At 39.8% G+C, this 230,686-nt stretch carries 205 protein-coding genes, 10 tRNA genes, 4 pseudogenes and 1 riboswitch (2 of these 220 only partly in view); of the genes and pseudogenes, 119 read left to right on the top strand and 100 right to left on the bottom strand.

The features are described from left to right. From NE363_RS16900 to NE363_RS16825, 16 genes are all read left to right on the top strand, one after another. A tRNA-Thr gene (locus NE363_RS16900) sits at nt 1–62 on the top strand (it extends 14 nt beyond the left edge of the window). A 54-nt stretch (nt 63–116) separates the two neighbouring features. Beyond that, nucleotides 117–200 (top strand) — tRNA-Tyr (locus tag NE363_RS16895). A gap of 37 nt (nt 201–237) precedes the next feature. Next, nucleotides 238–313, top strand: a tRNA-Gly gene (locus NE363_RS16890). A gap of 13 nt (nt 314–326) precedes the next feature. After that, a tRNA-Thr gene (locus NE363_RS16885) sits at nt 327–401 on the top strand. Nucleotides 402–550: 149 nt separating this feature from the next. Next, a complete protein-coding gene (tuf, locus tag NE363_RS16880; RefSeq protein WP_002157016.1) occupies nt 551–1,741 on the top strand; it encodes an elongation factor Tu in 1,191 nt (396 codons plus the stop codon). Between the two features lie 60 nt (nt 1,742–1,801). Beyond that, nucleotides 1,802–1,877 (top strand) — tRNA-Trp (locus tag NE363_RS16875). Between the two features lie 75 nt (nt 1,878–1,952). Then, nucleotides 1,953–2,393 (top strand): preprotein translocase subunit SecE, encoded by a 441-nt coding sequence (gene secE, locus NE363_RS16870; RefSeq protein WP_004699177.1) that lies wholly within the window; start codon nt 1,953–1,955, stop codon nt 2,391–2,393. Nucleotides 2,394–2,400: 7 nt separating this feature from the next. Beyond that, nucleotides 2,401–2,934 carry a transcription termination/antitermination protein NusG gene (gene nusG, locus NE363_RS16865; protein ID WP_003654499.1) on the top strand — a complete coding sequence of 178 codons (534 nt, stop codon included), beginning with the start codon at nt 2,401–2,403 and terminating at the stop codon, nt 2,932–2,934. 109 nt (nt 2,935–3,043) lie between these two features. Next, nucleotides 3,044–3,472, top strand: a complete 429-nt coding sequence (gene rplK, locus NE363_RS16860; protein WP_001074682.1) for a 50S ribosomal protein L11 — start codon at nt 3,044–3,046, stop codon at nt 3,470–3,472. Between the two features lie 3 nt (nt 3,473–3,475). Continuing rightward, nucleotides 3,476–4,171: a 50S ribosomal protein L1 gene (gene rplA / locus NE363_RS16855; protein ID WP_019456806.1), complete on the top strand. Its 696-nt coding sequence runs from the start codon at nt 3,476–3,478 to the stop codon at nt 4,169–4,171. A 319-nt stretch (nt 4,172–4,490) separates the two neighbouring features. Continuing rightward, complete coding sequence (gene rplJ, locus NE363_RS16850) at nt 4,491–4,997, top strand: 50S ribosomal protein L10 (protein WP_002157004.1); 507 nt, start codon at nt 4,491–4,493, stop codon at nt 4,995–4,997. A gap of 42 nt (nt 4,998–5,039) precedes the next feature. After that, entirely contained in the window at nt 5,040–5,411 is a 372-nt protein-coding gene (gene rplL / locus NE363_RS16845) for a 50S ribosomal protein L7/L12 (RefSeq protein WP_001229360.1), read from the top strand. 304 nt (nt 5,412–5,715) lie between these two features. Further along, nucleotides 5,716–9,804: a DNA-directed RNA polymerase subunit beta gene (gene rpoB / locus NE363_RS16840; protein ID WP_004699165.1), complete on the top strand. Its 4,089-nt coding sequence runs from the start codon at nt 5,716–5,718 to the stop codon at nt 9,802–9,804. Nucleotides 9,805–9,890: 86 nt separating this feature from the next. Then, the gene (rpoC, locus tag NE363_RS16835; protein WP_004699163.1) at nt 9,891–14,084 is read left to right on the top strand and encodes a DNA-directed RNA polymerase subunit beta'; all 4,194 of its coding nucleotides are present in this window, start codon (nt 9,891–9,893) and stop codon (nt 14,082–14,084) included. A 178-nt stretch (nt 14,085–14,262) separates the two neighbouring features. After that, a complete protein-coding gene (locus tag NE363_RS16830) occupies nt 14,263–14,628 on the top strand; it encodes a hypothetical protein (protein ID WP_004699161.1) in 366 nt (121 codons plus the stop codon). A 212-nt stretch (nt 14,629–14,840) separates the two neighbouring features. Further along, nucleotides 14,841–15,197, top strand: coding sequence for a DNA transfer protein p32 (locus tag NE363_RS16825; protein WP_445535503.1), 357 nt, complete (start codon nt 14,841–14,843; stop codon nt 15,195–15,197). Nucleotides 15,198–15,236: 39 nt separating this feature from the next. Here NE363_RS16825 and NE363_RS16820 read toward each other — a convergent pair whose 3' ends face one another. After that, nucleotides 15,237–15,722 (bottom strand): DUF4442 domain-containing protein, encoded by a 486-nt coding sequence (locus NE363_RS16820; RefSeq protein WP_077162854.1) that lies wholly within the window; start codon nt 15,720–15,722, stop codon nt 15,237–15,239. Between the two features lie 117 nt (nt 15,723–15,839). Here NE363_RS16820 and NE363_RS16815 point away from each other — a divergent pair, with 117 nt between their 5' ends. The 5 genes from NE363_RS16815 to htpG all read left to right on the top strand — a co-directional run bounded on the left by NE363_RS16815 (nt 15,840) and on the right by htpG (nt 21,723). Beyond that, nucleotides 15,840–16,721, top strand: coding sequence for an alpha/beta fold hydrolase (locus NE363_RS16815; RefSeq protein ID WP_081408178.1), 882 nt, complete (start codon nt 15,840–15,842; stop codon nt 16,719–16,721). Nucleotides 16,722–16,822: 101 nt separating this feature from the next. Continuing rightward, complete coding sequence (locus NE363_RS16810) at nt 16,823–18,247, top strand: Na+/H+ antiporter family protein (RefSeq protein WP_445535502.1); 1,425 nt, start codon at nt 16,823–16,825, stop codon at nt 18,245–18,247. Nucleotides 18,248–18,576: 329 nt separating this feature from the next. Then, the gene (locus NE363_RS16805) at nt 18,577–19,167 is read left to right on the top strand and encodes an OmpW/AlkL family protein (protein WP_107972898.1); all 591 of its coding nucleotides are present in this window, start codon (nt 18,577–18,579) and stop codon (nt 19,165–19,167) included. A 180-nt stretch (nt 19,168–19,347) separates the two neighbouring features. After that, nucleotides 19,348–19,701, top strand: coding sequence for a lysozyme inhibitor LprI family protein (locus tag NE363_RS16800; protein WP_004699150.1), 354 nt, complete (start codon nt 19,348–19,350; stop codon nt 19,699–19,701). 102 nt (nt 19,702–19,803) lie between these two features. Continuing rightward, nucleotides 19,804–21,723 carry a molecular chaperone HtpG gene (htpG, locus tag NE363_RS16795; RefSeq protein ID WP_445535501.1) on the top strand — a complete coding sequence of 640 codons (1,920 nt, stop codon included), beginning with the start codon at nt 19,804–19,806 and terminating at the stop codon, nt 21,721–21,723. Nucleotides 21,724–21,808: 85 nt separating this feature from the next. On the opposite strand, the gene NE363_RS16790 is transcribed toward htpG, so the two are convergent. The 3 genes from NE363_RS16790 to NE363_RS16780 form a co-directional block, all read right to left on the bottom strand. Continuing rightward, the gene (locus NE363_RS16790; RefSeq protein WP_445535500.1) at nt 21,809–22,711 is read right to left on the bottom strand and encodes a selenocysteine synthase; all 903 of its coding nucleotides are present in this window, start codon (nt 22,709–22,711) and stop codon (nt 21,809–21,811) included. A 122-nt stretch (nt 22,712–22,833) separates the two neighbouring features. Further along, nucleotides 22,834–23,973 carry a hypothetical protein gene (locus tag NE363_RS16785; RefSeq protein ID WP_004699144.1) on the bottom strand — a complete coding sequence of 380 codons (1,140 nt, stop codon included), beginning with the start codon at nt 23,971–23,973 and terminating at the stop codon, nt 22,834–22,836. A gap of 351 nt (nt 23,974–24,324) precedes the next feature. Beyond that, complete coding sequence (locus tag NE363_RS16780; protein WP_019456796.1) at nt 24,325–25,035, bottom strand: DsbA family oxidoreductase; 711 nt, start codon at nt 25,033–25,035, stop codon at nt 24,325–24,327. Between the two features lie 177 nt (nt 25,036–25,212). Here NE363_RS16780 and NE363_RS16775 point away from each other — a divergent pair, with 177 nt between their 5' ends. After that, complete coding sequence (locus NE363_RS16775) at nt 25,213–25,971, top strand: hypothetical protein (RefSeq protein WP_004699140.1); 759 nt, start codon at nt 25,213–25,215, stop codon at nt 25,969–25,971. A gap of 21 nt (nt 25,972–25,992) precedes the next feature. Here the strand turns inward: NE363_RS16775 and NE363_RS16770 are convergent, their stop codons facing one another. Further along, a complete protein-coding gene (locus NE363_RS16770) occupies nt 25,993–26,358 on the bottom strand; it encodes a MerR family transcriptional regulator (RefSeq protein ID WP_100290198.1) in 366 nt (121 codons plus the stop codon). 71 nt (nt 26,359–26,429) lie between these two features. Here NE363_RS16770 and NE363_RS16765 point away from each other — a divergent pair, with 71 nt between their 5' ends. Together NE363_RS16765 and NE363_RS16760 are read left to right on the top strand one after the other, a co-directional pair. Further along, a complete protein-coding gene (locus NE363_RS16765) occupies nt 26,430–27,077 on the top strand; it encodes an RBBP9/YdeN family alpha/beta hydrolase (protein ID WP_445535499.1) in 648 nt (215 codons plus the stop codon). 239 nt (nt 27,078–27,316) lie between these two features. Next, on the top strand, nt 27,317–27,808 hold the full coding sequence (locus NE363_RS16760) for a hypothetical protein (RefSeq protein ID WP_039251234.1): 492 nt from the start codon (nt 27,317–27,319) through the stop codon (nt 27,806–27,808). Between the two features lie 47 nt (nt 27,809–27,855). Here the strand turns inward: NE363_RS16760 and fadA are convergent, their stop codons facing one another. Next, the gene (fadA, locus tag NE363_RS16755; protein WP_019456791.1) at nt 27,856–29,028 is read right to left on the bottom strand and encodes an acetyl-CoA C-acyltransferase FadA; all 1,173 of its coding nucleotides are present in this window, start codon (nt 29,026–29,028) and stop codon (nt 27,856–27,858) included. 12 nt (nt 29,029–29,040) lie between these two features. Continuing rightward, on the bottom strand, nt 29,041–31,194 hold the full coding sequence (gene fadB, locus NE363_RS16750) for a fatty acid oxidation complex subunit alpha FadB (protein ID WP_445535498.1): 2,154 nt from the start codon (nt 31,192–31,194) through the stop codon (nt 29,041–29,043). Between the two features lie 476 nt (nt 31,195–31,670). On the opposite strand from fadB, the gene NE363_RS16745 reads away from it, so the two are divergent. The 9 genes and pseudogenes from NE363_RS16745 to NE363_RS16705 all read left to right on the top strand — a co-directional run bounded on the left by NE363_RS16745 (nt 31,671) and on the right by NE363_RS16705 (nt 40,106). Further along, nucleotides 31,671–32,675, top strand: coding sequence for a hypothetical protein (locus NE363_RS16745; protein ID WP_445535497.1), 1,005 nt, complete (start codon nt 31,671–31,673; stop codon nt 32,673–32,675). Nucleotides 32,676–32,845: 170 nt separating this feature from the next. Continuing rightward, nucleotides 32,846–33,760 carry a lipid A hydroxylase LpxO gene (lpxO, locus tag NE363_RS16740; protein WP_004699120.1) on the top strand — a complete coding sequence of 305 codons (915 nt, stop codon included), beginning with the start codon at nt 32,846–32,848 and terminating at the stop codon, nt 33,758–33,760. An 81-nt stretch (nt 33,761–33,841) separates the two neighbouring features. Then, nucleotides 33,842–33,975 (top strand): annotated as a pseudogene (locus NE363_RS16735) (hypothetical protein). Further along, nucleotides 33,972–35,015 carry a lysozyme inhibitor LprI family protein gene (locus NE363_RS16730; protein ID WP_077169137.1) on the top strand — a complete coding sequence of 348 codons (1,044 nt, stop codon included), beginning with the start codon at nt 33,972–33,974 and terminating at the stop codon, nt 35,013–35,015. The pseudogene NE363_RS16735 and the gene NE363_RS16730 overlap by 4 nt, the downstream one beginning before the upstream one ends. Nucleotides 35,016–35,241: 226 nt before the next feature. Beyond that, nucleotides 35,242–35,772 (top strand): peptidoglycan amidohydrolase family protein, encoded by a 531-nt coding sequence (locus tag NE363_RS16725; protein WP_134262162.1) that lies wholly within the window; start codon nt 35,242–35,244, stop codon nt 35,770–35,772. A gap of 133 nt (nt 35,773–35,905) precedes the next feature. Then, nucleotides 35,906–37,705 (top strand): excinuclease ABC subunit UvrC, encoded by a 1,800-nt coding sequence (uvrC, locus tag NE363_RS16720; RefSeq protein ID WP_216985820.1) that lies wholly within the window; start codon nt 35,906–35,908, stop codon nt 37,703–37,705. A gap of 120 nt (nt 37,706–37,825) precedes the next feature. Beyond that, a complete protein-coding gene (locus NE363_RS16715; protein WP_191010743.1) occupies nt 37,826–38,620 on the top strand; it encodes a thioesterase family protein in 795 nt (264 codons plus the stop codon). A gap of 118 nt (nt 38,621–38,738) precedes the next feature. After that, complete coding sequence (pgsA, locus tag NE363_RS16710) at nt 38,739–39,326, top strand: CDP-diacylglycerol--glycerol-3-phosphate 3-phosphatidyltransferase (RefSeq protein ID WP_004699108.1); 588 nt, start codon at nt 38,739–38,741, stop codon at nt 39,324–39,326. Nucleotides 39,327–39,494: 168 nt separating this feature from the next. After that, nucleotides 39,495–40,106 carry an alpha-ketoglutarate-dependent dioxygenase AlkB family protein gene (locus NE363_RS16705; RefSeq protein ID WP_191105733.1) on the top strand — a complete coding sequence of 204 codons (612 nt, stop codon included), beginning with the start codon at nt 39,495–39,497 and terminating at the stop codon, nt 40,104–40,106. A 194-nt stretch (nt 40,107–40,300) separates the two neighbouring features. Here NE363_RS16705 and NE363_RS16700 read toward each other — a convergent pair whose 3' ends face one another. After that, a complete protein-coding gene (locus tag NE363_RS16700) occupies nt 40,301–41,074 on the bottom strand; it encodes an IclR family transcriptional regulator (RefSeq protein WP_004699103.1) in 774 nt (257 codons plus the stop codon). Between the two features lie 494 nt (nt 41,075–41,568). On the opposite strand from NE363_RS16700, the gene NE363_RS16695 reads away from it, so the two are divergent. The 3 genes from NE363_RS16695 to NE363_RS16685 are packed head-to-tail and all read left to right on the top strand — an operon-like array spanning nt 41,569 to nt 44,908. Beyond that, on the top strand, nt 41,569–43,668 hold the full coding sequence (locus tag NE363_RS16695; RefSeq protein ID WP_191010744.1) for an FUSC family protein: 2,100 nt from the start codon (nt 41,569–41,571) through the stop codon (nt 43,666–43,668). Further along, entirely contained in the window at nt 43,661–43,867 is a 207-nt protein-coding gene (locus tag NE363_RS16690) for a DUF1656 domain-containing protein (protein ID WP_004699097.1), read from the top strand. The genes NE363_RS16695 and NE363_RS16690 overlap by 8 nt, the downstream gene beginning before the upstream one ends. 39 nt (nt 43,868–43,906) lie before the next feature. After that, entirely contained in the window at nt 43,907–44,908 is a 1,002-nt protein-coding gene (locus tag NE363_RS16685; protein ID WP_019456779.1) for an HlyD family secretion protein, read from the top strand. Between the two features lie 57 nt (nt 44,909–44,965). Here NE363_RS16685 and ruvX read toward each other — a convergent pair whose 3' ends face one another. The 3 genes from ruvX to recN form a co-directional block, all read right to left on the bottom strand. After that, nucleotides 44,966–45,406, bottom strand: coding sequence for a Holliday junction resolvase RuvX (gene ruvX, locus NE363_RS16680; protein WP_004699093.1), 441 nt, complete (start codon nt 45,404–45,406; stop codon nt 44,966–44,968). After that, complete coding sequence (locus NE363_RS16675; protein ID WP_004699090.1) at nt 45,406–45,960, bottom strand: YqgE/AlgH family protein; 555 nt, start codon at nt 45,958–45,960, stop codon at nt 45,406–45,408. Before NE363_RS16675 ends, ruvX begins: the two co-directional genes overlap by 1 nt. A 125-nt stretch (nt 45,961–46,085) precedes the next feature. After that, complete coding sequence (gene recN, locus NE363_RS16670; RefSeq protein ID WP_445535496.1) at nt 46,086–47,753, bottom strand: DNA repair protein RecN; 1,668 nt, start codon at nt 47,751–47,753, stop codon at nt 46,086–46,088. A 238-nt stretch (nt 47,754–47,991) separates the two neighbouring features. Here recN and NE363_RS16665 point away from each other — a divergent pair. The 4 genes and pseudogenes from NE363_RS16665 to NE363_RS16650 all read left to right on the top strand — a co-directional run. Further along, a pseudogene (locus NE363_RS16665) lies at nt 47,992–48,427 on the top strand (tetratricopeptide repeat protein); the annotation flags it as partial. Nucleotides 48,428–48,503: 76 nt separating this feature from the next. After that, a complete protein-coding gene (gene ppnP, locus NE363_RS16660; RefSeq protein ID WP_000099685.1) occupies nt 48,504–48,830 on the top strand; it encodes a pyrimidine/purine nucleoside phosphorylase in 327 nt (108 codons plus the stop codon). A 102-nt stretch (nt 48,831–48,932) separates the two neighbouring features. Beyond that, a complete protein-coding gene (gene rlmB, locus NE363_RS16655) occupies nt 48,933–49,682 on the top strand; it encodes a 23S rRNA (guanosine(2251)-2'-O)-methyltransferase RlmB (protein WP_019456777.1) in 750 nt (249 codons plus the stop codon). Between the two features lie 34 nt (nt 49,683–49,716). Further along, a complete protein-coding gene (locus NE363_RS16650; protein WP_445535495.1) occupies nt 49,717–50,631 on the top strand; it encodes a DMT family transporter in 915 nt (304 codons plus the stop codon). Here NE363_RS16650 and coaE read toward each other — a convergent pair. The 4 genes from coaE to pilB are packed head-to-tail and all read right to left on the bottom strand — an operon-like array spanning nt 50,628 to nt 55,052. Beyond that, on the bottom strand, nt 50,628–51,224 hold the full coding sequence (coaE, locus tag NE363_RS16645; protein WP_445535494.1) for a dephospho-CoA kinase: 597 nt from the start codon (nt 51,222–51,224) through the stop codon (nt 50,628–50,630). The genes NE363_RS16650 and coaE overlap by 4 nt on opposite strands. Nucleotide 51,225: 1 nt before the next feature. Beyond that, entirely contained in the window at nt 51,226–52,086 is an 861-nt protein-coding gene (locus NE363_RS16640) for a prepilin peptidase (protein ID WP_445535493.1), read from the bottom strand. Continuing rightward, nucleotides 52,086–53,312, bottom strand: a complete 1,227-nt coding sequence (locus NE363_RS16635) for a type II secretion system F family protein (protein ID WP_445535492.1) — start codon at nt 53,310–53,312, stop codon at nt 52,086–52,088. Before NE363_RS16635 ends, NE363_RS16640 begins: the two co-directional genes overlap by 1 nt. Nucleotides 53,313–53,339: 27 nt before the next feature. Then, nucleotides 53,340–55,052, bottom strand: a complete 1,713-nt coding sequence (pilB, locus tag NE363_RS16630) for a type IV-A pilus assembly ATPase PilB (RefSeq protein ID WP_445535491.1) — start codon at nt 55,050–55,052, stop codon at nt 53,340–53,342. 289 nt (nt 55,053–55,341) lie between these two features. Between pilB and tpiA the strand changes: the two genes are divergently transcribed. The 9 genes from tpiA (at nt 55,342) to NE363_RS16585 (ending at nt 62,273) form a co-directional block, all read left to right on the top strand. Further along, entirely contained in the window at nt 55,342–56,136 is a 795-nt protein-coding gene (tpiA, locus tag NE363_RS16625) for a triose-phosphate isomerase (RefSeq protein ID WP_445535490.1), read from the top strand. Nucleotides 56,137–56,148: 12 nt separating this feature from the next. Beyond that, complete coding sequence (secG, locus tag NE363_RS16620) at nt 56,149–56,478, top strand: preprotein translocase subunit SecG (RefSeq protein WP_445535489.1); 330 nt, start codon at nt 56,149–56,151, stop codon at nt 56,476–56,478. A gap of 56 nt (nt 56,479–56,534) precedes the next feature. After that, a tRNA-Leu gene (locus NE363_RS16615) sits at nt 56,535–56,619 on the top strand. A 38-nt stretch (nt 56,620–56,657) separates the two neighbouring features. Beyond that, a tRNA-Met gene (locus tag NE363_RS16610) sits at nt 56,658–56,734 on the top strand. Nucleotides 56,735–56,823: 89 nt separating this feature from the next. Further along, nucleotides 56,824–56,900, top strand: a tRNA-Met gene (locus tag NE363_RS16605). Between the two features lie 215 nt (nt 56,901–57,115). Beyond that, nucleotides 57,116–57,640 carry a ribosome maturation factor RimP gene (rimP, locus tag NE363_RS16600; protein WP_002157009.1) on the top strand — a complete coding sequence of 175 codons (525 nt, stop codon included), beginning with the start codon at nt 57,116–57,118 and terminating at the stop codon, nt 57,638–57,640. Nucleotides 57,641–57,677: 37 nt separating this feature from the next. Further along, nucleotides 57,678–59,162: a transcription termination factor NusA gene (gene nusA, locus NE363_RS16595; protein ID WP_004699068.1), complete on the top strand. Its 1,485-nt coding sequence runs from the start codon at nt 57,678–57,680 to the stop codon at nt 59,160–59,162. A 10-nt stretch (nt 59,163–59,172) separates the two neighbouring features. Continuing rightward, nucleotides 59,173–61,872 carry a translation initiation factor IF-2 gene (gene infB, locus NE363_RS16590; RefSeq protein ID WP_004699066.1) on the top strand — a complete coding sequence of 900 codons (2,700 nt, stop codon included), beginning with the start codon at nt 59,173–59,175 and terminating at the stop codon, nt 61,870–61,872. Then, complete coding sequence (locus tag NE363_RS16585; protein ID WP_002114836.1) at nt 61,872–62,273, top strand: ribosome-binding factor A; 402 nt, start codon at nt 61,872–61,874, stop codon at nt 62,271–62,273. The genes infB and NE363_RS16585 overlap by 1 nt, the downstream gene beginning before the upstream one ends. A 59-nt stretch (nt 62,274–62,332) precedes the next feature. Here the strand turns inward: NE363_RS16585 and NE363_RS16580 are convergent, their stop codons facing one another. From NE363_RS16580 to hisIE, 9 genes are all read right to left on the bottom strand, one after another. Further along, nucleotides 62,333–62,737 (bottom strand): Na+/H+ antiporter subunit G, encoded by a 405-nt coding sequence (locus tag NE363_RS16580; RefSeq protein ID WP_004699064.1) that lies wholly within the window; start codon nt 62,735–62,737, stop codon nt 62,333–62,335. 12 nt (nt 62,738–62,749) lie between these two features. Beyond that, nucleotides 62,750–63,025, bottom strand: coding sequence for a monovalent cation/H+ antiporter subunit F (locus NE363_RS16575; RefSeq protein ID WP_019456876.1), 276 nt, complete (start codon nt 63,023–63,025; stop codon nt 62,750–62,752). Further along, nucleotides 63,022–63,549, bottom strand: coding sequence for a Na+/H+ antiporter subunit E (locus tag NE363_RS16570; protein ID WP_004699061.1), 528 nt, complete (start codon nt 63,547–63,549; stop codon nt 63,022–63,024). The genes NE363_RS16575 and NE363_RS16570 overlap by 4 nt, the downstream gene beginning before the upstream one ends. A gap of 2 nt (nt 63,550–63,551) precedes the next feature. Continuing rightward, complete coding sequence (locus tag NE363_RS16565) at nt 63,552–65,363, bottom strand: monovalent cation/H+ antiporter subunit D (RefSeq protein ID WP_445535488.1); 1,812 nt, start codon at nt 65,361–65,363, stop codon at nt 63,552–63,554. After that, complete coding sequence (locus NE363_RS16560) at nt 65,363–65,731, bottom strand: Na+/H+ antiporter subunit C (RefSeq protein ID WP_000624229.1); 369 nt, start codon at nt 65,729–65,731, stop codon at nt 65,363–65,365. The genes NE363_RS16565 and NE363_RS16560 overlap by 1 nt, the downstream gene beginning before the upstream one ends. Next, nucleotides 65,728–68,577, bottom strand: a complete 2,850-nt coding sequence (locus NE363_RS16555; protein WP_445535487.1) for a monovalent cation/H+ antiporter subunit A — start codon at nt 68,575–68,577, stop codon at nt 65,728–65,730. Before NE363_RS16555 ends, NE363_RS16560 begins: the two co-directional genes overlap by 4 nt. Before the next feature lie 315 nt (nt 68,578–68,892). Continuing rightward, nucleotides 68,893–70,272 (bottom strand): AAA family ATPase, encoded by a 1,380-nt coding sequence (locus NE363_RS16550; RefSeq protein WP_445535486.1) that lies wholly within the window; start codon nt 70,270–70,272, stop codon nt 68,893–68,895. Nucleotides 70,273–70,295: 23 nt separating this feature from the next. Next, nucleotides 70,296–71,798, bottom strand: a complete 1,503-nt coding sequence (locus NE363_RS16545) for a UvrD-helicase domain-containing protein (RefSeq protein ID WP_016803971.1) — start codon at nt 71,796–71,798, stop codon at nt 70,296–70,298. 9 nt (nt 71,799–71,807) lie between these two features. Next, a complete protein-coding gene (gene hisIE, locus NE363_RS16540; RefSeq protein WP_191012508.1) occupies nt 71,808–72,581 on the bottom strand; it encodes a bifunctional phosphoribosyl-AMP cyclohydrolase/phosphoribosyl-ATP diphosphatase HisIE in 774 nt (257 codons plus the stop codon). Between the two features lie 242 nt (nt 72,582–72,823). Between hisIE and NE363_RS16535 the strand changes: the two genes are divergently transcribed. Both NE363_RS16535 and NE363_RS16530 read left to right on the top strand, forming a co-directional pair. Next, nucleotides 72,824–74,122 carry a hypothetical protein gene (locus NE363_RS16535; RefSeq protein WP_019456883.1) on the top strand — a complete coding sequence of 433 codons (1,299 nt, stop codon included), beginning with the start codon at nt 72,824–72,826 and terminating at the stop codon, nt 74,120–74,122. After that, nucleotides 74,122–74,760, top strand: coding sequence for a LysE family transporter (locus NE363_RS16530; protein WP_019456884.1), 639 nt, complete (start codon nt 74,122–74,124; stop codon nt 74,758–74,760). The genes NE363_RS16535 and NE363_RS16530 overlap by 1 nt, the downstream gene beginning before the upstream one ends. Here NE363_RS16530 and NE363_RS16525 read toward each other — a convergent pair. The 5 genes from NE363_RS16525 to NE363_RS16505 all read right to left on the bottom strand — a co-directional run bounded on the left by NE363_RS16525 (nt 74,731) and on the right by NE363_RS16505 (nt 79,754). Then, on the bottom strand, nt 74,731–75,540 hold the full coding sequence (locus tag NE363_RS16525; protein WP_019456885.1) for a helix-turn-helix domain-containing protein: 810 nt from the start codon (nt 75,538–75,540) through the stop codon (nt 74,731–74,733). The genes NE363_RS16530 and NE363_RS16525 overlap by 30 nt on opposite strands. A gap of 99 nt (nt 75,541–75,639) precedes the next feature. After that, a complete protein-coding gene (locus NE363_RS16520; RefSeq protein ID WP_019456886.1) occupies nt 75,640–77,259 on the bottom strand; it encodes an ABC1 kinase family protein in 1,620 nt (539 codons plus the stop codon). Between the two features lie 12 nt (nt 77,260–77,271). Then, nucleotides 77,272–77,940 carry a ubiquinone biosynthesis accessory factor UbiJ gene (locus NE363_RS16515; RefSeq protein ID WP_240061896.1) on the bottom strand — a complete coding sequence of 223 codons (669 nt, stop codon included), beginning with the start codon at nt 77,938–77,940 and terminating at the stop codon, nt 77,272–77,274. 11 nt (nt 77,941–77,951) lie between these two features. Continuing rightward, nucleotides 77,952–78,899, bottom strand: coding sequence for a bifunctional demethylmenaquinone methyltransferase/2-methoxy-6-polyprenyl-1,4-benzoquinol methylase UbiE (ubiE, locus tag NE363_RS16510; protein ID WP_004699042.1), 948 nt, complete (start codon nt 78,897–78,899; stop codon nt 77,952–77,954). A 147-nt stretch (nt 78,900–79,046) separates the two neighbouring features. Beyond that, nucleotides 79,047–79,754, bottom strand: a complete 708-nt coding sequence (locus NE363_RS16505; RefSeq protein ID WP_019456887.1) for an FFLEELY motif protein — start codon at nt 79,752–79,754, stop codon at nt 79,047–79,049. A 209-nt stretch (nt 79,755–79,963) separates the two neighbouring features. Between NE363_RS16505 and pap the strand changes: the two genes are divergently transcribed. After that, entirely contained in the window at nt 79,964–81,382 is a 1,419-nt protein-coding gene (gene pap / locus NE363_RS16500) for a polyphosphate:AMP phosphotransferase (protein ID WP_445535485.1), read from the top strand. 38 nt (nt 81,383–81,420) lie between these two features. Here the strand turns inward: pap and NE363_RS16495 are convergent, their stop codons facing one another. After that, complete coding sequence (locus NE363_RS16495; protein WP_445535484.1) at nt 81,421–82,725, bottom strand: MFS transporter; 1,305 nt, start codon at nt 82,723–82,725, stop codon at nt 81,421–81,423. A gap of 181 nt (nt 82,726–82,906) precedes the next feature. Then, on the bottom strand, nt 82,907–83,419 hold the full coding sequence (locus tag NE363_RS16490) for a hypothetical protein (RefSeq protein ID WP_445535483.1): 513 nt from the start codon (nt 83,417–83,419) through the stop codon (nt 82,907–82,909). A gap of 170 nt (nt 83,420–83,589) precedes the next feature. Here NE363_RS16490 and NE363_RS16485 point away from each other — a divergent pair, with 170 nt between their 5' ends. From NE363_RS16485 to recD, 3 genes are all read left to right on the top strand, one after another. Further along, on the top strand, nt 83,590–87,225 hold the full coding sequence (locus NE363_RS16485) for an exodeoxyribonuclease V subunit gamma (RefSeq protein ID WP_445535482.1): 3,636 nt from the start codon (nt 83,590–83,592) through the stop codon (nt 87,223–87,225). A 3-nt stretch (nt 87,226–87,228) separates the two neighbouring features. Then, a complete protein-coding gene (locus NE363_RS16480) occupies nt 87,229–90,927 on the top strand; it encodes a UvrD-helicase domain-containing protein (protein ID WP_445535481.1) in 3,699 nt (1,232 codons plus the stop codon). A 108-nt stretch (nt 90,928–91,035) separates the two neighbouring features. After that, entirely contained in the window at nt 91,036–92,787 is a 1,752-nt protein-coding gene (gene recD, locus NE363_RS16475; protein ID WP_445535480.1) for an exodeoxyribonuclease V subunit alpha, read from the top strand. Between the two features lie 717 nt (nt 92,788–93,504). Here the strand turns inward: recD and NE363_RS16470 are convergent. Then, nucleotides 93,505–94,803: a serine hydrolase domain-containing protein gene (locus NE363_RS16470; RefSeq protein ID WP_151740679.1), complete on the bottom strand. Its 1,299-nt coding sequence runs from the start codon at nt 94,801–94,803 to the stop codon at nt 93,505–93,507. A 212-nt stretch (nt 94,804–95,015) separates the two neighbouring features. Between NE363_RS16470 and rpsO the strand changes: the two genes are divergently transcribed. The 3 genes from rpsO (at nt 95,016) to NE363_RS16455 (ending at nt 98,928) form a co-directional block, all read left to right on the top strand. Next, nucleotides 95,016–95,285 carry a 30S ribosomal protein S15 gene (rpsO, locus tag NE363_RS16465; RefSeq protein ID WP_001229357.1) on the top strand — a complete coding sequence of 90 codons (270 nt, stop codon included), beginning with the start codon at nt 95,016–95,018 and terminating at the stop codon, nt 95,283–95,285. 256 nt (nt 95,286–95,541) lie between these two features. Next, nucleotides 95,542–97,629 (top strand): polyribonucleotide nucleotidyltransferase, encoded by a 2,088-nt coding sequence (gene pnp, locus NE363_RS16460; protein WP_171220364.1) that lies wholly within the window; start codon nt 95,542–95,544, stop codon nt 97,627–97,629. A gap of 87 nt (nt 97,630–97,716) precedes the next feature. After that, nucleotides 97,717–98,928 carry a magnesium transporter CorA family protein gene (locus NE363_RS16455; RefSeq protein WP_049065194.1) on the top strand — a complete coding sequence of 404 codons (1,212 nt, stop codon included), beginning with the start codon at nt 97,717–97,719 and terminating at the stop codon, nt 98,926–98,928. A gap of 230 nt (nt 98,929–99,158) precedes the next feature. Here NE363_RS16455 and NE363_RS16450 read toward each other — a convergent pair whose 3' ends face one another. From NE363_RS16450 to NE363_RS16425, 6 genes are all read right to left on the bottom strand, one after another. Further along, nucleotides 99,159–99,488 (bottom strand): chaperone modulator CbpM, encoded by a 330-nt coding sequence (locus NE363_RS16450; RefSeq protein ID WP_019456897.1) that lies wholly within the window; start codon nt 99,486–99,488, stop codon nt 99,159–99,161. Nucleotides 99,489–99,499: 11 nt separating this feature from the next. Further along, nucleotides 99,500–100,462 carry a DnaJ C-terminal domain-containing protein gene (locus tag NE363_RS16445; protein ID WP_068935763.1) on the bottom strand — a complete coding sequence of 321 codons (963 nt, stop codon included), beginning with the start codon at nt 100,460–100,462 and terminating at the stop codon, nt 99,500–99,502. 150 nt (nt 100,463–100,612) lie between these two features. Next, the gene (locus NE363_RS16440; protein ID WP_445535479.1) at nt 100,613–101,224 is read right to left on the bottom strand and encodes a LysE family translocator; all 612 of its coding nucleotides are present in this window, start codon (nt 101,222–101,224) and stop codon (nt 100,613–100,615) included. 137 nt (nt 101,225–101,361) lie between these two features. After that, nucleotides 101,362–102,237: an Hsp33 family molecular chaperone HslO gene (gene hslO / locus NE363_RS16435; RefSeq protein ID WP_445535478.1), complete on the bottom strand. Its 876-nt coding sequence runs from the start codon at nt 102,235–102,237 to the stop codon at nt 101,362–101,364. A gap of 165 nt (nt 102,238–102,402) precedes the next feature. Beyond that, complete coding sequence (locus NE363_RS16430; protein ID WP_445535477.1) at nt 102,403–104,244, bottom strand: monovalent cation:proton antiporter-2 (CPA2) family protein; 1,842 nt, start codon at nt 104,242–104,244, stop codon at nt 102,403–102,405. 75 nt (nt 104,245–104,319) lie between these two features. Next, entirely contained in the window at nt 104,320–106,548 is a 2,229-nt protein-coding gene (locus tag NE363_RS16425) for a primosomal protein N' (protein ID WP_100192272.1), read from the bottom strand. Nucleotides 106,549–106,696: 148 nt separating this feature from the next. On the opposite strand from NE363_RS16425, the gene gspF reads away from it, so the two are divergent. From gspF to NE363_RS16410, 3 genes are all read left to right on the top strand, one after another. Next, complete coding sequence (gene gspF / locus NE363_RS16420; RefSeq protein WP_004699003.1) at nt 106,697–107,902, top strand: type II secretion system inner membrane protein GspF; 1,206 nt, start codon at nt 106,697–106,699, stop codon at nt 107,900–107,902. A 23-nt stretch (nt 107,903–107,925) separates the two neighbouring features. Next, nucleotides 107,926–108,510 (top strand): type II secretion system major pseudopilin GspG, encoded by a 585-nt coding sequence (gene gspG, locus NE363_RS16415; protein WP_191015903.1) that lies wholly within the window; start codon nt 107,926–107,928, stop codon nt 108,508–108,510. Between the two features lie 265 nt (nt 108,511–108,775). After that, entirely contained in the window at nt 108,776–109,120 is a 345-nt protein-coding gene (locus tag NE363_RS16410; RefSeq protein ID WP_019456903.1) for a hypothetical protein, read from the top strand. A gap of 59 nt (nt 109,121–109,179) precedes the next feature. On the opposite strand, the gene NE363_RS16405 is transcribed toward NE363_RS16410, so the two are convergent. Continuing rightward, nucleotides 109,180–109,440: a DUF2798 domain-containing protein gene (locus NE363_RS16405; protein WP_445535476.1), complete on the bottom strand. Its 261-nt coding sequence runs from the start codon at nt 109,438–109,440 to the stop codon at nt 109,180–109,182. 240 nt (nt 109,441–109,680) lie between these two features. On the opposite strand from NE363_RS16405, the gene NE363_RS16400 reads away from it, so the two are divergent. Beyond that, on the top strand, nt 109,681–110,019 hold the full coding sequence (locus NE363_RS16400; RefSeq protein ID WP_134262189.1) for a tRNA-binding protein: 339 nt from the start codon (nt 109,681–109,683) through the stop codon (nt 110,017–110,019). A gap of 1 nt (nt 110,020) precedes the next feature. On the opposite strand, the gene lnt is transcribed toward NE363_RS16400, so the two are convergent. Beyond that, entirely contained in the window at nt 110,021–111,580 is a 1,560-nt protein-coding gene (lnt, locus tag NE363_RS16395) for an apolipoprotein N-acyltransferase (protein WP_445535475.1), read from the bottom strand. Next, a complete protein-coding gene (locus tag NE363_RS16390; RefSeq protein WP_004883488.1) occupies nt 111,577–112,416 on the bottom strand; it encodes an HlyC/CorC family transporter in 840 nt (279 codons plus the stop codon). Before NE363_RS16390 ends, lnt begins: the two co-directional genes overlap by 4 nt. Before the next feature lie 184 nt (nt 112,417–112,600). Here NE363_RS16390 and tusA point away from each other — a divergent pair, with 184 nt between their 5' ends. Together tusA and NE363_RS16380 are read left to right on the top strand one after the other, a co-directional pair. Beyond that, nucleotides 112,601–112,858, top strand: coding sequence for a sulfurtransferase TusA (tusA, locus tag NE363_RS16385; protein ID WP_002053527.1), 258 nt, complete (start codon nt 112,601–112,603; stop codon nt 112,856–112,858). Nucleotides 112,859–112,990: 132 nt separating this feature from the next. Next, a complete protein-coding gene (locus NE363_RS16380) occupies nt 112,991–113,371 on the top strand; it encodes a hypothetical protein (RefSeq protein WP_445535474.1) in 381 nt (126 codons plus the stop codon). A gap of 43 nt (nt 113,372–113,414) precedes the next feature. Here NE363_RS16380 and NE363_RS16375 read toward each other — a convergent pair whose 3' ends face one another. After that, nucleotides 113,415–115,127 (bottom strand): electron transfer flavoprotein-ubiquinone oxidoreductase, encoded by a 1,713-nt coding sequence (locus tag NE363_RS16375; protein ID WP_002053275.1) that lies wholly within the window; start codon nt 115,125–115,127, stop codon nt 113,415–113,417. Nucleotides 115,128–115,311: 184 nt separating this feature from the next. Between NE363_RS16375 and NE363_RS16370 the strand changes: the two genes are divergently transcribed. The 5 genes from NE363_RS16370 to NE363_RS16350 all read left to right on the top strand — a co-directional run bounded on the left by NE363_RS16370 (nt 115,312) and on the right by NE363_RS16350 (nt 119,721). After that, nucleotides 115,312–115,923, top strand: a complete 612-nt coding sequence (locus NE363_RS16370; RefSeq protein ID WP_032047919.1) for a DUF1285 domain-containing protein — start codon at nt 115,312–115,314, stop codon at nt 115,921–115,923. 48 nt (nt 115,924–115,971) lie between these two features. Then, a complete protein-coding gene (gene murI / locus NE363_RS16365; RefSeq protein WP_000125351.1) occupies nt 115,972–116,838 on the top strand; it encodes a glutamate racemase in 867 nt (288 codons plus the stop codon). A gap of 120 nt (nt 116,839–116,958) precedes the next feature. Beyond that, a complete protein-coding gene (locus NE363_RS16360) occupies nt 116,959–117,963 on the top strand; it encodes a DUF4062 domain-containing protein (RefSeq protein WP_445535473.1) in 1,005 nt (334 codons plus the stop codon). Between the two features lie 73 nt (nt 117,964–118,036). Beyond that, on the top strand, nt 118,037–119,053 hold the full coding sequence (gene hemH / locus NE363_RS16355; protein ID WP_445535472.1) for a ferrochelatase: 1,017 nt from the start codon (nt 118,037–118,039) through the stop codon (nt 119,051–119,053). A gap of 23 nt (nt 119,054–119,076) precedes the next feature. Beyond that, a complete protein-coding gene (locus tag NE363_RS16350; protein ID WP_019456911.1) occupies nt 119,077–119,721 on the top strand; it encodes an MBL fold metallo-hydrolase in 645 nt (214 codons plus the stop codon). On the opposite strand, the gene NE363_RS16345 is transcribed toward NE363_RS16350, so the two are convergent. Next, entirely contained in the window at nt 119,718–119,912 is a 195-nt protein-coding gene (locus NE363_RS16345) for a DNA gyrase inhibitor YacG (RefSeq protein WP_001138289.1), read from the bottom strand. The genes NE363_RS16350 and NE363_RS16345 overlap by 4 nt on opposite strands. Before the next feature lie 87 nt (nt 119,913–119,999). Between NE363_RS16345 and NE363_RS16340 the strand changes: the two genes are divergently transcribed. From NE363_RS16340 to NE363_RS16320, 5 genes and pseudogenes are all read left to right on the top strand, one after another. After that, on the top strand, nt 120,000–120,638 hold the full coding sequence (locus NE363_RS16340) for an SAM-dependent methyltransferase (protein WP_445535471.1): 639 nt from the start codon (nt 120,000–120,002) through the stop codon (nt 120,636–120,638). After that, nucleotides 120,628–121,833: a TIGR03862 family flavoprotein gene (locus NE363_RS16335; protein ID WP_445535470.1), complete on the top strand. Its 1,206-nt coding sequence runs from the start codon at nt 120,628–120,630 to the stop codon at nt 121,831–121,833. The genes NE363_RS16340 and NE363_RS16335 overlap by 11 nt, the downstream gene beginning before the upstream one ends. A gap of 77 nt (nt 121,834–121,910) precedes the next feature. Further along, the gene (locus tag NE363_RS16330; protein ID WP_000075988.1) at nt 121,911–122,321 is read left to right on the top strand and encodes a GFA family protein; all 411 of its coding nucleotides are present in this window, start codon (nt 121,911–121,913) and stop codon (nt 122,319–122,321) included. A gap of 44 nt (nt 122,322–122,365) precedes the next feature. Beyond that, a riboswitch (Fluoride riboswitch) is annotated at nt 122,366–122,432 on the top strand. A 124-nt stretch (nt 122,433–122,556) separates the two neighbouring features. Next, on the top strand, nt 122,557–122,937 hold the full coding sequence (crcB, locus tag NE363_RS16325; protein WP_445535469.1) for a fluoride efflux transporter CrcB: 381 nt from the start codon (nt 122,557–122,559) through the stop codon (nt 122,935–122,937). A 166-nt stretch (nt 122,938–123,103) separates the two neighbouring features. Continuing rightward, a pseudogene (locus NE363_RS16320) lies at nt 123,104–123,219 on the top strand (hypothetical protein). 132 nt (nt 123,220–123,351) lie between these two features. Here NE363_RS16320 and NE363_RS16315 read toward each other — a convergent pair. From NE363_RS16315 to NE363_RS16305, 3 genes are all read right to left on the bottom strand, one after another. Further along, nucleotides 123,352–123,684 carry a HopJ type III effector protein gene (locus tag NE363_RS16315; RefSeq protein ID WP_002114866.1) on the bottom strand — a complete coding sequence of 111 codons (333 nt, stop codon included), beginning with the start codon at nt 123,682–123,684 and terminating at the stop codon, nt 123,352–123,354. Between the two features lie 254 nt (nt 123,685–123,938). Continuing rightward, nucleotides 123,939–124,193 (bottom strand): type B 50S ribosomal protein L31, encoded by a 255-nt coding sequence (locus NE363_RS16310; RefSeq protein WP_077162817.1) that lies wholly within the window; start codon nt 124,191–124,193, stop codon nt 123,939–123,941. 101 nt (nt 124,194–124,294) lie between these two features. Then, a complete protein-coding gene (locus NE363_RS16305; protein ID WP_209045799.1) occupies nt 124,295–125,593 on the bottom strand; it encodes an ABC1 kinase family protein in 1,299 nt (432 codons plus the stop codon). A gap of 257 nt (nt 125,594–125,850) precedes the next feature. On the opposite strand from NE363_RS16305, the gene NE363_RS16300 reads away from it, so the two are divergent. After that, nucleotides 125,851–127,098 carry an SfnB family sulfur acquisition oxidoreductase gene (locus NE363_RS16300; RefSeq protein ID WP_445535468.1) on the top strand — a complete coding sequence of 416 codons (1,248 nt, stop codon included), beginning with the start codon at nt 125,851–125,853 and terminating at the stop codon, nt 127,096–127,098. Between the two features lie 32 nt (nt 127,099–127,130). Beyond that, complete coding sequence (locus NE363_RS16295; RefSeq protein WP_445535467.1) at nt 127,131–128,381, top strand: acyl-CoA dehydrogenase family protein; 1,251 nt, start codon at nt 127,131–127,133, stop codon at nt 128,379–128,381. 33 nt (nt 128,382–128,414) lie between these two features. Here NE363_RS16295 and abeM read toward each other — a convergent pair whose 3' ends face one another. Both abeM and NE363_RS16285 read right to left on the bottom strand, forming a co-directional pair. Next, nucleotides 128,415–129,761, bottom strand: a complete 1,347-nt coding sequence (gene abeM, locus NE363_RS16290; protein ID WP_445535466.1) for a multidrug efflux MATE transporter AbeM — start codon at nt 129,759–129,761, stop codon at nt 128,415–128,417. A gap of 32 nt (nt 129,762–129,793) precedes the next feature. Further along, entirely contained in the window at nt 129,794–130,255 is a 462-nt protein-coding gene (locus NE363_RS16285; RefSeq protein WP_004698953.1) for a DMT family transporter, read from the bottom strand. A 117-nt stretch (nt 130,256–130,372) separates the two neighbouring features. Between NE363_RS16285 and hemW the strand changes: the two genes are divergently transcribed. Continuing rightward, on the top strand, nt 130,373–131,527 hold the full coding sequence (gene hemW, locus NE363_RS16280) for a radical SAM family heme chaperone HemW (RefSeq protein WP_445535465.1): 1,155 nt from the start codon (nt 130,373–130,375) through the stop codon (nt 131,525–131,527). 50 nt (nt 131,528–131,577) lie between these two features. Here the strand turns inward: hemW and NE363_RS16275 are convergent, their stop codons facing one another. Continuing rightward, on the bottom strand, nt 131,578–132,333 hold the full coding sequence (locus tag NE363_RS16275) for an SDR family oxidoreductase (RefSeq protein WP_445535464.1): 756 nt from the start codon (nt 132,331–132,333) through the stop codon (nt 131,578–131,580). A 113-nt stretch (nt 132,334–132,446) separates the two neighbouring features. On the opposite strand from NE363_RS16275, the gene NE363_RS16270 reads away from it, so the two are divergent. Further along, nucleotides 132,447–133,343, top strand: coding sequence for a LysR family transcriptional regulator (locus NE363_RS16270; protein ID WP_445535463.1), 897 nt, complete (start codon nt 132,447–132,449; stop codon nt 133,341–133,343). 65 nt (nt 133,344–133,408) lie between these two features. Here NE363_RS16270 and NE363_RS16265 read toward each other — a convergent pair. The 4 genes from NE363_RS16265 to NE363_RS16250 all read right to left on the bottom strand — a co-directional run bounded on the left by NE363_RS16265 (nt 133,409) and on the right by NE363_RS16250 (nt 139,051). Next, a tRNA-Lys gene (locus tag NE363_RS16265) sits at nt 133,409–133,484 on the bottom strand. 22 nt (nt 133,485–133,506) lie between these two features. Further along, a tRNA-Lys gene (locus NE363_RS16260) sits at nt 133,507–133,582 on the bottom strand. 120 nt (nt 133,583–133,702) lie between these two features. After that, nucleotides 133,703–135,544 carry a long-chain-acyl-CoA synthetase gene (locus NE363_RS16255; RefSeq protein ID WP_019458010.1) on the bottom strand — a complete coding sequence of 614 codons (1,842 nt, stop codon included), beginning with the start codon at nt 135,542–135,544 and terminating at the stop codon, nt 133,703–133,705. 192 nt (nt 135,545–135,736) lie between these two features. Then, nucleotides 135,737–139,051, bottom strand: a complete 3,315-nt coding sequence (locus NE363_RS16250) for an Rne/Rng family ribonuclease (RefSeq protein WP_445535462.1) — start codon at nt 139,049–139,051, stop codon at nt 135,737–135,739. A gap of 722 nt (nt 139,052–139,773) precedes the next feature. Here NE363_RS16250 and NE363_RS16245 point away from each other — a divergent pair. The 4 genes from NE363_RS16245 (at nt 139,774) to NE363_RS16230 (ending at nt 142,798) form a co-directional block, all read left to right on the top strand. Beyond that, the gene (locus tag NE363_RS16245) at nt 139,774–140,706 is read left to right on the top strand and encodes an RluA family pseudouridine synthase (RefSeq protein WP_445535461.1); all 933 of its coding nucleotides are present in this window, start codon (nt 139,774–139,776) and stop codon (nt 140,704–140,706) included. Further along, nucleotides 140,703–141,377, top strand: coding sequence for an HAD-IA family hydrolase (locus tag NE363_RS16240; RefSeq protein ID WP_174738958.1), 675 nt, complete (start codon nt 140,703–140,705; stop codon nt 141,375–141,377). The genes NE363_RS16245 and NE363_RS16240 overlap by 4 nt, the downstream gene beginning before the upstream one ends. A gap of 70 nt (nt 141,378–141,447) precedes the next feature. Continuing rightward, complete coding sequence (locus NE363_RS16235) at nt 141,448–142,143, top strand: helix-turn-helix transcriptional regulator (RefSeq protein ID WP_086495917.1); 696 nt, start codon at nt 141,448–141,450, stop codon at nt 142,141–142,143. Between the two features lie 49 nt (nt 142,144–142,192). After that, nucleotides 142,193–142,798 carry a glutathione S-transferase family protein gene (locus NE363_RS16230; protein WP_107972849.1) on the top strand — a complete coding sequence of 202 codons (606 nt, stop codon included), beginning with the start codon at nt 142,193–142,195 and terminating at the stop codon, nt 142,796–142,798. Nucleotides 142,799–142,856: 58 nt separating this feature from the next. Here NE363_RS16230 and NE363_RS16225 read toward each other — a convergent pair whose 3' ends face one another. Beyond that, on the bottom strand, nt 142,857–143,534 hold the full coding sequence (locus tag NE363_RS16225; protein ID WP_004698937.1) for a DUF1345 domain-containing protein: 678 nt from the start codon (nt 143,532–143,534) through the stop codon (nt 142,857–142,859). A 242-nt stretch (nt 143,535–143,776) separates the two neighbouring features. Beyond that, nucleotides 143,777–144,676, bottom strand: a complete 900-nt coding sequence (gene hcaR, locus NE363_RS16220; RefSeq protein ID WP_019458017.1) for a DNA-binding transcriptional regulator HcaR — start codon at nt 144,674–144,676, stop codon at nt 143,777–143,779. Nucleotides 144,677–145,368: 692 nt separating this feature from the next. On the opposite strand from hcaR, the gene NE363_RS16215 reads away from it, so the two are divergent. Beyond that, nucleotides 145,369–146,421: an MBL fold metallo-hydrolase gene (locus NE363_RS16215; RefSeq protein WP_191000768.1), complete on the top strand. Its 1,053-nt coding sequence runs from the start codon at nt 145,369–145,371 to the stop codon at nt 146,419–146,421. Nucleotides 146,422–146,485: 64 nt separating this feature from the next. Here NE363_RS16215 and katG read toward each other — a convergent pair whose 3' ends face one another. The 3 genes from katG to NE363_RS16200 all read right to left on the bottom strand — a co-directional run bounded on the left by katG (nt 146,486) and on the right by NE363_RS16200 (nt 152,023). After that, entirely contained in the window at nt 146,486–148,642 is a 2,157-nt protein-coding gene (gene katG / locus NE363_RS16210; RefSeq protein ID WP_191000767.1) for a catalase/peroxidase HPI, read from the bottom strand. A 516-nt stretch (nt 148,643–149,158) separates the two neighbouring features. Then, nucleotides 149,159–151,453, bottom strand: coding sequence for a phosphoenolpyruvate--protein phosphotransferase (gene ptsP / locus NE363_RS16205; RefSeq protein ID WP_077162801.1), 2,295 nt, complete (start codon nt 151,451–151,453; stop codon nt 149,159–149,161). Between the two features lie 84 nt (nt 151,454–151,537). Beyond that, complete coding sequence (locus tag NE363_RS16200; RefSeq protein ID WP_019458019.1) at nt 151,538–152,023, bottom strand: RNA pyrophosphohydrolase; 486 nt, start codon at nt 152,021–152,023, stop codon at nt 151,538–151,540. A gap of 183 nt (nt 152,024–152,206) precedes the next feature. Here NE363_RS16200 and NE363_RS16195 point away from each other — a divergent pair, with 183 nt between their 5' ends. Further along, a complete protein-coding gene (locus NE363_RS16195; protein WP_032048122.1) occupies nt 152,207–152,857 on the top strand; it encodes an HAD family hydrolase in 651 nt (216 codons plus the stop codon). Nucleotides 152,858–153,008: 151 nt separating this feature from the next. Further along, the gene (locus tag NE363_RS16190; RefSeq protein WP_445535460.1) at nt 153,009–154,448 is read left to right on the top strand and encodes a DUF2252 domain-containing protein; all 1,440 of its coding nucleotides are present in this window, start codon (nt 153,009–153,011) and stop codon (nt 154,446–154,448) included. Nucleotides 154,449–154,452: 4 nt separating this feature from the next. Here the strand turns inward: NE363_RS16190 and NE363_RS16185 are convergent, their stop codons facing one another. Then, complete coding sequence (locus NE363_RS16185) at nt 154,453–155,049, bottom strand: hypothetical protein (protein ID WP_445535459.1); 597 nt, start codon at nt 155,047–155,049, stop codon at nt 154,453–154,455. Nucleotides 155,050–155,144: 95 nt separating this feature from the next. Here NE363_RS16185 and NE363_RS16180 point away from each other — a divergent pair, with 95 nt between their 5' ends. Continuing rightward, on the top strand, nt 155,145–155,381 hold the full coding sequence (locus tag NE363_RS16180; protein WP_151749194.1) for a hypothetical protein: 237 nt from the start codon (nt 155,145–155,147) through the stop codon (nt 155,379–155,381). A gap of 5 nt (nt 155,382–155,386) precedes the next feature. Here NE363_RS16180 and NE363_RS16175 read toward each other — a convergent pair whose 3' ends face one another. Both NE363_RS16175 and NE363_RS16170 read right to left on the bottom strand, forming a co-directional pair. Next, a complete protein-coding gene (locus NE363_RS16175; protein WP_191015875.1) occupies nt 155,387–156,247 on the bottom strand; it encodes a LysR family transcriptional regulator in 861 nt (286 codons plus the stop codon). A gap of 117 nt (nt 156,248–156,364) precedes the next feature. Further along, the gene (locus NE363_RS16170; RefSeq protein ID WP_347913940.1) at nt 156,365–156,619 is read right to left on the bottom strand and encodes a DUF2061 domain-containing protein; all 255 of its coding nucleotides are present in this window, start codon (nt 156,617–156,619) and stop codon (nt 156,365–156,367) included. 238 nt (nt 156,620–156,857) lie between these two features. Between NE363_RS16170 and leuC the strand changes: the two genes are divergently transcribed. The 4 genes from leuC to leuB all read left to right on the top strand — a co-directional run bounded on the left by leuC (nt 156,858) and on the right by leuB (nt 160,756). Then, on the top strand, nt 156,858–158,276 hold the full coding sequence (gene leuC / locus NE363_RS16165; protein WP_445535458.1) for a 3-isopropylmalate dehydratase large subunit: 1,419 nt from the start codon (nt 156,858–156,860) through the stop codon (nt 158,274–158,276). Nucleotides 158,277–158,294: 18 nt separating this feature from the next. Continuing rightward, complete coding sequence (gene leuD / locus NE363_RS16160) at nt 158,295–158,942, top strand: 3-isopropylmalate dehydratase small subunit (protein WP_445535457.1); 648 nt, start codon at nt 158,295–158,297, stop codon at nt 158,940–158,942. Nucleotides 158,943–159,054: 112 nt separating this feature from the next. Next, on the top strand, nt 159,055–159,645 hold the full coding sequence (locus NE363_RS16155) for a hypothetical protein (protein WP_004698919.1): 591 nt from the start codon (nt 159,055–159,057) through the stop codon (nt 159,643–159,645). Nucleotides 159,646–159,676: 31 nt separating this feature from the next. Beyond that, nucleotides 159,677–160,756: a 3-isopropylmalate dehydrogenase gene (leuB, locus tag NE363_RS16150; RefSeq protein WP_077164956.1), complete on the top strand. Its 1,080-nt coding sequence runs from the start codon at nt 159,677–159,679 to the stop codon at nt 160,754–160,756. Between the two features lie 57 nt (nt 160,757–160,813). On the opposite strand, the gene NE363_RS16145 is transcribed toward leuB, so the two are convergent. Then, nucleotides 160,814–161,221 (bottom strand): hypothetical protein, encoded by a 408-nt coding sequence (locus tag NE363_RS16145; RefSeq protein ID WP_445535456.1) that lies wholly within the window; start codon nt 161,219–161,221, stop codon nt 160,814–160,816. Nucleotides 161,222–161,388: 167 nt separating this feature from the next. Between NE363_RS16145 and NE363_RS16140 the strand changes: the two genes are divergently transcribed. Beyond that, entirely contained in the window at nt 161,389–161,763 is a 375-nt protein-coding gene (locus NE363_RS16140; protein WP_077169087.1) for a lysozyme inhibitor LprI family protein, read from the top strand. A gap of 51 nt (nt 161,764–161,814) precedes the next feature. Here the strand turns inward: NE363_RS16140 and infA are convergent, their stop codons facing one another. Further along, nucleotides 161,815–162,036, bottom strand: a complete 222-nt coding sequence (infA, locus tag NE363_RS16135; protein WP_001284370.1) for a translation initiation factor IF-1 — start codon at nt 162,034–162,036, stop codon at nt 161,815–161,817. 264 nt (nt 162,037–162,300) lie between these two features. On the opposite strand from infA, the gene NE363_RS16130 reads away from it, so the two are divergent. Continuing rightward, on the top strand, nt 162,301–163,311 hold the full coding sequence (locus NE363_RS16130) for an AraC family transcriptional regulator (protein WP_004883404.1): 1,011 nt from the start codon (nt 162,301–162,303) through the stop codon (nt 163,309–163,311). Between the two features lie 19 nt (nt 163,312–163,330). On the opposite strand, the gene truA is transcribed toward NE363_RS16130, so the two are convergent. The 5 genes from truA to asd form a co-directional block, all read right to left on the bottom strand. Beyond that, on the bottom strand, nt 163,331–164,128 hold the full coding sequence (truA, locus tag NE363_RS16125; RefSeq protein ID WP_445535455.1) for a tRNA pseudouridine(38-40) synthase TruA: 798 nt from the start codon (nt 164,126–164,128) through the stop codon (nt 163,331–163,333). A 14-nt stretch (nt 164,129–164,142) separates the two neighbouring features. Further along, nucleotides 164,143–165,114, bottom strand: a complete 972-nt coding sequence (locus NE363_RS16120) for an asparaginase (protein WP_445535454.1) — start codon at nt 165,112–165,114, stop codon at nt 164,143–164,145. Nucleotides 165,115–165,172: 58 nt separating this feature from the next. Continuing rightward, nucleotides 165,173–166,465: a hypothetical protein gene (locus NE363_RS16115; RefSeq protein ID WP_445535453.1), complete on the bottom strand. Its 1,293-nt coding sequence runs from the start codon at nt 166,463–166,465 to the stop codon at nt 165,173–165,175. A 59-nt stretch (nt 166,466–166,524) separates the two neighbouring features. Then, entirely contained in the window at nt 166,525–167,886 is a 1,362-nt protein-coding gene (locus NE363_RS16110; protein ID WP_445535452.1) for a type IV pilus assembly protein FimV, read from the bottom strand. Nucleotides 167,887–168,035: 149 nt separating this feature from the next. Further along, nucleotides 168,036–169,154 (bottom strand): aspartate-semialdehyde dehydrogenase, encoded by a 1,119-nt coding sequence (gene asd / locus NE363_RS16105; RefSeq protein ID WP_002053322.1) that lies wholly within the window; start codon nt 169,152–169,154, stop codon nt 168,036–168,038. A gap of 187 nt (nt 169,155–169,341) precedes the next feature. On the opposite strand from asd, the gene NE363_RS16100 reads away from it, so the two are divergent. Both NE363_RS16100 and gltP read left to right on the top strand, forming a co-directional pair. Then, nucleotides 169,342–170,463 carry an endonuclease/exonuclease/phosphatase family protein gene (locus NE363_RS16100; RefSeq protein ID WP_445535451.1) on the top strand — a complete coding sequence of 374 codons (1,122 nt, stop codon included), beginning with the start codon at nt 169,342–169,344 and terminating at the stop codon, nt 170,461–170,463. 691 nt (nt 170,464–171,154) lie between these two features. Next, nucleotides 171,155–172,441 carry a glutamate/aspartate:proton symporter GltP gene (gene gltP / locus NE363_RS16095; protein ID WP_004698899.1) on the top strand — a complete coding sequence of 429 codons (1,287 nt, stop codon included), beginning with the start codon at nt 171,155–171,157 and terminating at the stop codon, nt 172,439–172,441. A gap of 56 nt (nt 172,442–172,497) precedes the next feature. On the opposite strand, the gene NE363_RS16090 is transcribed toward gltP, so the two are convergent. The 4 genes from NE363_RS16090 to NE363_RS16075 all read right to left on the bottom strand — a co-directional run bounded on the left by NE363_RS16090 (nt 172,498) and on the right by NE363_RS16075 (nt 177,655). After that, nucleotides 172,498–173,598, bottom strand: a complete 1,101-nt coding sequence (locus NE363_RS16090; RefSeq protein ID WP_445535450.1) for a glycosyltransferase family 4 protein — start codon at nt 173,596–173,598, stop codon at nt 172,498–172,500. Between the two features lie 234 nt (nt 173,599–173,832). Next, nucleotides 173,833–174,768 carry an LpxL/LpxP family Kdo(2)-lipid IV(A) lauroyl/palmitoleoyl acyltransferase gene (gene lpxL / locus NE363_RS16085; RefSeq protein ID WP_445535449.1) on the bottom strand — a complete coding sequence of 312 codons (936 nt, stop codon included), beginning with the start codon at nt 174,766–174,768 and terminating at the stop codon, nt 173,833–173,835. Between the two features lie 119 nt (nt 174,769–174,887). Continuing rightward, nucleotides 174,888–175,520, bottom strand: a complete 633-nt coding sequence (locus NE363_RS16080) for a LysE family translocator (protein ID WP_445535448.1) — start codon at nt 175,518–175,520, stop codon at nt 174,888–174,890. A 224-nt stretch (nt 175,521–175,744) separates the two neighbouring features. Then, entirely contained in the window at nt 175,745–177,655 is a 1,911-nt protein-coding gene (locus tag NE363_RS16075; protein WP_191102296.1) for an ATP-binding cassette domain-containing protein, read from the bottom strand. A gap of 32 nt (nt 177,656–177,687) precedes the next feature. Between NE363_RS16075 and NE363_RS16070 the strand changes: the two genes are divergently transcribed. After that, nucleotides 177,688–177,933, top strand: a complete 246-nt coding sequence (locus NE363_RS16070) for a SlyX family protein (protein ID WP_004698888.1) — start codon at nt 177,688–177,690, stop codon at nt 177,931–177,933. Nucleotides 177,934–177,988: 55 nt separating this feature from the next. Here NE363_RS16070 and NE363_RS16065 read toward each other — a convergent pair whose 3' ends face one another. Then, nucleotides 177,989–178,996, bottom strand: a complete 1,008-nt coding sequence (locus tag NE363_RS16065) for a zinc-binding alcohol dehydrogenase family protein (RefSeq protein ID WP_216133539.1) — start codon at nt 178,994–178,996, stop codon at nt 177,989–177,991. Between the two features lie 99 nt (nt 178,997–179,095). On the opposite strand from NE363_RS16065, the gene NE363_RS16060 reads away from it, so the two are divergent. The 10 genes and pseudogenes from NE363_RS16060 (at nt 179,096) to NE363_RS16015 (ending at nt 188,050) form a co-directional block, all read left to right on the top strand. Beyond that, the gene (locus NE363_RS16060; protein ID WP_004698884.1) at nt 179,096–179,473 is read left to right on the top strand and encodes a winged helix-turn-helix transcriptional regulator; all 378 of its coding nucleotides are present in this window, start codon (nt 179,096–179,098) and stop codon (nt 179,471–179,473) included. Nucleotides 179,474–179,620: 147 nt separating this feature from the next. Further along, complete coding sequence (locus NE363_RS16055; RefSeq protein ID WP_004698883.1) at nt 179,621–180,070, top strand: hypothetical protein; 450 nt, start codon at nt 179,621–179,623, stop codon at nt 180,068–180,070. Nucleotides 180,071–180,105: 35 nt separating this feature from the next. After that, on the top strand, nt 180,106–182,742 hold the full coding sequence (gene topA / locus NE363_RS16050; RefSeq protein WP_134262225.1) for a type I DNA topoisomerase: 2,637 nt from the start codon (nt 180,106–180,108) through the stop codon (nt 182,740–182,742). Between the two features lie 87 nt (nt 182,743–182,829). Then, nucleotides 182,830–183,588, top strand: coding sequence for a hypothetical protein (locus NE363_RS16045; RefSeq protein ID WP_445535447.1), 759 nt, complete (start codon nt 182,830–182,832; stop codon nt 183,586–183,588). A gap of 137 nt (nt 183,589–183,725) precedes the next feature. After that, the gene (locus tag NE363_RS16040; protein WP_049066792.1) at nt 183,726–184,298 is read left to right on the top strand and encodes an HdeD family acid-resistance protein; all 573 of its coding nucleotides are present in this window, start codon (nt 183,726–183,728) and stop codon (nt 184,296–184,298) included. Nucleotides 184,299–184,414: 116 nt separating this feature from the next. Continuing rightward, entirely contained in the window at nt 184,415–186,394 is a 1,980-nt protein-coding gene (locus tag NE363_RS16035; protein ID WP_445535446.1) for an ATP-dependent helicase, read from the top strand. Between the two features lie 73 nt (nt 186,395–186,467). Next, entirely contained in the window at nt 186,468–186,707 is a 240-nt protein-coding gene (locus NE363_RS16030; RefSeq protein WP_019458044.1) for an RNA recognition motif domain-containing protein, read from the top strand. Between the two features lie 7 nt (nt 186,708–186,714). Then, nucleotides 186,715–187,074: pseudogene (locus NE363_RS16025) on the top strand (ASCH domain-containing protein). Nucleotides 187,075–187,155: 81 nt separating this feature from the next. Continuing rightward, nucleotides 187,156–187,659: a DUF6586 family protein gene (locus tag NE363_RS16020; protein WP_004698871.1), complete on the top strand. Its 504-nt coding sequence runs from the start codon at nt 187,156–187,158 to the stop codon at nt 187,657–187,659. 112 nt (nt 187,660–187,771) lie between these two features. Continuing rightward, nucleotides 187,772–188,050 carry a hypothetical protein gene (locus NE363_RS16015; RefSeq protein WP_004698869.1) on the top strand — a complete coding sequence of 93 codons (279 nt, stop codon included), beginning with the start codon at nt 187,772–187,774 and terminating at the stop codon, nt 188,048–188,050. Nucleotides 188,051–188,086: 36 nt separating this feature from the next. Here NE363_RS16015 and NE363_RS16010 read toward each other — a convergent pair whose 3' ends face one another. The 4 genes from NE363_RS16010 to NE363_RS15995 all read right to left on the bottom strand — a co-directional run bounded on the left by NE363_RS16010 (nt 188,087) and on the right by NE363_RS15995 (nt 191,964). Beyond that, nucleotides 188,087–189,796, bottom strand: a complete 1,710-nt coding sequence (locus NE363_RS16010) for a cation:proton antiporter (protein WP_004698868.1) — start codon at nt 189,794–189,796, stop codon at nt 188,087–188,089. Nucleotides 189,797–189,943: 147 nt separating this feature from the next. Next, nucleotides 189,944–190,099, bottom strand: a complete 156-nt coding sequence (gene rpmG, locus NE363_RS16005; RefSeq protein WP_001205031.1) for a 50S ribosomal protein L33 — start codon at nt 190,097–190,099, stop codon at nt 189,944–189,946. A gap of 12 nt (nt 190,100–190,111) precedes the next feature. Further along, on the bottom strand, nt 190,112–190,348 hold the full coding sequence (rpmB, locus tag NE363_RS16000; protein WP_000048256.1) for a 50S ribosomal protein L28: 237 nt from the start codon (nt 190,346–190,348) through the stop codon (nt 190,112–190,114). Between the two features lie 167 nt (nt 190,349–190,515). Continuing rightward, complete coding sequence (locus tag NE363_RS15995; protein ID WP_445535445.1) at nt 190,516–191,964, bottom strand: coniferyl aldehyde dehydrogenase; 1,449 nt, start codon at nt 191,962–191,964, stop codon at nt 190,516–190,518. 112 nt (nt 191,965–192,076) lie between these two features. Between NE363_RS15995 and NE363_RS15990 the strand changes: the two genes are divergently transcribed. The 5 genes from NE363_RS15990 to NE363_RS15970 all read left to right on the top strand — a co-directional run bounded on the left by NE363_RS15990 (nt 192,077) and on the right by NE363_RS15970 (nt 195,975). Next, the gene (locus NE363_RS15990; protein ID WP_445535444.1) at nt 192,077–192,769 is read left to right on the top strand and encodes a TetR/AcrR family transcriptional regulator; all 693 of its coding nucleotides are present in this window, start codon (nt 192,077–192,079) and stop codon (nt 192,767–192,769) included. Nucleotides 192,770–192,843: 74 nt separating this feature from the next. Then, the gene (purU, locus tag NE363_RS15985) at nt 192,844–193,707 is read left to right on the top strand and encodes a formyltetrahydrofolate deformylase (RefSeq protein ID WP_004698860.1); all 864 of its coding nucleotides are present in this window, start codon (nt 192,844–192,846) and stop codon (nt 193,705–193,707) included. 389 nt (nt 193,708–194,096) lie between these two features. Next, complete coding sequence (locus tag NE363_RS15980) at nt 194,097–194,924, top strand: TonB family protein (protein WP_445535443.1); 828 nt, start codon at nt 194,097–194,099, stop codon at nt 194,922–194,924. A 26-nt stretch (nt 194,925–194,950) separates the two neighbouring features. Then, nucleotides 194,951–195,571, top strand: coding sequence for a MotA/TolQ/ExbB proton channel family protein (locus tag NE363_RS15975; protein ID WP_445535442.1), 621 nt, complete (start codon nt 194,951–194,953; stop codon nt 195,569–195,571). Further along, complete coding sequence (locus tag NE363_RS15970) at nt 195,571–195,975, top strand: ExbD/TolR family protein (protein WP_004698850.1); 405 nt, start codon at nt 195,571–195,573, stop codon at nt 195,973–195,975. The genes NE363_RS15975 and NE363_RS15970 overlap by 1 nt, the downstream gene beginning before the upstream one ends. 57 nt (nt 195,976–196,032) lie before the next feature. Here the strand turns inward: NE363_RS15970 and msrA are convergent, their stop codons facing one another. From msrA to lgt, 7 genes are all read right to left on the bottom strand, one after another. Continuing rightward, nucleotides 196,033–196,557, bottom strand: coding sequence for a peptide-methionine (S)-S-oxide reductase MsrA (gene msrA, locus NE363_RS15965; RefSeq protein WP_107972554.1), 525 nt, complete (start codon nt 196,555–196,557; stop codon nt 196,033–196,035). Between the two features lie 100 nt (nt 196,558–196,657). Further along, entirely contained in the window at nt 196,658–197,713 is a 1,056-nt protein-coding gene (locus tag NE363_RS15960; RefSeq protein ID WP_348884135.1) for a DUF4105 domain-containing protein, read from the bottom strand. Between the two features lie 14 nt (nt 197,714–197,727). Further along, entirely contained in the window at nt 197,728–198,237 is a 510-nt protein-coding gene (locus tag NE363_RS15955) for a dihydrofolate reductase (protein ID WP_445535441.1), read from the bottom strand. A gap of 44 nt (nt 198,238–198,281) precedes the next feature. Then, nucleotides 198,282–199,124, bottom strand: coding sequence for a thymidylate synthase (thyA, locus tag NE363_RS15950; protein WP_002115009.1), 843 nt, complete (start codon nt 199,122–199,124; stop codon nt 198,282–198,284). 117 nt (nt 199,125–199,241) lie between these two features. Beyond that, complete coding sequence (locus tag NE363_RS15945) at nt 199,242–199,604, bottom strand: hypothetical protein (RefSeq protein ID WP_445535440.1); 363 nt, start codon at nt 199,602–199,604, stop codon at nt 199,242–199,244. Between the two features lie 11 nt (nt 199,605–199,615). Next, on the bottom strand, nt 199,616–199,975 hold the full coding sequence (locus NE363_RS15940) for a hypothetical protein (protein ID WP_032048365.1): 360 nt from the start codon (nt 199,973–199,975) through the stop codon (nt 199,616–199,618). 73 nt (nt 199,976–200,048) lie between these two features. Next, complete coding sequence (gene lgt, locus NE363_RS15935; RefSeq protein ID WP_004698831.1) at nt 200,049–200,867, bottom strand: prolipoprotein diacylglyceryl transferase; 819 nt, start codon at nt 200,865–200,867, stop codon at nt 200,049–200,051. Nucleotides 200,868–200,960: 93 nt separating this feature from the next. Here lgt and NE363_RS15930 point away from each other — a divergent pair, with 93 nt between their 5' ends. After that, entirely contained in the window at nt 200,961–201,746 is a 786-nt protein-coding gene (locus tag NE363_RS15930; protein ID WP_215900887.1) for an NRDE family protein, read from the top strand. A 64-nt stretch (nt 201,747–201,810) separates the two neighbouring features. Here NE363_RS15930 and NE363_RS15925 read toward each other — a convergent pair whose 3' ends face one another. From NE363_RS15925 to NE363_RS15910, 4 genes are all read right to left on the bottom strand, one after another. After that, nucleotides 201,811–203,796: a PhoX family protein gene (locus NE363_RS15925; protein ID WP_396462517.1), complete on the bottom strand. Its 1,986-nt coding sequence runs from the start codon at nt 203,794–203,796 to the stop codon at nt 201,811–201,813. A gap of 176 nt (nt 203,797–203,972) precedes the next feature. After that, nucleotides 203,973–204,743, bottom strand: a complete 771-nt coding sequence (gene tatC / locus NE363_RS15920; RefSeq protein WP_263612878.1) for a twin-arginine translocase subunit TatC — start codon at nt 204,741–204,743, stop codon at nt 203,973–203,975. Further along, nucleotides 204,740–205,177: a Sec-independent protein translocase protein TatB gene (tatB, locus tag NE363_RS15915; RefSeq protein WP_445535439.1), complete on the bottom strand. Its 438-nt coding sequence runs from the start codon at nt 205,175–205,177 to the stop codon at nt 204,740–204,742. Before tatB ends, tatC begins: the two co-directional genes overlap by 4 nt. Before the next feature lie 11 nt (nt 205,178–205,188). After that, complete coding sequence (locus tag NE363_RS15910) at nt 205,189–205,407, bottom strand: Sec-independent protein translocase subunit TatA (RefSeq protein WP_002053267.1); 219 nt, start codon at nt 205,405–205,407, stop codon at nt 205,189–205,191. 251 nt (nt 205,408–205,658) lie between these two features. On the opposite strand from NE363_RS15910, the gene NE363_RS15905 reads away from it, so the two are divergent. After that, nucleotides 205,659–206,534, top strand: coding sequence for an AEC family transporter (locus NE363_RS15905; protein WP_445535438.1), 876 nt, complete (start codon nt 205,659–205,661; stop codon nt 206,532–206,534). A gap of 192 nt (nt 206,535–206,726) precedes the next feature. Here the strand turns inward: NE363_RS15905 and rdgB are convergent, their stop codons facing one another. The 8 genes from rdgB to NE363_RS15865 all read right to left on the bottom strand — a co-directional run bounded on the left by rdgB (nt 206,727) and on the right by NE363_RS15865 (nt 215,754). Continuing rightward, the gene (gene rdgB / locus NE363_RS15900; protein WP_445535437.1) at nt 206,727–207,350 is read right to left on the bottom strand and encodes an RdgB/HAM1 family non-canonical purine NTP pyrophosphatase; all 624 of its coding nucleotides are present in this window, start codon (nt 207,348–207,350) and stop codon (nt 206,727–206,729) included. Between the two features lie 59 nt (nt 207,351–207,409). Next, complete coding sequence (locus NE363_RS15895; RefSeq protein WP_223237490.1) at nt 207,410–207,784, bottom strand: hypothetical protein; 375 nt, start codon at nt 207,782–207,784, stop codon at nt 207,410–207,412. A gap of 312 nt (nt 207,785–208,096) precedes the next feature. After that, on the bottom strand, nt 208,097–208,684 hold the full coding sequence (locus NE363_RS15890) for a tetratricopeptide repeat protein (protein ID WP_000751694.1): 588 nt from the start codon (nt 208,682–208,684) through the stop codon (nt 208,097–208,099). Next, entirely contained in the window at nt 208,681–209,274 is a 594-nt protein-coding gene (gene metW / locus NE363_RS15885; RefSeq protein WP_001217230.1) for a methionine biosynthesis protein MetW, read from the bottom strand. Before metW ends, NE363_RS15890 begins: the two co-directional genes overlap by 4 nt. After that, on the bottom strand, nt 209,274–210,434 hold the full coding sequence (metX, locus tag NE363_RS15880) for a homoserine O-succinyltransferase MetX (protein WP_445535436.1): 1,161 nt from the start codon (nt 210,432–210,434) through the stop codon (nt 209,274–209,276). The genes metW and metX overlap by 1 nt, the downstream gene beginning before the upstream one ends. A gap of 83 nt (nt 210,435–210,517) precedes the next feature. After that, entirely contained in the window at nt 210,518–212,215 is a 1,698-nt protein-coding gene (leuA, locus tag NE363_RS15875; RefSeq protein WP_004698805.1) for a 2-isopropylmalate synthase, read from the bottom strand. A 459-nt stretch (nt 212,216–212,674) separates the two neighbouring features. Next, complete coding sequence (locus NE363_RS15870) at nt 212,675–213,358, bottom strand: Fe2+-dependent dioxygenase (protein ID WP_004698804.1); 684 nt, start codon at nt 213,356–213,358, stop codon at nt 212,675–212,677. Between the two features lie 107 nt (nt 213,359–213,465). Further along, a complete protein-coding gene (locus tag NE363_RS15865; RefSeq protein WP_445535435.1) occupies nt 213,466–215,754 on the bottom strand; it encodes a TonB-dependent receptor in 2,289 nt (762 codons plus the stop codon). A 415-nt stretch (nt 215,755–216,169) separates the two neighbouring features. Here NE363_RS15865 and tig point away from each other — a divergent pair, with 415 nt between their 5' ends. The 4 genes from tig to NE363_RS15845 all read left to right on the top strand — a co-directional run bounded on the left by tig (nt 216,170) and on the right by NE363_RS15845 (nt 220,582). After that, on the top strand, nt 216,170–217,504 hold the full coding sequence (gene tig / locus NE363_RS15860; RefSeq protein WP_151863807.1) for a trigger factor: 1,335 nt from the start codon (nt 216,170–216,172) through the stop codon (nt 217,502–217,504). 193 nt (nt 217,505–217,697) lie between these two features. Continuing rightward, nucleotides 217,698–218,303 (top strand): ATP-dependent Clp endopeptidase proteolytic subunit ClpP, encoded by a 606-nt coding sequence (clpP, locus tag NE363_RS15855; protein WP_000289452.1) that lies wholly within the window; start codon nt 217,698–217,700, stop codon nt 218,301–218,303. Between the two features lie 101 nt (nt 218,304–218,404). Beyond that, nucleotides 218,405–219,718, top strand: coding sequence for an ATP-dependent Clp protease ATP-binding subunit ClpX (clpX, locus tag NE363_RS15850; RefSeq protein WP_445535434.1), 1,314 nt, complete (start codon nt 218,405–218,407; stop codon nt 219,716–219,718). A 147-nt stretch (nt 219,719–219,865) separates the two neighbouring features. Continuing rightward, entirely contained in the window at nt 219,866–220,582 is a 717-nt protein-coding gene (locus NE363_RS15845; RefSeq protein WP_445535433.1) for a DUF2846 domain-containing protein, read from the top strand. 24 nt (nt 220,583–220,606) lie between these two features. On the opposite strand, the gene NE363_RS15840 is transcribed toward NE363_RS15845, so the two are convergent. The 4 genes from NE363_RS15840 to NE363_RS15825 form a co-directional block, all read right to left on the bottom strand. After that, entirely contained in the window at nt 220,607–221,161 is a 555-nt protein-coding gene (locus NE363_RS15840) for a DUF2059 domain-containing protein (protein ID WP_004710671.1), read from the bottom strand. Between the two features lie 140 nt (nt 221,162–221,301). Beyond that, nucleotides 221,302–222,828, bottom strand: a complete 1,527-nt coding sequence (locus tag NE363_RS15835; RefSeq protein WP_151794251.1) for a fumarate hydratase — start codon at nt 222,826–222,828, stop codon at nt 221,302–221,304. A gap of 226 nt (nt 222,829–223,054) precedes the next feature. Then, on the bottom strand, nt 223,055–225,199 hold the full coding sequence (pta, locus tag NE363_RS15830) for a phosphate acetyltransferase (protein WP_445535432.1): 2,145 nt from the start codon (nt 225,197–225,199) through the stop codon (nt 223,055–223,057). Between the two features lie 35 nt (nt 225,200–225,234). After that, nucleotides 225,235–226,437 carry an acetate/propionate family kinase gene (locus tag NE363_RS15825; protein ID WP_445535431.1) on the bottom strand — a complete coding sequence of 401 codons (1,203 nt, stop codon included), beginning with the start codon at nt 226,435–226,437 and terminating at the stop codon, nt 225,235–225,237. Between the two features lie 760 nt (nt 226,438–227,197). Here NE363_RS15825 and edd point away from each other — a divergent pair. From edd to NE363_RS15810, 3 genes are all read left to right on the top strand, one after another. Beyond that, nucleotides 227,198–229,051 carry a phosphogluconate dehydratase gene (gene edd / locus NE363_RS15820; RefSeq protein ID WP_445535430.1) on the top strand — a complete coding sequence of 618 codons (1,854 nt, stop codon included), beginning with the start codon at nt 227,198–227,200 and terminating at the stop codon, nt 229,049–229,051. Between the two features lie 20 nt (nt 229,052–229,071). Further along, nucleotides 229,072–229,701 (top strand): bifunctional 4-hydroxy-2-oxoglutarate aldolase/2-dehydro-3-deoxy-phosphogluconate aldolase, encoded by a 630-nt coding sequence (gene eda, locus NE363_RS15815; RefSeq protein ID WP_445535429.1) that lies wholly within the window; start codon nt 229,072–229,074, stop codon nt 229,699–229,701. A gap of 185 nt (nt 229,702–229,886) precedes the next feature. Beyond that, a protein-coding gene (locus tag NE363_RS15810; protein WP_445535428.1) for a GntT/GntP/DsdX family permease crosses the window boundary here: on the top strand, nt 229,887–230,686 show its 5' portion. The gene runs 559 nt beyond the window's last position; the window shows 800 of its 1,359 coding nt (coding positions 1–800); it begins with the start codon at nt 229,887–229,889; its stop codon lies off the right edge, out of view.

The following is a 230,686-nucleotide window of genomic DNA, read 5'->3' as shown; positions in this document are numbered from 1 at the left end:
GTTGGTAGAGCAACTGACTTGTAATCAGTAGGTCCACAGTTCGAATCCGTGTGCCGGCACCATCTTAAAGGTGTGTAGTTGTGAAGTAAAGAACAACACTGAAATAAGTGTGATATGGTGAGATTCCCGAGCGGTCAAAGGGGGCGGACTGTAACTCCGCTACGAAAGTTTCGAAGGTTCGAATCCTTCTCTCACCACCATTAACTTCGATTGAAGTGGTATATATACCAACACAGTGCGGGAGTAGCTCAGTTGGTAGAGCGGCAGCCTTCCAAGCTGCATGTCGCGAGTTCGATCCTCGTCTCCCGCTCCATCGAAGGATAATCGCTCTTATAGCTCAGTGGTAGAGCACTCCCTTGGTAAGGGAGAGGTCTCGAGTTCAAATCTCGATAAGAGCTCCAGATATACAGTTTAGTAGATTTTCTACAAAGATTTAAAAAGCAGGCTTATTAGTCTGCTTTTCAAGTATTGGGTGTTTGATTTTTTAGGCGACATGTCGATGCTGGGTGTTTGCTCAGAATTGTGTTCGACGTAAACGAGGATTATAAACATGGCTAAGGCTAAGTTTGAACGTAATAAGCCACACGTAAACGTGGGCACAATCGGTCACGTTGACCATGGTAAAACAACTTTAACTGCTGCGATTGCAACTATTTGTGCAAAAACTTACGGCGGTGAAGCGAAAGATTACTCACAAATCGACTCAGCACCTGAAGAAAAAGCACGTGGTATTACAATTAATACTTCACACGTAGAATACGATTCTCCAATTCGTCACTACGCACACGTTGACTGCCCGGGCCACGCCGATTACGTTAAAAACATGATCACTGGTGCTGCTCAGATGGACGGCGCGATCCTTGTATGTGCTGCGACTGACGGTCCAATGCCACAAACTCGTGAACACATCCTTCTTTCTCGTCAGGTTGGTGTACCTTACATCATCGTATTCTTAAACAAATGCGACCTTGTTGATGACGAAGAATTACTTGAATTAGTAGAAATGGAAGTTCGTGAACTTCTTTCTACTTATGACTTCCCAGGTGATGACACTCCAGTAATCCGTGGTTCAGCTCTTGCTGCTCTTAACGGTGAAGCAGGTCCTTACGGTGAAGAATCAGTTCTTGCTCTTGTAGCAGCTCTTGACTCTTACATCCCAGAACCAGAACGTGCTATCGACAAAGCATTCTTAATGCCAATCGAAGACGTATTCTCAATTTCTGGTCGTGGTACTGTAGTAACAGGCCGTGTAGAATCAGGTATTGTTAAAGTTGGTGAAGAAGTAGAGATCGTTGGTATTAAAGATACAGTTAAAACAACTGTAACTGGCGTAGAAATGTTCCGTAAACTTCTTGACGAAGGCCGTGCAGGCGAGAACTGTGGTGTATTACTTCGTGGTACTAAGCGTGAAGACGTACAACGTGGTCAAGTACTTGCTAAACCAGGTACAATCAAGCCGCACACTAAATTCGACGCAGAAGTATACGTACTTTCTAAAGAAGAAGGTGGTCGTCACACTCCATTCTTAAATGGTTACCGTCCACAGTTCTACTTCCGTACAACTGACGTAACTGGTGCGATCCAGTTGAAAGAAGGCGTTGAAATGGTTATGCCAGGTGACAACGTTGAAATGTCAGTAGAATTAATCCACCCAATCGCAATGGACCCAGGTCTACGTTTTGCGATCCGTGAAGGTGGTCGTACTGTAGGTGCTGGTGTTGTTGCGAAAGTAACTGCATAAGCATAATATAGTGACGGATTACGTCTCAAGTTGAGGGCTTTGGCTCTCAACTTGCATTATAGGTCAGTAGTTCAATTGGTAGAGCGTCGGTCTCCAAAACCGAATGTTGGGGGTTCGAGTCCCTCCTGACCTGCCATATTTTGAAATAAAAAGCTTGATGCTGGCTTAGTTGTTCATATAATAAGTCGCGAGTTCTACGACGAGTACAAAAATGTCGAATGATAAATCGCGTGACGCATTGAGCGACGCGCCAATTCCTCAAAGAAATAATTCTGCTGAAGTTGTTCGTTCTGGTTCGCCTCTAGATATTGTTCTATGGGTGATTGCAATTGCATTGTTGCTTTCGGCTACTATGGTGAATCAGCACTTGCCAGCGTATTGGGCACCTGCAAATAATGTTTGGGTTCGCGTTGGTGCAATTTTAGCTTGTATCGTTGTGGCTTTAGGTTTATTATACGCCACCCATCAAGGTAAAGGCTTCGTTCGTTTGCTAAAAGATGCACGAGTCGAATTGCGTCGAGTAACTTGGCCAACAAAACAAGAAACAGTCACGACATCGTGGCAGGTTCTATTGGTTGTAGTTGTTGCATCATTGGTTTTATGGTGCTTTGACTATGGTTTGGGTTGGTTAATTAAGTTGATTATCGGGTAAAAGAGCTATGAAACGTTGGTACATTATTCATGCCTACTCTGGCTATGAAAAACAAGTGTTGCGTTCGCTTACAGAACGAATCCAGCGTAGCGCTGTTGCTGATAGCTTTGGTGATGTCCTTGTTCCTACCGAAGAAGTGGTAGAAATGAAGGATGGTAAGAAACGTAAGTCTGAGCGTAAATTCTTTCCTGGCTATGTGTTAGTTGAAATGGAAATGAATGACGATACTTGGCATATTGTTAAAGAATGTCCGAAAGTATTAGGTTTTATCGGTGGTACACCTGAAAAACCTGCGCCAATCACTCAACGTGAAGCAGATGCGATTCTTGCGCGTGTACGTAATACTGGTGAAGCTCCACGTCCTAAGACGATGTTTGAACCAGGTGAAGAATTACTCGTTATTGATGGCCCATTCACTGACTTTAAAGGTGTGGTGGAAGAGGTTCAATACGAAAAGTCACGTTTAACGTTGACGATTAATGTATTTAATCGACCAACTCAGGTTGAACTCGAATTTCGTCAAGTCGAAAAAACGATTTAATCTCAATTGGTTGAAAAGCGCCCGATTTTATCGGGCATTGTTGTTGTAACAGTAGTGTTGCGTAAAGATTGGGGAGCCTAGCGGCGTTTGTACCCAGAGGTATTTTAAAATGGCTAAGAAGATTGACGGCTATATCAAGCTGCAAGTTCCAGCTGGTAAAGCAAATCCATCTCCACCAATTGGTCCTGCATTAGGTCAACGTGGTGTAAACATCATGGCATTCTGTAAAGAATTCAATGCTGCTACACAAAAAGTTGAACCAGGTCTTCCAATTCCTGTAGTGATTACTGTGTACAACGACAAGTCGTTCACATTCATCATGAAAACTCCTCCAGCTTCTATTCTTCTTAAGAAAGCTGCTGGTATCCAAAAGGGTTCATCTGTACCAAACAAAACTAAAGTTGGTAAGTTGACTCGTGCTCAGTTAGAAGAAATTGCGACTACTAAAGAGCCAGATTTAACTGGTGCTGATTTAGACGCACGTGTTCGTACCATCGCTGGTTCTGCACGTTCTATGGGCTTGGAAGTGGAGCTATAAGACATGGCAAAGTTAACTAAACGTCAAAAAGCCATTGCTGCTGCTGTTGAAGCAAACAAAGTTTACACTTTGGAAGAAGCGGTAGAAGTTCTTAACAGCCTACCTGCTGCAAAATTCAAAGAATCTTTGGATGTTGCTGTAAATCTTGGTGTAGACCCACGTAAATCTGATCAGGTTGTTCGTGGTGCTACTACATTACCTGCAGGTACTGGTAAAACTGTACGTGTAGCTGTATTTGCTCAAGGCGCTCAAGCAGAAGCTGCTAAAGAAGCTGGTGCTGATGTTGTAGGTTTTGATGACCTTGCTGAAAGCATCCAAGGTGGAAACCTTGACTTTGATGTTGTGATCGCTGCTCCAGACGCTATGCGTGTTGTTGGTAAGCTCGGTACAATTCTTGGTCCACGTGGTTTAATGCCAAACCCTAAAGTAGGTACTGTAACTCCTGATGTTGCGAATGCTGTTAAAAACGCAAAATCTGGTCAGGCTCGTTACCGTGTAGACAAAGCGGGTATTATCCACGCTGCGATTGGTCAAGTTGGCTTTGATGCTGCTGCAATCCGCCAAAACGTTGAAACTTTAGTTGCTGACTTGAAAAAGTTAAAACCTGCAACTTCTAAAGGTGTATACATCAAAAAGATCACTTTGAGCTCAACTATGGGTCCTGGTCTTACTGTTGATGTAAACAACGTTTCTAACTAAGTTTTAACTTAGTTCTGTACAGAATTTTAAAGTCCTGATTGAGTAGGTAGCAAAAATAGAAATAAATTTCTATTTTTGCGCAGTTAAAGCAACGCTTTGACTCTTGCTTATCAGGCGGACTTTGAATTGATGAATGAGAATTTATCAGCGTCAAAGACCTCAGGCGAGAAGGCGTTATTTTCGGATAGCGGCTTTTCTTAATAATCCAGCCTGCGTAGACGCGGTGGTGTGATTTGTTCCTCCTCCGCGTGTAAGTCGAAAGGCTTACGAATTGGGAGTGTGCCCATTGGGTGCATAAATCACCTTAGGAGGTTTTACAATGGCTCTTCTTATCGAAGACAAAAAACAGATCGTTTCAGAAGTAAGTGAAGTTGCTTCTAAAGCGTTTGCAGCCGTTGTTGCTGACTATCAAGGTTTAAGCGTAGAGCAATTAACAACACTTCGTGTTGAAGCTCGTAAGTTAGGTGTAACTACACGTATCGTACGTAACACTTTGGCTAAGCGCGCATTCCAAGGTACTCAATTTGATATCTTGAACGACAACCTTGTTGGTCCAACAATTCTAGGTTTTTCAACTTCTGAAGATGACATGGGTGCAGCTGCACGCTTGTTTGAAGAATTTGCAAAAACTAACAAAGCATTTGAATTAAAAGCTGCTGCATTTGACGGCAAAGTTTATCAAGGTGCTGATGTTAGCGTAATTGCTAATCTTCCAAACCAAGAGAAAGCGCTTACTATGCTTGCCTCTGTTCTTCAAGCTCCTATTTCGAAATTGGGTCGCCTCATTACAGCGCTCAAAGAGAAAAACGAGTCAGAAGCTGCTTAATCAATTTTACACACCATTCAATATCCATTTGGAGTTATTCTCATGGCTTTAACTAACGAAGAAATCTTAAACGCAGTTGCTGAAAAAACTGTTCTTGAACTTGTTGAATTAATTTCTGCTTTCGAAGAGAAATTCAACGTTTCTGCTGCTGCTGTTGCTGTTGCTGCTCCAGCTGGTGGCGCTGCTGCAGCTGCTGAAGAACAATCTGAATTCAACGTTGAGTTGACTTCTTTCGGTGCTAACAAAGTAGCTGTTATTAAAGCAGTTCGTGAAGCAACTGGCCTTGGTCTTAAAGAAGCTAAAGACCTAGTTGAAGGTGCTCCTCAAGTTCTTAAAGAAGGCGTTTCTAAAGAAGAAGGCGAAGAACTTAAGAAGAAACTTGAAGAAGCTGGTGCTACAGTTACACTTAAGTAATTGTAAAAGGAGTCGGTTTTTAAATCGGCTCCATAAAATGGCTGATGGCTCTTGGGTCATCAGCCTTTTTGCGTTACAATAATCGGCTCGATTTTTGTTAGTTTTGTTTATTTTTTAGAAAAAACTAAATAAATCAATTAATTTCAAATGCTTACCAATATTTTTCTTTTTAAAAAATATTGTTAAGTGTTTTAGTACCACTAAAAGTTGCAGCATTTGTAAGCAGTGGTGGCCATATCGGCCTGTGTAATTCCTTCTGAGCCCGTTCTGCAGGCGGGCTTGGTTTACTTTCCGAGGACTCCAGATGGCATACTCATATACCGAAAAGAAACGGATCCGTAAGAATTTTGGTAAGTTGCCCCAAGTAATGGAAGCACCGTACTTACTCTCGATTCAGGTCGATTCGTATAGAACGTTCTTGCAAGGTGGCAAATCTCCAAAAAACCGTGAAGATATCGGTCTCCAGGCCGCATTTCGTTCAGTTTTTCCTATAGAAAGTTATTCTGGCAATGCTGCTTTAGAATTTGTTGAGTATAGCCTTGGTAAGCCTGAGTTTGATGTGCGTGAATGTATTTTACGTGGTTCGACTTATGCGGCACCAATGCGCGTAAAAATTCGTTTGATTATTAAAGATCGCGAAACTAAATCAATTAAAGACGTACGTGAACAAGAAGTCTACATGGGTGAAATGCCACTCATGACTGAAAATGGTACCTTTGTAATCAATGGTACTGAGCGTGTAATCGTATCTCAATTACACCGTTCACCAGGTGTGTTCTTCGACCATGATAAAGGTAAGACTCACTCAAGTGGTAAAGTGTTGTATTCAGCACGTATCATTCCTTACCGTGGTTCATGGTTAGACTTCGAGTTCGATGCAAAAGATCTAGTTTACGTACGTATTGACCGTCGTCGTAAATTACTTGCTACTGTTGTGTTACGTGCACTAGGTTATAACAATGAACAAATCTTGAATTTGTTCTACGAAAAAGTACCTGTGTACCTAGACATGGGTAGTTATCAAATTGACCTTGTTCCTGAGCGTTTACGTGGTGAAATGGCTCAATTTGATATTACTGACAATGAAGGTAAAGTCATTGTTGAGCAAGGTAAACGTATTAACGCGCGCCATGTACGTCAAATGGAAGCTTCAGGTTTAACTAAGCTTTCAGTTCCTGATGAATACTTATATGAGCGTATTACTGCTGAAGATATTACTTTACGTGATGGTGAAGTAATTGCTGCGAATACGTTATTAAGCCATGAAGTGATGGTGAAGTTAGCGGAAGGTGGTGTTAAGCAATTTAACATCCTGTTCACAAACGACATCGATCGTGGTTCTTTTGTTGCTGATACATTGCGTGCAGACACAACAGCAGGACGTGAAGAAGCTTTAGTTGAAATTTATAAAGTAATGCGTCCAGGCGAGCCGCCAACAAAAGAAGCTGCTGAAAACTTGTTCAACAACTTATTCTTCTCTTCTGAGCGTTATGACTTATCTCCAGTAGGTCGTATGAAGTTCAACCGTCGTTTAGGTCGTCCTTACGAAGTTGGTACTGATCAGAAGTCTCGTGAAGTTGAAGGTATTTTGTCGCACGAAGATATCATCGATGTATTACGTACATTGGTTGAAATCCGTAACGGTAAAGGCGAAGTAGACGATATCGACCATTTAGGTAACCGTCGTGTACGTTCTGTTGGTGAAATGACAGAGAACCAATTCCGTGTTGGTTTAGTTCGTGTTGAGCGTGCTGTTAAAGAACGTTTAAGCCAAGCAGAAACAGATAACTTGTCTCCACAAGACTTGATTAACGCTAAGCCAGTTGCTGCGGCAATCAAAGAATTCTTTGGTTCAAGCCAATTATCTCAGTTCATGGACCAAAACAACCCATTATCTGAGATTACACATAAGCGTCGTGTATCTGCGCTTGGTCCTGGTGGTTTAACACGTGAGCGTGCTGGCTTCGAAGTACGTGACGTACATCAAACTCACTATGGTCGCGTTTGTCCAATTGAAACTCCTGAAGGTCCAAACATTGGTTTGATCAACTCGCTTTCTGTATATGCAAAAGCGAATGATTTCGGTTTCTTGGAAACACCTTACCGCCGAGTTGTAGATGGTCGTGTAACTGATGCAGTTGAATATTTATCTGCTATTGAAGAAGTAGGCACTGTTATCGCACAGGCCGATTCTGCTGTAGATAAAGATGGCAACTTAACAGAAGACTTCGTTTCTGTTCGTCACCAAGGTGAATTCGTACGTATGCCACCTGAAAAAGTGACGCATATGGACGTTTCTGCACAGCAGGTTGTATCTGTTGCTGCATCACTTATTCCATTCCTTGAACACGATGACGCGAACCGTGCATTGATGGGTTCGAACATGCAACGTCAGGCTGTTCCTACTTTACGTGCTGACAAGCCACTTGTTGGTACTGGTATGGAAGCGAACGTAGCACGTGACTCTGGTGTGTGTGTAATCGCAAACCGTGGTGGTGCAATTGAATTTGTAGATGCTTCTCGTATCGTTATTCGTGTAAACGAAGATGAAATGGTTGCTGGTGAGGCGGGTGTAGATATCTATAACCTCATCAAATATACACGTTCGAACCAAAATACTTGTATTAACCAAAATGTTATCGTGAATTTGGGCGACAAAGTTGCTCGTGGTGACATCTTGGCAGACGGTCCATCTACAGACATGGGTGAACTTGCGCTTGGTCAAAACATGCGTGTAGCGTTCATGACATGGAATGGTTACAACTATGAAGACTCGATCTTGTTATCTGAGCGTGTTCTTCAAGAAGACCGTTTAACTTCTATTCATATTCAAGAATTGTCATGTGTAGCACGTGATACTAAGTTAGGTGCAGAAGAAATTACTGCCGATATTCCTAACGTAGGTGAAGCTGCGCTTTCTAAACTTGATGAATCAGGTATTGTTTATATCGGTGCTGAAGTTACTGCTGGTGACATCTTAGTTGGTAAAGTAACGCCTAAAGGCGAAACTCAGTTAACTCCTGAAGAAAAATTGCTTCGCGCAATCTTTGGTGAAAAAGCTGCTGACGTTAAAGATTCATCTTTACGTGTTCCATCTGGTACTAAAGGTACTGTTATCGATGTTCAAGTCTTCACTCGTGATGGCTTAGAGAAAGATGACCGTGCATTAGCGATTGAAAAAGCACAGCTTGATTCTTACCGTAAAGACTTGAAAGAAGAATATAAAATCTTCGAAGAAGCGGCTCGTGAACGTGTAATTCGTTTACTTAAAGGCCAAGAGTCTAATGGCGGTGGTTCAACTAAACGCGGTGATAAACTTTCTGAAGATTTATTATCTGGTTTAGAGCTTGTTGATTTACTTGAAATCCAACCAACAGATGAAGCAATCGCTGAGCGTTTAACTCAAATTCAAGTGTTCTTGAAAGAGAAGAGCGCAGAAATCGATGAGAAATTTGCTGAGAAGAAACGTAAGCTTGCAACAGGTGACGAGTTAACAACTGGTGTATTGAAAGTTGTTAAGGTTTACCTAGCTGTTAAACGTCGTATTCAACCTGGTGATAAGATGGCTGGTCGTCACGGGAACAAGGGTGTTGTTTCTAACATCTTACCTGTTGAAGACATGCCACACGATGCTAACGGTGTACCAGTAGATATCGTATTGAACCCACTGGGTGTACCATCTCGTATGAACGTAGGTCAGATTCTTGAGACTCACTTGGGTATGGCGGCTAGAGGGCTTGGTGACAAAATCGAAAAAATGTTGAAAGAACAACGTACAGTTTTAGAGCTACGTGAATTCTTAGACAAGATTTATAACAAAGTCGGTGGCGAGCAAGAAGATCTTGATAGCTTAACGGATGACGAAATCCTAGCACTTTCAGGCAACTTGCGCGCTGGTGTGCCTTTGGCTACTCCGGTATTTGATGGTGCTGAAGAAAGTCAAATTAAAGATTTACTTGAATTAGCTGACATTTCACGTACAGGTCAAACAGTATTGTTTGACGGGCGTACAGGTGAACAGTTTGACCGTCCAGTAACTGTTGGTTACATGTACATGTTGAAGTTGAACCACTTGGTTGATGACAAGATGCATGCGCGTTCAACTGGTTCTTACTCACTTGTTACACAACAGCCGCTTGGTGGTAAAGCACAATTCGGTGGTCAGCGTTTCGGTGAGATGGAAGTATGGGCACTTGAAGCATACGGTGCAGCATATACCCTTCAAGAAATGCTTACAGTGAAGTCGGATGACGTTGAAGGACGTACTCGCATCTATAAGAATATTGTAGATGGTAACCATTATATGGATCCGGGTATGCCTGAATCGTTCAACGTATTGACCAAAGAGATCCGTTCTTTAGGTATCAACATTGAACTGAAAAATGGTGACTAAGTCGTAAGACTCACGATTTTTTAGGAAAAAACAATATTTGTGACCCAGTCGGGTAAGCGAGGCTTCCCGACACACGGAGAAAAAAATTGAAAGACTTGCTCGATATCATGCGTAAGAAAACGGATTCAGATGGTCATGCACCAATTGAGTTCGACCGTATCCGTATTGGTCTTGCGTCACCAGAAATGATTAAGTCATGGTCTCATGGTGAAGTTAAAAAACCTGAGACAATCAACTACCGTACGTTCAAACCAGAACGTGATGGTTTATTCTGTGCCAAAATCTTTGGTCCAGTAAAAGATTACGAATGCTTGTGTGGTAAATACAAGCGTATGAAATATAAAGGCGTCATTTGTGAAAAATGTGGCGTTGAAGTAACTACAGCAAAAGTTCGTCGTGAACGTATGGGTCACATCGAACTTGCTTCACCAGTTGCGCATATCTGGTTCTTAAAATCGTTACCAAGCCGTATCGGTTTATTACTTGATATGACTCTTCGTGATATCGAACGCGTGTTGTATTTCGAATCATACGTTGTTACTGATCCTGGCATGACGCCATTTGAAAAGTATCAACTTCTTAATGATGAAGAATACTTTACAGCTCTAGAAGAGCACGGTGACGAATTTGTTGCAAAAATGGGTGCGGAAGCTGTTCAAGACTTGTTGAAAGACATCGATCTTGAAGCTGAAATTTCACGTTTACGTGAAGAAATTCCTCAAACAACTTCTGAAACGAAGTTGAAAAAAGCGTCTAAACGCTTGAAATTGATGGAAGCATTCAAAGATTCAAACAACAAGCCTGAATGGATGGTAATGAATGTACTTCCGGTGCTTCCACCAGATTTACGTCCATTAGTTCCACTTGAAGGTGGTCGTTTCGCGACTTCTGACTTGAACGATTTATATCGTCGTGTGATTAACCGTAACAACCGTTTGAAGCGTCTTCTTGACCTTGCAGCACCAGACATTATCGTACGTAACGAAAAACGTATGTTACAAGAGTCTGTAGATGCATTGCTTGATAACGGTCGTCGTGGTCGTGCAATCACTGGTTCTAACAAACGTCCATTAAAATCTTTGGCAGACATGATCAAAGGTAAGCAAGGTCGTTTCCGTCAGAACTTGTTAGGTAAGCGTGTTGACTATTCTGGTCGTTCGGTAATTACTGTAGGTCCTACTTTACGTCTTCACCAATGTGGTCTTCCGAAGAAAATGGCACTTGAATTATTCAAGCCATTTATTTTCGCGAAACTACAAGCTTCAGGTCAGGCAACAACCATTAAAGCTGCGAAGAAAATGGTTGAGCGTGAAACTCCAGAAGTTTGGGACGTTCTTGCATCTGTAATTCGTCAACATCCAGTGATGTTGAACCGTGCGCCAACACTTCACCGTTTAGGTCTTCAAGCATTTGAACCTATTCTTATTGAAGGTAAGGCAATCCGTCTTCACCCACTCGTTTGTGCTGCGTTTAACGCCGACTTCGACGGTGACCAAATGGCGGTACACGTTCCATTGACACTTGAAGCACAGTTAGAAGCTCGTGCGTTGATGATGTCAACAAACAACATCTTGTCACCAGCAAACGGTGAGCCAATCATCGTTCCTTCTCAGGACGTTGTCTTGGGTCTTTACTACATCACTCGTGATGCAGTAAATGCCAAAGGTGAAGGCATGGTGTTTGCTGATACTCACGAAGTAAACCGTGCACTTGCAACTGGTCAAGTTGCGATTCATGCGCGTGTTAAAGTGCGTGTGCATCAAACTGTTATCAATGAAAATGGTGAACGTGAACACCAAACGATTATCGTTGATACAACACCAGGTCGTTGTTTACTTTGGGAAGTTGTTCCACAAGGTTTAAGTTTTGACATGATCAACCTTGAGATGACTAAAAAGAACATCTCTAAGTTAATCAACTCTTGCTACCGTAAACTTGGTTTGAAAGATACAGTTATCTTTGCTGACCAGTTAATGTACTTGGGCTTCCGTCAAGCGACTCGTTCAGGTGTATCGGTAGGTATGGAAGACATGCTCATTCCACCTACGAAACACACAATTATTGATAAAGCGGAAACAGAAGTTCGTGAAATCGAACAACAGTTCGAACAAGGTTTCGTAACTGCTGGTGAACGTTATAACAAAGTTGTCGATATCTGGGCGCGTACAAACGACCAAGTTGCGAAAGCGATGATGGATAACTTGTCTTACACTGTTGTTAAAAACAAACAAGGTGAAGACGAGAAGCAAAAATCATTCAACAGCATCTATATGATGTCTGACTCTGGTGCCCGTGGTAGTGCGGCACAGATTCGTCAGCTTGCTGGTATGCGTGGTTTGATGGCAAAACCAGATGGCTCGATTATTGAGACACCGATTAAAGCGAACTTCCGTGAAGGTTTAACAGTACTTCAGTACTTTATTTCGACACACGGTGCGCGTAAAGGTTTGGCCGATACAGCATTAAAAACTGCGAACTCTGGTTACTTGACTCGTCGTCTTGTAGACGTAGCGCAAGATTTAGTAATTACCGAACCTGACTGTGGTACAGCGGGTGGTTTGGTGATGACTCCATTCATTCAAGGTGGTGATGTCATCGAGCCATTACGTGACCGCGTATTAGGTCGTGTAACTGCTGAAGATGTACGTCGTGCATCTGATGATGAAGTTGTATTACCTCGTGGTACGTTAATTGACGAGAAAATCGCAGCTCAGCTTGAAGAAGCTGGTGTCGATGAAGTTAAAGTACGTTCAGTAATCGCATGTGAATCTACATTCGGTGTATGTGCTCGTTGTTATGGTCGTGACCTTGCACGTGGTCACTTGGTGAACCCAGGTGAATCAGTAGGTGTAATGGCTGCACAATCAATTGGTGAGCCAGGTACACAGTTAACGATGCGTACGTTCCACGTAGGTGGTGCTGCGAGCCGAACTTCTGCTGCAAACAGTGTTCAAGTACGTAATAAAGGTACTGTACGTTTCCACAACGTGAAAACTGTACAACACGCGAAAGGTCATTTAGTTTCAGTTTCACGTTCAGGTGAAATTGGTATTGCTGATGAGCTAGGTCGTGAGCGCGAACGTTATAAACTTCCTTACGGTGCAAGCATCTTGTTGAAAGATGGTGAAATGGTTGAGGCTGGTGGTATCGTTGCAACTTGGGATCCGCATACACATCCATTAGTAACAGAAGTTGCTGGTAAAGCGCGTTTCAGCCAAATTGCTGATGGTGTAACTGCAACATCGAAAACTGATGATGCAACTGGTATGACAACTGTTGAAATCTTACCTGTAACAGCACGTCCTGCTTCTGGTAAAGATTTACGTCCAGCAATCGTATTAGATATGACTGATGGCACTGAACAGTTCTACTTCTTACCACAAAATACAATTGTAACTGTCCGTGATGGCGAAACAATTGGTGTGGGTGACGTTATCGGTCGTGTACCACAAGAAACATCGCGTACTCGTGATATTACCGGTGGTCTTCCGCGTGTTGCTGATTTGTTCGAAGCGCGTAAACCTAAAGAGCATGCAATCTTGGCAGAAGTGTCTGGTATCGTAAGCTTTGGTAAAGAGACTAAAGGTAAGAACCGTTTAGTGATTACACCAGATGACGGCTCTGAAATTTACGAAGAGTTGATTCCAAAATGGCGTCAAATCAACGTGTTTGAAGGCGAGCATGTGAACCGTGGTGAAACTATTTCTGATGGTCCACAAAACCCGCATGACATCTTACGTTTGAAAGGTGAAGTTGCATTAACAAACTACATTGTGAACGAAGTTCAAGACGTTTACCGTCTCCAAGGTGTAAAAATCAACGATAAGCACATTGAAGTTATCGTACGTCAAATGTTGCGTAAAGTTGATATCACTGATGGTGGCGATACAAGCTTTATCAAAGGCGAGCAAGTGGATTACATCCGCGTTGTTCAAGAGAACCAAGCTGTATTGGCTCAGAACAAGTTCCCAGCTAAGTTTGAACGTCAATTGATGGGTATTACGAAAGCATCGCTTTCTACTGACTCGTTCATCTCTGCTGCATCGTTCCAGGAAACAACTCGTGTGTTAACTGAAGCTGCTGTAACAGGTAAAGAAGATGATTTACGTGGCTTGAAAGAAAACGTTGTTGTGGGCCGCTTGATTCCAGCTGGTACTGGTCTTGCGTACCACTTAGAGCGTCGTCGTCAAGAAGCAGAAGCTGCAGAACATGAGCTTCATAATGACTTCAGTGAAGTAGACCAAGCATTTAGCCAAGCATTAAACTCAGAACAATTCTAAGTTTAGATTGGCATTAAAAAAGGCACCTCAGGGTGCCTTTTTTATTTAAAGTTATTTAACAATTTTAAGTTGTAATTACATAAGAATATTAAAGAGCAAATATTTTATTACTTAAGCGGGATAAAGACTCCACATAAGCAAATTAGGCTACCTACTTATGAAAACTGGAGTAAATCGAATGAAAAAAATGATGATGATTGCAGGTGTGGGTTTAATGTCGAGCACTTTGTTTGTAGGTTGTCAAAACGCAAGTCCAGAAAGTAAGCGTATTGGTTCTGCGGCGATTGGTGGTGGTGCTGGTGGTGCAGTGGGTAAAAGCTTGGGTGGTAACCTTGGTGCAGGCTTAGGTGCTGCATTAGGTGCAGGTGTAGCTGCAAATGCAAAAGGTTCGAATAGTAAAACTACGCGTAATAGTGCAATTGGCGCAGGTGTAGGGGCACTTTTAGGTGGAGCAGTCATTGGCGGTGAGGCGGGTGCTGCTGCTGGTGGTGCACTTGGCGGTAGTGCGGGAGCTGCTTATGAGGAAAAAAAAGGGAAGTACTAAGTTAGGTTGATCGTATCTAAATTAGAAGCTCTTAGGTTTTTTGAGAGCTTCTTTTTTTCTTAATTTAAGCGCATTAAGATGAATTAATTATCGATTCTATAAGGCTTTTACAAAATATCAATCGTCCACAACAGTGTGTTAACACAAACTCATAAAATCCCCCATAAAAGAAGATTATGCTTGGAATAGAGCACAATGGAGTGAGTATGGTCATGAAGAAAACAATTGGTTTAGTGTCTACTTTAGTATTATCTGCAGTTATGTTTACTGGCTGTCAAAATATGAGCCCATCTGATCAGCGTATTGGTGCTGCTGCATTAGGCGGTGCTGTGGGTGGTGGCGTAGGTAACCATGTAGGTGGTGGTATAGGTGCGGGTGTTGGTGCAGCAGCAGGCGCTGGTGTGGGGGCAAATGCTAAAGGTAGTGATAGAAGTTCGACAACAAGCAGCGCAATTGGTGCTGGTATTGGCTCTGTTGTAGGTAAAGCAATTTTTGGTGGTGATACGGGCGCTGCAATTGGTGGTGCACTAGGCGGTGGTGCTGGCGCAGCCTATGAAGAGAAGAGATAGAATTTATTGACATAAAATAAGCGCTTTTGAGCGCTTATTTTATTGGTGGAAAGCTTTAGCTTTTTTGCGGCGGATGTAAAGAGTCTTTTGTACTTCAGCAATTCTTACTCCAGATTCATCAAAAATATTGAGATGATATGTTCTAAGAACTGGCGCATAGTTCTCGGCGAGTTCTCGAATCTGCTCAATCTCTGCTAAGTCGACTCGAATGTCAGCGTAAACGGTACTTCGTCCAGGTGATAAAAAGTTAATTTCAGCTGCTTTATCCCAAACAATATATTTTGGTCCTAGATGGTGCATAAGAATAAGCATATAGAACGGGTCTACCATTGAATAAAGACTACCGCCAAAATGTGTTCCCACTAAATTTTGGTTTTTCCAGCTAAGGGGCATTTTTACCCGAACGTGGCAAAGTTCTAAATTCATGATTTCAATATGAATCCCTGCACCACGGTAGGGAGGATAATAATTAAATAAGAATTTAGAGATAGAAGGAATGTTCTGAAGTTTTTTTAAAATAGCCATAATAGTCAATTTTTTTTATTGCAACACTGGTCATACTAGATAAGTATCATCTTTTTTATATTGATGGCAATGCTTTATCCGATTAACGACATGATCAATTGAAAAACAAAATAGGAAATGATTATGCAGCCAAAGATTTATACAGTAACAACAACTGATCAACAAACCCTATGTGCCAAGGCTTGGGGCGATGAGAAAAAGACCCCATTAGTTTTAGTACATGGTTATCCTGATAATCAGGAAGTATGGGAATCGGTCATTGAATATTTAATTAATGATTTTTATATCGTTACTTATGATGTCCGTGGAGCGGGTTTGTCATCTATTCCTAAACGGATACGCGATTACCGTTTAGAGCGCTTATCTTTAGATTTACAAGAAGTCGTCGATGAAGTACTGCCAAATCGACAGTTCCATATGGCTGCACATGATTGGGGTTCGATTCAGTCTTGGGAGTCTGCAACTGAACCTAAATTTAAAGGCCGCTTGTTATCTTACACAACCATTTCTGGTCCTTGTTTAGATCACGCTGCGTTGTTCTTAAGAGATAAATTTAAAACGTCTCCTGCAAAGATCTTAAAAATTTTAACAAAATCATGGTATATCGGTGCCTTCCATTTACCATTTGTCGCGCCAACAGTATGGTCTCTTTTTAGCCCAGAAAAGTGGGGTAAAATATTAAAAGACTTAGAGCGAAAAGATAATTTACCGTTAAATAATAATATTTCTGCTGATGGCAAATACGGGATTAATTTATATCGTGCTAATTTTATTCCTCGCTTAACAGCACCTCGTCAGCGTTATGCGCAGTGTCCAGTTAAAGCAATTATTTTAAAATATGATACTTTTGTGAGCCCTGAATATATTACGGAAGCGATGCCAAAATGGGTTGAAAACTTTGAGTATGTTGAGCTTGAAGCAAACCATTGGGCTATTTTAAGTCAAGCTGAGAAAGTAGCAGCTCATATTCGTCAGTTTATTCAATCACAAAGCAAATAAGTGGCTGTTTAATATACAAAACTGCTAATTTGGCGATATTTTCGGCTTCGTAGATGCGAATCTGATAGAATATCGCCTTTTGTTTTGTTCTGAATTTGTTGATGAATGCTGTTGTTGTGGCGATTGCTGTGATGTTTTTACTCTCACTAGCACGCGTTTCTGTCGTATTGACATTAGTGGTTTCTGCCATTGTTGGTGGTCTTGTCTCGGGTTTAAGTCTTTCTCAAACAGTTGATGCTTTTAATGCAGGCCTTGGTGATGGTGCTGAAGTTGCGCTCGCTTATGCCGTATTAGGTGCCTTTGCACTTGCTCTTTCTAAATCGGGTTTACCTGACCTACTTGCCCATAAGCTGATTGGTTTATTAGGAATGGAAGCGGGGAAAAGCCGTGAAACCAAAGTAAAATATTTACTCTTAGGTATTCTACTCATTTCTGCGATTTTCTCTCAAAACCTGATTCCGGTTCATATCGCATTTATTCCTGTACTCGTACCGCCATTATTACGAGTCATGAATCACTTGAAACTAGACCGCCGCGCCGCAGCTTGTATTCTGACTTTGGGCTTGGTGGGTACCTATATTTTTCTACCTGTTGGTTTTGGTGCGATTTTCCTTGAACAAATTTTGATGGGGAATATCAACAAAATCGGTGCTGCTTATGGTTTACATGTAGAACGAGGCATGATGCCAATTGGTATGGCAATTCCAGTTTTAGGTATGGTGTTAGGCACTTTAGTTGCAGTATTTATTAGTTACCGTAAACCAAGAATTTATGCTGATCGAGCTATTACTCCTGTAACCACGATTGATTTAGATAAACCTTTACGTGCAACAGTACAAGATGAAACAGCAGATCTAAAAGCAGATGCAGAAGAACTTAAAAATGAAGCAGAACAAGCTCCTGTCATTGCAAAAAAAACAATTTTTATGGCTTTACTGGCGATAGGTCTCACTTTAGTTGCACAGCTTTATTCTGGCTCAATGATTTTAGGTGGTCTAGTCGGCTTCGCAATTTTGTCTACAGCAGGCATTTTTAAATGGCAAGATGCAGATGATGTGTTTGTACAAGGTATGCGAATGATGGCTCTAGTCGGCTTTATTATGATCTCTGCTGCGGGTTTTGCATCAGTCATGACGCATACGGGTGATATTAATCAACTTGTAAAAGGTGTGGTTGAAATTATTGGTGATAATCGTGCCCTTGCGGCTTTCTTAATGCTTTGTATTGGTTTGTTTGTCACGATTGGTATTGGTTCATCTTTCTCTAGTGTTCCTGTCTTGGCAGTGATTTACGTTCCTTTATGTGTACAGTTTGGTTTTTCACCATTAGCAACGATTGCACTGATAGGTACAGCTGCGGCTTTAGGTGATGCAGGCTCTCCAGCTTCTGATTCAACGCTAGGGCCTACAGCTGGTTTAGGTGTTGATGGGCAACATGACCATATTTGGGATACTGTTATTCCAACATTTATTCATTTTAATATCCCTCTACTCGTTTTTGGCTGGATTGCAGCTATGATTTTATAATTTTTCATAATATATTAAATTTAAAGCCTTCTTAATAATTATCCAAAGGTGATCATTAAGAAGGCTTTTTTTATGGAATAAATAAAACATGTATTCAAAATAAATTATATTAAAATGCTCGGATTTAAAAGTATATTAAAAAAGTTGGTTATATAAAATAATTCTGATTAATAAGGTTGGAATAAAAACCAATTAAAATAGTTGGTTAATATATAATTTTATTTAAAACAGTTATTTAAAAATAAATATAAAAATAATTTTATAATAGGTGTTGCATCAATTTAAAATAAATGTTTATTATAAATATAAATAAGGTTGGAGATATTAAAGTGTTCAAAAAAGCATTGGTTATTGCATTAATGGGGATGTCTTCATTTACTTTTGCTGGTAATTGGCAAGTAAAATTTGGTGGTAGTGTTATTGCTCCATCTGACGATACAACGACTCCTTTAGGCGTAGTAAAAGCTGATCATGAATATGCATTTACACCATCAGTTGAATACTTTTTTGGCGAATCTCCTTTTTCGGCTGAATTATTATTAGCAGCGCCCGTCAATCATGATGTTTTATTAGATGGTAAGAATGCCGCTCGTATTAAACAATTACCACCAACAATTACTGCAAAATATCATTTTAAAAACTCAACTCGTTTCACACCGTATATTGGTATAGGGGCGACAGCATTCATTCCTTGGGATGAGCAAGGCGTTGCTGTGAAAGTAAAAGAAGATTTTGGTGTAGCTGGGCAAGTTGGTTTTAACTTTCAGCCTGCTGATGCGAAAAACTGGGGAGTATTTGTAGATGTTCGTTATGCAGATATTAGCCCTGAAGTAACAATTGATCCTTCAATTGCTAATTATAAGTTCGATTTAAATATTAACCCATTTGTTTACACTTTAGGTTATAGCTATAGATTTTAAGCATAATAATAAATAGAAAGAATATAATAACAAACCTAGACTCAGGCACCTCACATAGATTTTATGTGAGGTTTTTTATTTTTAACATCACTAAAAAAGCATAAAACAGACAGTTTTCTACATATTCTTTCACCTTTTATTTTTAAACTATTTTTTATATATCTTTAAAGGAATAATCTCATGAATAGAAAATTTGCCATAGCTCTAGCACTTTTTAGTGGTATGGCTTTTGCCCATAATGTACAGGCTGCTAGTTTTTCGTGTAATGCTGCAAAAACTAAGACAGAACTGAGTATTTGTAAAAACCGTTCTTTAAATGATGCCGATGTGAAAATGGCAACGACCTATCAAATTGTTTTACATGCGTTACCGATGGGAGGCAGAGATAATCAAAAAGATACTCAACAACAATGGTTGAAAAAAAGAAATGCCTGCGCTGCCAACGTTAGTTGTATTTCCAAAGCTTATCAGCAGAGACAACAACAGTTGGATTCTATCCTGCAAGATAGAGTGTTAAGCCATGGCCCATTTTAATTAAAGTAAAATTTTTTAATATTCAGGATTGAAAAATTCTAGAAATACTCCATTCATAAAGCATTCGAGAACAAACAGACTTCAAAATTTAAGGAGTGATTTATGAGTGAACAAGCATCACAAAATTATAGTTTCCAAGCAGAAGTAGCACAGCTTTTACATTTAGTGACGCATTCTCTCTATTCTAACCCTGAAATTTTCTTGCGTGAGCTGATCTCTAATGCATCTGATGCATGTGATAAGTTACGTTTTGAAGGAATCAATCATCCTGAATATTATGAAAATGATCCAGATTTACATGTACGAATCAGCTTAAATAAAGAAGATAAAACCTTAACGATCTCTGATAACGGTATTGGTTTAAGCCAACAAGAAGCAATTGATAACTTGGGTACCATTGCAAAATCTGGTACTAAAGACTTCATGTCAAAATTGACGGGTGACCAGAAAGCAGATGCTCAGTTGATTGGTCAGTTTGGTGTTGGTTTCTACTCAGGTTTTATTGTTGCCGATAAAATTACGGTTGAATCACGCCGTGCAGGTTTAGATGCATCTGAAGGTGTGCGTTGGATTAGTGGTGGTACTGGCGAGTTTGAAGTTCAGCAAATTGATAAAGCTTCACGTGGTACTGACATTATTCTTCACTTGCGTGATGACGCGCTTGATTATTTAGAATCTTATAAAGTTAAGCAGATTGTTAACAAATACTCTGACCACATTAGTTTGCCAATTGAAATGCAAAAACAAGTTTGGCAAGAAGAGGAAGTCGCTGAGGGTGAAGAGCCTAAAGGTGGCCAAATGGTCAAAACTGACGAGTGGGAAGCGATTAACTCTGCAAGTGCTTTATGGACTCGTAACAAAAGTGAAGTGACAGATGAACAATATGTTGAGTTTTATAAAAACTTAACGCATGACTTTGATGCACCACTTGCTTGGGCGCATAACCGAGTTGAGGGTAGCACTGAATATACCCAATTACTTTATATTCCAAGCAAAGCTCCTCATGACATTTTTACACGTGAAGCAAAAGCGGGAATTAAGCTATATGTAAAACGTGTCTTCATTATGGATGATGCAGATAACTTAATTCCAAACTATTTACGCTTTGTACAAGGTGTGGTGGATAGTGCAGATTTACCGCTGAATGTGAGCCGTGAGTTATTGCAAGAAAGCCGTGACGTTAAAACAATTCGTGAAGGTAATGCACGCCGTGTATTGACTGTACTTGATGGTTTGGCTAAATCAGAAGATGAAAAAGACCAAGAAAAGTTCAAAGCGTTCTACACTGAGTTTGGCTCAGTACTTAAAGAAGGTTTGGGTGAAGACTTTGGTAATCGCGAACGTATTTTAAAATTATTACGTTATGCAACTTCAACAAATGATGAAGTCGTAACTTCTTTTGCAGACTATAAAGCTCGCATGAAAGAAGGCCAAAAAGCTATTTATTATGTGACTGCTGACAGCTTAGCTGCTGCTAAAAACTCACCACAGCTTGAGTTGTTTAAGAAAAAAGGCATTGAAGTATTGTTAATGGCAGAGCGTGTTGACGAATGGGCAATGAATTTTGTTCAAGAGTTTGACGGTACTCCATTGAAGAATGTTTCTAAAGGCGCGGTTGATTTAGGTGACTTGCAAGATGCAGAAGAGAAAAAGGCACTTGAGCAAGCGGCTGAACAATTTAAGCCTGTGGTTGAAAAGCTAAGTGACTCATTGAAGGCCAAAACTAAAGAAGTACGTGTAACAACCCGTTTGGTCGACTCTCCAGCGTGTTTAGTAACAAGTGAAGGTGAATTATCACCGCAACTTATTCGTATGCTGAAACAAGCAGGTCAAGCTGTTCCTGAAATCAAGCCAATTTTAGAAATTAACCCTGAGCATCCTTTGGTGAAAAAACTTGAAGGTTCAGAACAGTTTGATGACTTGGCAAACGTGATTTTTGATCAGGCTGTGATTGCAGAAGGTGGTTTACCAGAAGACCCAGCTGCTTATGTGAAGCGTATTAATAGCCTATTGTTGAAATAATTTTTCGATATAAAAAAAGCCTCTGAACTGTCAGGGGCTTTTTTGTGGATAAAGAAAGAGTTATCCACAACTTAATGATTTTTGGCTAAAAACTAGCTTCTAGATTCATTTGCACACTCAATTGATGCTTAGGGTCATCATCAATATGATTAAAAAAGTTAAGATCATTTTGCATAAAAATCCAATCTCGCCATATAGGTTGGCGCCATGAAATATAAGGCCCCCAGCTATTTACTCGAATGTCATTTTTAGCATATACGCCACCACTATAAACGCCGTAAGTGAGACGATTATCTTTTACAAACTCGTATTGCTGAAAAGTCCAATTACCCCAACTATAGTCTTCATTTTCACTTTTATTAATATTAAATTTACTAGCAAAAAGGGTATTGTCCTGCATTTTTTGCGTCAAGTTCAGTGTTGTTTCAGTGTAGTTCCTGCTGGTTGAGCCGTAGCGGAACAGTTGCTCTGTATCTAAGCTCATATTATGTCTTAAATTCCATTTTTTCTTGGCAAGAAATTGGACGTAAACATCACTGTCTGAGTTTGAGCCTAAATCAAGATTATTTTCAAAAGGTATCCATGTTGAAATCGTATCCCAGCTTGCGGTAAGTGGATTACTAACCGAAATACGAGGGGTCGAAGCTTTCTTCTTTTTCTTACCCAAGGTTTTATAAGGATCTTTATGCTGGCTTACACGATTCCATAACGTATCATTTCCAAATACGGCCATTAAGTCCTGAATCAGTGCGGCATCTGAATCATTATTTGTTTCTGCTTCACAGGGTAAGTGGTCAGAAAATGCTGAGAATCTTGGAGTTTTGATAAATAGCGTAGAAGAATGTAGAGATCGTCTTGTAGAGCGTGGATGCTTGAAAGAATTAGAGAAAAGTTGCGTATGAGGAATTAAAACCAGCATACCTAAACTATAAATACAAAGTAAGGCTTTAGATTTATATTCAAATGAAAAAGAAGAGAATTGATTCATTTTTCTGAAAATCAGGAATCAAAAGTTAGCTCAGTATTGTAAGGGAAAAAGCTTAAATTTTTATTTAAAAGTATTTTATTTTTCACCACCTTGGAGACAACCTCCAAGGTGGTCCGTAGCAATTAGAACAGCGCTTCTAAACGCAAGAAAGTACTCACGAAATGATTACGATCTTCACGGTGGTCATTAAAGTAATTGACATCGCCTTGTACAAAGAACCATTCACGTAAAAGAGGTTGGCGCCATGAGACAAATGGTCCCCAACTATTTAAACGTAAATCGTTACTGTTGTAGTAACCGCCGGTATAAATACCGTAGTTAAAACGGTTGTTTGCAAAGAAACTATGTTCACGGAAAAGTCGGTTCTCCCACGTTAAATCATCGTCTTGATCATCGGCATACGTTAAGCTGAACTGATTTGATAATATTGGTTGATTTGGACGAGCATGGGTGAGTTCTAGGTTAGTACGTAAATAATTTTCGCTATGAATACCATATCGATAAATTTCTTCTGCATAAAATTTAAAATCATTACGTAATTGCCAATCTCTTGATGCTTTTAAACGGACATATACGTCGTCTCCAGAGCGTATACCCAAGTCGGCATCTGTTTCAAACGGCAGTTTTTTAGAGAAATTTGACCATCGTAACGCGATTGAACTATTGTCATCTCGTGTGCGTTTAGCATCAATTTTCTTGTTTGAATCTTGATTTGGATTCTGGTTGATATTGGCCGGACTGTTATTAAATTCATTATCTAATGAGTCATCACCAAATACCACGCTCAAACGTTTCTCTAGTGTAGGAAGCTTGATCTTACCGCGAATTCTGGGCTTGATTTCAAAGTTATCGTACTCATTCCAATAGTTATCAACCATGACTCGAATCGTTGCTGTTGCTGGTTTTTGAGGGTCGACTTCACCAAACCAGTTGTCAATTTTTTCAGATGTATGATCGGCCCAATTGCGGATTTTCTTTTGCTTACGATCAAACCAAGTCTGGTCTTCAGTTTGTTCCATGGGTGGAACAATAGGGTGATTGGACTGCTCAGGAAAAATCGTTGGAGTTGCATCAATCCACCTTGGGATTTGGTCTAAGAGATTTTCATCTTTATTTTCTTGAGTTTGAGCTCCAGATGGCAAACTTTCTACTTGCTGAGTTGACGAAGAATTTATTTCTGCATGAGCCATGCATACTGAACCAAATCCTAATGTTACAAGTGCAAAAAGCTGCCGATACGTAATAACGTGAAATGTTTTCATATCTATCTTTATGTTTTGTTGTTATTGTCACTTTTGTTGATTTTTCTAATAAAATCAAGAGGACGACACAAAAGTTAAGTAAATTTAACTTTTTTTACATATTTGAATTAAATGAAAAAGTTTAAGCTAGTAGCGAGAATTTTTAAGCAAAAAAAATCCCCCAAACTAGGGGGATTTTAGATCAGGGAAACTTCAAATTCCGATCATTAAACACATAAAAAACAGAACATTACAGCGCGAATATTCTAAGTGGCAATCATAAACGCATTTTAAACAATTGAATAGTTCTTTTTTTAGAACGCTCTATTGCTAAAACGGTGATAAAACATACGATTTGTTCACACTTTACAGTTAAGACTGTTTATTTTGTGGGATATCACATGTTTCATCATTACAAACAGCCGCATCATCTTGCTCGATTTCTTGAGTATTTGCCTTGAGCTGTGCTTGTTCTAACACTTGTAAAAACACTTCACGAGGCTGTGCACCTGCAAGCGCAACTCTTTGATCAAATACAAAGAATGGTACGCCAGTTACGTTGAGTTGCTCGTGCGCAATTTTTTCGTCATGACGAACGAAATCAGCCAATTCATTTGTATCGAGTACATATTCAACTTCGGCATTATCAAGGCCAATACGAGAAGCAATTTCTTCTACCACTTCACGTTCACCAATCGCTAAACCTTCAGTCATATAAGCATGGAAAAAGGCTTCTTTTGCTTGGTTACCTAAGCCTTTACTTTGGGCGAGGTGAATAATGCGGTGAGCGTTAAAGCTATTGCCCGAGTTGGCTTTTTGCCATTGGAAGTCGATTCCTTCAGAGGCAGCCATGGCCGCAATGTTGCGCTCCATTTCTTCCATCTCTTCATAGGTACGGCCATATTTTTTCGCTAAACGCTCAGTATTTGAAGTGTCATGTGTTGCTGGCGCATTCGGATCTAGTTCGAAACTATGCCAATGAATATCAAGTTCAATACCAGCTTCAGCCGCGACATGTTCAAGGCGTTTTTTGCCGATGTAACAGAAAGGACAAACTACATCAGACCAGACATCAACACGCATGGGAGAATCTCATAAATTTTAATTACCCATCATAATAGGGGTGATGTATCAGGATTTAAAGCATTGAATAGCGAATAGAGTGTTGCGTATTGTGAAATAAATGACATATAAAGAACTAAGAGCTCTATTTTATAACTATAAAGAGCAAAACTATAAGAATGGAAATAGGAGGTGCGTATGCGCCGAATTTTGATTGCGATTGCAGGTCTGGTCGTCATTGCGGCTATTGTCTTTTTTTCCTATCAACATATTAAACAGCAACAAGCTAAAGACAGTAGCGAAATGTTCGATGTGGTGATGAGTGAAAAAATGAGTGAACTTTATGAACAGGCTCAAGATTGGTCTAAACCCGTACAACTCGATATTCATGATAAACGGCTTGCAGGACACTACAAGCAAGTCTCCGAGTTTCTTTTAAATTATTGGGTTCAAAACGTAAATGCGCGCAATGAATATTTAAGAGAACTAAAAGCTGCGAAATGGGACACTTTTTTAAATGTTGACCGTTTGGATATTGATAAAAAACAAAAATATGCTGAAACAGAAAAGATGTTGGCGGATGTTCGAAAAGCTTCAGATAAATATCAATCTGAATATGAATCAATTCATAAGACTTTTCTCGCTAAAATTCAGGAATTATCTGTTGATGCAGATACGAGACAACTACTTGAAATGAAATTGGGAACTCAGCAAAAGGCTGATCAGGATCATGCAATTTTTGTGATTGAGCTACAAATTTTAGATGATGCAGAGGAAATGTTTAAACTTCTAAAAAATTATTCGTGGCAAAAGAAAGATCATATGATTCTTTTTCATGAAAATGCCCAAGTTAAAAAATTTAACGAGCTTTACCAGCATGTTTTAAAGCTTAATGCAAAAATTGAAAGTATTAAGAAAAAGAACGTGGCTGCTTTAGAAAATGAGCTAGAAGAATAATGACAGCATGAGCATCAACTACTATGTATTGGTGCTCTCAGCTTTGCCTTTTACCAAGAAAGATTGTAATAAACTTTGAGAAGTTTGTAGTTTGTTTAACTGCTCACATACATGCATCAGTTCTGTTTGTAGCTTTTCTTGAACAATAGGGCAGAGCGTAAATATCCTTTCATCTAAATCAAAACACGGTAATAACACTTGGATATCTTTTAGTGTCATACCTGCATCATTTAATATTTTAATTTTCTTAATATTCTCAATGTCTTTTTGGGTATAACTTCGATAGTTATTGCTTGCACGATGAGGTTGTATTAGCCCTAAACTTTCATAATAACGCAGCATACGCGGACTAACTTTTGTAAGCTCGGCGACTTTAGCTAGGTTCATAAAATAGGCTTGACCTTAACAGTGGTGTCATAGTTTAGCATGCTTTTATCTTTCAAAATGGTACTTGTTCAATGATCAGAAAACTCATTTTATTGGTGTTATTCGGATTGATGTCATTTGTTGCAAATGCCAAAACACTAGAACTTCAGGAGAAGAACATGCGTCAAATATTTGTACTTCACGGTTATTCTGCTTCTATACATGATCACTGGTTTTTGGACCTAAACCATCAAATAGAAGATGAACATACGGCTGTGACCCTAATACCATTTCCGGATTCTGAGCATCCCAATGTAGATGCTTGGCAGAAGGTTTTAGATGAACAAATTCCTAACGTTAATGAAAATACCTATTTTGTGGCACATAGTTTGGGTGTGATTACTTTGCTGCACTTTTTGCAAAGACATAATTATCAACATATTGGAGGAATGATTTTAGTATCTGGATTTTCTGGGCCACTTTCAGACATTTCTCCACTCGATACTTATATAGCAAAAAGCAAAGTCGACACCAGTTACTTTAAGGACATAAAGAAAAAGCTGGTGTATTTATCTGATAATGATGATTTGGTTCCACCAAAACGGACAGTTCAATTAGCTAAGGATATTGATGCGCCGTACGTTATCGTTCCTAATGGCGGACATTTTTTAGGTCGGGAAGGTTATACGGCATTTCCGCAAGTCGTGAATTCTTTAAAAGAAATGTTAGAGAACGACTAAAAATTTATAAGATAAATCTCACTCTATAAATGATTATATTTAATTTATAGGGTGGTTTTTCTATTCGGCTTTCTATTAATAAAGTTCCTTACTATTACATTAAAAATTTTAATTATATTTACCGTTTATCTGAGCCTTACTGAATCAAAAAGCAGTTTGTTGTAGCCTATTTATAGAGACCTTTATTTGAATCTTCATCTTTTGATTGAAATAGGATGACTGATTTTTTGGAGCAAGTTATGAGCTTTTTAAAACAATCAGCTTTAATCGCTGCATTTGCTTTTATGGGTTTACCAACTGTTCAGGCAGAAGAGGTAACGACTTTACCCACTATTCGCGTTATGGCTGAATCTGAGCTACGTGACGAGGTGGGCTTTGTGCCATTTCAAGAAGATAAGAATGTACGACAAGCACTACAACACCATGAATATAAAATACATAACGATATACAGAATGCTTTAGTCCCAGAAGGTATGACGACTGTAGATTATCAGCCCGTTATGGCGCAGCCTGATCTGTCGCAACTTTCCCCATTTTTACAACAATATATTTTAGCAGTAGCGGGTGGAATCCAATCTTCTGACCCAACCAATGGTCTTTTTGAAATGTTAAGACCTTTGAACATTAATCGAGGTAATGTTGATGCTTATCGTAATGGTACGATGAAAGTAAACCTTAATGACCTCATAAATTTACAGCAGCAAATTCAAGACGGTTTAAAAGGTCGATAAAATAAAAATCCCCGCACTGAGCGGGGATTTTTTTATCTTGGTGTTAATTAAACACGTTCGATAATCGTTGCAATACCTTGACCAAGGCCGATACACATGGTCGCAAGACCAATTTGAGTATCTTGTTGCTCCATTACGTTCAACAACGTAGTGGTGATACGTGCACCAGAACAGCCTAGTGGGTGACCCAAAGCAATCGCACCACCATTTAAGTTAATGATGTCTTGCTTGTCATAAACGCCTAAGCCTTTCATTACTGACAAGCCTTGAGCAGCAAATGCTTCGTTTAATTCGATAGTTTGAATATCAGCCATCGTTAAACCAGCACGTTTAAGCGCTTTTTGAGTTGCTGGAACTGGACCGTAACCCATAATTGCTGCATCACAGCCTGCAACTGCCATAGAGCGAATGACAGCACGTGGTTTTAAACCTAATGCTTGAGCACGTTCAGCAGACATAAGCAACATTGCAGAAGCACCGTCAGAAAGAGCAGAAGATGTTGCTGCTGTTACTGAACCACCTTTAGGGTCAAATACAGGTTTTAATGCTTTGAATGCTTCAAGGTTTGCATCTGGACGAATTACTTCGTCAATATCGCAAAGGATTTTGAAACCATTTGCATCGTGGCCTTCAACACCAACGATTTCATTTTTGAAACGACCTTCTTGAGTTGCAGCCCAAGCACGGCGGTGAGATTCAACACCAAACGCATCTTGTTCTTCACGAGTAATGCCGTTCATGCGACCTAACATTTCAGCAGTTAAGCCCATCATGTTAGATGCTTTCGCATAGTGTTTAGATGCTTCTGGGTTAAGGTCGATGCCGTGCATCATACCTACGTGGCCCATATGCTCTACACCACCAATAATGAAGATGTCGCCTTGGTTAGTCGCAATTTGTGCTGCCGCTGTATGGATTGCCTGCATAGACGAACCACAAAGACGGTTCACTGTTTGACCAGCAACAGTTTTAGGCAAGTCAGCTAATAAACCGATGTTACGGCCAATGTTCATACCTTGTTCTAGAGTCTGGTTTACACAGCCCCAGATCAGATCTTCAACTTCATTTACATCAAACTGGTTACGGGCAACGAGCGCACGTACAAGTTCAGCAGATAAACTGTCGGCACGTACATTACGGAACATACCGTTTTTAGATTTGCCCATGGCAGAACGAACGCCATCAACAATCACAACGTCACGTGGATTTAAAGTAGCCATTCACGTCGCTCCTTAACCGTAGAATTTTTTGTTCTTAGCAGCCATGTCGCGCAACATTTGCGGCGCTTCATAAGCCTTACCTAAGTGTGCATATTTGTCGCAAAGCGCAACGTATTCAGCAACACCTGTTTGGTCGATGTAACGGCATGGACCACCACGGAATGGAGGGAAACCTACACCCATAATCATTGCCATGTCTGCTTCAGCGGCAGTTGCAACGATGTTGTCTTCTAAGCAACGAACTGTTTCGTTACAGAAAGCAAGCATCATACGGTCAATGATTTCTTGGTTATCAAACTCACGTTTCTCGCCAGTCACGAAAGGAGCAATGATTTCATATGCTGTTGGATCAACAGTTTTTGCTTTCTTGCCTTTCTTGTCGAGTACGTACTTGTAGAAACCAACGTCATTCTTTTGACCAAGACGTTTAGCTTCGTACATTGCTTGAATTGAACCTTTGTAGTCTGGCTTCATACGGTCTGGGAAACCTTCTGCCATGACTTCTGCACCATGTACACCTGTGTCGATACCAACAACGTCGATGAGGTAAGCAGGACCCATTGGCCAGCCAAACTTAGACATTACATTGTCAACTTGTTGGAAGTCTGCGCCGTCTTTTACAAGAAGGTCAAACGCACCAAAGTAAGGGAATAATACACGGTTAACCAAGAACCCTGGGCAGTCGTTTACAACGATTGGTGTTTTACCCATTTTTTGAGCAAGCACTACAGTCGTTGCAATCGCTTCTTCAGAAGTTTTTTCACCACGAATAACTTCTACAAGCGGCATCATGTGAACTGGGTTGAAGAAGTGCATACCAACGAAGTTTTCAGGGCGTTGTAATGCTTTCGCTAAACGCGTGATTGAAATCGTAGACGTATTAGAAGCAATGATCGTATTTTCACGGACATTCTTTTCAGTAGCCGCAAGTACCATTTCTTTAACTTTTGGATTTTCTGTAACTGCTTCGATTACGATATCAACTTCTTTAAACTCGTCGTAGCTTAAAGTAGGGCGGATACGTGCAAGAGTTTCACCCATTTGCGCAGGTTTCATTTTCTTACGTTCAACTTGTTTAGTTAACAAGCTGTTCGCTTCTGACATACCTAATGCAAGTTGTGGGTTACCAATATCTTTCATGATAATTGGTGTGCCTTTGCTTGCCGCTTGGTAAGCAATACCACCACCCATAATACCAGCGCCAAGTACAGCTGCTTGGTTTACAGGGTGTGCACCTTTTTCATGTTTTTTAGCAGTTTTCTTAACAACTTGGTCATTGAGGAATAAACCAATCAATGCACCAGCTTGTGGGGTAATTGCTGCTTTCGCAAAGCCTTCAGCTTCAACTTTTAACGCTTCATCACGTGCAAGGCTTGCACCTGCTTGTAATGAATCAAGTAATAATTTTGGAGCAGGGTATTGAGCAGGGTTTGCTTTAGCAAGTACTGCACCTTTTGCTGTGTTGAACGCCATCATTTGTTCAAGCGGGTTCAATTTTACAGCATCAAGTTTCTCTTGGCGTTTTGCTTTCCAGTTTAAACGACCAGAAATTGCTTGTTTAACCAGGTCAGTTGCAGCATCAAGTAATTTATCAGCAGCTACTACAGCATCAACAGCACCATCTTTAAGTGCAGCAGCCGGTTTTTTAGGAACAGCCATTGCCATCCATTCAACTGCGTTATCGATACCGATAACACGGCTTAAACGAACGCTACCACCGAAACCAGGATAAATACCGAGTTTGATTTCAGGTAAGCCCACTTGTGCAGCTTCTGACATCACACGATAGTCACATACTAAGCACATTTCAAAACCGCCACCTAAAGCCATGCCATTAATAGCAGCAACTTTTGGAAGGTCTAAATCTTCAAAGCTATTGAAGATTTCGTGAACAGGCATAAGCCAGTCAACAATCGCTTTTTCGCCTTGTGCAAAGTTTTCACCAAATTCAGTAATGTCTGCACCAACGATAAATGTTGATTTACCTGAGGTAACAACTAAGCCTTTAATATCGTTATTGGCTTTTACCGCAGCAATAGCAGCTTGGAAATCTTCAATTGTTGCACGGTTAAATTTATTGACCGACTCACCTTGTAAGTCAAAGCGGAATTCTGCAATTCCGTCCGCAAGCATTTGGACGGTAATGGCATTGCCAGCGTGGATCATGCCTGATCTCCTTAGTTTTGGAGGATTTCTAAGTTGATGTTATGAAGCGTGTGTACAGCTCCGGTACACATTTATGCTTCGCTAATCTTACGATAACTATATCTAAAAAGAAGCCAACAAGTTGTATCAAGCCGTGACGCAAGGGTCATCAATTATCTGCAAATAATTTTTTTTAATTTATTTATATGAAAAATATGTTTTTTTATAGGGAGCAATAACTTGATAAGCAAGGGTTGAAGGGCCCATAAGAGAATGTAATAAATGATGAAATGAATGATAAAAGAGCAATGAAATAAGAGAGTTTTCTATGGGAAAAATGCATGTAAGAAAAAATAATAAACACTATTAAATAACTCAATTTTTTGAACTGCTAATGAAAATTAAGATACTTTGTGAATTATTAGACAGAAATGGTTGTCTATTTTTTTATCTTTGGATAAACTTTGTGTTATAAAAATGTTAGACAAAGTAATATTATGTTAAAAAATAAGTTTATGATTTTAGCCATCTTACCAATGATGTTGAGTGCGTGTGGCGGTGGTGGTTCTAGTGATAATAATTCCGTAAATAACGATCAAAGTAGTGCATCACAAGATTCTACAGCGAATGGAAGTCGTTATTATTTTATGGATTACAATGCGAATGAAACAGATGAGTTAAATATTTCTTATTTTGAAATATTCAATAAAAAATCAACAGATGGATCCTCTAATCAAGCTTTAGGTGAGTATTTGCTTACAGAGAAAAAACTCTATTTGCCAACTGATAGAGCGATTAATGTGATGAATATTAATTCGCTAACGGATTGGACACTGGATCTTATTGGTGATGTGAAAGAGGATTGGAAACTTCAGAGAGTTAATCTGTCTGGTCAGAATATGTTTGACGCTGTTTTACCAGGTTATCGAGCAGTAGGCTTTCCAGTAAATGATGCAAGTACGACTAATGGGCGTATATTTCTTAATACTTATGGACAGAATAAATTTCCTGAAGGAAGTAGTTGCTACCGTTTAATTTCAAAAAAATCTAATCAAGAGTCGTTTGCATTTAATGTCGGTCAAGATTATGAACTTAACCAAAGTTTTGATGAGTTCGATGCTGAAAATGCTCCATATCTTAATCGTTTGAATCAAACAAATCCATTTGGCTTTACTTATAAAGCAGTTAAGGGAACATGGCAAAATGTTTCATGGACAACAATTTATAATACTAGTTTAGGTTTTGCTGCGAGCGATAGTGTTGCGGTGCAATATCAAGGTAAGCCATATATAGCAAATTATACAAGTAACATTGCTTGGACGGCTGATCAAGAAGTTAAGCATTGGGAAACATACTTAAAAAATACCAATGATTCTGACAGTATTCGTTTAGCTCAGTTAAGAATTGCACAATTGAAAACTGGCTGTTATGCCTACAATGAAACCGCTGCAAGAGCACTTGTTTCTCTGAATGCGTTAAATTGGAAACCCTATAAAAACTAATTTAAAGCCTGAGTTTAAGAAATCTCAAGAATAAATATTCTTGAGATTTCTTTTTGCTAAAAATAATAGTTAATCATATGACTCTGAATTTTCTTCGAGAGTTTGTTATTATTTCTCCGATTTTAAATTTCTTCGAAGTATTTTAAAGATGCTTAAATGCGAGTAACTATATGATTAAGTGGATCGTATTAGCGATTTTTGTAATATCTGCATTGTATATCCAACATCGCGGCAAAGTGCGTCACTCGTTTTATCGTCAATTTTTTGACCATTCAACCTTGCTCGCACCGATTAACTTTTTAATGTACATCTTTTCAAAGGTACCGAATCAGCCTTATATCGACACTCAACACTTCAAAGATTTAAAAGTGTTAGATGAAAATTGGGAAATGATTCGAGACGAAGCGAAAGCTTTATATGACCAAGGTGGGATTAAAGCATCGAGTACCTATAATGACTTAGGTTTTAACTCGTTCTTTAAAACAGGATGGAAACGTTTTTACCTCAAATGGTATGAGTCAAGCCATCCTTCGGCTGCTGAACTTTGTCCGAAAACAACGGCTTTACTCAAAACATTACCGACCATTAAAGCAGCAATGTTTACCGAACTTGCTCCTGATAGCCGTTTGGTTAGACACCGTGACCCGTATGCAGGTTCACTTCGTTATCACTTGGGTTTAATTACACCAAATGATGATCGCTGTTTTATTGACGTTGATGGTGAAAGATACTCTTGGCGTGACGGTCAAAGTGTTGTGTTTGATGAAACTTATATTCACTATGCTGAAAATAAGACCGATCAAAACCGTATCATTTTCTTCGCAGACGTTGAGCGTCCAATGAAAGTGAAATGGATGGAACGTTTCAACCATTGGTTTGGCCGTAACGTGATGACTGCAGCAAGCTCACCGAATGAAACAGGTGACCAAACAGGTGGTTTAAATAAAGCTTTTGGTTATGTGTACCAAATTCGTATTAAAGCTAAAGCGTTAAAAGCGAAAAACCGTAAGTTGTATTACTTCTTAAAATGGTTCCTCATGCTTGGAATTTTCTTCCTGATTTTTGTACGACCATATGTATTTTAATTAAAATGCCCGAAAGGGCGTTTTTTTATTGTGATTATTTAAATAGTTTAGATTTATTTTTATGCATTTAAAACGCTGATTATTAGCGGGGGGAGTATTTTATTTAAAATTTTAGGTGAATTTTATATTAATTATTGGGATCATAATGCGACTGGTAAATATATACCTTTCTTTGTACTTAATAAATTTTAAAAATTTGCGTGGAATATAAATGAATACGGTGATGAAACAAGCTTTAGTAATAACTACATTTAGTGCAGCAGTAATATTAACTGGATGTGGTAAATCTAAGCCAGAGCCAAAATCAAAAACAGAAAAAGTTGAGGCAATTTCGGATTGGAGCTGTACGCACCCTGACAATTTAAATCAGATTCAAACCTCTTTGAAAAAAGAATATTTGAAGCAAATCGAACGTAGCTTAAGACAAAGTCAATATCAGGTTGATGCTGATATTCTTAATAAAATTAATCAAGGTTTGAAGTTTGAAATTAAAAATATTCGCACTTTACCGTTAGAAGACGAAAGTCAAAAAAATACACAACTCAGCTGTGAAAGCCAGTTAGTTGTTTCATTTCCTAAAGGTTTACAAAAACGTGCGGAAAAAGCATATGTTGAAGAACTGCGACACTCTAATGAAGAATCGCAAACGCTGAATGACTATTTTTCGGATAATGAATCATCTTTGACTCTTGAAAATGATCAATTGAAAGGTGAATTTTTCTATAACATTACAAAAACAGATAAAGAGGGGTTGGTGTTTGATTTGCCAAGTCAAAACACTGTGATTGAAGGATTGGTTTTTGTTGCCACTAAAGCTGTGCAATATGCGGCTTATGTTAAAGAAAATGAGTTGATTGACGAAAATATTGAAGAAAATCGACAAATGTCTGAACAAAATAATGAAGAGCAGACTGCTTTGGCTCAAGAAGCCATGGATGTTCGTAAAAAAGAATTAGATAGCGACAAAGCGAAGCAAGTGGAACGCTTAAATCAGACTTGGGATAAATTGAGCGCCGATAAAAAAACTCAATTTAAACAAGATCAATCGGATTGGTTTAAAAAACGTGATGTTGAATGTAAAGTACTGGCACAAAAAAGTGTGGAAGAAATTCCCGAAAAGGACTTAGAAACTTACCAAAAGCAATCCGATTATTGGACTGCTGATATGCGTAAGCAAAATCAAGAGATGCAATATACTCAGTGCTTTATTCAAAAAACTGCAGAGCGAACAGTTTATTTAAATAATTTAAACTAATCTGAAACTCTCTATAAGTGTTTGGTCAATCGTGTTGAAATAGATGGGATTGACCAATCTTTAGTAAGCTCGAAAGGGATTTTTTATAGAATAAATTCGATAATTTTTTTTGTGACCCATTTCACAGTGCTAGGAATTTGTTACAACTATTAAAAGCCAACGCATAATTTTGATTCTACAATTGCTCCGTTTTTTCGAAGACTGGTTAGCGGAAGTAGGTTTCAAAATGGCTCATGCTCATCACGTAGCTCATGCACATGTTTACCATATTAAATTGAGAAAAGAAGAAAGTTCTCAGGGTGACTTAAAAACGAAAGCGATGTTAAACAAAGCTTCTGCTGAGACTAAAAAGCATAGCCGATCGGCTTCTAAAAGACATAAAGTAGAAGACCAAAATATAGATCTGCATAAATTCTCAAGCAAACTTGAAAGTATGTCTGCAAGGCATAGTAAAGAAAAATGTGCCAAGAATATCCGTATTGCTTTACAAGCGGCTGGCGCAGACGTTTCAAAGCATCCAGTGGCTGCATCTGACTGGGGACATACTCTAGAAAAGAACGGCTATAAGAAAATCAAACCAGCATTCAACCGTCCTCAAGAAGGCGATATTTATATTATTGAACGTACCAGTGGCCATACCTACGGGCATATTGCTGGCTATACGGGCAATGGCTGGTTCTCAGATTTTCGTCAAAAAACCTATGCGGTGTATAAAGAAAAAGACGTGAAATATAGTTACTATCGTCTCGATTCCTAAAGACGTACGACACACTTTGTCGGTCTACTTCGTCATCCCTTGTCAAATTTAGGTTCTGGCACAGTAAAGCACTTGAAAAGTAAGGATGAAAACATCACATTAGGTATTCAGTATTAAGCCATGCATGCCAATAGTGAATCAAAACGCTCGTCCCCATATTGAAAAAATTTTAGCCCATATGACCCAACTTCCAGGCGTTTATAAAATGCTAGGGAAAGAGGGCGAATTATTATATGTCGGTAAAGCAAAAAACCTAAAAAATCGGGTGTCGAGTTACTTTGTTAAAACCATTGAGCATCCGAAAACTCAAGCTTTAGTTGCCAGAATTTATGATATTGAAACGCTCGTCACGCGTTCAGAAACTGAAGCGCTGCTTTTAGAACAAAACTTAATTAAACAACATCGTCCGCCTTATAACATCATGCTGCGAGACGACAAATCATATGTCTATATTTTTGTTTCCGCAGATAAGCCGTATCCGCGAATTGCCAGTGGACGTGGCAAAGGTAAGCATCAAATCGGGAAGTTCTTTGGCCCGTATCCAAGCGCTTATAGTGCCCGAGATACCTTGCTGGTTTTACAAAAACTTTTTAATGTGCGCCAGTGTGAAAACAGTTACTTCTCACAGCGCAAACGTCCATGTTTGCAATATCAAATCAAACGCTGTTCGGCCCCATGTGTAGGCTTGGTTTCACCAGAAGATTACAAAGAAGATGTAAATAACAGTATTCGGTTCTTACAAGGTGACACCAAAGAATTAAACCAAGAGTTGATTGCGAAAATGGAGCAAGCAGCGGCGGATCTTGAATTTGAAAAAGCTGTTTTCTATCGAGATCGATTGTCTTTGCTTCGTGAAGTACAAGCGCAACAAGCTGTTTTCAAAGTGAAAGGTGAAGCTGACATTTTGGCAATTGCTTATCAGGCTGGTGTGACATGTGTGCAGATTATGCATGTGCGTAATGGACGTATGCTAGGCGGTAAAAGTTATTTCCCTGATATGTTGGGTGATGACCTCGGACAAATGCTAAGTGACTTTATGGCAAACTTTTATTTTCAGGTTGCCGATGAAGTACCAAGTGAACTGATTGTAAATACTGCCTTACCTGATCGTAAAGAGTTGGAAGAAGCCTTAGCACAGCAGTTTGGAAAGAAAGTCCAGATTAAGAGCAATGTGCGAGAAACACGTGCTGAATGGTTAGAGCTTGCTGAAATGAACGTTCAGCATGCAATTAAAGGGCAGTTGAGTAACCATTTAGAACTCAATGAGCGTTTCCACCAGCTTGAGCAGGTGGTTGGTCGTCCAATTGATCGTATCGAATGTTTCGATATTAGTCATACCATGGGCGAAGCACCGATCGCATCATGCGTGGTGTTTGACCAAGGCGGTGCGCGTAAACGTGACTACCGACAATTTGCCATTCAAGATATTACTGCGGGCGATGATTATGCTGCGATGCGACAAGCTTTAACGCGTCGCTATAAAAAGGCGATGCTGCCTGACTTGCTTTTAATTGATGGTGGTAAAGGCCAACTTCATATGGCAATGGAAGTTATGCAAGAACTTGGACTTGAGGCTTTCATGATTGGTGTATCAAAAGGTGAAGGGCGTAAACCGGGACTTGAAACGCTTCATTTTACTGATGGCACAAAAATTCAGTTACCTGAAGATCATAAAGCCCTACATTTGATTCAACAGGTCCGTGATGAAGCTCACCGTTTTGCGATTACCAAACACCGAGCTAAACGTGATAAACGCCGTAGTACTTCAGTTTTAGAAGCAATTCCGGGCTTAGGGCCTAAACGCCGTCGAGATTTGTTAACACATTTTGGTGGGATTCAAGGCGTGTTAAAAGCATCGGAAAAAGAGTTGACGGTAGTGCCAGGCTTAGGGGAAGTGATGGCAAGAACAATTTATAAAATTTTGCATGAGTAGCCACGTATTTAAAATTTGAGTGACAAAAGCGCTCGTAAATTAATAGCTGAATGACCATTCACATGATGGTCAAAATAATGAAAGATACTTTCTAATCACGCACATGACTTAGGGATATGCATGTCATTATTACAACTATTTGAAGATGTAAAACAAAATGAATGGATTGATATACCTGCAGGATGGTTACAGGGCCGTACGGTTTTTGGTGGCCTTGTTGCTGGGCTATTAATGCAAAAAGCATGCTCCCATATTCAAGATTCAAATAAAAGATTATTAAGTTGTAGTGTTACTTTTGTGGGGCCTGTACAGCAAGGTTCTGCCCGATTGACTATTGAAGTTTTAAGAGAGGGGAAGTCAGTCACTACGCTTGAGGCACGTTTATGGCAAGATGACGCAGTGCAAACCATTTTGGTTGCAAGTTTTGGGGCATCTCGTGCATCGAGTATTAAGGTCAAACAAGAACCCGTTGCTCCTACGTATGTACAACCTGAAAATTTATCTGTCATTCCTTTTGGTCAGCATATGCCTGAATGCTTTCAGCACTTTGAAGTGTGTTGGGCTGAGGGTAATTATCCGGTGACAGCAAGTGAGTATCCAGACTTTGGTGGTTGGTCAAGGTTCTCACCAGAGCAACATGAAAATCGTCAACTAACATTGCCTGATTTGATTGTTCTCATGGACATTTGGCCGCCGGGTGTATTGCCAATGTTTAAGCAAGTTGCACCTGCAAGTTCTTTAACGTGGCACATTACGTATGTGAACCCAGTCCAGCATCAATTGTGTGACTGGTTTAAATATAAAGTCGTCACAGAATATGCAAGTGAAGGTTACTCGACAGAATATGCATATCTTTGGGATCAAAGTGATCATTTAATTGCAATTTTGAGGCAAACTGTTACGGTATTTACCTAAGCAATCTACTTTCTCGATTCACATATTTCGTATAAAGTGGCTGTTACAGATAGATACAACATTGAAGTATGTGTCTTTGTCTGTTAAAAGATGCGTGAAGACTAAATTGGCGGTGTTTATGACCACAGGGCGAATCCTGAATATCCCAAATATCCTAACTTTGGCGCGTATCGCGCTTATTCCAGTATTTTTGGTGATTGCATATTGGCCGCCTGCAATAGGTATTGGTGAGCACGTAGGAAGTATGACTCGTCATATTATCTTGACTGCAATCTTTGTGCTGGCCGCTATAACCGACTGGTTTGATGGCTATTTGGCACGATCTTTAAACCAGACTTCAGCATTTGGCCGTTTTCTAGACCCAGTTGCAGACAAACTCATGGTAGCAGCTGCACTTATTGTTTTAGTGCAGTGGAAACCTACCATTGCGATGGCTTTTGCAGCAATTGTTATTATTTCACGGGAAATTACTGTTTCTGCTCTACGTGAGTGGATGGCAGAACTGGGTGCGCGAACCAGTGTAGCAGTGTCAACTGTAGGTAAATATAAAACTGCATTTCAAATGATTGCGATTAGTGTGTTCTTACTCAACTGGCAGCCTTTAGAAATGTTGGCTTATGCTTTGTTATATACCGCAGTCATTCTTACTTTGTGGTCAATGTTTATTTATTTAAAAGCCGCGTGGCCATATCTAAAGCAGCCATAAAACCAAATAAGATTTTAAAAAGCCTTTCCTTGAGAAAGGCTTTTTTATTGCAAAGCGCAAAAATAGCGTAACTCACGTAATTGGTATGATAAGTAAATACCATTGGCAAAAGGACGCTAAACTGGCATTGTTAGCTTGAGAGATAGCTAAGCAGCAAGGGGAGATTGCATGACTCTAGATTTATTTTCTCCGGAACCTTGTGAAAATTTATTACCTTATGATGGGGAAGTTCAGGACTATGGATGTATTTTAGGTGCTGAAGAGGCCGAGCAATATTTTCAATATTTATATCAAAATTTGGCATGGCGACATGATGAAGCGAAGTTATACGGCAAGCACTTCATTACTCCCCGCAAAGTTGCTTGGTATGGTGACGAGCATTATAGATATAAGTATTCTGGTGTTTTTCGGGATTCTCTGCCGTGGGACAAAGCGCTTGCTAAGTTGAAACAGCAGGTAGAACAAATTCTTTCAGAAAAATTTAATTCTTGCTTAGCCAATCTTTATGAAGATGGAACGCAAGGTATGGCTTGGCATAGCGACTCAGATGTGTCTTTAGCTAGAACAACCACCATTGCTTCTTTAAGTTTTGGAGCGACCAGAAAGTTCTCTTTTAGACATATTCACACTAAAGAAAAAGTTGAAATGTGGTTACAGCCAGGCCAACTTATTGTGATGCGCGGTGAAACTCAACAATATTGGCAACACCATTTAAATCGTTCGACAAAAATTTTACAGCCACGTATTAATCTAACATTCCGTCAGTTCAAATTTTCATAAGTTTTTGCTAAAAATTAGGCAAGAAAAAAGCCCATGATGGCTGCATGAGCTTATTCCTCTGAGGGAGAGCCTTCTATTGATGAGCTGCTGATGAAAAGAATCATCAATAGGCGCTAAAATCATAATATGAGAATATTTTGATATTTTCAATGCTTAAAAATGTAAAAAAACTTTAAATTATCAAAAATACTATTTTATATCTCGCCTTTTTCTGAGAGTTCCATAAAGCGCTGCTCAATCAATCCAGCATTTTCTTGCAAAATTTCAATCAGTTTTTGAATATTTAAAAAGTCAAAACGATTCTTTGATGCAACTAATGTTAAAGCCAAAGGAACTTCTTTACTCGAAAAACGAACGGGAACGGCAAGGCCTGAAACATTAGGGTCAATCTCACCTTGTGAGAAATAGAAGCCTTGTTTTTTTATTTTACGCATGCGTTGAATAAAGCTTGTTTCGTCTAGAGCAAAACCTGACTGCGATAGCTCATTCTGAAAACGTTCATAGTAGTCATGCATGCGTTGTTTACTCAAATGTGACACCATTGTTTTTGGTGAAGCTCCAACGTAGATCGGACGCGGACAACCTCGGCCATATGAAAGTAGCTCTGTATCTTTAAAAATCTCATGATGAATATCAATGCAGTAGTCATCATTTAAATAGGTGAGTAAACAGCAAAGTTCAGTGCGCTCAACAATATTACGCATAAATGGCGTACTGATTTGAACCAATGGATCTGTTGTTCTGGATACATAGTCAAGAACTGCTATTTTTGAGCCTAAAGTGTAATCGCCAGAAGTACCATTAATACGTTTTAATAAGTCAGCAGATACGAGTTCTTTCAAATATCGGTAGCTGGTCGGTTTAGACAAGCCAAGTTCTTCGCAAATAATATCGACATTAATCACTGGTCGTGAAACTGAAAATAAATCCAGTACGGTTAAAATTTTGCCAAAACTTGAAATTGCCATGATGTCTTATTCATATCCTTAGTAAAGTGTCACACTTGAGTTCTTATAACAGAAAAATTGAAGCTTTGTCTCAATTGCAAGATAACTACCTGATTTAAATATTTTACGCTCAGAATCAGAAAAGTTCTCTTGATTCGTACATCATATATGATTAACTAAAAACATATCAAATTATCAAATAAAGATATTTTAGTTGACTAAATCACTTTAATTTGAAAAAATTGTGCAACAAAATATCTAATCGAGAAATTGGTTTACTCTGCCAGCTTTCTCGATGTCTCTCCTTTCCTAAGCTTGGTCGCCTAAATAGCGGTCAAACTGAAATCATCTGGGCATATCATGCAAAGATGTAGGAAAAATCATTGTATTGAAGGATGCTCTCATTAACTCATTTGTCTATAAGGCAAATGACAAAGTCGTGTTGTCTTTTTAAAAAGGCAAGGGCACGCTGAGGAGCATGCTCATCAGTTCAAATCTGTATTTGAGATGAGTTCATGTTATTAAAGCAAATACTGGCTTTTCGCCCGAGTAAGCTTGATCTAATTTTTGCAATAAAGACATTTATTGCCGGCATGTTGGCATTATTTGTCTCGTTTGAATTAGACCTGATTAATCCAATGTGGTCGATCGGTACTGTCTTGATTATCGCCAACCCTTATTCGGGTATGGTGTCGTCTAAGTGTGTCTATCGTGTTTTAGGGACGGTGGGTGGCGCCATTGTTGCGTTAACAATCACGCCTCATCTGATTAATACGCCGTGGATCTTTACGGTAGTGTTATCACTATGGGTAGGCTTTGCGCTTTATGTATCCTTACTCGACCGCACGCCTCGCAGTTATGCATTTATGTTGGCGGGTTATTCAACTGCAATGATTGCGTACAACGCGATTACTTATATTGATCAGTACAATATTTTTGATATCGCTTTGGCGCGTGTACTTGAGATTTCAATTGGTGTGATTTCAAGTGCAGTGGTTTCCGCAACTATTTTGCCTATGCATATTGGTTCAGCCATTAAGCAGCGTGTAACTAAAACACTCAAAGATACCGAGAGCCTGTTTGCAAACTTATTAAATGCAGATCAACAGCAAAACAATACCCAGCTTTTAGCTGCGATTACTCGTGATACAACTGATATTCATGCTTTGGCAGTTCACTTGAGTTATGAAAAGGGTGAATTGCATGGCATGACCAAACCTTTGCAAGAAATGCTCCATCAAATGTCGATGGTAGTTGTAAACTTGGTTGCTTTGTCTGAACGAATTAAACAGTTGCAAGAACTGAATTTTATTGAAAGTCATGCGGACAAATTAAAACAGCTTTCAGGTCATGTGATTCATTTTCTCGAACAAAAAGACCAGATGACTGATGAAAATGTTTTGCAGTTACCTGACGAGTTTGAAAATGACTTTTTGAACTTAAATGACTCAGCTTCTGAACATCAACAAGTGCTATTGGCTGCCATGAAAATGGATGTCCGCCACTTTATTAGTAATGTTTTAGCTGTAAAAGTTTTATGGCAACGCATCAAGCAGGGTAATAAAGAGATTCCAGATAGCATTACCCCAATGACTACGACCTACCCAAGTTTACACCGAGATCACGGGGTAGCGGTCAGAGGCGGTATTAGTGCGGTACTCATTACATTTATTGTGACAGGTGTGTGGATTCTATCTGGCTGGAAGGCTGGATTTATGATGGCACAGATTGGGGCCGTAACTGCCTGTATTTTAACAGCCTTAGATAACCCTGTTCCTGTCTTACGTATTTTTATATGGGGCAGTGTGGCATCGGCTGTTTTAGTGTTTATTTATGCTTTTGGTGTTTTCCCTCATGTCACTACATTTTGGGAGCTTGGACTCGTTTTACTACCGATGTTCTTATTTGCGGTTTCTATGATGGCAAATCAGGCACTCATGCCTGTGGGCATGGTGCTGGGTATTAATACCATGATGGGCCTGAACTTGCACAATGCTTATAGCATGGATGCAGTGTCTTACTTAGACAGTTCATTCGGTATGGTCATGGGTGTATTGGTATCTCTCATTGTGATAGATGTTGTACGTGCTATGTCACCCGATACCAGTGCAAATCGTATTCTGGCTTTACATTATCGCGCGATGCGCCAAGCGATTTATATTCCTTATGGTATTGAATTCAAAGTTCATTTGAGAGGTATGTTAGACCGTGTTGGTGTCTTAAACACTAAAATGGTGCAGTCAGAAGAGATTAAAAAATCAATTCATCAGGCACTTGTTGAATCAAGTGCAATTGTTGATTTAACCCGTTTGCAAGAGTTAGCAAATCAGGTTCAGTCATCTTCAGAACTGGCTCATCATATTGGGCGTTTGCAACAAGATTTAGATGAGCTATTTAGAGCTAAAGAGAATGAAAAAGATGAAGCAGATGTATTAATACAACATATTCATCAGACTTTGTTTGAACTAAAACAGCTTGCTTCAAATATAGAAGATATGGCTATTCGCCAAAGATTATTTATTTCACTAAATAATATTGCTTATAGCATGTGTCATGTTTCATCAAACCAAATGAATGCAGATCGTACGCTTACAGGAGCCACAGCGCATGGGTGAGTTTAATGTCTACGGTATTTACGTGCCCGCTTTGCTCGTCCAAGCCTTATTTGCATATATATGTTTCCGCTTGTTAAGTCCTTTAACTAACAAATGGATTGCACAAGGCTGGATTGCATTGCCCAGCATTTTCAATTTGTGTTTTTACCTTTTATTACTTTTGGTGATACACCAAGTTTTTGTTGGGTTAGGTGCTTAAAGATGATTGCCAGATTAAAGATTGAGTTAGGTGAGTGAAATGAATCAATTGGAGTTGAAAAAAGTCATCCGTCCAGTGATTTTGATTGTCGCATTAATGATTGCGGTCTATACCATTGTGCATTTGTGGAATTACTATAATGCAGCGCCGTGGACACGTGATGGTCGCGTTCGTGGTGACGTCATTCAAGTTTCTTCAGATGTAGCAGGGCTTGTAACGGAAGTATTGGTTCAAGATAACCAGACTGTCAAAAAAGGTCAGGTACTTTTTAAAATTGATGTCTCTCGCCGAGCTTTAGATGTAGAGCAAGCAAAGTCTGATTTGGCAAAAGCAAAAGCAGCATTTGCTCAGGCACAAGCAGGTTTAGCACAAGCCAAGGCAAACTTAATTAAGTCGAGTACAAACATTAAGTTAGCCGAGAAAAACGCAAACCGTTATTCAAACTTAATGGATGGTGCTATTTCTAAACAAGAACAAGATCAAGTTTTTGCGACTCGCGATCAATCCCTTGCAGAGCATGAACAACTTCAAGCTGCGATTGAACAAGCAGAAGCAACTATTAAGCAGCAACAGGCACTCGTTGAAGCTGCGACAAGTAACTTGCATTTAGCCGAACTTAATATGCATCGTGCTGCTGTGGTGGCACCCGCAGATGGAACACTCTCTAACTTTGATATGCGTCCTGGTAATTATGTTCAAGTTGGACAAGCAGTTGCAGCATTGCTCGATCGTAAACAACTCTATGTTGTAGGGTATTTTGAAGAGACAAAATTAGACCGTATTCATATTGGCGATGAAGCGAGTGTACAGTTAATGGGTGATAGTCAAAAAATTAAAGGTCATGTACAAGGTATTGCATCGGGTATTGAAGACCGCGAGCGTTCAAGCAGTTCTAAATTGCTTGCAAACGTAAACCCAACCTTTAGCTGGGTTCGTTTAGCGCAGCGCGTACCTGTAAAAATTGTGTTAGACGAAGCGCCAAAAAATCAGCTTGCTTTTGTCTCTGGCCGTACTGCGACAGTACATATTATTGAAAAATAAAAAGCTTAAGTTTTTCTACTCAATAAAAAAGCATGTGTAAAACATGCTTTTTTATTTTTATGGCGTTAAGCCGACTGGATTTCGATACCAACTCTGGATTAGCAAGGCTGCTGCAAAACTATCTGCTGATAATTTCTTTGCGCGTCCTTGTTCTTGGTAGAAGCCGAGCTCTTCTCTTGCTTCACGCGTCGTTAAGCGCTCATCCACCATCCAAGTTTCAATGTTGGTTTGATGGCGTAAACGTCTTGCAAATTTGCGAGCACGTGTAGAAAGTTCTGACTCACTATCATCCATATTTAATGGAAGACCAACAATAAACAAATCAGGTTGCCACTCTTTCACAATTTTTAAAAGCTGGTCCCAGTTAGGAATTCCATCTTTCATCACAAATAACGGTAGTGGGTTAGCACTTTCAATTGCAGATTGACCTATCGCCATCCCCATTTTTTGAGTGCCAAAGTCGAAAGCCATAATTGATTTGGATTGTGTCACAGTCATTAAGCATGTCCGATTTCAGAAGCCAGCCATGTACGATCTACACCAATCTTTTTATAGGCTGCATCCCACCGGTCATCGTATGGTAAGTTAAAAATTAGATCCATATCGGCATCACAGATAAGCCAGTCACCACGAGCGATTTCATCTTCTAACTGGTTTTTACCCCAACTCGCATAACCTAGTGCGATTTGATAGCGACCCACACCTTCGTTATGTGCAATTGCATCAAGAATATCTTTACTGGTGGTAATACAGACATTTTCACCCACAGCAATAGAAGAGTGCCAAGTTGGTTGGCCAGTATGAAGGACAAAGCCAGCTTCTGGGCGTAAAGGCCCACCTTGTAAAACCTCATGTGGATTTACATTGTCTGCATCAATATCTAAATCATTCAGGAGTTCTTTAATTTGAATGCCAGCAGGACGATTAATGATAATGCCTTGAGCACCTTCTTCATCGTGACGGGCAAGATAAATTACTGTATTTGCAAAAAAGTCATCTGCCAGTTCTGGCGGGGCAATCAGACAACGGTGAGTCATGTATTGTTTGGTCACCTAAGCGGTTCTCCCTCAAAAAATGTCGCTAGAGGGTCTCACGACCCTTTTATCTATATAGGTTCTTTTTATCAACATACAAGAGTTAATCGGATTTCGCCAATCTTTTTCTCTCATTTTCTTTATTAATTTGAAGAAGCCTGAAATTTAAGTTGTCGTAATTGTTTAGCATGCTGTAAGGTCGTTTCATTAATTTCAACACCGCCAGACATACGTGCTAATTCAGAAATAATCTGATTTTCATCAAGTTGTACAATGGTACTGCTGGCTGGGTCAGTTTGCTGCTTTTTAACTAACAAATGTTGATCAGATTGCGCAGCGACCTGTGCTTGGTGAGTAATACATAAAAGTTGGACATGTTGAGCTAAGTCGGCAAGTAAACGCCCAACCACTTCAGCCGTACCACCGCTAATCCCCACATCAATTTCATCAAACACTAAAACTTCGGCTTCTGTTTTTTCCGCGTTCATGACTTGCATGACGAGTGCAATACGTGAAAGTTCACCACCCGAAGCGACGCGTGCTAATGGTTGTGGTGGAATACCTTTATTAGCAGTAAATAAAAGTTGAATAAAGCTTAAGCCTTCTGCACCTGGTTGTTCCAATGGCTCAAACTTAAACTCAAAGTGGGCTTCTGGTAGGGCTAAGGGTTTCACTTGTTCGGTTAACTGTTTTGCAAGTGGAGCAGCAGCTTCACGACGAATAGTGTCTAAATGCTGAGCTTTCTCTAAAAATTCCTCATGTGACTTTTCTACTTGCTCTGCCAGAGTCTCTGGATCTTCAAGTTGATGTAACTGTTCAAGCTCATTTTGCCAAGTTTCGTATTCTTCTTTGAGCGTCTCTGGCTGAGTACGGTACTTACGTGCCAGACGATGAAAAACTTCAAGCTTGGAATTTAGTTCTTCCATTCGTTCAGGGTCAAAACTTTGACGATCAATGAACTGACGTAAATTTGATGTGGCATCATCAATTTCACTTTGCGCATTTAATAATGAGTTATAAATTTCAGAAAGCTGTTCACTACGTCCAGCATGAGATTCTAAACGACGAATGATTGACGACATTTCTTGAGTAATGTTTTGCTCAGCTTCATCAAGGGCATTCAAACTATAGCTACAATCTTGCATGATATGTTCATGATGACTAAGGCGATCGAATTCTTGCTCGATTTCTTTGTAATCAGTTTGAATAACCTCTTCAAGCTCTTCAATTTGCAGCTCTAAGGTCGCAATACGTTGTAGACGTGTTGCTTGGGCATCTAAGGCTGCTTGGTGTAAACGAATGGTACGTTGCCATGTACTATAAGCATCACGGACATCATTCGCTTCAGCATAAAAATTGTTATAACGGTCTAACCAATGCTTTGGATAAGGTGGTTCAAGAAGTTGCTGTTGGCTGTGTTGACTATATAACTGAACCAGTAAACGTCCTAATTCTTTAAGCTCAGAGAGACTACTCGGACGTCCATTGACCCATGCTTTACTGCGACCAGTTGCGAAAATAACACGTCGTAAATGAATTTCCCCAGAATCATCATCTAGTTCATGGTCTTGTAGCCATTTCGCTTCAGGGCTATTGTCCTGATAAGTAAAAACAGCGGTTACATCCGCTTTGTCCGAACCATAGCGGACATAATTTGTATCTGTACGTTCACCTAAGCAGGCAGAAAGTGCATCCAGTAATAATGATTTTCCGGCACCTGTCTCACCTGTTAGAACATTAAATCCTTGTTCTATATCAATAGCTAAATGATCAGCTAATGCAAAATTGATTAAAGTTAAATGTGTGAGCATAAACGCATCCAACGCGCCAAATTATGGGTTAAAGATAGAGAAGTTTTGAATTTGCTACAAGTGATCTATTATTCTAACTGAAATTATAGAACTCCAAGATTCTTGTTCGTTTATTATTTGGCAATAATCGTCGATATCAAAAATTATCAGAATTATTCATGGATACATTTATTTAATTGTGTAGAAAGATATTTTTTACTTGCCAGTTTATTTTGAAGAGTAAAAAAATATATCATATTTTCATAATATTGAAGTACATATTGGTGATTATGTTGCCACTGTAAAGTATGTGGACAATCGAGTTATAGACCAACATTATCTGCGTTATTGTATTTGGCCGACTTTAAAACAAAGTGTGCTTGTGCATGCTAGTCGGCATTTTGATGGAAATAGTGCCGATTTCCCAGCTTGTGAGGCCGCTTCAATGCTAAATAAACCAGACAACTTTCATTTTGGCATAGAAGTTATTTCATCATTAATTACGGCTCCTAGTTGATTATTCAACAGCGCAGAGAGTTTACTGAGTTTTTCTCTATGAAATTTACGATGAAGTTTGCAGATTAGGTGAAATTATGTTGACCAATCGAAATATTGAAATAAATTTACCTTACGCTTTTGCTAAAAAAATTCAGCTACAGCAGTGGAAATTACAAGTCTATCTGTATGAAAACTGATTGATTAGTTATTTAGGCACAATTAAACTACATTCAACATAATTTATATAAATGCGGCATTATCTGGAGAATGTGCATGAGTTCAACCCAATTTGATCATGTAACGGTCATCAAAAAGTCAAATGTTTATTTTGGTGGAGCATGTATCAGCCATACCGTGCAATTTGAAGATGGAACGAAAAAAACATTAGGTGTTATTTTGCCAACTGAGCAGCCTTTAACATTTGAAACACATGTTCCTGAGCGTATGGAAATTATTTCAGGTGAATGTCGCGTGAAAATTGCAGACAGCAATGAAAGTGAATTGTTCCGCGCTGGTCAATCATTTTATGTTCCTGGAAACAGCGTTTTTAAAATTGAGACTGATGAAGTGCTCGATTATGTGTGCCATTTAGAAGGCTAAGAAATTCCTGTTTAAATCGGGTACACTATGCCCAAAGAAATCCTGTGAAGTTGGCTTTGCAGGATTTTTATTTTTTTGCTCAAACGTTGTTAGAGGTCAAGCATGGCAAAACCGGAATATTATTATGGCGTTCACTCAGTGGAGTCATTGTTAGAACTTGAGCCGGAACGTGTGCTAACCCTGTTTACTTTAAAAGGGCGGGATGACCAACGTTTGCAAAAGATTTTGCAATTGGCAGAGCCTTTTGGAATTAGTGTACAAAAGGCAAGCCGTGACAGTCTTGAAAAACTTGCAGGTCTACCGTTTCATCAAGGCGTGGTTGCAGCAGTACGTCCGCATCCGATTTTAAATGAAAAAGATCTAGATCAGATCTTGGCTGAAACTCCAGATGCTTTATTGCTAGCATTAGATCAGGTAACAGATCCACATAACTTAGGTGCTTGTATACGTACCGCTGCTGCAATGGGCGTGCAAGCTGTGATTGTGCCTCGTGATCGTTCGGCAAGCTTAACCCCAACGGCTCGTAAAGTTGCGGCGGGTGGAGCTGAAAAAGTTAAATTTATTCAAGTCACAAATTTAGCTCGTACATTGGCTCATCTGAAAGAAACAACTCATGTACGTGTAATTGGTACTATGCTTGATGAAAGCGCAATGCCAATCCAAAAGTGTGATTTCTCTGGCCCAGTCGTGATTGTGATGGGAGCTGAAGATACAGGTTTGCGCCCAATTACTCAGGCACAGTGTGATCACAAAGTTTATATTCCGATGTCTGGGAATTTACAGAGTCTAAATGTAAGCGTGGCAACAGGTATGGCACTTTACGAGGCTTGTCGTCAGCGTTCTGAGGTATAATTGAGCTGCCTTTCTAGTTTTAAGCAGCCTTCATATGTCTCCCCGTAAACAAGGTTATTTCTTTGTATTGGTGACCATGTGCATTTGGGGCGGGTTTACACTTTTTGCTCGTTTAAATGCACAATGGCACATCAGTGCTTGGGACATTGCCGCACTGCGCTTCTCTATCGCCTTTCTAATTTTAATGCCTATCTTAATTTATAAAAAAGATCTCGCTTTTTTATGGAGTAAGCATGCGGTTATTTTGGCGCTCATTGGCGGTGTCATCTATTGTCTGACTGTTTATACAGCTTTTCTTTATGCTCCAGCCGCACATGCTGCAATATTTTTAAATGGCTGCATACCAATCTGTACTGCTATAGCTGCCTATATTTTATTTAGACAGCCGTTTGATAAACACACATGGGCGAGTCTCGCAATCATGATCGCTGCCTTAGCACTCATGAGCATTTTGATGCTACGTACAAGTACCTCTGCGTTTGGAGTTGGAGACATACTCCTTTTTATTAGTGCGATTTGGTGGGGTATCTTCACTGTTTTACTTAAACAGTGGAAGCTCTCTGCTTGGCATTCTATGGCAAGTGTTGCGATTTGGTCTGCAATTATTTATTTACCCATCTATGTTTTATTTTTGCCTAAGCACTTCATGGAAGTTAGTCCTGTTCATTTAGCGATACAGGGCATTTTCCATGGTGTATTTGTCGTTATTATCGCAACTTTGACTTATGTTGCTGCCATTCAACGTCTTGGTGCTTTTAAAACGGGAAGTATTGTCACTTTGGCGCCGTTCATTGCCGCTATTTTAGCTGTACCTTTACTTAGTGAGTCATTAAGCCCATCAATTGTTGTGGGCTTAGTAGGTATGGGAATAGGCGCTTTACAGCCTTGGCGCTGGTTTAGACAAGATAGTCTGACACAAAAAATTAAGCAGCAAAATACACAAAATTAGTTTGCACGCTTCAAATAGCTTTGATGTAAAGGCTCTAATTGCTGATATAGATGTTCGAGTAATCCGTCATTAAACACAATGTCATTAGCAAGTTTGCGTTTACGCTCGCGTGGCATTTGTGCAGCAATAATTTTCTGGATTTGTTCTTGATTTTGCCCGTCACGTTGACTTGCACGCTGAATTTGAGTTTGTTCACTCGCATCAACTAATAAAGTGTGATTAACCAATTCATGTTGGTTGGTTTCAAAGAGTAATGGTGAAACTAAAATCACATAAGGACTTTTTGGATTTTGTAGTTGTTGAATAATCGATTGGCGAATGGCAGGGTGTGTAATTTTCTCAAGTATGTGTCTTGCTTCAGGGTTCTGAAAAATATGTTCGCGTAGGCCACGACGATCTAGATTTCCATCGGATTGAAGCACCCAATCTCCAAAAGTTTGTTGGATTTTTTGAAGCGTAGGTTGGCCTTTTTCAACGACTTCACGTGCAACGATGTCGGCATCGACGACTTGAATTCCTTGGGACTCGAACCATTGTGTTGCAGCAGATTTTCCACTGCCAATACCACCTGTGATTCCCAGAATAAAAGCCATCTTAACCTCCTAAATAAATCTTCATAATCTGATCACCCCATAAAAAGGCAACCCAGCCCGCAATGGCAATATATGGTCCAAAAGCAAAAGGCTGATTGTCATTTCTTAACTTTAATAAAATGATGCCAATGATTGCACCTAATAAAGATGACAATAACACAATTAATGGCAGCATCAATGGTCCCATCCATGCACCTAATGCGGCAAGCAATTTAAAGTCACCGTAGCCCATACCTTCTTTGCCAGTAATCACTTTAAATAAGTAATACACAATCCAGAGACATAAAAAGCCGATTAAATAACCCCAAATAGCTGAGTTAGGTGAGGTATAAATATTAAAGGTGTTAATGCCTAAGCCGAGTGCTGCTAAAGGCAGGGTAAAGCGATCAGGCAAAAGTTGTGTATCAAAGTCTATAAAGGTGAGGGTAATTAAAACCCAAGTCAGGACGAGTCCCCAAAGCATTTGTATGGTCGGGCCAAACACCATAACCACCACCAATGAACATAACATGGTGAGTAGTTCAATTGCTGGATAACGAATGCTAATCGGATGTTGGCAATGACCACATTTTCCTCTTAACATCAACCAGCTTATGACTGGGATATTTTGATACCAACGAATCGGTTGATGGCACTTTGGACATGATGAAGCAGGTTTGCTTAATGTTAGTTTTTTATAGTCAATAATGGGTTGTTCTGGATTTAGTAGCATTTGACATTCGAATTGCCAATCTTGCTCCATCATTTTTGGAGTGCGGTAAATCACTACATTAAGAAAGCTGCCAATACATAGGCTCACGAGTGCAACTGCAATATAAAGTGCAGTTAAGTTTTGAATAAAATAAGCAATGATGTCCTGCATTATACAACTGAGCCCATTTGGAAAATTGGAAGATACATAGCAATTACTAGACCGCCTACCAGTACCCCTAAAATTGCCATAATTAAAGGTTCCATCATTGCAGTTAAACCATCAACTGCATTATCAACTTCATTTTCATAATAGGTAGCAACTTTATCGAGCATGCTGTCTAGTGCACCAGATTCTTCACCAATTGCAACCATTTGTATAGCCATAGAAGGAAAACGGTTAGATACACGCATGGCAAACTGAAGTTGTTGTCCTGTTGCTACATCTTCACGAATTTTCATGACAGCTTGTTCATAGATGACATTGTTTGTTGCACCAGCAGTCGACTCAAGCGCATCGATGAGTGGAACACCTGCTGCAAAGGTTGTGGCAAGTGTACGACTATAACGGGCAATAATTGCTTTATAAACTAAGTCTCCAAAAATAGGTAATTTAAGCGCGAGTTTATCCAAGCCATCACGAAACTTCTTACTGCGTTTTTTAGCTTCTACAAAAGCGGCAATCATTGCACCAATCGCGATAATCATAATAAACCAATATTCTTGCATCCATTTCGACATATTCACGACCATTTGTGTGAATGCTGGTAATTCTGCTCCGAAAGAAGCAAACAGATCTTGAAAGACGGGTACGACTTTAACCATCAAAATAATAGTCACCACAATGGCTACCACAATAACTGTTGCTGGGTATTTCATTGCTTTCTTGATTTTCTGTTTTAACAATTCACTTTTTTCTTTGTAAATTGCAACGCGATCTAGCATCGTTTCGAGTGCACCTGATTGTTCACCAGATTCCACAAGTGAACAAAATAAATTGTCAAAATATTGAGGATACTTTCTTAAAGCTGAAGCAAAAGTACTACCACCTTCAACTTCACCTTTAATACCAAGTACCACCTCACGCATGGCAGGGTTTTCTAAACCTTCAGCTACAATTTCGAAGCCTTGTACCAGTGGTACACCAGCTTTCATCATGGTCGCAAGTTGTCGAGTGAAAATCGTAATATCAAGTGTTGTTACTTTTTTCTTGAATAAACCTTCAAGAATATTTTTACGTTTCTCACGTATGGTTCGAACAGTAACCCCTTGTTTACGTAAGGTCACTTTAGCTAAAGCCATATTTTTAGCTGGAAGTTCCCCCTTAATTTTTACGCCCTTACGGTCAACCCCTTCATAAGCAAAAGTCGGCATCATTTGTGCCTTTTTGACAGCCATCAGATTATCCTTATTTTAAATAATGTCTTATTCACTGGTCACACGGTTAACTTCTTGTAGAGAGGTCACACCTTGTATTACCTTTTTTAAACCTGAACGACGTAGATTATTAAACCCCAATTTTTCAGAAGCAGCCGCGATTTCTAGAGCGTTACCATCTTCCATAATAATCTTGGAAATTTCAGGTGTAACTTTCATTACTTCATAAATACCCACACGGCCTTTATAGCCTTCACGACATTCAGGACAACCCACAGGTTGAAAAACCCGAAAGTCCGGATGTGCTAGGTCCTGTTCGGTAAAGCCCATTTCTAATAGGCTTTGTTTTGGAACATCTGTAGGTATTTTACATTGAGAGCACAGGCGGCGTGCTAACCGCTGAGCAATAACCAAGTTGACTGATGTTGCAATATTGAAAGAAGGAACCCCCATATTGCGTAAACGGGTCAGTGTTTCTGGAGCACTGTTGGTATGCAGTGTTGACATCACCATGTGACCTGTTTGTGCAGCTTTAATTGCGATTTCTGCTGTTTCCAAGTCACGAATCTCACCCACCATAATAATGTCAGGGTCTTGACGTAAAAAGGATTTAAGCGCGGCAGCAAAAGTAAGCCCTACTTTTGGGTTCACGTTAACCTGATTAATACCTTCAAGGTTAATTTCCACTGGATCTTCGGCAGTAGAAATATTAGAACTTTCAGTATTTAAAATATTTAAACCTGTATATAAAGATACAGTTTTACCAGAACCTGTTGGCCCAGTAATTAAAAGCATGCCCTGTGGTTTATCTAAAGCTTCCATAAATAAAGCTTTTTGTTCTTCCTCGTATCCTAATGCGTCAATTCCCAGCATTGCACTTGATGGGTCAAGAATACGAAGAACTAACTTTTCACCAAATAAGGTCGGAAGAGAGTTCACACGGAAATCAATTGCTTTGGTCTTTGATAGTTTGAGTTTGATACGGCCATCTTGTGGAACACGTTTTTCGGAAATGTCCATTTGAGACATTACTTTTAAACGTGACGCCAAACGGTTTGCCAATTGTAAAGGTGGATTGGCAATTTGACGTAACACACCGTCGACTCGATAACGTACCCGATATGACTTTTCATACGGTTCAAAATGTAAGTCTGAAGCGCCCATACGAATGGCATCAATGAGCAACTTATTAATATATTTAACAATGGGTGCTTCATCACCTTGTGGTGTTTCTTCTTCATCCTCTTGAGTGGTGGGGCCATCAAGACTGACATCAAGATCAAACTCTTCATCATTAAAATCAAAACTGCTTTCTTCTGCGAAATGCTGACCTAAAACTTTTTCGAGTTTATGGTGCTCAACAATGACAGGCTCAACCATCAGTTTGCTATTAAAACGAATCGCATCAATCGCTTCAATATTGCTTGGATTGCTGGTCGCAACATATAAAATTTGGCCTCTTTGAATAAGTGGCAAAATTCGATGTTTTAAAATCAGTTTTTGATCGACCAGATCCTTAGGAATCTGAGATGTGTCATAAACATCAAGATCAAAATATGGTTCAGCAAACTCAGCGGAAATTGTTTCAGCCAGTAAAGAAGGGGAGAGATGAACCTCTTCAATTAAATATGCGACTGTATCCTGCTTAGCTCTTTTTGCTGCATCTAATGCAGTTTGCATGGTCGCTGCCGACACATGCTTTTCTTCGACTAAACGCCGAAAAAACCCCGTAAATTTTGGAGATGTATGTAATGCTGACATCTGCCTGCCTATGCTAATGTGTTTATAATTGGTATATGAAAAATTATACTTTTGTTATGTAAAATTACTACCTTATAAAATGTTGCTCTAGTCCTACTCAGGCTGTTAAAGCTTGAACTAGTCGAAGTTTTTATAGATTAATTTTTAGAATGTTTAAGTTTGAACCTTTAGAAAGTTTTTTTAATTTCAAAGAGTAGAAAAGATATAAGTAATCCCATTAAAGAAAAGTATCTGAAATTTGTATAAATGCGTGTAGAATGTGCTGCATTTTTGATGAAAGGTGAGCAGTATGTCGGGTTCGACGATTACGCCTTGGGTAGTTGGCAACTGGAAAATGAATCCAATGCGTGCTAACGCCAACCAACTTATAGAAGAATTTAAACAATTATTGCAACAAAACCAAATTGCAGATGAAAGCTGCCATGTGGGCGTTGCCCCTGTTTCTATTGCACTTACAACAGTACAGGCGCAATTGCAGGATGCTGCAATAACAGTATATACAGTTGCGCAGGATGTATCGCGTGTTGCAGGTACAGGTGCTTATACTGGTGAAGTTAGTGCAGAATTATTAAAAGATAGCCAAATTAATTTCGTATTGGTCGGTCATTCTGAACGCCGTGATGTTTTTGGCGACAACGTTGAAATTTTGAAGGCGAAACTCCAAAATGCATTAAATGCGGGTTTGACTGTCATTTATTGTGTCGGTGAAAGTCTTGAACAGCGTGAGCAAGGCCATGCAGAGCAAGTTGTTTTACAGCAAATTTGCGATATTGCACCTGTGGTTACTGCTGAACAATGGCAAAACCAAGTCGTGATTGCTTATGAACCTATCTGGGCAATTGGTACAGGTAAAACAGCTTCTCCACAAGATGCACAAGCGATGCACGCTAAAATTCGTGAAGGCTTATGTCAGCTTACTTCAGCGGGTTCAGATATTGCTATTTTATATGGTGGTAGTGTAAAAGCTGAAAATGCTGTTGAATTAGCTGCATGTCCAGACATTAATGGTGCGTTGGTCGGCGGTGCTTCATTAAATGCAGCATCTTTTTATCAAATTGTACAAGCCTTCGCGCAAAGCAAATAACGAGGATAGGGTATGCACTCTTTTGTACTTGTTGTACATATTATTTTAGCTGTACTGATGATTGCATTGATTTTAGTGCAACACGGTAAAGGCGCAGATGCTGGTGCTTCTTTTGGCGGTGGCGGCGCAGCAACTGTATTTGGTGCATCGGGTTCGGGTAATTTCCTTACTCGCTTAACTGCTGTTTTAACTGCATTGTTCTTTGTAACGAGTTTAACTCTTGCTGTTTTTGCGAAAAAACAGACGACGGAAGCATATAGCTTGAAAACTGTACAAACAACAGCGCCAGCTCAAACAACATCGTCTGAAACTTCACCAAATGCACCAAAAACGGGTCAATAATTCGAAATAGGGCTTTCCTTTTGCAGTTGGAAGGACTAGAATGCGTCCCACAAGCTGCGGTGGTGGTGGAATTGGTAGACACGCTACCTTGAGGTGGTAGTGCCTTCGGGCGTGGGGGTTCAAGTCCCCCCTTCCGCACCAACTTTGAACCAGAAAGTTGAGTGCAAGCAGTTTATTGATGCGGGATGGAGCAGTCTGGTAGCTCGTCGGGCTCATAACCCGAAGGTCGTTGGTTCAAATCCAGCTCCCGCTACCAATTTGATTAAGGTGCAACTTAATCAAGCGAATATTGGATAAGTTTACATTGACTTTTTTTGATATTTGTATATAATTTTTGCACGTTGATGCGGGATGGAGCAGTCTGGTAGCTCGTCGGGCTCATAACCCGAAGGTCGTTGGTTCAAATCCAGCTCCCGCTACCAAGTTTCTTAAAAGAGGCTCACAGACAAGTGGGCCTTTTTGCACAGTGGACTATTGTTTTCTGTGCTACATAGGGGCGATTAACGCCCTTTTTTATTGGTTATCGTATCGCTATCGTGTAGTGTCGACATCAATTGGTCAAATAGTCATGCTTCACTATAGTAGGTCTGTGTCGGTTAAAACAACCGATTGAATCGCACGAGAATGACGAGAGTAAATGAAATTATCAAATAAATCCCAAGCATTGTATGACATGATTGCCCCAGCAGTGCAAGCATGTGGTGTTGACCTGTGGGGAATCGAATTCCTTCCACAAGGTAAACGTTCATTATTGCGTATTTATATCGATAGACCAGTTGATGAAAATGCTGAACCAGTGATTAATGAAGATGGTGAAGTAGAACAAGGTCGTGGTATTGGTGTGCAAGATTGTGTACGAGTTACACAACAAGTCGGTGCAATGTTAGATGTTCATGACCCGATTTCAGGTGAGTATTCATTAGAAGTTTCTTCACCAGGTTGGGATCGCCCATTTTTTCAACTCGAACAATTGCAAAGTTACATTGGACAACAGGTTGCTTTGCGTTTAATTGCAGCAGTAGAAAATCGCCGTAAATTTCAAGCAAAACTCCTTGCTGTAGACCTTGAAAATGAAGAGATTAAGGTTGAAGTTGAAGGAAAGCATGTGCTTGATATCGACAGCAACAATATCGATAAAGCAAACTTGATCTATCAAGATTAAATTTATTTAAATTATATAAGAAATCGGTAGGTGACTTATGGGCCGCGAAATTCTTACCGTTGTAGAAACGGTTAGTAATGAAAAAGGTGTTAGTCGTGAAGCGATCTTCGAGGCTTTAGAACAAGCTCTAGTTGCTGCAACGAAGAAAAGATTTTACGAAGGTACACATGCTGAAGAAGCTCAGCTTCGTGTAGAAATTGATCGTAAAACAGGTGATTACCGTACATTCCGTCAATGGACTGTTGTGGCAGATGAAGATCATGAAATGCCAGCTTGCCAAGACGCCATTTCTGATCTTGACCCATCTAAATGGTCAATTGGTGATGTACGTGAGCTCGAAGTGGAATCTATCGAGTTTGGTCGTATTGCTGCACAAATTGCAAAACAAGTTATCGTACAAAAAATTCGTGAAGCTGAGCGTGCTTTAGTTGCTGATGCATACGAGTCTAAAGTTGGTGAGTTAATCTACGGTGAAGTGAAAAAACAAACCAAAGATGGCTTTATTATCGACTTAGGCGACAACGCAGAAGCTTATCTTGCACGTGAAGAAATGATTCCTAAAGAAATTCTTCGTCCAAAGCAACGTGTAAACGCTATTTTATATAATGTTAACCGTGAAGGTCGCGGCGCTCAGTTGTTGTTATCACGCGCTAAGCCTGAAATGTTAATTGCTTTAATGAAAAAAGAAATTCCTGAAATTTCTGAAGAAATTATTGAAATTAAAGCAGCAGCACGTCAACCGGGTGTTCGTGCTAAAATTGCAGTGAAAACAAATGATCACCGTATTGACCCTGTAGGTGCGTGTATTGGTATGCGTGGTACGCGTATCCAAGCTGTGCAACAGGAGTTAAATGGTGAACGTATTGATGTAGTGGTTTGGTCTGATGATCCAGCTCAATACATTGCAAGTGCATTAGAACCAGCTGATGTTTCAGGCATCGTGCTTGATGAAGATGCAAGAAGTGCCGACATTATTTTTGCAACCAGCGATCAATTGGCTCGTGCGATTGGCTCACAAGGTCAAAACGTTCGTTTGGCTTCTGATTTAACTGGCTATAAACTCGACATGATGCTTGAAGAAGAGTATCGTGCTCGTCAGCAAAATGAAGCTCAGCAGTATCTTGACATGTTTGTATCACGTTTAGATATTGAAGAAGATTTAGCAATGGCATTGGTAGAAATGGGCTTCACTTCTTTAGAAGAGATTGCTTATGTGCCTGCTGAAACTTTTGACGAAATTGAGCTTGACGCTGAATTGGTTGAGTTATTGCAAAGTCGTGCAAAAGAAGCAGCTCTTACTGATGCTTTGAAACAGCAAGAAAATATTCAAGAACCGAGCGCAGACCTCCTCACTATGGAAGGCATGACTTCTGAGATCGCTTACTCGCTTGCCGCTCGCGGTATTATTACCGTTGATGATTTGGCAGATCAGGCTACTGACGATATCTCTGATATTGAAGGTCTTGATCATGAAAAAGCTGGTCAATTGATCATGAAAGCTCGCGAATCATGGTTTAACTAGGAGATGAAATATGACGGACAAGTCGATTAAAGAGTTAGCTCTCACTGTAGGACGTCCTGTTGAGAAGCTCCTAGAACAGGCTCGTGAAGCAGGTTTGCCTCAACGTACAGCAGACGACATTATTACCACTGAACAACAGGATACTTTGGTCAATCATTTGAAAAAAGTACATGGTCAGGAAAGTGGTAACACAGGAAAAATTGCGTTGAAACGTAAAACAACCAGTACCGCTAAAGTTGCAAGTACTTCAGGTAAAGCAAAAACAATTAACGTAGAAGTACGTAAAAAACAGGTTTTTGCTAAGCCAAACCCAGAACAAATTGCAGCAGAAGCTAAAGCGCGTGCAGAAGCAGAAGCTAAAACACGTGCAGATCAACAAGCGCGTGATACTGCAGAGCAAAAAGCGCGTCTTCAAACAGAGCAAAAAGCAAAAGCAACTTTAGATGCGATGCGCGCTGCTCACCAACAAGATAGCGCTGCACAGTCAGCACCTAAAGCTGCTGTTGTAGTGAAAAAACGTGGTGGTGGTACAGTAAAACCTGCACCAAAACCAGCAGAAACTTTAGAGCAAAAGAAAGCGCGCGAAGCACAAACAGCTCAGTTAAAAGCAACTGAAGAAGCTGCACGTCGTAAAGCGGCTGAAGAAGCTCAACAACGTACACTTGAACAAATGCGCAAAATGGCGTCTAAGTATTCAAATGATGATACAACGACAACAATTCGCGTAATTGATGATTCTCCACTTGCTTCAGGCCTTGTTGGCCAAGCTTATGAAGATTCATTCAAGCAAGAAGACCGTGAAATTAAACGCGGTGGTGCAACTACTAACCCGCGTGCTGGTAAGAAAGGCGGTCGTCGTGGTCAAGAAGAGCAAAGCTTCGTTAACCATAACAAACGTGGTTTAAAATCAAGCCAAGCAAATAAGCATGGATTTGAAAAGCCAGTTAAAAAGCAAGTCTACGATGTAGAAATCGGTTCAAGTATTGTTGTTGCCGATCTTGCTCAAAAAATGGCTATTAAAGTACGTGAAGTTATCAAAACACTTATGAAAATGGGTGAGTTGGTTAACCAAGATCAAGCGATTGACCAAGATACAGCAGCACTTGTTGTAGAAGAAATGGGCCATAACCCTGTTCTAGTTTCTGATACACAAGCGGAAGATAACTTGCTTGAAGCGGCTGAAGAAGCGCGTGGTGAGCAAACAACTCGTCCACCAGTTGTTACGATTATGGGTCACGTTGACCATGGTAAGACATCATTGCTTGACCGTATCCGTCGTTCGAAAGTGGCGGCTGGTGAAGCAGGTGGTATTACCCAGCATATTGGTGCGTATCACGTTGAAACGGACAAAGGAATCATTACATTCCTTGATACACCGGGACATGCTGCGTTTACTTCAATGCGTGCACGTGGTGCTAAAGCAACAGATATCGTGGTATTGGTTGTTGCGGCAGATGATGGTGTAATGCCACAAACTGCAGAAGCAATTGACCATGCACGTGCAGCAGGTACTCCAATTATTGTTGCAATCAACAAAATGGATAAAGAATCTGCTGATCCAGACCGTGTGTTAAACGAATTAACAACGAAACAAATCGTTCCAGAAGAATGGGGCGGTGATGTTCCGATTGCTAAGGTTTCTGCACATACTGGACAAGGTATTGATGAACTCCTTGATTTAATTCTTATTCAATCAGAATTGATGGAATTAAAAGCATCTGCTGAAGGTGCTGCGCAAGGTGTTGTTATTGAAGCACGTGTTGATAAAGGCCGTGGTGCAGTAACTTCCATTCTTGTTCAAAACGGTACATTAAATATTGGTGACCTTGTTCTTGCGGGTTCATCTTATGGTCGTGTCCGTGCAATGTCTGATGAAAACGGTAAGCCAATTAAATCAGCAGGACCATCTATTCCAGTAGAAATTCTGGGTCTTCCAGATGCTCCAATGGCAGGTGATGAAGTTCTTGTTGTAAATGACGAGAAGAAAGCACGTGAAGTTGCTGATGCTCGTGCTGACCGTGAACGTCAAAAACGTATTGATCGTCAAAGTGCAATGCGTCTTGAAAATATTATGTCGTCAATGGGCAAAAAAGACGTTCCTACAGTGAACGTTGTTTTAAGAACTGACGTACGTGGTACTTTAGAAGCATTAAATGCAGCTTTATATGAACTATCTACTGATGAAGTAAAAGTTCGTGTAATTAGTTCAGGTGTTGGTGCGATTACTGAGTCTGATGTGATTCTTGCTGAATCTTCAGAAGCTGTATTGTTAGGCTTTAACGTTCGTGCTGATACAGCTGCTCGTCAACGCAGTGACCAAGATGGTATCGATATTCGTTACTACAGCATCATTTATGAATTAATTGATGATGTGAAAGATGCCATGAGCGGTAAACTTGCTCCTGAACACCGTGAAACAATTTTGGGTGTTGCTGAAGTACGTGAAGTATTCCACTCAAGTAAGTTTGGTGCAGCAGCAGGCTGTATGGTACTTGAAGGTACATTGCATCGTAATAAACCGATTCGCGTATTACGTGATGACGTGGTTGTGTTCCAAGGTGAACTTGAATCATTACGTCGTTATAAAGATGTGGTTGAGGAAGTTCGTGCCGGTATGGAATGTGGTCTTGCGGTCAAAGGTTATAAAGACATCAAAGTACAAGACAAGATTGAAGTATATGATGTTCAATTGATTAAACGGAGTCTTTAATGGCGGGTAGCCAACGCTTAAAGCGCATGGCGGATTCAGTACAACGCGAGTTGTCTGAGCTAATCCGTCAAGAGCTTAAAGATCCTCGCTTAGGTGGTCTAGTGACCATCTCTGCGGTGAAAGTCAGTGCGGATATGGGATATGCTGAAGTTTACGTTACTGTTATGGGGCGTGAGCTAGGTGATGAACAAAGTGAAGCTGCAAATAAAGAAACTTTAGATGTATTAAATAAAGCTTCTGGTTTCTTGCGTCATGAGTTAAGCCGTCGTATTAAAACTCGTATTACGCCTCGTTTACGTTTCCATTACGATAAGACTAATGCATATGGTAACTATATGTTTGGTCTTATTGAAAAAGCGGTACAAGATTTACCGGAACGTAAGTCAGATGACCAAGAGTAATTAAAACTCAAAATAAAAAAGCCACCTTGGGGTGGCTTTTTTATTATTCAACATTTTACTTAATGTTTAGGTGGATCCATCGGAGGTTTATTCTGTGAAAAGCGTTGTCCGATTTTATAACGATCCCATGGTAATGGACGTTCTATTGCTTCAGGAACTTCACCACTGAGTGAGCGTAAGCGTAGATGCAGTGCCGCTTGTGCTATTAAATTGGCTGAAACAGGAGCTGTAATAAAAGCCAAAAGTGTGATCAATAGTTCGGCAAAACCAAAGCGGCCTTGGAAAGCAAAAAAGATCATTGAAGCAATTAAAAAGCTACCTAAACCCAACGTGCTCGATTTGGTAGGTGCATGTAAGCGCATAAATAGATCGGGTAGGCGTACCATTCCGATCGATCCAACTAACATAAAGAATGCACCGAAAACCAGAAAGATCGAAACAATAATTTCCATTGTAAATTGCATTTTGACCTCCCTTTAATCGATCACATGACCAGTTGTGAAATAACGTGCCAAAGCAGCTGTCGAAACAAACCCTAGCATGGCAACCAATAATGCCCCTTCAAATAAAGAGGTGGTTGTCCAATAGATACCTAATACAACAATCAGACAAGTTGCATTTAGAAAAAGCGTATCGAGTGCCAAAAGACGATCTACAATTGATGGCCCCATCACCATTCGAAACAAGCAAAGCAACATAGAAATTGTGATAGCAATCATGCTAATACCAAGAGCATAAGGTAGGATGGTCATATGTTGTCCTCCGATTTGCTTTTTACATCAAAAATTTCCATGAGCGGAGCTTCATAGCGTTGTTTGATGTCTTGCACATCACTTTCGGTATTTTCTGTACTGAGTGAGTGCACCAGAATATCACCACGCTCTTGATCAATACCCGCAGAAACCGTACCTGGTGTTGTGGTAATAATCATTGCCAGTAATGAATTCACCTGTTCATGTTCCGTTTCTAAAGGCACACGGTACCACTTAGGATGTAATTTTTTAGGCGGCCCTAATACCAGCTTTGCAACACGAAAATTGGAAATAACAATATCCCAAAGTACAATAAAAAATAGTTTTATTGCTGGTTGCCAATGGATGTGAGGTGTTCTGGTAATAAAAGGTCGAACTAAACGCGGAATCACAAGACCCAAAATTACAGCCATAAGTAGGTCGCTGGCATCAAGACTATGCGAGAGCATTAACCAGAAAATAATAATCAAAAAAGAAACAAATGGATGTGGGAACCAACGTTCAAGCAATTTAGATAGCTGCATTGTTAAGGCTCCATAGGTTTCAGTTGACTTTCATCAGCAATCGTTGGTGTTAGCAATTTTTCTTGCTGCTGAATTTGGCGGCGCTTATATTCGGAAATATGTTCACCGTTAAAAGTGTCTTTAGAAATAATGTCAGGAACGAGATAGGCATTATGATCTTCAACTTCTCCACCATACTTTGTTTCTGGTAAATAAGATGAGTCATAAGGCTGAACACTAATAGTTTCGCCATTTTGGTCAGTCTTAAGAATAGACTGCTGATAGAGCGCATGGTTTTGAATTTGTTGAGCCGTACCAGTGGTGTAGTGCAATACGGGTGAAGCAAACACTATATAAGTGATCAAGCCTGCAAGCAGAATATAAATGACCGAATCATTACGTGGTGGTGCTTTTATAGGTAGAGCTTGATAACTCACATAAGCAGGATTCTTTGGATCTTCTTCTGGTACTGAAGCTCTCCAGAATAAAATAAACCCGACACGTGTTAACGCAATAATGCTTAATAGACTTACAACAAGCACGACTCCAATGATCCAGCCTTGATATGCAGTTTCAACAGTCGCTTGTAGAATAAATACTTTCCCAAAGAACCCACTAAAAGGCGGTAACCCGGCAAGCATCATTGCAATTAAAAAATAAGTCAGCATCGCTGCTTTTTCTTGCTTGATTCTTGGAGCAATCTTTAAGTGATCTTTAAAGTCACCACGTTGTGAAGTCATCCAGCCACAGAACAGGTAAAACGCAGCACCAATCAGTGTACTATGTACGAGATAGAACAAAGCTCCTGACCATGCTTGCGTGTTTGACATTGCTATTGCGGTCAATAGAGTACCAATCGAAGACAGCACCATAAAACCAACAAAACGTCTGAGACGATCTGCACCAATTGCTGCAATCACACCATATAAAGAAGTGACTAAACCAATTGGAAGGAGCCAACCTTTAAAGATTTCCTGACTGATTACATCGTTAAATACTGTTCCATTGACACGTAAAATGGCATAAATCCCCACTTTGGTCATAATGGTAAAAATTGCTGCAACGGGCGTACTTGCAACAGCATAAGTTTTTGGTAGCCAAAAACCAACCGGTAACATGGCAGCTTTAATACCAAATACAACAAATAAGAGTAGGGCACCAGCAACTGCTAATTTATGCTGGTCTGCATCTAAAGTTGGTAAAAGGCGTGAAACGTCAGTCATATTTAGACTGCCTACACTGCCATAAATCATACCAAGGCCAATTAAGAATAGGGCAGAGGCTAAAAGATTGATAATGACATAGTGTACGCCAAGTTGAAATCGTGGCTTCCCTTGTCCATGTAGCAGCAGGACATAAGACGCCATAAGCAAAATTTCAAAGAAAACGAACAGGTTGAATAAGTCACCTGTAAGAAATGCTCCGCATAACCCCATTAAAAGAAAATGGAATATGGCGTGGAAATAGCGTCCACGTGTATCCCAATTTGCGCTGGCATACCATAGAACTGGAACTGCTAATGCATAGGTTAAAACCAGCATAAATGCAGAGAGTCGGTCGAGTACTAAGACAATACCAAAAGGAGCTGACCACTCACTCAACTGATAAACCGTAATTTGTCCAGTATTTGCAACAATAAGATAATTAACAGCAGTGACTAAGCCTGCAATTGCTGAGACTAAACTAATGCCACGACGCCAAGGTTGTCGCCAATCTTCTTTCAATGCGCCAGCGCCAGGATTACCTAAAAGTAATAAGATAAAACCAGTAAAAGCAGGAATGAGGATGCTGAAAATAGGTGTATTTGCTTGCCAAAAAGATAAAAAATCAAACATCACGGCTCATCCTCACGTGGGTCGTATGTTGGGGAAATATCTTCTTTAGCATCAACATGATCACTACCTGATTCATAACGGCTTCGTAATGCTAGTTGCACAATGAATGCTGTAGTCGCAAAGCCGATAACAATCGCAGTTAAAACAAGTGCTTGAGGAAGTGGGTCTGTAATATTCGTCGTTTCAGTTAAAATTGCAGGTGAACTCACTTGTAAGCGGCCCATCGCAAACAAAAATAGGTTAACTGCATAACCGAGTACGGCTAATCCCAATACAACCGGGAATGTACGTGCACGTAAAATAAGATAAATGCCTGTCGCAACAAGTAGCCCAATGGCAGAGGCCAGTAAGAATTCTAAACTGATCATGATGATTTCTCCCCATGAGGTACAGGACCAGACATACTCGAATGGCGAGAGTCCCCTAATACAGAGATAAGTAGCATCGTGGCACCTACCACTGTGATATACACACCCAAATCGAAGCTTGCTGCTGAAGCCAGATGTAGTTTTCCTAAAACTGGTAACTCAACATAGACATGAGCACTAGTTAAGAATGGACGTGCCCAGAACCATGCAGCAATACCAGTTAAGCCTGCAATTGTTAAACCCGAACCAATCCAGACTTCGTATAGACGACCAGATTGTGCTTTTAGCATTTGTTCCGCTTGATCTTGACCTAAAGCAATATATTGAATAATCAGTGCCATTGAGGTAATTAGACCTGCAATGAAGCCACCGCCAGGATAATTATGTCCGCGCATAAAGATGTAGACACTTACGACAAGTGCTAAAGGCAGTACCCATGATGCCGTAATACGGAACATGAGCGGAGATGGGTTAAAGCGATAGGTGAGGCCTTGTGTCATGGTGGTACCGTGTACCCGCATACCATCCATTAAGCAAAGTGCTCCAATCGCAGCAATGCCGAGTACAGTAATTTCACCGAAGGTATCGAAGCCACGGAAGTCGACTAAAATGACATTTACAATGTTTGAACCACCACCTAGTGGTAAAGACTGCTGCGCAAAGAACCATGAAATTGAATTGTGATCACGAGTTAAAATGAGCCACGTAATCCAGCCAATACCTAAACCACCAATAATTGCTAAAGCTGCATCTCTTAAACGTCGAGAACGAAGAGATTCATACGGTGTAAGTTGGGGAAGTAGAGATAAACTCATTAACAGTAATACAGTAGTAACTACATCGACTGTAATTTGAGTCAACGCTAAGTCTGGTGCCGACATGGTGACAAATACCATGGTAACCACAAGACCAATTGCACCGCTAATGAGTACTGCTTTGATACGCTCATGATGAAACCAGAGCATCATCCAGCAACCAGAGAATAATGTTAGCCAAAGAACAATAGCAATCCATGGTGCATGTGTCAGTTCACGGGTACCTGTTGTAAGGCCTTGATTGATTAAAGGCAGGGTAACCATGATGATGCTAAAAGCAATGATGAGGAACAGGTAACTTTGTAAGGAACCATTCTCAGTTTTTTGTTTGATTTTACGGCTAGTTAATAATAAATGTTTTAAAAACAAATCAAATAAAATACGACCTTGTAAGCGACCAAGTCTTGGATCGAGGTCAATTTTACGAATCATGCCATCTTTTGCTAAAGCAAAATAGAAAAGTGTACCGCCCACTAAGGCAATAATACTCATGATTAAAGGTGCATTGAATCCATGCCAGATTGCAAGATGAGTTCCTGCAAAATCAGGCTGCATGAGACTTGCACGTGTCACACTGTTAACTAAAGGCTCGACCAGTAAGGATGGGAAAATACCCACTAAAATACAGAGTGTTGCAAGTAGTATGGCTGGTGCTCGCATGCCAATTGGTGGTTCATGCGCATTTTTATTTGGTACTTGTTTACCAATTGGACCGTCAAAGAACACGCCGTGTACTAATCGGATTGAATAACTCACTGCAAAAATACCTGCAAGAGTCGCAATAATACTGGCAAAGATAACCGTTGAACCTGAAAGGTTTGCTAACAGTTCGGTAAAGAACATTTCTTTCGAAATAAAGCCATTGGTGAGCGGAACACCTGCCATTGATGCTGCAGTAATCATGGTAAGTGTTGCGGTAAACGGCAGTAATTGCCATACCCCACTTAACTTTCTAAGATCACGTGTACCAGTTTCATGGTCAATAATCCCTGCAATCATAAACAGCGCAGCTTTAAGTGTTGCATGGTTAATAATATGAAAAACCGCTGCTGCAACAGCTAAAGGTGAGCCAATACCAAGCAAGCAGACGATAAGACCTAAATGACTAATGGTTGAATAGGCTAACAGTCCTTTTAAATCTTCTTTAAAGATTGCAAAGCATGCGGCCATACAGAGCGTAAATAGTCCTACAAAAGTAACGATGTTGTGATAAAGCGCGGCACCAATAAAGATAGGTGCAAGACGAGCTAATAAGAAAATACCAGCCTTAACCATGGTTGCTGAGTGCAAATAAGCCGATACCGGAGTGGGGGCCGCCATTGCATTGGGTAACCAAAAATGGAAAGGGAACTGCGCACTTTTTGTAAAAGCACCGAGTAAAATAAGCAAAAGCGCTGGAACGAAAAGATGATGACTTTGAATGAGATCTTTCATTCCGACAATGTCATTAATTTCGTAGGTACCTGTGATTTGTCCTAATAAGACAAACCCACCTAGCATAGCGAGTCCACCCATTCCTGTGATGGTAAGTGCCATACGTGAGCCACGCTGGGCTGCTTCGTAATGACTCCAGTAACCTACTAATAAGAAGGATGAAATACTGGTAAGTTCCCAAAAGACTAATAAAATAATTAAATTATTGGAAAGAGAAATACCCAACATAGCTGCCATAAACAGCATGAGTAATAAATATAGTTTACTTAGTGAATTTTTAGGGCCTAAATAGTAATAGGCATAAATATAAATGAGTGTACCGATACCGGTAATAAGAAGAGAAAATAATAAACCAAGGGCATCAAGTCTAAAGCTCAGATTAATCCCAAGTTGTGGTAACCAATCCCAACTTTGTTGAATGCTTGCACCACTAAGCACTGTTTTAGCTTGAGTCAGTAATAAACCAAAACTGGTTAAACTGACTCCGATTGCCCCTAAAGCCGTTACTCCACGTGAAAACCGTTGAAGCAATGAAACAAGGGTGGTGCCTAATATTAACGGTAATAAGATAATTATCGGTAGCACACTCGTATCCATATATAATTTAGACCGAAGCCTAAAGGTGAAATTTTCATTTCAGAATAGATAGGAATTCAAAGAGATTTCCAAAGCTTATATTCTGAAAACCCGACCAAATTAGAAAAATAAAGCGAGAAACAAGTTGTATTGCGCAACTTGAATAATAAAAACGCAAAATGAAATTTATTGTACACTAAAAAATCATTAAAAATCTGATGTTATTACATGCGGTAACAACATCTAGTGATTTTTCAGCTTAAAAACCAGATTTCATCGTATATTTAGCGAATGAGGTTTTTATTATAAAAATTGCACTAAATGAATAATAACGTTTTAAAGAGAAGAAGTTTCTTCTGAAGTATCTCCTGTATGAATCATACGTAATAATTCAATTTTTTGCTGTTCATTTAAGCTTTGGATTTGTTGGTACAAACTGTCGATTTGAGTTATCGAAGGTTGAGTATCAAGTGGTAGCGTATCGACATGAGGAACTGTTTCATCTCTTTGCAATAGCGTATAAAGGTGTTCAAGCTGCTGTTGAGTGGTATTTAAATCAAGTTGAGTAACCTTGCCATGTTCTAATTTAAGACATTGGTAGGTAACTGCATGTTCAAGTAATTCTTCACGACTTCCAGTCACAATAATTTGTAGACTAGGAAAGGCTTGATGCAGACGATTTAAAATTTCAGAACAATGCAGAGCATCTAATTGCGAATCAATCTGGTCAATTAACAAAACTCCTTCGCCTTCAAGGCAAGGGTTTAGGCTTAATGGATTGAGTAAACAAAGTCTACGAACAATATCACCTACCAAAGCAATCCATGTTTTTGTGGTATTTGAAAGTTGCTGAAACGTTAAAATCTCACCTTGATAATGGGCCATAAGTTGAAGCTTTGGGTGATATTGTAAATAGAGCTCAGAAAGCTCAGGAAAAACAGTTTTTAACGCTGATTTGAGTGCGTATAAATTTGGAGAGGGAAGTTGCTTTGGTTGTCCTGCCAATTCGATTTGAAGTTGGCGTAAAAGTTCGTCCTGATCTTCTGGATTTGATTGTTGTGAAATAATTTTTTGTACAACATGAGCTGCTTGCGCATTTTCAATATCGCTAATTTCCCGTAACCATTCAAAAAAGCGAGTAAACGTTGTAAATGGAATTAAACTAATATCGTAAGCAGAAATAGATTGGGTAATGCCCGGTAGGTTTTTGTTGAGCAAACTTATATCGTTAACAAAGCGCTCAGATGGATAATAGGCAAGTAAGGGCAGACCTTGAAGTGGGTCTTTTCTCGTTACTTGATGATAAAGTGCAATGGCTTGATCGAGTTGTTGAGTTTCGACTTGACTCATGCCTATTCCACTCGAATTTAAGGTCTTAAACAGTTTCCAGCTACAAAATGAGGTGTCAGTCTGCTGTGCTGAAGTTGTTTCAGGGAGTTGACCAAACTCTGAAGGAATATGAATACTGACTTCTATTTTAGACTGCAAACGAGAAAGGGTAATGTCTTGATCAGGCATAACCACGCCCGGAGTACGGACATCTTTCAAGCGAGCAGGAAACCATGTTAAGGCATTATAAATATGCTTGAGCAACATACTTTTTCCGGTTGCCTGTTCACCTAAAATTAAAGTAATTGGTTGTTTATCATATTCAAACTGGATCTTTAGATCATGAAACAGAGCAACATGTTTAAATTGGATAGATTCAAGTCTCATAGGCTCACCTAATTATGAGCGCTTCAACCAACCGACTTTCGAAGACTTAAAGGCGCCCTTACTTTTAATTGTTGTATCAGATCATAAAGATGATGGATGTTTAGACTTACTTTAGCACGAGTACAGGCCACGTAAAGTAATCTTAATTCTTCATCTGTAATCTTGTGCTCTAAGCCATTAATTTTAAATTGATAGTCATCTTCAATATGGACACGATTCCACTCTAGTCCTTTTGCTTTATGGGCGGTAGAAATGACATAGTCAGCTTGTTCAAGTGGAGTGATCTTTGCAAGCGCTTTTTTCAGTGGGTCAGTACCGTGATCATCTACCAGTTTAACCAATGGTTTAATGTCACTTCCTTCATTGGTTTCACAATATTCATGAACATCATGCCATGAGTTAAACCATGCCAACTCGGGAACGTCAGTAACTCGTTTTCCTTGTTTCAAGAGACTCGCAGCATCTACAAAGCGGTTTAGTTTTTGATGGTCTGCCTGCAAACTTACTTTGTCACCGTGAACTAAACCAGCTAATAAAAGCTCCATTGCCCGAGCATTGGTACGACACAAAATCGCATCACGCATTTTTGTATGCGGTTTATTGACGACACTTGATTTTTGGTTCGGATTACCAAGCAAAGGAACTGTCTCATTTAAGCCACCTAGCAAAGCATTGGCGACATCGGCAATTGCCTCTCCAAAACGGAAAGAAGTGGTGAGACGAGACTCTGGCAAAGGTAGTTGTTGCATGGCATTTACTGCACCGCGCCACGCGTAGATTTGCTGATGTGCATCGCCTACATAAATAACTTGCGTACTTTTTTGACGAAGTAAAATCCCCAGCATTAAAGGATCGGCATCTTGGGCTTCATCAAATAAGACATAATCGGCTGGAATGTTAGGTTCAGACAAGGCCCAAAGCTTGAGATAAATATCGTGACCAATTCCGGCCTGATGGTTCGGGTCGATAGACTCTAACCAGCGCCGTTCAACAGCAGGGTAAAGGTGGGTTTGTAGCTCGGTAATGTCGTCTGGATGTAACCAGTTGGGTGCCTGAATATGTCGAGGAGCGGGGTATTGTGAGCTAGTCGAACAGAAATAACTCACCGCATTGGCGACAAGACTTGCGAGGCGACTTGGCATTAAGACGTATTTTTCATAACGCCCACCCATCATGCGTCGTAAGGTAATCGGTTCTAGTCGATATTCTTTTGCAATGAAGCTTGGACTTAAGCGCGGCAAGCGTAATTTATCAGTTACGCCGCGTGGCACACTGCGAAAAGCGAGTGAGTGAAAAGTACGGCAGTCTACATTGCGATGAAATTTGTTCTGAGCTTCGCCTGCAATGGCCTTGTTGAATGCTAGGTACATACCACGCCGTTCAGGCATGGCATCGCTAATCATTTGTAATGTGGTGGTTTTACCTGTACCCGCATAGGCAATCACTTTAAATGATTGCCCAAGACGTCCGTTATCTATGGCAATTGCTTGCTCATAGGTGGCTTTAGGTTTTTCGATATTCGACACTGAGTGATTTTAAACCTTGTTGCGGTTAGCTTTTTCAACTAAACCAGATAAACCCTGACGACGAGCTAATTCGTCAATAATAAGTTGTGGATTAAGATCGAAATAACCCAACATGACAATGCTATGGAACCACAAATCGGCAGTTTCATAAATCAAGTCATTTAAATTGCTTTCTGTATTTTGAGCAGCGTAGTCTTTTGCAGCAATAATAGTTTCTACGCTTTCTTCGCCAACTTTTTCTAAGATTTTATTAATGCCTTTTTTGTAGAGGCTTGCAACATATGAAGTGTCTGCTTCTGCTTGCTTACGCTCTTGCATCAATTGCCCTAAGTGAGCAAGCACATCAACTTGTTCAGTGGTGTGAGCGTGATCGTGGTTTTCAGTTTTAGCTTTGTCACCATAAATTGCAGTAGGGTCTTTTAATTGTGCATCGACAATTTCCCAACCCTGTGGGGTAAGTTTACGGTAGAAACAAGACTCACGACCCGTATGGCATGCAATACCACCGTGTTGTTCAATTTGTAGAATAATTACGTCGCCGTCACAGTCCAGACGAATTTCATAAACTGTTTGAAAATGGCCTGATTCTTCCCCCTTGTGCCAGAGTTTTTGGCGAGAGCGAGAGAAGTATACAGCCTGATTTTTTTCTGCTGTGAGCGCAAGTGATTCACGGTTCATCCACGCTACCATCAAAATACGTCCGGTTTGATGATGTTGAGCAATGGCAGGGATAAGACCTTGTTCGTTAAATTTTACTTCATCGAGCCATTGCGTATTGTTCATGAGGAATCACCAAAAGTGTTATATGAGTAAAAATGAACCGTAAAAACGGTGACTATAGTTTACGGTATGAAAGCTGTGTTTAGGAATAATTCTTTCTATATTTCTATTTCATTTCAAAAGGAACAGCACCGAGTATTTAATGAGTAGATAATTGAACTTTGTAGTGTGGCAATTTTTTCCAATACAGATTAAGGCATGGCGTGGTTTAGTTGAAAATATAATTTAATACAATGGAGCAAATCATGTTCTCGACTAAGTTTTGGCCTTTATCTTCTCATTACCATGTCCATATGATGGACATTCCTCTTCCAAATAATTTTTCTCCAAAGGCGCTAGAGCTTATAAATCAAGCAATTCGTATTAGTGATGCGATTAATAATATTCAACCTCTTAATCAAGAAAATCATGATGGCTTAATTAAAATAATGAAAGAAAAGCTGGCTTTTATATGCTTGAGATTGACACAAGAATTTAATGATGAGGACACAAAAAAATCATTAATGATGAGAGCAGAAATTTTGCAAGATGAAAAATTACAGAGTGAACTGTTACCAAGAATTGCTGCTCTTAATGAAAATGAGCTTCTTCAAGGCATAGGATATATGTCTACTTGGATAGGAAAATCAAAATCCCAGTATCATTCGGCATGGTTTGGAATTCCTAATAATGAGTTACAGAATATTTCAGACACTGTAGATAAATTGTTCAACAAAAACCTTGGCTGGCTAAAAAATACAATTAATGAGGACCTTATAGCACTACCATTTTGCTCTTATAAAATAGTTGATCTATTAGCAGTCGCTGGTGAGGCTAATGGTTACCCAAAACATTTTGCTTACTTCTTTCCAGAAGATGAAGGCATTAAATATTCACCTGTTAAAAGAACAGTTGTATTTGCAAATACATATCTAACAATGTTTGAAAAATTTTCTCGTAAAGAGACGAAATTATTTGGATGGGATAAAATAGAAATTCCTGATATTAGTATATGTTCTCGATATTTAATAGCATGGTTTCGGGGGCATGATTTAGGTCATTCTATTGTTCGTTCTTGTACGAGATTTGATCTGCTAAGTAAAATGGATCGATGGGGATCAATGGTAATTCAAGAATCTCTAGCAGATCTTTTTGGATTTTTAATGTGTACGACGGAACATACAAAACATGAACTTGATTTAGATAAAGAAATTTTAGGGAAAATTTACCTTTTAGAATTATTCCGTTATTTAAGAAGAGGAGCGTGCGATTTTCCTGATGCTGGCTCTGCTTATATCCAATTAAAGTATTTAATTGAAGAAAAAGTAATTGATATTTCTAATAATCATATAAATGTTAATCTTGATATTCTTATTCCTGCTTTTGAGAAGTTAGTAAAAGAGTTGAGTGAAACTGTTTTGAGTGATGATATTGAAAAGGGATTGATGTTCATTCAAAAATACTCTCCTCATCATAATAAAAAAGATGCTGAAGAAATTATAATCCGTCTTGGTAAAACAGTAGATGTAATTGAATATAGTCAAAGAGTTAAGGAGTGCGCTTAATGGAACCGTTTTCAAATGGTTTTCTTCTTAGTTTGTCACTCTGTTTAGATATTGGTATTGCTAATATTGCGATTATTAATTTAGCAATGCAACGTGGCTATTTTCAAGGACTTTGGCTAGGTATCGGAACCTGTGTCGGTGACCTGATTTATGCTGTTTTAGCCTTGGCGGGTATGAGTATTCTACTGCAATATGAACCAATACGATGGTTATTATGGATTGGTGGTGGAGCAATACTCATCTGGTTTACTATCAAAATGCTAAAAGAAGCCTTACAAAAAAAACAAGAGATTCAACTACAAAAAGTTGTTAAAGAGGAGACTTCCTTTAAGTCTTTTGGTAAGGGGATGATATTAGCGATGTCTTCTCCTACAGCAATTTTATGGTTTGCTACAGTAGGTGGAGCACTCATTTCTAGAATGGGAAACAATGGTTCTTTTGCAGTCTCATGGTTTCTGCTAGGTTTTTTTATAGCAGGTATATTCTGGGCTGCAGTACTATCTGGTGTTGGTGGCTTTGGCAGTAAGATATTAGGCAAAAATATTTTAAAGTATTCTTATATTGCTTCTGCTGTGATTTTTGCTTATTTCTCATTTTATGTGATTTATTCAGGTTATAAAGAATTTATTCTTTCCTGAGTTAATTTGTGTCAAATAATGGTGGGGGGTTACCCCCATCGTTTTTCTAAAAGCATGAATAAAATGGCTTTGATCATAAAAGCCAAGGCTCATGGCGGCTTCTACAGAATTCATATTGTTTCTTAGTAGGTTTCTTGCTGCATTTAAGCGTAGTTGCATGTGATATTGGAGTGGCGGCATTCCAACATGTTGTTTAAATGCACGCACGAAATAATATTTGCTTAAACCACTCATGTGAGCAAGTTCATCGAGTGACAGCTTTGCTGTCAAATGCGCGCGCATATATTCTTGAATAAATAATACTGCCGATTTGGCTTGAGCATCGAGATAAATTTTGTCTTCAACAAGTTGGCCTAAAAGCAATAATAACTGTTGTTCTTTATTAAAAGGTGAGTCATCTTTTTGATTAAATGAAATAATGGCATTGAATAACTCAGTATTTTTTATAATTCCTTCTTTTAATACTGGAGCAGTATTACTGCTATAGATATTATTTTCAGATACAAAAGCACGTAGTGCACACTGGGGAAGATGAATACTAAAAAATTCAACTTGATTGTTACTAAATCGAGAAGATTGTATTGATGTAGGATTATATATAGTAACTTGTTTTGCTTTTACAGAATCTTGTTTGCCATTTAGCCAAATTTCTTCAATTCCTGAAATATTAGCGCTAATTACATATTCATCATGCACATGACGTGGATAGGCATCATTGCAAGCAATTGTGCGAGAACATTCTATCTGATTGATGCTAAACCATTCCGATGAAATAAGCACTTGGCATTCTCTTAATCTGATGCATATGAACTGAATAAATCATATACATCATTTATTTTCAAGTCTTAAAAAACTTGAATAAATTAAGAACCTTTTTAATTATTTTAATATACGCCAAAGCGCTAATAAACTGCTTAGCACAATTAAAATAATAGAAACAAACCAAGGGCTAATAATCGCGATGGTGAGCAAAATCAGCATGGTACTGCCAAATATCCAACTGCGGCGTTGTTGATGTTCTATTTGCAAACGAAGTTGCTGCATTTCGCGTAACTGACGGTCTTGCCAAGCAGACTGATTTTTTAAACCATTTAAACTGTCAACAATTAAGCTTGGGAAATCTTGGGCACCTAAAAGCAGGTCAGGTAATTGCTGTCCTAACTCTTTTATATTTTTGACTGGGTTCATGTTGGCTTTGACCCATTCTGTCAAAATTGGTTTTGCCAATTTCCAGATGTCGAGCTGCGGATAAAGATCGGTCCCTAGGCCTTCAACATGCACTAAAGTCTTTAGCAACAACATGAGTTGCGGTGGAATCTCTAAATGGAAGCGACGGGCAATATCCATCACTTGAATCAAGATGCCCGCAAAATCAAGTTGATCCATTGGTTTAGATACCATTGGACCAACTGTGCGACGCATTTCACGCGATAGCGCATCTTGGTCTGTACCTGGTGGAATCCAGCCAGCTTGATGCACAATTTGAATGAGCTGCATAAAGTTGCTGTTCATTACAGCAAGCAACATGCGGGCAATGGTCATCTGGTCATGCTTAGATAACTCACCCATAATTGCACAGTCGAGTGCAATAAAGCGTGGATTGCTTGGGTTAATTGTTTCTACAAAGACATTGCCGGGATGCATGTCAGCATGGAAAAAGTTATCGCGGAATACTTGCGTAAAGAAAATGGTTAGTCCTTTTTCTGCAAGTTGTGCGCGATCCATGCCTAGACGGTCAAAGGTTGCCGTATCTGAAATAGGCACACCAGTAATACGTTCAGCCACCATGACATCTTTGGTATCCATGTAGACTTCAGGCACGTACATCATGGTTGAGCCAGTAAAGTAATGGCGCATACGACGAGTGTTGTCTGCTTCGATACTCAAGTCCAGCTCATTTAAAATAATCTGGCGGTAGTCTTGAATAATTTCAGAGAGATGTAAGGCACGAGCAGCTTCAAGGCGACTTTCTAATGTGTTGCCTAACCATGCCAAAATCTCAAAGTCTTGCAAAATTTGATTACGAATGTCAGGGCGAGTCACTTTAACAACGACTTCTCGACCATCGTGCAAAGCAGCAGTATGAACTTGTGCAATTGAAGCAGCCGCTAATGGCTGGTCATCAAATCGTGCAAACAAGGTATTTACATCAGCTTTTAATGATTCTTGAATACGTTGTTTGGCGACATTGCTATCAAAAGGTTTTACCTGATCTTGAAGTAAGACCAATTGAGCGAGTATTTCAGGTGGAATTAAATCGCGTCGAGTTGAAAGTAATTGTCCAAGTTTGATTGCAAGTGGACCCATCTCTTCTAAAGCCTCTTTGAGCTTTAAAGGATTTTTACGTTCGCGACTCGACCATGCAGCAGGATGCATTTTAATAACACTTAATGCACGCTGAGCTTTAACAGGTAATTCATCCGCAGGGAATAACGTATCGAGTCTATAGTGCGCTGCAATACGCCAAAGTTCGAGTAAACGTGAAACGTGCGGAATCATATACAGTCTTACCTAGTCTTGAGTGGGTTGTAGTTGTGCATTGAGCTGCTGCAATTTAGCTTCTAGACGGTCAATATCTTGATTAAGCTTACGCGTAGCTTGATTTAAATTGTCCATTTCCCAACGTGGGGCAAATAAACCACTGTCTTCTTTTAAAGCATCTTCAGCAAAAAATAGATGGCTTTGAATAGAACGTTTTAAATGCTTTGGTGCAAGCTGAATCTTGCCAATTTCATGAGCGAGTTGAGGACCAACCCATTTTGATAAATGCGCAGCTAAATCAGGTTCAGCTTGCTGCATAATTTTTTGAATATCTTGTAATAGGTGATAGTCACCTTCTAGTGGGATATTACCAATCTGGTCTGCATCACTCACCAATAGTTTGATGAGTTCAACCACATCTTTAACGTGCAAAGTTGCTGTTGCTTCAGAAATTTTGAATTGCGGATCAAAAGGGCGTTGTTCAAAAATAGAAGGTTTTTCGCTATGCCCAGTTGCAGTAGGTTCAAGACGTACTTTTTCTTGGTCAAAGAATACATCGACAGAAAGCTGCGGGCTATCGATGACAACACGCAACATTTTGCCCTGTAACTGATTGAGCTGAATGCGGGTTAATGCATCCAGATCGATCAGATGATGAATGATACGTTCGACTGCACCAAGTGCCAGAATCGACCACATATCGCTATACCTTACAGTTTGAAGCCACGGTGAACGGCAACGATACCAGCAGTTAAGTTGTGATAGTCACAGTTCTGGAAACCAGCATTTTCCATCATACCTTTTAAAGTACGTTGGTCTGGATGCATACGAATTGATTCAGCTAAGTACTTATAGCTTTCTGAGTCATTGGCAACCAATTTACCCATAATCGGTAAAGCAGTGAATGAATAAAGATCATAAAGTTTTGAGAATGGCTCAAATACAGGTTTAGAGAATTCAAGAATCAGTAAACGGCCACCTGGCTTAAGTACACGGAACATAGAAGCAAGTGCTGCATCTTTATCAGTTACGTTACGTAAACCAAAGCTAATAGTAACAAGGTCAAAGCTGTTGTCTGCAAATGGCTCTAATGTTTCTGCATTGGCAAGAACGAAATCGACATTGGTACAGCCTGCATCAATTAGACGGTCACGACCAACATTCAGCATAGACTCGTTAATGTCGGAAAGTACCACATGACCTTGCGGACCTACTTCACGACTAAATACTTTTGCTAAGTCACCTGTACCGCCAGCAATGTCTAATACGTGTTGACCACGGCGAACACCAGACATATTAATTGCAAAGCGCTTCCACAAACGGTGAATACCAAATGACATCAAGTCATTCATCAAGTCATATTTGCTTGCAACCGAATGGAAAACTTCAGCAACTTTTTGAGCTTTATCTTCAGTTCTAACTGTTGAGTAACCAAAGTGTGTTGTTTCACCAACGTTGCCAGTGTTACCTGCGCCACGTGGTAAATTATATTTAGGTACAGAACCACTAACAGGTGTATCTGTTAGCGTTTGCTGTAAAGATTGTTGTTGCCCTTGAGGTGTACCTTGCGGTAAAGGTGAGCTTAGGAATGGGCTAACTTTGTCTGAACTTTGTGCCTGCTCAGTTGGAGATGTTGGCTTTTGGTTTTCGTTAGACATATTGTCTCTCCTAGACTCAAACTCAAGTGAAACGGAATAAGTTCTGCATGATGACAGATTTTGTCTATTTTTACAGGCATCATCATGCAAATATAATGAATAAAATCTCAACTTCGTGAGGTTGAGTTTTTCTATGTGCCGACCTTATCACACTCTAAACGGATTCGGATGCCCTGAATGTACATTTTCAACAATTTGGCGTTCTTTTTCCGTAAAAGTCTTGATAAAGCTTTCTGCAGATTTTAACGGTTTCATCGCACTAAAACCATCTTGAATAAAATCATACATCAATTCGAAATGATATTTTTGAGCAATTCCTTTACACATTTTAAATGCAGTGAACATCATAAATGAACGCATGTATTTATCTAAAGCGATCCCTAGATCGTCAAGAAGAGCAAGCTGTTGATAACGGGCTTCTGCTTGATCAAGCTTGATTAAGGTTAAGCGCATGATCTCGTCGGTGAGTACGGTATCTGCTGGGTAGTCTGCGAGAAGTTGCATGGCGACTTGCTCATCAAGTTGAGTCGCAAGCACAGCCAAACTTACCGATTTAGTTCCGGTTTTAATCGCATTTTCAGGCAATACTTTTTCGGCTTTATGGGCATATTTCAATAGACGTTCAATTTGTGCAGCAAGCGCATCGAACTCTGGGCCACCATATAAACGGTTTAAAAAATACTCTGACATGAGCTTATGCTCTGGCAAATTAAAAAAGTCATGATGGGTATCTTTCATCCGCTCTTTTAGCCATGTTTGTACATCTTGCAAACGTTGGGCAAGCACAGGATTATCATGATAATTAAATGTTTTATATTGTTGTAAAAGATCATCAAAAGCAGCGAGTTTAGACATGTAAGGCTCTAATATTGGGCTATTTACAAAAAATCATAAGAGGCATTGTAACCTTCTACTATGGCGAGTAGATGTAAAAAAAATGATTTATCCGTCAATTTTTAAGTGAAATCTTGCCGCAATGACATAATTTGTATAGCAATTCATCATTTAAGCGCATAAGTTAAAGATCATCGAAATTAAACAATAAAAGATTAGAGCTCCAGAGTATGAGTAAACAACAACCGAAATTCGAAATTCGAGATAAAGAACAGCTTTCAGTCGATTTGATTGAAGCACAATATGCTTTAAAAGATAGTCGAGGTAAGCCTAATGCTAAAAGTACATTGATATTAATGAGTGGTATTGAGCTTGCTGGAAAGGGGGAGGCAGTTAAGCAGCTTCGCGAATGGTTAGACCCGAGATATTTGCGGGTAAAAGCAGATGCGCCACGTATGCTCACCGATACAGAAGCATTTTGGCAGTTTTATTCAGAGTTTATTCCAACTGAAGGCCAAATTGTGGTGATGTTTGGCAATTGGTATAGCGACTTGCTTGTCACGGCAACTCATGTTGCAGAGCCTTTGGATGAGGCACGTTTTGATGCGTATGTTGAAAATATGCGTTCATTTGAGCAAGACTTAAAAAATAATTATGTCGATGTGATTAAAGTCTGGTTTGATCTTTCTTGGAAATCATTGCAAAAACGGTTAGATAAAATAGACCCTTCTGAACAGCACTGGCATAAACTCCACGGCTTAGACTGGCGTAATAAAAAACAATATGACACTTTGCAAAATTTACGCCGCCGTTTTACCGATGATTGGTACATTATTGATGGGGAAGATGAAACACAGCGTGATCAGTTTTTTGCCCAATATCTTTTGCAAAATATGCGTGATTTACCTGAGCATGAAAGTGAAGTCAAAGGAAAATGGCAGCAAGCAAAGATTCCTGAAAGTTTGTTAAAACCTGCTCAGGAAAAGCTCGATAAAGCCGAATATAAAAAAGAGCTCGATAAGCTGAGCAAAAGAATTGCAGATAGCATGCGCTTTGATAAACGAAATGTGGTAATTGCGTTTGAAGGAATGGATGCCGCAGGCAAAGGTGGTGCCATTAAACGAATTGTTAAAAATTTAGATCCGCGTGAATATGAAATTCACTGTATTGGAGCTCCTGAACGCTTTGAAGCGAGACATCCTTATTTATGGCGTTTCTGGAACCGTATTAATGAAGCTGAAAAAATTACGATTTTTGACCGTACATGGTATGGTCGCGTACTCGTTGAGCGAGTTGAAGAGTTTGCGTCATCTTTAGAGTGGCAAAGGGCATATGATGAGATTAACCGCTTCGAAAAAGATTTGTTTGATAGTCAAACCATTGTAGTGAAAATTTGGCTAGCGATTAGTAAAGATGAGCAAGAGCAGCGTTTTAAAGCCAGAGAAGAGACACCGCATAAACGCTTTAAAATTACCGCAGAAGACTGGCGTAATCGTGATAAATGGGATGACTATTTAAAAGCAGCGGCAGATATGTTTGAACGAACGAGCACTGAGTATGCACCTTGGCATATTGTTGCGACTGATGATAAATATACAGCTCGGTTAGAGGTATTAAGAGCGATTTTAAAACAGTTAAAGGCAGACTAAGGTCTCCTTTAACTGTTTAAATATTACTGCTTATTTGATTATGCAAGTTGATCATTCATTGATGGAGATTCTATAGCAAGAGTTTTCCGATTGCGAAATACAATAAGCGTTGCAATTAAACTAATGATTGCGGCAAACATTAACCAGAAAGCAGGCATACTTTTGCTGCCAGATTCTTGTACAAGATATGTGGCAATCATAGGTGTTAACCCACCAAATATAGAAGTGGCAAGACTATACGCTACAGAAAATCCAGCAATTCTTACAGAGCTTGGCATCATTTCAGTGAGGGAAACGACCAATGCGCCGTTATAGAAACTATAGAGCAGAGATAGCCAAAGTAGTGAAATTAACATGTGTGCCAAACTAATGTTTTGAGTTAGCCAACTTAATAGTGGATAAGCACTTACAAAAATTAAAACTGTTGTGGTAATCAATAATGGTTTTCGACCAATTTTATCTGATAAATAACCACCTATAGGTAATAGAATAAAGTTACTTGCCCCGACCATTACCGTTGCAAATAAGCTTTCTGCAGTTGTTAAATGTAGAACTTCTTTTCCATAAGTTGGGGTGTAAACTGTAATGAAATAGAACATGGTTGTAGTTGTTGCAACCATACACATTCCAACGACTACAATTTTCCAATTCGCTGCAAGCGTTGACATAATTTGTTTAGTAGTTGGATGCTCTTTTCGAGAGGCAAAAGCTTCGGTTTCGGCTAAAGATTTACGTAACCAGAATATAAACGGAATAATTGCACAACCGACAAAAAATGGAATACGCCAAGCCCAAGCATCAACTTGTGCTTTCGTAAACGCTAGGCTGACTAAATAGCCTAATGTGGCAGCAAAAATTACAGCAACTTGTTGGCTAGCAGATTGCCAACTGGTAATAAACCCACGGTTATGTGGTTCAGCAATTTCAGATAAATAAACGGAGACACCACCTAGCTCAACCCCAGCTGAGAAACCTTGGGCTAGACGACCAACAAATATTAAGACAGTGGCTGCAAAGCCGATGGTGGCATATCCAGGTGTTAGTGCAATTAACAAGGAACCAAGTGCCATAATACTTAAGGTGACCATTAATCCTTTTCGGCGGCCAATTCGATCAACATATGGACCTAAGACGAGTGCGCCAATTGGTCGCATCAAAAAGCTAACGGCAAATACCAAAAAAGTTTTCATTAGTGCGGCATAGCTGCTATCAGAATGAAAAAAAGTTTCACCTATCGCTTTTGCGTATAGACCGAAGAGGAAAAAGTCATATTGTTCTAGGAAGTTACCACTGGTTACATTAAAAATGGCACGTAAACGGGATGTTGATTGTCCATATTCCACAATGACTCTCCGTATTTCATTTGGTATTGTAGATTGAATAATAGACTTTTAAACTTTAGTAAAACTTAAAAAAATAAGTGAAGATTAAAGTTTTGAACATATCTTTTGTTTTATTGTGTAAATTTTAAAAGCAAAAAATAAGGCACAGTCACGTGCCTTAAAAAATTACGATAGGATTGTATTAACTCCCAAGTACTGTTGAGTTGATTCCCTTTTGTTGAATGCGTTTAGCAAGGTTGTAGCTATCATTTAGATGAGTTTGGGCTATTTTTTTCATCATAAAATAACCTAAACTTGCTGCAACAATTTGTCCGCCTAAAGGTATAAATTTTGTCACTTGTTTGGTTACGATTTTGCCAAAGAAACCATTAAAGGTTTTTTTAACGGTTGTACGCGCGACCATAAAACCTGAAAATTGAAAGCCACGTTTACGCAATTCATCCCAATGAATAGTTTTTGTTTTTGGATCATAGACGCTGACATGTTCAGGTGCTAAGCCAAAGCGAGCATTAATATCGGGAATAAGCTGTGTCAAAATTCCCAAATCTACGACCACGTCAAAAAAAGGAATCGGTACAATTGCTGCACCAGCAGACACGTAAGCTCTTTTCTGAATGAGATCGTGGCACTCATCGCGAATTTGTTCCAGATTTAGGCTAGGATCAATATAGTCAGGAATGTTATCAATTTTCATAATGTTTACCTGTAATGGGTTCCTTAATGGTGCCTTCCAAACACAAGGCAAGTGACACCTAAAGTTAGATTATGCTGTGTTTAAACCAACGTGACATAGTCAGATTCAGTTGTATAGTAATGAATGTTTATGATTTTGTGCATAAATTATGCGAGTAGGGTATGAAATAAATGGGCATCCATGTTATTCAAAGTCAACGTATTGATGTGTTGTTGCAGGGCGTACTCGCATCTACGTCCCAACCTTCTACGCGTCCTTTACAGGTTTTGAAAGCCCAGCATTTTATTGTACCTAGTCCTGCAGTTGAGCAGTGGCTGATACAAAAACTTGCAGAACAACAAGGAATGACGGCCAATTACCAGTTCCATCAACGAGTTCGCGGTTTTCAGTGGTACGCCTATCAACAGGTTCTTACTGCGCATAAAGAACAGGTTCGTAAATCGAATATTCCACGCTTGATTTTTAAATGGCGTGTACATCAAGCCTTACAAGAATTTATTCAGCCTGATGAAATGAGTATAGATGATTCTCATCCATTACATTCTATTGTTCAGCGTATTTACGACAGCGCAGATCGACTTGAACAAGGGATTGAGAAGCAGCTAAAAAAACAAAAAATGTTGTATTGGGTGGCTGAACAAGTTGCCGATTTATTTAGTAACTATATGGTCTATCGGGGACAGTGCCAACGTGGTTGTGAAAATACCTGTACTTGTCCAAATAACTGGTTAGCAGCGTGGGGACAAGGCCGAGCGCTGGATATCGAAAAGTATATTGCGCAGAAAGATAAAGAAATTTCTGCATTTACTTTGCAGCAAACACAAGAGTTAGAACGTTGGCAACGCTGGTTATGGCAGCAGCATTTTCATGATGATTTTATGCAAATGCAGCAAATTGACGAGCTGTTTTGGCAGGAATTAGACCATCCTGAGCGCCAGAAGAAGGCATTATCTCGTTTGCCAGAGCAAATTGTCGTTTTTACTTTGCTGGATTTACCGCCTAGCCAGCTTCAGTTTCTGCGCCGTTTAGGGCAATACATTGATGTGCTGATTTTGCACTATAACCCTTCACAGGAATATTGGGCCGATAGTGTCGATCCACTCTGGAAACAACGTTATGACTTAGGTGTGAAAGAGCGTTTTATTGCGAAAAATCCTCAAGCGACCGATGCTGAAATTGCCGATTTCTTTGATAAATTTACGCTTAACTTTAATGCTGAGGCGCGTGAGTCTAGGCATCCGCTTTTAACAAGATTGGGTAAACAAGCCCGCGACCACTTCTCATTACTTTCAAACTTGTCTACAGGTGAAGAAGGTAAGTGGGTGGACGCCTTTGTAGATGATTTTCCTGAGAGTCTACTTGGCAAAGTTCAGTCAGATATTTTGCATTTAGTGGAACCACAGCCTAAGCAATATGAACTCGCATCGAATGATGACTCTATCCAGATTCATGTTTGCCATTCAACATTGCGCCAACTTGAAGTATTGAAAGAGCAGTTGATTGGCTGGTTGGCTAAACCGCATGAACAGCCGCGTCGCCCAAATGATATTCTGGTTTTAGTGCCTAATTTGGCAGAAGTTGAGCCTTTAATACGAAGTGTTTTTCCAGCTACGGCAACTGAGCAAGGTGTGCATTTACCCGTAAAAATTGCAGGTATTGCCTCACTTGATGCACTCAATGCATGGCGTGCCGTGATTGGGCGTATTCACCTTATGCAAGGACGATTTAGCTTTGATGATTTCGCTGATTGGCTTGGTTTACATGCGACGCAGCAGCGCTATGCTCTTGAATATGCTCAAGTAGAGCGAGTTTTGACATTACTAGCCGATGCAGGGTTTAAACGTGGTCTTGATGCAGAGCATCTGAAACGTAGCTTATGTGACGGCGATGATGATTATCGATATAGTTTTAAATTTGCTTTAGAGCGGTTAGCGCTCGGCATTGCAATTCCTGAGCATGCTACGTTTAATCAGGTACTTAGTTACGCTAAAGTTCAACCAGGCGATTTTGAGCTTATTGGTACGCTCATTCAGATTTATCAAGATTTAAATGAGCGCCGTGACTGGCTCATTATGCATGAGCAAAGAAAAGTACATACAGTAGAATACTGGTTGCACGTGTTGTCGCAAGATATAGTCGAGTTTGAACAGGCTGGTGTGGCTGCTTTAAAAACTGCTCGCGAAATTGTGAAAAAACAAGAGCGTATGTTAACGCTTGCGAGTTACTATGCCGAAGCAGAAACAGGTACCTTACGTAAAATTACCTTGCCTTTGCCTTATATCCTCGATGAGATTCAGCGAACTTTAGAAAATCAGATGGCACAAGCTGAACCGACTGGACAGATTACCTTTGCTCAGATTGGACAAATTCGTCCTTTGCCTTATCGCTTAATTGTGATGTTGAACCTTGATGCAGGGCAGTTTCCAAACCGTGATACGCATGTACCATTTGATTTGATGGATGCCTTACGTCAACAACTGGGTGACCGTTCCCGTCTTGAGGATGACCAAGGTGCTTTCTTAGATGCCTTACTTTTAGCTCAAGAAAATCTATGGCTATTTTATAACGGTTTTGATGTCAATGACGGTGAAGTGAGAGACCCTTCAAGTATTCTTCAAGAGTTCCGTGAGCATCTTGCGCTTATTGTAAAACCGGAGCCAAATGCACCCGATCGAGAAATGATTGAAGGTATTGAAATTCCGTCTAAATTAAAACAACTCTACCATTTACATTATTTACAGCCGTTTGACCCGAAGGGTTTTATGGCCGAGAACAGTTACATTCGTTACCAAGATCACTGGTTTAATGTAGCAATGCAAATTCAGCAAGCATCTGGTGTTCTTAAGCCTTGGGCGAATACATCTTATCCTTTAGAAATACCTGACATGCTGGTTTTAGATAGCCATCAGTGGATACAAGATGTGACTTTCCCTGCGCGCCTCTATTTAAAAACTTTAGGTGTCGAAAATTTAGGGAGTGTGGGCGAGCTAGATCAGAACGAACCTTTGCTTTTAGATGGTTTAGGCCGCTATACCATTCGACATTTTTTACAGCAAAATGAACAACAGGCGCAGCCTGAGGCTCTACTTGATCAATTACCTGTAGGCAAAGTTCAATACAGCGCTTGGCAGCAGGGCATTTTCGAACAGGAATGTTTACTTGAGCGTCTTCATCACTATGCGCCAGCCGTGACACAAACCACGCAGCGAGTTTGGCGAATTGCCAAACAGCTGCATATGAATATTACGGTGCCAAAATCTGAAACTCAGGACTGGGTCAGCATGGAAGCATCAAGTGCTCGGGCCAAAAGACGTGCAAAAGTCTGGTTAGAGTACCTGCTTTGGTTAGCCTATTTAAATGAGGGAAGTGCAGGAGCTGAAAGACGCCGTATAGTGGTTTTTAGTGATCAAACCGTAATCTGTAAAGGTATTAGTTCGGAGCAAGCTCGGCAGTATTTACAACCGTGGTTTAAAATCTGGCGCTATGCTCAACAGCAACCACTGGTGCTACCAGCAGCTTTAATGCTAAAGCCTCTGGAAAAAGCCAAGGCATATCAGTGGGAAACAACAAATCCGACAGAAAAAATAAAACTGGATGAGAAGAGCTACACCGAGCTGTTAAAATACTGGAATGAAACTGGGTCATTTACCGCTATCGATATGACTCAAAATGAAGCGTGTAAGTTACATAAGGACTGGCGTTTTATTTTGCAAGAACAAGATGCACAAGCATTGCTTCAACACGCTTGTGATGAGTTTGCATATGATTTGTATCATCCAGTTTTTCAATTTCAATATTCGGAGTAAGGCATGAACTCAAGAGTACAGGTGTCTTATCAACCTATTACTGATATTGAATTTAGCGGATTGCATTTAATTGAAGCTTCGGCGGGCACAGGAAAAACCTATACACTGTCGAGTTTGATGGTACGTATTTTTCTTGAGAAATATTTGCCTAGACAAGTCATTGCGACCACATTTACCCGTGCTGCTGCGGCCGAATTGAAAAGCCGAATTCGTGCGCGTTTAGTCGAAACCTACCGTTACTTAGATGCTAAGCGGAGCTTGACTGAAAAAGAGATTCTTTTACAGGCCGAGCAAGAATCTGACTTATTACTCCAACATGTTCTCAAGCATTTTGCGACACGTATTGCCTATGCCTGTGAGCGTTTAAAGCTCGTCATCGATCAGTTGGATGAGCTATTTGTCGGAACACTCGATAGCTTTAGCCAAAAACTATTACGTGAGTTTGCTTTTGAGAGCGGCAAAATTGAACGTGCTCAAATTACCGATGATGCTAAAGCCTATAGCCGCCAACTGATTCATGATGTACTACGTGAATGGATACAGTCTCAGCCTCAAACTGTGATTGATGCGTTGTATCTGGCAGGTGAGTTAAAAAGTGTCGACAGTTTTGTAAAACTGGTCGAAGACTCACTAAATTTTAGTTCTGCTCATTTTAAACTTCCCGAAAAGCCTACCATTGAATTTGAACAGCTTGCTCAGCTCAAACAGTTGGCAACAGAAATTGATATCAGCCTTTTAGAGCCGTATTACTCGCTTGATGGCGAACACTATAAACATGTAAGCGGCACAATATTTCGTAATGGGGCGTTTAACAAATTATTTAGCGAGTGTTTACCGCAGCTTTTACAAGTTCTAACGCAAAGCGACAGTATTTTAGTTTTTGATGGATCTTTGGCAGCACAACGGGAACTTATTTTTAAGTTTTTAGGCCAACTTGCCGATCAGAAAGTTTTTAAAAAATGTCCTGCCGAAATTTCTGATGGATTTTATAAACATCCTTGTATTCAGAAGATTCAGCAGTTATTTGGTGTGCTGAAAAACTACGCTGAAAAGTTCGATCAGCTTCATATTTATTTAAAAGCCTATTTGTGTGTAGAAGTTAAAAAACGCTTACCGCAGGTTTTACAAAACAAGGGCGAGACGACTTTTTCTCAGCAAATTCGCACTTTGTCAGAAGCGCTAAAAGGCGAGCAGGGGCAGCGTTTTGCAGTATTTGTTCAGGCTCGATATCCCTTAATTTTAGTCGATGAATTTCAAGACACTAACCAAGACCAAGACGATATGCTCGCCAGCATTTGGCGTCATCCAGAGCGTTACCAAAAAGGTTGCATGATTATGGTGGGTGACCGTAAGCAGGCAATTTACGGTTTCCGTGGTGGGGACATGCTTACCTTTTTAAATGCTTATAAAGATATTCAGGCAAAGCATGGTCGAGAATATAAATTAATTCATAACCATCGTTCAGTCGCTGACTTGGTTGAAGTGGTTGATGCCTTATTTCAAAGACAAATCGACTTCGGTGAGCAAGTTCAATATGACCCGATTCGGGCAGGGACTCGACCTCACCCAGCTTTAGTCGATCAAAATCAGCCTAACCCGCACCCTTTACGTTGGCTTCTGCTAAAAGACAAGGAAACGGAAGCACAGCAAGTAGCATGGAAGATTCGGGATTTACTCAACCAGTCACATACTGGGCAGTTATATCTTCAAAAAGATACTCAAACCCAAGCTTTAAATGAAGATGATATTGCGGTCTTGTCTCGTAATCATGATGGCCTTGATAAAGTTCAATTTCAATTAGAACGATTAGGAATACGCGTTAACCGGCCATCAAAACGAAGTGTTTTTGATTGCACAATTGCTCAAGATGTTGGGGCCTTACTCACGGCAATACTCCATCCTTACGATGAGGCCAAAGTGAAACGAGCTTTGATTAGCCGTTTATTTGCTATGGATCTTAAACAGCTGTTGCAACTCGAACAAACGGCCGAAGGTTTAAGCCAGTTTATGACAGGCTTTGATGCTATTCGGGAATTGTGGTCGGCTCAGGGCTTTTTAGTGGCATGGCAGCAATGTTTAAACCAATTTGGCATTTGGAAAAATCTGGTTGCTGTCCAGAGTAAAGATAATGAGCGGGTCGTGGTGAACTTGCGTCATTTGACCGAAATTTTAAGCCAACATAGCGAGAAATATCAGGGTGCGCAAAATCTCTATCATTGGTATCTCAAGCAATTACAGTCACCGCTTGACCGTGAGTGGGAGCTAGAGCGTAGATTGTCGAGTGAAGCTGGTGTTCAGCTCATGACAATTCACCAGTCGAAAGGCCTTGAGTTTAAAATTGTCTTTTTGCTTGGGGCTGATAAGCCATTTCGGGAAAATAACAAAACACTCAATTTCTCAACTCAAGATGTCACTATGCCTGAATCGGCTCAAACCGTAACACAACGTGTTGTTGCGATTGCCGATAAAGCATATTTAAACGAAACCGAACTGAAGCAGCATGAAGAACGGGCTTTGGCGGAACAAAACCGCCTTTGGTACGTGGCTTTAACCCGTGCTAGTCATCGTGTTTATGCGCTCATGCAAGATACAGATGGCAAGTCTGTTTCAGGTTTAGCTTTTTGGAAAAATAGAGCTGAACCTTTCCAGCACCGTTGTTGTTGCGATGAAATGATTTTGGAGCAACCACCTGTTGCCATGCATTTAAATCAGCACATCAATATTATTGAAATACAGGCACAGCATTTTCCTGACCAGCGCTTTTATTCGAGAGGCAAAACCAGTTTTAGTTATCTGGCACAGCATTTAAGACATAAAGTAGGTACAGATTTACTCGCGAGCCAGAATCATGAAGCTGTTTTAGCCGAAGATGAACTCGATCAGGTTATTTCTGTTGAAGTGACCGCAGCACAGCCAATTAGCTGGATCAAAAGCAACTTTCCTAGAGGAACACTTGCAGGTAATTTCTTACATGAAATTTTTGAACATATTGATTTTCAATGTGCAGATGAGTGGGTAGGTGAAATACGTCGTCGTTTTAAAAATGACTATAGTAGTTTGTGGCAAGATTTATTAATCAAATACAAAGAAAGCTTTCCCGAAGAACAAGAAGCGGAATATTCGCTTTATCACGCTGTGGCGACATGGTTGCAAGAGATTCTAAACACGCCGTTATATCAAGGTTTTCGCCTAAATCAGTTGCAACCAGAGCACTATTTATCAGAGTGTCCTTTTTATTTAGCACTATCAGATCGTGTGTTAGCCATGAAACGTATTCAGCAGCTGTTTGTTGAATATGGCATGGAAATGCCTGAGTTATTAGAGGCTCGTTCCGCACGCTATTTAAATGGTTCGATAGACTTGGTTTATTTTGATGGGCAGCGTTATCACATTGCTGACTATAAAAGTAATTACTTAGGTGAAAACCTTGCGGATTATAGTGGAGCAAGCATTGCCCAAAGTATGTCTCTAGCCAGCTATTGGCTGCAAGCAGGCTTGTATTTAGTTGCGTTACATCGTTATTTAAAAGTCAAAATGCAAAATTATGATATTGAGCAACACCTAGGTGGGGCGACTTATCTTTACTTGCGTGGTATGAATGGCGAAGCTGAGCAGGGTTATTATTATTGGCAGCCAAGTACAGAATTTGTTCTACGACTTGATGCTATTTTAGGGTACTTTGCTGAGGATAAAATTGCATAAAAAATGCTGATAAATGATCTAATTTTAGAATTAACAAATACTTGGGGTGTGGATAATCCTGTCTATAACCATGTGGACAAGCGTGTGGAAAACTAGGTGGATAAGTGTGTGGACAATCTAAATAGCCCTGAACAAAGCGATTTAAGCTGGTTGACGACTTGGAGTACCTTTCTAAATCAAGCTCCGTTTACTGCACAGACACAAGCTCCAGAGGCAGCTTGTTTTTTGCAGCAGCTTATTGAAGCGAGCTTGCAAGGTGACAGTTGTATTGCGATTAGCCCAGAAGAAACAGAAACACTTGGTCAACTGGCGATATCCGCAGAACAAGCGATGTCTCAAGTTGCCCCTTGTGTCCACGACGGGCAGGGGTTGGCATTATACCGATATTGGAACCTAGAGCAACGTCTAGCTGAGCAAATTCGTCGATTAAAGCAACAACCAATTCAATCAGTTTCGTGTGAGGAGCATTTAAACTTACTCACTGACCCACATCAGCAAGCTGCTTTGCAAATGGTGTCTCAGCAGAGCTTAAGTATCATTACAGGTGGGCCGGGGACAGGTAAGACGTATACGCTAGCTCGTATTATTGCTGTACTTAGCCAAGCCATCCCTCATATTCGTGTGGCGATGGCTGCTCCGACGGGTAAAGCTGCACAGCGTATGCAAGAAGCCTTACAAAACTCGTTTAACGACCCTAAGCTTCTTGAGTCAGGACTAGTTAGTGATGAGCTAAGAAACCAAAGTACCCAAACTATTCATCGCTTATTGGGTATGGGGCATAGTCAAACTCCACGTTTTAATCAAAAGCAGACTTTGCCTTATGACGTTATTGTAGTGGATGAGGCCTCTATGCTGGATTTAAATCTGGCAACTTTATTATTTGAAGCGGTACCTGAGTCTTGCCGAATTATTTTGCTAGGCGATGCCAACCAGCTTGCTTCAGTAGATGTTGGAGCGGTACTTGCGGATTTACAGCAAATCGACGCTTTGTCTGAAAACCGTGTTCACCTTCAAACCAGTCGTCGTTTTGCAGAAGGTGCTTTAATTGGTCAGGTGGCACGATTTATTCAAATGCAAACCAGTCAGATCAATTATGAGCAGGTTCTACAGCAATTTGAAATTGATATTGTTCAGGTTTCAGAGCTACGTTCAATTCCTTTAGAAGCTAATATGCCCGATGTGGTTCAGCTTGAATACTTACCTGAGGGGGCATCTATAGAGCTAGAAGCTTACTATCAAAAATTGATGGTGGGTTTTCAAGGCTATGTGCAAAGCCTAAAAGCTTATTTACAAGATGATCGCTCAATTGAGCATATTGAAAATATAGTTAAATCATTCGATGACTACCGTATTTTAACTGCTGTACGTCATGGACCATTCGGCTTGCAGCAACTTAATCAATATGCCGAACGTTGGTTACAACAACAGCTAGGTATCGTGACCTTAGGAGGATGGTATGTTGGCCGTCCAGTTATGATGACTTATAACGATTACCAACTTGGCATTTCAAATGGTGACATTGGTTTATGTTTTGAACACCGTACTCAGCCTCAACAGTTTGAAGTGTATTTTCCTAGTTTAAATAAATGGGTTGCTGCAAACAGACTACCTAAAAGTATTCAAAGTGCATTTGCCTTAACTATTCACAAATCGCAAGGCTCTGAATTTACACATACTGCTGTAGTTCTCGATCAGGCTGCCAAGAATTTGCTAAGCCAAGAACTTATTTACACTGCGATTACACGAGCGAAAAAGGTAGTGAGTCTTTTGGTTCACCCTGAGGCTTTATTACAATCTTTTACAGTTCGTACGACAAGAAGAAGCGGTTTAGTTGAAAAGGTTAATCGGTTAGTTCGTTAAGTCAAACTTAATATTTTGACCTTTGTAAGAAAAAGCTTACATAGATTCGAGATATTTGCTGCTAGAGAACACCCCCTGTTTTTGAGATTATAAACGCACAACGAGCTTGGCAAGGAATGTCGGGCAAAATCGCACAATAATAATAACTTAAGTCGAGAGACTGCGAACTTACAATGAAGTAGGTGAATAAAGAGGAAACTTACAGCCGCTAAGCCTTGTAGTTTTGGGAGAGACTACAGGGCTTTTTTATATTTTGAGTTTTTATCATGTCAAATAAATTAAATAAATCTTTATGTATTTCACACGATTTCTTGTCCTTATTATCAACAATTTAAACCAATCATATTAATATATTTATTTGTAATATGATTCTTAAATAGTCATTTTTCCTGTGAATTGTTAAGTTAAATGTTATACAGAACCGTACGTTATTTAGCTGTTACAGACAAACGCTAAATATTAGACAGACCTGTACGTTTTTGCTTACATGATGATAAGAAAAATACTACTTTTCTTCATAATTGGATATGAGAGAATACATCCCATAAGGAAATAGAAATAAAAACAACGGAAGTGAGTAAAACTAGAAGAAAGATGTATAAAGCATCTCACATATAACAATAAGAACAGCGATAAACACGATAAATAAGAACTACAGCGCCAAAAACCCAAGCAGAAATGCTTGGGTTTTTTATTTTATAGCTAGATTATTGCTATTTAAACTAGATCTGTTTCATGTGAGTCACTACCGAACAATGAACGACGTTGATCTCTAGGAATTCGAGGACATTGGCTAGAAATTTGATAGAGCAGATTTGCCAAAGCAGGCAGATGAGTACCTACTACGGATTTTCCAGTAGTCAACAGAGAAACGCTAATATCACGCTCTGGATCGGCCCAACATAAAATATTGGAAAAACCAAGATGACCAAAAGCTTGACCAGTCATTGGACCAAATAAACCTACCGGATTGCTACCGAGCATTGGACCTAATGCATAACGCATCGGGATTAATAAGGTTCGGTCAATATTAACTCCTGTGGTCGGTAGAGTTGCTCTAAAAATTGTTTTCTCACTTAAAACTTGTTTGCCTTGATAACTTCCACCACTCAAGAGCATTTCGAAAAAACGTCCAGCCTGTTCGGCACTCGTATAAATGTTACCGGCAGGACAAATCGTATCCATAAAGCGGCTGTCATTAGTGACATCTACAGCGAGTTGTAAACCGCCGCCTAATACATGATTGAGATAATGGTCTGTCCCTAAGCGAGGATGTAAGCCTGTTGCACAATTGAGTGCGACTTTTGCACGATATTCTGGCTTCAAACCATAGTTAAAATAGGGCATACCCATTGGTTTTTCGATGGTCTCATGTACAAACTGACGAAGATCTTGTCCTGTGACCCGTTCAATAATTTCTCCCAAAATATAACCTGCAGTTACAGCATGATAGGCGAGGTGATTACCTGCTGGAGAAACGGGTCTTGCTGCATAAAGCCGCTTTAAAATTTCATCTTTATCAAAAAGCAATTCAGGAGTGACTTCGCCGTCTATATAAGGGATGCCGCCGCGATGTGCTAATAAATGAAAGATCGTCGCACGGCGCTTCCCATTTACACCATATTCTGGAATGTAATAACTGACAGGGTCGAGTAAGTTGATTTCACCTTTTTCATCTAAAAGATGAATCAACATGGCAGTAATCATTTTTGAGGCTGAAAATAAGCAAACAGGAGTGTCAGGCGTTGCAATGAGTGCATTATTTTGCAGACCTGCTGGAGAGTTCCCCTGAGCATAGCCGATGCTTCGATTTAATAAAATTTTCCCCTGCCTGCGTAAACAAAATGTAATGAGCGGATAGTTCCCGGTTTTATAGAGTGACTCAATACTTTTCCAGATCTTTTGAACCTGATGTTCATTCATTCCGCCCAGTTCGGCAGGCACTTCATCTTTGTGATGAATGACCGATCCAATATCGTCTGGTACCGGACAGGTATTAGTCGAAAATATTTTCACACGTCCCTCGCGCTTCTTTCTTTTTATTGAAGGCCAAGTGTGCAGGGTTGAGACGCTGATGTCAGTGTCTAAAATGACAGGTAACTGAAAACAATTTTGCAATCCATATATAGATACCTTAAAATAGGCGACTTGCTGTAGTGATGCACGGCAGTCAGTTGCGCTCAACTGATTCATATCATTTTATTTTTTAAGCATCTCGGAGAAATCGAATGGCTTTAACTAATGCAGACCGCGCAGAGATCATCGCTAAATTTGCTCGCGCTGAAAACGACACTGGTTCACCAGAAGTACAAGTAGCTTTATTGACTGCTCAAATCAATGATTTACAAGGTCACTTTAAAGCTCACAAACACGACCACCATAGCCGTCGCGGTTTGATCCGTATGGTTAACCAACGTCGTAAATTACTTGACTACTTAAATGGTAAAGACCACGAGCGTTACACTGCTTTGATCGGTGCTTTAGGTCTACGTCGTTAATTCGATTTTGCTTTGTTTTCGGTTTATCGCATGTTGCTATGCTTTGTTCCTGAAAAGAAAGTTTCGTCTAATCACCGTTAGGCGATTTATAGAAGGGGCGCTTGTGCGCTCCTTCTTTGCGTTTAATATTATTTAAAATTTTTGGTCTAGTGTGATGGCTTCTAAGCTTTGTCATTTATCTACCAATTGGTGTAGTCTGAATGCCAAACCTTAGGGGTCTCACTAGAATAAAATTAGGAAAATACAATACATGTCAATGTTTAACATCGTTCGTAAAGAATTCCAATTCGGTCAACATCAAGTCGTTTTAGAAACGGGTCGCGTTGCTCGTCAAGCGAATACAGTTTTAATCACAATGGGTGGTGTAACTGTTTTAGTTGCAGTTGTTGCTCAACCTAAAGCAAAAGCGGGTCAAGACTTTTTCCCGTTAACAGTTAACTATCAAGAAAAACAATATGCAGCGGGTCGTATCCCTGGTGGTTACGGTAAGCGTGAAGGTCGTGCGTCTGAAGCTGAAACTTTAATTTCACGTCTTATTGACCGCCCAATTCGTCCATTGTTCCCAGAAGGTTATTTCAACGAAATTCAAGTAACAGCAACAGTTGTTTCTTCTGACAAAACTATGGATGCTGATATCGCAGCAATGCTTGGTACATCAGCAGCATTGTCTATTGCTGGTACTCCTTTCCGTGGTCCAATTGGTGGCGCACGTGTTGGTTTAATTAACGGTGAATACGTTTTAAACCCGAATTTTGAACAACTTGCTCAATCTGATCTTGACCTTGTGGTTGCTGGTACAGAGTCTGCTGTATTAATGGTTGAGTCTGAAGCGAAAGAGCTTTCAGAAGACCAAATGCTTGGTGCGGTGCTTTTCGGTCATGACGAAATGCAAATCGCGATTCAAGCAATTAAAGAATTTGCTGCCGCTGCTGGTGCAGTTGAATCAACTTGGGTTGCTCCAACTAAAAATGAAGCACTCCTTGAGCAATTAAAAGCAGCTTTCGAAGCTAAAATTTCTGAAGCATATACAATTGCGGTTAAACAAGACCGTTATGCAGCACTTGATGCACTTTATGCAGAAGCTGTAGCTCAGTTCGTTCCTGAAAATGACGAAACTGGCATTGCTGACGAAGTAAACGAATTATTTGAAGACCTTAAATACCGTACAGTACGTGACAACATCTTGTCAGGTAAGCCACGTATTGATGGTCGTGATACTAAAACTGTTCGTGGTATCGACGTTCAAGTTGGTGTATTAGACCGTGCACACGGTTCTGCATTATTTACACGTGGTGAAACTCAAGCATTGGTAACAACAACTTTGGGTAATACTCGTGATGCGTTAATGGTTGATACGCTTTCTGGTACTAAAACTGACAACTTCATGTTGCACTACAACTTCCCTGCGTACTCTGTAGGTGAAACAGGTCGTGAATCTGGTCCTAAACGTCGTGAAATTGGTCATGGTCGTTTAGCACGTCGTGGTGTTCAAGCAGTTCTTCCTGCTGCTGACCGCTTCCCGTACGTGATTCGTATTGTATCTGACATTACTGAATCTAACGGTTCATCTTCAATGGCTTCTGTATGTGGTGCATCATTATCACTTATGGATGCAGGTGTTCCACTTAAAGCGCCAGTTGCTGGTATCGCAATGGGCTTAGTGAAAGAAGGCGAGCGTTTTGCTGTACTTTCTGACATCTTGGGTGACGAAGACCACCTTGGCGACATGGACTTTAAAGTAGCAGGTTCTGCAAACGGTATTACTGCACTTCAAATGGACATCAAGATCGAAGGTATTACTGAAGAAATTATGGAAGTTGCGTTAAACCAAGCATTTGCTGGTCGTATGCACATCCTTAATGAAATGAACAAAGTAATTTCACGTGCTCGTCCTGAAATTTCAATGCATGCTCCAACATTCGAAGTAATTACAATTAATCCGGACAAAATCCGTGACGTAATTGGTAAAGGTGGTGCAACAATCCGCCAAATTACTGAAGAAACTAAAGCTGCAATCGATATCGAAGATAACGGTACAGTTCGCGTATTTGGTGAAACTAAAGCTGCTGCTAAAGCTGCGATTGCAAAAATCCAAGCGATTACTGCTGAAGTTGAACCAGGTAAAATCTATGACGGTAAAGTTATCCGTATCGTAGAATTTGGTGCGTTCGTAAACATTATGCCTGGTACTGATGGTCTTCTTCATATTTCGCAAATCTCGAATGAGCGTATTGCGAACGTAACTGACGTTCTTAAAGAAGGTCAGGAAGTTAAAGTACAAGTTGCTGATGTTGACAACCGTGGTCGTATCAAATTGACTATGAAAGATATTGAGCAAGCATAATTGCTTAACTCACTAATAAAAAAGTCCGCTTGATGCGGGCTTTTTTTATGGCATGATGCAAGTAACACACAAATAGATCGACGTGGTATGCAGGTTTATTATTTTTATCGTCATCAAAAGGATGGCTATGTTTTTTTGAGCCGAGAAAAGCACACTGAACATGTTCTAGAGTTCTTCTGGATTGATAGTGTGAGATCTGATGTTGTTAACCATAATGAAGAATGGCAACAAAAAATTCAGCAGCTTTCAGATGTCGCAATTAATGAATTTCATATGCGAGATATTGCCAATATTGAGCATCCTTGTGCCTTTGATACGCTTGAAGAATATGATCTGCTCATTTTCAAAAAGCTCGTGACACCTGATGATGAAATTAAAAATGGGGAAACTCACGAGAGTGTATTTGGCTTAGCTACCACGCCAATTAGTTTTATTTTTACGCCTAAAGTTCTGATTAGCGTACGTGAGCAGGGCAACAAGTCGATTGAAAATTATATTCAGCGTCTTGAAAATATTTTATGTAAAACCTTAGAAGAGCAAAACAAAACCCGTAAGTTGCCTAATTCACCTGTAGATTTGTGTTTACGTCTGCTCAATAGTATGGTGGATGGTTATCTTGATATTCGGTCACCTTTAACTAGAAGGGTCGAGCACTGGCAACAACAACTACTACAGGGCAATCGCCGTTTTAAACAATGGCATCAACTGTTCCATGAAAACATGGCCTTTCAACAGGTTGAAAATTTATGCGAAGAGCAAATCGAAACCTTGCAAGAATTTCGAGATGAAATTGTAGAAAATTATCATCATGTGATTGGTGAGCGGACACATAGTTCTCAAGATCTTCTGTTAGTTCGTTTGAATGATTTAATGAGTCATGTCGAACGTATTCAAAAGCATACTTTACGTTTACGTAGCGCTATTCAGTCGGCAATTGATTTGCATTTCTCAGCGATTGCAAACCAGACCAATGAAAATATGCGTATTCTTGCCATTATTACGGCCGTATTTGCACCGCTTACACTCTTAACAGGTATTTATGGAATGAACTTTGAGTTTATTCCAGGGCTTAAGTCGCCAGTGGGATTCTGGATTATGCTTGGTGTTATGTTGCTCAGTACGGTTTTCTTGCTTTACTACTTCTATCGACAGCATTTGGTAGGGCGTGGCGAGAAAAGTGTTATTGATTTATTGGCTCAGCAGCACCGCCAAGAGCGGATGAATTTGTTCTGGTTTTTGGAATATGAACCGATTAAGCAGACATTGAAGGAAGTGGAGAAGATTACTAGGTTGAAGTAATTCCTCAATTTTTATTGAACTTTTTCCAAATTTGCTTGAGCTAAGCGTCATCCACAACCTGCCCATAATTTAGAAGTTATTGTTTTTGCAAAGCAATACTTTAAATGAAAGTAGTGAACAGGTTTTGTGGATGACAATGGTTTTGGTTACTTTTGCCAAAACAAAAGTAACGTAATTAGCTGATGAAATAGATAGTGAGTGCCAGTAGGACTCCGTCGTGACTATCTGATCTAATGAAAATGCTTCAACTGTTTTCTAAGTTGTTGCACTTCATCAATCAAATCTAACATCACCGCAACTGCTGCCAAACTTGCATCAAAGTCACGTTGTAAACGATACGCTTTACGAGCACGAACGACATCTTCACCCATGAACTGATGTTTCTCAGGGGTACTTTCAATCACTAAAATGTCGTACTCAATAAGCTCTAAAATCCAGTCCGGGCTTTGACCACAGGCTTGGGCAAATTGTTGTAAGTCAAATGTAGATTGTTCATCAACGACTTCAGCACTAAAGGTGTGGCCGTCACATACAATTTCTCGATAATGGATGGTTGTCATGATCTTGCTCCCTAATGAGATGAACGAGGTTCGAATGAAGCAAAGGCTTCTGCCAATTGCTGATACGCTTCTTTTTCTTTTTCAGAATGTGCAGGCGGGAATACAATATTTAAAATTAAATAAAGATGGCCTGGCGTTTTATTTGGTATCCCTTTGTCTTTTAAACGTAGCTGTTGTCCTTGTTTTGCATTTTTAGGTAAATTGACATGTAATGGCCCAGCAGGTGTTTTTACTTCAATACCTTGACCTAATGCGGCCTCCCAAGGTGCTACATCTACAGTTAAATATACATCACTGCCTTCGACATGAACACGATCTGTGTCTTTATATTGAATCTCGATATAAAGATCGCCGTTGGCACCACCATTGATACCACTTTGTCCTTGTCCGCTTAGGCGAATTTGTTGGCCTTCCTTCATGCCTTTCGGTATTTTCACCTGTAGGGTTTTACGTTGTACCTCAGGCTCACCATAGACATTCACAGTCGGAATTTGTAAGGTAATCTGTTGTGTTGATCCATGGTAGGCAATATCAAGATCAACCTCTATGCTGGCATGCTGATCTTCACCTCGGTAACTGCGTTGTTGTCTTTGGTATTGTTGTTGCCCACCACCAAAACCAGCACCAAAACGGCCGAACAAATCCTCGAAACCGCTAAAATCAGCTTGTTCACCACCGCCGCCCGTAAAGCCCTGACGATAAAAACGCGCGCCATCAAATCCACCTTGAGCTGCACCTTGACCAAAGTCATTAAAGCCCTGTGGGTGATCTAACATTTGGTCATATTCAGCTTTTTTTTCTGCATTGCTTAACGTGTCATAGGCAACGTTAATCGCCTGCATTTTTTCTTCTGCATCTTTTTCTTTGCTGATATCGGGGTGATATTTACGAGCTAATTTCCGATATGCTTTTTTAATTTCATCAGCAGAGGCTTCTCGTGTAACCCCTAATTCTTCATAATAATTTTTGGCCATAATGTTTTATCACGATGGTGTTGTTTATTTCATTATGAAACAATTTTTAAGGCTTTCAATGAGCTAGATTGTATAAGAGTTGTTCTCTTACAGAAATGGAGAGGCAAGGTGGAAGAGACATAAGTCGATTAGGGTTATGCCTCTCAATCTTTACATAAAAGTCTGATATAAACCGTATAAGGCAATTAATAAAAGCAATAGGCCGCATAAGCCGAGTATTTTAGGATATAAGTGGCTGTTAGAAAGACGGCGGAAAAATACATACACTAAAGATAGGGTTAAAAAATCCAAAACAATCCATGTCAGGGTAAGAACAGTTAGACTGAAATTTAAGTTAGGTGAAATAGAGACAAACTGAGGAAAGAAAGCCGAAAAGAAAATAATATCTTTAGGATTTGAAATACCGACCAAAAAGCCTTTTTTAGAACCACCATTTTGGGCAGAAACGGTTTGTATTGCTTCTGGATGTGGAGCTTGAATCACTTCTTTAAGAATACTAAATCCTAAATAGCCAATATAGAGACAGCCTAAAACACGAATAATATTTAAATAGCTTTCATTAATACCCAGTACTCCTTTAAGTACGAGTACTGAAATAAAAATTAAAACCAGTGATGCGAGATTTGTACCAAAAATGGTTTCGAGTGCTTTTTTATAGCCGCCTTTAAGCCCAGCGCTTGCCACTAAAATCATGACTGGGCCAGGGGTAGCAATCATAATAATGACACTAAAAATAAAGAGAAAATAATCAAAATAATTCATGAAATATAAGCATCTTGTTTATTAGGCTATAAAGTAAGCTCATATTAACTGATTTAAAATAAGATGCTGAAAATTATCATCAAAAAACTATAGATAAATAAAAAGGCGGTTTGACCGCCTTTTTATGAGGTGAGTAGTTAACTCAAATGTTCGCCAAATAAACCTAGTGCTTCTTCAGCAGTGAACTCATAACGGGTGTTACAGAACTGGCAATCCATTTGAATTGGGTTCTGAGCTTCCAGTGTTTCATGAACAGCATCAACACCAATTTGAAGTAATGCTTTAGCACAACGTTCTTTAGAACACGTACAGCCAAATTTTAAGTGTTCAACTTCTGGCAAGCGTACTTCTTCTTCGTTATACAGACGATATAAAATCTCATTTGCTGAAAGCTCTGTTAATTCTTCAGGCTTAAGCGTTTCAGTCAGCATAGTCAAACGTGGCCATAGGTCTTCATCAACCAGTTTTTGCTCTTCTTCATCATTACGAGGTAATAACTGAATGAGTAAACCACCAGAGCGTTTAGCTGTACTTGCCAATACAATACGAGTTGGAATTTGAGCAGATAAATCATAATACTGCATCAAACAACCCGCTAGATTTGTCTGGTCAAGAGGGACGATCCCTTGATAACGCTCACCATGCTCAGGTTCGATGTTAATAAATAAAATTGGATTAACTAAAGCACCAAGGACTGTACTGCTGTCAGTTGCTTCAACAAAACGTGGATCTGTTTCGTAGTCGGCTAAAGCACGAACTTCACCTAAGTGATTACATTCAGCCATAGCCCATTTGAAAGAGCCGCTAGCCTGGATTTGCAAGCTGATACGGCCTTTGATTTTTAAAGTACTTGCAAGTAATGCAGTCGCGCTCAACATCTCGCCTAGTAGAATTTTAACCGCAGGCATGTAGTCGCGTTGAGCTAAAATAGTTTGTAATGCTTCTTCTAGATGAACTACTTCACCGCGAACAGGAAAGTCCTCTATATAAAAGCGTTGGCGTAAATCAGACATAATATTCTCCAGGGCCCTAAGCAGATTATAACAACTTCGGTTTAATCAAGCTTAGGGAATGCAGCGAAGCTGCAAGCAGGACAACGGCAACTTTTGTACCGATTGTCGCAATCATTTAGGCAATGTGAATAAGTCCTTAATATAGCCATTTTGCGAAATCTCAAGTTATTCTTCGTGATCTCGTGTAATGTCGATACGATTTGGTTGTAAATGACGCTTTAAGTTAACGTCATGTCTTGATGTGGCTTGCTGTGCATCGCTTTCAAATAGATGCTCAAGTTCAGCCAGCGCATTACGATGGGTTTCAAAAACCTTTTGTTCATCGGTATAAATACTTTGCTGCTGTATGAGTAATTTCTCATCATAATCTCGAAAGATTTCGATATTATTATAAGCCTGTTCATCAGAAATACCGAGTTCGCGTAAAGCGCGATAAGCCATACCTAATGATGATAAATAGGTTTCACGCCAAATATGTTCAACACCTAAATCTCTTAGCAGGTGTACATGATGGCGGTCACGAGCGCGTGCTAGTAGCTTTATGTGTGGATAGTTTAATCTCAGATGTCGTGCAACATTCATAGAGTCTTCGACATCATCAATTGCCAAAATAAATACTTGGGCTTTTTCAATGCCTGCCGAGCGAAGTAAATCAGGTTGCGTGACATCACCGTAATAGAGTTTACCGCCGTATCGACGCACAAAGTCCACTTGGTGAAGGTTGTTGTCGATAGCAGTAAAGCCTAAGTGCTGCAAGCGGGCAATACGCGCAATAATTTGTCCAAAGCGCCCAAAACCAGCAATGATAATTGGATTATCTTGCTGAGGAATTTCATCATATTCAGGTGGACGTTCTTTATTAAACAAAGGAATGATTTTAGTTGCCATAATCCAGTAAATTATTGGTGTAAGGACCATCGACAACGTCACAATTAGCGTAACAGGCTCTAATAAAGTATCGGTTAAAATCTTTTCACTTTTCGCAAGACTTAAAATGACAAAAGCAAATTCACCACCTTGAGCCAAGCAAGTTCCAAGCAGCAGACTATTGTTCCAACTGTATTTTTTATAGCGGGCAATCGCAGTTAACACGAGGGTTTTTATCACCAACAGACCGACCGCTCCACCAATAATGAGCCACGGCATTTCAATCAGTAACGACAGTTGCGTGGTCATACCCACAGTCATAAAGAACAAACCAAGTAATAGTCCCTTAAACGGAGCAATACTTGCTTCAAGTTCATGACGGAATTCTGAGTCGGCTAAAAGTACCCCAGTGAGGAAAGCGCCTAGAGTTGTGCTAATCCCTAAAGTATCCATGAGTAGCACAACAGCAAGAATAATAAATAACCCTACTGCGGTAATCAGTTCAGTTGCACCACTTTTTGCAACGAAACGGAAAAATGGACGCATCACATAGCGACTAAATAGGAACAGACCACTGAATGTTGCAATGATGGCAGCAAAATAAGCAATGCCATGATGAGTAGATTCTGTTCCTGCTAACAGTGGAATGACTGCTAATAAAGGAATCGCTGCAATATCTTGGAAAAGCAAAATTGAAAACGATTGCTGACCATAGGTGGTATTGAGTTGTTGTTTTTCGGTCAGTAACTGTAATACAAACGCAGTAGAAGACAGTGCGAGGGCAAAACCAATGACAAAGCTGGCAGCAAGTTGTTGCTGAAATAGTAGCAATACGGTGAGCATAAGAATTACACCCGTAATCACCACTTGCAAACTTCCCATCACGAAAATGGAGTCACGCATTTCCCATAAACGTTGTGGACGTAACTCTAAGCCAATGAGGAACATAAGTAAGATGACCCCAAACTCAGCCAATTCCATAATGGCTTCAGGGTCATGGGCAATATTTAAAACACTTGGGCCAAGAAGGATGCCCGTAAATAAATAACCTAAAACTGTTGCAATCCCTAAGCGTTTACCCAAAGGGACTAAAATCAGAGAAGCTCCAAGAAAAATTGTTGCTTGCAGTAGGAATGACATTCATTACCCCGAATGTATTGATCTTTTTAAGTGTAAAGCCAAAAAGTCTTCTTCACACCATCATATTCAAATCATCTAACTAAATTCTTGCGGATCAACATCAATAGAGAGTCTAAGTTGATGCTGTCTTGGTGCATGAACCAACTGAGCCCACCATTGTCTTAAGTAAAAATGCAGACGAGCACGGTCGGCAGACAAAATCACCATATGGGCGCGGTAACGTCCCGCTTTACGTTCCATTGGTGCTGGAATCGGCCCCCAAATATCAACAATATCACCTGCAATTTGGCGAAGCTGTTCGGCAGCTTCATTTAAAAAATGTAAGGTATAGTCACGATCTTTCGACTCAGCACGAATTAAGACTGCATAACGATAAGGCGGCAGTAATGCAACTTTTCGTTCAGCTAATGTTTGTTTCGCGACCGCCCGATAATCTTTTTCGATGAGTGTGGTGAGTAAAGGATGATCTGGCCTTAAAGTCTGTAAATAAACATGGCCTTTGTGTTCTCCACGACCTGCACGGCCAGCCACTTGTACAATCAGCTGCGCAGTACGTTCTGGCGCCCGAATATCGACACTCAGTAAACCTGCATCAATATCTAAAATAGCAACCAAGGTCACATGTGGAAAATGGTGACCCTTTGCCAACATTTGAGTACCAAGCAAAATTGTTGGTTTGTTTTGATGAATACGATCATAGATTTTTTGCCAACTACCGACACGACTGGTGCTGTCACGATCGACTCGAATCACATCATAATCTGGGAATAACTCTTGTAAGTGTTCTTCAACCTTAGCTGTCCCAGCACCTAAAGTTTTTAAACTCTTCTGCTGACATTCAGGGCAGTGGTCTGGCAAGCGATGAACCGTGCCGCAGTGGTGACAATGTAAATAAGAATAAGGCTGAGTGTGTAACGTAAAATGCGCATCGCAATGTGGACAATTCGCTTGCCATCCACAGCTTTCACACACAAGTACAGGCGCATAGCCACGACGATTTAAAAAAATTAAAACCTGTTCTTTTCTTGCTAGGGTATTTTTGATCTGCTCGATTAAAGGCTGACTAATACCATGCTGCTTTTTGACAATTTTAAGGTCAATCAAATGCATTTTAGGTAAAAGCGCGTGGCCTGCACGCTGGTTCAGTTGCAGTGAAGTTAACTTACCAGTTTCTACTAAATGATAACTGTCGATGCTTGGAGTCGCCGAACCTAAAATAACAGGGCAGCTTTGTAAGTGACCTCGGTACAGTGCGACATCACGAGCATGATAACGGAAACCTTCTTGTTGCTTATAAGACAGGTCGTGTTCTTCATCTAAAATGATGAGACCCAGACGTGGCAGCGGTGTATAAATGGCTGAACGGGTTCCTAAAATAATAGAGGCCTTTCCAGTTTGTGCCTGTTGCCATGCTTGTAAGCGTTTAGAGTCATTTAAGCCTGAATGCAATAAAGCAATATCGCAGTTAAAACGAGACTTAAAGCGCGAAATAGTTTGAGGGGTTAAGCCAATTTCAGGCACTAACACCAGTACTTGCTTGCCTTGTTTTAACACCTCATGCATGATGTGCAGGTAAACTTCAGTTTTACCACTTCCAGTTAAGCCATCTAGTAAAAATGCTTGGTATTGATGCTGTGCATTAATGACGTGCTGAGTTGCCTTCTTTTGATCATCATTTAGCGTAAGTGGCATTTGAGCCAATTGTACAGGTGCTGGGCTAAAATCATGAGGCTCAAGTGTACAGTCTATCAGCCCTTTCTTTTGAAGTGCTTTAAGTGTCGCAGTTTCTACACCACTTAAATTAAGAATATTTTCTGTAGTTCCGGCAGGATGTAATTTTAAAATTTGATATGCATCTTGTTGCTTAATGGAACGCTTTAACAAGGCTTCAACATTGTCACAAGGAATGATTTTCCATAGATGAAACAATACATCCATTGGTTTACCCTGACGCAATAACGCGGGTAGGGCCGTTTGCATCACTTCACCAATCGGAAATTGGTAATACTGGGCAGACCATGTCAATAAACTTAAAACTTGTTCATCTAAAATAGGTTCATCATCTAAAAGTTCAGAAATGGCTTTAAGCTGAAAGGTGCCTGTAAATGATTCTTGTGGGTCAACTTTTTCAGTAATGATACCAATCAGGTTTTGCCGTCCAAATGAAATCGCGACGCGTGAACCTACCTGAGCCCGTTCATATTGTGCTTTGGTGAGTGTATAGTCAAAAGTGTCGTACAGATGCACAGGTACGGCAACACGCACACGATAAACAACTGAATCAGGTTTTGGCGTTATGGTCATAGATGCTCATTTCGTCAATTTTAAAAAACGGCATAGCGTCGTGAAGAGGACTTGGGTATTCTACACAGGCTATAGAATGAATATGAATGATTGCGTAGCATAGATGCAACAGCAGCGACTATTATTTTTGGAAAATTAGAACATTACCATGCCTGCATATCAATTTACTGCTATTGATGCTTCAGGGAAGCAGCAAAAGGGGGTGCTTGAGGGAGACTCAGCACGTCAGATTCGCCAACAATTACGCGATAAAGCATGGACTCCGATTAGCGTTGATCCTGTTGAACAAAAAGACAAGCATCAAAGCCACGGATTATTTCAGAAAAAGTTTAGTGCTTATGATTTGGCACTGATGACCAGACAACTCTCCGTTTTGGTTGCTGCTGCAATTCCTCTAGAAGAAGCTTTACGCGCCGTGAGCAGACAAAGTGAAAAAGCACATGTGCAAAATCTTTTACTCTCGGTTCGTTCAAGAGTATTGGAAGGGCATTCACTCGCGCAAGGCATGCAACAGTCAGGTCGTTTTCCTGACCTTTATATTGCAACGGTTGCGGCAGGTGAGCGTTCAGGTCATTTAGATCTGATTTTAGATCAGTTGTCCGACTACACTGAGAACCGTTTTGCCATGCAAAAGAAAGTTCAAGGTGCCATGATTTACCCCATCATTTTAATGCTGATGTCATTTGGTATTGTGATGGGATTAATGACCTATGTTGTACCAGAGATTGTAAAAACCTTCGATCAAAGTAAAGATGCATTACCATGGATTACAGTCGCTTTAATGAAAGCGAGTGATTTTATTCGCCATGCGTGGGTGTTTATTATTCTTTTTGCTGTGATAGGCGTTGTTGCCTTTGTGCGGTTTTTAAAAACAACGGCTGGTCATTATGCTTTTGATCGCTTAACACTCAAACTGCCATTATTCGGTAAACTGTCCCGTGGTATTAATGCTGCACGCTTTGCCAGTACTTTATCTATTTTGACTCGTTCAGGCGTGCCTTTGGTAGACGCTTTAAAAATTGGTGCTGCTGTGACCAATAACTGGGTGATCCGTGACTCAATTGCTCATGCTGCTGAACGTGTCACAGAAGGTGGTAACTTGGGTACGCAATTGGAGCGCAGTGGTTATTTCCCACCAATGATGGTACAAATGATTCGAAGTGGTGAGGCATCAGGTGAGCTTGACCGTATGCTGGAACGTGCGTCGACTATGCAAGACCGTGAGGTGACGACATTTATTTCAACCTTATTGGCATTACTTGAACCGCTTATGCTGGTATTAATGGCAAGCATTGTACTGGTTATTGTAATCGCGGTTATGCTGCCAATCGTAAATATGAACAATATGATTTAATAACTTTGATATTAGAGATAATGATGAAAGTAAAAAATATTCAAAGCGAAACAGTGATGAAACAACATAGTGAAGCTGCGGTTTCAAATCAGCTTGAGCCAACGTGCCATTCTGAGCATAGCTCTGTATCAGATGTTTGTTCCTCAAGCACAGCTTTCGGACTTGCAGCACGTTCGACCGGTGCTCGAATGAAACGTGCGTCAGGCTTTACCCTTATTGAAGTTATGGTCGTTATTGTAATTTTAGGCGTGTTGGCTGCTTTAATCGTACCGAACGTTATGGGCCGTAGTGAAAAAGCTAAAATCGATACGACTCAAATTACCTTGAAGGGTGTAGCGGGTGCTTTAGATCAGTACAAGCTTGATAACGGGCATTTCCCAACCATGCAAGAAGGTGGTTTAGATGCCCTCATTAACCAGCCTGCTACCGCAAAAAACTGGATGCCGGGTGGTTATGTGAAAGGTGGTTACCCTAAAGATAGTTGGAAAAATGATATTCAATACGTCATTCCTGGAAAAGACGGCCATCCTTTTGACCTATATTCATTTGGTGCAGATGGTAAAGAAGGTGGTGAAGGTAACGATGCAGATATTTATTACCAGCCTTAATTAAAATATAAGAGAGATTATCGATTCGGAGAGTAAGAGAAATTGATAATTCGAATTGATAATCTTTCTTAATTACAAAAATATAATAAGCTATTGAAAATAAAATAATAAAGTTAATAATTAGATTTGAGATTTAAAATAAGAATTATTCCCATATTTAATAGTTACAAGAAAGTTAAAATATGAGAGGAAATAAGCTATATATTTAAATAAAAGCTTTGCATAATAAATAAAAATCACTTTATAAAACTATGGGAGAGATTAAATGAAAGCATTTCTCGTACTTGATGAACTAAATCAGTTTCATTGGGCGATGCTTAAGTCTGTCCTATTGATTTTAGCATTATTACCCATTGCTGAAGTTTCATTAAAACTATGGCTGAGTACAGAAGGTAGCAGTCAAATCATGATTGGCTTCTTTGCATTAAGTATTGTCAGTGCATGGTTAATGGTGAGTTTTTTCACTGCATTAAAAGCGAGTGTATGGCAAGCTAAACAAATATCTTCTAAATATGAACAATTACTTTTTAAAGCTTATCGCTATGTACCCATGGTCTTTTTATCAAGCTTAGTTGCTTATTTATCTTTGCAGTTATCAATCGCTTTTTAATGATATTTAAAACCAAATTTTTAGATAAAACGTAGACTCAACATCTACGTTTTCATTTTTTAAACAGGCTCTACTAATAGTGCCGTGATTTTACGGACGATAGGTAATACCAAAAGTAGTGTTGGAAAAGCAATTAACCAAGAAATGATCCATGCAGACATCCAGACATTTATAGAAAACTCTTCTAATCCTAAACTTCGTAAAGTACTGACCATGGACACTACAAAAGTCATAATGATGGATAGAAAAAAAGGTAAAACAATAGCTGTATAACGACTTGGAAGTTTCTTAAAATTATAGAAAGTTTTTTGGTTTCCCATTTTGACTCCGTAAACCAACAAACGCCCGTGCCATTCAAAATATAAAAATATTTTGAATAAATAGCTCCAAGCATTGTTGGAGGTATGTTGGCACGTTGATTGACGTAAACGTTTACGGCTTTTGAGTCAGCAGATTTAATTTAACATGAATTTTGAGAGCTGAAAATAAAAAGAGGGTGTTTCTTTATTTGTACATATTATATGCTTCAAATCAGATATTTAAGAATATGAGAAAAGTAAATGGAACAAATCGAGTGGAATGATTTTTTAAAAGTAGAGCTTCGTGTAGGTAAAATTATTCAAGCTGAGGTTTTTGAAAAAGCGCGTAAACCTGCTTATATTTTGCATGTAGATTTTGGTGACGAATTGGGTGTACGTAAATCGAGTGCTCAGATTACTAAACTTTATCAACCGCAGGACTTGATTGGTAAATTAGTGGTTGCTGTCGTGAATTTCCCTAAAAAACAAATCGGGCCTATTCAATCAGAATGCTTGGTGACAGGGTTTCATAACGCAGATGGCGATGTTGCGCTTTGTATCCCAGAGTTTGAAGTTCCTCTGGGTACAAAGCTATTATAACTTAGCGACGTGATTTATAAGACACATCAACTTGACGTGGACGATAGATCCAACCTAAAACCAACAGTAATACTGCAAATCCTAAAATTGGGTAATCACCTAGACGGTTATAGAGAGTTTGGCCTTGCATAGCTGGTAAATCACCTCTCAAGACAAACTCTTTATCAATCGGTGCTTGTTCAGTGATATGACCATTTTGATCAATAAATGCTGTTATACCTGTGTTGGTTGCACGAATAAACCAGCGACCATTTTCTTTCGCGCGCATTTGTACCATTTGTAAATGTTGCCATGGGCCAGCAGTACCCGTAAACCAAGCATCATTAGATACAGTCACCAAGAAGTCGCTATCTTCTGCATTATGTCGTGTCAGGTTCGGATATGCCACTTCATAACAAATTGCAGCAGCAAGCGCATGCCCTTTAATTAAGAGTGGTTTCTGGTTGCTCTCACCACGTGTAAAACCGCTCATGCTAATATCATTTTGCATGGCTGGTAACACCCAAGAGAGTAAACCTGAAAGCGGAATATATTCACCAAACGGCACAAGACGCTGCTTTTTATAAAGGCCGCTTGAATCGCTACCAGAAGCCATAATACTGTTGTAATACAGAGGACTGCCGACTTGATGTGATTTTGCAACATCCCAATAAGGAATACCGGTTACCCAAGCGGTATGGTTCTTTTTCGCTTGTGCATCCATGGCATCCAAAAACGGTTCAATGTCGGTTTGGAAGAGTGGAATTGAAGACTCAGGCCATACAATGAGGTCACGGCCCCATTCAGATTGAGTTAAACCTGCATAAATTTCTAATGTTCTAACTTGATATTCGGTTAGCCATTTTAAATCTTGTGGAATGTTACCTTGAATAAGCGAAACGCTCAGTGGTTTAGCCGCTTTAGGTTGTACAAACTGAATATATGATGCTCCCCATGCACCTAAAACTAATAGGGCAGCAGGGATAACCCAAAAAATACGCTTACGTAGAACTTCGACTAAAGCACACGCTAGAACAATTGCCACGAAGGAAATTGCATAAATACCAAATAGCGGTGCATAACCATCGAGTAGGCGTTCAGTAAAAGCGTAACCTACAAATAGCCACGGGAAACCCGTAAATACCCAAGTTTTAGCCCACTCAAAAATAATCCAGAGAGGAGCGAAAGTCAGCGGTGTTTCAGGGAAGAAGCGTCGATAAACCCAAGTTTGAAATGCTGTAAATAAGCCCATCACAAGAGCCATAACAGCAATCATACACACGCTTAAAAAGGCATTGGTATCGCCATATACATGGATAGATGTATAGAGCCAGAAAGCCCCTACAAACCATAAACCAAAACCAAAACTCCAGCCAATCGCAAATGCTTGTTTAGCTGAGCGTTTATGCAATGTCGCATAGAGTAGGGCAGGAGACAAAATTGCCAGCCACCACCAATAATAAGGTGCCAGTGCAAAGCTGAACACGGCACCTGAAAATAAAGCAATGAGCAATGGAAAAATTAAAGGAAGCTGTTTTTGTTGTTGCGAAGAATCTAACAGCTTTTCAAAGTATGCTCTCATTGACGTACAGCTCGAATCAGATGAATAGTGCGGGCATCTGCTTCAACAATCGTAAATAACCACTTTCCAAGTTCAACAGTCTGACCTTGTAAATCACTGACTAAACCAATTTCTTGAAGCAATAAACCGCCGACAGTTTCTACTTCATCGTCAGAAAAATCAGCATCTAATACAGTGTTGAAGTGTTCAATTGGTGTAAGTGCCTGCACCATCCATGCATTCGCTACAGTATGGTCGCTGTCTGGAACAATGTACTGTGCATCTTCATCAGCAGTATCATGTTCGTCTTCAATTTCACCCACGATCTCTTCAAGAATATCTTCAAGCGTAACAAGACCAGCTGTAGAGCCATATTCATCAATCACAATCGCGATATGGGTTTGGGTATGTTTGAGCATACGAAGAACTTGATCTGAACGAGCGCTTTCAGGCACAAATAATGGCTGGCGCATAAGCGAGCCAATATCTAATTTGGTATTTGGTTCAGTCAAAAATGGCAGTAAATCTTTTGCGAGCAAAATCCCGACAACATTGTCAGGCTGATCGGCAGAGAAGACTGGAAAACGTGAGTGAGCAGACTCAACCAATACGTGAAGAATATCAAGTAACTGATCATCTTCTTGCATACTGATCATTGCTGTTCGTGGCGTCATGACTTCACGAATTTTTGTAGCAGGAAGGTCAAGAACACCTTCAAGCATGGCAACAGTATCAGGTTCTAAAAAACGACGTGAATTTTGGACTAGTTTTAATAATTCATCTCGGGTTTCTGGCGCTGTACCTAACCACTTTCGTAAGCCTCGCATTCCCCACGACGGACTCGGTTCCTCTTGCATGATCTTTCCTAAAGACTCAATGTATCAAATGAATACATTGATCATACCGAAGAAAAGGCCCTTATGCATCTATAAAACAAAGTAAAAGACAAAACACATATTGTTATGTAAACACCAGTTACAGTTCATAAGTCAGTGATCGGTTTATGCTAAAATGTGAAAATTCTATTTGTTCGAGTTTGTTATGTCAGAACAACCTATTTCACCTACTGTACAACTCAATACGCGTGGTTTACGTTGTCCGGAACCTGTTATGATGTTGCATCAAGCCATTCGTAAATCTAAGTCTGGAGATGTGGTTGAGGTCTTCGCAACAGACAATTCGACTTCGTGGGACATTCCTAAATTTTGTATGCATTTAGGTCATGAGTTGCTTTTGCAAGAAGAACGCTTAGATGAAAATGGTCATAAAGAATTTCATTATCTGGTGAAAAAGGGCTAATAGAATAAATAAGGCTTCTAATGAATAGTGTTGGGAGCCATTAAACATTTAAATTATTTTAAAATGATAATTTTTTACAAATAAGAATCGTTATATAATCTATAAAATTAAGTATATAAATGACATATAAAAATGAAAGATTATTTTCTAAAACGAAGCTTATTTATTTTCCTTTGGTTCGCATGTCTTGCTGGTTTGTTACGTATAAAAGTTTCTTGGTTAACTGAGACTATGGCTACCATAATTCTATTCACTTTTATAATTCTCGGTTCAATTATATTAGGTTATAGAAATACATATTTTGCTCCTGAACCAAAGATAAAGATGAGTTTGATCTTGCATACAAGGTTTATCGGGCTGATGTTAATTCTTGATTTATTATTTGGTAAATCGGTTTGGTATATTGATCTAGCACGGAATTTGGGTTTTCTTAGCTTATTTTTATTAGGCACATTTATTTTCTATAAAAAGAATTTTAATTTAAAAGTATCAAGAATACCGCCTTTTCAATAAGTGGATACTAATAAAAAAGCCCCGATTATTCGGGGCTTTTTTATTACATGTTAGGGTAATTTGGACCACCGCCGCCTTCAGGCGTTACCCAAGTAATGTTTTGAGATGGGTCTTTAATATCACAAGTCTTACAGTGAACACAGTTTGCTGCGTTAATCTGGAAGCGTTTAGAACCATCATCATTTTCCATGATTTCATAAACACCAGCAGGGCAGTAGCGCTGTGCAGGCTCATCCCATTTTGGTAAGTTTACGTTCACTGGAATTGAAGGATCAGTAAGCTTCAAGTGAGCTGGCTGGTTTTCTTCATGTACAGTGTTTGAGATAAATACCGAAGATAAACGGTCAAATGTAAGCTTGCCATCTGGTTTTGGATAGTTTGGCTTGAAGCTCGTTGCATCAACAGTTTTCAATGCAGCGAAGTCTTGTTTCAAGTCATGCAAAGTGAATGGAACTTTAAAGACGTTCTGATCGATAAAGTTAAATGCACCACCAATCCATTGACCAAATTTATGCATTGCTGGGCCAAAGTTACGAGAGTTATAAAGCTCTTCTTTTAACCAGCTGTTGTTAAATTTGTCAGTGTATGAAGTTAATTCTTTAACGAATAAATCTTCACCTTCAGTAACACGAGCAATCGCAAGGTCACCGCCTTTTTCTACACCAGCAGCAATCGCTTCAAATACAGCTTCACCACATAACATGCCTGATTTCATGGCAGTGTGTGAGCCTTTGATTTTTGCAAAGTTTAAGAAACCTGCGTCATCACCAATTAAGCAACCACCTGGGAAAGTTAATTTAGGCAATGAGTTGAAGCCGCCTTTCACTACAGCACGTGCGCCGTAAGAAATACGTTTACCACCTTCTAAGTATTGTTTAATGAGTGGATGAGTTTTCCAGCGCTGCATTTCCATAAATGGATACATGTGTGGATTTTCATAAGATAAGTCCACAATCATACCCAAAGTCACTTGGTTGTTTTCAGCGTGATATAACCACCAACCACCAGAAGAACCAGTTTCAGATAATGGCCAACCTGCACCGTGCATCACTAAGCCCGGCTTATGTTTTGCTGGGTCAATTTCCCAAAGTTCTTTAATCCCGATACCGTAGTGCTGAGGGTCAGCATCTTTATCAAGATTGTATTTTGCAATCAGGCGTTTACCTAAGTGACCACGGCAACCTTCGGCAAAGAGGGTGTATTTAGCGTGAAGCTCATAACCCGGAGTAAAGTTATGCGTTGGTTCGCCATCTTTACCAATACCCATGTCACCAGTTTGAATACCTTTTACAGTACCGTCTTCATGGTAAAGCACTTCAGATGCAGCAAAACCAGGGAAAATAGAAACTTCTAATTCTTCAGCTTTTTGACCTAACCAGCGAACAACGTTACCTAGCGAGATAACATAGTTACCGTCATTGTGCATGGTTTTTGGAACCATCCAGTGAGGTGCTTCTTTAGACGTAGTTTCTGAAAGCAAGAAGAAAGTTTTGTCTTCAGTTACAGGCACGTTAAGAGGTGCGCCTTCTTCTTTCCAGTTTGGGAAAAGTTCATTAATAGCACGCGGTTCAAGTACAGCACCAGATAAGATATGCGCACCTACTTCAGAGCCTTTTTCAACTACACAAACTGAAAGATCGGGTAAGTTATTCTCAATCGCTAATTGACGGATCTTAATCGCAGCAGATAGACCTGCAGGCCCTGCACCTACGATGACAACGTCAAACTCCATCGATTCGCGTTCGATGTGTTCCATGTAGGACTCCTCAATACTTAAAGGTGGCAACCGTAATGTCAGATCATCCGGTGCTGCCGTGAGTTTTAATCCATAGGCGCAAATATGCTATTGTGCCTTTTATCGTTTTGGCTAGTATAGTTTTAAACCATGATCTAGCCAATTGGCTGAGTCGTCATATTTTCTCGTCAGCAAGGCATAAACTATGGTAAATCAAAATAATTCCCCATCGGATATGGGAAAAATACCGTTATCTGATGATAAAAACTTAATGAACATTGCACAATACTTAAAAGGTGTACAGCAAAGTCACAAAAGGTCAATCCCACCTTTAGAGCAATGGCATCCAAAGCATTGCGGTAAAATGGATTTAACGGTTAAAGCCAATGGAGAATGGTGGCACGAAGGTCAATTAATCAAGCGCCAAGCTCTATTGGATTTGTTTACCAAAGTCCTATGGAAAGAAGAGGGTAAATTCTACCTGAAAACCCCTGTAGAACAAATTGAAATCGAAGTTGAAGATGAACCTTTATTGGTCAATCAAGTCGATCAGGTTGAAATTTCAGGTGATCAGTTTTTGCAACTGACTACCACCAATCAAGATGTGATTTTAGTTGATGCAGAACACCCGATTTTTATGCGCGAATATGCAGGAGAATTACGCCCATACGTGCATGTCCGATTTGGTATTAATGCACTTATTCAACGCCAAGCTTTTTATCATCTCGTGAACTACGGAGTGTTGGTTGAAAATGATAAAGGCGAAACCATTTTGCAGTTAAAAAGTGGTAATTTGCACTTGCAATTAGGCACTTGAGGTTTAAGCTTTATAGAGTGAAATTTTCCGACACTCTCTAGTACTGCCATGACAGCCATACAGCCTTTATTTACCGAATTAGAATCTATGCCTAAAGCATCGGCAGATGCCCCAATTGGTATTTTTGATTCGGGAATTGGTGGAATGTCGGTTGCAGCAGAAATTGCCAGATATTTGCCAAACGAACATATTGTGTATTATGCCGATACAGCCTATGTTCCTTATGGCCCTCGTTCTGATGAAGAAATTAGAGAGCTTACCGCTCGCGCTGTCGACTGGTTATACCGCCAAGGTTGTAAAATTGCAGTCGTGGCATGTAATACTGCCTCTGCATTTAGTCTTGATCATTTACGTGAACATTATGGTGAGCACTTTCCGATTGTTGGTTTAGTACCGGCATTAAAACCTGCTGTATTACAAACACGTTCTAAAGTAGTTGCAGTGTTGGCAACGCCTGCTACTTTTCGTGGGCAACTCATTAAAGATGTTGTGGAAAAATTTGCTGTTCCAGCGGGTGTTAAAGTCATGACTTTAACCAATCTGGAGCTTGTTCCTTGTGTAGAAGCAGGACAGCAAATGAGTCCTGTTTGTTTAAATGCATTAAAAGAGGTTTTACAGCCTGCAGCCGATCAAGGGGCTGACTATTTAGTACTCGGTTGTACACATTATCCGTTCTTAAATGAAGCAATTCATCATCTTTTTGATAACCAATTCACACTGGTTGATTCGGGATTGGCAGTTGCCCGACAAACAGCCCGTATTTTAATAAAAAATGAGTTATTATGTGACCAAATACGTCAGAATGTTGCACGTATTGAATGTTATGTAAGTGGTAATAATGCAGAAGCATTGCAACCTGTTTTACAGAATATGATTCCACAAGAATTGACATGGACGCTACACAATCTGAGTTGAGCTCTGTTGTAGGCATTCAGAAGAAAGCGTTTTTTTATATTTATTTTTCTTATTTGGGGCGGTTCATAATCTTGGCTTATTTGGGCCATATTAAGATTATGGGGCGATAAGGGTATTGTTATGCTCGATACACGCTATCAGATTTTTATTTCAACGTCAGGTCGCGAGATGCAACCTGAACGTATGGTTCTCTCTCAAACTTTAGTCAGTATGGGTTTTTTTGCTTGGGGTTTAGAGTATAGAAGTCCTTTAACTACAACACTTGCCCGTCGGCAAATTAATGAATCGGATTATGTTGTTTTGTTGCTAGGTAGCCAGTATGGTGAACAATCTATTTCTGGTGCTAGTTACTTTGCTCTAGAGTATGAATATGCTTTAAGTCGAGCTAAACCGATTGTTGTATTTATGCATGAACAGCCTGAAAGCCGCGAGATGCATTTACAAGAGGCTCATCCACAGCTTAAAGAAAAATTTCTCGCATTTAGAAAAAAACTATTACATGAAGCTCACCACATATTTTACTTTAAAAGCCCTCGTGACTTAGAGTTAGCGGTCCGTTTAAATATGCCTCTAATAGTTGAACAGCATGTGGGGCAAGGCTGGGTACCTGCACACCAAGCACATCAATTAGAAGATGAAATTAATCGATTAAAAAGTAAAATTTCACAATTAGAGCAACAGTTAGTAGAGTCATCAACTCAAACCAATGAAGTGGCTCCACATGATGTTTTTGCGTTTGAATATCACATTCAAGCTTTTCAAGATGGCAACTTTAGAGAGCTTAAGCGTCAGAGACAAATGACTTGGTCACAGCTCTTAAGTATATTGGCTAAACATTTTGAGACAGCCATGCCAGAAGAAAACTTTGGAACTTGTCTCAATGAATATCTCAATCATGCGGGACTAGAGGATGCCCGTCAGGAGCTGCCAAGAGCACATGCGGTGGCTGGCGCACAGATTAATCACAAGGCACTATTCCGTATTAAAAATCAGATGCAATCACAGGGGTGGATTGTTCCAATCAAGATTGATCAGCAGCATAGTTTATGGAAGGTAACGACAAAAGCGCAAAAGCTCTTGCTCAGTTATAAATGGAACCATCGGGTGTCTCGATTAAAAGCTTAGAACAATTCAATTTAGATATGACCATGAAAACTGTTACATTAGTGTCATAAGATGAACTGAAAGGCATTTGCGCATGTCGTTTGAACAAAAACCGAAAGTTACTGTCATTTTAGCGAATTTAGGCACACCGGATGAGGCAACTGTCCCAGCGGTGCGCCGTTTTTTAAAGCAGTTTTTATCTGATTCACGTGTGATTGAAATACCAAAATTCATCTGGTGGATTATCTTAAATCTGTTTGTTTTGCCTTTTCGCCCAAAAAGAGTAGCGCATGCCTATGCTTCGGTATGGTCTACCGATTCGCCCATGCGTGAAATTGTATTTGAGCAAACTCAACGTGTGCAGGCTTATTTAGAGCGTGAAAATAAACAGTTTGACTTAACTGTGTTGCCCGCCATGACTTATGGTAATCCGGGTATTGATACAGTTTTAGAAAAACTAGCAGCTCATCCACAAGAGCATGTCATTTTATTGCCTTTATTTCCTCAATATTCTGCCACATCGACAGCACCGTTATACGACGCATTTGCTAAGTGGATTCCTACTCAGCGCAATTTGCCGGGTTTGACCATTATTAAAGACTACTATCAGCACCCAATGTTTATTCAAGCACTGGCAGAAAGTGTTTTAGCTTATCAAGCACAGCATGGTAAGCCTGAAAAACTATTGATGTCATTTCATGGTATTCCACAGCCTTATGCAGACAAAGGTGATCCTTATGCAGACCGTTGTCGCATTACTGCAAAGTTAGTCGCTGAAGCTTTGCATTTGAAAGCTGATGAATGGGCGATTAGTTTCCAGTCACGTTTTGGAAAACAAGAATGGGTGAAGCCTTATACTGACCAGCTTTTACAAGATTGGGCTAAGCAGGGCGTTAAGTCAGTTCAGGTTTTAAGTCCTGCTTTTTCTGCTGACTGTTTAGAAACGCTTGAAGAGTTAGCGATTCAAAATGCTGAACTATTTCAACAAGCAGGTGGCGGAAGCTATGCTTACATTCCCGCTTTAAATAGTGATCAGGCACATATTGATTTGCTTGCAGGTTTAGTTCAGGCTAATCTTGATGCCCTTACCCATACCTTAGCCCACCGTTAATTGCGTTTTAGCCAGAGGTTCTTATGCTGCAAGTCAAAATTGTTCCAGTTACTGCTTTTGCTCAAAATTGTTCTTTAGTTTGGGACAGTGAAACAAAAGAAGCAGTTTTGATTGATGCAGGCGGTGACGCTGCTGTTTTGAAGAAAGAAGTAGAAGCTTTAGGTTTAAAAGTAAAGGCACTATGGCTCACTCATGGGCATTTAGATCACGCAGGGGCAGTGGGTGAACTCGCACAAGAATGGAGTGTTCCTGTTGTTGGTCCGCATAAAGAAGATCAGTTCTGGTTAGATATGATTCAGGAAGTTTCAGCACGTTATGGCTTTCCAATTCCACAGCCAGTAAAAGTTGATCAATGGCTTGAAGGCGGCGAAGTGCTCAAACTCGGTGAAGATGAGTTTGAGGTGCGTTTTGCACCAGGACATACACCAGGGCATGTCATGTTCTATAACAAGAATCATGGCTTACTCTGGACTGGCGATGTCCTGTTTAAAGGCTCAATAGGAAGAACAGACTTTCCACGTGGTAACCATGAGCAACTCATTGAATCGATTCAACGTGAATGCTTTAGCTTGCCAGATCAAACCCAGTTTATTTCAGGTCATGGTCCAATGAGTACCATTGGCTATGAAAAAAAATTTAACCCGTTTGTTGCAGGTAAAGCGGGTTAATCCTCATAATCATCTTCATGCTGACTACCCTTGTCTTGCTGAGGAGCATCTTGGGTAGGCAGTCTATATTCATCGTTTGCCCAAGCGCCTAAATCAATGAGTTTACAACGTTCAGAACAAAATGGACGAAATTCATTGCCTTCCCAAACACTTGGTTCACCACAACGTGGGCAGGGGAATGTACGTGGCATAAAGCGATATCCTCAAAGTGAAGAGAAATAGATTAGGCAAAAGTCAGGTGACTTGTTAGACTTGTGCCGATTTTTATTTAGTTTGATGTGATTATGCAGATTCGTCAATTTCAAGCACAACGTATGCAAGCGCCTCGTGATTTTACCCCAATTGAAAATACTCCAATTTGTGTAGAAATTGGGGCGGGCAAAGGTAAACATGCTTTGCTATTTAGTGGGCAAAATCCACAGCACACGTTATATGCGATTGAACGAACCCGCGAAAAATTCTTGGCAATGCAAAAGCAGCATGGTTTAGAACCAAGAGAAAATCTGGTACCTGTACATGCGGATGCTTTGCCGTGGGTGGTACATGCTTTACACCCTGCTCAAGTTGAACATTTCTTTATTCTTTATCCGAACCCAGAACCGCATAATCCGGCACAACGCTGGTTGAACATGCCATTTTTTGAGTTTTTGTTATCACGTCTGAAAACAGGCGGAACCATTACTTTGGCAAGTAATATTCCTGAATATATTGAAGAAGCTGAACAACAGTTATTAAATGTGTGGAAGCTGCCTTACCAAAAAGAAAAAATTGCACAAACTTCTGCACGTACTCATTTTGAAATTAAATATTTAGAGCGTGGTGAGCTTTGCCAACAGCTCATTATGACCAAGCCTGAAGGTTATCAAACTCGATTTGATGAGTTTACGCCACTGCAAGGGCAAACACATGGCGAGTAAGCGGGTTGCCATTATCGGTGCTGGTCCGGCTGGTTTAATGGCAGCTGAGGTACTGAGCCAGTATGATTATGAAATTGATGTGTTTGAGCAAAAACCTTCGGCTGCGCGTAAGTTTTTGATGGCTGGTAAAACAGGTTTGAATATCTCGCATGCTGAACCTTTAGCGCAGTTTATTGAGCGCTATGACCATGTAGAATGGCTCAAACCATGGGTTAAAAAATGGGATGCAGTCTGGATTCAGAACTGGATGAAAAGTCTAGGAATAGAGTCGTATGTGGGTAGTTCTGGTCGTATTTTTCCTGTCGAAATGAAAGCTGCTCCTTTACTGCGTGCTTGGTTAAAACGTTTAGCAGAACAACAGGTTAAATTCTTTTATCGTCATCGTTGTATTAATTTGCAAGGTACAACTGTGACTTTAGAAAACCAAAATAATCAAAGCAGCAAGACTTTTACCCAACAATACGATGCAGTCGTATTGGCTTGTGGGGCTGTATCTTGGTCTCAATTGGGTAGTGATGGTGCTTGGCAGCAATGGATAGATCAATCCAGTATTGAACCTTTTCAAGCAAGTAATGCAGGGGTATTACACACTTGGTCAGCTTTTATGGAAAGCTGTTTTGGTGAACCTTTAAAGCGTATCAATGCGTGGGTTGAGCCTAGCCAAGTTACTCATGGTGATATTGTCATTACTCACTATGGTTTAGAAAGTGGTGTCATTTATAAACTTGGACGAGCTTTAAGAGAACAACAAAAACAAGGGAAAAGCTTAAATCTATTTTTAGATTTATTGCCTGATGTAGAGCTTACACAGTTAGTTAAAAAATTACAGGCTAGCAAAAAACAATCGCTTACTAATATTTGGCGTAAAGCAGGCTTAGACACGGCCAAAATTAACTTAATTAGAGAAGTGGTTGATAAAGCGCTATGGAACCAACCAGAGGCTATGGCTCAGCAAATTAAAGCACTTCAAATCAAGTTAAGTGGCTTTAGACCTATTGAGGAAGCGATTAGCTGTGCTGGTGGTGTTAAGCAAGGTGCATTAACTGAAAGCTTAGAGCTTAGACACACCTCAGGTGTTTTTTGCTGTGGTGAAATGCTGGACTGGGATGCTCCTACAGGCGGCTATTTGCTTACAGCATGTTTTGCTACGGGACGAGCGGCTGGTGAAGGCGTGCATTCATTCTTAGAGAAATAACGGCAAATTCGGTACTATGTTTGATATGTGAAAAGTGTTATTTTTGAGCGATCAATAATAATAGGATTTACGAGAACATGTCTCAAGCATCACCAGTTTATCAAGGAAGTTGTTTATGTCAGGGTATTCGCTATGAAATTAAGGGCGATATCGGAGATATTATTCAGTGTCACTGCCAACGATGCCGAAAATCCAATGGAACAGCATTTGCCACCAATGCTCCTGTTAAAAGTACAGATTTTAAAATTACCCAAGGTGAAGATCTCGTCAAAAAATTTGCTGTGAATGGTGTGTATCGCTGGTTTTGTAGCGAATGTGGTTCACCGCTTATTAGCTCGCGTGATGCCCAGCCTGAACTATATCGTGTAAGAATTGGGTCACTCGATACACCATTAGATCAAAAGCCGACCATGCATATTTTTGCTGCTTCAAAAGCAGAGTGGGAAAGCATTTGTGACGATTTACCGCAATACGATGAACGTCCATGATTTAAAAAGTATGTTTTAATCAACTTTTAGATGATTTAATATACTTAAAACGGGGAGATGGCATTCCTCCCTTGAAAAACCGCCGTATTGGCTAATGATGCCTACGTTACCCTCATGTATTTATATCGCTGGGTACGTAGGTTATTGCGTACTCTGCTTATTTTTGGAGTACGCCATGTCACTTTTCCCATCATTTTTGTTTGCTCTTTTAGCATCTCACTAAAGGGGTGGTTCTATGTATTATCCTTTACTTTCAATTGCTTTAGGTTCAGTTCTAGGGGCGTGGTTGCGTTGGTTTTTAGGTTTAAAACTCAACCCAATTTATCCGCAAATTCCACTGGGTACTGTTACTGTTAATTTAGTCGGTGGCTTTACTATTGGTTTTGCGATGGCTTATTTTGCTCATAGTGATTTGAGTCCGAATTATAAGCTTTTCGTAATCACAGGCTTTTGTGGTGCTTTAACTACGTTTTCAACGTTCTCGATTGAGATTGTGACTTTATTGCAAAGTGGTAAGTGGGGAATGGCAATATTGGCGATTTCTATTCATTTAATTGGGTCGTTAATTTTTACGTGTTTGGGTTTGGCGACTTATTATTGGATAGCAGGCAACTGATTATTCAAATGTTTAAGGAGCGATACATACTGCACTGCCTCCGTTTTAAGATATTCTCCAAGACCATTTGTATAGGCATACCTTACTTTTGAGAGATCAAAAGTAAGCAAAAATCTTTTGTTTCGCTGATGCTACATCCATGTAGCACAGCAAAACAGCGGCATCCATGCCGCTTGTCACGATAGTAAATGACGAATTAAAATTTGGGATTTGATACGCGTTAAAGTCATCAACAGCCTGACTGAAATCAGCTATATATTGTTTTTGCAAAATATTGGATAAGTGCAAACGGGAAACAGGTTCTGTTGATGACAAATGCCTTTGGTTACTTTGGGCAAAACCAAAGTAACAGAATTAGCTACTTTCATTTGAGAATAAACGGTAAGACTCCGTCGTGTATTCACAAATACTTAATTACTTTTCAGTTAAAGCCTGACCTTCAAACTTCACACCATCCCAACCATTTTGCATAAACTGACGAATATTTTGATGATCAGTTCCTTCTGGTGTAGCCAATACAGATGCATAGTGCTCTGCAAATAAACTTAAAGTTTGTGCTTGGTCTAAACCTTGTAACTTGGCAAAAGAGAAAACTTTTGCACTGCCTTGATTTTCAGTCGCAGCGTTATGCTGTGCGCCATTTTGAAAAGCTGTTGGAGTATGTTGATAACGTGCTTCAATATGAGCTAAAACGTCTGAAAATTTTGCTGTGCCTGCTTGTAATTGGGCAAGTAACTCTTGTGCCATAATCTTAAACTTCCTATCAAATGGGGCTTAAGCATAGCATCGAATACACGCTTTGAAAGCTTGGGAGCTATAAAAAAAATGATGGGTTGTTGAAAATAATTAGAAGCGTTTTTAGACAAATTGTGGATAAGTTTTAGTTTATACACAACTGAAAAAAGTATAGAAAAAATCCACATAAAAAAAGAAGCCTAAGTGGAGGAGATAGTCTTAGGCTTCCAATGATTTTAGTGTATTGGTCAAAACTTAACGCAAGATTAACTCTTACGACTGAAGCGACCGAAGCGTTTGTTAAAGCTTGCAACACGACCTTCATTACTTGCTTGACGTACTTCACCTGTATAGAAAGGATGCGAAGCACTTGAAATATCAAGGGTTACATAAGGATAGACTTTTCCTTGATATTCTTTGGTTTGTTTAGACTGAAGAGTACTACCGATTAAGAAGTAGACGTCTGCATTGGTGTCATGAAATAACACTTGTTGATAAGCAGGATGAATATCTTTACGCATGAGAGATAGTCCTAAATTATTTTTGATTAAAGAAATGTTATAACATAACATTTAATAAGTCAATGTAACCCTGAAAAGGCTACATTAATCAGATCATTGAATTAGTTAGAAGGTGGAACAAGTTCTTCAAATAAATCATTCAGGTTGTCATGTACTTTTAAGTGAATGAGGTTCCAGTAGTGTCCTGAAATGGTTCTATTGACCATTAATGTATCTGGTGAAGGCTTAAAGACATCCCAATATTTTAAAGACTTCTTCACAAGTAACATGCCATCATGATGTGATGAGTTCTCTGCAAAGTCATAGGTTGTGGTAAGTGGACGCAATAACACTTCAATCCAGAGTTTATAAAGATCGCTCGGGAATTTACCTTTCTCGGTCAAAGAGTGCAGGGCAAGTAACTCAGTTTCAATAAGATCAATATCTTCATGACGAGCTGCATTCACCAGTCGTTTGAAACTATAAACAATTTCATTGGAAAGTGTTTTAACACTGCCATAGTCATAAATAATGACACTGCCATCTTGGCGGAAGGCAAAGTTACCCGGATGTGGGTCACAGTGAAAACGTTTTAAAAAGAACATTTCCTGACCTAAAGCGCGGATTAAACGTCGGCCAATTGTATTTCGAATTTCGATAGGCCAAGAACTAGCAGTTTCAATGCTGTCACCTTGTTCAAGGCTTAAGGTCAAAATACGTCTTGAAGAGTAATCTTTATAAACAGTCGGTATGATGATTTTGTCATCTAACTTGCTATGAAAAGTTTTAAAGACTTCAAGATTTTGAGCTTCGATTTCATAGTTAAGCTCTGCTGATAGACTATCTTGAATCTCTGCAAAAAGCTGATCTTGCAGTTTTTTATCAATCTTAAGTACACCCATTAAGCGTAGTGCTAAACGTACTTGTTTTAAGTCACTTTCGCAGGCTTCATCAACACCGGGATATTGAACCTTAACCACAACTTGTTCACCATTTGGCAAAACTGCTTTGTGAACTTGTCCAATCGAGGCAGCAGCAAAAGGCTGTTCATCAAAAGATTTAAAGGCAACGTTGAGCGGTTTTCCAAGCTCACGTTCAACTTGTTGTTGAATTGCTGCAAAAGGCATGGCTGGAGCTTGGCGTTGTAGTTTTGATATTGCTTTAGCAACTTCTGGTGGGAAGATATCTTTATACTGCGATGCAATTTGCCCAACTTTCATGACAGCACCTTTCATTTCGCCTAAGGTGTCTGCAATCTGTAGACCGATATCTTGAAACAATTTAGTTTTTGCAGCCAGTTTCTGTTCTTCATCCGCAGTCAGGTTTCGAATCGAGTTAGAAACGGTTTTTGTTGCAATGCTCGCGGTCATTCCTGCAAGTTTCATAAATCGTTTGCCAGGTGAACTTGCATTCTTTGCCATATCTTCGATACCTCGTTGACTACAACATAATATTGTCTAGTTTTGATCATAGGTGACAAAACTTAAAAAGCCTATATGAAATTGTTTAGCGCGTGTAAGAATATTTTCGAAAAACAATATGTTATTTTTAAAGTAAAAAATGTGAAAAGCTTTTTAAAATTCATTTCATAAACAAAGCTTTAATATCTATAAAGTCACTGTTTTTTTAGTGCTAAGGTGAATGGCATGTTAAATAAGAAATAGAGACAATAAAAGTTATGACCAGTCTAAACTCATCCTATGGTCGCTCTCAAGCGGTTCCTTTATCTGTATTTGAACAGACCAAAGACGCACAAATTATCCGTTCTGATGAAGAGGCAATTGAGGTTGCCAAGCAACTTGCTCAAGAGTTTGCTCAAGAAGCATCTGAGCGGGACAGAGAACGCCGTTTACCCTTAAATGAAATTCAACAGTTCTCACAAAGCGGTCTTTGGGCTATTACTGTGCCGAAGCAGTTTGGTGGCGCGCAAGTTAAGTATCGAACTTTAGCGGAAGTGATCAAAATAATTGCGAGTGTTGATCCATCTCTTGCTCAGTTGCCACAAAACCATTTGGTTTTTATTGAGCATTTAAGACTAGATGCGAAACCTGAACAGCAACAATTCTTTTTTAACTTGGTGTTAAGAGGAATTCGTTTTGGCAACGCATTTTCCGAAAAACACAGTAAGACAGTCGCGGACCTCACAACTAAACTTGAAAAGACCGAACAGGGCTATGAAATTAATGGCAAAAAATTCTTTGCAACGGGTGCTTTGCTCGCACATTGGATTCCAATTGTTGCTGTAAATGAACAGGGGCAACCTTATGCCGCGCTTGTTCCACGGGAAACATCTGGGGTTAATATTATTAATGACTGGTCTGGTTTTGGACAACGTACTACGGCTAGTGGCACGGTAGAACTAAATCAGGTTCCAGTACGTGAAGAATATCTTGTTCCGATTTACCAAGCATTTGAACGTCCAACACCAGCAGGCGCTATTTCTCAGTTTATTCAGGCTGCGGTTGATGCTGGTATTGCGCGTGGTGCAATTGAAGAAACGATTCAATACGTCAAAAATCACAGCCGTGCATGGGTTGATTCAGGTCTGGAAAAAGCCAGTGATGATCCTTACACGATTGCAAACATTGGTGATTTAAAAATTAAATTGCGTGCAGCAGAAGCGGTACTGGACTTGGCTGGAGATGCAATTGATCAAGCCATTGCTGAAACCACCGAAGAACATGTAAACCAAGCCACATTATTGGTTGCCGAGGCAAAAGTACTCACTACAGAAATTGCTATTTTGGCAGCCAATAAACTTTTTGAGTTGTCGGGTACGCGTTCTACTTTATCTGAACTCAACCTTGACCGTCACTGGCGCAATGCCCGTACCCATACCTTACATGACCCTGTGCGTTGGAAATATCACATTGTCGGTAATTATTACCTCAATGGCATCCATCCACCGCGTCATGCATGGAGCTAAAGTGAAGAAAAAATAAGATTAGGAGAATAACGATGACAACAGCTCAAATTGAATTAGAAGAGCTATCGGTAGGCGCTGATTATGAAAAGGTAGCAAATAGATTTCGTCCAGTTTTTGAAAAAATTGCACAAGGGGCAATTCAACGGGAAAAAGAGCGAATCTTACCTTTTGAACCGATTCAGTGGCTAAAAGAAGCTAAGTTGGGTGCTGTACGAGTACCCCGTAAATATGGTGGAGATGGGGTTTCATTATCTCAACTTTTCCAGCTTTTAGCAGAGTTAGCAGAAGCTGACTCCAATATTGTGCAAGCTTTACGTGGTCATTTTGCATTTGTTGAAGACCGTTTGGTTGCTCATAAAGAGCATTCACAGGAGGTTTGGTTTCAGCGCTTTGTACAAGGCGATTTAGTCGGAAATGCCTGGACAGAAGTTGGAAATGTACAGATTGGTGATGTCGTTACACGTGTCACAAAAGACGCTTCGGGTAACTTGGTCGTAAATGGTGAAAAGTACTATTCAACTGGCAGTATTTTTGCAGATTGGATTGATTTATTTGCCTACGATGAAGTGAACGACCGTCATGTGATTGCTGCTATTTACCGTCATGAAACAGGTGTAAGCGTGCTGGATGACTGGGATGGTTTTGGTCAAAAGACAACAGGCAGTGGTACTTTAAAAGTACATCAGGTCCATTTGCCAGCTTCACACCTTATTCCATTTGACCAACGTTTTAAGTATCAAACCGCTTTTTATCAGGTGGTGCATCTTGCAACATTAACAGGTATTGCGCGTGCCGCAGTCGAGACGTTCAGTCAGGAAATTCGTGAACGTAAACGTATTTTTAGTCATGGTAATGGTGACTTGGTTCGTCACGACCCACAAGTTTTACAAGTAGTGGGTAAGGCCTCAGCTCAAGCGTATGCAAGTCAGGCAATCACCTTAAAAACGGCCGAGGCCTTGCAAAAGGCTTATGAAAGTCATTTTGCCGAGTCTGAAGTGAAAGAGCATCAGTTTAATGTAGATGCCGAGCTTGAGTCGGCACAAGGGCAGGTGGTAATTTCTAATTTAGTGCTTGATTTAACCAGTCAGTTATTTAATGCCTTAGGGGCATCGGCAAGTAGCCAAGCGAAACAACTTGACCGTTTCTGGCGTAATGCACGGACTGTATCTTCACATAATCCGCTTATTTATAAAGAAAAAGTGATTGGAGATTGGGAGGTAAACCGTACCGATTTACCATTTGTGTGGCAAATTGGAGCAAGTCCGCGGGCAAAGTCTGCATAAAATAAAAAAGCCGATGTTTCATCGGCTTTTTTATTAGGTTTGACTTAATCGTTTGGTGTTTAAATAAAGCCGCGAGAGCAGTAAAACACAGGCAATGCTTAAGCCAATAATTAAACCTAGCCATACGCCAGCTACGCCCCAATGGGTATAACGTGCCAAATAAAGCCCGATTGGAAAAGCAATTACCCAATACGCCATTAAGGTGATCCACATCGGCGCTTGGGTGTCTTGCATACCCCTTAAACAGCCAGCAGCACTGACCTGTAGAGCATCCATTAACTGATAACCCATTGCAAACCAGAGTAAATACATCGCAACAGGCACAACATTTATATCTTGAGTATAAACCGAGACAATTTGTTCACGGCCTAGAGCAATAAATGACATGGTCAATAGAGCAAAAAATACTGCTGTGCTCAAACCAATTTTTTGCACTTGGTACATGGAAGCCCAGTTCTTTTCGCCATAATACGTTCCCACGCGAATGGTTAAGGCAATCGCAAGTGAAAGCGGAATCATAAACAGCACCGAAGTAACAGAAATTGCCACTTGATGCGCGGCAATAAATACTTCACCCAGTGGACTAAGCACCAATGCCCCTGTACTAAAAATACTTACTTCAAAGAACACCGCTAAACCAATTGGCAGACCAAGCTGTAAGATTCTTTTAACCCAAGTCAGGTTAATTTTATCAAATCTGCTAAAAATAGACGTATTTCTATAAGCTGAAGCTTTATAAATATAGCCAGCTAAAGTAATCAGCATGAGCCATTGTAAAATGGATGTTGCAAAGCCACAGCCTGCGCTACCTAAAGCAGGAATTGGCCCTAAGCCATGCATGAAAATCATGTTTAGAGGGATTAAAACCACTAAGGCCAATAAGCTAATCGCTGTTACAGGGCGTGGGTGGCCTAAAGCTTCTGAATAGCCACGTAGCGCTGCGTACATGGTGACGGCTGGCATACCTAACCCAATGGTATGTAAGAATAAGCTTGCTTTAGGTCGTAAGCTTTCTGGAACACCAAACACGTGTAAGAAAAAAGGCATAAGCTGCAAAATGAGCATAGCCATTACACCTAAAATAATGGCAACCCATAATGACTGACGGACAATGACAGGAATTTGTTCTGTATTTCTAGCGCCTTTTGCCTCTGCAACTAGCGGTGTAGTGGCAATCATGATCCCGCTAAAAAGGAGCATAATAGGAATCCATAGACCTACACCTACTGCAATAGCAGCTAAGTCGGCTGCAGATAAATGCCCTGCCATAATGGTGTCAATTAATCCGAACCCTGCTTGAGCAAACTGCGTAATTAAAATAGGTAGCATTAAATGGAAGAGTTGTTTTAATTCAGTCCGAAACGACGTGACATTCGACACAAAAGATACTCTTTATAAATATAAAAATGAAACTAGCGCTGTAGGGTGAGTAACACACCAACAAAGATCACCACTCCACCTAGGAACCGTTGCCATGTAACAGGAGTTTTGTCTGTACCTAACCATCCAAAATGGTCAAGCAACATAGAAATAACCAATTGTCCAAAAACGACTAGCCCTGTAAAGGTTAAAAAACCAAGCTTAGGTGCAGTATAAATGCTCATGCTGATTGCATAAACCCCAAGGAATCCCCCGGTCCAAAGAAGCCATGGAATATTAGATATTTCACTTAAAGTGGGTTTTTCGGCACTTTGGAAGAACACCATAATGGCTAAAACAATAGTACCTATGAAAAATGATAATAATGCCGCTTGCAAAGGTGAGTGTAGTTGCTCACGAAGCTGAGCATTAATTGCAGTTTGAAAAGCCATGGCAACACCGATTCCCATAGCTAAGGGTAAGATCAGGAAAAGTTGACTAGAGAATTTCATCATTTTTATCAATATTTAAGTATGTTTAAAAACAGTCTAAAGCAATTAAGGTATGTTTTCATAAGCCCATTGATGCAGTCATGTTAAAATAGAAATATTGTGTAAATTGGACCTTGTTCCTTGGCTGTATTAAATCCTGCTTCTGTTCCGTTATCTTTATATATCCACATGCCTTGGTGCGTGCGTAAATGTCCTTATTGCGACTTTAACTCGCATGCCGTGCCTGATGGTGCGCTTTCGGCAGAACTCGAGCAAACTTATCTAAAAGCGTTGGTAGCCGACTTCGAAACTCAAGTTGAGATGGCCCAAGGACGTTCAATTCACAGTGTATTTATTGGGGGGGGAACGCCTTCACTTATTTCTGCCAAAGGCTATGCATGGCTATTTGAGCAGCTTAAGTCATTACTTAACTTTGAAGATGACTGTGAAGTTACCTTAGAAGCTAATCCAGGAACATTGGAACATGACCCGTTTGCAGGCTATTTAGAAGCGGGTATTAACCGTTTGTCGATTGGTGTACAGACTTTTAATACAGATCACTTGCAAAAGCTTGGGCGTATTCATTCAGCAAACAATGCTATGGATGCAATAGAGCAGGCACGACAAGCAGGCTTTAAGCGAGTTAATGTCGATTTAATGCATGGTCTGCCTGAGCAAACGTTAGAACAAGCACTTTATGACTTAAAGATGGCTGTAGAGCATGGTGCGACACATATCAGTTGGTATCAACTTACCATTGAGCCAAATACCGTATTTTTCCGAACCCAGCCTGTTTTACCTCAAGATGAGGTATTAGAAGATATTCAAGAGCAAGGCGAAGCATATTTAAAAGCAAATGGCTTTGTAAACTATGAAGTGTCGGCTTGGCGTAAAGAACAACCTTCAGCCCATAATTTGAATTATTGGGAGTTTGGTGATTATCTTGCGATTGGTGCAGGTGCGCATGGCAAAGTAACACAGCCAGATGGTGTGTACCGTTTCCAAAAGACCCGTTTACCGAAAGATTACTTGGCAAAGGTTCCAGCCGAACATTTGCAAATGAAAAAGATTGAGGCAGATGAGCTACCTTTTGAGTTTATGATGAATGCCTTACGCTTAAATGATGGGGTAAACGCTGACTTATACGAACAGCGTACTGGTTTCAGTTTAGATGATTTAAATGATGTGCTTACTTCATTACGGGGAAGGAAACTTCTGGTAGAGGATAGTGCTCGTTTGGCTTGTACAGAGCAAGGACATATTTTCTTAAATTCGGTACTAGAAGAGTTTTTATAATCCAATAGTCCTAAAGAAAAGCCGCACAATGAGATGCGGCTTTTTTAATTTTAGCGGGTGGTATAACCGCCATTTGCGAAAATGGTTTGGCCTGTAATCCACCAGCCGTGGGTGACTAAGAAGCGAACTAAAGGTTCGATATCTTCAATTTTAGTAAGTCCACCTAGAGCTGAAGCCGATTTATGGTAAGCGACTGCTTCGGCAGACTCCTGACCATAAAAGAAAGGTGTATCCATGGGGCCGGGTGCAACAGCAGTCACAGAAATTTGGCGATCTCCAAATTCTTTCGATGCAGCGCGAGTGTAATGCTCAACAGGTGCTTTTAAACCTTCGTAGGTTGAATAGAGACCCGTGTAGGCTGCCAGAAGAGAAGTCACGATTGAACAGATTTTTCCGCCGTCATTTAAATGACGACCTGCCGATTGAATAAAGAAATAGGCAATTTTTGAGTTGATATCGCTCATGCTATCAAACTCTTGTTCTGTGGTTTCTAAAAATGATTTCTTTAAAACCTTTCCAACTGTATTAATGGCAATATCAATTCCACCAAAATGCTGTTTGGTATCTACAAAAAGTTTTTCGATGTTATCGATATGAGTTAGATCTGCCTGAATTAAAACAGCATCTACACCGTATGCTTTTACATCTGCGAGTGTTTGCTCTGCATCCGCTTGTGTTTCTGAACTATTGTAGTGAATTGCGATTTTTGCGCCTTGTTCTGCAAATTTACGGCTAATGAGTCCACCTAAGTTTTTTGCACCGCCAGTAATCAGTACAACTTTATCTTTAAGTGTATGAGTTGCCATGATGGTTATTCCTATGATGACTTGTTCTAATGTGTTTTTAGTCTAGATTGGCGGTAATTTTTGATCAATTATGCTAGTTTGGTTTAACTATTCAGAAAATACGAACAATTAAAATGGATCGGTTGCAGCAATTTTTTATTTTTACAGAAGTCGCTAAACGGCAAAGCTTTAGTGAAGTGGCACATCGACTCAATCTACCTCGCTCAACGGTAACCAGCGCCATTCAACAACTTGAAACTCATTATGCCGTACGTTTATTTCACCGCACCACCCGTAAAGTAAGCCTGACGCAAGATGGACAGCGAATATTGCCAGAGTGTCAAAACTTGTTATTTGACTATGAACAATTAGAACAACTCATTCAGACGCAAAAACAGCATTATCGCGGCACATTAAAAATTTCAATGCCCAGTCGTATCGTGCATCAAGTGATTATTCCTGAGCTGTCAGATTTTTATCATCGTTATCCAGATATTCATTTGCAGCTCAATAGTTCTGATGACATGACTGACTTAATTGAAAAGGGGATTGACTGTGTTGTTCGGGTAGGTGAGTTAGATAGCAGCAGTTTAATTGCAAGATTGATTGGTCATTTGGTCATGGTGAACTGTGCAAGCCCCCATTACTTAGAACAGTACGGTACGCCTGAACAATTAGAAGATCTATCACAGCACAAACTGATTAACTACGCGGGAGCTGTAGGAGAAAAACAGGGCGTATTTTTACATCAAGATGGAACAGTGATGATGGATAGCGCTTTAAGTGTAAATAATACTGAAGCTTATATTGCGGCAGCTAATGCGGGTTTGGGGATTATTCAACTTCCATACTATGATGTTCAAGATAAGATTGAGCAGGGAGTGTTGGTTGAGGTGCTTAGTGCTTATAGTGCACCATCACTTCCACTTAACATTTTATATCCCAACAGAAGCTATATTCCAAAACGATTAGAAGTTTTTATGAATTGGGTGGGAGAGGTTTTAAATCGCAAATGCATCGTCATCTTTTAGTCATAAAAAGAAAATAAGATAACAATAAAAAAAGCCTCTCAAATTGTGAGAGGCTTTTTAGAATTTGGTGGGTCGTCCGCGACTCGAACGCGGGACCAACGGATTAAAAGTCCGCTGCTCTACCAACTGAGCTAACGACCCAAATAGGTTCAAAACAGATAAGTGGTGGGTCGTCCGCGACTCGAACGCGGGACCAACGGATTAAAAGTCCGCTGCTCTACCAACTGAGCTAACGACCCGTATCGTTTTGATGTCGCGTATTTTAGCAAGTTATTCAACTAACACAAGAGGAAATTTAAAAACATTTGCATGATTGCCTATAAAAAGCACGATTTCCTCTTGTTTAGCTAAAAAATGAACTAAAAACGGTATTTATATGCCTGAATGTTGTCAAAAATTTCAGTTGTGATGTCACAGTAACTGTTTGCACCAGGCAATAAAGCGAGTAAACGCTCAGAAGTTTTGCTCGGATTAAACGCATCTTCTTTCAGTTTATTCTTCTGATATTTAAAAGTACCTGTTGTTTCGACCTTTTTTTGTACACGTAAAAACACCGGTACGGCATAAGCAGGCAAGCACTTCTTAAAGACAGACACCATTTCGGTTAAATCTGCGTCATTTAACTCTTCACCATCTGCCAGCGTGATGGCTGCCATACCAGCACGACCATTGGTATTTGGAATTTCTACACCATAAACGACAGCTTCAGCAATTTTTTCGTATTCGCATACCATGTTTTCCACTTCAGTGGTGGATACGTTTTCACCTTTCCAGCGGAAAGTGTCGCCTAGACGGTCCACAAACTGAGCATGACGGAAACCAATATCTCGAACTAAATCACCTGTGTTGAAATAAGAGTCGCCTTTTTTGAAAACATCTTTCCAAATTACAGATTTGTTCTTTTCAGGGTCTGTATAACCGTCAAATGGAGAGCGGCTAGTAATTTTTCCAACTAGCAGGCCAACCTCACCTGCTTTAACTTTTTGACACCAGCCGTTTTTGTCGCGGATAGGCTCATTTTTCTCTTTATCGAACTGAACAATGGCATATGGTGTAGGAGAGAAGCCAACCGTATTGTCAAAGTTGAAAATATTGCTAAACCCAACGTTACCTTCGCTCGATGCATAAAGCTCAAGAACTTCTTTAACGCCGAAACGTTGTTTGAACTTGTCCCAAATGTTTGGGCGCATGCCGTTACCGATCATTTTGGTGACACGGTGGTTACGGTCAAGTTCGGTAACTGGAGCATCCATTAGGTAACGGCAAAGTTCACCAACATAACCAATTGCAGACGCATTAAATTTTTGAACGTCTTTCCAGAATGCGCTAGTCGAATATTTACGTCGAATAGCAAGAGTAGAACTGCCTGCGATTACGCCACACCAGCAAACCACCACACCTGTTGCATGATAAAGTGGTAAGGTAACGTACATAACGTCATCTGGGCCTAAGTTTAAGATATGGCCATAAGTGCCATACGCTAATGTCCAGCGACTATGCTTGAAAATAACTGCCTTTGGTAAACCTGTTGTACCAGAGGTGTAGATATAGAATAGGCCATCATTACCCGTCACAGAACGAGTAGTCGATGGGTTAAATTTTGGAAATTGATCAATTTGTTCAGCTAGATTCGCATAACCTTGAGGTGCTTTACCTGCATTTTGACGTGTTGCTTGATCTGCAAACCAATGAAAACGGTCTTTAGGAACATTTAAATCTTGGCGAATTTCATCAATAGCTGCTCGAACTTCTTCACCCGCAATAACAGCAATTGGCTTTACGAGATTGATGCTATGCGCAAGAACCTTACCGACTTGAGATGTATTCACAAGTGCAATCGTGACACCAATTTTAGCCAAACCAACAATTGTTGCGATTAGCTCGGAGCGGTTTTCAATCATTACAGCAATGACGTCCCCTTTACGCGCTCCAATAGAAAGATAGTAATGAGAAATCTGGTTTGCCCATTCATTTAAAGCTTCATAAGAATAACTTTGATCTTCAAATAATAATGCCGTGCCTTTCGGATTCCGTTTAACAGCTTTTTCAAAAGCAATACCCAAACCTGTTGGAGTATGTGATGTTCTTAAATAAGCCTGTTTAAGACCATTTAGGATATGGGGTACTTTGGGAATGAAGCTAGGAAGTCTTGTGGCAACATCACCAAGAGTAATGATATCGGTCTGTGTTGTCTGGCTCATATCAATCCTATTTATTTTTCGATCAATCCAAAAAAGGTTGTGTGGGCAAAAAGTCCAATAGTTTTCATGGTTCACCATGCTTTTAAAACTTTTCTTCTAGTGCAATCAACCTAATTGGTTAAAAATAACAAAAAAAACCTAGTCATCGAAATGACTAGGTTTGTTTAAATTAGCTGCAATTGAGCAAATGGCTTACTCAGCTACAGGATTAGCTTTTTTGGGTGGACGGCCACGAGGGCGACGAGGACGGCTTGGTTTGTCCTTATCAGCTTTAGAATCTTCTGATTCACTCTCTGTCGGAGCTTCAGTTGACTCAGCAGCTTGTTCTTGAGCTGCTTTAGCTTTTGTCGCTGCTTTTGGCTGTTTCGCAATTGGAGCTTCTACTACAGCTTCAACTGGCGCTTCTTCTACGCTAGATGCCACCTCAGTTACTTGATCAAGCTCAAGCGGTTGTTGCTTTGATTCAACAGGCGCTTGTGTTTCAGCAACAGGAGCAACAACAGTTTCTTCTACTACAGGAGCAGGGGTAGCTACTTCCTCTTGAGTAGAGTGTTGTTGTTTCACTTGCTCAAATGCTTGCTCAGCAGCCAATTTTGCTAAACGGCGACGTTCACGTGGATCATTTGCAACACGTGGAGTCGGCGCTTGCGATGGAGTAAGCGGAAGCACTGGTGCTGGTTCTGCTTCTTCAGCTGGTTTATGGCTTGGAAGTTCTGCATCACGAGTTACCGGTTTTTTCTCTTCTGTTTCTGAAGTTACTTCAACCACCAAAGTACTTGCGTACTGTTCAGCAAACTTCTGCAATGCACGATTAAACGTTGGTACTAAACCAAATTGTTCAATTAACACAGTGCAGTCTTCGCCATATACGTGACGAATTAAGCTACCAATTGTGTATTGTGCCAAAGTTGGAATTTGCGATGGCGTAACAGTTGGAGTAGCTGCTTTAGCTTGTTTAGCTTCACGTTGCTGACGACGACGCATACGAGGATCGTTGCTAGCACGTTGGATTTGAGGCTGAGTAGCTTCTTTAGTTGGTTGCGCTTCTTTTGTTTCTGCAACAACAGCTTTCTCTTCTACAACTGGTGCAGGAGTTGGCTCTTGAGCAACTTCAACAGGAGCCGCTTCAACATGTTCAACCTTTTGTTCAGGCGTTAGCGCAACAATTTCGCTTTGACCTTGGTCAACGTTGATGATTAAAGCTGTGTTCATGACATCATGTTTAGGTGCGTCAATTACATCCACTTTAACTTGTTTTTCATCAACAACTACTGGTGCCGCTGGCGTATTTTGATTTTCATTTAATACGCTTGGATCGCGATGGCGATTTGGACGGTTTGGACGTTGTTGATTATTACGATCACGGCGTGGAACAACATTCTCAGTTTGTTGTACATCATTATTTTGATGTTGCTGATCTTGGTGTTGTTGACGCTTTTGCTGACGTTTTAATTCACGTTGCTCTTGGCGTGACAACTGAACCACTTCTTCATGAACTTGATGTTGTTGTTCATGAGCTTGGTGATGCTGTTCACGTTGCTCTTTATGTTTACGCTTTTTGTTGTTCTGACGTTGTTGTTGAGATCTATCATCTTTTTCAACATGTTCACGAACTTCTTGTTTCACAGGTGACTGTGAAATATAAGCATTATTTGACTGAACTGGCGCAACTTCTGCAACAGGAGGTACAGCCACTTGACCAAACTGACCACGGCTAACAGCACCAGTATTTACCATTTGCTCAATCGCAGCTGCGGCATTTTGTGCTGAACGAGATTGATCAACAGTTTGCGCTTGTTTTTGAACAAATAAGTTTTCTAACCATGCACAAGGACTTGCCGCTTTTTGAGCTACAGCTTGCTGTGCTACAGGTTGACTTGCTTGGTTTGCTTTTTTCTGAGCTGGAGCATTATTTGAAGTTTGAGCTGTTGCATGTGCATGCCCGTGATCTGCTTCTTCTAAATGCCATTCAGAAGACTCATAACCCAGCTCTTTTTCGCTTGAGCGAGTTGCTTCAGTACGTTCATAACTAGATGGAGCAAAACCGTCTGGGTTATAAGCAATTTCATAATGCGGAGTTTCTAAGTGCGGGTGAGGTAATACAGTGACGCGTACACCAGAAGTTTGCTCTAAATACACCAGACTATGGCGTTTTTCGTTAAGCAAGAAGGCTGCAATTTCAACTGGAACTTCAACCTGAACTTCACCATGACGTTCACGAAGAGCAATCTCTTCAACTTTACGCATGATTGAAAGAGAAAGCGAACGTAGGTCACGAACCATGCCTGTACCATGACAGCGAGGGCATACATAACCTGTTGCTTCTTCAAGCGATGGACGTAAGCGTTGACGGCTCATTTCCATTAAGCCAAAACGAGACAACTGACCGAACTGGATACGGGCACGATCGCTTTGGGTTGCTTCACGAAGTTTTGCTTCAACCATACGTTGGTTGCGTTCTTTAGTCATATCGATGAAGTCGATGACAACTAAACCGCCAATGTCACGAAGACGAAGTTGACGAGCAATTTCTTCTGCTGCTTCAAGGTTGGTATTTAGCGCAGTTTCTTCAACATCATGCCCGCGAGTTGATTTCGCAGAGTTAATGTCGATTGAAACTAAAGCTTCAGTCTGGTCAATCACGATTGAACCGCCAGATGGAAGTTTTACTTCACGCTCGTAAGCAGTTTGAATTTGGCTTTCAATACCAAAATGAGCAAACAATGGCTCATTTAAAGTATAAGTTTTTAATTTGTCTAATTGACGAGGCATGACTGCTTTAACAAAGTTATAAGCTTCGTTATAAGCTTGTTCGCTATCAATTAAGATTTCAGCAACGTCATCACGTAAGTAATCACGAATTGCGCGTGTTACAACACCAGCTTCTTGGTGAACAAGCATTGGAGAAGGGCCCGAGCTTGCTGTACTTTGAATTTGTGCCCAAAGGTCAAGTAAGTGCTGTAAATCAAGCTGTAATTCTTCTTGAGTACGGCCAATACCAGCAGTACGTACAATCACGCTCATGCCGCGAGGTACATTTAAAGAGGCTAAAATTTCTTTTAACTCTTCGCGTACTGAACCCGAAATTTGACGGCTGATACCGCCACCTTTAGGGTTATTTGGCATAAGAACTAAATAGCGACCTGCTAGAGAAATAAAAGTAGAAAGCGCTGCACCTTTATTGCCACGTTCTTCTTTTTCAACCTGAACTAAAAGCTCTGTGCCTTCAGTAATAAGTTCACGAATGTTTGAAGTCTGACGAGGATCTGCCTGGAAATAGCTATTCGCAATTTCACGCATAGACAAGAAGCCTTGACGACCTGCGCCGTATTCAACAAAAACAGCTTCTAATGAAGGTTCTACGCGGGTGACATGGCCTTTATAGATATTGGATTTTTTCTGTTCTCGGGTACGATTCTCTAAATCAAAATCGTAAAGACGATTACCAGTGATAAGTGCAACGCGAACTTCTTCGGCGTGAGTTGCATTAATCAACATACGTTTCATGGGTGTGACACCTAATAGTGACTCACACAAACAAACCAAACAAACTTAAAGGTTCTGAACGAACATCGAACATGACGGATCATTTCCCAGATCTCAAAATACTTGTGGTCTGAGTCATCTGTTACCGGCTACATTTAGCCTTAGCTTCGATTCTCGTCTGTGATGTAGGCAATACTGCTTCAACCTTTAAATCGGAATTCCTTTTTGCTTCACTGGCGGGTGAGCGGTGCATTGGTTAATGACTTTCACTGTCATTGGCCGCGAAGTGACTTCTTTATTGGAAGTTTGATACGGAATGCTCATCGTATCGGTGCTTTCGGCAGTTCCAATGCATCAACGCTTTAGCCTGAAGGCAACATTAAGGATCGATTTGTCTGATGTGTATCAGTTTACGTTCCATAACCAACTAGAGTTGGTAACATATTTTTTTGAACAAACTGAATTAAACGCAACAGTTTGTCATTTTGCCGATATAATAAGCCTTCGGCGTCGGCATAATTCTTTAGGACCAATCCGAGCTGGTGATGAAAGCATCATTTTGATTGAGGTTTCAATCAGGGAAAATTCCCATTAGATGTTCACTTACGGCGGTATCCGTGCGCTGACTATATCAAACCTTGCAGCATCTGCCTATGGGCTAAGCTTAGATTTCTTGTGAAAAAACTAAGCTAATCGGTCATTTATTAATCAAATTTCGTAAAATTTCAGGTTTAAATATTAGTATGAATTCTACACAGCAATGGCAAAGTGTCACTTGGTTTGAGGTGGATGAGCATCAAGCAGGACAACGAATCGATAATTTCCTGTTTTCACGTTTAAAGGGTGTACCAAAGAGTCGAATTTATCGTTTGATTCGTGAAGGTCAGGTTCGCGTAAATAAAAAACGTATTAAAGCCGAGACCAAACTCGCAATTGGAGATCAAATTCGTGTTGCGCCTATTCGCTATGAACAAAAAGATGAAACAGCTGTTCCTGTAAGTGATGGTGTGGCACAAAGTTTGTTAAGCCGTGTGGTTTACGAAGATGAAGGTCTATTAGTTGTAAATAAACCATCTGGTATTGCTGTACATGGCGGCAGTGGTGTGGCTTATGGTTTGATTGAGGCACTACGTGCGGCGACAGGCAAAAAATATTTAGAACTCATTCACCGTATTGACCGTGATACTTCTGGTCTAGTCATGATCAGTAAAAAACGTAGCACTTTAAAGTTGCTACAAGATATGTTGCGTGAACACAAAATTCGTAAGACCTATGCAGCTATTGTAAAAGGTCGGGTAAGTCTTGATAAGCAACTCATTGATGCTCCTTTATTCCGCTATGAGTTAGCCAATGGCGAGCGTCGTGTACGTGTATCTAAAGAAGGTAAACCAAGTAAAACTGAATGGGTGGTTGCAGAGCGCTTTAAAAATGCCACGTTGGTTCATGCTTCACCTTTATCAGGCCGCACACATCAAATTCGTGTACATGGTTTAAGCATTGGACACCCTTTGATTGGTGATGATAAATACGGGCACAACACAGCTTATGCAGGCCCTGAAGCACGCCGTTTGTGTTTACATGCGATGCGTTTAGATATTCCGGGTTATCCGACGATTGAAGCGCCTTTACCAGAAGACATGACCCAGTTACTAGATGCTTTGAGAGTAGCAAAATGAGTCTGAAAACCGAATTAGTGATTTTTGACTGGGATGGTACTTTATATAATTCTGTTGGCCAGATTGTTGCAAGTTTACAGCATGCGGCAGAGCAGCATGAGTTAACTCTGACTGATGAAGCTGCAAAAAGTATTATCGGTTTAGGTTTACCGGAAGTGATGCAAACTTTGTTTCCGGAAGCGCCCGAGCTACATGAATCGATTTTAAAAGCATATGGCGATCACTATATTGCGAACTCGACTAGTGATGCATGGTTTGAGGGTGTTTCTGAACTACTCCATGATTTAAAAGCCCAAGGTTTAAAGCTTGCCGTAGCGACAGGTAAAAACCGTCGTGGATTAGACCGTGTGATTGCAAAAACACAAAGTACTCATCTTTTTGATGTTACTCGTGCAGCTAATGAAACTCGATCAAAACCAGATCCACTCATGTTGCAAGAAATATTAACAGTCACTGGGGTGAGTGTTGAGCGTGCAGTCATGATTGGTGATAGTAGCTATGATCTTGAGATGGCGCAGCGTTTAGGGATGCCACGTATTGGTGTAGGCTATGGTGTGCATTCGATTGAAGTATTACAACAGTTCCAGCCTTTAACGATTGCTAAAGATGTACCTGAGCTACATAACTTTTTAAAAGAGTACGCAAAGTTATCTAATGCAGATGTAGCGTAATTTAGAATGATATAAGAAGGGGGAATTTATTCCCTCTTATTGTATGTCCAATAACAATAAGACGAGAAAAATGAGCCGTTCTATTCGTTTATTAAATCTTTTACAACAACTTCGTGAATTCCGTTATCCAGTTACTGCCCAAGTCTTGGCTGAACGTATGGGAATTAGTGTTCGTAGTATTTACCGTGATATTGATAGTCTACGTGCACAAGGTGTGAGAATCGATGCATCGGCAGGTTTAGGGTTTCAGCTTAAAGAAGACATTGTATTACCACCAATGACACTCAATGAAGATGAAGTTGAAGCTATTTTTTTGGCACTGTATTGGTTAAAGAGTGTGCCTGACCAGTCTTTACAATCATCATCTACATCCATCTTAGCTAAATTAAATTCTGTTTTGCCTGAGCATCGCCAATATTTATTACAGCAAACGACCCTAAGAGCGTTTAACACATGGCTGCCTGTAGATGAAAATCGAGTCGAACAAGTGAGGTTAGCTATTCGGCAGCAAGTCAAAATTTCGATGCATTATCATGATGAACAACAGCGAAGTAGTGTTCGAACGTTGTGGCCTTTTGCTTTGGGATATTTTAATGACAAAATTGTGTTGGCCGCATGGTGTGAACTACGACACGACTTTCGACATTTTAGAATGGATCGTATTCAACACTTAAGTTTAACCCAAGAGTTATATCCATCATTTAAACAACAACTGTTCCAGCAATGGTGGGCGCAAGAATCGCAAAAGACTACTGACAAAAACTGACAAAAGACCCTTGTACACTAGCATCACGATAAACAAGGAGCCATAAAAAATGAGCCTTAAACTTTATACTAACAAAGAATCGCGTGGTGTGGTTGTCGACTGGCTTTTAGTCGAGCTTGGTGTTGAATGTGAACGTATTGAAGTCGAATACAAGACTGAGATGAAATCACCAGAATATTTAAAACTTAATCCTTTTGGAAAAGTACCTGTATTGGTAGATGGCGATGTGGTTATTTATGAGTTGGGGGCAATTTGTGCATATCTAGCCGACAAGTTTAGTGACAAAGGTTTAGCACCAGCCTTGAATGATCCAAAGCGTGGTTTGTACTACCGTTGGTTGTTTATGATGGCAGGTCCTTGGGAAGCTGCTGGCGTTGATAAAGCTCTAGGAATAGAAGTAACACCTGAGCAAAAAATGTTTGTTGGTTATGGTGATTACAACGATGCCTACCAAGCTTTAGTTGAAGGATTAAATGAAGCCAATCCATATTTATGTGGTGAACAGTTTACGGCAGCAGATGTAAGTGTTGGCGCAATGCTGTTATGGCAATTGAAAATGAACGCGATTGAATCACACCCTACCATTACACGTTATGTTGAAACGATTAAGCAACGTGAAGGCTTAAAACAAAGTAGCATGGGCGAGTTACTGTAAATTTATACTACTTCGAGCCACCCTTTACGGTGGCTTACTTTTTTTTAAACCAAGCGTTTTAGTTACTGATAAAACCAGCAGCCACGTTAATACAAATTGCTAAAATTGTTGTGTTAAAGCCAAATGCCAGCACGAAATGAAATAAGTTGAGCAAACGCATATGCCTAGTCGTGACCGATACATCTGCTGTTTGTGCTGAAGTACCAATAATATAACTAAAATATAAGAAGTCGGGATAAGTTGGATTTTTTGTGCCTGGGAACTCTAATCCGCCACTTTCTTCATTTCTCGATAAAGCCATATAAAAGTCATGTGCATAATGCAAGGCGAAAACTGTGTGCATAAAAAGCCATGCTGAAACAATCGTAAGTAAAGCTAAAGCAACGTGTCCTAATTTTGCATAATGGTCAGAAGGAAGCTGGGACAACTGTACTAAAATAGCAACTAAACACATAGAAATTGCCAGTAAAACAATCAGCATAATCACCCATTTGCTTTCATCTTGTTTTTTAGCTTGTTGCTGCATTTGAGAGTGATCTGCATTTTTCATTAGTTTGAAAACATGCAATAAATATAAGCCAATCGAACCATTCCAGCTGACTAATAAAATAGTAGACCATTTCCATGAGGTGAACCAAGTCAATAAAGTTCCGGCAATAACTCCCACAAATAAAGCAATAAAGAAGTGAGGTCGATTTCGCACGCTACGACCCAAATGCTTTAATAGTGCTACCATTTACTCGACACTCCATATGCTCTAATAAATATTTTTTACTGTTTGGTTAATTTAACATTAAGTTTTATATATGCTTTATGCTTATTAATAATATTTTATAAATTAAAGATAATATATTTATCGAAAATTAAATTACTTCATTAAAGTATAAAATAAATATTAAATGCATTTATTTTATACTTTAATTTAGATTTTCTAACTAATTTATTATTTAAGAGTAAAAGTAGATTTAACTTTGGTGTTTAATCTTGATTCTTATCAAGATGAAATACTTTATTGAGCTGATCAATAAATCTTTTAACACCAACAGATTGTGTATTTTTACGATAACTCACAAATAAATCTAAAGAAGGTAATTCAACATCTAGTGGACGAACCACTGTGTTAGCAACGCCTAGCGGAGCAATATAGGCTGGTAAAATCGTGCATCCTAGTCCAGATCCAGCAGAATTAATGTTAAGTAAAATACTATCTGCCTTTTGTACAATATTGAGGTCAATATTATAAGTTTTAGTAAACTCTAAAATAGTATTGTGCAGGGTGCTAGATTGTTCAGCAGCAGGAATAATGAAATCAATACCATTTAACGCTTTTACGGGGATACGTTCGTATTTGGCGAGGGGATGATTTCTTGGTAATAGAAAAATTAGAGGTTCTGTTAAAACAAATTGGCTTTGAATTTCATCAGTTTCAGTATTGTCACGAGTAAAGGTGATATCGAGTTCACCTCTTTTTAAGGCTTTGAGTTGCTCCGTATTGTTTAAGCTTGATAGTTCAATCGTAAGGTCTGGGTGTTGTAAGCGAAGATTTGGCAGTACATAGGGGAAAATTTTCATTTCTGCAATGGGGACGAAACCAATGCGTAATAGCTGTTGTTTAGCCTTCGAGACTTGGCGTGCCAAAGCGACTGCCTTATCAGCTTGGGCTAGTGTTAAACGAGCATGTTCTAAAAATACTTCACCTTCTTCTGTTAATTCGACTTTACGTTTTGTGCGATTTAAAAGTCGTACTCCGACATCTTCTTCTAAATCTTTAATTTGTTGGCTAAGGGAGGGTTGCGCGGTATAGAGTTTGAGAGCGGCCTTACTAAAATTTAATTCTTCAGCAACAGTGATGAAATATCGAAGATGGCGTAATTCCATAAGACTAATCCAAAAAATGTCTTACTATGATTTAAGTAAAGTATAAAGCATAAAAGTATATAGCGTGAAGATGCTTTAGATATTTATAAAATAAATGAAAATTTATAAATCATTATTAATTTAATATGAAAAATTTTTTAATTATTAATTTATAAAATATATTAATCCAGCTTCACAATCAAATTTATTTTAAATTCTAGTCATAAATTTTAATTACTCTTGAAAAATAATATGTAATTTTCTCATATTATGAAAAAGACTATTATTTGTAGAGGCTTTGATAGAAGGAAATCTTTGTATAGTTGTGTATCAATAGTATTTTGTTAATAAATGTATCGCTTGTATGTTGCTGTATTTTCCGATTTTATGCATATCAAAAAAGTCAGCAATTTTATAAAAATTGATTAACTGAGATAAAAACAATTCCTCCTTTCGTTATAGGTGGCTTATTATATAGGATTGTTATGTTATACAGTAGCCTTTAATAAGCACTATAATTAATGAATCACAAAATCAACATATCTAGACATTCTTTTGTGGCAGTTTAGATTGATGTGTGTGGGTGGCGATGAAAATAAAAGGGATATTTATATGATAAATAAATGTAAGTTTCATAGCTTAATTTATTTAAATCGCTAAGATAGAAGACAGTATGATTCATCCTCTCGATGCTACAACCATAGAATAAGCCCATGAAAGACAAGCCGACATTAACGTATCAATTGCCGACTCAGTCCTGTTGGACGCATACTTGGATAAAGCCGCCTTTTTGCCATCCTGAATTGGGCCACGAAAAAGATACTCGTTTTTATAATCAGCAGCCTAGGTCACCAGCACGGGGATCGAAAGAGCTATTACGCTGGTTAGTTACCCGTGAATCTTATACATGGAATGTAAATATTCAACATGAATACGAAGCGCGCATTAATACACCAATTGCGTTGCCACAAAATCGCCCTCATGCGGACTTAGATGATTGGCAAGTTTGGTTTGTAGGTCACGCGACTGTACTTATTCAAATTGGACCATATAACTTTATTACTGACCCAGTATGGTGTGATTATGCGAGTCCACTGCATGGTCGTGGTCCACGCCGTGTATGTCCAGCAGGTTTTGCCTTGGAACAGTTGCCAACTATTCATGGAGTTTTACTGAGCCATAATCATTATGATCATATGGACTTGGCAACGCTTGAATGGCTACATAAAAAATTCGCAATGCCGATTTATACAGGGCTAGGTAACGGGTTTTACTTGCCTAAAGAGTTCCATGTCATTGAAATGGACTGGTGGCAGGAAATTCCTTATCACGAGTTAAGACTTGTTTATACACCTGCTCAGCATGGTTCGGGGCGTGGTTTACGTGACCAAAATAAAGCACTTTGGGGCGGCTTTTCGGTTTTAGCAAAAACAGGACATTGTTTTTTTGCTGGTGACACTGGCTATGCAGGGCACTTCAAACAGATACATGCACGTTATGGGGCACCGCGTGTTGCTTTACTTCCAATTGGAGCTTATGAACCTCGTAAACTAATGAGCTATGTTCATATGAATCCTCAAGACGCAGTCCATGCACATTTAGATTTACAAGCCCATCGTTCTGTTGCGATTCACTATCGAACCTTTCAGTTAACAGATGAAAATCGTGAAGATCCAGAGCATGCTTTAGCTCACGCTATTAAAGCTTCCTCAAAACTTGCTAATCCTTTTTATTGCATTCGAGAAGGGCATAAATTAACGGTTTAAAACCTTATTCTTCCATATAAAAAGCCAGTTCAATGTGAACTGGCTTTTTTGATTTTGACTTAAATTAAGCTAAGTCAAAACGGTCAAGATTCATGACTTTTGTCCATGCGGCAACAAAGTCTTGAACAAATTTTTCTTTACCATCGGCTTGAGCATAAACTTCTGACAAGGCACGTAAAATTGAGTTTGAACCAAAAACTAAGTCATTACGTGTCGCAGTAAATTTGACTGTACCTGTCTTACGGTCTTTGCCTTCAAATACTTCACTTGTTGAATCAACAGGTGCCCATACATTCGACATGTCGAGTAAGTTTATAAAGAAATCTGTGTTGAGTACACCCACTTGCTGAGTGAATACACCATGTTGTGAACCATCCCAATTGGTGCCCAATACACGTAAACCACCAATTAATGCAGTTAACTCTGGTGCAGTCAAAGTCAGTTGCTGAGCTTTATCAATCAATAAGATTTCAGCTGGTGTGTTGATACCTTCTTTCTTCCAGTTTCTAAAGCCATCAGCAGCGCCGAGTAGCAATTGGAAAGTTTCGATATCTGTTTGACTTTGTAATGCATCAACACGACCAGGAGCAAATGGAACGCTAATGTTAAAGCCTGCCGCTTGAGCAGCTTGCTCTACACCCACGTTACCTGCAAGCACAATTAAGTCAGCCAATGACAATTGGGTCGATGCTTTGAGCTCTTCAATTTTAGTTAAAGTCTCAACAGCTTTTTTATTGACTTCCCAACCACGTTGAGGCGCTAAAGCAATGCGTGCACCGTTTGCACCACCGCGTTTGTCTCCACCACGGAATGTTGATGCTGATGCCCAACCAAGAGAAACTAACTCACCAGCAGATAATCCTAACGCAGCAATTTTTGCTTTTGCATCAGCAATGCTTGCAGCAGATGGTATAGCGCTAGCAGCAGGTAATGGGTCTTGCCAAATTAAATCTTCAGCAGGTACTTCAGGGCCTAAATAACGTGCTTTTGGCCCCATATCACGGTGAGTTAACTTGAACCATGCACGAGCAAATGCATTTGCGAATGCTTGAGGGTCGTCATGGAAGCGACGAGAGATCTTTTCAAACTCAGGGTCAAAACGTAAAGTCAAATCTGTAGTCAGCATAGTTGGCTTACGTTTAACTGACGGATCGAATGGATCAGGAATAATCGCTTCAGCATCTGCTGCTACCCATTGAATTGCACCAGCAGGTGAGCGTTCTTGTACCCATTCATATTTGAATAGGTTTTCAAAGAAGTAATTGCTCCATTGTGTTGGAGTCTGTGACCAAATCACTTCTAAACCTGAAGTTATCGCATCTTTACCAACACCTGTACCAAAGCTATTTGACCAGCCAAAGCCCATTTGTTCAATTGGAGCACCTTCAGGATCAGCCTGAACATGGTCAGCAGGGGCTGCACCATGCGTTTTACCTAAGGTGTGCCCGCCTGCAATCAAAGCAACAATTTCTTCATCATCCATTGCCATGTTGCCGAAAGTCGCACGAATAAATGGAGCAGCCGACCTTGGGTCACCACTAGCTTCTGGACCTTCAGGGTTCACATAAATTAGACCCATTTCGGTTGCAGCAAGATTACTACCTGCCAAAGCTTCAGAGTTACGGTGAGCTAACCATTCTTTTTCATCGCCCCAGTTTACATCGTTATCTGGTTCCCAAACATCTTCACGACCTGCACCAAAACCAAAGGTACGGAAGCCAGAAGATTCAAGTGCAATGTTCCCAGCAAGAATAAATAAATCTGCCCACGATATTTTTTGACCATATTTCTGCTTAACTGGCCATAATAAACGACGTGCTTTATCTAAGCTCGCATTGTCAGGCCAACTATTTAATGGCGCAAAACGTTGTTGACCACGACCTGCACCACCACGGCCATCACCCATGCGATAGGTACCAGCAGCATGCCATGCTAAACGAATAAATAAGCCTGTGTAATTTCCCCAATCGGCTGGCCACCAGTCTTGGGAGTCGGTTAATACATTTTTGATATCAGCTTTAAGGGCGTAGTAGTCAATTTTTTTAAATTCTTCGCGGTAATTAAAATCTTTACCAAGTGGATTAGAGCGTTCTGAATGTTGGTTAAGCAAGTCAACACGTAATTGATTTGGCCACCAGTGTAAATTAGTCGTGCCACCACCGAGGGCTACTTGTGGTTTTGAGTTATGACCTGAAAAGGGACATTTTGATTCGTTTGACATGATTATATTCTCTCTGGGTAATATTTATTTGAGCTTTAAATGGAACCGAATGCTCATTTTCCTGGACTTCTGGGTTAAAAAACGATGTGTATCAAATAAAGAAATGAGAGAACAAGTGGTGAAGTAAACCGTTTAAATTTTTTTCACTGTTATGTTAGCTCATCATTTTTATTCAATACTACATAAGTTTCCTTTGTTTATTATTCCTTCAATTTACTGCATGAAGACTAAAAAACAAGAGGGAAAATGGTTCGACTTTTGCAAATAATGATGCATAGCATGAGCTCCTTAATCATTGAAACATCGCAATATCTTTAAACTTCGTTCTTTAAATATACTAAAATCTGAATATTTATTTTTCAAATGGATTAAATTGGCTATATTAATAGGTAAAACCGATTTCAACGGTGAAGTAAAATTGTTGAGTACGGTAAATGTGAATCTGAAAATAAAAGAGAAAACCTAAAAAATAGTTCAATAAAAAAGGAGAGTTAAAACTCTCCTTTTTTTCCGTATTTATACGGTGACAAGACGGTTAGATTTAACCATATCGGCTAAACCATGCGTTTTAAAGTAGTACTCAAGCCAGCTTTTTACAATAAGTGGGTTATTCATTTTCATCACATCATCAAGTAACTTTTGGGCATCTGTCATGGGTACATGACAAATTGCTTTACGGACACGCAAGATGTTACTTGAACTCATAGAAAGGGTATTAAAGCCCATTGCCATCAGTAAGATTGCTGATAACGGGTCACCCGCCATCTCACCGCAAATACTTACTGGTTTTTGGTACTTGTGACATTCCTTCACCAGTCGGCTCAAGGCACGCAAAATAGAGGGATGGAAGTGTGAATATACGCTGGCCACATGCGGATTATTACGGTCTACTGCAAGCAAGTATTGAGTTAAGTCATTTGAACCAACCGAGAAGAAATCGACAAGTTCAGCAAACTCATCAATTTGTAGCAGTACGCTTGGTACCTCTACCATAATCCCGATTTTTGGTTTGGTAATCTTAACCTGTTCTTCTTCTTGCACAGCGATCCAATCGCGTTCAAGTAAATAAAGTACTTCTTCGACTTCACTGACTGTCGTTACCATTGGCAAGAGAATATGCAAATTATTTAAGCCAATACTTGCTTTAAGCATTGCACGAATTTGCGCCGAGAAAATCTCTGGATGGTCGAGTGTAAAACGGATACCACGCCATCCTAATGCCGAGTTTTCTTCTTCGATACTGAAGTATGGTAAGTCTTTATCGGCACCAATATCGAGGGTTCGCATCACCACAGGCTTATTGGCAAAGTGACTCAACTGTTGACGATAGATAGCACGTTGTTCTTCTTCACCTGGGAAGCGTTCCCGCAACATAAATGGAATTTCACTTCGGTATAGACCTACACCTTGCGCACCACGTTGTACGCCGCGAACGACATCAATCATGAGACCTGTATTTACATAAAGTTGAACAGATACACCATCTGGAGTAATCGCTTCTTTGGTCTCGTATTGCTTGAGATCTTTTGCGATTTGCTCATCTTCTTTTTGAATTTCTTTATAACGTTGACGTAAACGACGTGGCGGGTTTACAAAAACTCGGCCCTGATAAGCATCCACAATCATTTCTGCATCATCAAGCGTGTTAACAGGTAGTTCAGTGACCCCAACCACTGTTGGAATACCCAATGCGCGTGCCACAATTACCATATGCGAGTTAGCAGCACCTTCTGAGGTTACAATAGCAGCGATATTATCGACCGGTAATTCCACGAGCGCAGCAGTACTAATTTCTTCACCAATTAAAATACTGTCTGGGCTGAGTTCACGGTGGCTAGAATCTTCTTCTTGTAAACACGCTAAAATACGTCGGCCTAAATCTTTAAGGTCGGAAACGCGTTCGCGAAGATAATCATCTTCCATTTGTGCAAATAGGGCAGTGTGTTTTTCAATGACACGACGTACAGCACCCTGTGCCCAATGACCATCACGAATCAGATCTTTAATTTCTGCGGGTAATGCATTTTCATCTAGCATTCTTAAGAAAACGCTAAATAAAGCGCGTTCTTCTGCCATGAGTGAATCATGCATTTTTTCGTCTAAAGAACGGATCTCTGAACGAACTGATGAAATCGCTTGATCTAGAAGACGAAGTTCGTGACTAATATCTTCTGCTTCACGGTCAGGTACTGCACCTAAGTCTGCAGGTGGATACAAAATAATGGCACGACCTAAAGCAACACCACCTGCACCTGACGCACCTTGGAAGGTTTTATAGGCAGGCCCATTACTTGGTTTACGAAATACATCGATGTTGCCAACCGCGTGAGCATGCGCAATCACCCCAGAAAGCTGAGCACAGAGCGTAACTAAAAAGGATTCGGCTGCTTCGCTAAAGTCTTGAGGAAGTCTATTTTGGACAACTAAAACGCCCATAACCTTACGACGGTACATGACAGGTACGCCGAGGAATGAGTTATAAATTTCTTCGCCCGTTTCAGGTAAATACAAGAAGCGCTCATGTTTTGGGGCATTGTCAAGGTTAACAATTTCTTCACGTTGCCCAACCAAACCGACCAAGCCTTCACCTATCTGCAATGAGACATGACCAACAGATTCTGGATTTAAGCCTTTTGAGGCCATCAAGACATATCGTTGGTTGCGTTCATCGAGTAAATAAATAGAGCAAACATCCACTTTCATGGCCTCAGCAACCTGATTGACCATAATGTCTAACGATTCATGCAAACTCACGGACGCATTAATCTCTTGGACAATGCGTCTTAGAGTGTCGAGTTGCATGTTTGACATGGATGTATACTCCAGTATTTTTTAGACTATGAATGTATTTATAACAGCACTTTTAATAAAAATCATTTGCTAGATAAATGATTTTTAGGGTAATTGTTGCAACGGCAACTGTGTACACAACTCCACCATGGCTTTGCGGTAAACATCACGCTTGAAGTTCACCACTTGACCAAGAGGATACCAATAGCTAACCCACTGCCATTCGTCAAATTCGGGCGGGTCAGAGAGGTTTAACTGAATGTTTTTTGCAGGTGCAGTTAACTTCAGTAAAAACCATTTTTGTTTCTGTCCGATACATACAGGGTCAGAGTCTGACCGAATGTACCGATGTGGCAAACGATAACGCAGCCATCCTTTGGTTTGCGCAATAATCTGGACATGTTCGGGCAATAAGCCGATTTCTTCTCTCAGTTCTCGAAAAAGTGCCTGTTCAGGGGTTTCTCCAAACTGGATGCCTCCTTGTGGAAATTGCCAAGCATTGTGACCAATGCGCTTTGCCCATAAAACTTGTCCATCATCGTTTGCCAAAATGATCCCGACATTGGGTCGGAAACCTTCTGAGTCGATCATTTGGCTACCTAAATATTTATCTATATCGTTGACTTTAATCGCGGGGACAAACACTTTTTTATGTCCAGCTCGAAAAGATCAAAGTAAAATGTTTAAATTGCTACGATCTTAACGAATTTCTATCGACTAGCGGAGATAGATTTACATTTTTTTTCTTAAATTTCAGTTTAAACGAGAATTTTCATGAAACTGGCGTTGTTTGATTTAGACCATACCTTGTTAAATACCGATTCAGACCACTCGTGGGGTGAATTTTTAGTCAATGAAGGTTTGGTTGATCCGGTTCATCATCGTCAGATGAATGATAAATTTTATGAAGATTACAAAGCAGGGCAACTTGACCCATATGCTTATAATGAATTCGTTTTTGGTTTCTTAACAAAACATGACAATAGCTACTTAACAGAGCTTCACCAATTGTTCATGCAAAAAGTGATTCGTCCACAAATGCGTCCTAAAGGCTTCGATGCGATTAAGAAACATCAAGACTTAGGTCATACCATTGTGGGTATTACTGCAACGAGTGATTTTATTACCGCGCCAATTTTCCGTGAATTTGGTATTACTGAAATTTTAGCGACCAATGCTGAAGTGGCTGACGGAAAATATACCGGTAAAGTTGCGGGCTTGGCATGTTATCAAAAAGGTAAACTAGCACGTCTTGACGACTGGTTAGCTGGGCGTAGCGTCTCTGAGTCTTGGGCATATTCAGATTCAATCAATGACCGTTTTTTACTTGAATATGCAACGCATGCGATTGCCGTAAATCCGGATGATCGCCTAGAAAAGTTAGCTCAAGAGCACAACTGGGAAATTCAGGACTGGTCGATTTAAGATGATCGAGTTGGAAGAGCTATGCGGTATTTAAGGTCTTCCAACTCTTCATTTGTTATATTTAAATGATTTTTTATATTTCTTGAAAATCCTAATCCAAAAATAAATATTGATAAGTTCAACAAAAATAAATTTTAAAAATGAGGTAATAATGTCAAAAGCACCACAGATTAAATTACCAAAACAACTTTGGAATGATCAAAGTGTTGATTTAACACGCCATCGCTATCAGGGAAAATTACTGAGTAAAAGTGAAGGCTTTAAATTAGGTAAGGCTCAACGTAAAAAAGTACCGCGTGAACAGTTGTCAAAACTTTCTGAACGACCAAAAGATACAACTGCTTTAACGATCTATGATTGGAGTAACCAAGGAAGGTTAGAGAAACTCAAACCGATTCGTGCAAAACGGATGAGTGTTTCACCGTTTACATTTTATCGTGGCATGCCTTCTTTGATGTTATTTGACCAAGCATGGGAGCAAATAAATACAGGTTTATTTCAGCAAATTTGTGGTGATTGTCATTTAAGTAATTTTGGTGGTTTTGCAAGTCCAGAACGTAACCTGTTATTTGGAATTAATGATTTCGATGAAACTTTAGTTGCTCCGTTTGAATGGGACGTAAAGCGTTTAGCAACCAGTTTTGTGATTGCAGCTCGTGATATTAATCTTGCAGATAAGGTGGGTTTAAGGGCAATTAAAATAATGCTGAATAGTTACCGTCAGCACTTATTAGAAAGTGCAAAACTTTCACCACTACAAGTTTGGTATGAAAAAATTGATGCCATTACCTTATTAGAAAATACTGAATGTCGAAAACTCAGAAAGAAAAGCGAAAAGGATATTAATTCAGCGCAGAAAAAAACGGTGTATTCTGTTTTGCCAAAGCTTACACAGCAAGACCAAGAGACAGGTTTACGTCATTTTGTAGATGATGCACCGTTATTATGGCACCCAAGTGCAGATGAACCATTTAGTAAAGATGTTGATGTATTCTTTCAACAATACCGTGATTCTTTGAAATATGATCGCCAAGTCCTTTTTGATCGTTATCAATGTACAGATGTGGCTTTTAAAGTGGTTGGTATTGGAAGTGTTGGTACCAGATCTGCGATTGCATTATTTCAAGATGCAGATCGGGAGCCGTTGATTTTACAAATGAAAGAAGCGAATCCATCAATTCTTAGTCCGTTATTTGTAGAAAAAGTAAATCACGAAGGTGAACGTGTAATACATGGCCAGCAACTGATGCAGGCCGCAAGTGATATATTTCTTGGATTTTCCTCAATATCAACTCAACATTTTCATGTACGTCAGTTACGTGATATGAAAATCTCTTTTAATCTTAATGACATGGATGAGGAGTATTTCTATAAGTATGCTGAAGATTGTGGCTTAGCTTTAGCGCATGCCCATGCAAAATCTGGAAATGCAGATGTACTTATGGGATATCTTGGAGAGGGCGATACGATTATAGACGTATTGCAAACCTATGCAGAGGAATATGCAGAGCGTAATTTAAACGACTATCAGCAATTTATGAATGAAATTGCTGATAGTCGGATTCAGCTCGCTGGAGATGATGCGCTTTAATAAATTACTTAACTTTGCCAGTGGTATACCAAATATTTGGATTAGGGTTTTGTTGATGCCAAAGCTTAAATTGAGCCCGCCATTGCTGAAAGGGCTCTGATAAAGTAGGGCGTGGATCATCACTTAAACTATAAGCCATGCCTTCTACCAGCCATTTAGGTTTAGTCAGCATTGCAATATTTCCCCATTCTTCGGCTTGTCGATGATGAATAAGTTCATGGGTGATGTAGAAATCTTTCCAGCCGCGCGGTGCAACTAATAATCCCAAATTACCAACTGCTTTCGCGGCTGCTTTTCCCATACCAAAGGTATTTGCGCACTCTAGAGTTGAGCAAAAAACCATAGTGGGCTGTTGATGAAAAGCACCTACTTTATCTTGGGTTTCTTGTAATGAACGATTATAAAGTGTCTTTGCAAGAGGTTCTGTCTTTGCATCATCTACACAGACATGATCTTCACAATGTAATAGTGAAAGATGATGTGCGAAAACAACACGTATCGGCTTAAACCAGATCAATGTTGCAAGAATTAAGAGAGCTAAAGCTACGAATCCGTATAAACCAATTTTAATTATCTTTGAATATTGATTATTCACGATCATGAATCTTAAGTGAAAAGTGTAATGATAGTAGAGTAAAGGGTATATATTTACAGTATCATTTCCGATCAATATATGACTTTATTAATTAAAATAGCATGGCTAAAAACAGACGTACTAAAAATGAAAGCAGTAATAATTTCTTTGAAGAGTTTATCGCCCAGCTGATTGCCACTATTTTTGGTGAATTATTTATTTATATCATTGCCTTACTGTTTATGAGTGCAATTGGTGGAATTATTTTTGCTGCTATATTTTTCAGTTGGGGAGTTCTGTTTTTACTACTGCCTTTCGCAGTTTTGATTTATATCCTTTTTAAAAAATATAGTCATTAATACAGTTATTCCTGCATCATTTTAATCAACTCTTGCATAGCTCTAGATTGAGTACGTGCAGGGTGCCATACCATACCTAATTGGCGATTCATCTCGACATCTAAATCAAGCTGCTGCATATCCTGATTCAGTAGAGTTTTTGGTAAAACTGACCAACCTAAACCAATCGACACCAACATACGAATAGACTCTAGTGGATTATTACTCATGGTGATTTTGGGTTTAAGCCCTTGTTTTTCGAACTCAGCCAAAGTGATTTGAGCCGTATAAGTCTGTGCAGCTGGTAATAAGCTTGGGTATTCGATTAAGTCTTGTAAGGTCAAATTCTTTTGCTGTGCCAATGGATGAAATGGGGCAGCTACAAAAACTAAAGGGTCATTCCAGATGGTAATGTAGTTAAGACGCTCATCTCCTGAAGGAGGAAGCGTTAAAAATGCAAGTTCTAAATCACCAGCAAGGACCTGTTCGTGTGCTTGTTCAGAGTCAACAAAATGCACGTCAAGCGTGACTTGAGGAAACTGCTGAACAAAATGCTTAAGTGGTGCAGGTAAATGATGTAAACCAATATGGTGACTCGTACCGACTTTTAAACGGCCTTGTATTTGCGTTTGTTCATGACTCAGTGTGTGGTGAATATCTTTAAGTTCATTTAACCAGTTTTTGACTTTTGGTAATAACGAATGTGCAGCATGAGTAGCTTGAACCCCACGTCCTGCCGACTCAAATAGCTTTACGCCGAAGTATTCTTCGAGACTATGAATACGTTTGGTTACAGCTGGCTGGGTAATAAAGAGTTGATCTGCAGCCACAGAGATAGACCCTGTTTCCATAACTTTTACAAAAGCTTCAAAGGCTGCAAGATTCATAATACAACTCTACTTGGAATAGAAAAATCGAGAGAGGCTAAAGTCGCCAAGCCAAAATCGTATCATGCTTGCAGCTAAACGTTCTATAAACTTGTGATTTCGCGTATTAATCTTAACCTAAGCAGTTGTCTCTTTTTCGTCTAAAGCTGATATACGGCGGTCTTTTGCTGCCCATACTTTTTCATGAAAGAAAAATGCAAATGCTTGTACGGTTGGTTCTAACATACTTAAGGTTAAAGCCATCCAAATGTTACCTGTTACAAAGTACGCGACTAGCATTGCTACCGTAATATGCATAATGTAGTAACTTAAGGTTTTCTTTAATGTACGTTGGTTTTTTAAAACGAATTTTTGAATATTAGCCATCATCATTCTCTCTACCTATATTTGATATTTTTAGTATAGAGATGAGAGTATAAGATTAAAAATGGATTATGCAAATGATAATCATTAGCAAAATCGATTTAAATATTTTTGAGCAATATAAATAAACACGGGAATGATTCCTAAAAGTTTTCTAATTTATAAAAATGATAAATTAGATTTATGTAAAACTCTGGCTATAATCGAAGAAAGATTAGAATTACCCAGTCCAATGGAGCAAGACGACATGGCAGGCAAAACTTTATATGACAAATTGTGGGATGACCACGTAGTTACAGAGCGTGATGATGGTTCGTGCTTACTTTATATCGACCGTCATTTATTGCATGAAGTAACAAGTCCACAAGCATTTGAAGGTTTGCAACTTGCGGGTCGTCAACCGTGGCGTTTAAGCGCAAACGTGGCTACACCAGACCACAACGTTCCAACATCTAAAAAAGAACGTGATCAGGGCATTGCAGGTATTGAAGATGATACATCTCGTATTCAGGTTCAAACCTTAGATGATAACTGTAAGGCTTTTAATATTGTTGAATTTGGCATTAATGATATTCGTCAAGGTATTGTGCATGTTGTTGGTCCTGAACAGGGCTTAACTTTACCGGGCATGACGGTGGTATGTGGTGACTCGCATACAGCGACTCACGGTGCCTTTGGTTGTTTGGCACATGGTATTGGGACATCTGAAGTTGAACACGTTTTAGCGACACAATGTTTGATTCAGAAAAAATCAAAAAATATGTTGGTTCGTGTTGATGGCGTTTTAGGTAAGGGTGTAACACCAAAAGATGTCGTGTTGGCGATTATCGGTAAAATCGGTACTGCAGGCGGCACGGGTTACGCAATTGAGTTCGGTGGTCAAGTTTTCCGTGATATGTCGATTGAAGGACGTATGACGGTATGTAACATGGCGATTGAAGCTGGTGCACGTGTTGGTATGGTTGCAGTTGATGATAAGACTATTGAATACGTAAAAGACCGTAGCTACGCACCAAAAGGTGAGCAGTGGGAACAAGCGGTTGCTTACTGGAACACTTTGCATTCAGACAATGATGCTGTTTTTGATGCAGTTGTTGAATTAAATGGTGCAGAGATTGAACCACAAGTGTCTTGGGGTACTTCACCTGAGATGGTGATTCCAGTGTCGAAAGCTGTACCAACCTTAGAACAAGCCAAAGATGACGTACAACGTAGTGACTGGACGCGTGCGTATCAATATATGGGTTTAAGTGCAGGTCAAGCATTGGGTGATATTCAACTTGATCGTGTGTTTATTGGTTCTTGCACTAACTCACGTATTGAAGATATTCGTGCTGCTGCTGAAGTGGTTAAAGGCCGTAAAGTGGCTTCTAGCATTAAGCAAGCGATGATTGTTCCGGGTTCTGGTTTAGTTAAACAACAGGCAGAAAAAGAAGGTTTGGATAAAATTTTCTTGGAAGCTGGCTTTGAATGGCGTGAACCGGGTTGTTCAATGTGTTTAGCAATGAACGCAGACAAGTTACAACCGGGTGAACACTGTGCGTCGACATCAAATCGTAACTTTGAAGGTCGTCAAGGTAATGGTGGTCGTACTCATTTGGTGAGTCCGGCAATGGCAGCGGCTGCTGCGATCGCGGGTCATTTTGTTGACGTTCGTTCATTTTAATTCGGTCTGGAGCAAACCATGAAAGCTTATACAGTTGAACAAGGTATCGTTGTACCATTAGATCGTGCCAATGTCGATACAGATTTGATTATTCCAAAACAGTTTTTAAAATCGATTAAACGTACTGGTTTTGGCGACAACTTATTCGATGAACTTCGCTATTTAGATGAAGGCTACCCGGGTCAAGATAACTCAGTACGCCCAAAGAACCCTGACTTTGTTTTGAATCAGTCACGTTATCAAGGGGCAACTGTTTTAATTGCTCGTACTAACTTTGGTTGTGGTTCAAGTCGTGAGCATGCACCTTGGGCATTAAACGAATATGGTTTCCGTACTGTTATTGCACCAAGTTTTGCGGATATTTTCTTTAATAACTGTTTTAAAAACGGCATGTTGCCAGTCATTTTGCCTGAGAACATTGTTGATCAGTTATTTAAAGAATGTGCTGCGAATGAAGGTTATCAATTAACTATTGATTTAGCTGTGCAAGAAGTTCGCACACCAAATGGCGAAGCATTTAAATTCGAGGTAGATCCATTTCGTAAGCATTGCTTGTTAAATGGCTTGGATGATATTGGCTTAACTCTTCAAAATGCAGATGCAATTCGCACTTATGAAGAAAAAACTAAACAGGTTCGTCCTTGGGTATTCCAAGAGATAAATTAACCTTTTGGTACATTTTAAACATAGTCATGGCGTCGTGTTCAAACTCTTGCTAACATGCTAAAGCATAAAAACACCTTAAAATTATGCACTAGATGAGGATTGGGCTTGAACAATGAAGAGGAACGTTACTCATAGCTTTTTGTTGGGCCTGTGCGCAATAACACTTAGTGCTTGTCAGAGCACTTACAATGTGGTCGATACTGTTCGTATTAAGCAGGCCAAACACGAAAATTTGGGGCAGAATGCAGCAATATATTGTTCGGGTGCAAAAAGTTGCGAATTCGAACGACTAAATGATATTACTGTCGTTGATGCACAGACACGCAGAATTAGTAATCAAGCAATTCATCAAGGAATTGTGAGATTAAATGGTTCGCTGTTGAGTCAAAGCAATAGTTTGTATCTGTCTGTACCTGCTAAGCAATATGAAGTGGTCATTCGTTTTTATCCGATTTCTCCAGATCGGGCAGAAACGATCCATGTTATTCACCAATTTAAAGCTAATCATCGCTATATGTTTAAAATGTACCGAGACAAATCTAACCGTTCGGGCAGTTTGCTCAATGTTTCTGTACCAGATCCATTATGTGTTGACTTAGAGCAGGATGGGCGTGTCATTCGCCGTTTTTGTCGACCATTTGATGTAACCACAGGACTCGGTGAATTTCTCGAACAGAAAAAACTAACACCACGACAGTCATAACGCTGTCTTGTCTTTGAAAATGGAAAACTTCATGTCTAAACAGATTTTAATTTTGGCTGGCGATGGTATTGGTCCTGAAATTGTTGGGGCAGCAGAAAAAGTATTAAATAAAGTAAATGAAAAATTTAATTTGTCGTTGACTTGGGAACATGGCCTATTGGGTGGTGCAGCGATTGATGCTCATGGTGAACCGTACCCAGCTGTAACAAGCGAGCAAGCAAAGAAAGCTGATGCCATTTTATTAGGTGCCGTTGGCGGACCAAAATGGGACACCATTGAACGTTCTATTCGCCCTGAACGTGGTCTTTTAAAAATTCGTAGTGAACTTAACTTGTTTGCTAACTTGCGCCCAGCGATTTTATACCCACAATTAGCCGATGCTTCTAGCTTAAAGCCTGAGATTGTTGCTGGCTTAGATATTTTAATTGTTCGTGAACTTACTGGTGGTATCTACTTTGGTCAGCCACGTGGTATTCGTGAACTCGAAAATGGTGAAAAACAAGGCTATAACACTGACGTTTATTCTGAAAGTGAAATTAAACGCATTGCAAAAGTGGCTTTTGAACTTGCAGGATTACGTGGTGGTAAAGTTTGTTCAGTAGATAAAGCAAACGTTTTAGAAGTGACAGAGCTTTGGAAGCAAACGGTTACTGACTTACAGCAAGCGAACTATCCAAATATTCAACTTTCACATATGTATGTAGACAACGCAGCAATGCAGCTTGTCCGTGCGCCAAAACAGTTTGATGTGATTGTTACTGGTAACTTGTTTGGCGATATCTTGTCTGATGAAGCAGCAATGCTTACAGGTTCAATCGGTATGTTGCCATCAGCATCTTTAGATGAAAGTGGCAAAGGCATGTACGAACCTTGTCATGGTTCGGCACCTGATATCGCGGGTCAAAATGTAGCAAACCCATTAGCAACGATTCTTTCAGTTGCAATGATGCTTCGTTATACCTTCCGTGAAGAAGCTGCTGCTAAAGCAATTGAGGATGCAGTAGGACAAGTACTTGATCAAGGTTTCCGTACAGCTGATATTATGTCTGAAGGCATGACGAAAGTAGGTACAGCCGAGATGGGTGCAGCGGTCGTTGCTGCTCTTGCTTAATTGCTACTTTGCTAAAAAACGCGGCTCTAAGCCGCGTTTTTTTATTGTTGAAAGGTTTTAACAGGCTTTGCCCTGATATTGGATTGATTCAGCGATATCATTTTTAAGCTGAAAAATAACTTTGCAACTAAAATTAATATCGTAAGAATTGCTCCCTAAAGCCCCCGATTGAATAGGAACGGGATTGCCACCCATTTCCAGATTATTCACCATAGGAATAGGGATACTTAATGGCCGTAAAATTGTGTAGATGAGTTGATTTGGTGTTTTCTGTGGAACATGAGCAATTTGAAAACCGAGACCGCGTAAGTTTAGTTCTTGTTGAATGGTGGTAGATGACTTACCCAGAAAGCCTTTTAAATATTCCTGTAAGCCGACAGATTGGTGTGGATCAGTTGCACAACCGTTCAAATAAATAAGCATCACTGAGAGCAAACTTATTCGACATAGGGTCTGTATATTCATTTTTCTCTCTATCAAATTATATTTATTATTAGATAACGGTAGGTTGGATTGCTGAGCTTGTAAAGAAAAAAAGGAAGTTTATGATAAATGGAGGATGAGTTTATCTAGCAATCCATGCTCATATCCAAAAGCCTTTATAATTATTTCGTAAAAAACTTAAGGAAAACATGATGAAAAAAATACTTTTAGCACTTTTATGCAGCTTCGGAATAACAGCGGTATATGCCGATAATTGTGACACTACTCGTAATACCTATGATGATATTTACTGTACAAATAAAATCTATGCGAGTGCTGATGCTGATCTAAATAAAAACTATCAGGCATTAAGAGCAAAATTGAATACAGCGCAACGAAGTACGCTTAAGAAGTCTCAGCTTGCTTGGATACGTCAACGTGATGCTGAATGTACAGATTCAAATAGAAATAGTGTAGACGTGCAGTGTCGTTTACAGACAACGCAGGAAAGAAACCATTGGCTACAAGAAAGATTACGTGAATGCCAAACAGTTGGTTGTAAAACCAGTCGATTAAGTGAATAAATAACGCAATAAAAAAGCCACTTCATGATGTGGCTTTTTTGCATTCACTAATTAGCGAGCACGGTACGTAATACGACCTTTAGTTAAGTCATATGGAGTCATTTCGACTTTCACACTGTCGCCAGTAAGAATACGGATATAGTGTTTACGCATTTTACCAGAAATGTGTGCAATAACTTCGTGACCGTTTTCAAGACGTACACGGAACATCGTATTAGGAAGCGTTTCGGTGACAACGCCTTCGAACTCAATGAGTTCCTCTTTATTGGCCATAGCCTACCTGATGATCAAATTGGAAAGGCGCAAATTATAGTCAATTTATTTAAAAAAAACAAGATAGACATCTTCTTGTTAAAGCATCTGGTTAAACTATGACTAGTAAAAAAAGATGTAATTTTTTTCACAAAACAACTCTAATTCTGTTGTCAGTTTGGTCAATCAACGCTAATCTAAAATCATAGTTATTAGGGACTGTTCATGAAAAAAGAGTCAACAGCTCCTAAGTATCAATGAAGTATCTACATGGAAGGGCACTGCGTGGGTCAGCTAACAGATGCATCAGTTGTATTACGTTTTGGCTATCAAGCAATTCGTCGTGCAGGATTGCCAACGGAAGAAATATTAACTAAAGCGGGAGTCGCTTTAAATCAGGTCGATACCAATGCACGTACTCCTTTAAGTGCACAGTATGCCTTTTGGACTGCAGCTCAGGAAGTCAGTAAAGACCCAGACATCGGTTTGCATTTAGGTGAACATTTGCCTTTATACCGTGGTCAGGTCATTGAACACTTATTTATTAGTAGTGAAACCTTTGGTGAAGGGCTTAAGCGAGCTTTGGCTTACCAACGTCTCATTAGTGATGCATTTGATGCAAAACTGGTCGTCGAAGATGGACGTTGTTATTTGACCAATGGTGAACAAATTGGTGCTGATAATCTTGTTAATCGTCATTTTTCAGAATGTGCGATTTCAGGTGTGCTTCGATTCTTCAAATTTATTACCGAAGGGCAATTTCATCCAATCTTCATCGATTTTAATTTCAGTGAAGGTGCTTCTGAAGATGAATATTTCCGTGTTTATGGCTGCCCAGTAAGTTTAGGTCAGAAAGAAACAAGACTATATTTTGATCCTGCCATTTTAGATTTCCAGCTTTGGCAGGCAGAACCTGAACTATTGCAATTGCATGAGCAGCTCGCAATTGAAAAGTTACAAGAACTGGCTCGTTATGATTTAGTGGGCGAAGTTCGCCGTGCGATTGGTTCGACACTGGAAAGTGGAGAAACCACGCTAGAAACTGTAGCAGCACAATTAAATATTACACCGCGCCGTTTACGCACACAGTTAAGCGAAGCGAATACCAGTTTCCAGCAAATACTTTCTGACTATCGCTGTCGTTTGGCTAAAAAACTTTTGGCAAATACCAGTGAGAGCGTAGAGCGTATTGTGTATTTAACGGGTTTCTCTGAACCAAGTACATTCTATCGTGCGTTTAAACGCTGGACCAATGAAACGCCCGTTGAGTACCGTAAGCGTAAACAGCATCGTTAAATACTAAAATTGGTTAAGCCTACTCAGGTAGGTTTAACCAATATGGGCCAAGTGGTGGCTGTGGCAAGTCAAATTGCTCAGGATAATAACATTGAATAAAGTAGAGGCCGTCAGGCGGAGCAGTGACTCCTGCTGCTTTACGATCTTGTGCCGCAAACATCGCATCGATATGGTCTATTTCATACATACCTTGACCAATTTCGAGTAAGCATCCGACAATATTGCGTACCATATGGTGTAAAAAACCATCTGCTTGAATATCTAAGACCAAGTAGCGACCATGTTCAAATAGACGGCAATGCGTTACATGTCGTACAGGTTTATTGGACTGGCATGCTGCTGCGCGAAAGGTTTCAAAGTTATGCGTCCCTTCAAATTTACTGGCAGCTTTAATCATCTTTTGCACATCTAGCTGTTGGTAAATGTGCGTGACCTGTTTATGTAAAAGGGCTGGGCGACAAGGAGCGTTATAAATAACATAGCGGTAACGTCGAGCCGTCGCCTTAAAGCGTGCATGAAAATTTTCATCCATCACTTTAATCCATTGAATGGAAATATCTTTAGGTAACTGGCTATTTGCTCCTCTTAACCATCCCGTTTCTGGTCGAATGGCATTCGTATCGAAATGTGCCACCATATTGGTTGCATGTACACCTGCATCTGTTCTACCCGCACCATGAAGTGCAATAGGTTCATCTGCAATTTTGCTGAGTACACGTTCAATCGTTTCCTGAACGCTGGCAACGCCTGGCTGTTGTGTTTGCCAACCTCGATATTGAACTCCGCTAAACTCAATACCGACCGCATAACGTTGCATAGCTTTACCTCTATTTAATGCAAATTTTCATTCCAATGGCTGAACCATTGTTCTGGGGTTGGGTATTTTAAATAGATTTGAAGTGCTTTTGCATAAAGATCTGCATGACTATGTGCATCATTAATGACAATTTTTGCAGTTTTAGCCCAAGCGCTAATGGCATAACGTTGGTCAATGCCGCCAAAGGTCACTTGTGTCGCCAAGATTGGAACACAACCATGAGCATACAGTTCATCTAATGTTGCCAATAGTTCAGGGTTTACTGCAATATTGCCTGTACCAAAGCCTTGTAACACCAAAAAGTGTGGTGGGGCAGGAAGTAAGTGACGTAACTGTTGTACCAAGTGCTGTGTTGCAATCGGTTGCATCATCCAGTTTAAAATCTGGAATGAAGCAGCTTTTTCAATTTGAGCATCTTGAACGATCAATTCATTTTGCTGAGGTGTAAAGTCAACTTCACTACTTAAACCTGAAAATGCATCGAGTTCAGTCGTATGAGTTTTTAATGCAGTTTGTGCATGGAATACTTGATGATGAAATGCAAGATAAGCACCTACAGGTAAGCTAATCACTTGTTCTAATGCAAGATATAAGTTCTCAATTGCATCAGTAAATTCACGAGTATTATCACCTTGAATATTAAGTAACGGGTATTGGCTACCAGTAATTACAATATGACAGCTTTGGCCTAAAAAGCGGGCTAGGGTTGCAGCCGCATAACTGAGTGTATCTGTACCATGAATAACAACGAAATGTTGATAGCCTTCAAGTTGTAGTTGTTGTATGCGTTGAATGAGGCGTAACCAATCAGGTGCCGTACATGCACTGCTATCGACAATATTGGGTGCAGCAAAGCAGTCGACTGTTAAGTGTGGGGGAATCACTTTTTCAAGTTGAGGTAAGAATTGGTCGTAAGGCATAGGCGCTAAAGGTTCACCAATGCAACCAAAAGTACCACCCATATAAAATAAGGCTATTTTTTTCATATTTTTGCAGGCATAAAAAAGCAGTCATCTCTGACTGCTTATGGTAAATCGAACAGTTCTAAGAAGCTATGCGATTAAGTAGGTTTTTCGCATGTTGTTGTTGTTCTGTGTTGAATTTTTGCTCATCAGCCTGTAGTAAATTGCGTGCTGCTTGGTTCGCTCCAAACTTAATGTATTGCTCAGCCAACTTTAAGTCGAGTTCATTTTCATTTACTTGTTTTAATTCTGGAAAAGCCTCTAGAAGTGGATCTTCTATTTGAGCTTGCGTAACTACTTCATTGACTACATCTATAGAATTTTGAGTTTCAAGCTCTGGTGCTGTAACTAAGGCAGGCTCATCTAACGAAAACTCAAGAGGTGCGATCGAAGTCGCTTCTAATGGCGCTTGTTCTACGAGTGTAAGTTCATCTAATGATGTAGCTTGTTCAACAGATTTCGTCTCTGAACTTGAAGGATTTAAGTCAAGGTTGAAATCTAATGCATTGACGCTACTCTCTTGATCTGCTTTTACCTCTATTGCTTGAGTTTTTTCCTCAGTTTCATGCTGAGGGGCCAAATCAAAAGAAAACTCTAAATCAGCTAGCTCATTTGTTTCTTGAGATGAAGATACTTCGGATACTTGCTGAGATGTTGATACTTCTGGTTCATCTACAGGTTGGCTGGTATTTTCTGTAGTTGCAGTTTTTTCAAATGAAAAGTTAAACTCTAAAGGTTCAACTTCAACAGCAGGTTCTTGTTTTACAGGAGCATAGTCTTTCTGCAAGTCATCAAAAGAAGTCTCAGAAGAGCTTGTTGTTAATTGGTCAAACTGAGCAGTTGTGTCCGATATAGCTTGTGGTTCTTCATGTGCTTTAGCTTGAGGAAAATCAATAGCATCAGGTTGTCTTGATGACTCATATTCTTTTTGTCTTGCTTCTGCTTTAATCGCTATTTCATTTAATGCCAAGCTGCGAATGTGGCTAATAAGTTGTTGAATCGCAAATTCATCTTTTTGAGCAATATGAACTTCAAGAAGTAATAAATACAATTCATGCTGGGTGTTGTCTTTTTTTAGTGCCTGATTGACTTGAGCTTCAGCTGCTGAAAACTGTTTTTCTTGAATGAGCTGTAGAATATTTTGACGAACAGCCTCAGGTACAGGACTACTTTGTGGAAGAGCAGGAGCGACTTCTTCAACTACATTGGCTTTACTTTTTTCGCGCGAGCTTTTACTCGATTTACCACTCGCTTTTTTGCCCGATTTTTTACTTATACTTTTTGGGGAGGTGGTCTCTTGTTTTTGGCCATTCTCACGCTTTTTTAAAACAACGGCGACCACGAGTAATATGATAAACGGAATCACATATAACATTACTTTCCCCTTAAAAAATAAAATTTTGCAATATAAAGCGAGCTAACTCTGATTTTAACTTAATGTTTTTGCTTGTGAGTTTGTTGCTGTGCTTTTAACTGCTGTTGTAACTCTGCCAAACGCGCATTCAGAAGTTGAATACGTTGGTCTTTTAAACTTAAAGTTTGATTTAGTTTGGTTACATTCCTTTGTAATGTAACGGTTTTTTTGCGAGTTGTCATAACTTTTACTGCTAACTCAGTATTGTTTTGACCTTGTTGTGTGCTCTTTTTTGCACTTCCATGAGTAGAATTTGGGCTGTTCTCTGCCACAATGCTCATTTCTGCTTGTTGTAAGCGATATTTAGCTCTACCAGAAGATGCTTTTGCTAAGTTAGTTTCACTCGATTTAGATTTTGTATGTGAAGTCTTAGCTGTATTTGCTGTTGTTAAGTTTAGTGAAATTCCCTGACGTAAACGGTTTACATCACCTTGAATAAAAGCATGTCGGTTTTGAGCTTGGATATCTCGCATGACTTTAGCCACAGGTTGTTTGGTCTGTGCTGCAATACGATTGGCAATAGTCCATAAAGATTCATTACGCTGCACGACATATTTGCCTGCAGGGGCTGGACCTTTATAAGTACTGATTTTCTGCTTTTTCGGTGTATTTTTACTTAATGCATTTTTTTGTTGAGCAGGCTTAGGTTGAGCCGCTTTTTTGACTGTAGTTGTTTGATTGTCACTGCTCGGTTTAAGAGAAGCGGCAGGCTGTTTTTCTACAGCAGATGGTTCATTACTCATTGCTGCGATAGTTTGCTGTGGTGCTTGAGTCGCAGGTTTTTCGGTAAAAGGCGTTGCTGGAGCCGAGTTATTCAAAGCAGGAGCAGTTCCAGTGCTAATGTTTAGATTACGCTCATTAGCTGTAGTTTCGGCTACAGGTGTTGCTGTTTCAGCAGGTGTATAATGAGTACTTTCAGGTAGGTTTAACGCAATGTCTTTTTCATTTACGATAAATTGTGGTGAAAGTGGAGTTTCGTTAGCAGCGACCTTTTTGATAGGCGATGGCTTTAAAACGGTTTTAATATGTTGAAGGCGAGTTGCATTACCCTCACTGACTTTTACGACAATATTCAGTTCGGGATCAATAATAGGACGAGATGAGGTAATTACAATAACGCCAGAACCTTGGCCATTTTGACGTGTATAAAAATTTAGACTACCAGGAGGTTGGTGAGTGACTCCCAAACCATTGAGATCTTCTTGAGTGGCTAAACTGACTTGCAAGGGAGTGTTAGGATCCGCTTGCTGAAAATTCATTTCTGCATAAAGTAATTCCCCAGGTGCAGATTGAATTTGAATAGGATCTAATGTAATCGCATAAACACAAGGCGAAGACATAATGGTGAAAATGGCAATTTTTAATTTGTTATATGCAGTCATCTCAATCCATGACCTGATCAGTCGTAAAGTCGTTCAAAATTATACAATAATGAAATGTAAATAAATTGTTAATTTTTCACAAACCAGTTACGAAAAAAGCCGATCAAATGTGATCGGCTTTTTATTTTGACTGAATAATTCAGGTCAAATTATGAGCTTTTGTATTCAACTAAAATACGTAACATGCGACGTAAAGGTTCAGCAGCACCCCAAAGTAGCTGATCGCCTACTGTGAATGCACCGAGATACTCTTTACCCATATTGAGTTTACGTAAACGGCCTACAGGTACAGTTAAGGTACCAGTCACAGCTACAGGTGTAAGATCGGTCATCGATGCTTCACGTGTATTTGGTACAACTTTAGCCCACTGGTTTGAGTTACGAATCATATCTTCGATCTCATCAAGCGGAACATCTTTTTTCAGTTTGATCGTTAATGCTTGAGAGTGGCAACGCATTGCACCGATACGAACACAGTGACCATCAATAGGAACGATTTGAGAGTTACCTAAAATCTTGTTGGTTTCAACTTGACCTTTCCATTCTTCTTTAGATTGACCGCTTTCAAGCTGTTTATCAATGTAAGGAATTAATGAGCCCGCAAGTGGCACACCAAAGTTCGCAGAAGGGAAGCCTTCACCACGTTGTAACTCAGCAACTTGGCGGTCAATATCAAGAATTGCAGATTTAGGATCATCTAACAAAGTCTTGGTATTGTTGTATAAGTAACCCATACCTGTTAACAACTCACGCATGTTTTGTGCGCCAGCACCTGATGCTGCTTGATAAGTCATAGCAGTCATCCACTCAACCAAATTGTTTTGGAAAAGTGCACCTACACCCATCAACATAAGTGATACGGTACAGTTACCACCAACGAAAGTTTTAGTACCTTTCGCTAAACCGTCTTTAATCACGTTAAGGTTAACCGGATCAAGAACGATGATTGCATCATCAGACATACGTAAAGTAGATGCTGCATCAATCCAGTAGCCATCCCAACCAGTTGCTTTTAACTGCGGGAAAACTTCAGATGTGTAGTCGCCACCTTGGCAGGTAATAATGACATCCATTTGCTTCAGACTGGTAATGTCTGTAGCTTCCATAAGTGCTGGAGCAGTCTTACCACCAAATGAAGGAGCTTCACCACCTGCATTACTGGTAGAGAAATAGAATGGCTCAATATGAGCAAAATCATTCTCTTCAACCATACGTTGCATAAGGACGGAACCGACCATCCCGCGCCAACCGACCAGACCTACTTTCATGTCATTTTGCCTCGGTGCGTTAAAATTGTTAGGGGGAGTTGAGTGTATCAAAAGTGCTCACAACTGCAAGCGTTACAGAATCAAAACAGCAATTTTATTGAGTAGAATATCTTGTTTATGTTACATACAAAATTGATAAAGATGACAAAAACATTAAAAAACAAATCATCTTAAAAGAGAAATTTCAATGATTTATATCGAAGTTGTGTCTGTAGTAGTGATTTGGTTGACTTTCTGGTCACTGATCCCTCGTGATGAGTGGTGGTTTCGAGGCGCTGATTTTCCACGGTTACAAATTTTGTTTGTTGGGCTAATTGCTTTAATGGGCATGTTGTTTTGGCCAACTGAATGGAATCTATGGCGTGAGATTTTACTTGCGGTACTTATCGCAGCAATTGCTTATCAACTTAAAATGGTTTTACCTTATACATTGTTTTGGAAAAAGCAGGTTAAAAAAGTTAAACCAAAGCAATTAGATCCTCAAAAGCAAATTTCACTGATTGTTTCTAATGTACTCACATCTAATGATAAATATCATTTATTACTTGAGCATGTGCGGACATTAAAACCTGATTTATTATTGACGTTAGAAAGTGACAAGACTTGGGAAAATGCTCTAAAAGAAATAGAAGAAGATTATTCATACCGTGTGCCAGTCCCTCTAGATAACTTATATGGCATGCATTTATATAGTCGACTCCCTCTTAAAAATACAGAGGTTAAATTCATTCTAAGTAATGAAATTCCTTCTATTCATACCACTGTAATCTTGCCTTCTGGTATGCCTGTTCAGCTCTACTGTTTGCACCCTAAACCACCTAGTCCAACTGAAGCAAAAGATTCAACACTACGAGATGCAGAACTTTTAATTGTTGGAGATCAGATTAAAGATCTAGATGAAAGTTGTATCGTGATGGGAGATCTAAACGATGTCGCATGGTCCCGCACAACGCGTTTATTTCAACGTATTAGTGGGTTGCTCGATCCGCGTGTTGGACGACATTTTATAAATACTTTTCATGCAGACTATCCTTTATTGCGCTGGTCACTTGATCATATCTTTCATAGCACAGATTTTGGTTTGATAAAGATGCAACGTTTATCTCATATTGGATCGGACCATTTTCCTGTTTATGTGGTTTTACAAACAGGTCGAATATTTGAACAGATTCAAGAAGAAGTTGAAGAAACTGAAGAAGATGCAAAAGAAGCCCAAGCTGCAATACAAGAGGGTATTGCTAAGGCTGAAAAAGAAGAAAAAGTCGTGACTGATGAAATTACAGAACCTTATAAAGGGAAAAGTATATAAAAGCGAGTTGTAAGCAATATCGTACAAAGATTTGAGTCTAGGTCCAATAGGCAGGGAGAGCTAAAACCCGTATTCTACATTCATCGGCACACGGAAGCGGGAATGGATTATCCCAAGTAAGGATGCACTAAGCTGATATGGAACGACATCACGGATAAGATGTTAGAACGGAAGCGATAAAAAGAATTATATACCCTGAAAGCACAACCTCATTTACCCGAGTTTTGCAGGACGCAGAACTCGGGTTGATATTTTATATAAATACCATTTAATTAATTATAAATTAAAGAAATATTTTAAGGTTCTCTTAATTTAAAAATCTATTTAATTATAGGTAGTAGTCCATAAATTTTTTTATATATCCGAGCCCTTTTTCAATGAAAATAGATACAAAAATTTTTTTAAATAAGTTTTTGTTTTTATAGATTATTGAAGAATAAATATAGGCTTTGATCTATTTAGGTATAAATTGGACTTGTTTAATTGGCAAATCTCAATAGAATGTGCCGATCGTTGACATGTTGGATCGTCAACAGGCATTGTTGTTTACTTCGCCGGATCGGCGGGTTGTGATTTGCTTGTGCATTTAAATTTCTGTTTGGAAATTAGTGTACATATTGAGGTTTCACTATAAAAATAGTGTTCTTCTCCCTCTCATATTTGATACTTTGCGGTGCATAAGGATTGTCTTATGAAGAATTTTAAATTTAGCCTTGCGTGGCAAATTTTAATTGCTTTAATCCTAGGGATAGTTGTCGGGGCTGTTTTACATAATCAGCCTGAAATCAAAGATAGCATTGTAAATAACGTTCTTACTCCATTAGGTAAGATCTTTATTAGCCTGATTAAAATGATTGTTATTCCAATCGTTTTCTCTACATTGATTTTAGGTATTGCTGGTGTAGGCAGTACAAAAAGTCTAGGGCGTCTTGGTTTTAAAACCATTCTCTATTTCGAAATTATTACTACTATTGCTATTTTGGTTGGCTTAGTTGCAGCGAATATCTTCCACCCTGGTTCAGGCATTGATATGTCTCAGCTAGTTCAAACAGATATTTCTCAATATAAGCATACAACTGAAGAAGTTCAGTCACAGTCTCATGGCATCATGCAGACAATATTATCGCTTATCCCAACGAACATTATTAGTTCAATGGCGCATGGCGAAATGTTACCAGTGATTTTCTTTGCTGTACTTTTTGGTATTGGTCTATCTTCATTACCAGCTACAACTAAAGACCCATTATTAAATGTATTTCATGCTGTATCGGAAACAATGTTCCGTGTAACGCACATCATCATGAAATATGCGCCAGTGGGTGTATTTGGTTTGATCGCTGTAACTGTTGCAAACTTCGGTTTCGCTTCACTTATTCCATTAGGTAAATTGGTTGTATTGGTTTACGGTGCAATCTTGTTCTTTGCTTTAGTGGTACTTGGTTTAACTGCAAAAATGTTCAGTATCAATATCTTTACTTTGCTTAAGATCTTGAAAGATGAATTAATTTTGGCATATTCGACTGCAAGTTCAGAAACAGTTTTACCGCGTATCATGCAAAAAATGGAAGCTTATGGCGCGCCAAAAGCGATTTCTAGTTTTGTAATCCCAACAGGTTATTCATTTAACCTTGACGGTTCTACGCTTTACCAAAGTATTGCAGCAATCTTTATTGCACAGCTTTACGGTATCGAAATGTCAATCAGCCAACAAGTTATTTTGGTTGTAACACTAATGATTACTTCTAAAGGTATCGCAGGTGTTCCTGGCGTATCGTTTGTTGTGTTATTAGCGACATTAGGCAGTGTTGGTATTCCTGTAGAAGGCTTAGCATTTATTGCTGGTGTTGACCGTATTATGGATATGGCTCGTACTGCGTTGAACGTTGTAGGTAACGCGCTTGCAGTACTTGTAATCAGTAAATGGGAAAAACAATACGACTATGAAAAAGCTGCTGCTTATGAAGCAACATTTAAATAAGACTGCTTTCTTTTAGTTAATAAAAAACCCGCGATCATCGCGGGTTTTTTATTACGTTATTTTAATACACTTTGATATAGCTCAAGGGTCTGATCGCACATATCTTTTAAACTGAACATTGTTACAGGAGCAACTGTTTGAGGTTGTTCAATATGATATTTTACTGTTTCGACTAAAGCTTTTTCATTTTCAGCTTCAACAAGACCTTGTGGATATACATTAGATAAAATCTCGGCAACACCTCCACGGTTCCAGCCAATCACCGGCGTACCGACTGACAGCGCTTCTAATGCTGTTCTACCGAATGTTTCTGCTTGATTGGATAGAGAGAGCACGATGTCGCTAAAAGCGAGCCATTCGCGTATATCTGAGCGATGTCCTACAAAGGTGATCTTATCTGCGAGTCCTTTGTTTTGAATGGTGCTTTGCAGCTCACTTAAATAAGCCTGTTTTTTAGCATCGGCACCACCCACAACCACAGCATGTAATTGAGGATATTGCGACTGAAGTTGTTGCATTAACTCAATTAAGCTTTCATGTCCCTTTAAGCGGGTAATACGACCAGGCAAGCATAGTAAAAATTTATTTTCGAGTTCAGGAAAGTCATTAAAAACCTGATTAAACCACTGTGCTGAAGGTTGATAGTTATGCGGGAAAGCAGCAGGGTCAATTCCTCGATAAATCCGGACAATATCTTGTGGTGGACAGTTTTTATAATGGTCAGTGATATATTTAACTACGCTGTCAGAAACGGCAATCACTTTTTCAGCTTGAGTCATAATCGCACTATAACGATTGACCGAATAGAAACCATGTACTGTGCTAATGAGGTGAGGGCGCTTATGTGCTGGTATTCCCTTTAAGGCAAAATGGGTAAGCCAAGCTGGCACACGTGAGCGTACATGGATAATATCGGGCTGATGCTCTTCAATAAGTCGACGTAAAGGGCGGATTTGCCACAAGCTCGATAAAGATTTTTTATGAATAGGTAGAGTTAAGTGTTTAGAACCTTCAACTTCAAGTTGGGACACTAATCGTCCGCCGTTTGATACAACCAAAGATTGATGGCCTTGTGCAACCAGTGCACGTGCAATTTCCAGTGTGCCGCGTTCTACGCCACCGCTATTGAGTTCTGGGAGAAGTTGCATCACTTTCATTGTTTTTTGCCTTTAGGTTGTAGCAAAGCGGTGTTTTACCGTTTATTCATTTAATAGGTGGAGTTTACTCCTTACTTTTGTTTTGGCAAAAGTAACAAAACCATTTGTTGGACTAACGACACATCCATGATGTCGTAGTCCAACGGGCGACATCCTTGTCGCCTTCGCACGATAGTACATGCTGGTGTTTATTTAGATGTTTATTACTACGGTGCGGCCGTTACTGAAGATTATTTAATAGATCTCTTCATATCCCTCAGGACGTGTCTTAAATCGACGATGAAACCACATATATTGAGTTGGTGCGATGCGAAGCTGATTCTCAATAATCTTATTTATGCGGGTTGCATCATCGACTTCATCTTCGCTTGGTATATTGTCGACCGCAGGTTCAATCAAGATATGATATTTAGGGTTCTGTACATCGCCATGACGATAAAAATATAAAGGGACAGCAACCGCTTTTGAGATTTTTAATAAACGACGGTGAGCCGTGACTGTAGCAGCTGGTACTCCAAAAAACGGTGCCATAACACCTTGTTTGAGTCCGAAATCTTGGTCGGGACTATACCAAATGGCATCACCATCTTTAAGGTGGCGAATTAAGCCCCGCATATCATCATGATCGATTTGAGCTTTGTAAATCGTTGCTCGACAACGATAAATCAGCATGTCGAGAAGGGGATTATTTTGAGGACGATATACAACATCTGGCTCAAAATACTGAGCACATACATAACCACCAGCATCAAGCAAAGTACTGTGAGTTCCCAGTAATAAAACGCCTTTGCCCTGAGCTTGAGCGTTAGTAATGTGCTCTAAACCTTCAATCGTGACACGGTTTTTAAACCAGTACGGTTTATACCAAGCATTTAATGTCTCAAAAATACCAAGCATCATATCTACAAAAACTTGTTTTGCTTGTTGCTGTACTTTTTCAGATGACCACTCGGGAAAGCAAACTTCTAAATTGCGAATAGTGGTTTTGCGGCGAGATTTTAAATATTTCCAAGCGATATTTGCTAACCCGTGAGCCAAACGCCATTGAATCGCCCACGGTAAAATAGCCAAAAGCATGAGGAAAGTAATCGCAATCCATACACCCCAATATTTAGGTAATAAAAAGGACCACTGAAACTCACCGGGCGTATAAGGCTGCTTTTGGCTCATAACGATATAAAAAATTTAAAAAGTTAAAACTGCCAAAAGTGTATCACGAACTGAATTTATCGTCGTAATACACAGGAATAAATTGAAGGTTTAGAGTCTGTAAAGAAAAATAAAGTAGGTTATCGGCGGTGTTCTAAAAGAATACGAACAGCGAGTCCGGCTAATACCGTCCCCATAATCCAGCGTTGGATGCTTGCCCAAAGCGGTTTTTGCTGTAGAAAGAGAGCAATGCTACCTGCAGAAAACACAATCAGTGCATTTACTGAAACACTTACAAAAATTTGTATGGTCCCGAGTTGAATAGACTGCGCTAAAATACTGCCTTGTTGTGGGTGAATAAACTGTGGCAATAAAGACAAATACATAATTGCAATTTTTGGATTCAGTAAATTTGTCAAAAAGCCCATTAAAAATAATTTTAATGGTGAATCGATAGATAAGTCTTTTACACTGAAAATAGGCGCAGCATTTGGACGTAAGGCTTTCCATGCAAGCCAGAGTAAATATATGGCACCTACAATACGAATTGTGTCATAGGCATATGGAACTGCGATCACAAGCGCCGTAATCCCGAAAGAAGCGCAAAGCATATAAAATACAAAACCAACCGCAACGCCACCTAGGGAAATAAAACCTGCGATTTTGCCCTGACTAATGGAACGAGAGATAAGATAAATCATGTTTGGACCTGGGGTGAGTACCATCGCCAAGCAAATGAGTCCGAATGCCAAAATTTGAGAGAGATCTAGCACGGAAATATCCTTAAATATTATTATACTGGTAGGTATATCATAATTATTTTTATAAGTCTTATATTCAATCAGAGTGATATTTTAAAATATTAAGGCTGACTAAACTTAATCTTTCATCACGTGTGTTTATAGAGTTTGGGTCTTAAATATTTATATACTCTGAAAAAAGCCCCCTTAATTTCAGGAGGCTTTTTTGTTATTTAAACTGTATGGAAGAGCGTAAATTAATTTCCTTTACTCATTTGCTCAAGTTCATCCCAACGCTCTAATTTTTCAAGCAGTAATTCTTCAATTTCTGCGAGGCGTTGGCTTGCTTGAGTCGCAGCATCTGCATCAGACACAAACCACGAACCATCTGCAAGTTTGTCAGAAAGCTCGGCTTGTTCAACTTCCAATTTCTCGATTTCAGCAGGAAGTTGCTCAAGTTCACGTTGGTCTTTATAACTCAATTTCACTTTTTTAACGTTACTTTGAGCAGCAGCTTTTTCAGCTTCAGCTTTTGCTTGAGCTTTTTTAACGTCAGATTTCTGATCTACTACTTTGTCATCTGGACGTTGTAGTAAGTAGTCTTGGTAGCCACCGATGTATTCTGCAATATTACCTTTGCCATCAAATACCCACGTAGATGTTACTACGTTGTCCATAAATGCGCGGTCATGCGAAATAAGTAATAGCGTACCTTTGTAATCAGACAGCATCTCTTCAAGTAGCTCAAGAGTCACCATATCCAAGTCGTTGGTTGGTTCGTCCATCACAATCAGGTTCGATGGTTTAAGCAATAATTTAGCAAGCAAGATACGGTTACGCTCACCACCAGAAAGCGCTTTGACTGGTGTACGTGCACGTTCAGGTGAGAACAAGAAATCTTGTAAATAACTGTAGATATGACGACGGTTGCCGTTTACATCAACAAAGTCAGAGCCTTCTGAAACGTTTGCCATGACTGTTTTTTCAAGGTCTAAGGCATTACGTAATTGATCAAAATAAGCAACTTCTAACTGTGTACCTGTCTTAACAGAACCACCGTGCTCGATTTCACCTAAAATCGCTTTAATTAAAGTCGTTTTGCCAACGCCGTTATCACCTACGAGGCCAATACGGTCACCACGCATGACAAGGGTCGAGAAATCTTTGATAAGTGGCTTGTCATCATAAGATACGCTCAAGTGCTCAATATCAAATACTAATTTACCTGAGCGATTTGCTTCTTGAGTAGCCATGCTCACTTTACCTTGTTGTGAGCGACGTGCTTTAGATTCTTCACGTAAAGCTTTCAAAGCACGAACACGACCTTCGTTACGTGTACGACGTGCTTTAATGCCTTGACGAATCCAAGCTTCTTCTTCAGCTAACTTTTTATCAAATAAAGCATTTTGTTTCTCTTCTGCTTCCATTTGCTGAGCTTTAAGCTCCAAATAGCGAGAATAATTGCCTTCATAGCCGCGTAAAATGCCGCGATCAAGTTCAACAATTCGAGTTGCAATGCTATCTACAAAAGAGCGGTCATGCGAAATAAATAGAAGCGTTAAATTATTTTGATCGAGTAGGAATTTTTCTAACCATTCAATACTTTCAACATCTAAATGGTTGGTTGGTTCGTCTAGAAGTAATACGTCTGGCTGCGTTAAAAGAGCACGAGCAAGTAAAACACGACGTTTACGTCCACCAGATAAGTCTGCCAAATCTGCGTTTGGGTCGAGTCCCATTTTACTTAATAGGGCATTCACCTTGTTTTCAAGCGCCCAACCGTCTAGCTGGTCTAGCTTGTGCTGAAGGTTACCCATACGGTCACAGGCTTCCATGTCTCCTAGCATACAAGCATCGGTTGCTTCATGGTAAGCTCTAAGTACTTCGGCAGCTTCTCCTGCGCCATCTGCCACAATGTCAGCAACTTTGCCAGAATCCATTGGAACGTCTTGGGCTAACATCGAAACCGTTAGACCATTTTGAATAGAAACTTCACCAGAATCGGGTAATAAGCTTCCCTCGATGAGTTTAAGTAAAGTAGACTTACCTTCACCATTACGCCCAATTAAACAGACTCGTTCGCCACGTTCTAGATTAAAGTTCGCGCCATCGAGCAGGGCAGGTCCGCCAAAAGCAAGTTGGACATCCCTTAGGGTAATATAGGCCATAATGTTTTCCAGAATCTCAAATGAGGATTTAAATGACTAAACCACCATATCATGATGATCAAGCGTCATTTTCCGCACCCATTGAAGATTTGCAAGTGCGAATTACATTTTTGGATGATTTAGTTGAACAATTAAATCAACAACTCGCTATTCAAACTCAGGAAATAGCTGATTTGAAAAAACAAATGCAATTACTTTACCTACGTGTGGAATCTTCAGATTTATCAGAAGGTATTGCGCCTTTTGACCCATTAACCAATAAACCTCCTCACTATTAATAAAAAGGCAAGTTCAATACTTGCCTTTTTAACTAGAGGATATTTTTAATTTTAGTTAAAAACCGTGTAAAACAATTTTCCCTTTTGTCTTACCACTCTCAATTTGTTGATGAATCTGTTTTAAATTTTCAGCATTAATAGGGCTTAAAACTTCAGTCACAGTTGTTTTGATTTTCCCTTCCTCAACTAGCTTGCTGACTTCATTTAATAGTTCACTTTGTTTTTGCATATCTTCAGTTTGAAACATTGAACGCGTAAACATAAACTCCCAATGCACCGATACAGACTTCGATTTAAACGGTTTAATATCTAACTGCTCAGGGTCATCAATGAGTCCAAAGTGTCCTTGTGGTGCAATCAACTCTACAATATCTGATAAATGCTGATCTGTTTGAGTGGTCGAGAACACATACGAAGGTGCATTTAAGCCTAATTGCTTGATTTGTGGCGCTAAAGACTCTCGATGATCTAATACATAGTCAGCACCGAGTTGTTTTACCCATTCTTTCGTTTCAGGGCGTGAAGCTGTCGCAATAATCGTAAGATTAGTTAACTGTTTAAGAAGCTGAATGGTAATAGAGCCTACACCACCAGCCCCGCCAATCACTAATATTGTTGTGTTTTCTGGTGCAGTCTTTGGAACTTGCAAACGATCAAATAGCATTTCCCAAGCCGTGATTGCTGTTAAAGGCAGAGCTGCAGCCTCAGTTGCTTCTAAAGTTTTTGGTTTATGACCAACAATACGTTCATCAACCAATTGCAACTCACTATTACTGCCTTGGCGATTTAAAGCGCCTGCATACCAGACTACATCACCTACTTTAAATTGAGTGACTTTATCTCCAGTCGCTTCAACCACACCTACAGCGTCCCAGCCAAGCACTTTCCAACCAGATTCAGCACTTACATTTTTACGTATTTTGGTATCAACTGGATTGACTGAAATTGCCTGTACGCGAACAAGCAGATCATGGCCTTCTGCAACGGGAGTGTCGAGTTCAATATCTACGAGTGCCTCTGGTGATGTAATAGGTCCTGCTTTTTGATATGCCACAGCTTTCATAATTGTGATTCCTCTTGTTGAGAGTTTGATCATAACGTAAGCTTAAAAATAGTGACTACAGACAAATAACGCTCATAGTGTCAAAAAGGATACTGTAAAATGGCAAAAGCTCGACATTCAAGTTTTGACTGTTCACCGGGTTGTTCAGTTGAAGCTGCAATCAGTTTGATTGATGGTAAATGGAAATGTGTCATCCTTTGGCATTTACTAAATGAAGGAACTTTGCGATTTAATGAAATCCGTAAACGAGTTCCAAGCATTACGCAAAGAATGCTCACCAATCAGCTTCGTGAGTTAGAACAAGATGGCATTATTCATCGCGAGGTTTATCCTCAAGTTCCTCCTAAAGTCGAATATAGCCTGACAGATTTAGGACAAGGTCTTGAGCAGATTCTACTTGCTTTAAAAACATGGGGAGATGCCCATCTAGATCGGTTCGGTAAGTTATCCACTCTTGAAACTGAAAAGTCTGCCTAAATATTGTGCCTAGATTGCTAAGAATATCTACGAGAAAATGTTGTAGTTTTTAACCTCACAGGTTAATGGGACATTATTTTTATGATGTAACTTGCGTTTTCTGGTCAGCTTATGCAACTCTAATAAAAGAGATTAATAGGTTTTGCTATGGACAATATGGGAATTTGGGTTACCGTTATCATTGTTCTTTTCGTGCTAGGCTCCATTTTTGGTTTAAGAGTGAGTCCGCGTGAAAAGGCACTCGGTATTATGCGAGACAAAGCCCGTAAAATGGGACTACATCCACGCATAATTGCCGCACCTGAATGGACACATGTCCCGATGGCAACTGAAAAGCGTGCCAGCATGGTTGCTTATTATAGTGTATTAATCCCCGATGCTCGTTTAACGCTCATGCGTGCTCGTGTTATAGACGGAAAATTAAAAGTAGTGCAGGGCGATGAGAAATTTAATGATTCTCCCATTGCATTAAAAGGGATTTATGCTATTGATATGCAGGCAAACTGTGTAGGCCTTTATTGGGATGAGGAATCGGACCTAAAAGCCACGCAATTAGATGAGATGAAGGCTTATCTGTTGGCCTTGGCTGAAGCCTGATTTTTAAATTTATTGGTATAGGAATAACATTTTATATGGCGAATACCTCGCGCTCTGCATCTCAAAGCACAGCATCTACTGCCTCTGCTGCACATAAACGTGCCTTAGTGATTGTGGAGTCGCCTGCCAAAGCGAAAACCATCAACAAATATTTAGGTTCGCAGTACATTGTTAAGTCTTCTGTGGGTCACGTACGTGACTTGCCAACAGGCGGCAGCAAATCAACAGAGAAAAAGCCGGCTGCCCGGACAAAACTCACTGAAGCTGAAAAAGAACAAAAAGCCCAATCTGCGCTGATTAATCGTATGGGTGTCGATCCAGAACATGACTGGAAAGCACACTACGAGGTTCTACCTGGCAAAGAAAATGTTGTTGCTGAACTCAAGAAACTTGCTAAAGATGCAGATGCAATCTACCTCGCAACGGACTTGGATAGAGAAGGGGAAGCGATCGCTTGGCACCTACGCGAAGTGATTGGTGGTGACGATAGTCGTTATCACCGTGTGGTATTTAACGAAATTACTAAAAATGCCATTCAAGAAGCATTTAAACAACCAACGCGCCTAGACTTAAACCGTGTGAATGCACAGCAAGCACGTCGTTTCTTAGACCGCGTAGTGGGTTTCATGGTTTCGCCATTACTTTGGGAAAAGATTGCCCGTGGTTTATCGGCAGGTCGCGTACAGTCAGTTGCTGTAAAGCTTGTTGTGGAACGTGAACGTGAAATTCGTGCTTTTATTCCAGAAGAATATTGGCAAGTTTTTGCAGATACCCAAGCCAAAAAAGATGACATCCGTCTTGAAGCAGTTAGACAAGCAGGTAAAACGCTTAAACTGAAAAATAAAGCTGAAACTGATGCTTTATTAGAAGTTTTAAAAGGCGCTGAATATAAAGTTGCACAGCGTGAAGATAAGCCGACTAAGGTCAATCCAAGTGCACCATACATCACTTCGACTTTACAACAAGCTGCAAGTACACGCTTAGGTTTCTCTGTGAAGAAAACTATGATGCTTGCGCAGCGTTTGTATGAAGCTGGTTTTATTACCTATATGCGTACGGACTCAACGTTTTTGAGTGATGACGCTGTAAATATGGTACGTGCTCATATTGAGAGCAAGTTTGGTGAAAAATACTTACCAGCAAAGCCAAACCGCTATGGTAACAAAGCGGGTGCTCAAGAAGCCCACGAAGCAATTCGTCCGTCAAATGTTTCACTTACAGGTGATCAACTTGCGGGTGTAGAGCGTGATGCTCAGCGCTTATATGACTTGATCTGGCGTCAGTTTGTTGCTTGTCAAATGACACCAGCAGAATATTTGTCTTCAACTTTAACGGTTGAGGCAGGCAATGTTGAGTTAAAAGCAAAAGGTCGTACGCTTGTATTTGATGGTTTTACGCGGGTTCGTGGTGCCAACAAGTCTGATGACGATATTATTTTGCCAGCTATTAAAGTCGGCGAAATCTTAAAATTAGAGAAGTTAGACCCAAGTCAGCACTTTACTAAGCCGCCTGCACGTTTTACTGAGGCATCTTTAGTAAAAGAACTTGAAAAACGTAGTATTGGTCGTCCATCGACTTATGCAGCGATTATTTCTACCATTCAAGAACGTGGTTATGTCAAATTAGAAAATCGTCGTCTTTTTGCAGAGAAGATGGGCGAGATCGTGACAGATCGTCTTGATGAAAGTTTTAATAACCTGATGAACTATGCGTTTACAGCAGACCTTGAAGGACAGCTTGATAAAGTTGCTACAGGTGAGCGTAACTGGAAAGAGTTACTCGATACTTTCTATGGTGATTTTAAAAAGCGTTTGACCAATGCTCAAGGCGAGCAAGGCATGCGTCGTAACCAGCCAGTTGAAGTACCAGCAGTACATTGTCCTGAATGTTCACGACCAATGCAGATTCGTACAGGTACAACAGGCGTATTTTTAGGCTGTTCTGGTTACAACTTGCCGCCTAAAGAACGCTGTAAAGGGACTTTGAACTTAACACCAGTTGAGTCTTTAGCTGCGTTATCTGATGATGATGGAGCTGAAACGGCTGACTTGATGTCAAAGCATCGCTGTCCAAAATGCGGTACAGCAATGGATAGCTATGTGATTGATGGCGGTCGCAAGCTTCATGTCTGTGGTAACAATCCAGATTGTGATGGTTATGAGCTTGAAGAAGGCGAGTTCAAGATTAAGGGTTATGATGGCCCAACTATTCCATGTGATAAATGTGACGGCGAAATGCAGCTTAAAACTGGTCGCTTCGGCCCGTATTTCGCTTGTACAAGCTGTGACAATACTCGTAAAGTCTTGAAGAGTGGTCAACCTGCACCACCACGCGTAGAACCAATCAAGATGGAACATTTGCGCTCAACCAAGCATGATGACTATTTCGTGTTACGTGATGGTGCTGCTGGTCTATTCTTGGCTGCCAGTAAGTTCCCGAAAATTCGTGAAACACGTGCACCAAAAGTTGCTGAGCTTCGTAGTGTGGCTGATCAACTTGATCCAAAATACCAATTTATTTTACAAGCTCCAGATGTAGACCCTGAAGGTAATCCAACTATTGTGAAGTTTAGTCGTAAGAACCAATCACAGTATGTCGGATCTGAAACACCAGAAGGTAAACAAACTAAATGGAGTCTGATTTATCAAGACGGTAAATGGATTGAAGGCTAAATAAGACAGATAAAAAAATGCTAGCTCAGCTAGCATTTTTTATATCAACAACAATAAAAGAAAATTTAATTTTTATGGGGAAAAAGAATGTGGAAAAACATTCGGATTTTATGCCTATTGATGATTTTATTAATCGTTGCGGTTCAGGCATGGCGAGATCAGAATCAAGACTGGAATCAGCCTATTGTTGTGGTATTGCACCCAGTAAATGCAGATGGTTTACAAACCACGCAAGCTTATATTCATCAGTTACAAGACGCTGATTTCCAAACGCTCAAAAGCTATTTAACTGAATGGTCACAGCATTATCGTGGACAGTCCAGCAACTTTGAGATTCGTTTAGGGCAACAACTACAGCATCGGCCACCTGTAGTCCCTCAAAATGCCAATATTTTGAATGTAATTTGGTGGAGTTTAAAGTTTCGTTTTTATGCATGGCGACAACAACAGCCTGAAGATAGCGGAGCTTCACTTAAACTTTATTTAAATTATTATGATCCAACTTATCAAAAAGTTTTGGTACATTCTACTGCTTTAGAAAAAGGTCGTATTGGTAGCGTCAATTTGTTTGCTGCACGTGAGCAGGCATCAGAAAATCATGTCGTTCTTGTTCATGAGCTATTGCATGGCTTTGGCGCGAAAGATAAATATGATTTAAAAACAGGCCAGCCGATTTATCCATTGGGTTATGCACAACCCGAAAAAGTACCTCTTTACCCACAAAAGCAAGCAGAAATCATGGGGGGTAAAACGCCATTGTCTGAGCAGACCAATAAAATGCCAAGAGATTTACAAGAAACTGTAATAGGTTTACCGACAGCTCAAGAAATTGGTTGGTTGAAATAAAATTGTGGATAAATACTGTTTTATCCACATCAATTGTTAATAAACGATGCAGATCTTATACAGACAATAAATGTGAAGTAAATCACTATAATGACAATATATAAACTTCCTAATACCTGATAATAAGAGTCGCCATGATGAAAACTGTAGGTAATGATTTAGTTCGTAATCAGCTACATGCTGATCGTAAATGGTATCTAATATTAGGCTTTGTGCTCATTATTTTCGGTTTAGTCTTATTTAGTTCACTACCATTTGCAACATTTTCGGTTGTTTTCCTATTTGGTATTTTAATGATGATAGGCGGTGTTCTGCATTTGATTGCTGCCTTAAGTGTATTTAAGGGTGGTAGCCGATGGCTTTGGGCACTTTTTGGGGTGCTGTATTTAATGGCTGGCTATTACGCATTTTCTACACCTGTGACTACAGCCGTAGTTTTAACTAGCTTGTTATCGATTGCACTGATTATTGCTGGGGTCATCCGCACTATAAACGCATTTTTATTAAGACCAATTGCAGGGTGGGGATGGACATTATTTTCAGGCTTATTAACCCTAGCTACAGGTATTTTAATTCTAGTTTCTAAGGACTCACCATTTTGGGTGTTAGGAATGTTTTTGGCAGTGGATATTTTATTTCAGGGCATTAACTTTTTAGGATTGGCTTCTGCAATTAAACATTTACCTTCTAGCTCAAAAACAGTTTCTTAAATTAAATAGCGAATAAAAGGGCACTTAAGGTGTCCTTTTTTGTTTTTAGTGAGCTAAGGGCCATCTCGTGGCATGGGTCTGTTAAACTAGGCCTTGGTGTTTTAGCGATGTGTGTTATGAGTCTTGCAAAGTTAATTAATGAATTAAATGCTCAGCAAAAAAAGGCAGCAACGACTACGGCTCAAAACTGTCTGGTTTTGGCTGGAGCAGGCTGTGGCAAGACTAAAACCATTGTTGCTCGCGCAGCTTATTTAATTGATCAGGGATTACCTGCAAATCAAATCCAGATTTTAACGTTCACGCGCCGTGCCGCGAGTGAAATTGTTGCAAGGGTTGAACAGCATGTTGGGGCACAAGCCAAAGGTCTTCGTGCATCAACCTTTCATACCTTTTGCATGTACTTGTTGCGTCGTAATCCACAAGCTTTTGGTTTAACCCAATTTAGCATTATTGATCGAGATGATCAGTTACTTATGTTTCGCTTATTGAGAGGTAAAGACAAAGATAACGTTTTACCTAAAGCAGCAGAGCTGTGTGATTTGTATTCTTATGCCCGAAATACGCAATCTAAGCTTTCAGATGCATTACTCAAGCAATTACCTGAAGCATATGAGTACAAGGCACAAATTGCGGAGCTAATGAAAACCTATGAGCAACGTAAAAGAGAGCGCAATTTTTTAGACTATGACGATATTTTATCGATTGTCGCTGTTCATTTGCAAAACTCGGAAGCACTCACAGATTGGGTTGCAGGTTTTTGTCAGGCTTTGCTGGTCGATGAAATGCAAGATACTAACCCTTTACAGTGGGCACTTTTGCAGCCACTCATTGGCAAGGTGAAATTGTTTTGTGTGGGTGACGACGCTCAGTCTATTTATGGTTTCCGCGGTGCTGACTTTGAAAATATTCATTCTTTTAAAGAGCGGATTCCTGACGCGGTTATTCATACCTTAGATTTAAATTACCGCTCAACTCAAGAAATATTGGATTTATCAAACTGGTTATTAGCTCATAGCCCAATCGATTATGAAAAACAATTACAGGCATATCGTGGCAAAGGGCAAAAGCCACAGCTCCACTTATTTGGTAATGAATTTGAAGAAGCTAATTGGATCGCACAAGACTTAATAGAGCGACATCAGCAGGGCGCAAATTGGTACGACCATATGGTCTTAGTTCGTTCTGGCTACAGTGCTCGCTATTTGGAAGGGGCATTTATTGCTGCTGAAATTCCTTATCGTTTTATTGGTGGCGTAAAGTTACTGGAATCCGCACATGTAAAGGATGTACTCAGTCTATTGCGTATTGTGAGTAACCCGCAGGATGACTTGGCTTGGATGCGCTTTTTAACCTTATGGGATGGCATTGGTGATGTTGGTGCTAGTAAGTTAGCACAAGAGTTAATGGGCATTAGTGAGGTTGAAGAACGTTGTCAGCGTTTGGAGCGTCATGGAAAAGTCCCTTTACAGGCTATTTTGATTTTGAAGCAGCTTGATGTGTTACAGCAGCATGTTGAAGCAAGTATTGGTTTGGCACTCGATGCCCTAAGTGAACAGTTAGAGCAAAACTATAAAACGAAAGACTGGTCACGTCGCGCTAAAGATTTTGATTTGGTTAAACAACTTGCGCGTAAGCATGCATCGCTGGGTGAATTTCTTGAAGAATATGTGCTTGAGCCGATTTCAGTTTCTGAAATTGAAAAAGCGGGTGATGATGATTTAGTGACTTTAATTACAATTCATTCGGCTAAAGGTGCAGAGCAAAAGGTATGTTATGTACCGCATGTTTCGCCAAATCAATTTCCATATGCACGCGCACAGGGTGATTTTGATGATGTCGAAGAAGAACGTCGTGTGTTATACGTTGCATTAACACGTGCGGAAAATGAATTGATTTTGACGAAGCAAAATCTCAATACATGGTCACAAGACACGTATGATGAACAAGGTCGTAAAATCGAAAGTTATTTCCTAAATGATCTACCTGCGCATTTAGTTCAGGCAAAAATTCATCGTCAAGTTCCACAGCCATTTGCCAAAAAACAATGGAACACTTCACGAACAGTAAACTTAGGTTTTGGTATCGATCTCGACTAAACTACTGTATAAGACACTGTGAATACTCAAATGTATATTGGCCTTTATTTTGAAGGCCAGTGAAGGTTGGAAAATGAAAATATTAGTTCGTAATTTAGATCGCTTAGTGACTGAAGCCGAAGTTTTAGAGCTGTTTAAGGCTTATGGTAAAGTTGATTCTTGCGTCGTTGTAACCGATAAAGAAACAGGTAAATCAAAAGGTTTTGGATTTGTCGAAATGCCGAATCCACGTGAAGCGATCAAAGCCATTAAAGGCTTAAATACACTTAAAGTAAAAGGTTACGGAATTCGCGTTAAAGCCGCTGAAGAGTAATGCTTTTATGCAACAATTTTTAGCTCTTTTTGTGGTTGCTCCCAATAGAACCCGTATAGCCCAAGGTGTAAAGACACTAGAAGTGCGTTCATAGGTGCCTACAGAGTTGCCTCTTAAAGATCTATTAATTGTTGAGAATCTGAATTTTTTAATCAATGATGGTGATGAAGAAGAGGGTATAGCTGTCGCTTTCGTCGATGTCGATTCTATTCATGCTTGGCAAAATGATGAGATTGAACCTGCCTGTGCTACTGGTTGGAGTGAAGGATATTTCGCTTGGGTTCTAAGTAATGTGCGTCCAGTGAAGCAGCAGTTGAAAGTGCAGGCTAAACGAAAAATTTATCAACTCGCTTTGGATTTTCCATAAATAACGTTGATTTTATCAATGGAGTCGTTAAGCTAAGAATAGCCATATTGATGGCAATCTTTAGAACAGGAAAGTTTAGTTATGTCACGTGTTGCTCGTTATCATGCCGATCGTACCAATCAAAAACTCTATTTTGCGCGCTTAGCGTGTCAACAAGCAGAGCAAACTGATCATGTACAGCAGGTACAAGCGTATCGTGAAACAGCTGTCTTTCACTTGCATGGTGCAATGCTGGCTTTTCTGCAAGAACTGGTACGTTACTACCGTTTAAATGACTCGCAGCCGACATTAAAATCGATTGAAGAACTCATGGCTGCAAAAGGTCAGGTTTCTCCTGAGGTTTCTGTTTTGCAGCAATTAGCCAAAGATGGCTTTGTTGCAGAGTTAAAGCGCGCTTACCGTATGTGTCAGTACGCACCAGAACCAACTGAACCAACGCCAGAAGAAGAAACATCTTCTAATTTGATCATTAAAGTGACTCAGGGACCTCAGTCATGGTTACCCGATGTGAAAATCTTGCGTGAATGGCATAGAGAATTAAGTCATTTAATTGATGGTTTTCGTAACGAAATGGTCGAGTTCTAAAATTAAACTGTTTAAGCGCTTGAAATTTAATCCTAGTGCGCCTATATAAATAAGACGAGAGATGCAAAGTGCAAGGGTGCTTTGCCACCATGTTGAAACATGGAGGAAGTATATGTCTATACAGCAATTGAAAGAGTTATTTGGCAATCAAGAAGCAGTGTTGGAGTTAGTCCAACTCGAAGGTGGTGAGCTTGCCTTGCGTAATGCTGGTTCTGAAAAAGAGCCCTTGGTTAAAATTCAGTTTAGTGATGAACTAAAAGAGATTTTAGGCGAGCAAACGCCTGTAGTTGCACAGCATATGATTCAGGCTGCTTTATTTGGACTGCTCGAAAAGCAGGTCAATGAATGGCAGGCCGAGGTTGTAGATGAGCAGCCTAAATTCCTAAGTTAAAAAAAGCGTACTCTAGAGTACGCTTTTTTGTATGCGTTAATGATGTGTTGACTGATGCGCCAGTTCGATTTGATTTAAAATATGATGACTCATATTCTTTGCCATTTCTTCTTTTGCATAGAATACTTCGCCAATATTTTCATCTCGAATAACTGCTGCTTCTTCTTTACTTTCTGCACAAATTAAAACCTGAATTTGAGGGTTTAATTGTTTGGCAATATCCACAATTCGGTGAATATCTAAAATATCCATAGGGGAAATCACCAAGAGTCGTGCATGCATGATATGCGCCTGAATGAGAACGCCTGGTTCAGTTGCGACACCACTTACGGCAGCAATATTTGCTTGACGTAGCTTTTCTACAATTTCACGATTTTCTTCTGCAATCACGACTTTAATATTCTGATTAATTAAATTTTCAGTAATACGTCGTCCAACACCACCATACCCTACAATCACCACTTGATCACGCAGATAAGCTTGATCAACTTCATCTGGCAACATTGCGAGTGGGTCACCACTGCGCTCAAGAAGTCGTGCTAAATGAGAGCGTTCACGAATCCAGCGTTGTACAGGTTCAACTGCCGAGAAAACAAAAGAGTTAAGCGTAATAGAGAACAAAGCGCCTGCTAAAATCAGATTTTGAGCTTCTAGCGTTAATAGACCTAAAGACACACCCAGTGTTGCCAAAATAAATGAGAACTCACCAATTTGTGCAAGGCTGGCCCCGACGGTCAAAGCAGTATTGATTGGATAGCGGAAGAATAAAACTAAAGCCATTGCAGCAAGCGTTTTACCCACCATAATAATCGCGATAACTGCCAAAATATGCAGTGGACGCTCGATAAGGATATGTGGGTCAAACAACATTCCTACCGAAACGAAGAATAAAATCGAGAAAATTTCACGTAGAGGAAGGGTTTCTTCTTCTGCACGGTGGCTAAAGTCTGATTCTTTTACGACCATACCCGCAAAGAACGCCCCTAGCGCCATTGAAACCCCAAAGATGGCATAAGAGCCATAGGCAATCGAAACAGCTGCTGCTACGACAGTCAGGGTAAATAGCTCTCTTGAACCTAAGCGCGCAACAAACTGCATAATGATAGGAACAACACGCTTACCTACAATAAGCATAAACGCAATAAAGCCAATCACTTTTAATAGAGTGATTCCCAGTGTTAGCCAGATGTTTCCTTCTGCACCTGCTGGTGCTTTTCCACCAAGTAAAACCGCTGTAGCTGGAAGAAGTACTAAAACAAGTACCATCACTAAATCTTCAACTAATAGCCAACCTACCGCAATTTTGCCGTTTACAGAGTCTAAAAGACCACGGTCGCCCAAAGCTTTTAATAATACAACAGTACTCGCACACGATAAGCTTAAGCCAAAAACCAGTGCAGAGCCAAAGCTCCAGCCCCATAGCATTGAAACGCCAACACCAAGTAAGGTAGCAACGGCTATCTGTAAAATTGCACCTGGTAAGGCAATACGACGAACTTGTAAAAGATCATTTAATGAAAAATGCATCCCAACGCCAAACATCAGAAACATTACACCAAGCTCAGCAAGTTGGTTTGCTAGATGAATGTCTGCTTCTATACCGGGAGTGTTGGGACTAATAATAATTCCGGCAATTAAATAGCCGATAAGAGGGGGAAGTCGTAGTCGGGCGGCAATATAGCCAAAAAAGAGGGCAACGCCGAAACCAACAGCAAGTAAAATAATTAAATCTACGTCATGCGGCACTAAAAACTCCTTTTACGTGAGTTAGGCTAAAGACAAGCATAAAAAATGCCAAGGCGGAATATGTAGAAAGTTTAACAAAAAGGTGGGTATAAAAAAAATGCAAAAAAAAACGACTTCTTTAAGAAGTCGTTTTTTTCGACGCTAAAATTATTTGATTTTAGCTTCTTTGAAAATCACGTGTTGACGGATTTTTGGATCAAATTTTTTGATTTCCATTTTTTCCGGCATAGTACGTTTGTTTTTAGTCGTGGTATAGAAATAACCTGTACCAGCTGAAGAAACGAGACGAATCTTATCACGCATTGCTCAGACTCCTTAGATCTTTTGACCTTGAGCACGAAGGTCTGCAACAACCTTTTCGATACCCAATTTGTCAATAATACGCATACCTTTAGTGGTTAAACGAAGACGTACAAAACGTTTTTCGCTTTCTAACCAGAAACGGTGGTGGTGCAGGTTCGGCTCGAACCGGCGCTTGGTTTTGTTGTTGGCGTGTGAGACGTTGTTACCAACGACTGGACGCTTGCCGGTAACTTGGCAAACCTTAGACATGGTGTAACTCCATTGATTTAGCCAACAGCAAATCTGTGGCCAGTCATACTAAATGTAAACGGATGAATTCATTCAAGGGGCGTTTTATACCAAAAATACGATTAAAAGACAAGCGAAATTGGTAAAAACGAGGCATGATCTAGTGTAACAGATCATGCCTTGATCAGTTAACGCAACAAGGTTTTCGAAATGAAGCGATGAATTGGTTTATTGAACGGTGGAAGAATGTATTTCAGGCTGTAAAGTTTTGGATTCGACATTACCGAACGTTCATGTGAAAGCCCGAAAAAGCCTTCTGGACCGTGATATTTGCCCATACCTGATGCCCCAATTCCGCCAAATGGCAAGTCATCTTGAGCAACATGGGTAATGACCATGTTAATTCCGAAATGTCCTGAATGAGTATGCTGAGAGATATAATCGGCGCGTGCCTGATCATAGTCAAAATAATACATTGCTAAAGGACGCGGACGACTATTAATAAACTCAATGACTTCTTCTATTTGGTCATATTCTAAAATTGGTAGAACAGGACCAAAAATTTCATTTTTCATAATATCCATTGCAGTCGTTACACCAGTTACTAGAGTCGGTGGAATTTTGCGGACATCATCTAAAATTTCATTTTGCGGATTAATTTCAACAATACGGGCACCCTGATCACGGGCATTTTCAAGATATCCTTGAATACGGTTGTACTGTTTATCATTAATAATAGAAGTGTAGTCTTGGTTATTGCGGAAATGAGGATACATTCCAGCCACAATCAATTTAAAGTTCTCGATAAACTCGGCAGTTTTCCCGCGTGGCAAGAAAATATGGTCTGGCGCAACACAAGTTTGACCAGCGTTCCACAATTTACCTACAGCAATACGTTGTGCGACATCTTTCATCTCTACGGAAGCATGGACAAGAGCAGGGGATTTACCGCCTAACTCAAGAATAACCGGCACAAGGTTTTGAGCTGCGGCTGCCATGACGGTTTTACCAACCGAAGTCGAGCCTGTGAAAATCATTTTATCGAAAGGCAAATGGCTAAACGCATCGGAAATTACACCGCCACCATTTATAACAGCGACCAACTCTTGTGGGAATGCTTCCGCTAATGCACTTTCAAGAACTTGTCCAAAGTTTGGAGAAGCACTCGAAATTTTGATCATGGCATGGTTACCAGCTGCAAGAGCACAAATAAGTGGCCCAACTGATAAAAGTAATGGGTAGTTCCAAGGTGTAATAATGCCAATAATACCCATTGGTTGATATTGTACCCAACCTTTTGCTGGCTGATGTAATACACTGATATGGCGTTTTGATGGTTTCATCCAACCGGTTAAGTGCTTACTGTAATACTTGATTTGTTCAAGACAAGTAAGCAATTCACCAATTTTGGTTTCCATAATGGCACGATTACCATAATCAAGGTTAATTGCTTCGGCAATCTGATCTTGATATTTTACCAAAACTCTTTTAAGACGAGCTAAACGATCAATACGTTCTTTAGCAGTGGGTACCGGATGACGTAAGTAGGCAATCTTTTGCTGCGCAAGCAAATCATGTAAATGCTTAACATCATAAGGAACCTGAGTCTCTGGATTTGTTTTTGTTTGACTGTTCATCGGTACTTACCAAATATACTGATATAATTAGTTTTTAGAGTAAATACTCTAAAGAGTCAAGTTGGTTTCTGTATTCACGTTTTAACCATATGAATTAACGAAGGTTATTAAAATGTCTCTACCTAAAGCTCTGAAGACAAAAGACCGGATTTTACAAATCAGTTTGCAGCTTTTTAATGAGCGTGGCGAACGGTCTGTCACAACCAATCATATTGCTGCAGAGTTGGGGATTAGTCCTGGAAACTTGTATTACCATTTTCGAAATAAGCATGAAATCATTAAGGAATTAATGTATCAGTATCAGGTAGAGACTTTAGAAATGCTCTCTTTACCTGAAGACAGACCTTTAACCACTACTGATAAAATTAACTACTTTCAAGTGTTAAGTGGTCAACTCTGGAATTATCGTTTTATTCATCGTGATGTTTATCACTTAGTTGAAAGCAATGAAGACTTTAAAAAGATCTATCCGAGATTTGCAGGCCAAGTCATGCAACAAGGGCAAAAAATTTATCAAGCCTTTGTCGACGCAGGTCTTATGAAAATGACGGCTTCTGAAATTGAAGCACTCATTATTAACCTTTGGATTGTTTTAACGAACTGGACTAATTTTTTATATATGTCTGGACATATTAGTAACAACAATCATCTTGAAGAGAAATGGGTTTGGCAGGCATTACGTCAGATGGTTTTCTTAGAGGGCCCTTATTTAATGGGTGAAAGCCGTGCCACTTATGAACAACTGCTCGAATCACTTGGGCCTTCTGATCTTTTCGCAAGCTTGTCATCCTTAAAAGATGAATAGTTGTGCTTGTTTATTTAGAGCGCTAGAATACTCGGCTTATCAAAAATTTGTCTCAATTAAGTGATATTAACAAAATGAATATGACCACTGCCAATACAGCCCGTTTACTGATTACTTGTGAAGACAAGCCTGGGATCGTACAGGCTGTATCGAGCTTTTTGTACCATCAAGGTGCAAACATTACCGCGCTTGATCAGTATGCGACGGAAGCTCAAGGCGGGCGTTATTTCATGCGTGTTGAATTTGAACTTGATCATTTACAGTCACGTAAAGATGCATTAATTCAAACATTTGCTGTCAACGTTGCTGAGCGTTATGGCATGCAATGGCGTCTTGCATTTGTAAACGAAATTAAAAAAGTTGGTATTTTAGTTTCTAAAGTCGACCATGCTTTACTTGAGTTATTGTGGCGTCATGCACGTGGGTCGTTACCTTGTGAAATTACGCATGTGATTTCTAACCATGAAGACTTACGTGAATCTGTTGAAAACTTCGGTATTCCATTTACTGTAATTAAAGTAACTAAAGACAATAAAGCTGAAGCTTATGCTCAAATTGATGAAATGATGCAAGGTAACGACTTATTAGTTCTTGCACGTTACATGCAGATTTTAAGCGAAGATTTTGTTGCAAAATGGGAAATGAAAATCATCAATATTCACCATTCATTCTTACCTGCTTTTGTTGGTGCAAACCCATATAAGCAAGCATATGAAAAAGGTGTGAAGTTGATTGGTGCGACAGCTCACTATGTGACTGCTGACCTAGACCAAGGTCCGATTATTGAGCAAGACGTTGAACGTGTAAGCCACGATTATAATGTTGAGCAGTTGCGTGAGCTTGGTGAAGATGTAGAGCGTAATGTATTAGCTCGTGCTGTTAAATGGCACTTAGAAGACCGTATCATTGTAGATGGTAATAAGACGGTTGTTTTCTAATTATTTCATATTTTTAAAAGCATGCTCTTCGGTATGCTTTTTTTATGGCTAAAATGAATTTAAAATGTTATAACGTAACATAAGTTTGATGTTCGATTGCTTAGCCTTAATATTTAATTGTTTAATCAACGCTTATGTTGAGCACAGTTTGATAAATAAGAAATGAACTCAAAGTTTTTAGCGTGCTGTTTATACAAGAGAAAAGTAAGGTGATATCACTTTATGAGGTTAGATAGCACAATACTGGGTAGTGTTTTTCGCGAAAAAGTAGTTGCAAATGAAAACACTTCTCATTTATTATTGTGGCACTTTATTGTTCTATCCGATGTTTGAAATCGTTTCTCTTAATTAAAGGTCGAGATCATCATCCATTAGGTAATTAGATTCTTATGAGTCAATCTTCCGCAGCCTTAAACTCTCCTAATCCGATGAAAAAGAAAGTCATCACGGCCCTAATTGCGGTTGCAATTGGTCATATCGGGGTCTTATGGGCAGTTAGCCACATTAAGCCTGCTGAACTAAAGCCAATTGATAAGAAACCCTTACAGGTACGTTTTTTAACAATTAAAGAAGATGTGCCACCACCTCCTCCTGCAAAAATAGAGCCGATTAAGCCGAAGGTAGAGCCTAAACCTGTAGAGAAGAAGATAGAGCCTAAACCTGTTGAAAAGCCAAAAGTTATTGCTCAGAAAGTACAGAAGGTAGAACCAAAGGTTATTCAACAAGATGATACCCAAGAGAAATTAAAGAAACAGCAAGAGTTGGAAAAGCAGAGATTAGAGCAGCTTCAACGGGAACAAGCGTTAAAAGATCAACAAGCTCGTGAACAAGCGTTAAAAGATCAACAAGCTCGTGAACAAGCTGCAAAAGATCAACAAGCTCGTGAGCAAGCTCAAAGTACTTCGGTTGAGAAAGTGAGTAAAGGTGATGTTGAATGGGCAATGGGACAAAAATGGGTTGATAAACAAGTTCAAATTGCTGTAAATGAATTCGCAAATAAGTACTCTACGATCAAGGGGCAATTTGAGCTTACCTTAAACCTTAGCGTAAATGAGAAAGGTAAAATTACCTCGGTGACTGTGGCAAAATCTACTGGCAATCCAAAAATTGATCAAAAAATGATTCAAGTTATTGGTCGACAACGGTTTAAACCATATATGGTAAATGGGGTTGCGAAGCCTTTTACAGTACCGTTACCACTGGTTATTGGATTTTAATTTATACATAAATCAGGAGTTCATCTATGAACTTTGCAGTTTATTGGCAACATGCAGATGCAGTGAGTAAAACCCTGTATTTCATTTTATTGGCAATGTCGATTGCTACTTGGACAGTTTTCATCTTACGTTTGATGGGGACTCGCCAACTAAAACAACAAGCTTATGCTCAACTCTCTAAAGCTATTAGTTCGCTAAAAGCGAAGTTACAGCCTTTGAGTTTTGAACAGCGTAAAGCAGTTGCAGAGCAAGCATTATTGCGCCAAATTTCTGCTGAAAAAGTCAATGCTGAAAAAGGTATTTCTGTTTTAGGAACAATTGCTTCAATTGCACCATTCGTTGGTTTGTTTGGTACGGTATGGGGTATTTTCCACGCGTTGGTTGCTGTAGGTAAGAGCGGACAAGCAGGATTGGCTCAAGTGGCTACACCAGTAGGTGAAGCGCTTATTATGACTGGTCTTGGTCTTGCAGTTGCGATTCCTGCGGTATTGGCTTATAACATTTGTGTACGTGCTAATCGTGGTCTTGCTCATGATTTACAAGATCAAGCACATAGTTTGTTAATCGATACGATGTTGCAGCAAGACTCAACTGTAAAGACTGATGTTAAAACTGCAGAGCAAAGTTATGTTGGAGGTCAAGCTTAATGGCTTTTCAATTGGGTGAAGACCACGATAGTGGCATAAATGAGATGAACCTCATTCCGCTAATCGACATTATGTTGGTGTTAATGATCATCTTTTTGGTCACAGCAACAGTTGCCAACCCATCGATTCCATTAACACTGCCTAAAACAACTGCTGAAATTATTGATCCACCACCAAAAGCGATTACGATTAGTATTAATGCAAATGGTGAAGTGGCTTGGGATACTCAAGTAATTAGCCTTGATGAGCTTCAAAAACGTTTCCAAGAAGCAGGTCAAGGTGAGGTTAAACCTACGGTTCAACTTCGTGCTGATAAAGAGTCGAAGTACGATACTGTGGCTCAGGTAATGTCTCGCGCCAGTGAAGCCGGACTGAGCGATATTGCCTTTGTAAGTGAAAACTAAAATTTAGTTGACTCAATAAAAAAGCAACCAATTTGGTTGCTTTTTTATTGCTCTGATTTATTGATCTTTCATCAAATGCTGGAATTTACTATATAGCTTTAATAGCTTAGGTGGAATCGCAAAGTTGCAATAACCTTGTGAAGGGTTCTTTGCATAGTAATTCTGATGATATTCTTCAGCCGGATAGAATGTTGGCACAGGAGACAGCTCAGTCACAATATCAAGATCGTCATCTTTTAGCGTTTGAATCGTGTGTTCCGCTGCCTGCTTTTGCTCTTCGCTATAATAGTAAATAACAGAGCGGTACTGAGTACCAATATCATTACCTTGGCGGTTTAAAGTCGTTGGATCATGCGTTGCAAAGAATACATCGAGTAACTGTGAATATGTTACTTGCTTTTCATCAAAATCAACCAAGATAACCTCAGCATGCTGAGTATCGCCTTGACATACTTGCTCGTAGGTAGGGTTGATCGTATGTCCACCTGCGTAACCACTAGTTACTTTTTCTACACCACGGATCTGTAAAAATACGGCTTCGACACACCAAAAGCAGCCGCCGCCAAATAATGCCTGTTGCATTGTGTTTCCCTCTATTTCCTGCCTATTACAATAGGGTCTATCTATTTAGATTACAAAGTAAAGCATGTATAAAAAAGTAAAGAAAAGTGCATTACTTATTTCATTTTGCTTTAGGTAAACCTTGTCGAACGATTTGAGAGAAGTGTTCACTACTCTGATCTGAAAGTTGTTCAAAATGTTCAGTACGTGGATTGATATGTGCGATTTGATACCACTGCTTTAAAGTAATATTTTGATTAAGAGCTTTAAGATCATATAAATAATTAGGTAAATAACCTGAGGCTATTAAACGATAATCTTTAGGAAGTTGATATGGATTAATCGCTTGAACCATATCGAAAATCAAGGTTGTACAATTACTTGTGAGCGTATTATACCATTTTGGTTGATCACGTAGCTCATCTGACTTTTTAAGATATTCTAAAAATAGCGCTTTCTGTTCAGAACGGGGCATATTAATTGGGAAATTATAAACTTGCTCTTTACGAATGTTACTGCGTGTGTAGACAATATCTTTTTCATCGGATGCAATTAAGCTCAGTTCGTATTTTCTAAAAAAACCACCCACTGCCGAAAACTCTTCGTTCTTTTCTTTTCGAATTTCGATTGAAAAAACTAAGGGTTTTTGATTTTTAAACTCAAAACTGACCAGAGTATGGGCAATTTGTGGCCCCATCCAGTAAGAGGTAATAATATTTATGCCATTTAACTTGTTCAGGTTAAAAGTACGGGTTTCCCACCGGACATCATAAGTGCCATCAGGGTGCCAGTTGAAGTTACGGACATTGTGCAAGGTAATTACATCGCCGTGTTTTTCGTAACTTAGCATATTGGCAACTTCAGGATTCCAGTCACGGTCTTGACGTGCTGTAATCGAGAAATACCAAACCAAAGAACAAGCAAAAGCTAACAGATAGATCAAAATATCTGTACGACGGCTAATGATATGACCATTGAAGTATAAGCCAGCCATACTTAATGCAAAGGCAATCCATATACCGATAATAATACGGCTGCCTAACCAGCCAAAAGGTTGTTGCACCCAAAGCGCTAAACATACCCAAATACTGGAAAGCACAATAAACAACGTGAATAAACCATGTAAAGCGCCGAAGAGGAGGGCGATAATAAATTCACGTGTTCCGATATTGTGCATAGGCGGCCATAAAATTATTTTTTATAAGTTGCAAATTCGAATGAAGTTCCTGTTTTTTCATCTACTTGCTGCTCGCTCGCAACTTTATGAAATTCACTCGGTATAGTTGGATAATGTGCATCACCTTGGACATCTAAGTCAACATGAGTGAGTTCAAGACGGTCTGCAATTGACAAGGTTTGCTTAAATATTTCACCACCACCAATGATGAAAAGCACCTGCTTTTCGGTGTTTTTGGCATCTTCTAAAGCTGCGTTTAAAGCATCTTCAATTGAATACGCAACTTTAACACCGTCAAATTGCCAGTTAATGTCACGAGTAATTACCCAGTTCACACGGTTCGGTAGAGCACGGCCCATAGACTCAAGGGTTTTACGGCCCATGATGACCACACCACCCTGAGTGATTTCTTTAAAGTGTTTTAAATCGGCAGAGATATGCCATGGCAACGCGTTGCCTTTACCAATACAGTGATTTTTGTCCATTGCCACAACGTGGACAACTTCTACATTTTGCCATGCCATAATCTTATTCTCTAAACCGTAATCAAATGAAATTTAAGCCGTTGTTATACTGCAACCGGTGCTTTAATTGCTGGATGTGACTCGTAACCTACAATCTCGATATCTTCAAATTTGAAATCGAAAAGATCTTTAACTTCCGGATTAAGTTTTAATTGGCAAAGTGGTAATGGTTCGCGCGTTAATTGTAGTCGTGCCTGCTCGAAATGGTTGGCATAAAGATGCGTATCGCCACCTGTCCAAACAAAATCACCTACACCTAAACCGCATACTTGAGCAATCATATGGGTAAGTAAGGCATAGCTAGCAATATTAAATGGTACGCCCAAAAACACGTCAGCACTTCGTTGATAAAGCTGGCATGACAATTTGTTGTCTTGTACGAAAAATTGGAAGAGTGTGTGGCAAGGTGGCAATGCAACTTGTCCAGCTTCATTCGGGTTCCAACCAGAAACGATTAAACGGCGTGAATTTGGGTTAGTTTTGATTTCGTTAATTAACCATTTAATTTGGTCAAAACCATCTTGGTTATAAGTACCATCAGCATTTTTAGTTGCGCCGAAATTACGCCATTGATGACCATAAACTGGGCCTAGTTCATGTTCTGGACGGCCAAAACGTGCTGTTTGTTCTGCTGTTGCCCATTCGTCCCAAATTGAAACTTTATTGTCTTTTAAATATTGGACGTTGGTATCGCCTTTTAAAAACCAAAGTAACTCAATCACAATAGAACGGAAGTGAACTTTTTTTGTGGTGAGTAAAGGAAAACCTTTAGAGAGATCAAAACGCATTTGATGACCAAATACAGAACGGGTTCCTGTGCCTGTACGGTCGCCTTTGTCACCGCCATTATCAAGGATATGTTGTAGTAGGTCTAAATATGCACGCATAACACTCTCGAGTTCGGATTAATTCCATAAAATAAAAGGGAGACGGTTTCTGGATCAATAAACCGTGGAAGATAATAGCATGCTTTGGGAATAGTAAAAACGAGCTAAACTTTATGCTTAAAAACGCTTGGCACGATTTTGATAAATTGAAACAAGAAAAAATCCAACCAGTACAAAGCCTAAAGCTTGTATCGTTACGATCCAATTGTGCTGAGGGGGCAATATCCACATCACAATAGCAACAATAATGAAAGGGTAAATTCTAAGCAGAAACTGGAATTTAGATTTATATGAGCTGTGCTCTGGAATTTTTGTTTGTAAATATTGCCCGAAATGAAGCCCGAACCCTAACACGAGGCTAAGAACAGTGTAAGTCGATGATAAAGGCTGAACTTGATTGGCTGCATAAATTGCAGCACAAACGACAATAATGAAGATGAGTTTAATGTGACGCGGTGCGTTGTACCAATAAGCCAACATAAAACGGGAGCCTATTTGTTAAATAACGATTGTGGTGAAAAAATAAAAGCAGCAAGCGCCATAAATGCAATGCCTTGAACGCCCCAAATAAGTAAGTTAGGCATGGCTTTCACAAAAATAAGTGCAAACAAGAGGGCAATAGGGACCCATGTAAATAGACGGTAAAGTAAACCGGTTGGGTTACTTTGAGCAAAATGCAATTTAAAGTAACGGCAGATTAAAAAAATAACCCCAGTTCCCGTAAACATTAAAATAGTATCTAACGGTAATGGTTGATATTGATATAGCCCAATACAGATTAAGAGGGTAATAATTAAGATCATTAATTTTTTAAAAGACGGGACTTGCTTGTTAAACCAGAATTCCAGCATGGTGTATCTTCTTTCTTGGGAGATAAAAACTGTAGCATAAAAAAGAGGAGTCGAAACTCCTCTGATTTAGATGTTAACTGTTCTTTTGTGGGCCCCAGTCATAAATTTTCTTTTGATAGGCATACCACATCATCCAAAGGCCAATGAGTAGCATTGGAACGGTAAGGATCTGACCTTTAGTCATCCAGCCAAATAAAATGAAACCTTGGTCGGCATCTGGTTGACGGAAGAATTCCATTACAAAACGTGCAACGCCATAACCCATCAAGAATAGTGATGAAACGGCCATACGTGGGCGAGGTTTTGAACTAAACCACCATAAGATAATGAATAGAATTAGACCTTCACAAAGCGCTTGATAAATTTGAGAAGGGTGGCGAACCAAGTGTAATGGATCGGTTGGGAAAATCATTCCAAATGGATAGTTCGGATCTGTAACCGCACGACCATATAACTCTCCACCAATAAAGTTACCGAAGCGTCCGAACATTAAGCCTGTCGGTACACAAGGAGCAATAAAGTCGAGTGTTTGGAACCATGTTTTTTGATATTTTTTACACCAGAATAGCATTGCAATCATGACGCCTAAGAAGCCGCCGTGGAAGCTCATACCACCAGTCCAGACTTGGAATAACCAGATTGGGTTTTCAAGGAATTTATCAAATTCATAGAAAAGCACATAGCCGATACGTCCGCCGAGTACAACACCTAGAGCGCCGTAAAACACCAGATCGGAAACCATGTCCGATGTCCAGCCATCACGCTGTTTGGCACGGTAGGAAGCGAGTCCCCAAGCACATAAAAATGCCAATAAATACATGAGTCCATACCAATGGACTTGAAGAGGTCCTAGATGTATTGCGACCGGATCGATATTAGGATAGGTCAGCATTGCTGCTCCTTGATCTTACGTTTTGACAGATTGTAGCGGAATGATGTGAAAAATGTTGTACATTCAATGTGTAAACATAGGGAACAAGAATCAATGTGTATTGTGGCTTTAGCATGGCATGTTCTGGATGATATGCCCTTGTGTCTTATTTCAAACCGTGATGAGTTTTATCATCGACCAACCGCATTGTTGCATCAATGGGAACATACACCCATCATTGCAGGGCAAGACTTACAGTCAGGTGGTACTTGGATGGGGGTTACGCCGCAGGGCCGATGGGCTGTGTTAACTAATTTCCGTGATGGACGTGATAAACAGCAATACGAGACTTCTCGTGGTCATTTAGTTCAGGCTTTTCTAGAGTCTGATTTATTGCCGATTCGCTTTGCGCAACAATTAGAACAACAGCAACAGAACTTTGCTGGTTTTAACTTGTTTATGGGAACTGCTGATCAGGCGGTTTATATGAGTAACCGCGGAGAAGCACCTCAAGTATTAGCTAATGGCGTGTATGTGGTTTCGAATGGTTTGATGTCCGATCACTGGGAGAAAACCAGACATTTAAGAACTCGTTTTACGCAAGAGTTCCTACCTATGCATCAGCACAAAACGGAAGAGTTAAGCTTGCAACATGCAGCGTGGGATATTTTAGAAGATGAGCGTAAAGTCACCACAGCATTGTTGCCAAATACGGGTATTCAACCAGAAATGGAAGAGTTGCTATCATCGACTTTTATCCAAAGCCCAGTATATGGAACACGTTGTTCGAATTTTTTAAGAATGACCAATAATGAATGGATTTGGTTGGAAAAGACCCAGCAAGGCGAGCATAGCGGCCAAATTGTACAGCAGCAGATACCTTTAAACTTTCAGAAATAAAAGAACTTTAAATACAGTAAAAGAAACCTGCATAAAGCAGGCTTCTTTTGAGTTGTGGTAAGAATTATTTCTTCACAACAGATGGTGCTAGAGGATCAGCCGTAATATAACCAACTGCCGCTGCAAAACGATCTTTGTAGTTTGCACGAACAAGAGGATCAAGAGTCGCTTTTACTTTATCGTGTAATGGAGATTCCCAGTCACCCGGATGCTGGAAGTTACTCATGATGTAAGTCCAGCCATTCACCGCATCTACAGCATGTAAACCTGTCGATTCAGCACCAGCAGGTGTTGATAAGATACGGCTTAATTGTTTGGTATCTACGTTATATGCCCATAAGAAGTTATTTACGTGCATACCACTGTCTTCACCAATGAAGAGCGTACGTAAGTTTTCAGAGAACTTAATATTATCTGGGTTTGCAATTTTATCTGCATTTGCAAGGTTACCCAAAGCATCAGCAGTGGTGAGGTCTTCACCCACTAAAGCTGCTGGCGGTTCCATATGAGTCGATACCCATTCACTGTTAATGAGCTGACCTTTATTGTCGACTTGGCTGCCTTTTAATGTATGTGCATAAACTGCACCAGCTTTTGGACCCTGTACTTGAATATCAGTGGTTTTATCAACCATAGAAGACTGTACATAAGACATCGCAGAGTATGCGATTTTGTCTTTAATATTGACAGTTGTGCCTTCCATTTTGGTGAAGCCCATACTTGCACCAACCAAGGCTGCATAACGATGCGTTTCTAGGAAAGCTGCTTCACGCTCTTTACCCGGTACAAGTTTGACCCAGTTATTTTTGCCGCTATAACGGATTTTGGTATAGCTTGCATCTTGAGGATCTGTAGTTTTTACATCCATCAAGTCTGAAATCTTGTATTGATCTGCCCAGCTTTTTACTTCTGCACTTGTTGCATGACCAAGGTTAATCCAAGAAATATCACCCGCACCAGCGCCTACGCCTGAGGTTTGCTTCCATTTAGCAACATAGAGCGTACCCGCAGATAAGTCTTTTTCTTTATCGGCAACAAACATGAATAAACCGCCATTCGTTGCATCATCACCCATCAATGCAGTGCGGTTATCTGGCATAACTTGAATAAGTTCGTGCGAGATACGACCTAAACAGTAATGTTTTTTGATTGAACCTGTACCATCCGTATTTACAGTAACTTCTGGTAAATGACCGTAGTGGTATGGGTTACCTTTGGTACTGTCACCAAATAAGTTTTTGCTAAATACTGGTAAGTAGCTTCCAGCAACATTGTTTGCATCTGGTTCGTATTCTTCACTAGAAAGGTGAGTTCCCCATGGAGATAAGCTTGCACCACAAGTAATCCATAAACCGTTTACTTTAGAAGTATCGACATTGTGGTATTTAACCAGTGTTAAATGACCAGTTTTAGGGTCTTGGTCTAAAGTTAAAATCGCAATTGGAGATGGTAGTAAGCCATACATAGACGCTAAGCTTTGGTCACGAGTCGTATATTCAAACTGAACGACGTGAAATACAGGATTACCTGTAACACCTAAAGCTTGTTTGTCTGCATCGGTAAAGTCACGACCTGTTGCTTGTTTAAAGCTAATTAAAGAGCTTCCATCTGGACAGTCAGAGAAGAATTGACGTTCTTGCCCAGGTTTTGATTTATCAATAATCGGCTGATTATTAATATCAACATAACCACCCGCTAGAATTTTTCCACCTTTACCATCTGCAACCAGATCACCTGTGGTAAAGAATGGCTTGTATGCTAATGTGTAGTCAGTTTTTGAGCCATCTTCCCAGCTAATTGAAAGGCTTGATCCAACAGTTGTTGTTGCCATCGCTGCTGGGTTGGCTAAAGATGGTGCAGCCATTGAGGTAAACGTTGCATTTTTAAAGTTTACTGTTGGTGGTGGAGTAACAACATCTGAATCATTATTACTGTCATTACAGCCTGCTAACGTTGCTGCCGTAGCCATCGCACCTAATGGAAGAAAAGGGATCCCCGTAAACCATTTTAAAATATCGCGACGTGTTGGGTGGTTAGAAGCAGTTGTCATAATAAATCCGTAACTTTTGTGTGTATATTTGTTGAGTCGATTCTATGGATTGGAAATGACACTTTTCTTACATTTTTAAGTCACTTTGAAGACAGTTTATAATTTGATTAATTAAGACGATTTAAAAGTAAAAAGCCCAAATCTTAATATTTGGGCTTTTAAAGAGAAGTTTTAGATTATTCAGCAGACTGGCTTTTTCTCTTCTCAAGAATTTTACCGAACAGTAGGCCTATTTCAAAAAGCAACCACATTGGAATCGCTAGCATCACCATTGAAATCGCATCTGGGGGTGTAATAAACATAGCAACAAAAAAACATCCCACAATAATAAAACGTCTTTTTTCAGCAAGGCTTTGAGTATTTACTACGCCAATTAAAATAAGTAGTAAGGTTGCGATAGGAATCTCAAAGGTCACACCAAATACCAAAAATAGCTTTAAACAGAAGCTTAAATAACTATTAATATCGGTCATTGGTGCTACTGTTTCAGGTGAAACGCTAATAAAGAAATGTAATATTGCAGGTAAGGTAATGTAATAAGCAAAAGCTACCCCTGCATAAAATAGGACAATACTACCAATCAGTAACGGTAGCGCTAAATGGCGTTCTTTTTGATAAAGCGCAGGGCGAACAAAAGACCATATTTCATAAAGAATAAATGGCATTGCAAGCATAAGTGCGACAAATAAATTAAGTTTAAAAGGTGCCATAAAGGTTGCTGTTACATCTGTTGCAATCATTGACGATGATGCAGGGAGTTGTAACCTTAAAGGCTCAGATAATAATTGGTAAGTATTATTTCGAAAGGGTAATAAACAAAAGAATAAGAATAATGTTACCCCTACAATCCTGAATAAATGGCGTCTTAAAACAACCAAATGATTCATGATTGGCATTTGGTCTAAGTTTTCTTGACTATTTACAGTGGTTGAAGGCAGTTGGTTCATACGGCAATCTTCAATTCAACAGGAGATGTTTCTGCAATATCAGTTTGAGTCACTAAAGGCGTAGGTTTAGCAACATACGGTACTTTGTAATGGTCTGATATAGGAATACATTTCCGAATAGGCTTTTGTGTTGTTTTAGGCGTTTCAGTAACTTCTAAATGTTCTGAAATCTGCTGTTTTTGTATTTCTTCAAGCTGCTGTTGTACTTTTCGTTCCAATGCTTCAATGCGGTTAAGTTCCTCTTGCATTTCTTTGCGGAACTCAGAAAGACGCAGCTCCTGATCAATCTCATTTTGCAAATTGGTGATATAGCGTTTTAGTCGAACATACCAGCGACCTGCAAAACGTGCAGCTTCGGGAAGCTTATCTGGACCTAAAACTAAAATTGCAATAATTGCAAAACAGAGTAGCTCTGTCATTCCTACATCAAGCATGGGACAAACCTTTAGCTTTTCACTGATGTGCTTTCAGATGTTTTAACTTGTGCGTCAATCGTACGAGGAGTATTTAAAGATGCAGCTTCGTCTTCTTCACGAACTGATTTTTTAAAGTCTCTTACTGCACCGCCTACATCTTTACCGATATTTTTTAATTTAGATGTACCGAACAATAAAATAACGACGATTGCGAAAATAACGACATGCCAAATAGATAAACCAGCCATGATTTTATACCTCTTTTTAGTTCGCTTTATATCAACAGGTTGCCATGACAAGAATGTGACACTTATATTTCATTTTTAAGACAGTATTTATAAGTAGCCAGTTACGGTTAGATTTTTAAAGATATTTATCTGAGTAATTTTAAATTTTATTTAACTTAGATTTTAGACCAATTTACGTGAAATAGATCATACATTTCAAAATCAAAAGGTGTAGCATAACAAGCTGTTTTTAATGAGCAAGAGGAGAGAGCGTGGCATTACTACTGCCTGTATTGGCATTTATCACCGGACTTTTACTTGCTCAGACCTCTATTGCAGAAACCATAAAACCTATTCTTTCAGCTTGGCTTGCACGACTCCTGATTCCGATTGTGATCATTTACAACATGGTCTTTTATCAATCGGGAAGTTTGAGCTTAATGCTCTTTAGTTTTGGGGCGGCATTTATTATTTTCTTTGCCTATTTGGCTTTATTTAAAGACCGCTTACTGGCCCTTTGTGTAAGCTATACCAATATGGGATGGCTTGGTTTTCCTTTTGCCATGGCTCTATTTGGTCCCGAAGCGACTGCTCCGATTGTGGCTTTATATATTGGGATGTCAATTTTTGGCAATGCTTGGGCTGTTACGGCAGTCACTACCGCACCACAAAGTAAGCTCAATATATTAAAAAAGGTTTTAACTTCCCCTCCTTGTATATCAATATTTTGTGCTGTGGTGCTCAGGCTCTTAGGTGCTCAACATATTGAACATCCAGCCATACATTGGGTCTATGAAGTTGCTAAATTTGCAATGGCTTTTGCAGGTATGTGTGTGCTTGGAATGTGGCTACGCCGTACCAGAGTTTATGCAAAAGACTTAATTTACAGTACAAAAGCTCAAGCCTTTAAAGTCGCGTGTGGCTTTGTTCTATGTGGTCTAACTTATAGGTTTTTACCGATTCCAAATATAAGTCAGCAAATAGGGGTGATGTTTTTAATGTTTTGTTTGCCACCAGCAGCCAATATTGTAGCGTTAGAGACACATTATCAAGGGACGGGGAGATCTGCGGCTTATATCGCTTCGGGGACGATTGTGAGTTGTGTGTGTATTGCGATTTATGCAGTGTTTTTGCACGTAGTACTATAATTAAGTTTAAATTTTCTTCTCCACATTTGCTTGTGCGAAGGCGGCATGGATGCCGCCATGTCACTGCGGTAGCAAGGATGTACCGTCAGTGACATAAATGGTTTTGTTACTTTTGCCAAAACAAAAGTAAAGTACTGCCTATACAAAGCCGAATACTCTCTAACGTGATATTCAAAGGCTATATTGAAAGAATTACACTAAACTTTCTCTAAATAACTGCATCGCTTGCCCACGATGACTAATCTTATTCTTATCTTCTTTAGACAACTCAGCGCTAGAAACTTTTAGCTCTGGTAACCAGAACAGTGGGTCATAACCGAAACCATTTTCACCACGTGCAGCTTCTAAAATTTCACCGTGCCAAATGCCTTGGAAAATTTGTGGCAAAGGGTCTTCAGCGTGAGTCACTAAAGCAAGTACGCATACAAACATACCTTCAATCACTTCACCATTTTTACGATATGGCAGAAGATCATTTAATAACTTGGCATTATTCGCTGCATCATCACCATGTTCTCCAGCATAGCGCGCCGAGTAAATGCCTGGTGCGCCGCCTAATACAGGAACACAAATACCTGAGTCATCAGCCATAGCAGGTTTCCCTGAAATTTTAGAGGCATGACGTGCTTTAATAATGGCGTTTTCAATAAAGCTTAAGCCGTCTTCAATGGCGTCGGGAATATTAAGGCGACCTTGAGGAATAATTTCTACAGGTAACTTAAGCTGTTCAAAAAGTTTTTCAAACTCTGCGACTTTACCTTTGTTATTACTTGCAAGGACTAAAGAGCCCTGATCAAACCAATGTGGGGTAGACATAAGATAAACCGATCTAAATTTTGCGTATTTTAACCCATTTTAAAAATTATATAGCTGAATTATGAATATGATTGAATAGAACATTTTTTCCTATTAAAAATGATTCGGGCTGTATAGTTTTCTGTCTCGATCAAAGATGTTTGTTGTGGGAGCTTACTTTTGCAATCAAAAGTTACACCTCCAAAAATTGAAGGAAGATTGAAGTCAATATAAGAGATAGGGTAAAAATGCTCTTGGGAATAAAGAGGGAGTTGAAAATGAAATTTATTGTTTGACTTTATTTGTATATCACTGATTTCGGTATCTGTATTCTTTCTGAGTGTTGGTAGCATCAAGATCGTTTCACGTTGTAGATGGGTTGTGATAAACGGGAAAAAGTAATCAGACTCATACATCCCATAAGCTGCTGAATTTATTTGTTCTAACTCTTTCATGAAATCCTTTTGTGTATAGCCATTTTTATAAGAAGCAATTTGAATCGTGAAATTTAACATTTGAGAATGATCGAAAAAGAATGGCTTTAGTATCTGAAATATAATAAGACCACTAACTATAATAAAAATACTGATATAAATTGACAGTTTAAATTCATTCTTATTAAACATTAATTTTCTATTCTCTATAAGTACTGATTTAACAGCAAAATTAGCCTTACGGTTTTTTATATGATACAGAAAAGAACTATCGCAATAAAAAACCGACTCTCACAAGTCGGTTTTTAGATCTTTCAATAGATCTAAGCAAGATTATTGTGCTTGAATCCATTTATCCGCACGGTCACGTGCCATACGAATTTGCTCTTGGGTTAAGTTGGCAGCAAGAGCAGTCTTTTTACCTTCAGATAAGCTAATCACTTTATTGTCGAGCATGCCATCACGAGTTGAAAGCTCATACCACTGATAAGCACCTACGTAGTTTTTCTTTTGCTCTTCCATCATCGCGAGGTTATAGCTTGCGCGGTTATCACCATTGCTTGCAGCTTTTTCGAAATACTTACGAGCCATAGACTCATCTTTCTTAACACCAATGCCGTCGGCGTACATACGGCCTACATTTAACTGTGCTGGTGATAAACCTTGGTCAGCAGCAGCTTTAAACCAAGTAAATGCTTGTTTATCGTCTTTTGCTACATCTTTACCGTATTGGTAACGTGTTCCAAGATAAAATTGTGCGCCAGCTTGGCCAGCTTGAGCTGCTTTTTGAAGGTCATGAATCCCCATTGTGGAGAAGCGCGCAGCCTGGCTAGCAACCGATTGTGGCTGGGCGATATAATCTGCATGAGCCTGCATACTTAGCAGTCCTGCAATTAGTGTGCTAAATAATGTCTTTTTCATAGTGCACTCACTCGATAAATAGCGACTTCACCAAACAAATTCGGAACATGTTTGCTTAACAGGCTTCCCTGCTGGTTTCCATTGACGGCGAGTCGATTAATAATTTGTATTTGATTTTCCGCACACAGTGCTTCGAAATCTTTAAATGTACATAAATGAATGTTGGGGGTGTTATACCACATATATGGTAGAGCATCCGATACAGGCATCATTCCTTTTAATGCTAGAAAAGAGCGAGTCTTCCAGTGTGCAAAGTTTGGAAAGGTAATAATGGCCTGTTTTCCCACACGCACCATGTCTCTTAATAAAACATCGGGTGCATCTACGGCTTGCAAAGCTTGTGCCATGACCACATAGTCAAAAGACTGGTCGGCAAAACGGCTCAAACCGAGATTCAAATCTTGTTGAATAATATTTAACCCGCGACTGACGGCAATTGCAATCTTTTCTTGATCAATTTCTAAACCATAAGCACGAATTTGATGCTTTTGGCTCATATGAGCGAGTAATTCACCGTCACCACATCCTAAATCGAGTACGCTAGAGCCGGGTTTAATCCACTTTTCTGCCAGTTGTTGATCAATACGCATTAGCTTGCCTCCAGTGATGTCGATTTTAAATGTTCTTCACCGCCTAAGAAAGCGCGCAGTGTTTTGACATACAGTGGAATCGGGAATAAAAACGAGTCATGACCTTGTTCAGCATCAATATCGAGGTAACTTACCGGCTTATGATTGGTAATAAGCGCGTCTACTATTTCTTGAGAGCGGCTTGGTGCAAAACGCCAGTCAGTTGTGAATGAAACGATGAGGAACTGACATTTGGTTTTACCCATTGCTTCTGTAAGTGAATGACCGTATTCGCGTGAAGGATCGAAATAATCCAAAGCTTTGGTCATAATGAGGTAAGTATTGGCATCAAAATTACGGCTGAATTGTTCACCTTGATAACGCAGATAGCTTTCGACCTGAAACTCGACATCAAAACCGTACATAAATTTGCCTGATTTTAAATCACGGCCAAATTTTTGTTTCATCGCTTCTTCAGAAAGATAGGTGATATGGCCGACCATACGAGCCAGAATTAGTCCGCGTTTTGGATAGCTATCATTTTCTAAGTAACGACCATGATGGAAGTCTGGATCAGACAAGATCGACTGACGTGCCACTTCGTTAAATGCAATATTTTGTGCTGAAAGTTTTGGTGCGCTAGCAATAATCACACATTTTTGCAGGCGGTCAGGGTAGTCTACAGACCATTGTAGTGCTTGCATGCCCCCTAATGATCCACCAACAACCGCATACCACACATCTACACCCAAACGGTCGGAAAGCATGGCCTGAGTCTTAACCCAGTCGCGTACCGTTACTAATGGAAAATCTGGTCCATAAGGGCGATTGTCATTTTCAGGGTTTGGTGAAGTTGGGCCAGTTGAGCCACTACAACCACCAATATTATTGAGCGAAACTACAAAGAACTTATTCGTATCAATTGCTTTACCCGGGCCAATACAGCTATCCCACCATCCAGCTTTTTTATCATCTTCGTGGTGATAACCCGCTGCATGATGATGTCCGGAAAGGGCGTGACAGATTAAAATGGCATTTGATTTATCTGCATTTAAAGTGCCGTAAGTTTCAACCATTAATTCAAAACGTGGCAAAACACGGCCACATTCAAGATGTAATGGTTCTTCAAATTGGAACTTTTGCGGAGTGACTAACCCCACTGAATCAGCTGGAAAAGACACGGGAACATTTCGCCTTTTAAATCTTTCAGGAATAAAAAGAAAGGATACCAAGCTAGGTATCCTTTCAAAAGAGTTTTTTTAAATTAAACAGCGGCGGCAACAACTTGATCTGTACTTAAAACACCTTGATCAATCAAACGGTTGGTACAGGCAATAATTGCTTCAATTGATGAGGTAACTGTGTTGTCATGAACACCGGCACCAAATGAGCCTCTACCTGTACCTTTCACTTGAAGTTCAATTAAGGTTAATGCTTTGGCATTTGCACCTGAACTAATACTACGTTCTTCATAGTTCAATACGTCAATTGGTAATTGAAGTGCGTTTAAGAATGCAGAAATAGGACCATTACCTTCGCCACGAAGTTGTTGTGTTTCACCCTCGACATCAACATCAAGTTCGATAATTTGAGTACCGTTAATGTCTGATAACTTGTAGTGTTTGACTGTGTAATGTTGGTTTTTCACATCAACATATGTGTCTTTAAATAATGTCCAGATTTCTTTGGCATTAATTTCTGTACCATTTTCATCAGCGTATTGTTGAACAACCTGACTGAATTCGATTTGCAAACGGCGCGGTAATACAACGTTGTAGTTTGATTCTAATAAGTAAGCGATACCGCCTTTACCAGACTGACTATTTACACGAATGACAGCATCATAGTCGCGGCCCAAATCTTTCGGGTCGATTGGCAAGTAAGGCATATCCCAGATTTCTTCGTTTTTCTGGTACTCGAAGCCTTTTTTGATTGCATCCTGATGTGAACCAGAGAATGCAGTAAATACCAAGTCACCTGCATATGGATGACGAGGGTGTACAGGTAAGCCAGTACATTCTTCAACTGTTGCAATGACTTCATTAATGTTAGAGAAATCTAACTCTGGCGCTACACCTTGGGTATACATGTTCAATGCAATGGCTGCAACGTCAACGTTACCAGTACGTTCGCCGTTACCAAAAACACAACCTTCGACACGGTCAGCACCCGCCATAATGGCAAGTTCCGATGCTGCAATACCACAGCCGCGGTCGTTGTGACAGTGAACAGAAATGATCACGCCATCACGACGTGCCAAATTGCGATGCATCCATTCAATTTGGTCTGCATAAACATTTGGAGTTGAAACTTCGACAGTCGCAGGTAAGTTTAAAATCACTTTATGTTCTGGACGAGCATCCCAGATTTCTGTCACAGCATCACAAACATCTTTAGCAACTTCTAATTCGGTTGCAGAGAAACATTCTGGGCTGTACTGGAAAATCCAGTCAGTTTGAGGATATTGCGCTGCATACTCTTTCACTTTTTGAGCTGCATTAATTGCTAATTGTTTTGCACCATTTACATCTACATTCAATACTTTCTGACGGAAAGTTGGAGAGTTCGAGTTATAAATATGTACGATTGCGCGTTTAGCACCTACTAAAGATTCAAAAGTGCGTTCAATTAAATGATCACGTGCTTGCACCAAAACTTCGATATATACGTCATCAGGAATATGATTTTCTTCGATCAACATACGAGTAAAATCGAAGTCAATTTGAGACGCAGAAGGAAAACCAATTTCAATATGTTTAAAACCGATTTTTACAAGCATTTTGAACATCTTGAATTTCTGTTCCATATTCATCGGTTCAAAAATTGCTTGGTTACCGTCACGTAAGTCCGTGCTCATCCAAATCGGCGCTTTTGTAATTTCATTATTTGGCCATTGGCGGTCTGGTAAATCGACTCGCTGGTACATACGGCGGTATTTTTTGCTTGGGTCAGCCAACATCATGAGAAAACTCCTTATCTCGTAGCACGGTTGCTCTAGGTATCGTGTGAAAGGCAACGTTCTACAGTTATATATGGTATCTAATACAGAAAAATTAAAGCGAATTTGAAAAGGTCTGCTCTAAAATGCAGACAAAAATTTATACGCGCGCGAGGCGCAGCATCAGGAGTTCGAGATGATGTCTTGCTTGGATAGGCGGGGCAAACAAGTAATTCGTTTTCATCTATAGACCATGAAATAGTAAGTTTAGTGGTTTGCGAATATGCTCTTTGTCTAGATATACCACATCTGAACAATGATTACACGTTGTGCAAAAGTCTTATACTCATTTTAATTTCAGTGTTCAGAAAATAATTTTCTAATTTTGCGTTGTTTGATGTTTTATGGAAAATAATTTTCACTATTTTGCCTTATTGAGATAAAAATAATTGATTAGACTAAATAAGGCAAAAATAAATAGAGTTACAGTTCTGACCACATACGGATGAGATTGTGATAAATATTAGTCAGTTTCATCACTTCAGAATAACTATCGCCATGTGATTTACGTAGTTCACGTATGCTTTCATCTAAGTTAAATAAAAGATGGCGTTTACTATCATCGCGAACCAAACTTTGCACCCAGAAAAAAGAGGCAAAGCGAGTACCTGATGTAATACTACTGACTTCATGCAGGCTAGTAGACGGGTAGAGCACCACATCACCCGCTGGTAATTTGACTTCGTGATAGCCATAAGTATCTTCGATAACGAGGTCGCCGCCTTCATATTCATCAGGTTCGCTTAGAAATAAGGTACAAGATAAATCGGTACGTAGTTGTTCTGAAGTCCCGCGTATAAGACGAATTGAGTTATCTACATGGAAACCAAAACTTTCATACTCGTCATAACGGTTAAACAGTGGTGGAATAATTTTGTGGGGTAGGGCTGCTGCTTGAAACACAGGATTTTGCCAAATTGCTTTAATGACAATATCACTTAAGTGATGTGTAAGCGGGTCTTGTTCAGAGAGTTGTTGATTTCTTTTAACAGAGGCAGACAAAGTGCCGGCAGTTACTTTACCACCTACCCAATTTGCCTCTTTCATGAGTTTACGAAACTCGGCAACTTGCTCTTTGCTTAAAACATTCGGGATATGATGAATCACAGCAAACACCTTTTAAGTAGATACTTTATTTATAAAGATAGCCTCATTACGAGGCTATCTTTATATCTGCTTTAATTAATACCATAAATAAATTATGGAATTAAATTTTAGTATTTAAAGTTAATGGCTAAAACGGCGTTACGACCATTGCCTTCAAATGCATAGTGAGCTGGGTGAGCACTTGTAAAATAGCGTTTATCAGAAATGTTATTGATATTAAGCTGTAAGTTTACGTTTTTGTTGACATCGTATTTAGCCATAGCATTGTAAATGGTATAAGTTGGCAAATATTTGTCTTCAAGCATTGTTGCGCCAGTATTTGTATTGGTAAATACTTTATCGCGGTATTCGGCACCAGCACCTAGAGTTAACTTAGGTAGTACTCGATAAGTAGACCACAATGTCGCACTATTTTTAGCGACGAATGGGAGTGGTTTACCTTCTTGTGCAACTGCGTTATAAGCCGCTTTTGTCAATTCACTATCTAAATAGCTATAACCCGCAGAAACTTCCCATTTGTCGGTTACTTTACCGTTGAACCCGACTTCGAAGCCATCAACTTTACTTTCACCAGCATTGGTTGTGGTATTGGCATCAATAGCGATACGAGTATTTTGTTTCTCGGTACGGAAAATAGCAGCAGTTAAGTTTGCACGATTATTGAATAGATCCCATTTAGTACCAACCTCGAAAGTACGTGCTTTTTCTGGAGATAAATCATTTGCTTGTTGAGAAGAAGTGGATAAGGCATCTGCACCATCACCTTGGTCTACCCCAACTGGATTTGCAGAAGTTGCGAAACTTGCATAGATACTGCCATTTTCAGTTGGTTTGTAGACTAAACCAGCTTGATAAGAGAAATAGTCACTATCATTTTCGAATTTCTGACCAGCTGCAATACTTACGTCATTTGTGTAGTTGCCGCTCGTACTTGTTTTATCGATATCTTTAACAGTTTTATAAATATTTTTATTATATTTACGTTCAGTTTCGAATTTATCCCAACGTACGCCTAAATTTAAAAGCCATTGTGGATTAAATTCGATGCTATCTAAAGCATAAAGAGAAACAGTACGGCTGCGAGTTGTATACTGATTTTTGATGCTGCCTAAAGTATCAGTAAATGCTCCATTCATTGGGTTGTTGACTGAAGTACACCAGCCATTCGAAAGAGCACTGCTTACAGGACAACTGGTGTTATGGACAGTAGATGTTGTGCCAGAGGCATCAGTAAACGTATAAACACCTTGATTTGATTGTTGATAGCTCCACTCGGCACCTGTATTAAAAGAGTGTTTAAGAGTACCAGTATTGAATTTACCTTTTAATGCAAGCTGATCGCTATAAGCATCTGTGTCTACAATCCGACTTAAAGCACGACGTGAAATAGTACTGTTTTTCGTTACATTACCTTTTGAGTCATCTGCATTGGTATAGATGTAATCTGATTTAGATTTTGTGTAAGACATCGTATTTGATAATGTTAAATCATCAGCGAGATCATGTTCTAATTTAAACGTACCGATGTGGTTTTCACGTTTATCAAAATCACGAGCTTTCCAACCGTAATACATGCCTTGTTTTACATCAATTGGTTTCCCACCAACAGGAAGGAATGGAATACCTGCATCTGGTTCATCATTACTACGTAAATAGTAGTAGCTCAATGTTCCTCGAGTTGCTGTATCTAGGCCAAATGCAAGACTTGAAGCAATACCAGCACGAGCATATTCAGCACCATCATTTGAACCAGCTTTTTCATTTTCATGGCCCATAACTACAACTCGGCCAGCAACACCATTACCAAAGTCTTTGTTTGCATCAAGTTGGATATGGCGATAGTTATCGGTACCACCTTGAACACTACCTTGGTAAACATCACCTTCATGAGCAACTTTAGGAATCAGGTTAATGCTGCCCCCAACACCACCACCGCCGCCAAGAGCTGAAGAAGAGCCTTTAATGACTTCAACTTGCTCAATAGCGAACATGTCACGATTTTGAGAAGTTGAATTACGAACACCATCAACATAGACAGAGGATTGAGCGCTATAGCCACGAATATATGGCATATCGGTAAATGGGGTACCGCCTTCACCTGCACCTAAAGTAATACCTGGTTCATAGCGTAAAGCTTCGAGTAGGGTGTTAGAGTTTGAATCTTTAATTAATTTTTGAGAAAGAATAGAAACGGATTTTGGAGTATCTAAAAGGGGAGCAACTAATTTTGAATTTGCCGACTCATCTACTTTTAAAGATTCTTCGTGAGTTGCTTGAGTATGAATGGTTGGTAGTTGTGAAACAGTTTCTTGTGCCATTGCAGTTGTTGCAATCATAGAAAGGGATGATGCGATTGCAGATGAAACAATTTTTTTACGTGTTCTAATCAATGACATGACTTTCAGGACTTAAATATAAAACGTTATGCGAATAATAATAATTCTTATTTATATGTACAGTTTGTGTTAATTGGATTTGCCGATAGGATTGTGAAGAAAATATGAAAGATTTAATCGGATTTTGTCGCTAAAAATTGCTAATTAATTAATTATTATTAATTTTTATGAAAAGCGATAATTATTGATAAATTAATTGTAATTTTAGATTTATGAAGCATAGCTAAAAAATTACTTTCGCTTAAGGTTGAATTAAAAAAAATTAAAAAATCATAAAATTATTGTGAAATTTACTGGAAAAACGGCCTTCAATTTACTGATCTGATCGGTTAATTTTGTATATCTTGAAAGTTGTCATATAATACAGCACTTTTTTAAAAACTGTTCCTACTAACTAATTTTTATCGAGGAAGCCATGCAAGTAACGACTGAAGCGGTTTCGGGCGTTGCCCGTCGTTTAAATGTTTCTGTACCGACGAGCCGTATTAACGAGCAATTTGAAGCTCGTTTGAAGCGCACTGCCAAAACTGTGAAGATCAACGGCTTCCGTCCGGGCAAAGTACCTGCAAACGTTGTTCGTCGCGAATACGGTGCAAGTATTTATCAAGAAGTTGTGAATGACATCATTCGTGACAGCGTATTCGAAGCAATTCAACAAGAAAAAATCAATGCGGTAGGTATGCCGAACATTGAGAAAGTTGAACATAAAGAAGATGCTTTAGTTTTTGAAGCAACTGTAGAAGTTTATCCTGAAGTTGAAGTAAAAGCATTTGACGGCTTAGAAGTTGAACGTAAAACAGCTGAAATTAAAGATGCTGACGTTGACACTATGATCGAAAACTTGCAAAAACAACGTCAAACTTGGGCTGTGACCAAGGGTATGGCGAAAAAAGACATGCAAGTGACTTTTGACTTCGAAGGTTCTATCGACGGTGAGAAGTTCGAAGGCGGTTCTGCTGAAGACTTTAAACTTGTGTTAGGTTCAGGTCGTATGATTCCTGGCTTCGAAGACGGCATCATTGGCATGAAAGCTGGTGAAGAGAAAGTAATTGATGTAACTTTCCCTGAAGATTACCAAGCTGAAAACTTAGCTGGTAAAGCAGCTCAATTCAAAATTACTGTGAAGCAAGTTGAAAAACCTAAACTTCCAGAGATTGATGCTGAATTCTTAAAAATCTTCGGTGTTACTGAAGAAGAAGGCGTTGAAAAATTAAAAGCTGACGTTCGTAAAAACATGGAACGTGAAGTTCGCAATGGTTTACGTAACCAAGTTAAACAAGCTGCATTTGATGCTCTTGTTGCTGCGAACGAAGTTGAAGTTCCAGCTGCAATGGTTGCTCAAGAAATTGACCGTCAACGTCAACAAATGGTTCAACAGTTCACTCAACAATTTGGTGGCGCTGGTGCTCAATCTTTTGACAAGAGCATGCTTCCTGACGAATTGTTCAAAGAACAAGCAGAGCGTTCTGTTAAACTTGGCGTATTAGTAAGCAAAGTTTTAGCTGATGCTAAACTTGAAGTTGACCAATCACGTGTTGATGCTTACATCGACGACATGGCTTCTTCTTATGAAGATCCAACTGAAGTGATCGAATACTTCAAAAATGATGCTCAACAACGTGCTCAAATCGAAGCTGTTGTATTAGAAGATCAAGTTGTTGATCACATCTTAGCTGCTGCTAAAGTGACTGACAAAGCAGTATCTTACGAAGACTTGTTGAAAGAACAACAAGCTCGCCGTATGGGCTAATCTTTTGAGAAGTCAGGAAAAGGCGCTTTAGGCGCCTTTTTCATTTTTAGGTATGTGGTTAATTTGAGTACGTCGTTAAGTACTTAGGTATAAATAATATAATATTTCAGTGCGAACCTTTTGCAATTTGAGAAATTATCCCGCATATTGTTGCCATAGGTTAAGTCACAAAAAATTTAGGAATAAATAACGTATGTATGTTCCAACAATTGAAAATGCTTTAGTTCCTGTTGTGGTTGAACAATCTTCTCGCGGCGAACGTTCTTTTGATATTTATTCACGACTTTTACGTGAGCGCGTCATTTTTCTAACTGGTGAAGTTGAAGACAACATGGCAAATTTGATTGTTGCTCAAATGTTGTTCTTAGAAGCTGAAAACCCAGATAAAGATATCCATCTTTATATTAACTCGCCAGGTGGTTCAGTCACTGCTGGTATGGCGATTTATGACACGATGCAATTTATCAAACCTGATGTAGTGACATACTGTATGGGGCAGGCTGCATCTATGGGCGCATTCTTATTAAATGCTGGTGCTAAAGGTAAACGCTATTGCCTTGAAAATGCTCGTGTAATGATTCACCAACCATTAGGTGGATTCCGTGGTCAGGCATCAGACATTGAAATTCACGCACGTGAAATTCTATTTATTAAAGAACGCTTGAATCGTTTGATGGCAGAACACAGTGGTCAAGACTATGACACGATTGCTCGTGATACCGATCGTGATAACTTTATGACTGCACAAGCAGCAAAAGAATATGGTTTAGTCGATCAGGTATTAAGTAAGCGTCCATAAGGGGAGTTTTTAAGTGGCTTGAGTTGTTAGAAAACGCCTCCATATAGTCATTTAACCCTATCGCTTGCCCTCATATTTAAGATTCTATTTGTGGAGAGAATATGTCCGAACATCCTCAAGGACAAAAACATTGTTCATTTTGCGGTAAAACGCAGTCTGAAGTCGGGAAACTGATTGCGGGCGAGGACGCATATATTTGTAATGAGTGTGTAGATGTCTGCTTAGACCTTGTACAAACCAGCCAACAGGTTGAAGCAGGTGACTGGGCGAGCAAGGCATTGCCAAAACCACATGAAATACGTGCTGCGCTTGATCAATATGTGATTGGTCAGGATCTTGCCAAAAAGACATTATCTGTTGCCGTTTATAACCATTATAAGCGTTTGAAAGTCGGGCAATCTGGTCATGTGTCTAAAGATGTGGAAATTGCTAAAAGTAACATTCTACTGATTGGACCTACCGGTTCAGGTAAAACATTACTTGCTCAAACATTGGCTCGTTTGTTAGATGTTCCGTTTGCTATGGCAGATGCGACTACTTTAACTGAAGCGGGTTATGTCGGCGAAGACGTTGAAAATATTGTACAAAAGCTTTTGCAAAAAGCAGACTACGACGTAGAAAAAGCTCAAAAGGGCATTATCTATATCGATGAAATCGACAAGATTACACGTAAATCGGAAAATCCGTCGATTACTCGTGACGTTTCTGGTGAAGGTGTACAACAAGCATTGCTTAAGATGATTGAAGGTACTGTAGCTTCAATTCCACCACAAGGTGGACGTAAACATCCGCAGCAAGAGTTCATTCAAATTGATACCTCAAATATCTTATTTATTTGTGGTGGTGCATTTGCTGGACTGGAAAAAATTGTACAACAACGCCAAGAGAAAGGCGGAATTGGCTTTACAGCTGACGTGAAGAAAAAAGATGAAAGCAAGAAAATTGCTGAACTGTTCCGTCAAGTTGAGCCAACTGACTTAGTGAAATTTGGTTTGATCCCAGAATTTATTGGTCGTTTACCAGTTATTGCAACGCTAGAAGAGCTTGATGAAGAAGCATTAATGCAAATTTTGACAGAACCAAAAAATGCATTAACTCGCCAATATCAATACTTGTTCAACATGGAAAATGTGGACCTTGTATTTGAAGATTCAGCTTTACGTGCAGTTGCTAAGCGAGCGCTTGAGCGTAATACTGGAGCTCGTGGTCTACGTTCGATTTTGGAAAATGTTTTACTTGAAACAATGTATGACTTACCAAGTCGTACAGATGTCGGAACAGTTTTCATTAATGAAGCAGTCATTAATGGTGAAGCTGAACCTGTTTACAAGCCAGAACGCCAGCCTAAAGAAGCAGTAACTCATGAAAGTATTGCTAAGGCAGATTTAAAAGTAATTGATTCGAAGTCTGCTTAGATTTCATTCATCTAAAAAGCATGAATCGCGTGAGTGATTCATGCTTTTTTTGTTTTCAATTCATGTAGGTGGTGTTAATCTAAAAAAACAAAATACGCATAGTTTTGCGATATAGAAAAATCAAAAGAAAACGCTTTGAGGGATGTCATGCGTTATTTAATTATTTCATTAAGTTGTACCGCATTACTTGTGGGTTGCCAAAGTTCATCACACTTAGCAAAAAATTCAGGTGAGCTGACTGCGACTTTACCTAAAGTTGATGTAGATAAAGCACCCGGTGTATTTGATCAATACCATGTGGGTGGTTTTAGCATGGGTGGATGGGTGAACCAGAAACTAGGTCAGACATTTGTACCGATTAAACCGCAAAATGAACATGCAGCAGTAGTCTATCTCTATCGGCCAGATACCAAATGGAACCGTCAGGAAATTGCAGCAATTAATTTATTTGTAAATGGCAAACGAATTCCAAGCTTATTGCATAACCATTATTACTGGATTGAACTGCCAGCAGGAAGTTATCGTATTTCTGCAAGTCGGCCTTTATTAGGTATTCATTTTCAAGAGCCAAAATATATTGATATTACGGTCGATGCAGGAACATCTTATTATTTAAAATACGATGAAGAAAACAAAATGGACCGCGGTGAACACACTGGCCCATTTATGTTAATGCAAGACAATATCGGACGTAGAGAGATTGCTTTTACGGAGCTTAAATCTTCTAGCTACAATTTTGTTGCTGAAGATGCTTCAGGAAAGATTCGACATAAACCGCAAGAGCTAAAACCAGCCAAATATGATGAAAAATCAGATGTGCATCTGATTAAACCATTTAATTTGTGGAATCCTTTAACGTGGTAATGGCCTACAAAGGATAAAGAAAAGTTAAGACTTTTCTTTATCTTTCATCAATGGTGCAATAATTTTAAGCATCTCTTCTTGCATGTGATCACGTGCTTTAGGGTCATTAAAGGTTTGTTGACCCAGCTCCATCATATATTCTGAAATTTGCCCCATAATCTGTACGTTTTTACGCGTAATCGATTGGCCCTCTGGGGTTTTCAAAAATTTCAGATTTGCCTGAACTTCTTCTTCGGTATATGTCTTTAAATAAATATCTTGTAAAGCTTGCGTAGTTTTGGGGCTACTAATGAGCTGATTGCTCGAATCTTTTAACAGTAAGCCTAACTTTTTCGCTGCCTCTTTTTCTTTCGGGCCTAAAGTTTTGATGCCCGTAATATTAGTAATGATCTGTTCAGCTTGTTGATCATAATAAGGCGTTAATTCATTAATTGATTCTTTAAGCAAATAATCAATTTGGCTCATTTGCATGAGCTCTTTTACTGAACTTAATTTGGCAGGAGAAGCAAATAAGCTTGTCGTAATACAGCTTAAGCAGAGGCTGATTGAGAGATTTTTAAGAATAGGGCGGATAGTCATGAAATGACCTATATGCAGTTTATTGCGGGTGGGTGTATTTATTAATAACATAGATTGGCGAACTAATTGTTACAATTCTTTTCAATTTCCAAAAAAATTATAAGGCATAAAAAAAGCACCGAATTCGGTGCTTTTCTTGATTAGCCTGCTGCAGCATCGATTACTGGAATTTTTCCAATTTTTGCTTGCCAGATTTTTGGAGCTACTGCGTGAATTGAAGTACCGTTTACATCAACTGCTACAGATACAGGCATATCTTCAACTACGAATTTGTAGATTGCTTCCATACCTAAGTCAGCGAAGGCAACAACTTCAGCTTCACGAACAGCTTTAGATACGAGGTAAGCCGCACCACCAACTGCCATAAGGTAAGTTGCTTTGTTGTCTTTGATCGCTTCAATTGCTGTTGGACCACGGTCAGCTTTACCAATCATACCGAATAGACCAGTATGCTCGAGTACTTTACGTGTGAATTTGTCCATACGTGTTGCAGTTGTAGGACCAGCAGGACCAACGACTTCATCACCCACAGGATCAACAGGGCCAACGTAGTAAATAAATTTACCTTTAAGATCAACTGGTAATTCTTCACCGTTGTCGATCATTTCAACCATACGTTTGTGTGCCGCATCACGACCTGTGTACATTGTACCGCTAAGAAGTAATGTGTCACCCGGTTTCCAAGAATCCATTTCTTCTTGAGTAATGGTATCAAGGTTTACACGTTTAGACTGTGAAGAGTCCCAAGTTACAGATGGGTAGTCTTCAAGTTTCGGTGCTTGAATATGAGCTACGCCTGAACCATCAAGCTGGAAGTGAGCATGACGAGTTGCAGCACAGTTCGGAATCATACCGACTGGTTTGCCCGCAGCGTGACATGGGTAATCTTTGATTTTAATATCAAGAACAGTGGTTAAACCGCCAAGACCTTGAGCACCAATACCAAGAGCATTTACTTTTTCAAAGATTTCGATACGAAGTTCTTCGATTTTGTTCTCTGGTCCACGGCGAAGTAATTCGTCCATGTTGATTTCTTCCATGAGTGCTTCTTTCGCAAGCATCATGGCTTTTTCAGCAGTACCACCAATACCGATACCGAGCATACCAGGAGGACACCAGCCTGCACCCATAGTCGGAACAGTTTTAAGTACCCAGTCAACAATCGAGTCAGATGGGTTAAGCATTGCAAGTTTAGATTTGTTTTCTGAACCGCCACCTTTAGCAGCAACAGTAATATCTACTTTGTTACCCGGTACGAGTTTGTAGTGAATAACAGCAGGGGTGTTGTCTTTTGTATTTTTACGACCAAATGCAGGGTCAGCAAGTACAGATGCACGAAGAACGTTGCTGTTTTCAAGGTAACCTTGGCGAACACCTTCGTTTACCGCATCGTCTAAGCTCATTGTTAAATCGAATTTAACATCTAAGCCCACTTCAAGGAAAACGTTAACAATACCAGTATCTTGGCAAATTGGACGATGACCTTCCGCACACATGCGAGAGTTAATTAAAATCTGTGCAATTGCATCCTTTGCAGCTTTGTTTTCTTCGCGATCATAAGCACGGCTCATCGCTTGGATAAAGTCTTGCGGGTGATAGTACGAAATAAACTGTAGGGCGTCCTTGATTGATGTAATCAAGTCATCTTGTTTGATAATCGTTGTCATACCAGAAAATCTCTTGAGCGGGCTGTTAGCTAGCGGGCTAAATTATATGACAAAAACACAATCTTGTGGGGGATTGGTTGATCTTTTGACCGAAAGTCGAATAAGACCAATACTAAGTGATTTAAAACTAAGAATAACCAACAGCTAAGGCAGTTATTTGAGAATAAAAAAAGCCATTTGAGCGGACATCAAATGGCGAGAGGTAGAAAAGATTAAATGATATTAATTATTTGGCAGCAGCTTGTTGTTCAGCCTGAATTGCTGTTAAGGCAATAGTAAAGACAATGTCATCTACTAAAGCACCACGAGACAAGTCATTGACTGGCTTGTTTAGGCCTTGCAGCATTGGTCCAACGCTGACTACATTTGCTGCACGTTGTACTGCTTTATAGGTCGTATTACCTGTATTTAAGTCTGGGAAAATAAATACATTGGCACGACCAGCTACGCGTGAGTCTGGTGCCTTTTGGCGTCCTACACTTTCAACAGAAGCTGCATCGTATTGGAGTGGGCCATCAATCAGTAAATCAGGGCGGCGTTGCTGTGCAATTTGAGTTGCTTGCTGTACTTTCTCAACATCAGCACCAGTGCCAGACGTACCAGTCGAATAGCTGATCATGGCAATACGTGGGTCAATTCCAAACGCTTTTGCAGAGTCAGCAGACTGAATCGCAATTTCAGCAAGCTGGTCGGCTGTAGGGTCTGGGTTAATTGCACAATCACCGTAAACATAAACTTCATCTGGTAAAAGCATAAAGAATATGGATGAAACCAGTGAGTAAGAAGGTGCGGTTTTAATGAGCTGGAAAGCAGGGCGTACGGTGTTCGCGGTTGTGTGAACTGCACCAGAAACCAAACCATCTACATGATCTAGCGCCAGCATCATGGTGCCAAGAACTACGGTGTCTTGTAATTGATCTTTGGCTTGTAACTCATTGAGTTTGCCTTTGCGGAGTTCAACCATTGGTGAAACATATTGATTGCGAATGCTGTCCGGATCAATAATTTCTAAGTCAGCTGGTAGTTCAATCCCGCGTGCTTTTGCAACGTCTTGAACTGCATCTGGTTTTGCTAGCAAAATACAATGTGCAATACCACGAGCCTGACAAATAGCAGCTGCTTCAATAGTACGTGGCTCATCGCCTTCTGGAAGCACAATTCGTTTTTTAGCTGCAATTGATTTTTGCACTAACTCATGACGGAATGCAGAAGGAGAAAGGCGTGGAGTTGCACCGTTATTACTGTGCTGTTTAAGCCATTCGACATCGATATGACTTGAAACAAAACGAGTCACTTGCTCGGCACGTTCAGTATCATCGATTGGAATTTCATTACCAAAATCGGATAAGCGCTGTGCCGTTTCCAGTGTGTTTAAACGGGTATGTAAAATTGGTAAGCCTTGTTTGATAGCGCTTTGGCAAAACTCTAAAAGCTCAGGGGCAGGTGCTTCACGTTCGGTCAGTACCAAGCCTGCCAATGGAATACCGTTACTGGTTGCCAAGCTACCTGCAAGTAAAACGTCGGTACGTTCAGACGCACTAATAATCAGTTCGCCAGCAATGAATTTATTCAATTCATATTCAATGCTTGAGGCAATTAAACTTGAGTGCAAAATACGACGCGTTTTTGCTTCGCCTTGATGGACCCATTGACCATCAATCACGTTCGCGATGTCTAAAGTTCTAGGTACGCTTAGTGTATTACTAAATGGAACTAAACCAATAATTGGTAAATCGTTCGATCCAAAGTAGCGATTGTATTTTTGCAGTTCTGTCGTAAATTTTGCGATGTCTGCAGTTGGACGCAGCGATGGGTCGAATGCGACAGGAATCTGAGCTGTTTCTTCAGATAAGCCGCGTGTACGCATGAAGAGTACACCTGCTGTTCGGTTAGAAGTTGCACCACCAAATTGACGTAAGTGAGCTTCAACTTTCTCGGCTGTTTTACGTGGGTTTTGAATGTCAGCCGTGCTCACTAAAACTACTTCTGCATCGAGAGCTTGGGCAAGGCTTGCATTAAGCTCACTCGCAAAATGGTCTTGCCCATTTGGCAATAAGCCTTCAACAATAATCACATTATTGTCTGCTGCAATACTGCGATGAAGACTTACTGCTTCTTCAAGGAGTTCATCGACTTCACCTGACGCGATGCGTTGGGTTAACTTTTCATGAGAAATGGATTGAACAGTTTTACCTTGAAATAAATGACCAAATAAAGATGTAGTTCGGTCTAAAGTTTCTTGATCTACCTGAGAAAACGGTTTTAAAAAGCCTGCTTTAATCCCATTACAATCAAGTGCATAAATCATACCTAAGCAGGCAGAGGTTAAACCAACCCCTTCACCTGTAGGAATTAATAAAATTGTATTCATATAAACCTATAAATAACGTTCTTTGACTTCTGTAATTAAGCAAGGCTAATTTCAGGAGACGTATTTTGTGCAACGTCTACAACCTGACGAGTTTCTTTAGCAATACGGCCTTCTTCATCGGTTGGAATGACCCAAATTTGTGGGCCTGTACCGCTATCAATACGGCCTTCTGTACCACGTTTTAAATTGTTGTTCTGGTCTTTATCGATCTGTAAACCAAAGTGAGGTAAATAAGCTAAAGTCTTTTCACGAATATAAGCTGAGTTCTCACCAATACCACCTGTGAAGATCAAGCCATCAATGCTCGGTAAACCACAGCTTAGTGCAGCAAGTGATTTTGCAAGGCGGTAGCTAAATACTTCAATTGCAAGACGCGCATCTTCATTGCCATTTTCAGAGGCTTCAATCACTGTACGCATATCGTTAGAAAGTTGTGATAAGCCAAGTAAGCCACTTTCGTTATTCAAAACTTTATCGATTTTCGCCAAGTCCCAACCAAGGTTTTTTGCAAGGAAACTATGTAAGCTTGGGTCGACATCACCACTACGGGTACCCATTACAACACCTTCAAGCGGAGTAAGCCCCATAGAAGTATCAACACTTTGTCCGTTCCATACTGCACAAGTCGAACTACCATTGCCCAAATGCGCTGTTAACCAACCACCTTTTTGGAAATTACCAGCCAGTTCACTGCCTCGGTCAGACACATAAGCATGGCTTGTGCCGTGAAAGCCATAACGGCGGACGTTATGGTCTGTATATAAAAATTTAGGGATTGCATAACGGTATGCATGCGCAGGCATGGTTTGGTGGAATGCAGTGTCAAATACGGCAACTTGAGGTAATTCAGGAAATAGGCGCATCGTTGCTTCAATCCCGATTAAGTGGGCTGGGTTATGAAGCGGTGCAAGAGGAGTAGCTGCACGAATACGTTCTATAATTTCAGGAGTAAGTAATTCAGCTTTGGTGAGGCTTCCACCATGTACGACACGGTGACCGATTGCTTGAGGTTTATAGTTTGCAAGACGTGCAAGTAAAGTTTCTAAAGCTTTGGCGTGATCAGCATAGGGAATTGAAAGCTCTAGTGGTTCTCCACCGACTGTAATTCCTTTAATACGAGCATCAGCCGCCCCTAAGTTTTCTGCTAAACCATAAATACGATCTTCACGACGGTCTGAAACCAGCGCGTATTTAATAGATGAAGAACCGCAATTAATAACTAATACTGATGTAGCCACGTTGAAATACCCAAGTCCTGATTTAAAAATAGTTTTCCTAACTTCCTGATCAAAAGGCATTAATTGCAACATGCATTAAGAGCAGGTTGTGATGTTTTAACATGTGTTGTTTTTCTGTCCAAGATAGACTTTAGGCCATTAGACTTAAGCACTATCGACCATCAAATTTTTTATAACTAATATTTGTTCAGTATAAAGCTTAACCACTGTATTTATTGTTTTTTTGTAGAAGAATTAAACAGTTTTTTGTATATATTTATGAAAAGTAAATTTTGAATCAATGTAATTTTCAACTAATTGGTATAAATTTTTTAAGAAAAAATAAGTGCTGTCATTTTAATCAAACTAGAGGGGAGTATTACAAATAATATACGTAATTGAAATTAAGTTTTAATAGTTTATATATAGGATGAAAAGGATAAATTATAAACATTTTTAATATCAAACTAAGTATAAAAAAGTCAGTGCTCACCCATTTATAAAGATATTTTATTGCTTTGATATTATGAGAAATTTCTCATAGTTATTAATGTTTAATTTACCCGTAAATATAGTCAAAAATAAAATCATTTTCTTGTTTAAAACTTAAACATTATTTGTCTTTAATGCTAAGGCCTAGAGTATTGCTCGGAGTTATAAGGACTTGCATGTCGCTTTTTGCCTTAATAATATTATTCATCCTTCTACCAAATGATCGTTAAATATATCGTTTGGTCTATTTTGTTTTTCCGGCTTATCCGGTTGTACAGGAGCGTCCAGCATGGACTTGCCGAACCCAATATTGGCAAAAGTTACCGAGCGTGTAATCGCGCGTAGCCAAAAAACTCGTTCTGCATATTTACAACGCATTGAACATGCCCAAGGTAAATTTCCTGCTCGTGGAGCACTTTCATGTGCCAATCTCGCGCATGGTTTTGCCAGCATGGAAGATAATGAAAAATTAATTATTAAAGTTGGCCGTGAACCAAATATTGGCATTGTGTCTTCATATAATGAAATGCTTTCAGCACATGCCCCTTATAAAACCTTCCCAGACATTATAAAAACAGCTGCCCGTGAAAATGGTGGTGTTGCTCAGTTTGCTGGTGGTGTGCCGGCAATGTGTGACGGCATTACTCAAGGTAATGCCGGTATGGAATTGTCATTGTTTTCACGTGAAACAATTGCGATGAGTACAGCAATTGCACTTTCTCATAATATGTTCGATGCCGCATTGTGTCTCGGGGTGTGCGATAAAATTGTGCCGGGCTTACTGATTGGTGCTTTACAGTTTGGTTATCTGCCAACTATTTTTGTGCCTGCGGGTCCAATGAGTAGCGGTTTATCAAATGATGATAAAGCCAAAATTCGTCAACAATTTGCGACTGGTCAAGTGGGCCGCGATGCCTTACTTGAAGCTGAATCAGCTGCCTATCATGGTCAAGGCACATGTACCTTCTATGGTACTGCTAATAGTAACCAAATGCTGATGGAAGTCATGGGTTTACATTTGCCAAGCGCTGCATTTGTTCACCCTCATACGCCATTACGTGATGCTCTCACTGCCGAAGCGGCTAAGCGTGTACTTGACTTAACTGCTGAGCGAAGCAACTACACACCAATCGGTCATGTGATTGATGAAAAAGCAATTATAAACGGCATTGTGGCTTTACTGGCTACAGGCGGTTCAACCAACCATACGTTACATCTGATTGCGATTGCACGTGCGGCTGGCATCTTAATTGACTGGGATGACTTTGATGAATTGTCTGCTGTTGTTCCATTGCTCGCAAAAATCTATCCAAATGGTAAGGCCGATGTAAACCATTTCCAAGCAGCGGGTGGGGTGGCATTCCTTATTCGTAACTTACTTGAGGCAGGTTTGTTGCATAACGATGTAACAACAGTCGCTGGTAAGGGTTTACAGCACTACACCAAAGAACCGAAATTGATTGACGGTAAGCTCACTTGGGTTGACGGTGTGGTTCAAAGTCTTGATGACAAAGTTTTACGTAGCATTGATGCGCCGTTTCAGCCAGATGGTGGCTTGCGTTTAATGCAAGGTCGTCTTGGTCGTGGTGTTATCAAGATTTCTGCTGTTGCGCCAGAGCACCGTAAAGTTAAAGCTCCAGCAATTGTGTTTGACTCTCAAGAAGCGGTACAAGCAGCGTTTGATCGTGGCGAATTACACCGAGACTTTATTGCGGTCGTTCGTTTCCAAGGTGCTCGTGCGAATGGTATGCCTGAGTTACATCGTTTGACGCCTGTGTTGGGTGTTTTACAAGATCAAGGTTTCCATGTTGCCTTAGTTACTGATGGACGTATGTCTGGTGCTTCAGGCAAAGTTCCTGCGGTGATTCACTTATCTCCAGAAGCCTTACTAAATGGGCCGATTGCTAAAGTCCAAACCGGAGATACGTTGGTTATTGATGCTGAAGCTGGTGTACTCGATATTGAGTTAGATGAACAAACTTGGCAGTCACGCCCTGTTGCACAACCAGAACATCAGGCAGAAAACGAAGTCGGTTTCGGCCGTGAATTATTTGGTGTATTCCGTGCAGCAGCAGCGCCTGCTGAACATGGTGCATCTGTGTTTGGTTCACTTGTTGGTGAAGAGCCACAAGCGCATATTTGAGACAAAGGAATTACAAAGTAATGAGCAAGATTGAAGATGTGGTCAAATTAGGCCCAGTAATTCCCGTGTTGGCTTTTGACTCTGCCGAACAAGGTGAACATGTATCACGTGCGTTGCATGCTGGCGGTGTAAAGGTACTGGAAATTACTTTACGTACTGCTGCTGGTTTGGTGGCTATTGAGCGAGCGTCTCAGTTGGCAGACGACATTGTGGTGGGTGTGGGAACAATTACCAAGCCTGAGCATTGTGCTCAAGCTAAAAAAGCAGGCGCTAAGTTTGGTGTATCTCCTGGTTTGACCAAAGACTTACATTTGGCTGCGCAAGATGCTGGCTTACCTTTATTACCAGGAGTCATGACACCAAGTGATCTGATTCAGGCGATTGAGTTGGGTTATGAAATTGTGAAGTTTTTCCCAGCTCAGCAAGCAGGTGGAGTCGAGATGCTCAAAGCATTTTATGGCCCATTTCCAAACTTGCGTTTTTGCCCGACCGGTGGAATTACAGCAGAGTCAGCACCAGATTTCTTGAAGCAACCTAACGTAGTTTGTGTGGGTGGTTCATGGTTGACGCCTAAAGCTGCTGTTGCTGCACAAGACTGGGCTGAAATTACACGTTTAGCTCAAATTGCGAGTCAGTTGAGAGCATTGTAAATGTAGTCAATATTTATAAAAAATGAAGTGCATTCTATGTGCTTTAAAGGCTGTATTGATGTGACCAGTTTGTGCTGGTCACACCTAAATATAAAAAATTAATGTCTTAACAGTAGGAATTACTGTGGTTGAAGACCTTTGTTTAGGCAGTGTGCCTAAATAATAATTCCAAGGAGAAGTGTCCCATGGAGACGGTTCAGGGTGGCATGTTGCTGATCTACACTGTAATCGCGATTATTGCATTGGTTGTTATGATCGCGAAGTTCAGAATTTATCCCTTTTTAGTTCTTATCATTGTTTCACTCGGTTTAGCTTTAGCTGTTGGCATGCCAATGGGCGATATTGTTAAGTCATATGAAGCTGGTACTGGTAAAACCTTGGGCCACCTTGCGATTGTAATCGCACTCGGAACGATGCTCGGCAAAATGATGGCCGAGTCAGGTGGTGCTGAACGAATAGCAATTACTTTAATTAAATGGTTTGGTGAGAAAAATATTCATTGGGCCATGATGTTTATTGCCCTTATTGTTGGTCTTCCCGTATTTTTCGAAGTCGGTTTTGTTCTACTCATTCCAATTGCGTTCAACATTGCTAAACGGACAGGCAAGTCCTTACTGGTTGTTGGCTTGCCGATGGTTGCTGGTTTGTCGGTTGTACATGGTTTAATTCCGCCACATCCAGCAGCTTTGCTGGCAGTGCAGGCATATCATGCTGATATTGGTAAAACGATTGCTTACAGTTTAATCGTGGGTGTTCCAACAGCTGTTGTGGCTGGGCCTTTGTACGCACTCTGGATTAATAAATACGTCAAATTGCCTGAAAATAACCAGTTAGCAAAGCAGTTTGTTGATGCGGATACGACTAAGACTCGTGAGCTACCAAGCTTTGGGATTACCTTATTTACGATTATGTTACCTGTTGTACTCATGTTAATCGGAAGTTGGGCTGATCTGTTCTTTGCACCAAAAACTTTCACAAATGATGT

The sequence above is a fragment of the Acinetobacter sp. G18 genome (genome assembly GCF_052660225.1).
This window is presented reverse-complemented; position numbering and strand designations above follow the sequence as displayed.

Excerpts from the sequence above, each read along its gene's own strand:
- NE363_RS15890 (WP_000751694.1), bottom strand. The coding sequence starts at position 208,684 with ATGAAAAAGACATTATTTAGCACACTAATTGCAGGACTGCTAAGTATG.
- NE363_RS16715 (WP_191010743.1), top strand. The coding sequence starts at position 37,826 with ATGTCATTATTACAACTATTTGAAGATGTAAAACAAAATGAATGGATT.
- gspG (WP_191015903.1), top strand. The coding sequence starts at position 107,926 with ATGAAAGTAAAAAATATTCAAAGCGAAACAGTGATGAAACAACATAGT.
- NE363_RS16490 (WP_445535483.1), bottom strand. The coding sequence starts at position 83,419 with ATGAAAATTGATAACATTCCTGACTATATTGATCCTAGCCTAAATCTG.
- infA (WP_001284370.1), bottom strand. The coding sequence starts at position 162,036 with ATGGCCAATAAAGAGGAACTCATTGAGTTCGAAGGCGTTGTCACCGAA.
- NE363_RS15990 (WP_445535444.1), top strand. The coding sequence starts at position 192,077 with ATGTCTCTACCTAAAGCTCTGAAGACAAAAGACCGGATTTTACAAATC.
- hemH (WP_445535472.1), top strand. The coding sequence starts at position 118,037 with ATGTCGTTTGAACAAAAACCGAAAGTTACTGTCATTTTAGCGAATTTA.
- thyA (WP_002115009.1), bottom strand. The coding sequence starts at position 199,124 with ATGCGTGCATATTTAGACCTACTACAACATATCCTTGATAATGGCGGT.
- NE363_RS16200 (WP_019458019.1), bottom strand. The coding sequence starts at position 152,023 with ATGATCGACTCAGAAGGTTTCCGACCCAATGTCGGGATCATTTTGGCA.
- NE363_RS16225 (WP_004698937.1), bottom strand. The coding sequence starts at position 143,534 with ATGGTAGCACTATTAAAGCATTTGGGTCGTAGCGTGCGAAATCGACCT.
- NE363_RS16830 (WP_004699161.1), top strand. The coding sequence starts at position 14,263 with ATGAAAAAAATGATGATGATTGCAGGTGTGGGTTTAATGTCGAGCACT.
- NE363_RS16585 (WP_002114836.1), top strand. The coding sequence starts at position 61,872 with ATGGCGGGTAGCCAACGCTTAAAGCGCATGGCGGATTCAGTACAACGC.
- katG (WP_191000767.1), bottom strand. The coding sequence starts at position 148,642 with ATGTCAAACGAATCAAAATGTCCCTTTTCAGGTCATAACTCAAAACCA.
- NE363_RS15925 (WP_396462517.1), bottom strand. The coding sequence starts at position 203,796 with ATGACAACTGCTTCTAACCACCCAACACGTCGCGATATTTTAAAATGG.
- NE363_RS16115 (WP_445535453.1), bottom strand. The coding sequence starts at position 166,465 with ATGTTATATGTGATTCCGTTTATCATATTACTCGTGGTCGCCGTTGTT.
- NE363_RS16760 (WP_039251234.1), top strand. The coding sequence starts at position 27,317 with ATGAGCTTTTTAAAACAATCAGCTTTAATCGCTGCATTTGCTTTTATG.
- NE363_RS16045 (WP_445535447.1), top strand. The coding sequence starts at position 182,830 with ATGTGGAAAAACATTCGGATTTTATGCCTATTGATGATTTTATTAATC.
- pap (WP_445535485.1), top strand. The coding sequence starts at position 79,964 with ATGAGTAAACAACAACCGAAATTCGAAATTCGAGATAAAGAACAGCTT.
- secE (WP_004699177.1), top strand. The coding sequence starts at position 1,953 with ATGTCGAATGATAAATCGCGTGACGCATTGAGCGACGCGCCAATTCCT.
- edd (WP_445535430.1), top strand. The coding sequence starts at position 227,198 with ATGGACTTGCCGAACCCAATATTGGCAAAAGTTACCGAGCGTGTAATC.
- NE363_RS16535 (WP_019456883.1), top strand. The coding sequence starts at position 72,824 with ATGTTCTCGACTAAGTTTTGGCCTTTATCTTCTCATTACCATGTCCAT.
- hisIE (WP_191012508.1), bottom strand. The coding sequence starts at position 72,581 with ATGAACAATACGCAATGGCTCGATGAAGTAAAATTTAACGAACAAGGT.
- NE363_RS16380 (WP_445535474.1), top strand. The coding sequence starts at position 112,991 with ATGAAAGATTATTTTCTAAAACGAAGCTTATTTATTTTCCTTTGGTTC.
- msrA (WP_107972554.1), bottom strand. The coding sequence starts at position 196,557 with ATGCAACAGGCATTATTTGGCGGCGGCTGCTTTTGGTGTGTCGAAGCC.
- NE363_RS16360 (WP_445535473.1), top strand. The coding sequence starts at position 116,959 with ATGCTCGATACACGCTATCAGATTTTTATTTCAACGTCAGGTCGCGAG.
- tusA (WP_002053527.1), top strand. The coding sequence starts at position 112,601 with ATGTCAGAACAACCTATTTCACCTACTGTACAACTCAATACGCGTGGT.
- NE363_RS15865 (WP_445535435.1), bottom strand. The coding sequence starts at position 215,754 with ATGTCATTGATTAGAACACGTAAAAAAATTGTTTCATCTGCAATCGCA.
- tatC (WP_263612878.1), bottom strand. The coding sequence starts at position 204,743 with ATGAACCAACTGCCTTCAACCACTGTAAATAGTCAAGAAAACTTAGAC.
- NE363_RS16635 (WP_445535492.1), bottom strand. The coding sequence starts at position 53,312 with ATGGCTGTCAAAAAGGCACAAATGATGCCGACTTTTGCTTATGAAGGG.
- crcB (WP_445535469.1), top strand. The coding sequence starts at position 122,557 with ATGTATTATCCTTTACTTTCAATTGCTTTAGGTTCAGTTCTAGGGGCG.
- NE363_RS16215 (WP_191000768.1), top strand. The coding sequence starts at position 145,369 with ATGAAAGACAAGCCGACATTAACGTATCAATTGCCGACTCAGTCCTGT.
- NE363_RS16555 (WP_445535487.1), bottom strand. The coding sequence starts at position 68,577 with ATGGATACGAGTGTGCTACCGATAATTATCTTATTACCGTTAATATTA.
- NE363_RS16090 (WP_445535450.1), bottom strand. The coding sequence starts at position 173,598 with ATGAAAGTGATGCAACTTCTCCCAGAACTCAATAGCGGTGGCGTAGAA.
- coaE (WP_445535494.1), bottom strand. The coding sequence starts at position 51,224 with ATGGCTTTTATTCTGGGAATCACAGGTGGTATTGGCAGTGGAAAATCT.
- NE363_RS16580 (WP_004699064.1), bottom strand. The coding sequence starts at position 62,737 with ATGCAATTTACAATGGAAATTATTGTTTCGATCTTTCTGGTTTTCGGT.
- NE363_RS16390 (WP_004883488.1), bottom strand. The coding sequence starts at position 112,416 with ATGCAAGAGGAACCGAGTCCGTCGTGGGGAATGCGAGGCTTACGAAAG.
- NE363_RS15980 (WP_445535443.1), top strand. The coding sequence starts at position 194,097 with ATGAGTCAATCTTCCGCAGCCTTAAACTCTCCTAATCCGATGAAAAAG.
- metW (WP_001217230.1), bottom strand. The coding sequence starts at position 209,274 with ATGCGTATTGATCAACAACTGGCAGAAAAGTGGATTAAACCCGGCTCT.
- NE363_RS15945 (WP_445535440.1), bottom strand. The coding sequence starts at position 199,604 with ATGTTGGCTTATTGGTACAACGCACCGCGTCACATTAAACTCATCTTC.
- NE363_RS16790 (WP_445535500.1), bottom strand. The coding sequence starts at position 22,711 with ATGAATCAATTCTCTTCTTTTTCATTTGAATATAAATCTAAAGCCTTA.
- NE363_RS16705 (WP_191105733.1), top strand. The coding sequence starts at position 39,495 with ATGACTCTAGATTTATTTTCTCCGGAACCTTGTGAAAATTTATTACCT.
- NE363_RS15975 (WP_445535442.1), top strand. The coding sequence starts at position 194,951 with ATGAACTTTGCAGTTTATTGGCAACATGCAGATGCAGTGAGTAAAACC.
- lpxL (WP_445535449.1), bottom strand. The coding sequence starts at position 174,768 with ATGAGCCAAAAGCAGCCTTATACGCCCGGTGAGTTTCAGTGGTCCTTT.
- NE363_RS16195 (WP_032048122.1), top strand. The coding sequence starts at position 152,207 with ATGAAACTGGCGTTGTTTGATTTAGACCATACCTTGTTAAATACCGAT.
- pgsA (WP_004699108.1), top strand. The coding sequence starts at position 38,739 with ATGACCACAGGGCGAATCCTGAATATCCCAAATATCCTAACTTTGGCG.
- NE363_RS16400 (WP_134262189.1), top strand. The coding sequence starts at position 109,681 with ATGGAACAAATCGAGTGGAATGATTTTTTAAAAGTAGAGCTTCGTGTA.
- NE363_RS16570 (WP_004699061.1), bottom strand. The coding sequence starts at position 63,549 with ATGCAGCTATCTAAATTGCTTGAACGTTGGTTCCCACATCCATTTGTT.
- NE363_RS16075 (WP_191102296.1), bottom strand. The coding sequence starts at position 177,655 with ATGGCCTATATTACCCTAAGGGATGTCCAACTTGCTTTTGGCGGACCT.
- rplA (WP_019456806.1), top strand. The coding sequence starts at position 3,476 with ATGGCAAAGTTAACTAAACGTCAAAAAGCCATTGCTGCTGCTGTTGAA.
- NE363_RS16730 (WP_077169137.1), top strand. The coding sequence starts at position 33,972 with ATGAATACGGTGATGAAACAAGCTTTAGTAATAACTACATTTAGTGCA.
- NE363_RS16520 (WP_019456886.1), bottom strand. The coding sequence starts at position 77,259 with ATGATTCCGCACGTTTCACGTTTACTCGAACTTTGGCGTATTGCAGCG.
- NE363_RS16780 (WP_019456796.1), bottom strand. The coding sequence starts at position 25,035 with ATGCGTGTTGATGTCTGGTCTGATGTAGTTTGTCCTTTCTGTTACATC.
- NE363_RS16245 (WP_445535461.1), top strand. The coding sequence starts at position 139,774 with ATGAATTCTACACAGCAATGGCAAAGTGTCACTTGGTTTGAGGTGGAT.
- NE363_RS16180 (WP_151749194.1), top strand. The coding sequence starts at position 155,145 with ATGGCTAAAAACAGACGTACTAAAAATGAAAGCAGTAATAATTTCTTT.
- NE363_RS16060 (WP_004698884.1), top strand. The coding sequence starts at position 179,096 with ATGGCAAAAGCTCGACATTCAAGTTTTGACTGTTCACCGGGTTGTTCA.
- NE363_RS16345 (WP_001138289.1), bottom strand. The coding sequence starts at position 119,912 with ATGCCACGTACATTCCCCTGCCCACGTTGTGGTGAACCAAGTGTTTGG.
- NE363_RS16560 (WP_000624229.1), bottom strand. The coding sequence starts at position 65,731 with ATGATCAGTTTAGAATTCTTACTGGCCTCTGCCATTGGGCTACTTGTT.
- NE363_RS16185 (WP_445535459.1), bottom strand. The coding sequence starts at position 155,049 with ATGATCGTGAATAATCAATATTCAAAGATAATTAAAATTGGTTTATAC.
- rimP (WP_002157009.1), top strand. The coding sequence starts at position 57,116 with ATGAAATTATCAAATAAATCCCAAGCATTGTATGACATGATTGCCCCA.
- nusA (WP_004699068.1), top strand. The coding sequence starts at position 57,678 with ATGGGCCGCGAAATTCTTACCGTTGTAGAAACGGTTAGTAATGAAAAA.
- NE363_RS16305 (WP_209045799.1), bottom strand. The coding sequence starts at position 125,593 with ATGGCAAAGAATGCAAGTTCACCTGGCAAACGATTTATGAAACTTGCA.
- pta (WP_445535432.1), bottom strand. The coding sequence starts at position 225,199 with ATGAATACAATTTTATTAATTCCTACAGGTGAAGGGGTTGGTTTAACC.
- rlmB (WP_019456777.1), top strand. The coding sequence starts at position 48,933 with ATGGCAAAACCGGAATATTATTATGGCGTTCACTCAGTGGAGTCATTG.
- NE363_RS16170 (WP_347913940.1), bottom strand. The coding sequence starts at position 156,619 with ATGATGATGGCTAATATTCAAAAATTCGTTTTAAAAAACCAACGTACA.
- NE363_RS16480 (WP_445535481.1), top strand. The coding sequence starts at position 87,229 with ATGAACTCAAGAGTACAGGTGTCTTATCAACCTATTACTGATATTGAA.
- tatB (WP_445535439.1), bottom strand. The coding sequence starts at position 205,177 with ATGCTTGATGTAGGAATGACAGAGCTACTCTGTTTTGCAATTATTGCA.
- NE363_RS16455 (WP_049065194.1), top strand. The coding sequence starts at position 97,717 with ATGCAGGTTTATTATTTTTATCGTCATCAAAAGGATGGCTATGTTTTT.
- tuf (WP_002157016.1), top strand. The coding sequence starts at position 551 with ATGGCTAAGGCTAAGTTTGAACGTAATAAGCCACACGTAAACGTGGGC.
- NE363_RS16270 (WP_445535463.1), top strand. The coding sequence starts at position 132,447 with ATGGATCGGTTGCAGCAATTTTTTATTTTTACAGAAGTCGCTAAACGG.
- lpxO (WP_004699120.1), top strand. The coding sequence starts at position 32,846 with ATGATTAAGTGGATCGTATTAGCGATTTTTGTAATATCTGCATTGTAT.
- NE363_RS16375 (WP_002053275.1), bottom strand. The coding sequence starts at position 115,127 with ATGGAACACATCGAACGCGAATCGATGGAGTTTGACGTTGTCATCGTA.
- NE363_RS16110 (WP_445535452.1), bottom strand. The coding sequence starts at position 167,886 with ATGACTGCATATAACAAATTAAAAATTGCCATTTTCACCATTATGTCT.
- NE363_RS16765 (WP_445535499.1), top strand. The coding sequence starts at position 26,430 with ATGATCAGAAAACTCATTTTATTGGTGTTATTCGGATTGATGTCATTT.
- NE363_RS16055 (WP_004698883.1), top strand. The coding sequence starts at position 179,621 with ATGGACAATATGGGAATTTGGGTTACCGTTATCATTGTTCTTTTCGTG.
- topA (WP_134262225.1), top strand. The coding sequence starts at position 180,106 with ATGGCGAATACCTCGCGCTCTGCATCTCAAAGCACAGCATCTACTGCC.
- gltP (WP_004698899.1), top strand. The coding sequence starts at position 171,155 with ATGAAGAATTTTAAATTTAGCCTTGCGTGGCAAATTTTAATTGCTTTA.
- rpmB (WP_000048256.1), bottom strand. The coding sequence starts at position 190,348 with ATGTCTAAGGTTTGCCAAGTTACCGGCAAGCGTCCAGTCGTTGGTAAC.
- NE363_RS16250 (WP_445535462.1), bottom strand. The coding sequence starts at position 139,051 with ATGAAACGTATGTTGATTAATGCAACTCACGCCGAAGAAGTTCGCGTT.
- NE363_RS16550 (WP_445535486.1), bottom strand. The coding sequence starts at position 70,272 with ATGAGACTTGAATCTATCCAATTTAAACATGTTGCTCTGTTTCATGAT.
- NE363_RS16315 (WP_002114866.1), bottom strand. The coding sequence starts at position 123,684 with ATGGCACAAGAGTTACTTGCCCAATTACAAGCAGGCACAGCAAAATTT.
- pilB (WP_445535491.1), bottom strand. The coding sequence starts at position 55,052 with ATGTCAGCATTACATACATCTCCAAAATTTACGGGGTTTTTTCGGCGT.
- lgt (WP_004698831.1), bottom strand. The coding sequence starts at position 200,867 with ATGCTGACCTATCCTAATATCGATCCGGTCGCAATACATCTAGGACCT.
- NE363_RS16530 (WP_019456884.1), top strand. The coding sequence starts at position 74,122 with ATGGAACCGTTTTCAAATGGTTTTCTTCTTAGTTTGTCACTCTGTTTA.
- rplL (WP_001229360.1), top strand. The coding sequence starts at position 5,040 with ATGGCTTTAACTAACGAAGAAATCTTAAACGCAGTTGCTGAAAAAACT.
- NE363_RS16800 (WP_004699150.1), top strand. The coding sequence starts at position 19,348 with ATGAATAGAAAATTTGCCATAGCTCTAGCACTTTTTAGTGGTATGGCT.
- NE363_RS16145 (WP_445535456.1), bottom strand. The coding sequence starts at position 161,221 with ATGAATATACAGACCCTATGTCGAATAAGTTTGCTCTCAGTGATGCTT.
- NE363_RS16825 (WP_445535503.1), top strand. The coding sequence starts at position 14,841 with ATGAAGAAAACAATTGGTTTAGTGTCTACTTTAGTATTATCTGCAGTT.
- NE363_RS15995 (WP_445535445.1), bottom strand. The coding sequence starts at position 191,964 with ATGAACAGTCAAACAAAAACAAATCCAGAGACTCAGGTTCCTTATGAT.
- leuC (WP_445535458.1), top strand. The coding sequence starts at position 156,858 with ATGGCAGGCAAAACTTTATATGACAAATTGTGGGATGACCACGTAGTT.
- NE363_RS16190 (WP_445535460.1), top strand. The coding sequence starts at position 153,009 with ATGTCAAAAGCACCACAGATTAAATTACCAAAACAACTTTGGAATGAT.
- NE363_RS16725 (WP_134262162.1), top strand. The coding sequence starts at position 35,242 with ATGGCTCATGCTCATCACGTAGCTCATGCACATGTTTACCATATTAAA.
- murI (WP_000125351.1), top strand. The coding sequence starts at position 115,972 with ATGACAGCCATACAGCCTTTATTTACCGAATTAGAATCTATGCCTAAA.
- rdgB (WP_445535437.1), bottom strand. The coding sequence starts at position 207,350 with ATGTCTACCCCACATTGGTTTGATCAGGGCTCTTTAGTCCTTGCAAGT.
- ubiE (WP_004699042.1), bottom strand. The coding sequence starts at position 78,899 with ATGTCTAACGAAAACCAAAAGCCAACATCTCCAACTGAGCAGGCACAA.
- NE363_RS16065 (WP_216133539.1), bottom strand. The coding sequence starts at position 178,996 with ATGAAAGCTGTGGCATATCAAAAAGCAGGACCTATTACATCACCAGAG.
- NE363_RS16685 (WP_019456779.1), top strand. The coding sequence starts at position 43,907 with ATGAATCAATTGGAGTTGAAAAAAGTCATCCGTCCAGTGATTTTGATT.
- recN (WP_445535496.1), bottom strand. The coding sequence starts at position 47,753 with ATGCTCACACATTTAACTTTAATCAATTTTGCATTAGCTGATCATTTA.
- NE363_RS16695 (WP_191010744.1), top strand. The coding sequence starts at position 41,569 with ATGTTATTAAAGCAAATACTGGCTTTTCGCCCGAGTAAGCTTGATCTA.
- NE363_RS16100 (WP_445535451.1), top strand. The coding sequence starts at position 169,342 with ATGATTTATATCGAAGTTGTGTCTGTAGTAGTGATTTGGTTGACTTTC.
- NE363_RS16175 (WP_191015875.1), bottom strand. The coding sequence starts at position 156,247 with ATGAATCTTGCAGCCTTTGAAGCTTTTGTAAAAGTTATGGAAACAGGG.
- eda (WP_445535429.1), top strand. The coding sequence starts at position 229,072 with ATGAGCAAGATTGAAGATGTGGTCAAATTAGGCCCAGTAATTCCCGTG.
- secG (WP_445535489.1), top strand. The coding sequence starts at position 56,149 with ATGCACTCTTTTGTACTTGTTGTACATATTATTTTAGCTGTACTGATG.
- hslO (WP_445535478.1), bottom strand. The coding sequence starts at position 102,237 with ATGTCTGATTTACGCCAACGCTTTTATATAGAGGACTTTCCTGTTCGC.
- NE363_RS16640 (WP_445535493.1), bottom strand. The coding sequence starts at position 52,086 with ATGCAGGACATCATTGCTTATTTTATTCAAAACTTAACTGCACTTTAT.
- rpsO (WP_001229357.1), top strand. The coding sequence starts at position 95,016 with ATGGCTTTAACTAATGCAGACCGCGCAGAGATCATCGCTAAATTTGCT.
- NE363_RS16370 (WP_032047919.1), top strand. The coding sequence starts at position 115,312 with ATGGTAAATCAAAATAATTCCCCATCGGATATGGGAAAAATACCGTTA.
- NE363_RS16450 (WP_019456897.1), bottom strand. The coding sequence starts at position 99,488 with ATGACAACCATCCATTATCGAGAAATTGTATGTGACGGCCACACCTTT.
- NE363_RS16650 (WP_445535495.1), top strand. The coding sequence starts at position 49,717 with ATGTCTCCCCGTAAACAAGGTTATTTCTTTGTATTGGTGACCATGTGC.
- htpG (WP_445535501.1), top strand. The coding sequence starts at position 19,804 with ATGAGTGAACAAGCATCACAAAATTATAGTTTCCAAGCAGAAGTAGCA.
- NE363_RS16690 (WP_004699097.1), top strand. The coding sequence starts at position 43,661 with ATGGGTGAGTTTAATGTCTACGGTATTTACGTGCCCGCTTTGCTCGTC.
- NE363_RS16335 (WP_445535470.1), top strand. The coding sequence starts at position 120,628 with ATGGCGAGTAAGCGGGTTGCCATTATCGGTGCTGGTCCGGCTGGTTTA.
- NE363_RS16350 (WP_019456911.1), top strand. The coding sequence starts at position 119,077 with ATGCTGCAAGTCAAAATTGTTCCAGTTACTGCTTTTGCTCAAAATTGT.
- asd (WP_002053322.1), bottom strand. The coding sequence starts at position 169,154 with ATGAAAGTAGGTCTGGTCGGTTGGCGCGGGATGGTCGGTTCCGTCCTT.
- fadB (WP_445535498.1), bottom strand. The coding sequence starts at position 31,194 with ATGATCCACGCTGGCAATGCCATTACCGTCCAAATGCTTGCGGACGGA.
- tig (WP_151863807.1), top strand. The coding sequence starts at position 216,170 with ATGCAAGTAACGACTGAAGCGGTTTCGGGCGTTGCCCGTCGTTTAAAT.
- NE363_RS15940 (WP_032048365.1), bottom strand. The coding sequence starts at position 199,975 with ATGCTGGAATTCTGGTTTAACAAGCAAGTCCCGTCTTTTAAAAAATTA.
- rpmG (WP_001205031.1), bottom strand. The coding sequence starts at position 190,099 with ATGCGTGATAAGATTCGTCTCGTTTCTTCAGCTGGTACAGGTTATTTC.
- NE363_RS16330 (WP_000075988.1), top strand. The coding sequence starts at position 121,911 with ATGTCTCAAGCATCACCAGTTTATCAAGGAAGTTGTTTATGTCAGGGT.
- NE363_RS16285 (WP_004698953.1), bottom strand. The coding sequence starts at position 130,255 with ATGATGAAATTCTCTAGTCAACTTTTCCTGATCTTACCCTTAGCTATG.
- leuA (WP_004698805.1), bottom strand. The coding sequence starts at position 212,215 with ATGATGTTGGCTGACCCAAGCAAAAAATACCGCCGTATGTACCAGCGA.
- nusG (WP_003654499.1), top strand. The coding sequence starts at position 2,401 with ATGAAACGTTGGTACATTATTCATGCCTACTCTGGCTATGAAAAACAA.
- NE363_RS16485 (WP_445535482.1), top strand. The coding sequence starts at position 83,590 with ATGGGCATCCATGTTATTCAAAGTCAACGTATTGATGTGTTGTTGCAG.
- NE363_RS16310 (WP_077162817.1), bottom strand. The coding sequence starts at position 124,193 with ATGCGTAAAGATATTCATCCTGCTTATCAACAAGTGTTATTTCATGAC.
- NE363_RS16425 (WP_100192272.1), bottom strand. The coding sequence starts at position 106,548 with ATGACCATAACGCCAAAACCTGATTCAGTTGTTTATCGTGTGCGTGTT.
- clpP (WP_000289452.1), top strand. The coding sequence starts at position 217,698 with ATGTATGTTCCAACAATTGAAAATGCTTTAGTTCCTGTTGTGGTTGAA.
- NE363_RS16230 (WP_107972849.1), top strand. The coding sequence starts at position 142,193 with ATGAGCCTTAAACTTTATACTAACAAAGAATCGCGTGGTGTGGTTGTC.
- ppnP (WP_000099685.1), top strand. The coding sequence starts at position 48,504 with ATGAGTTCAACCCAATTTGATCATGTAACGGTCATCAAAAAGTCAAAT.
- NE363_RS15835 (WP_151794251.1), bottom strand. The coding sequence starts at position 222,828 with ATGACAACGATTATCAAACAAGATGACTTGATTACATCAATCAAGGAC.
- NE363_RS16775 (WP_004699140.1), top strand. The coding sequence starts at position 25,213 with ATGCGCCGAATTTTGATTGCGATTGCAGGTCTGGTCGTCATTGCGGCT.
- NE363_RS15845 (WP_445535433.1), top strand. The coding sequence starts at position 219,866 with ATGCGTTATTTAATTATTTCATTAAGTTGTACCGCATTACTTGTGGGT.
- NE363_RS16565 (WP_445535488.1), bottom strand. The coding sequence starts at position 65,363 with ATGTTTGATTTTTTATCTTTTTGGCAAGCAAATACACCTATTTTCAGC.
- NE363_RS15955 (WP_445535441.1), bottom strand. The coding sequence starts at position 198,237 with ATGGCATGGCAAAATGTAGAAGTTGTCCACGTTGTGGCAATGGACAAA.
- NE363_RS16030 (WP_019458044.1), top strand. The coding sequence starts at position 186,468 with ATGAAAATATTAGTTCGTAATTTAGATCGCTTAGTGACTGAAGCCGAA.
- clpX (WP_445535434.1), top strand. The coding sequence starts at position 218,405 with ATGTCCGAACATCCTCAAGGACAAAAACATTGTTCATTTTGCGGTAAA.
- NE363_RS16410 (WP_019456903.1), top strand. The coding sequence starts at position 108,776 with ATGAAAGCATTTCTCGTACTTGATGAACTAAATCAGTTTCATTGGGCG.
- truA (WP_445535455.1), bottom strand. The coding sequence starts at position 164,128 with ATGCAACGTTATGCGGTCGGTATTGAGTTTAGCGGAGTTCAATATCGA.
- NE363_RS16015 (WP_004698869.1), top strand. The coding sequence starts at position 187,772 with ATGTCTATACAGCAATTGAAAGAGTTATTTGGCAATCAAGAAGCAGTG.
- NE363_RS16700 (WP_004699103.1), bottom strand. The coding sequence starts at position 41,074 with ATGGCAATTTCAAGTTTTGGCAAAATTTTAACCGTACTGGATTTATTT.
- ruvX (WP_004699093.1), bottom strand. The coding sequence starts at position 45,406 with ATGACTGTGACACAATCCAAATCAATTATGGCTTTCGACTTTGGCACT.
- NE363_RS16300 (WP_445535468.1), top strand. The coding sequence starts at position 125,851 with ATGACCAGTCTAAACTCATCCTATGGTCGCTCTCAAGCGGTTCCTTTA.
- NE363_RS16020 (WP_004698871.1), top strand. The coding sequence starts at position 187,156 with ATGTCACGTGTTGCTCGTTATCATGCCGATCGTACCAATCAAAAACTC.
- leuB (WP_077164956.1), top strand. The coding sequence starts at position 159,677 with ATGTCTAAACAGATTTTAATTTTGGCTGGCGATGGTATTGGTCCTGAA.
- NE363_RS16515 (WP_240061896.1), bottom strand. The coding sequence starts at position 77,940 with ATGTGGTCGATTCTGGCACTTGGTGCAGTCGAACGTATCATTCATCAT.
- NE363_RS16035 (WP_445535446.1), top strand. The coding sequence starts at position 184,415 with ATGAGTCTTGCAAAGTTAATTAATGAATTAAATGCTCAGCAAAAAAAG.
- infB (WP_004699066.1), top strand. The coding sequence starts at position 59,173 with ATGACGGACAAGTCGATTAAAGAGTTAGCTCTCACTGTAGGACGTCCT.
- leuD (WP_445535457.1), top strand. The coding sequence starts at position 158,295 with ATGAAAGCTTATACAGTTGAACAAGGTATCGTTGTACCATTAGATCGT.
- NE363_RS15960 (WP_348884135.1), bottom strand. The coding sequence starts at position 197,713 with ATGCACAATATCGGAACACGTGAATTTATTATCGCCCTCCTCTTCGGC.
- NE363_RS16155 (WP_004698919.1), top strand. The coding sequence starts at position 159,055 with ATGAAGAGGAACGTTACTCATAGCTTTTTGTTGGGCCTGTGCGCAATA.
- NE363_RS16430 (WP_445535477.1), bottom strand. The coding sequence starts at position 104,244 with ATGTCATTCCTACTGCAAGCAACAATTTTTCTTGGAGCTTCTCTGATT.
- rpoB (WP_004699165.1), top strand. The coding sequence starts at position 5,716 with ATGGCATACTCATATACCGAAAAGAAACGGATCCGTAAGAATTTTGGT.
- NE363_RS16820 (WP_077162854.1), bottom strand. The coding sequence starts at position 15,722 with ATGGCTATTTTAAAAAAACTTCAGAACATTCCTTCTATCTCTAAATTC.
- rplJ (WP_002157004.1), top strand. The coding sequence starts at position 4,491 with ATGGCTCTTCTTATCGAAGACAAAAAACAGATCGTTTCAGAAGTAAGT.
- NE363_RS16235 (WP_086495917.1), top strand. The coding sequence starts at position 141,448 with ATGAGCCGTTCTATTCGTTTATTAAATCTTTTACAACAACTTCGTGAA.
- fadA (WP_019456791.1), bottom strand. The coding sequence starts at position 29,028 with ATGGCTACTTTAAATCCACGTGACGTTGTGATTGTTGATGGCGTTCGT.
- lnt (WP_445535475.1), bottom strand. The coding sequence starts at position 111,580 with ATGAGAGCATACTTTGAAAAGCTGTTAGATTCTTCGCAACAACAAAAA.
- pnp (WP_171220364.1), top strand. The coding sequence starts at position 95,542 with ATGTTTAACATCGTTCGTAAAGAATTCCAATTCGGTCAACATCAAGTC.
- NE363_RS15910 (WP_002053267.1), bottom strand. The coding sequence starts at position 205,407 with ATGGCTGGTTTATCTATTTGGCATGTCGTTATTTTCGCAATCGTCGTT.
- NE363_RS16770 (WP_100290198.1), bottom strand. The coding sequence starts at position 26,358 with ATGAACCTAGCTAAAGTCGCCGAGCTTACAAAAGTTAGTCCGCGTATG.
- NE363_RS16140 (WP_077169087.1), top strand. The coding sequence starts at position 161,389 with ATGATGAAAAAAATACTTTTAGCACTTTTATGCAGCTTCGGAATAACA.
- NE363_RS15930 (WP_215900887.1), top strand. The coding sequence starts at position 200,961 with ATGTGTATTGTGGCTTTAGCATGGCATGTTCTGGATGATATGCCCTTG.
- NE363_RS15840 (WP_004710671.1), bottom strand. The coding sequence starts at position 221,161 with ATGACTATCCGCCCTATTCTTAAAAATCTCTCAATCAGCCTCTGCTTA.
- rplK (WP_001074682.1), top strand. The coding sequence starts at position 3,044 with ATGGCTAAGAAGATTGACGGCTATATCAAGCTGCAAGTTCCAGCTGGT.
- NE363_RS16815 (WP_081408178.1), top strand. The coding sequence starts at position 15,840 with ATGATTATGCAGCCAAAGATTTATACAGTAACAACAACTGATCAACAA.
- NE363_RS16505 (WP_019456887.1), bottom strand. The coding sequence starts at position 79,754 with ATGTCTAAACTCGCTGCTTTTGATGATCTTTTACAACAATATAAAACA.
- NE363_RS16445 (WP_068935763.1), bottom strand. The coding sequence starts at position 100,462 with ATGGCCAAAAATTATTATGAAGAATTAGGGGTTACACGAGAAGCCTCT.
- NE363_RS16575 (WP_019456876.1), bottom strand. The coding sequence starts at position 63,025 with ATGACCATCCTACCTTATGCTCTTGGTATTAGCATGATTGCTATCACA.
- NE363_RS16745 (WP_445535497.1), top strand. The coding sequence starts at position 31,671 with ATGTTAAAAAATAAGTTTATGATTTTAGCCATCTTACCAATGATGTTG.
- NE363_RS16240 (WP_174738958.1), top strand. The coding sequence starts at position 140,703 with ATGAGTCTGAAAACCGAATTAGTGATTTTTGACTGGGATGGTACTTTA.
- NE363_RS16255 (WP_019458010.1), bottom strand. The coding sequence starts at position 135,544 with ATGAGCCAGACAACACAGACCGATATCATTACTCTTGGTGATGTTGCC.
- gspF (WP_004699003.1), top strand. The coding sequence starts at position 106,697 with ATGCCTGCATATCAATTTACTGCTATTGATGCTTCAGGGAAGCAGCAA.
- tpiA (WP_445535490.1), top strand. The coding sequence starts at position 55,342 with ATGTCGGGTTCGACGATTACGCCTTGGGTAGTTGGCAACTGGAAAATG.
- NE363_RS16275 (WP_445535464.1), bottom strand. The coding sequence starts at position 132,333 with ATGGCAACTCATACACTTAAAGATAAAGTTGTACTGATTACTGGCGGT.
- NE363_RS16785 (WP_004699144.1), bottom strand. The coding sequence starts at position 23,973 with ATGAAAACATTTCACGTTATTACGTATCGGCAGCTTTTTGCACTTGTA.
- hcaR (WP_019458017.1), bottom strand. The coding sequence starts at position 144,676 with ATGGAATTACGCCATCTTCGATATTTCATCACTGTTGCTGAAGAATTA.
- NE363_RS16070 (WP_004698888.1), top strand. The coding sequence starts at position 177,688 with ATGACTAAACCACCATATCATGATGATCAAGCGTCATTTTCCGCACCC.
- NE363_RS16040 (WP_049066792.1), top strand. The coding sequence starts at position 183,726 with ATGAAAACTGTAGGTAATGATTTAGTTCGTAATCAGCTACATGCTGAT.
- NE363_RS15895 (WP_223237490.1), bottom strand. The coding sequence starts at position 207,784 with ATGAAAGAGTTAGAACAAATAAATTCAGCAGCTTATGGGATGTATGAG.
- NE363_RS16120 (WP_445535454.1), bottom strand. The coding sequence starts at position 165,114 with ATGAAAAAAATAGCCTTATTTTATATGGGTGGTACTTTTGGTTGCATT.
- NE363_RS16405 (WP_445535476.1), bottom strand. The coding sequence starts at position 109,440 with ATGGGAAACCAAAAAACTTTCTATAATTTTAAGAAACTTCCAAGTCGT.
- NE363_RS16810 (WP_445535502.1), top strand. The coding sequence starts at position 16,823 with ATGAATGCTGTTGTTGTGGCGATTGCTGTGATGTTTTTACTCTCACTA.
- NE363_RS16295 (WP_445535467.1), top strand. The coding sequence starts at position 127,131 with ATGACAACAGCTCAAATTGAATTAGAAGAGCTATCGGTAGGCGCTGAT.
- NE363_RS16440 (WP_445535479.1), bottom strand. The coding sequence starts at position 101,224 with ATGAATTATTTTGATTATTTTCTCTTTATTTTTAGTGTCATTATTATG.
- ptsP (WP_077162801.1), bottom strand. The coding sequence starts at position 151,453 with ATGTCAAACATGCAACTCGACACTCTAAGACGCATTGTCCAAGAGATT.
- NE363_RS15970 (WP_004698850.1), top strand. The coding sequence starts at position 195,571 with ATGGCTTTTCAATTGGGTGAAGACCACGATAGTGGCATAAATGAGATG.
- purU (WP_004698860.1), top strand. The coding sequence starts at position 192,844 with ATGAATATGACCACTGCCAATACAGCCCGTTTACTGATTACTTGTGAA.